Origin of the sequence: Paraburkholderia sp. DD10 (genome assembly GCF_049177125.1) — a bacterium.
Lineage (GTDB): Bacteria > Pseudomonadota > Gammaproteobacteria > Burkholderiales > Burkholderiaceae > Paraburkholderia > Paraburkholderia terricola.
Window position 1 is genome coordinate 1,589,353 of record NZ_CP185392.1, and the last position, 229,208, is coordinate 1,818,560.

Below are 229,208 nucleotides of genomic sequence, written 5' to 3' on the forward strand. Positions count from 1 at the left end.
CACGCATGAAGTCAATCAAACCTTCAGAGGGCCGGTCATCCGCATCGAGGTCAAGGCGCCCGATGGACTCGACAAATGCAAGGAGATCGCCGCCGGACTCTTCGACGGATTGTCGGATACCCGCACCGGCGCGACGCAAGGACTCTGGAATCGATGGGTGAAGGCGGCTGCGAAGCACCCTTCCGTCTCGGTTCGATACGACGAAGGTCACACCAGTGCGCCGACCGACGTCAAGCAGCACACGGCGCTCGCCGGCGCCACCATGCCCTTCCTTCACCTGCCGCAACTGACGTTGCCGTTGGCCTCGATCCAGTTCGGTCCGTGGCTCGCGGGCGCCGTGCAGCGACATCGCTCGGTCATGCACGGCGGCGAGGTTCACGTCAATTCGGCCGGCACGACACTGGTCGACGGCGCATACGAGCATGTCACCAAGGTGCCGGCCGGACTGGCTTATCCGCCGCCGTCGGTCGTCTTGCCGACGGTCGCGGGCGTGAATCTGGCGGGCGGGCACGGAGCGATGTTCACGGCCCTCAACAGCAAACGCACGACGAACGTGATCATGCTGAAGAACGGCAGCATCCATATTCCCGCGCCGGACGTCAGCGGCTCCACGCCGACACGGCAATGGACCACGGACATCGAGACCTGCCGCGAGTGGCTGGCGAACCGCGACGGCGCATCGACGCCGGCGCCGCCCGCCGGTCTGACGGAAACATCGCCCGACATGCTCGCGTCGGCGCGTGCGGCGCGTGGGCAGCAGGAAATGGTCGTGCGGCAGTACATGAAACCGCAGGCCACGAAGCGGCTCGAAGAACTTCAAACGCTCGCGGCCCATATCGCCGCGAGCACCGGTGACGAGCAGGAAGTGGGCGAAATCGGCGACAACATCGGCCAGCTCCTGATGGACGAAGGAAACTGGGAGGCGCCCGAAGTGCTGGCGCAGCAGAGGGAGCATTCGCAAAAGACCTCGGGGCCTCTGCCGTGGGGCTATCAGTGGCAAATCCTGGAGGAAAGCACGGTTCTGTCGGCGCAACCGCTCGGGCGGAGCGCGTCCGCCCCATCGAACTTTCCGGCAACGCGCTGACGGCGCGAGGCGCGCTCGAAGACGGCGAAGCGTCATCGGAGATGCGCCTCCGCGCGTCGTTTCGCGCCGCCGGCTTCAACTTCCGAAACGCCGAGGCCAAGCGCAACGCGGCTGTGAGAATGGGCGTGGCGGCGTGCGTTGCGCATATCGAACGTCAGACTGGCCGCTCTGCGTGCAAACGAATTCCCACGGACCTAACCGCGCGAGACAACCATGATCGAATCCGCCCAGTTACAGCGCGTAGACGAACTTCTGCATCAGCTTGGAACCGGCGGTCCCGGCGCGAGCAGCGAGAACGATCAGAGCATCCTTCTGCAGATCCAGCAGATCCTTTCGGGGCTGTTCGACAACAGTAACGGCCCGTCATTCCAGATGCCGTCGATGCCCTCCTTTTCCGCGGCGCCCGCGCGGGCGAGCTACGCGTCCACCTCGTCGGCCTCACCCGCCTCGTACTCGGGCGCGGTTCCGGCCGGCGACGGCTCGGGCCAGGGGACGCCCGCGAGCACGGCCGAGGGCAAAGAGACGGCGGAGCATTTCATGACGAACCTGCAACGGGACTTCGGCCTGACGAGAAATCAGGCGGCGGGAATCGTCGCCAACCTGTGGCACGAAAGCGGCGGCATGAACACCGGCATCAATCAGGGCGGCGCGGTCGGCGCACCCAATTCCAACCTGCAATCCGGCTATGGCGTCGCGCAATGGACCGGCTCGCGCAAGCAGGATTACCTCGACTACTGCTCGCAACATAAGCTGGACCCATCCAGCGAACAGGCGAACTACGGTTTCCTCAAGCATGAACTCGAAACCTCGCAATCGGGCGCGATCGACGCGGTCAAGCAGACGCAGACCGCGCAGGACGCGACCGTCGTGTTCTGCAATACGTTCGAACGTCCCGGCGATCCGCAGATGTCGAGCCGCCTCGCGGATCTTCAGTACGTGCTGTCCGCGTGATGGCGGACAGCGGACGCGCGTGTGTCCCGCCATGCCGGGTTGATACAACCAGCCGGGGATTGCCTCGATGAGTTCAGACAAGTTGCCGCCGGTCGGCGGCGGAGAAGCGCCGGCTCAGCCTGATTTCGAAGGCTCCGATGAAAGAACGCAGCCCTTGAGGAGGATCGATCCGCACGCGCGGCAGGTATCGGGCCCGCTTGCCGGCCTGCCCCAGGGACGGCAGGCGGCGCGTGAATCGCAAGCATCCCCGGAGGAGGCTTCAAGCGTGGACCCGTACCGCGAGGCTGCGGATATGTATCACGATCGGTTCACCGCGCAACTCCAGAAGCAGCGTCTGCACGAGGCGCAGCACGGCCGCGAACCTGCACCGGCGACGCCGAGGCAACTTGCCGACGCGTACTTCATGATGCGCCAGGGTCATTCACTGGAACAGGCCGCGCGGGCCTTCGGCATCGAAAGCCCCGCCGATATCGAGGACTTGCGCGAGTTCGCCGAAAAGAACCTGCCGCGCGCCTAGCACCGGCGCGCATCGCGCTCCGAACCGCCCATGCGCGCCACAGAAGCGGACACCGGCATCGCAACCGGATGCGGCGTCCGCCCGCGCCGGCACGCTATCGCTCCAGCGTCTCCGAAGGCACTTCGTGAAACTGCTTGCGATATCCGCTCACCAGCGTCGAGCGGTTCTGCACGCCCCACTTGTTCGCCGTCAGCAACACGGTGCGATCGCCGGAGAACGAGTCGTCCAGCAGATCGGCGCGAATCCGCTCCATGCGCAGCCGACGGATCAGCTCCGAGGGCGACAGTCCGAGTGAATGCTTGAACGCGCTTTGCAACGCACGTTCGGTCACGCCGACCTCGGCCGCCACCTCGCGCACCGACAGGTCGCGCCGGTCGAGATTTTCCTGCAAATAGCGATACGCGCGCCGATAACGTGCGGGCAAGCGCGCCGCGACGTCGTCGAGTTGCGGCGCCTGGCGCGCGGCCCGCCCGCTGTACGAGGTCAGCACCTGCGAGTCGTCGCGCAGACACTGGGTGGCGATCAGGGCGTAGCGTCCGAAGAAGACCATCCCTTCACGGCTGCGGCCGAGCGCCTGATGCGTCTTGGCGACGCAATACAGATACTCGAGCTGACGGTGTCCGGTCGATGCCGCATGGTCGGTGCGATGCAGCGGCTCGAGCAGCGACTCCGCGAGCTGCGGCGCGTCGCACGCTAGCGCGGCGAGCACGACTTCGAGCCGCGTCGTGCGCAAATAGTCGCCGAGGCCATGCTGCTGCGCCCAGTTCAGATGCGCGGTGATGCGATCCATCGCGCCGCGCTCGCCGCTCGCGAGCGCGCGCAACTGGCGCAGATAACCGATCCGCTCGCAGAGCAGCGGGGTGCGAACGCTCAATGCGCCCACTTCGTGCAGATCGGCTTCGTCGCTTGCCGTGCCGACCGTGCCGACCGCGCCGACACTGCGCAGCCCCTGCCCGCCGAGCCCCGATTGCCAGTATACGTGATCGTTCAGTTGCGCCGCGCCGCGCAGTTCGCGCTGCACGGCGACGTCGAAGCGCAAGGTGGCGACGATGTCGCGCCAGCTATCCGAGCCGTGTTCGGATGCCGCGGCGGCGAGTTCGTCGAGCGCATCGGTGGCGTCGCGCGAGCGGCCGAGTTCGTGCAACGTGCCGGTAATCGCGAGGCGGGCTTCGAGCTGCCGCGACACCTCGACATCGGGCTCGTCGATCAAGCGTGCAAAGCATGACAACGCCGTGGCAAGCCGATGGCGAAACAGCGCCTGCCAGCCGGCATTGCGGCACGACGCCGCGCGGATTGCCTGGCGCGGCGAGCGGATCGCCTTCTGCGCGCGCCGATACTGTTCTTCGGCTTCGTCACAAATACCGAGGGTCATCTGCATGTCGGCATGAAGCTGCAGCAGTCCGGGCGAGCCCGCGGCGGCGCCCGCGCCGTTGCGCGCGAGATCCGACCAGCGGGCCGCCTGCGCGCCCGCCGCCTGGACATTGCCTTCACGAACCTTGTTGATGAAACCGTCCGGTAAATCTTGCACGGACAACGACGCCGCGAGTGGAAAATAAAGCGTCAGGAACATTGCGCTACTCCTCGTTGACACGCGCACGGCTGTCACCGCCGCCGGCACGCACGCTCTTGGCGAACACGATGGTTGGGAATGTCGCCATCGTTCGCACCGCTCAATCTATCCGCGTATGCGAAAGAACATCTTCAATAAATCTGAGCTTTTCGGCGGATTTGAGAACTGTTGAGATTTCCGGGGCATGTCGAACCGAATGGCCCCTCCGCGACGCATGCGGCGACCCTGCGCGGAGCGGGCCTGTTCCGTGTAACCTTTCGCTTGGCACCCAGGCACACCCAGGCACACCCAGGCGCACCCAACCGCGGCACCCGACCGCGCGCAACCGCTGCATGCCGGCATGCCGGGAAAACCGGCTCGCCGGATTCGCTGGAGATTCAGGATGTCGTCACCACGACCGGGTGAAATGGTCATTGCGTTCAGTCGCTACACGCTCACGCAGAATCCGCCGCGTCTCGTCGCCGACGACTCGCCGGTCGAACTCGGCGCGCGCGCGCTCGAATTGCTGCTGGCGCTCGTGGAGGCCGGCGGCCGGCCGGTGGCGCGAGCCGAACTGTGCCGCCGGGGCTGGCCCGATCTGGCGGTCGACGCGAACACGGTTCAGGCGCAGATTTCCACGCTGCGACGCGCGCTCGGCGACGATCGCGACCTGATCGTCACCGTGCCGGGCTTCGGCTATCGCTTCGCCGCCGAAGTCCACACGGGCAGCGCGCCCCGGCCATCGGAGGCCACCGGCCCGGCGTTGCAGCCGCCGACCGAACCGCCCATTCACATTCCGCCGCGCACCGCGCAGACGTCGCCGCGCACGATGCGCTTGCGCACGCCGCTGCATCTCACGCCGTTTATCGGCCGCCATGCGGAGTTGTCGGAAGTGCTCGGCCTCGCTTCGATCGCGCGCGTCATCACTCTGGTCGGCGCGACTGGAACCGGCAAGTCGCGCATTGCGCACGAGGCCGCTCGCCGGCTTGCCGCGCAATTCCCCGACGGCGTGGTGCCGGTGTCGCTCGCGGCGCAAACGCCGCGTGAGGGTTTCGCGGACGCCTTCGCGCTCGCGCTGAACCTTGCGCCGCCGCTCGCGCGCGCTTCCTTCGCGCGTCTGCTGGACGGCGTGCGCACGCGGCGCGTGCTGTTCGTCGTCGATTGCGGGGAGACGGACGGCGAGCCCGCGGCCCGCATGATCGCCGCCTTGCTCGCGGAGGCGCCCGAGATGCGCGCGATCGTCACCGCCGCCGCGCCGCTCGGTCTCGACGGCGAAGAAGTGGTGACGCTCTACCCGTTGCGCACGCCTGACGACACGCAGGTCAGCACCGCGCTCGCCGCGGAGTACGACGCGCTGCGGCTGCTGTTCGCACGGCTCGGCACGCTGTTCGCGCGGCGGGCGCGGCTGCGCGAAAAACCGCGCGCGCTTGCGCGTTGGACCGGAAGCGCGGCCCTTCTCGCCGCACTCGATGCCGGCGAGATCAGCCAGGACGTGATCGATGCCGCCGTTCGCATCGCGCAGCAGTTGGACGGCGTGCCGCTCGCGCTCGAACTCGCCGCCGCGTCGATCGACGACAGCATGAACGCGGGCGAGACGCTCGATACCGCGATGACCGGCTACGCACGCCGCCTTGCCAGCTTGATCGACGCGCGCATCGACGCGCCGGGCGTGCCGCGGTCCCTCTCGGCGCCGGTGCCGGTGGCGCTCGATCTGCATATCGCGCGGCTCGACCCTTTCGCGCGCAAGCACTTCCTGCTGCTCAGCCTGTTCGCGGGCGAGTTTCCGCGTTGCGCGGCGATCGGCCTGCTGACGGCCTGCGAGCCGCCGATGTCCGCCAGCGAAGGCGGCGGCGTGCGCGGCGAGGCGCTGGCCGACCGCCGTCTCGACCAGCTTGTCGAAGCCGGCCTGATCGAGGAGATCGACAGCGACGGGCAATGGATGCTGCAGATGCGCCGGCCGATCCGCGAACTCGCGCGCGACATGCTCACCGACAGCGGCGAATTCGATCGCGCGGCGCTCGCTCATGCGGGCGGCTTGCCGATACGCATCGCGGCGCACCGCAAGCGCGGCGAGCACAAGACGATCGACGTGCTCGATCTCAGCGATCTCGACGATCTGCGCGCCGCGCTCGCGTGGGCGGTGAAGGCCGGGCGTTTCGAACTCGCGGTCACGCTGCTCGAATGCTCCGCGCCGCTGTGGCGCCTGCTCTCGCTCGTGCACGAACATCTGCGGCGCGCGCGCGCCGTGCTTGCCCAGTTGACGGCGAGCGCGACGCCGCGCCGGCGCGACGAGATGCGTCTGCATGCGGTCATCGCAGAGGCGCTGCCGCTCGTTGAGACGCCCGCCGACCAGGTGATCGCCGCATGGAACGAGGTCTATCAACTGGCCAACGCCTGTGCGGACAGCGCGTTTCGCGAGCGGGCGATCATCGCTCTGATCGCGTGCTGCAACGAGGCGGGCGATGCGGGCCGCGCCGCGGAACTGAAGGCCGTGCATGAAGGGATGATCCACGCGGGCAGTGCGCCGCCGACGTATCGCCCCGATGAAGCGGCCGACGCGCCGGGCGTCGCGGGCAAGGCAACGGAGCGGTGAACGCCCGGCGCGCGGGCGGCACTATGCCTGCGGCGTCGAGCCGATCCCATACAGCGTTCGGATACGCATGAATTCATCGCCGAACGTCCGATCGAAGTCGTCGCGGCCCGCCTGCACCACGTGCACGTTCAGCGCCTTGAGCCTGCTCGCGCCTGCTTCGATGCGGCGTTGGCGGTCGAGCGCCGGATCGCCGGCGCCGAAGTATTCCAGATAACCGTCGCAGAGCCGCTTGCCGTCCGGCATCAGCGAGTTGACCAGGATCATCGGTTTGTCGCGCATCGGCTGCACGCCGGCTGCCTTCAAGGCGAGCGCGAAGCCGATTTCCTCGGCCGTGCCGACGCCGCCCGCGAGAAAGACCGCCATGTCCGCCTCGAACAGCTGATGCATCCGCGTGATGATGTCCGGGCTGACGTGGCCGACGTCGAGCGCGGCGGGCAGTTCGCTGGTCGTCGTTTCCTTGCCGATGACCATCGTCGTGCTGATGCCGGCCACCTTGCCGCCGGTGCGGCTCGACGCGGCATGGCGCTGATAGTGTTGATAGAACTCGCCCATCAGACCTTTGGCGCCGCCGCCATAGATCGCATCGTCGCCGCGTCCGGCGATCCAGCGCGCCACCGATGTCGTCTCGGCCACGAGCGAAGGCTCGACCGCCTTGCCCGACGCCAGCACCACCACCGCGGGACGCCGCGCCGCGCGGCCCGCATCCAGTTCGAGGCGCACGTCGAACTGGTTGGGCGGGGCCGCCGCGCCGTCTTGCGGGACCTCGATCCGCTCATACTGCGCCCAGTGCCGTTCGAGTTCGGCGGTCGCCTGACTTTCCTCGTCGTAACGCCGCGACAGCGTCAGCGGGTTTTCGCTCAACCCGTAGTGATGCTGGGTCCTGACGAGTTCCTGCAGGATGGCGAGATGCGGATCGCCTTCATTGACGAGCACACGCACGTTCTTGTAGTCGGGATGCAGGCTCGTCAGCACGAGCGCCGAAAAGTATTCGTAAAGGACGGTAGCCTGCGCGCCGAGCGTGCCGGGCACGGCATCGAACACCACGGCATCGGCGTGCTGCACGCGCTCTCCGATCGCATACGGATCGAACGCTCGCGCAGCCGATGCCTGGCCGATGACAACAGGCGGCGCGTGCTCGCCTGCCGGATCGGGCCGCGTCGCGTTCGCCGGCGCGAGCGCGCGGATACGCTCCTGCCATGCGGCGCCACGCGTGCTGCCCGGCTGACCGATCAAGGACACGCGATAATCCGGCACGCGCGATCTGCGCGCCGCGTTCTCGAACGTGACGCCGTCCGCGCGCATGGCGTCGATCGCTTTCACCCACGGCAGCGACGCGGTGTAGGCGCCTTCGTGTGACCGGTCCATCAGTTCCTGCACGGAGCGCGACTCCGGGTTGATGGCCGCGGCGGGCACGAACCACGCCTCGCTGTCGGCGGCATTGACGGCGCCCGCCGGCGGACGACGGAACTCGAAGGTGGTGGCGCCGGAAAAATTGCGCACGTCCGCGGCGCCCGTCGAAAGATCCATGTCGACGAGGCTCGCGACGCACACGCTCACCACGCTTGGTTCGAGCCGCTCGCCGGTGGCGGCCGCGCGCCGCTCGTAGGCTTGCATGAAGTGTTCGAGAAGCTGCGTGGTGCCGCCCGCCGTATTGATCCACCAGGTCGTCTCGACGCCGGGCACGGCCTGAATCGCCGGGTCCTGTCCGCCGACCCGGCGCTGAACTTCCGCGAGCGCCTCCTCCTTGATGTGCGCCGGGAAATACGGCTCCAGCAGCGGCCAGTCGGGAAATTCGAGTCCGCGATCGTCGGCGATGAAGTGCAGCCTGTCGCCGCGCTCCGCATCGACGCCGAACGATGCCAGCCGCTGCAGCAACGCTTCGCGCGAGATCGTCGGATGCTCGCCGTCGAGCACGCGCCGGATCACCCGCACGAACGATTCCGCCTTGCCGGAATTTTCCACGCCGGCGTCGGGCCGCAAGCCGCGCACGTTCGCGACGTAGCTGCCGTGACGCTCCTCGGGTTCTCCAAGATCGTCGATCAGCTCGATCAGCGAACTGATCCTGAGCGTGGCGCTGCCGAAACCGGAGCGCCAATGCTCGATCTTCAGCTGCTTGGTGGTGCCGACGAAGAGTTGCGCCACATTGCGCGTGGCGGTGTCGGACGCAGGTAACGCCGGTGTCGCCGGTGTCGTGCCCAAGGCCGTCGGGCCACGGCGGGTCAGTGCGCCGGTGCGGGCGACGTCGTCGAGCGAGTCGACGATCTGCACGGTCGTCGCGGCGTGCGGCACGCCCGGCCGCTGCCCTTGCCGCAAGGTACTGTCGAGCGCCTTCCGGTAGTGTTCCTTCTCGTCCACACCGCGCGGCGCGGCGCCGAACATGCCCCGCAGCAACGGCCGGTAGAAACCGAAATTGGCGACCACCAGCGCCCGTTCGCGCGGCTGTCCGACCGCACTCGCCGCCGCGCGCGCGGAACGCAGAAAGTCGATTGCCTCGATGAACTGGTACGGCGCGTGGAAATCGCCGCGTGTCAGCACGATCGCATCGGCGGCGTCGAATTGATCGAGGCGCCGCGGATCATCCGGCTTGCGCCCGCGAAAGCCGCTCACCACGACCTGCCTGTCGGCGAAGCGGCGTTTGACGTCGAGCGCCGCCGCAGTCGTATCGCCCGACAGTTCGCTCCAGCCGGTATGGATGCGGTCGGTTCGCCCCGCGCCAGCGTACGCGCGATGCACGTATTCGTGTGCGTTCTGCGTGATGAAATTGCCGGTCTTCATCCGCGAAAGCAGATCGACGAGCCATTCGTCGCCGGGCCCGGTTACCGGCTTGTCGTTGCTGCTTTCGTCGACGAGAATCCGCAGCATGTCCTTCGCGCGCCGGATGCGCCCTTCGGTCTGCGCGTTGCGGATCGCGCGATCGTCGTGCGCGTGAGATACCCCGGCGTCGCGCAACACGATCTCGCTGCCCGGCTCCGCCATCGGTACCGACTCCGCCGCACTGGCGCGCGATGGCGGCAGACCGTCCAGCTGCGGCGACCCAGGCGGGCGCCGCGATGCGGGCGGCGGCCCCGCAGGCCGCGCTCCAGGGTCGTGCTCCGGCCACGGCCGCGGTTCGCCCGCGCCGCCGCTGCTGATTTTGTCGTCCAACGGGAAGTCCTTTCGAGAATGATGGATGCCGCGCGTCGCGCGGGAATGCTCACGCGTCTTAGCTGTACTCGTTGCCGAGCGCCTCCGCGATGCGCGCGGGCACCGCGTCGCCCTCGACGCCCATGAACTTCGCGGCGATCGCGAGCGCGGTGGGGTCGCCGCTGTGCAGGATGGCGCCCACGCAGCGGCGCCAGTCGCGATCGCCCAGCATGTAAAGACACCAGCCCTGCAGCGCGATGACGACGGGCGAACCCTGCCCCTGCTCGTCGAGTTGCCGCAACAGGCGCAACGCATCCATCCAGCGCTGCGAGTTGACGAGCAGACGCACTTCGCAGATATCGACGACGGACGGATTGGGATGCAGCAGCCGCAGCACGAGCAACAGCTCTTCGAGTTCGGCATGCGCGCCGAGCCGCAAGCCGACCGAAAACACCGACAGCAGCACACCCAGCACCGACAAACTGCATTGATCGTTTTTCATTGCATGTACCTGCGCAAACGAAAAGGCATCGGGAAACACGCAGCATTGTCGATGCGTACCCTTCGCCATGACCGCGAGCACACGAAGCGCGGCACAAGATCGCGAAGCGCATCCGCCGCCTCGAAGCGCCGCGCGCGGCGACGCGCCGCGAAGTCGCCAACGTTTCGTGCGCTCACACGCCGCTTCGCATTCGCCGACGCGGGCGCATCCGCTTCCCCTAGCCTGTGTCTGTTGAAGTCGGCGCGTTCTGCCGCCTCATCAGTTTTCGATTACCCGCATGATCAACCTTGTGAGAGGAACCATGACCTTCAACACAGTCCAGCCGTCGTTCCAGACGCAGACGCTCGAATACTCGCCCAACACCCAGTCGTACGGCGGCGCGGATCCGAGCCGGATCAACGCTGACATCCAGCAGCTTCTCAACGACCTCGGCGCATTCAGCCAGATGCCCGGCTCGTCGGGCCAGTTTCCGGGCTCGGGTCAATTCCCCGGCACGGGCCAGGTGCCGGGCTACCCCGGCCAGTCGACGAGCGGCAACCCGCCGCTGCGCTCCGTCAAGCTCACGTCGCGCTCCGGCGGCGAAGTCGATCTGCTCGCGGACCCGTCGGGCAACCTGTACGACAAGAAGGGCAAGTCGGTGGGTTCGATCGGCGCCGACGGCAGCGTCAGCTTCACGCCCGATGGCGAGAAGGAGGTCCAGACGCTGGCGACCAACAACCACCTCGATTTCGGTATGTTGATTCGCGGCGACTTCGTGAAGCCCGACGAGCAGTCCAACGGCAACGTCAAGTTCTCGGCCGAGGATGTCAACATCGGCGCCGGCGACCTGAACCTCAGCGGCAACACGACGACGACTCCGCAGGTGCAGCCGCTCATGCAACAGCCCGGCACGATCACGATCTGACGCGCGCCGATTCGTGTGGGGTTCGCGTGAGGTTCGCATGGGGTTCGCGCCGATTTCCGCGGCATTCGCGCGCGCGAGTTGCGCCTGATCGGCGCGCGGGTCGCGGATGATCGCGCGCCGGCTGCGCACGAACTGCGCATGATCGACACGCTGGCTGCACACCGGTTGCGCATGACTGGCGTGCCAGTCGCGCGCGAGTTGCGCACCATCGGCGCCGTCTCGCGGGCACGCCCGCGCCTTCCCCTCAGCCGAAGCCGGCCATGACCGTCACGTTTGCCGACCCGGACTTTTACAGCGCCCTGCCCTCGATCATCGGCACGGGCTCCGCCGATCCGTACCCGGTCTATGCCTGGCTGCGCGCGAACCGGCCGCTGTGCCGCGACGCGAGCGGCGTATGGCTCGCTTCGTCGCACGCGCTCGTCACGCGCATTCTCGAGGACGCGCGCTTCTCCGCGCGCATGCCGCCTTCGGCCACGCCATTCGACGACGCGCTCGGCTACACCGACATGATCGTGTTCCAGAACGGCGCGGAACACGACCGCTTGCGGCGGTTCCTCGCGCCGCTCTTTTCGCGCAAGGCGCTGGCGGCGCTGCAAGCGTTCATCGACGACGAAATCGCGCGGCTCGTCGAGCGCCTGCGCGACACGCCGCGCTTCGATCTCGTGGCCGACATCGCGAGCGTGCTGCCGGTGCGCACGATCTGCCGGCTGCTAGGCTTTCCGGACGCGCGCGGCGCGCGCTACCTCGAAGCGTCGACCGGTGCATGGCAACTGATCAGCGGCGCGCCGCTCGCGCCCGCCGAACGCATGAGCGCGATCACGCAGACCGAAGCCTTTCTCGCGCAAGTCGAATCGTTCATCGCCGGCATCGATCCCGACGCGATGCCGGATCATGCGGCGTCGCGCTTTCTGCATCTCGAACGGGAAGGCGGAATCGGGCGCCGCGAGATGCTCGTCAACATCCTGTTTCTCTTCATTGCCGGTTACGGCACGACGTTGCTGTCGATCGGCAACGGGCTCGCCGCGCTGCTGCGCGCGCCGCGGGCATGGCAGGCGCTGCGGGCTGATCCGGCGCTCGTGCCGCAAGCGGTGCGCGAACTGTATCGCCACGACGCAGCCGTGCAGGCGGTGTTCCGTTATGCGTGGGAAGACGTCGAGATCGACGGCCAGCGGATTCGGCGAGGCGAACTGGTGGTGCCGCTGCTCGGCGCGGCGAACCGTGATCCGGCCGCGTTCGATGCGCCCGACGAGATCCGCTTCGAACGCGAAGCCGGGCGTTCGCTGACATTCGGCGCGGGTCCGCATAGCTGCATGGGACTCGCGCTCGCGCGCATGCAGCTCGAATCGCTGCTGCGCTCGCTGCTAGCTCACATGCCCGATCTGCGGCTCGCGCCCGGTCCGCAGGTACGGCAGCAGCACGGTTCATTTCATGGTTATGACCGGCTGGTGCTGGAGCGCGCCGGCGGTTAACACAAAAAACACAAACACAAAAAACACAAACGCAAACATCGGCGTCGCTCAATCGGAGAGGAATTTCACGTTGCCGGTATTGCCGGTGTAGGTGTCGTAGGACACGACCTGCGGGCCGCTGCCGCCCTGCGTGTTGTTCGAGCCGATCAGCGTGATCTTGCCGTGGTCGTTGCTCGCGACGATCTCGACGTGTTCGTCCGCGCCGACGATGCAGACATCGCCGGGCTTTGCTTCGCTGCGGCTCACGTTGTGCCAGCCATCGCGCTTGAGTTCGCTGTCGAGGGTCGACACGAGGTTGGTGTGCTGCGATTGCGGTATATCGCCGGCTTTCACCAGACAGGCCGACACGAAGTTCGCGCAGCACACCGTCGTGTCGACGCCCTTCTCCATCGGCACGCCCTGGTTCTGCATGATGCTCGCCGCCGACTTGTGCAACTGGGTCTGCGCCACACCCGCCGCGTTGCCGTTGCCTGCGGGCGCGACGTTGGCATCGCCGCGCTGGACCGCGCCCTCCGAGCCGCTGGAACCGCCGCTGGAACCATTCGATCCGCGGTAGCTGGCTTGCGTGATACCGCCGCCGCTGGGCATTTGCGGCGGGCTGTACGAATCCGTTGGCGACGACGCACTCGTCAGCGCGAGCAGAAATTGCAGGAACAGTTGCTCCATTTGCGGATCGCCCATGCCCCCGCTATTGCCCGCCGCGTTCCAGTTTCCCGCCGGCAGATTCGAGAACGCGTCGCGCAGGTTCAAGGGCTTTCCGAACGAACCCGAAGAATAGGACGTACCCAACAGACCCTGCGTCGGAAAAGACTGCGCCGGAAATGCGGTATAGGACATCACGACTCCTTTGGCATGGCGAAGCCACTCGCGCGAATCGCACCGAAGACCGCTCGCCCGATGCGGCATGGTCTTCTGGATGCAAGCTCGAATGTAGAAGCAAGCCTTGCGGGGAGCCGTGAGCGATGCGCACAAATGCGCGATAAAGCGAAGCGGCCAATGTGACGCCAAGGCGAATCCAGGACCAACCCGGCACCGATCCGACGCGAGCACGACGAACCGCCGAAGCCAGGCGCGAATCGCGTGTCGAATCTCACGGCGAATTTCATGCCGCATGGCAGGCCGGATCTCAGGCCGTTGCGCGGAATCATCCGCGGGTTCGCATCGCGCGCCCCCGCACACGCAAGTTTCGTGTCTACTCGCGCCATTGCATTGCCTTGAGACCGCCGTGCTGAACCGTTCACTCGTCACCGTCCGTGTTGTCGCGCGCCCGCCTAGCGCCGCTCGCGCCGTCTCCGGCCGCGCGACTTTCGCCGTTCTCGCGCTCGCGGGACTCGTCGCCGCATGCGCCGCTCCGACACCGGGGCCGATGCAGCTCAAAGTGACGCAACAACAGCAACTCGTGCCGCCCGCGAACGACACGCTGCCCGTCTCGTTGCGCGTCGAGCGCGAGGAAGTGCTACAGGATGTGCTGAGCGCGGTCGGCGATGAAACCTACAGTTGCCGCAGAAGCGGCCCGACCCTCTCATGGACGCCCACCGGCGCGGAAGCGACGCTCGTCGATCAGGCCCGCAACAGCGTCGGCACGGTCATGCCGAACCGGATGTTCAACGCGTACGACGGCAGCTACGTGATCGGCCGCGTCGTCGGCGATGAGTCCGTCACGCCCGGCGCGCTGCCGTGGCAACGTCTCGCCACGCGCTTCAATACCGGCGAACGCACTGGCGAGGGACGCTTTGCGCGAACGACCTCGATCCAGCGCGTGTTGACCTCGGGCGGTCTGCCGCCGGACCCCGCATGCGGCCAGGAAGGTCTGTCGCTTTTCGTGCCGTATTCGGCGACCTATCTTTTCTATCGGGCAGCAGACCCGTCAGCGGTGGCCCCCTCGCCCGCTGACGCCGCCGCCGCGCCACCGCTGAACGCGGCATCCGCCGTGCAGTAGCACGCAACCGCGGCGCATCACACGTCGAAGCACACCGAGGCCCGTCGAAGCACTCGGCTCGAACGACGTGCCTATCGCGGCTTCTTTTTTCGTGGCCGGCAACGCCTCGGCGTCATTCGCACGCCGCGTGCGCCGCCTTTCGCTGCGGCGACCCGCGTTCTTCTTCCGCCTGCCGCTGTTCCTCTGCGATCAAGCGTTGCATGATGCGGCGCGCGTGCACCGCGCCGGCGTCGATCGGCAGCATCGCGGGACGCAGCGACCAGAAGTCGCGCTCGCCGATCGTCCGCTGCTGTGTCTCGAGCATCGGCAAGTCCTCGTCGCGAAACGGCGCGATCAGATTGCGCGCCGCCTGACGCACGAGCTCCGCGCCTTGCTCGCCCATGTCGCGAGGCAATCCGAACGCGAAAAAATAATGGGTGCTCGCGACGGACTCGGGCGTCAGCCAGTGTGCCGAGAGGCTCACGCGCGTCAGTTCCGGCACACCGCTCTCGCACACCGCGACGGCGATGCTCAGGAGACCCGGCGGCGTCCATCGCACATCGAGCTGACGGTCCGCGCGCGTGCCATGCGCCAGATTGAAAGCGCGCATCAGCATCGGTTGCAAGTGCTCGCCCGTGGCCTCGCGATGCACCGATACCGTCTCGCCGTCGACCGCCGCGCGCACCGTGCTGCGAGCCATTTCGTCGCTGCCGAGCGTACCGGCATGCAAGTACTGGAAGTGACTGAGATCGAGCAGGTTGTCGGCGCTCAACTGGTAGTTCGCCCGCGTAGGCAGATAGTTTTCGCTGGTGAAGTTGCGCAGCGGATCGAGAAAGTCGAAGGCCGGCAGCGGCGCTGTTTGCGCGCGCTCGGGATCGCCCGGCCAGAACCATACCGCGCCGTAACGCTCGCGGGTCGGATAGCACCGGGTGCGCGCATGCGCGGGTACGCGGCCGTCGCCGTGCGGATTGAACACGCAATGACCGTTCGATCCGAAACGCAGACCGTGATACGGGCAAGCCAGCGCGCCATCGACGACTTGCCCGCGCGAGAGCGGCGCGAAACGATGCGGACAGCGATCGTCGAGCGCGACGGCCTCGCCGCTGGCGTCGCGATATAACACGACCGGCTGGTCCAGCAGTGTGCGCGCGAACGGCGCTTGCGTCGTGACCTCGCTGGACAGCGCGGCGACATACCAGGCATTGAGCAGATACGGCATCGGGAATCTCCACGCGAATGCGCGCGCGGTTGTCCATTCGGTACGCAGCCGCATTCCGTGCCGATACTAAGGAAATCCGCCCGGCAATACGCTCAACAATACTCATATCGGCAAATAGCGCCGAATTGTCTATTGCTTCGCATTGGACGACGACGGATAAAACGCAAGGCGCGATACTGAATTGCGACAGGCTTTCGCCTATCGGCAACGGGCCATGAAAAATAGACGCGAACGGGTGCCCGGAAACGCGGCTTAAAACTTACGTTTAAATTACATAGCTGTAAGGTTGAGTGCCGATGCCTTGTAAACACGGCCTTTCCCGGCAATGACCAACCTTCTTGTTTGTAAGGTTCGCATCCGTGGCAGGCGATCGGCTTTACTGACACTCGAAAATATCCGCCCCTGGCGAGTGCCGAACTACGAAAAACAGGCGAACGCAAAATCGCCTTTTCGTGATTGATCTTTGCCGCCGGCAAATGGGGCCGCTCAAGAGAAACAATACGTTACATCCTTGATGCGCGGCTCCCTCTACTGTCGAATCACTCGCATTGCGTAACGCATAACGAGCGGTGCGCATCGCGTCGAAGACCGGTTCCATGAAGAACGTCCGCCCGCCGCTCACGAGTCGCCCGGGCGCATCGTATCGCACGGAGGAAAAATGAAACTTGCAGTGATGACCAGAAGCGCAACACTGTTCGGGTTGATCTGCCGCTGTTTTGAAGCCGATGGCGCCGTCTGTCACCGTTTCGCCGACGACGTCGCCTTCGCACGCGCCATCTATCGCGACGAATACAGCGCGATCCTGATCGACGCGGATACCGGTATCAGTCCGCTGCGGCCGGTGCTCGCGCGACGCGCGTGCTACTCGGACCGCCGTGCGCCCTTGATCGTGGTCGGCGGCGGCCACGACCGTGCCGGCATCGCGCGTTTGTTCGACGCCGGCGCCGACGACGTCGTCCTGTCGCCGGTCGATTCGCGCGAGTTGACGCTGCGCGTGCATCTCGCGCTGCTGCGCGTGCAGCTACAGGCCGCGGACAGCGGCGACCGGCTGGAATGCGGCCTCTACCGGCTCGACCGCCGCACGTGCACGGTGCACGTGAACGGCAAGGCGGTGCGGCTCACGTCGCGCGAATTCGCAATCGCATGGTTGCTGTTCTCGCATCCCGGCGAGTATGTGAGCCGCCGCCAGATCGCCGGCGCGGTCTGGAGCAGTTCGGAGGACATCATCGGACGCACGCTGGAGCAGCACATCTACAAGCTGCGCAAGAAGCTCGAACTCAATGGTCCGTGGGGCGTGCATTTGCGCACGCTGTACGCGCACGGTTACCGGATCGAGATCGCCGAGATGACGGATGCGCCGCTGGAGGAAGCCGACGCCGAAGCCGAAACCGAAACCGAAGTTGCTCACGCGGACACCGCATTCGAGCCGATGACGACAGCCGAACGCGCAGGCCCCGCATTCGAACGGATGGCGACAGCCGAACGCGCGGAGGCGGCGCTAGCCTGCCTCGAATCGATGCCCTGCACCACCCGCGCCGCCGATGCGCCGCCACCGCGCGCGGAGGTGCATGCGGCGGACAGCGTCGTCGCACGCACTGCGCCGTCGTGGAGCGATTCGGCGGGCGTCTTCTCGGCCTCGTCGAGCGTCGTCACGAAGGTGCCCTACACGCTGTGGGACGCGTTCCCCGGCATGCGCACGCGTGGCGGCACTTGAGCTTGCGATCGAGCATGAAAAGTCCGGCCCGCGCCCCGGCATACAGCCGCGCGACGCCGGCGACTTGAGCCAGCGATCGCGCAGTTTGCAATCCGCCCCGCGCCCCGACACGCAGCCGCGGCACACGCGCAACCAGGCGGCATGCAAGCGCGACACGAAAAACCGCGCCGCGCTTGCACGCCACCAAGCGGCTCAAAACTCGATGATGCGCGGCGACAGCAGGAACAGGCGTTCCATGTGGCTGCGCTCGTCGGCGCGATAACGGAACAACGCGCCGAGCAGCGGAATCTTCGACAGACCCGGCACGCCGGTTTCGCCGTTGGTCGCTGTATCGACCCGGTAGCCCGCGATCAGCAGGCTCTCGCCCTGGCCCACGAACGACTCGGTGTTGATCGTGCTCGTCGTGATCACCGGAATGTTGTCGACCTGCTGCGAGGTCACCGAGCCGTCCTCGATGTGCACGTTCAGCTTGATGCTCGTCTTGCCGTTGTCCTCGACGACGAGCGGCAGCACGCGCAGCGATACGCCGGTCGACACGCTATACAGATCCGCCGACGTGTAGCCCGACACGCGCACGAAGAAGCGCGTTTTCTGGTCCATCACCGCTTCGACGTTGTTGAGCGTCGCGACCTTCGGGCTCGCGTCGATCTTCGCGAGATTGCTCTGCTGCAACGCGTTCACGCGCGCGAGCAGATAGCGGCCCGCGCTGCCGAGCACGGCCGTCAGCGAGCCGCCGACCGGCGTGGTGCTGATCACGGTCGTGCCGTCGGCGAGCGTCTGCGTGCCGAAGATCGGATCGATGTTGCCGTTGTAGCCGTTCTGCTGGGTCGTGCCGTTGCCGGTCTGAAAATCGACGTGGCTGTTGTGCGCGCGCCAGTCGACGCCGATCTGCTTGAGCGCGTTGTCGTCGATTTCGATGATGTGCGCTTCGATCTCGATCAGGCGCGGCCTGACGTCGAGCTGGTCGATCAGGGTCTGGTACTGCGGCAGCCGCTGCGGCAGGTCGCGGATCAGCACGGAGTTCGTGCGCGGATCGGCTTCGATCACCGGCAGCGACTGGCTGCCGGAGACGGTCGTGTCGGCGGAGTCGTCATTGCCGCCCGAATTGCCGGCTGAGTTGCCGACGTTCTGCATGCCCGACGCGCCGCCCGCCGCCATGCCGTTCAACAGCCCGCCGATGCCCGGCGTGACGCCGCCGTTCGCCGTCATGCCCGCGGGCAACGGCGGATTCACGCCGCTGTTCTGGAAGCCGCCGCCGTCCATGCTGCCGGTGACGTCGCGCATCGGCTGCAGGCGGCGCATCGTCGGCTCCTTCGCGATGCGGCTGGTCGCCGCGTCGTAGCCGGACGCGTTGTCGCGCGACTGGCTGCGCGGGTGATACATGCTCGACAGCACGTTCGCCACGCCCGAGACCGTGACGGTCTTGCCGTCGATCTCCACGTTGTGATCGGCGGCCCACGCGTGACGCAACTGGAACACGCGAATCGACGAGCCCGAGCGTTGCGCCGCGTTCTCGTCGAGACGGCGCGCGATTTCCGCGACCAGTTGCACATACGGCTGCGGTCCGCTGACGAGCGCGGTGCCCTGGCTCTCGTCCCAGGTCACCGGAAAGCGCGGATTCTCGACGCGCAACTGGCTGAGCGCCGAACGCAGATCCGCCGCGCTCGCGTGATCGAGCTTGATCACGCGCCGCGTCACCGTGTTGACATCGCTGATCGACAGCACGCTGCCGTCGTAGAACCACACGAAGCCGAAGGTCGACGCAAGCGTGTCGAGAAAGCGTTGCGGCGGCATGTCGAAGCGTCCGCTCACGGTGCCGTGCACGTCGCCGGAAATGGTCGCCGGCACGCCCTGCCCCGCCGTGAAGTCGCGCAGCACGTCCTTCACGTCCTGCCCTTCGGCCGAGACATGAACGACGGAACTGCGCCAGTGAATCGCCGCCGCTTCGGCGCGCACGCCCAACAAAGCGGGCAATGCGATCGCGAGAGACGCCGCCAGCCGGACAGCGCGCATGAGCCGTTTCTTCTTCATGGGTTTCACGTTGGTCAAGGGTTAGCCGCGGCTCGGGAGGCCGCGAAACGATACGGAGCGGTGCGGGCCCGGCGCCGCGTTTCACAGACGGCGCGGCGCGCGCCGAACGCCATGCAACCGGTGCCGGCGATGCCAAATGTATCCAGGCGCATGCCGCACATTCTCAACAAATCTGACGGTTGGCCGTCATTTGAGAAGTGTTGAGGTTTCGGGCCCGGCTGTTTTCAACGGAAGCGGCTTTTTACCGGCCTGGCCGGCGCACCCGCGGCGGCGGCAGCGGCGGCAGGCTACTTCTTCGTGACGCCGGCGATCGTGCGCAACTGGTCGCCGAGGTTCGACAGCACGAGCTGATCGCGCACCTGATCGACGAAAATGCCGACGAACAGCGCGAGCATCAGCACCGTCAGCGCGCCCTTCACCGGCTGGCTCAGCGTCATCAGATCGAGCTTTTGCGCGGACTTCGCCGCGAAACCGAACGCGAAATCGACCAGCAGCAGCATCAGCATCATCGGCGCCGCGAGCTTCGCGGTGGTCTGCATCAACGAGTCGGTCTGCTGCAAGGCGAAGCTTTCCAGCACGTTGGCCGGCACCGGCGTGCTCGCCGTCAACGGCCACCAGTGATACGACTCGTACAGCGCGCCGAGCAGAAAGGTCATGCCGCCGAAGGTCCAGAACGCGACGCTCGCCACCTGGGCGAGCAGCGTGCCGGTCGGCGTCGACTGCTCCTCGCGCATCGGGTTCGTGATCTGCACGTTGTTGTAGCCGGTCAGGTCGTCGACGTAGGTCCCCGCGCTCTCCGCGACCCAGAACACGGTCGAGGCCGCGAAACCGAGCAGCAAGCCGATCCCCGCCTCGCGCAGACCGATCACCACCAGCGTCGTGCCGGAGAGCGACGTGAACAGCGACGCCGGCTGTCCATACGCGATGAACGAACTGAACAGCATGACGATGCCGTTGCGCACCACCCCTTGCAGGATGCCGTCAGCGGTCGGCGGGAACAGATACAGGATCACGAAGAGCCGCACCGAACACACGCCGAGCACGGTCAGCGACTGAATCAGCGTGGTGCCGAGTTGCGGCAGCGTGGTGAGGGATTCGTACATTCGGATGACTAGCGGCGATTGAACGGTGAGCGCACAGTGAGCTAACGATGAGCGGACGGTGAACAACGGACGCCGCGCGGTCACGCGGGCCGCGGCATCAACCGCAGGCGCGCGAGCGCGGTTTCCTCGGCGTCTTCATCGGCCTCGTCGGCGGCGTGCTGATCGAGCGAGCGCCGCAGCGTGGCGATGCGCTCGCGGCACAGATCCATCCGCCCGCGGTTGTTGGCGAGCGCGCGCGCCGCCGCGGCCAGTTCTTCGGCCGCGGCGCGCATCGCCGTCTCGAGCGCGGCCAGTTCGCTTTCCAATTGCTGCACGCGCGCGGCGACCACGTCCGCGTAACGCATCGTCGCGTTGAGGTCGGCAAGCTGGAATGCGCTGCCGCCGCTCATCATCCGCGCGACGCGCTCGCGATAGGCGCGCAGTTCGTCGCCTGCGAGTTCGACGCGCTCGCGTTGCGCGTCATGCCGGGCGACGGCCTGCGCATGTGCGTCGCGCCGCGCCGTCAACGCCGCCTGCAGCCGCGTGTCGAGCCGGCCGCGCCGGCTGACGGTATGGCCGAGCGCGGCGACGCGCCGCCGCGTGGTGTCCGGGTTCGGGGCCGCGCTCATCGCGTCAGCCTCGCGCCAGTTCGAACAGACGCGCCTCGGTGTCCTGCGGCGCCGCGAACTCGTGCGTCGCCTGCGAGAAGAACGCGCGGATCGCGTCGATCTTGCGGATCGCTTCGTCGGCGAGCGGATTGCCGCCCGGCTGATACTCGCCGATCTGCAACAGCATTTCGACCTCGCGATGCTTCGCCATCAGTTCGCGCAGCCGGGCGGCCGCCTGCACGTAGTCGGGCGTCATGACCTGCGGCATCACGCGCGACAGGCTCGCCAGCACGTCGATCGCCGGGTACTGATTCTTCGCGGCGATCTCGCGCGAGAGGATCATGTGGCCGTCGATGATGCCGCGCACTTCCTCGGCGATCGGATCGTTGGCGGATTCGTCCTCCGCCAGCACCGTGTAGAGCGCCGTGATGGAGCCATGCTCGCCCATGCCCGCGCGTTCGAGCAGGCGCGGCAGCTCGGCGAAGATCGACGGCGGAAAGCCGCGCCGCGCCGGCGGCTCGCCGGCGGCGAGACCGATCTCGCGCTGCGCGCGCGCGAAGCGCGTCAGCGAATCCATCATCAGCAGCACGCGCTGGCCTTGATCGCGGAAGTGTTCGGCGATCGCGGTGGCGACATACGCGGCCTTCGCGCGTTCGATCGACGAGCGGTCCGACGTCGCGCACACCACGATCGAGCGCTCCATGCCTTGCGGCCCGAGAATCAGCTCGACGAACTCGCGCACTTCGCGGCCCCGCTCGCCGATCAGCGCGATCACGGTCACGTCGCACTGCGCGCCGCGCGCGAACATGCCGAGCAGCGTGCTCTTGCCGACGCCGGCCGGCGCGAAGATGCCCATCCGCTGTCCCTCGGCGAGCGTCATCATGCCGTCCACGACGCGCACGCCCGTCGCCAGCGGCGTATCGATCATGCGCCGGCTCATCGGCGAAGGCGGACTCGCGAACACCGGCCGTTCCTCATCGGTGTCGATCGGCCCGAGCCCGTCGATCGGCTGACCGAGGCTGTCGATCACGCGCCCGAGCAACGCATCGCCGACCGGCACCGACAGCGAGCGTCCGAGGCCCACCACCCGCGTCGAGCGCGAAATGTCGGCGAGCCGCGAGAACGGCGAGAGCAGCGCGACATCGCGCGTGAAACCGATCACCTCGGCATGCTGCAGCAGTTCGCCGTTCGCGGCGCGCAGCTCGCACAGTTCGCCGAGCGTCACGTCGAGCCCGGCCACCTTGACGAGCGTGCCGATGACTTCCAGCACCTTGCCGGTGCGCGCGATGCTGGAGGTCGACAGGATCTCGTGTTCGATCGCGTCGGCGAACTGTTCGACGTCGAAGAGCGAATGCGGCTCGTCGTCGAAGCCGGAGTCCGCATCGGACACAGGGAGGTCGCGCGTCATGTTCATCGGGCGCTCATGTCGTTCGTGCGTCGCTCATGGGTGGTTCATGGGTGGCTCATGGATGATTCAGGCCGTGCCGGAATCGGCGAATGCGTCGGCGGGGTTTTCGTCGGGGTTGTCGTTGGCGTTGTCGTCGACCTCGCTGTGCGGCGCGAACGCATCGGCGGCGGCCTCCAGTTCATTCGCCGACTGCTTGAGCGCGCGCGACACCGCGAGCCGCATCGCGCGCATCTGCGTGGCGAGGCTCGCGTCGATCGCGCCGAAATCCGATTCGCACAGGCAACTGCCCGGCTCCAGCCGCTTATCGGCGACCACGGAGAGCGGGAAAGGCCGGCCCGATTCGCGCCAGCGTGCGGACAGCCGCTCGAACGCGATGCAGGCCTTGTCGTAGTCGACGGGACTGACGACGACCCGCAGCCACGTCGCGCCTTCGACGATCCGGTCCACCGCCGACAGCGCGCGCTCGAACAACTGGTCGGACTGCTGCACCTTCACGATCTGCTCGACGGCCACCGTCACGATGCCGGCAATACGCTCGCGCATCTTCAACTGCGCGCGGCGCTGATCCGCGCCCGCTTCACCGAGGCGCTCGACCCAGTCGGCGAGCGCGCGTTGCTCGCCGTCGCGGTAGCCGCGCTCGGCCGCGCGCTCGTATTCGTCGCGCGCATTCGCGAGTACGCCCGCCGCTTCGTCGTGCGCCGCCGCGACGATCGCCGCGGCTTCGTCGCGCGCGGCGGCGAGGATCGCCTCGCGATCCGCGGCGAGCTGCTCGTAGCCGTCGCCGATTTCCATCAACGCGCCGAACGCGGCGCGCGGCACCACGTCCTGATGCGCGCCGACGTGCGCGCTCGCCGCCTCGGGCAGCATCCGGTCCGACCTCAGCCAAATAACCATGCCCACTCCGGAAGCAGTTCGGGAAGCCGCGCGACCAGTTGCGCCGTGCCGGCCGCATCGAGTTCGCGCCCGCTCGCGCGCAGCCACGCCGCATCCGGCAACGCGTGCGGCAAGGCCAGCCGCAACAGCGGGCATGGCCTCGCGGCGGCCGGCGTGTCGCGGGCGAGCAGCGCGTAGCCTTCATACGCGAGCGTGTCCGCGTCGACCTCTTCGAGCGCGGGCAACTGTCCGCGCGAGACGAGGCGCGCCACATCGGGCGCATTCGCCGGGCCCGCCGCGCCTGACGCCGTCAACCGTTCGAGCGGCACGCCGACCCATTGCGCGAGGCGCTGACGGCTGCGTTTGTCGATCAGCTTGCGCACGTCCGCGCGCCGCAGCAGCAGCGCGCGCATGCGCAGCACGCGCACGCCGACCTCGACCGGCAAGGCGTCCAGCACGGCGGGGTTCGGCGCGCGCAACGTGTCGAAGCCGGGCGCGCTCACGTTGGTCGCGCGCAGCAGCGCGCGCGAGCAGGCGGCGACACATGCGCCGTGCGCGGTCGCGAGCGCGCCGCGCAGTCTGTCGAGCGACGCGCCCGACGCGCCGGCCGGCAGGTCGAGCGCCGCTTCGAACCACGACGGATGCGCCCAGCGCGCCGCTTCGCGCGCATTGCGCTCATAGGCGCCGAGCGCCGCCGCGGCGCGCGCGAACGGAAACGACGTCGACGGCGCCGTCATGTCGCCGATGACGATTTCGGCCGCCGCAGCCTGGCGAGCCACGCGCTAATTCGCGGACGAAGCCGGCTCGCCGCGCTGGTCACGGGCAGGCCGCGTTTGAGCCAGAGGAACAGGCTCGCCGCGCCGGCCACCAGCACGAGCGCGGCGGCCACGAGAATCGGCAGCGGCGCCGCCGCATGCATCTGCGACGGCTTCGACAGATCGACCGGATCGGCGGGCACGGTGGTCACGCTCACCGCGTCGTAGGTGAGCCCTTCGACGCTATGCATCACCAGCGTCTTGATCTGCGGCACCAGCGCGCTCGCATCCGAATCCGGCCGGTACTTGATGAACACCGACGCCGAGGACGGCTTGATCTGCTGCGCGAGCGGATCGTTGTTCGGCAAGACGATCTGCACGCGCGCGACGATCACGCCATCGATCTTCGACAGCGTCGACGACAGTTCCTGCGACAAGCCGTAGATGAAGCGCACGCGCTCCTCGGTCGGTGTCGACACGAGGCCGTCGCGCTTGAACAGGCTGCCGAGATCGTCGTAGCGGCTGTGCGGCAGGCCGCGCTCGCGCAGCACCTGCATCGCGCGCACCATCTGGTTGCCGTCGACTTCGAGCATCCACGTCTTGCCGGCGTCGGCGGTCGCCTTGGACGCGTCGATGCCCTGTTCGAGCAGCGCCACGACCATCTCGTTCGCGTCCTGTTCGGTCAGGTTGCGGTACAGCTCCTTGTTGCACCCGGCGAGCAGCACGCAGACGGCCAGCGCGGCGCAACATGCGCCGGTCCGCAGCGCGCGGCCCGTGACGAAGACACTCTGTGCGCGCATGGCCTACTGGTTCTTCATCAGGGTTTCGATCGACGATTTGGACGAGTTGACGACGCCCATCTTGGCCTGCATGTCGAGCTGGGTGGTCGCCAGTTCGAGCGTCGTCTTCATCGCGGCGGCGGTCATCTCGGGCAACGACATGTTGCCCGCCTGGCTCGACAACGCGACCACGTCGTTCACCGACTGCTGCAACTCCGCGTCCTGCGTGACCGCCATCCTGGCGATGACATTGGTGTTCATGTCGTCGCCGTGGACCGGCGCGGCCATGCGCGGGTTCTGCATCATCGAGGCGAAGCGCTCGCCGGCCTGCTGCAACGCCGGGTCCGCGCCGGGCTGCGTGGCCGGCATGGAGGTGGCGGCCTGCAATGCGGCCTCGAATTGTTTGCTCGTGACGGGAAGTGTCATGTTCAGCCTCTCATCGTTCGATGCCCGCCGGCTTCGGCGGGTCGTGCTCAGATGCGCAGGTAGCCCTGCTGCCCGACGACGTCGTTCTGCGCGGCGGCGGTGGCCGCGGGCGCCGCCACGGGTTGCGCGGATTCGTCGGGCAGTTCGTCGTTCAAGGTCGCGATGGAGAGCGGCACCTCGAAGGTGCCGCCGTTGCGGTAGGTGCGGATCGCCTCGCGCAGATCCTCGCGCGCCGACAGCGCGCGCACTAGCTGGCGCGTGTCGCGGTCGGGATTCTGCGCCAGCGCCGCGCTCGCCCATTGCTGCCAGCCGGTGTCGCCCTTGACGGACAGACAGAAGGCGAGCAGCGCCTTGGCATACGAGAAATGCGGCGCCTCCTCGATCACGCGCGAGAACACGCGGATCGCGTCGTCCCAATGGCCGCGCTGCATGTACAGCACCGCTTCCATCGTGTCCAGTTCCGCCACCTGCGGGCGCAGCAGGCGCAACGCGTCGAGCACCAGTTCGATGTCGTACGGATCGGCTTCGAGCGTCGGGAAATTGTTGAGCAGCGCGCAGGACAGGCTATCGATCAGACCGCCCACGATGGCCTGGCTGCAGTTGAGGTAGTTCGGCGTGACGGTACTCATGGCGCAAGACTCCTGCGGATGAACATGTCGATGGATACGTCGCGAACCGCTGCGGCACGAACGACGTCCAGCCCCGGCCCGCTCCATGCGAGAGCGATGCGCCCAGGATACCGGCTTCGCACCGCCGGCCAACCGCGCGACGCGAAGAGAACACAGTTCGCGCGAAGCAGGAAGCCAAGCAGGGAGAGAAGCAGGAAGAGAAGCGGAAAGCGCCGCGCGAGCCGCGCGGCGTCGCTTCGCTTGCCGCATGCGGGCTTCGCATCGGCTGCGCGCCGCGCCGCCGGCCCCGCTACCGTCAGGCTTCGAGTGCGCCAATCCGCGACACGGCACGGCCTCGCGCACCCGGCCAACAGACCGGACCTCCATGAGCGAACAGAAGACCGAACAGCCTACCGACAAACGGCTGCGCGACGCCCGCAAGGACGGCCAGATATCGAAAAGCACCGATCTGGTCGAGGCGGCGACGATGGCCGTGGTGATCGGTCTGCTCGCGCTCGCGTCGGCGAGCTTCGCCGGCGCGTTGCGCGCGATCGTGATCACCGCGCTCGATTTCGTGCCCGGCCGCCACGACGAGCCGCTGATGTTCGGCCGGCTCTTCGAGCTAGGCAAGGAGGCGCTCGTCATCGTCGTGCCGTGCGCCGGCGCGGCGGCGCTGGCGGCGATCGCCGCGCTGCTTCCGCAGGTCGGCTTCCAGGTCGCGACCAAACCCGTCGTGCCCGATCTGAACCACGCGAGCCCGATCGAGGGCGTCAAGCGGATCTTCTCGTGGCGCACGCTGATCGACCTCGCGAAGATGATGATCAAGGCGGCCGTGATCGGCGTCGTGATGTGGGTGACGATCCGCTGGATGCTGCCGCTCATCGTCGGCTCGCTGTATCAGCCGCTGCCGGAACTGTCGAAGCTGTTCTGGGCGTTGCTGGTGAAGCTCTTCATCGTCGCGGCCGCGGTGTTCGTCGTGATCGGCGTGGTAGACGTCAAGCTTCAGCGCGCGCTTTTCATGCGCAAGATGCGGATGTCCAAGGTCGAGGTGAAGCGCGAGCGCAAGCAGATGGACGGCGATCCGAAGATCAAGGCGGAACGCCGCAAGCTCGCGCGCGAATTCGCGACCACGGCGGCGCCGCAGCAGCGGGTCGGCTTCGCCAACGCGCTGATCGTCAATCCCACGCATTACGCGGTCGCGATCCGCTATGCGCCCGACGAACATCCGCTGCCGCTCGTGATCGCGCGCGGCATGGACGAAAGCGCCGCGCAACTGCGGCGCTTCGCGCGCGAGGCGAACGTGCCGATCATCGGCAATCCGCCGGTGGCGCGCGCGCTCTACAAGGTCGGCGTCGACGAGCCGATTCCCGACGAACTGTTCGAGACCGTCGCCGCGATCCTGCGCTGGGTCGATGCGATCGGCGCGCGGCGTGACGACGGCGACGACGGCCACGACAAGCAGCGCGCCGACATGGAGAATCGCGATGTTCAAGGCACTTAAGCTACCGGCAGGCGGTGAGATCGGCATCGCGATGCTGGTGGTCGCGATCATCTCGCTGATGATCCTGCCGCTGCCGCCGTTTCTCATCGATTTACTGCTCGCCATCAACATCACGATCAGCGTCACGCTGCTGATGGTGACCATGTACGTGCCGAACGTCGTATCGCTCTCGGTGTTTCCCTCGCTGCTGCTGTTCACCACGCTGTACCGCCTGTCGCTGAACATCGCGTCGACCAAGTCGATCCTGCTTCACGCCGACGCGGGCAACATCATCGAGAGTTTCGGCGAGCTCGTGGTGGGCGGCAATCTGGTGGTCGGCATGGTGGTGTTCGTCATCATCACGACCGTGCAGTTCATCGTGATCGCGAAGGGTTCGGAACGGGTCGCCGAAGTCGGCGCGCGCTTCACCCTCGACGCGTTGCCCGGCAAGCAGATGAGCATCGACGCCGACTTGCGCGCGAATCTGCTCTCGCCCGAAGAAGCGCGCCGCAAGCGCGCGACGCTCGCGGTCGAGAGCCAGTTGCACGGCGGCATGGACGGCGCGATGAAGTTCGTCAAGGGCGACGCGGTGGCCGGCCTCATCATCACGCTGATCAACATCATCGCCGGCATCGCGGTCGGCATCGCGTATCACGACATGAGCGCGGGCGAAGCCGCCAACCGCTTCTCGATCCTGTCGGTCGGCGACGCGATGGTCTCGCAGATTCCGTCGCTGCTGCTTTCCGTCGCCGCGGGCGTGATGATCACGCGCGTGTCCGACGAGCGCGACGCACGGCCGCTCTCGCTCGGCGACGAGATCGGCCGGCAGTTGTCGGCCAGCGCGCGCGCCCTCTACTTCGCGAGCCTGCTGCTGCTCGGCTTCGCCGCCGTACCCGGCTTTCCGTCGATGCTGTTCCTGCTGCTCGCCGCGATTCTCGCGTTCTCCGGCTATCGGCTGGGCAAACGTCAGCCGGCCGCGACCTCGCACGCGGGCGAGGCCGTCAGCGCGATGCAACGCGCCGGCTCGAAAGCCGACACGCCCGCGATCCTCACGCGCGCGCCGCAGTTCGCCTGCCCGCTCGGCGTGCGGATTTCGCCGGACCTCGTCGCGCGCCTGTCGAGCGCGGCGCTCGAGCGTTCGTTCGAAGCGGAGCGCGCCCGTCTGCAACAGGTGTTGGGCCTGCCGTTTCCCGGCATCACGATGTGGACGTGCGACACGCTGCCCGCCTCCAGTTGCGAACTGCTGATGCACGACGTGCCGTACTGCGCGATCGAACTGCCGCCGGGCAAGGTGATGCTGCCCGACCCGGCGCTGACGGGCACGCACGAACCGATGCCCGCCGAACTCGCGGCGCTCGCCGAGCGCGGCGAGAAACGGCGCGGGCTCGACGGCGGCGCGGGGCCGACCTGGTGGATCGACGAAAAAACGCTGCCGCCGAAGATGTCCGCGTGGCGCGCGGAGCAGGTGATCGCGCATGCGTCGGTGGCGATGCTGCGTCGGCACGCGTCGCTCTTTCTCGGCATCCAGGAGGTGCAATGGATTCTCGACCAGCAGAACGCCGAGTATCCGGGCCTCGTCGCCGAAGTGCAGAAAGTGCTGCCGCCGCAGCGCATCGCCGACGTGCTGCGCCGGCTGCTCGAAGAACAGATCTCGATTCGCAACGTGCGCAACATTCTCGAAAGTCTCGTGGTGTGGGGCGCGAAAGAGAAAGACATGCTGATGCTCACCGAGTACGTGCGCGGCGACCTCGCGCGCTTTCTCGCGCATCGCGCGGCGGCGGGAAGCCGGCAACTGCCCGCGGTGCTGCTGGATCTGCCGGTCGAGCAGCACATCCGCCAGGCGATCAAGCAGACGCCCACCGGCAATTTCCTCGCGCTGCCGCCCGACGAAGTCGGCTTCCTGATCGACCGGATCCAGTCGTTCGTCGGCGACACCCCGCGCGAAGGCGTCGCGCTCGTCACGTCGATGGACATTCGCCGCTACGTGCGGCGCATGATCGAGGCGCGGCTCGGCTGGCTGTCGGTCTACTCGTATCAGGAACTCGGCGACCATGTCGAACTGCAGCCGCTCGGCCGCGTGACCATCTAGCGCAACGGCCCGCACGCACATGGCGATCATCGAACCGCGTCCGCTGCGCATCATTCCGTCCGCCGCCGATACGCATCCGGCCGCGGATGCGGCGCGCGCGCGCCGCTTCGATTACGCGGCGCTGGTGCGGCGCGGGCGCGCGCCACGGCCGCCCGCCGAAGCCGGTGAAAGCGCCGGGTCCGCGCCCGCCGATGCCTCGGGCAGCGAGGCGGACAGCCGCCGCGCCCAGGCCGGCTGGCTCGCGGATGGACAGGACGACGAGGCCCAGGCCGAAGCGCAGGCGAGCGCTGACGACACCTGCGCGCCCGACGCCGGCGCACTCGCCCACGAAGCGTTGCTGCGCCGGCTGCCGGGCGCCACGCTTCCGGCCATCGACGCACTGTTTCGCACCCAGGGCCATTTTCTCGAACTCGCGCGTTCGCTGGCGCGCGAAGTCGCGGGCTTCTGCGGCGACCCCGCCGTCGCGGACGCCGGCAACTGGGAGGTACGCATGCCGCTCGATAGCCGCATCCTGCCGGACACGACGCTGTATCTGTCTCTTTCGCGTTTCCTGTTGTCGCTTCGGTTCGACACGGGCGGCATCGAGACCCGGCAGCTACTCTTCGACCACAGTGCCATGCTCGAACGCGAGCTGGACTCGCTTCTACGCGCGTGGGGCACGCCCCGCGATATCGAACTGACGGTGTGGTGAGCGCACCGTTTTCCAGGCCGACGCTGGCCGTCACTTCCGCCGACCGCTGCATGGATTATTCGATCGTCGAAATGCCGGGCGCCGACGTTGCCGGAGCGCAACCCGCGGATGCCGCTCACGGCGCTCTTGGCGCTCATGGCGCAAACACCGCCGCCGCGCCGATCACCGCGTTGCCGATCCGCGCGGTGCCGCCGCTCGCGGCGCGCGCCGCGCGGCTCGTGTGCAACGCGCGGACCGCGCAGCTTCTCGGGCATGCGGCGGGCGTCAACGAATGGCAGGCCACGGTCGATGTCTCGCCCTCTCAGCCTCACGCGCGCTTCGAGCAGCCCGGCACGCTCGAACTCGCGCATCCGTCCGGCGAGATCCGGGTCCTGTTCGACCTCGCCGCGCATCCGGCGCTCGAGATCGCCGCGTCTCCGGCCGGCCAGGGTCCGGCCGTGCCCGGCGACACCGCCCGCGCGCTGCGCGCCGCAGTGGCCGGCGTGCTGCTCGATCCGTTGCTGCAGCGGCTCGCGTCGCTCGGGCTGACGGGCGTGCATGTCGCGCAACTGGTGCGAGGCGCGCCGCGCGAGGCCGCCTCCGCCGAGGTCGCCGCGATCGATCTGACGTTCACTTTCGACGGCCGGCCTTACGCGGCCCGCGTTCTGCTTGGCCGCGCGTTGCTCGACACGCTCGAAGCCTTGCATGGGACGCGCAGCGCGGCGCTCGCCGCCGCGACACGCGCGTTGGCGAGCTCGCCGGAACGTTCCGCGGGTCTTGCCGGCAGCCTCATACCGGGAAGGCTGATACTCGGCCGGCGGCGGCTGCCGGTCGACACGCTGCGCGCGCTCGCCCCCGGCGACGTGCTGCTGCGCTCGCTCGCCGGCACGCTGCGCACGGTGCTCGCCCGCGCCGGCGAGGGCGCGAGGGAAGCCGCCACCGGCATCGTGGCCTGGGGCACCCCCGGCCTGATGCGGGTCCATGCACCGGTCAGCATCGACGGTCTCACGCTATCCATCACGAAGGAGCCCACCATGACCGATGAGCTGGATCCCGTTCGTCCGGACGATCTGCTTGCGCCCGATCAACACGCCAACGCGATCGAAATCGGCGAACTCGATCTACCCGTCCAGTTCGAAGTGGATACCGTGGCGCTGCCGCTCTCGCAGCTCTACGCGTTGCGCCCCGGCTATGTGCTCGAACTGCCGACGCCCGTGGCCGACGCGCAGCTCAAGCTCGTCACGCACGGCCAGACGATCGGCTACGGCGAACTCGTCACGGTCGGCGATCACCTCGGCATACGGATTCTGCGCATGGCGCACGGCGATGGTCCAGTTCAGTGACTTCACGGGCCTGCTGATCGTCATCATCGCGATCAGCCTCGTGCCCTTCGTCGCGATGGTGGTGACCTCCTACGCCAAGATCGTCGTGGTGCTCGGCCTGCTGCGCAATGCGCTCGGCGTGCAGCAGGTGCCGCCGAACATGGTGTTGAACGGCATCGCGATTCTGGTGTCGCTGTACGTGATGGCGCCCGTCGGCATGCAGGCGATGCAGTCGATGCAGGGCCAGCCGGTGGCCGGGCAGCCGACCCAGGCGCTGATCCAGGTGTTCAGCGCCGCGCGCGAGCCGTTCCGCGTGTTCCTGCAAAAGCATACGAACGAGCGCGAGAAGCGCTTTTTCATGCGCTCGGCGAACGTGGTGTGGCCGAAGGAGAACGCGGCCAGCCTGCGTGAAAACGACCTGATCGTGCTCGCGCCCGCCTTCACGCTCACCGAACTGACCGACGCCTTCAAGATCGGCTTTCTGCTTTACATCGCGTTCATCGTGATCGACCTGATCATCGCCAACGTGTTGCTCGCGATGGGCCTCAACCAGGTGACGCCGACCAACGTGGCGATCCCGTTCAAGCTGCTGTTGTTCGTCGTGATGGACGGCTGGTCGACGTTGATTCACGGCCTCGTGATGACCTACCGCTAGCGCGGCATCGCACTTATCGCACTGACTCGCGGAAACTGCTCGCATGGATATCGACACGCTTGTTCGCTTCACGACCCAGGGCATGCTGCTGTGCATGTACGTGTCGCTGCCGATCGTGATCGTCGCGGCGCTGGTGGGTCTGGCCGTGTCGTTTCTGCAGGCGATCACGTCGATGCAGGATCAGACGCTGTCGCATGGCGTGAAGCTGATCGCCGTGACGATCGCGATCGTGATCGCCGCGCCGTTCTCGGCGGCCGCCATCCTGCACTTCGCCAACGAAATCATGCACACGGCGGTGCCGCAATGACGCGGATCTCCACGCCGTCCCCCGCGCCGGCGGACCAGCCCGAACTCGCGCGCGAACAGGCCCGCAACGATGCGGGCACACGCGCCGGCGCGCAGTTCGCCGCGCTGTATCGCGGCACGACCCGCTTCGCCTATGCACGCACGCGCAGCGCGAGCGCGCGCCGCGCGTTGCTCGCGCGGAAGCTCCGCATGGCGGTGCCGCGGCCCCTCGTGGCCGCCGGCGAACCGGCGCGCGGCGCGGGCGCGGGAGGCAGCGGGCGGATCACGCGCGACGGCGGCGGAGGAAGCGGCGGCCAGTCACAGCATGGGCACGATGGCGGCGACAGCGGCGGTAACGGCAACGGACGCGGCGGCGCGGCATCGTCGCGCGGCGAGGTCGGCATACGCAGCAGCGGCAAGACCGAAGTGCCGCTGCCCCGGCGCGGCGCGTTGCAGACGTTCGCGGCCTCGCAGCCGCCGGATGCGGATCTGTCGCACACATTGCCGAAGCTGTGGTGCGACGCGCTGCTCGCGTTGCGAGACGAGCTTGCGGTCAATCCCGAAGCGCGGCTCGATGCGCGTGTGCATGAGCGCTTCATCGATCTGCTTACTGTGCAGCGGCAGTTGGGCGGGGCCGACGCGGCTAGCGGCATCGACGGCGACCTGGGCGCGTGGCGTCAGCGTCTGATCGACGCCAGCTCGGCGCGGGCGCAGCCGCCGAAGACGATGTCCGCTGCCAGAGTGGCGCCAGGAGAGCCCGGACGCGTCGGACGTCTGAACCTGCTGATGCTGCCGCTGCTGCTGATGTACAGCCGGCCGGCGACGCCCGCGATGCGCGAGCGCGCGCTCAACCTCCGCACGCTTCAGCGCGGCGCGGCCGTCGCGGCCGGTGCGGCGGACAAATCGCGCTGACGATACGCCGCGCAGTTTCGCATTCCTGGTACGCGCGTCACATTGCGCGCGAGGCCATCGTGCCGCACGCGTCGCTGCCGGTGCGCGCGACCCATCGCGCCGACGCCGACGCCGACGCCGACATAAGGCCAACCGTGACGCCGCGCAGTTTCGCATTCCTGGTACCCGCTTCGCATTGCGTGCTTGCCCGTCATGTCGGACCGCTAGAGTAGGTGTCGATCGGCGCACCCACGCGCGCCGCCCCTTCTCGATCTACAGGCGCTCCATGACGAAGCTGCTGCGAATCCTGACTGGCACGCATGCCGGCGCGGAATTGCGCCTCGGTATCGGCACGCACCGGATCGGCGCGGACGACGATGCCGACATCCGCATCTCCGACTGGCGCGGCGACGACGTGCTGCTGGGCCTCGACGAAGGCGGCATCGTGACCGCGCGCCGCCTGACGCCGGTCACGGTGGAGGCGGACGACGCGGCGAACGCGCGGCAAGGCGAACCGGCCGATCTCGACGAGGAACCGGGCACGGTCATCCTGATCGAGTTCGTGCCGATGCAGTTCGGCGACACGGTGTTGTGCGTGGGCTCGACCGACGCGGCCTGGCCGAGCGACCTCGATTTGCTGTCGACGCTGCTCGTCAAGCCCGACGAAACCCGGCGCGCCGCCGAGCGCTCGCGGCGCCGCAAGATGACCGGCATCGTCTCCGCCTGCGCGATGCTCGGCGGCGTGATCGTGATCGGCTGCGTGCTGCTGACCACCGTGGTGAGCCGCGCGGCCCTGCCGCACGATGCCGGCGATCTCGCGCAGCGTGTGAACGTGGCGCTGCGCGCGGCGCATATGAAGGAACTGACCGCGCAGGCGCGCGGCTCGACGGTGAGCGTCACCGGAATGGTCGCCACGCCCGAGGAAGACACGCAAGTGCGCAAGCTGTTGATGCGGATTTCGTCGACCGGCATCGTGCGGCGCTACGACATTGCGCAGAACGACGTGCGCAACATGGAGGATTCGCTCGCCATGCCGGGCGTGAAGGTCGCCTATGTGGGCCGCGGCGCGTTCGAGATCTCGGGCAAGGTCGCCAATCCGCGCGATGTCGAGAGCGCGCTGTCGCGCATGCGCCGCGATCTCGGCGAGAACGTCAAGGATCTGCGCGTGCGCGTCGTGCAATCCGAGGACGGCATGCCGTTGCCGACGGCCTTCTCGCTCGTGATGTCGTCCGACGACGTGCGCTACGCCGAAACGCCCGATGGCGTGAAGCATATCTACACGACGCCGGAAGCGGCCGCCGCGGCCTCCGGTCCTGAAGCGGCGGCGTCGGCCCCGGCCACCGAGATGTCCGCCGCTGATACACCCGCCGCTGCCGTCACCGACACGCCCGCCGCTGCCGCGGCGGCATCGGGCACGCCCGTCGTCATCACCACGGGCGCGGCGCGCGGCGTGATGCAACCCGTCGAAGACATCGCCGCCGAGCCGCCCGCGCCGACGCAGGCCAGGACCACGGCGTATCTGCCATTACCGAAGTGAGGTTCCGAGATGACCAACATGTATGCGCCGCTCGAAGCGTGCGCCACCGATTTCAACGATCTGCAGAAGACGCTCGCGGACCCCGACGGCGGTCCGCGGCTCGCCGCGATCCGCGAGGCGCTGGAGGCCACGGCGAAGAACGTCGGCGAAACGAACGGCGCGACCGAACTGGATCGCAACAATCTCGCGAAGCTGTACCGTGGCCTGCTCGCAGCGAGCAGGATCGTCGCGCAGCTCGCGGACAAACGCGGCGCGGCGTGACGCGCGCGGCACCTGGCTAGCCCTGTCAGGCGGCATCCGCGCCGCGAGGCAGAGCAGCATTTTCAACCTGAGAGTGAGGAGGTCTTATGGCTGTCGCAGGCACAATCGGAGCCATGCAGGGGATGGCGGCACAAGGGAGCGCCGGAGCCTTGGGCGCGGCCCAGGCGACGTTGCAACTGTCGCTGGCTGGCGCATTGGCGAACGTCGTGAAAGGGATGGGCCAGGCGGTCCAGAGCGGTACGGGACACTGACGGGCGTTCTTTCGGCTCGACAGCGTTCGACACCCTCGGCATCGTCGGGGTGTGCTCATCCCGCCTTACCGGCCGGCCCGCGGAGCACCGCGCGCGCCGGCCGTTTTCATCGCGCGCGCCGGCCATGCCGGCCGCCCCTCCCTTTGCCCGCACCCGCCCTTGGATACCAACGACACGTCCGAACGCTATGCGCAACTGATCCGCGACCTGTGCGCGACCGTGGGTCTCGCGGACGCCGAGCATGTGCTGCGCACGCGTTCGATCGAAGTGGAAGGCTTCGACGTGCGGCTCGAATACTTCGAGAACGATCTGGAGGCCATGTACGCCAACTTCCACTACGGCACCGTGACGGCGGGCCGCACGCTGGTCGTGTTCCGGCTGATGCTGGAGGCGAATCTGCTGATCTACGCGCAGGACCAGGCGCAACTCGGACTCGATACGGATACGGGCGGGATCGTGCTGGTGCTGCGCGTGCCGATGACCTATGACGTCGACGGCAATACGCTGGCCGATCTGCTCGCCCACTATGCCGAGCATGGGCGGTACTGGCGGCAAAGCATCATCGAGTCGACGGATGAGATGTTCGAAGGCATCGTCGCCGGCGAGTTTGTCTGGCTGCGGGCTTGAAGGGATGATGCGTGCGGTTGCGGGTGCGGGCGCGGGAATGACGGTGATGTGGATGAGATGTCACGGCAATGCGGATGGCCGCGCATTGTCGGATGCCGCGGGCATGCGTGGATGAGCTTGTGTTTGTCGGCGGTCGCTGGGCCGGGTGGGCGGCAATACGGATGTGCCGCGATCATCAGATGCCGCGGGCATCCGTGGGTGTGCTTGTGTTTCTCGGCGGGCGCCGGCCAGGCAGGCGGCCACGCGAATGGCCGCGATCATCAGATGCCGCGGCCATATATGGATGTGCTTGTATTCCTCGGCGGTCGACGGGCCGGGTGGGCCCGGACGCGTCGACGGCGTTAGGGATCGTTAGTGCGTCGCACCGTGAATCGTTTCGCCGGCACGTTGCATCACGCTAGCCAGCGCCATGAGGTGCTGGTGCTGGTCGAGTGCGTTGGCCGGGTTGAGACCGGGGTCGAGCATCGGCCCCGCGAGTTGCGGCTGCACATCCGAAGACGGCACCGGCAATGGCACGCGGCGCTGCGTGACCAGGACACCGCGCAGAGCGTCATCCGACAGGTTATCGCCGGCTTTCACGGCCGCCTGGTTGATCAGCGATTTCTTCGACATCGGCACCGGCAGTCTGTCGCCGTCCGTTGCCGTGCTGAACGCGCCGGGTTTGCGTGCGGCGCCGAGGCCGCGCAACGCGACGAGTTCGCAGCGCAGCGCGACGGCGGTCGGCGTGACCGGAACGACGGCACTGTCCGCGCCCGTGCGCGCATTGTCGTTCGTGCTGTCGACGCGGCCGACACTCCCTACGGGCAGCGCGGCGATGGCTTGGGTGCTCACGATTGGACTCTCCATCTCTCCATCATTTCGGCGCGGCAACGAACCCATGCCGCGGATGCCACCACGTTAGCGTTGTGCGTCGGCACGCGGCGAGCGCGGCGCGAAGTCGCGACAGGTGATGCGAAGCACGCCCGGACGGTTCGAGGGATACGCGAATCGGTGGGACGCGTGTCGCGCGCCCCGCTCGGCGCCACCGGCCGCACTCGATTCACTCGATTCACTCGACCTCATTCGCCACACTCGACCTCATTCGCCACACTCGGCTCACTCGACCTCATTCGCCACACTCGACCTCATTCGCCACACTCGACCTCATTCGCCACACTTGACCTCATTCGCCTCATTCGCCACACTCGCCTCACTCGACTCACTCGCCTCACTCGCCTCACTCGCCTCACTCGCCTCACTCGCCTCACTCGCCTCACTCGACTCACTCGACTCACTCGACCTCACTTGATTCACTCGCCGCGTTCGACCGCGCTCGTGCAACGCCAACCCGCACGTTCGCACTAGCACGTTCGCATTAGCACATGCCGCTTCGCGGCAATCCGCTCAGCACGCCCGCCGGCGCTGACAATGGCTCGATCCGATGCATGGAGGCGACCCATGTCGACATTCCGCTTTCCCGGCCTGATCGAGTCGGACGAGTTGCTGATGCGGCCGCCCGAGCCACGCGACGCGCAAGCCCTGTTCGACGACATGCTGAGCGACGTCGCCACGACACGCGACCTGAGTTTCGCGCGCCACACGCAACTCGACGAGACCCTCGCGTTCATCGACGAAGCGCAGGAAGGCTGGCGTACCGGCACGCTCATCCGCTGGGTGCTCGAAGACCGCGCCAGCGGCCGTCTCACCGGCCTCATCGAACTGCGGCCGCATCCGCCGCGCGTCGAACTCGGCGTCGTCATCAGCCGGCGCGGCGGCGCGCGGCGGCGGCGCGCCGGCCTGTATGCGCTGCGCAAGCTGCTCAAGTGGCTGATCGCGCAGCCGCCGTTCCTGCGCATCTTCGCGTACTGCGCCGTCGACGGCGATGCGCACAGCAGCATGGAGCGGCTCGGCTTCACGCTCGAAGCGAAGCTGAGGAACCACGAATGCCGCCCGAATCTGGGGCTCATCGCCGCCGACAGCTACCTCTATGCGATGACCCGTCCGCTGCATCCGCCGTCCGACACGCCAGCGATCCGCTGGCTCGAAGAGCACACGAGTCTCGAAACGATCTGAGGCGGCAACGCGCGGCTGGAGGTGACAATTGCCGGCCTGCTGACCCCTCACCCCGCTCACCACAACCGAGCGCTCGCCCCAGCGCTTCGCATTTCAGCGCATGCATTCGGGCTGCCTCGCCCCGGCGAAAATCGCCGGCCCGCTGCCCCCTCATCGCAGCGCGCCGCGACGGAATGCTCGCCACGGCGCTTCGTCTTTCAGCGCATGCATTCGGATCGCCTCGCCCAGGAGACAGTTATCGGCCGGCAGCCCCCTCATCGCAGTTCACCGCAACGGAGCGCTCGCCCCAGCGCTTCGCATTTCAGCGCATACATTCGGATCGCCCCGCACCCCGCAAAACGGCATGACACATTCGAAGACGATAGTGCAACGCGGCTCCCTCCTACCGCGTCGTCATGTCCCGTCATCGCCGTATCGATGTTTCGCCTGTCCCGCACCTGAGCGAGACCGCAGCCGACGCACCCGCCCCGGTCACGGCCGAAACAGTCAAGCCGACGCCGCGCGGATGGTCCGGCTGGCTGCGCGCCGCGTTGCCGCGTCCGGCGCGGATGACCGGCGCCCGCCGCGTCGAGTTCAGCACCGCGCTGTTTCAGCACAGCACCCACGGACGCTCATCCGGACCGGAACATCATGCGGACGGCGACAGCCGTTTCCCGCCCGCCGGCAAGAGCCGACATGCGCGACGCGAAACGAGCCCGTTCGCGGCCGCCGCGCACGTGACGGCGCCCGCAACGGTGTCGCCGTCCGCGTCGAGCGAAACATGCGGGCAACCAGCCGACCCGCCCGCGCGGGAAGCCGCCGCGTCATGGCGCGCGACGCCGCTCGACGCGATCGTCTCGCGTGACGATCTCACCGCCTACGTGCAACAGCAATTCACGGACGGCGCGCCGGACCCCGCCGGCGAAGCCCACGCACTCGCCGCCCGGCTGCACGACTTGTGCCGCTCGAAAACGTCGCCCGCCGAGCATGCCGCCGCGGCGGTCCTATCCGGACGGCATGCGCGCCCGCCCGAAGCGACCGACGGCGGCTACCCCGACGCGCTCGCGGCATCCCGCGGCGCGTTGCTTGCGCAGGCGCTCAAGCTGGCCGGCGTGACGGATCTCCGCGCCGCGCCTATCGCTTTGCAACGCATCGGCATGCTCGACTTCACGGCGCCGCGCCGTCGTCGTTCGGATGGCCCGGCAGAGTGCGAAGCCTGGCGCGCCGCGCGCCTGCTCGCGCGCTCCGGTGTCGGGCGCGAGGTGCTCGACGCCTTGCGCGCAGCGACTCCCCAGACTCCACCGACTCACCACGACGAGCTGCACCGCTTCGGCGTCGAAGCGCTGCTGACGAGCTGCGACGCGCTCGATCCGGCCCGCCACGCCGATCCCCACGCCAGGCCCGATGGCGCGCCAGGCGCCGTCGCCGCGCGCGCGGGGCTGGTCGCGAACCCGCCGCTCACCGCGGACGAGCCCGGCGTCACGGCGCTCGCCAAGCGCGCGTTCGACGCCGCCGCGACCCTGCTCGAACACGGCCGCGACGCGTTGACGCCCGACCAGAAAGGCGCCCTCTTCGCGTGGCGGCAAGCGTTCACCGAAGACGGCCGGCACACCGATCTCTCGCAGGCGCGGCAGCGTCTCGGGCGGTTCGCGGGCAAGACGATTGCGCGAGTCGGCGAAAAACGCTGGAAGACGCTGCTGCCGCGCATGTTTCGCGGCAAGCACGGTTCGCCGCTGTCCGCGCTGCGCTTCGGCACGCAAGGCGTGCCGCGCAAGACGATCGCGCAGGAGCGCGCGAAGCTGCGCGACACGCTGCAGGCGGCGTTGGCGCAACTCAAGCGCAATCCGGCGATGGACCCGCGCGCGGCGCTCGCTCACGCACGGCCCGAGGCATCGCTGGCGGAACTCGCGGCGCTGCATGTGTGGCTGGAGCGCGGCGGCTTTCCGCCCGGCCGTCTCAGCGACGCGACGCTGCGGGCGATCGCCGAGCGGGCTCACCAGATGGCGGATGAAGCGACGCGGTTGCCCGATCCCACGGCGTCGCCGCCCTCGCCTGCCGCCGGCGTCAAGGTGCCGCGTCGCGTCCGTGCCCGCGTGCGCGCGACCACGGCGCACTGGCTCGACATGACGCCGCAGGAACTCGCCAGGACCAAACCATTTCGGACGATCGCGCAACGGCCGTTCACCGTCGAGCGGCTCGCGGTGTGGGGCAAGGTCGCCCATGTGCCGCACGACGCGCCGTTCTGGAACACGGTCGACGAACTGCGCGCGCTCGTCCAGCACGACGGCGCGTCGAGACCGGCGGACAACGTCGACGACGTTCGCGAGACGCTGCTCGACGTGGTGAGCAATCTGCAGTCGGGACAGCGTCTGCGGCTCACGGATGGCGGTCGCCAGGGGCTCAGCACGCGCGGCCTGAACGTGACGGTGGAGACGCTGCTGAAGGGGCATGCGGTGCCGGTGTCGCCGCGCGTGGACCTGCGCGCGTCGCGTACCCGTGAGGCGGTCGTCGAGGTGAGCCGTTCGACGCACGGCGTGTCGCTGTTCGTCGGCACCTCGAAGTCGAGCATGCATCACGTCGGCGCCGGCCTGCTGGTCGGCTATGACATCGAGACGGCGCTGACCACCGTGCGCGCGGGCCTCGTCACGAACGTGATCCTGCATGCGCGCGAGTTGTCGGAGCCGCGCGGCGTGTCGCTCAGGGTGGCGCGACGGCTGCGGCCGGACGGGACCGGTTACGACGACGACGCGATGCGCGCGAAACTCGCGGCGCTGGTCGGGCATCTGTTCGACGAAGCGGCCGGCGCGCACGACGACGGACCGGCCGGCGTGTGGAACCGCCTCGCGGAGCAGTACTGGGACGATCCCGACGTGTCGCTTAGCTGGACCGACGGCCACGCGAGCAACCGGCGCCGCGGCGCCACGCTCGACGTGAACGCAACGGTCAAGGTGGCGAGCCTCGGCGGCGAAGCCGCGCGCGATCCGCACACGGGCAAAAGCGTGCGGCATCTATCGGCGCGCGCCGGTCCGTCGGCGGGCGGCGGCTGGGAACGCTCGCGCCAGAAGGCCGATATCGTGGAGCGCAGCGGCCGCGTGCGAATCGACGAACATCGGGTCGGGCTCGGCAGCCAATGGCAGGTGCGCGGGGCCATCGCGCCGGGCTTTTCGCATCCAGTGGGCGCGGACGGCCGGCGCTCGGTCGGGCTGTTCTCGATCGACGCGCCGGCCGCGACGATGACGCTGCGCGAACGCAACCGCTCGGCCAAACGGCTGCTGGTGCGCGAGGACGGCAGGCTCAGTCATCGCGGCTGCATCCTCGACGTCGAATATCTCGACGCCCGCACGTACACCCGCGCCGTCGACGAGGCGCGCGCCGAACTGGTCGCCCTGTTCGCGGCGCCGATCATCGCGCGACGCCGCAAGGAAGGACCGCCATCGCGCGGCCGTCACGCGCGGCCCGAGCCCGCGCCGGAAGTGCTGGCCGCGCAACGCATCGACACGCATCTGGCGGCCGTGCGCCGGAACCAGCGGGCGAACCTGACCTATGTGCGGCGCTACCGGCTGCGCCGGCACGCCGCGCTGCGGCTCGACGCCAACACCGCGACGCTCGAACAGTCGGGCGACGATCCGCAACTGAAGGAGCGCATCGACGCGGCCAATGCCAGGATTCTCGACGACCCGGCGTCATGGATGCCCATCGAACTGAAGGTGAAGGAGCGCAACGCCAATGCCCGCAGCTTCGGGCCGAACGTGGTGCTGCAACTCACCACGCGCATGGGCGCGGTCGGCGATCGCGAGATCGTCACCGAGGGGGTGCCGTTTAGTGTGCTTGAAGCGCTGGATCGGTAGGAGTTGGGCGTTGGCCGGGGCGCTTCGTGACCTAGGGTGTGGCGTTCAGCGTGCTTGAAGCGTTGGATCGGTGGGAGTCGCTCATTGGCCGGGGCGCTTTCGCGGGCCGCGCGGTTCGCTCGACCGGCGCGGGGTTCGCATCGTCGACACGACACCGTGCGCCGCTCGCCACAATCGCCAGATTGAGCCGCTCTGGCGGCGCGGGAGAAATCATGTCCACTCCAGTCGGCGACGGCTCGCAAGCAGGCGGGTCTCATTGGTCGCAAGGGCCTCAGGTGCCCCAAGGGCCGCAGGGACCTCAGGCTCCGCATGGTCCGCATGGACCCTATGGTCCGCACAATCCGGGCGCGCAGCCGGGCGGCGCTCAGCCACGGCCGTCGGCGGGTGCGCGGTTGGACAGCCTTTTGGGCGCGATACGCGCTCACGCCGCAGGCGCGGGGCGGCAGGCCCAGTGGGGGCCGCCGCATCCGCCCGGTGGCGCGGGCGTCCCGCCTCCGGGCGGTATGGGCGCGCAGCAGCCCGGCATGGGCGGTGCGCAGCATCCGGGGGGCGCAGCGGGGGCAGCGGGTGCTCCGCCTCCGGGCGGCGCCGGTGCGCCGCAATACGGTGTGGGTGGCGCGCCGCCTCCCGGTGGTCCCGGTGCGGGTCCGTGGAACGCCGGCGCGGCAGGTGGTCAGAACTCCGGCTACCCAGGCGCGCAGTACGGCGGTAACGCGTCGGGTCCGTGGCAGTCGGGCCCTTACGCGCAGCAATACTCGGCCATGGTTCAACCGCAATCCGGGCGACGGAGCTATCGGCCTCTCGCTGCGGTCGCCGGATTTGTTGGCGTTTCATTGCTGTCATTCGGACTAGCGAGCGGTGGCATGGGCTCGTTGGCGATGATCGGCATCATGGGCCTCGGCGCATGGGGTTACTGGAAGCAGCACAAGTCGATGGCGCAACGCAGCGATGCCAACGCCTATGGTCCGCGATACGGGGGGTACGGCCAGTGGCAACCGCCCCCTAATGGCGCGCAGCAACAACAGGGGTGGCAATCCGGTGGATGGCAACAGCCGCAGCGGGCGCAACCGCCGTATGGTGCGCCACAGCCGCAGCCGCCGGCGCAAGCGCCCTCGGGTGCGCCCGCTTCGTGGCCGCAGGCGCAGCCGCCGTATGGCGCACAGCAACCACCAGCCCAGCCGTCCTCGGGCACATCCGCTTCGTGGCGGCAGCCACAGCCGCCCGCGCAGCCGCCGTATGCCCCTCCGCAACCGCCAGCCCAACCGCCCTCGGGCACGCCCGCTTCGTGGCAGCAGCCACAGCCGCAGCCGCCGTATGCCCCTCCGCAACCACCAGCCCAACCGCCCTCGGGCACGCCCGCTTCGTGGCAGCAGCCACAGCCGCAGCCGCCGTATGCCCCTCCGCAGCCGCCAGCCCAACCGCCCTCGGGCACGCCCGCTTCGTGGCGGCAGCCACAGCCGCAGCCGCCGTATGCCCCTCCGCAGCCACCGGCCCAAGCGTCCTCGGGTGCCTCCGCTCCGTGGCCGCGGCCACAACCGCAGCCGCCCACGCAGTCACCGTATGGCATGCCGCAACCGCCTTCCCCGCAGCCCTGGGGGACTTCCCAATCGATGCCAATGCGAGGTTCCCCGCCGGTCCCGCCATCGCAGACACCGCCGCCACACGTGGTGCGTCTTGAACGTCTCGACCAGCCGCCACGGCCCGCTCCACCTGTGCAAAGGCTCGCGATCGAAGCCGCTCCCGCCAGCCCGCCGCGCGCCAATCACGATGACGATGACGATCACGGCGACGATCCGCCACCACGCGCATGAGCCTCACCCGGACGCCGCCATGAACCCGCGCATCGTCCGCATCTGATGCCGATGCTTGCCGGTTCGCGAAATCGCATGCGATTTCGCGGGCGGCGATCCCGCGCGTTTGCCGCCCGCTACGCTGGAATCCGGCCAACGCTATTCACATCGCCATGTCGCTTGCCCCCAGCGTGCAGCAGTTCCTCGCGCGGCGCATGAGCGCCGGCGCGCAAAATATCGACGCCATCGAGCTGCGCGATGCGCGCCAACGGTTCGACTACTACACGCCGCTCGGCGACGTGGCGCCGCGTCCGCTCGCGGCGATCGAGGACCTGACGATCGACACGCGTGACCACGCGTCGCTCGACGCGCGCGTCTACTATCCCGCGCCCGCGTGCTGGGCCGATCCGCAGCCCGCGCTGCTGTTCTTCCATTCGGGCGGCTATGTGGTCGGCAGCGTCGCGGCCTCGGATGCGTTGTGCCGCATGCTCGCCGCCGACACCGGTTGCGCGGTGGTGTCGGTCGGCTATCGGCTGGCGCCCGAGTACCGCTTTCCCTATGCGGTCAACGACGCGATCGACGCACTGCGCTGGCTGCATCGGCAGGCTGCATCGCTCGCGATCGACGCCACGCGGCTCGCCGTCGGCGGCGAGAGTTCCGGCGCCACGCTCGCCACCGTTTGCGCATTCAGCGCGCGCGATGCCGGCATCCCGCTCGCGCTGCAACTGCTGATCTACCCGGCGGTCTCGGGTGGCATGGACACTGCGGCGCATCGCCTTTACGGCGACGGCTATTTTCTGTCGCTCGATGTGATCCGCTGGATTCAGAGCCACTATCTCGCGAGCGCCGATGATCGCCGCGACTGGCGCTTCGCACCGCTCGACGGCGATCGCGAGGCGCCGGCGGACTGGCGCGGTCTCGCGCCGGCGTGGATCGTGTCGGCGCAGTACGACCCGCTGCAGGACGAGCACGCGCGCTACGCGGAAAAGCTCGAGCTGCATGGCAACCGGGCGGAGGTGGTGTATTACGCCGGCATGATTCACGGCTTCTTTTCGATGGGCGGGATGATCCCCGAAGCGGCGCTCGCGCATCGCGACGCGGCCCGTGTGTTGCGGACCGCGCTGCGGCTGCCTTGACGTCCTAATGCGTTGACAGGCTAACGCTCTAGCGCCAGGCGCGCACGGTTCGGGCGAAGCTGCCCGCATTTCGCGTCATTCGCCGCGTCCGCACGCCGAGCGCATCACGCCGCCGTCGGCGCGCCGGGTTTGCTTCCTGCCCACCTGAGCAGCGGGCATGTCACGCGACGTCGCGGACACCCGCTCGAAACCCGCAGACGCGGCCCGCTCGTCGCCGCGCATGCCCTGCTTCATACCTGCCTGAGCAGCGGGCGTGCCGCGCGAGGTCGAGGACACCCGCTCGAAACCCTCGGACACGGCCCGTTCGTCGCCGCGCACGCTCTGCTTCGCACCCGTCTGAGCAGCGCGCATGTCGCGCGGCGTCGCGGACACCCGTTCGATGCCCGCGGACGCAGCCCGTTCGTCGGGCAGCATGTTCCAGCGGCGCAGGATCGCGGCGATCTGCCTCGCGTAGCCGTCGCGCAGCGCGGGCGTGGCCGAGTGATAGGCGCCCACCGCGGCCCACGTATTGCCGTACTTGACGATCTGCCGCCGCAACTGCCACGCCGCGATGTAGATGTTCTTGCACGGCGACATCAACGCATCGCGCGCGATGCCGTAGCGCGACAGCGTGGCGAGGTGGATCGAATTGATCTGCATCACGCCGTAATCGGTCGAGCCGTTCGCGTTCAGATGGGTCGCGCCGGGCTGGTTGCGCGACTCCTGCCACGCGATCGCGCGCAGGATCAGCGGGTTGACGTGCTGATACGCGGCGGCATCGTCGAAACAGTTCGCGCGGGCCGGCAGCGCCGCGCCCGATCCGCAGACGAGCGCGGCGATCACGCACGCCCGCAGGCGCGCGACGCAGCACACGCGCGTGCGATACGAGCCGCCACGTTGTTCGTGCCGGGACAGGTGATGAAAAGGCGCCACGATGATAGGCCGGATCATGCGGGATAGCGGGCATGCGAGTCGTTCTGGTCTCGCATGATGCGCGAAGCCGCGCAACAAGAAACGGCGCACGCGAACACGTGTGCCTCCAATGCGAAGCAGGACTCGACGGCACGTTCACGGGCCGCGTCATCGTGCGTATGATTCCATCGCCACGCTCGCGCGAAACGCGTCGCCGGCTACCCGCGACGATCATCACGCCGGCGCGCGACACGCCGCGAGCAGCGCCCAACGCAGGCCATCGCTTCCGCTGCAAGAACGGGCGCCTGGCCGGCGCACATCGACGGCCATCCGACGAGGTCATCGCATGAATCAGAACATGGAGCGCGATGCAGCCGCGGGCGACGCGATCACGCCTACGCTTTTCGACATCGACGACATCGTGGTCGATCCGGAAACCGCGGCGTCCACCGCCTTCGCCGCGCCGGGCGCGACGCTCGCTTCGCTCCCGCACGAACTCGCCTCCGCGGCCGATAGCGCGACGCGGCGCACATTGATGGACGCGGCGCTCGCGCGCGCCGGGTTCGACTCGCTGTGCTATGTGCGAATGCTGCGCATCGGCGAGCAGGTCACGCAAGCCGCGTGGCTGGAGAGCTATTCGCCCACCGGCTGGGCAAGCCGCTACTGCCGCGAGAATTTTTTCGCGGTCGATCCACGCATGGCGACCGCTTGCCACGTCGAGTGGCCGTTCACATGGGACATGAAACGGCTCGCCGAAGCCGCGGCTACCACGCGCAACGCAGCGGCGACACGGCGCTTCGCGGATGCCGCACTCGACGCGGGCCTGCGCAGCGGCGTGTGCCTCGGCATCGTCACCGCCAACCGGTTCGAGCGATGCGTCGTCGCCTTGTCGGGCGCGCAGCCTGCCAATGCCTGGAAAGACAGGAACGCCGGGACCGCCATCGGCGCCGCCTATGCGTTGGCGGTCGGCGTCCATACCCTCGTCGACGCCTACGCGAGCCGGCTGCTGCCGCGCTATCACGCGAACGATCTCAGCGAAATCCAGCGCGCGGTGCTGCGCGATATCGGCCACGGCAAAAACGATCGCGAGATCGCCGCCGCTCTCAAGCTTGCTCCGCGCTGCGTAGCGCAACATGTTCGCGAGTTGCAGGCGCGCTATCACGCGCGAAACCGGACCCAGCTTGCCTACGTCGCGGGCGGCATCCTGAACGGCCAGGCGAGTGATGCGCCGACGCGCCAAACCTGAGCGGCGGCCCCCTTCGCCCCTCTAGCGCAAACCCATGCTGCCGGCGATGAACGCCAGTTCGGCGCGAGTCGTCGCGCGGTATTTCCGGCGCAGCGCACGCAGGTGATAGTCGACCCGGTGTTCGCTCGTGCGCAGCCGCAGCGCGATCTCCCGATTGCCGAGGCCGCTCACGACGCCCATCAGGATGCGCGCCTCCGTATCCGACAGCGCGGCCGGATCGCCGGGCCGCGCGCGGTGCAGCGAGAGACCGATCGTGAGCGCCTGGGCGAGGACCACGTCGCTGATCCAGTCGGAGCGGCTGCGTCCCGCGCCGAGGCTGACGATCGCCCGCACGTCCCGCGCGCCGGTGGTGAACGCGAACATCACGCCGCTGCCGACCTGCTCGCGCGCGAGTTCGTCGAAGAGGCCGTGCAATTCTTTGGGTGAACCGTTGCGCGACCACGCCTGCGCGAGCCAGCGGCTGTCCCAGACGAGCGGCGCGTTGTGGCGCAATGCCGCGCGCAGTCGTGGATCGTGGAGGTGATAGCCGGCGCGAAAATAAGCGCTGCCCGGATGCGCCGGCACGTCCACCCATTTGGAGGACCAGAGCGCCGCGGCGTCGCCCTCGAACTGAACGAAGCCGTTGGCAAACGACGTGAAGCCGATGATGTTCCACATCGCGCTCGCCATTCGCAGACGCTCCTGTGGATGACCCGCGCCGGCGAGATCGAGGGCGAGCCGGGTGTCGGCGATGCATGAGCCCGGACTGTCGAGGCATGCGTTGCCGTCTTCACGCGAAGCCGGCGGCAGGTCCGCGTCCGCGTCCGTTGCCCGAGCCGAGCGCGCACGCTTGAAGCGCGATGCCTGCGGCGGCGACTCGACCCACGCATGAGCTTTTCCCGATCTGACCATCTTCGCGCTCCTCCGACATCGCGCCCCTCTGTGCGCCCATGTGCGTTGTTGAACGAAAGTGCCGGCGCGCGCGGCGTTCGACGGCGCCGCGATCCGCGCGAGGCGTGAACGGGAATTATGGCAGCGGGGTCGACGGCCGGCTTGCTGGAGATTCGTAGTCGATGCGCATCGGAGGAATGTTCGCAACGGACGGCCGCAAGCGCGGGGCGGGGTCGCGTGCGGCCGCGTTGTGGGTTGGGTTGCGGGTCGCGTGGGTGCGCCGAGTCGTGTACCGCGTCGGTGGGCTGAGTTGCGGGACGAGCTACGTGCCGCGTTGGTGGGTTGAATTGCGAGACGAGTCGCGTGCCGCGTTGGTGGGTTGAGTTGCGCGACGAGCTACGTGCCGTGTCGGTGAGTTGAGTTGCGCGACGAGTCACGTGCCGCGTTGGTGGGCCGAGTTGCGCGACGAGTCACGTGCCGCGTCGGTGGGCCGTGTTGCGCGACGAGTCACGTGCCGCGTGGGTGGGCCGTGTTGCGCGACGAGTCACGTGCCGCGTTGGTGGGCCGTGTTGCGCGACGAGCTACGTGCCGCGCCGGTGGCTTGAGCGCGGATCGAGTTACGCGCCGCGTTGGTCGTTAGAACCGCCGAGTCAGCAATTACCAAACCGCCCCTCTACTGATCCGAAGGCCTCGCTCTTTTGCCAAGCCCCAGCTTGTCCATGGCCTCATGCGCATCGATCACGATCGTGGCGATCTCGCCGACCGTGACCCGAAGTTCCGTGGCGCGCGAGCGCATGTGTTCATACGCTTCGTTTTCGCTCAACCGGTGGGCTTCGATGAGGATGCGAATCGCCCGCTCGATATGACGCCGCGCCTTGATGGCTTCCTCGAGCTTGCCGATCTTGTGGTGCAGCCGCTGCTGATAGCCCGAGGAGGCGCGCGCGAGGACGAGCGTGCTCAGAATCCCGGTGGACCGGTAGGGCTTCGTGATCACGCCGTGCGCCTGCGTATCCAGCAGCATCTTCAACGCGGTCGGATTCTCGTAATCGGACAATGCGATCAAGGTGGCTTGCGTATCGGCGGCGCTCCAGTTTCCCGCGCTGCGCGTTTCCGGGCCGACGAGAAAGAAAATCACGTCGGCATCCGCGGGCAACTGCGAAGGTAACGGCCAAAGCGCGTGGATCAGGCAACCGATCCGGCGCAACTGCTCGACCAGAACGTTGCGGTCGTCGCCGGGAGGATGGATCACCACGACGCGTAGCGTGCGCAGATCGTCGAAGAGCCGGCGAGCGCCCGTGTTCATGCCGGTTCTCCGTCGAGCCAGAATTCCGAAAAACCATACGACGTGAGATAAGGATCGGGCTTGATCGGAGCACGGCCCTCCCACACGATGTCGAACGCGCCGTCCGTCCGGCAGACGGCGATGCGCGGCGTCAGGATCGCGTGATTGTTGGCCCGGTCGATTCTCAGCATGCCCTCCGGCGAATCGAATTCGACGTCATGCACGGCCTCCACCACCTTGGCCGTATCGAGGCTTCGGGTGCGGGCCAATGCCAGCGCAAAGAGATGCACCTGGTTGTACGCCATCTCCGACCACATGCTGGCGGGCTGGTCACCGAAGCGCGCGCGCCACGACTTCAGGAAGCGCTGGTTGCCCGCGAGGTTCAGCGTGTTCACATAGCTCGCGGAAATGATGTGGCTCGCGCACAGTTCAGGGCCGATCATTCGCGTTTCGCCCTCGGTCATCGTCAGGCTGGCGATCGGCACGCGCGCGGGGTCGATGCCATGTTCGCGATACAGGCGGTAAAAGGCGCGCGCGCCGCGGCCGATCAACGTGGAAAACACCACGTCGGGCTCGACGGCCCGGATCTGCCGCACTACCTCCTCCAGCGCCGCGGGGTCCGCGTCGCTCGGCAGATAGACTTCCTCCACGATTTCGCCGCCATGCTGCTCGACCATGTCGCGCATGATGCGGTTCGATTCGCGCGGGTAAATGTAGTCGGCGCCCACGAGGAAAAAACGGCGGCCGTGATTGCGCAGCAAATATGCGGCAAGCTGCATGCTGTTCTGGTTGGGCACGGCCCCGGTGTAGATCACGTTGGGCGAATACTCGAATCCTTCGTAAATCGAGCAATACCAGAGCAGCGCGTTGTTGCGCTCGATCACCGGCAGCACCGCCTTGCGGCTCGACGATGTGGAACAGCCGAAGATCACCGTCACGTCGTCTTCCTGCAGCATGCGCGAGGCGAGCCGGCGATATTCGTCGGGATCGCTTTTCGGATCGTAGACAACCGGGTCGAGCATGCGCCCGTCGACGCCGCCCGCCGCGTTGACTTCCTCGATCGCGAGGGCGGTGCCGAAAAAGTGTTCCGACTCCGTCGCCGCGGTTACGCCGCTACGGGAGTACAGCACGCCGATACGCCATCCGGCGTCCGCGGGCAGCGCTCTCGCCGGCTGTTGCTTCGCCTCCATTCGATGTTCTCCTTGCATCGTTAAGTCATTCACCGCGCCGCCGGATCAATCGCAGCCGTGGCGGCTATCGCATGCTCGACGAACGCGGCGGCCTGCAGGCATGCGCGATCGTCCCACGGCCGGCAGATCACCTGCACGCCGATCGGACCGCCTCGCTCGCCCCGCAGCCCCGGCACGTTCACGCAAGGGCATCCGAGCAGCGTCCAGTTGCGATTGAACGCGGGGTCGCCCGTCGATCCGAGCCCGTCGAGCGCTTCGTCGGGCGCGCTCGGCGTCAACAAGGCGGTGACGCCGTCGAACAGTTCGGCAAGCCGCGCCTTTCCCTGCTCCATCAGGACACACGCCTCGGCGTAAGAAGCCACATCGACCGCGGCCGCGCGGTCGAGAAAACCGGCGAGCATCGGCGACAGATCGGCGCGATGGTAATCGTACTCGAAGCCGAGCGCCTGCCACGCTTCGTAACGCTGGATCGTATCGTGCGCCGCGATCAGTTCGCTCATCCACGCGCCGAAGCGCACCTGGCGCACGCGCCCGCCCGCCGCTTCGATTGCCCGCACGGCGGTGTCCAGCACGGCGCCGGCATTCGCCGACGGCTCGGTCCAAGGGTAGTTCAGCGGGACGCCGAACACCGGGCCGGCGCGGCTATCGTCCACGGCGAGCCGCCGGCCGGACAACACCTGCGCCAGGTAAGCCACGTCGCGCACGCCGGCGGCGAACAGACCCACCGTATCGAACGACCACGAGAAGCACTTCATGCCCACGGTAGGCAACATGCCGAACGTAGGCTTGAAGCCGGCAATGCCGCAAAACGACGCGGGCCGGATCGTCGAGCCGCCGGTCTGCGAGCCGATCGCGAACGGCACGATGCCGGCCGCCACCGCCGCCGCCGAGCCGGATGACGATCCGCCCGCGGTGCGTTCGAGGTCGCACGGATTGCGCGTCACGGTGGGCGCCATATAGGCGAACTCGCTCGTGACGGTCTTGCCCACGATGACCGCGCCGTTGCGCCGCAACAGCGTGACGAGCGCGGCGTCGGACTTCGGCTGATGACCTTCGTAGATCGGCGAGCCGTACCGGGTGACGAAGTCGGCGGTGTCGAAGATGTCCTTGACCGCAACCGGCATGCCCGCGAGCGGCCCTTTCGCCGCGACCGCCGCGGCCACCGCGTGCTCGCGGCGACCGACGGCCGTCATCGCTCTGACGGCCGGCTCGGCTTTCTCGATGCGTGCGAACGCTTCGAGCATGACGAGGCCGCGCTCGCGCGGGTCGTTCGCCGTGCGCTCCAGCAGGTCCACGCCCGAGAGCGGCCGATAAAACGAATGTGCTGTCATCATGCCCCGAGTATCGTGAAGGTCACACGCGCAAGTGTTCGAAGATCGACGCCGCCGCGGTTTCGTCCTTGGCGTTGCCGTGGTCGATGATCTCGCCCTGCTTGAGCACGGCGTACCGGTCGGCCACCTTCAACGCGAACGGAACGTTCTGCTCGATCAGCAAAAGCGTGGTGCCGTGACGGTTGCGCTCCCATAACAGCGCGTCGGCCAGCCGGTCGATCACCGACGGTTGCAAGCCCTCGGTGATTTCATCGAGCAGGATGATCGAAGGACGCATCATGAGCGCCCTCGCCACCAGCAGCATCTTCTGCTCGCCGCCTGACAGCGTGCCGGCATACTGGCTCAGACGGCTCTTGAACACCGGGAAAACGGGCTCGATCTCAGCGAAGCGTTCGTCGAACACCGACACTTTGGCAAGCCCCAGGCGCAGGTTGTCGCGGATGCTGAGATCCTGGAACAACGCATGCTCCTGCGGCGCGTAGGCAATGCCCGCGCGCGCGATGCGATGCGGCGGCTGGCGCGTGATGTCTTGCCCATGCACATGCACCGCGCCGCTCTTCTTCGGCAGATAGCCCATGATCGTCTTGAGCAGCGTGGTCTTGCCCATGCCGTTCTTGCCGAGCAAGGCGACGGCCTCGCTGTTGGCGACGCTCAACGACAGCTTGCGCAGCACGACCGAGGCCTTGTATCCGCTCGTGACGTCCTGCAGATTCAATGCGATCTGGCTCACGAGGCCTCCTGATAGGTAGCAGCGCCGCCGGGCGCGTCGGCCTGCGCCGTTCCGGCATAGATCGTCCTGACCAGTTCCGAATTGACCACTTCGTCGAAGTTGCCTTGCATCACGATCTGCCCTTGATGCAGAACCACGATGCGGGTCGCGATCTCCGCGACGAAATCCAGATCGTGCTCGACCAGCAGGCAGCAGAGCCGATACTGGTGAGCCAGCGCGGCCAGCACGTTGCCGATCTGCGTGCGCTCGGTTTTGGTGAGCCCCGCTGTCGGTTCGTCGAGCAGCACGATCCGCGGTTCGAGCGCGAGCACCATCGCCAGTTCCAGTGCCTGCTGTTCGCCGTGCGACAGATCCTTCGCCACCGCGCTCAGCTTCCGGTCGAGGCTGGTGGTGCGGACCACCTCCAGCGCATACGGCGGCAAGGCGAGCGTGGCGGACTGTCTGAAGAGCGACGGCGGCTCGATGATCGTCCCCGCGATTCGCAAGCATTCGGCCACCGTGAGCGTTTCGAAGATGTTCGCGTTCTGGAACTTGCGGCCCAGGCCGAAATGCACGCAGCGGTCCGGCGGCAGTTGCCGGATATCGTGACCGCACAGCACGACCGTACCGGCGGAGCGTTCCGCGCCGTCGCTCATGCATCGCATCAGCGTGGTCTTGCCGGCGCCGTTCGGACCGATCAGGCCGACCAGCTCGCCGGCGTCGGCGTTCAGGTCGATGCCTTGCAGCACCTTGAGATTGCCGAAATGCCGGGCGACGCCCTCCATTTGCAGCGCGGGCGGAGATGCCGCCGCACGCCCATGCTCCGCCCGCATCACCCGTTCGACCAGTTCCGGTTCGGCGCCGTTGCCGCCCAGATGGCGGAACGGTTTCAGAAGCAGCGGCACGAGACCTTGCGGCAGCAGGACGATCACCGCGACGAAGGCGGCGCCGAGTATCAATTGCCACGCAAAGGGCATGAAGCCGCTGAGATAGGCCGTCCCCACGTTGATCAGCAGCGCGCCGATCACGGGCCCCCACAGCGTTCCCCGGCCGCCGAGCGCAACCCAGATGATGAGTTGCGTACCCAGCACGAAGCCGGTCAGCTCGGGCGCGACCACGCCGCTGAACGAGCCATAGCCGAAGCCCGCGAGGCCCGCGACGGCGGCGGTCGCCACCAGCAGAACGATCTTGACCCGCGAGGTATTGATGCCGAGGTACGAACAGCGCGATTCGTTGTCGCGAATGGCCGCGAGCACGCGGCCGCCGTCGCTGCGCACGAATAGCCAGGCCAGCAGGGCGACGACCGCGAGCGCCGCTCCGGCGATCCAGTACCAGGCCTCCAGAGAAAGATCGAAGGTCGGGTAGCCGGTCAGCCCCGAACTCGAACCCGTCCACTCCCCACCCGAGAGCAGCAGTTGGCTGAGGACGATCGGCAAGACCAGCGACATCACCGTCGCGAAGAACGGCGAGGCGCCCCGGTAGAACGAGAGCCAGCCAAGCAGTGCGGCGACGCCCGCGCTCACCGCGACGGCCGCGCCCAGCGCCAACGCCACATAACCGGCGGAGAAGCCGCCGTGCGTGAAGACGAGGCCCGCCGCATACGCGCCGAGACCGAAGAAGGCCGATTGCCCGAACGTCAGATAGCCGGTGTATCCCCACAGGATGTCCACCGTCACGGCGACGATCGAGAAAAAGAATGCCTGAATCAGCACGTTCAGCAGATAGGAGCCGAACAGCCACGGACCCGCGGCCATCAGCAGAACGCCGATACCGCCGAGCACGACGAGTCCCCTGCCCTGCGCGTTGCGCCGGTCGCGCACCGGCTTGCCGGTCCGTGCCGGATCACCGCCGACATGATTGAGCGATGCGTTCACTTTAGCCATGAGAGAACCCCTTCGGACGGGCACGCAGCGTGAGCGCCGCCAGCACGGCGATGGTCAGCCCACCGAGCACCGGACTGACGAACGTGCTGACCAGCACCTGGCAAGCGCCGAACACGAGGCACGTGAACAGCAGGCTCAGCATCGAGTGACCGGACACCATCACCAGCATGAAGGCGCTCACCAGCCACGGCAGCCCCATGTCGGGATCGACGCTCGACAGCGGCGTGATGAGCGTGCCCGCGAGCGAGCCCAGGGCCGCGCCGAGACTGAACGTGATGAAGCGGATACGGCCGGAGTGAATGCCGAGCCCGCGCGCCAGGTCTTCGTTCATGATCACCGCACGGGTCTTGACGCCGAAGCGGGTGCCCGTGAGCAGCGCCGTCATGAGCGCGCATAGACCGAGCGCAACGGGTATCAGCAACAGGCGATAGGCGGAATACTCGGTCCCCGCGATGGAAAAGACGCCTTTCAGCGGTGTTTCCACGAACTGGACCTCGCGGCCGAACGCCATCACGATGATCTGTCCGATGACGATGCCGAGCCCCCACGTGGCGAGGATCGCGTCGAGCGGCCGCTTGTAGAGAGGCCGCACGATCACCAGCTCGACCAGCATGCCGACCGCGGTGCCGATTACGATCGCCAGCGGCACGCCGATCCACGGATCAAGCTTCAGTTGCGTGATTACGAAGCTCGCGTACGCGCCCATCGTGAGCAACGCGCCGTGAGCGAAGTTGACGATTTTCATCACGCCGAAAATGACCATCAACCCGGCGGTCACGATGAACAGCACCGCCGCGGTTGTCAAAACATCCAATACCAGAACCATTGTCGTCTCCCATCACATCCGCCTTGGCGCCGGTCGGAACCCGCGAGCGGCGGATGTTGCATGTCTGATCGTGCTTACCTGATATTCGGGCACTGAGCGCCGGGGTCCACGTCCGGGAAAGTTTGCAGGATCTTGACCGAACCGTCTGCCTGAATCTGACCCAAACGCATCGCGAGGGGCGTATGCCGGCTTTTGCTCATCTCGACCTGACCACGCGGGCCGTCGAAAGACACTTGATCGAGCGCCTTGATGACCTTGCCCGAGTCGGTGGAGCCCGCTTTCTCGACCGCCGCCTTGTACAGGAAGAAGGCTTCGTATTGCGGCTCGGATAGCTCGTTCGGCGTCTTCACGTTCTTGCCGAACCGTTTGTCCATGGCCGCGAGAAACTTCTTGTTGCCCGACGTATCGATACTCGTCAAGTAGGAGCCGGACATGTAGATGCCGGTCGCGACGTCGCCCATGCTTCTCGCGGTGCCTTCGTCGATCGCCAGGTTGCCGTACGGCACGGCGAGCCCCGAACCCTTCAACTGTTTGGCGAGCGCCACGTTGGGCGCGCCGCCGGCCGTCGCGCTGATCAGCGCGTCGGGATGCGCCGCGCGGATCTTGGAGAGCACCGGCGTCCAGTCGGTGCCGTCGATGGGCAGATACTCTTCGCCGATCACCTTGCCGCCATGCTGCTCGATGTACTTCCTGGTGAACTGCAACATGCCGCGGCCAAACGCGTAATCGTTGCCGACCAGATAGAACGTTTTGGCGTTCTTGCTCTTGGCGAAGTAGTCGACCACCGGCGCGACCTGTTGCTCGGGCACCCAGCCGTTCACGTACATCCACGGGCTGCACGAGCGGCCTTCGTAAAACGACGTATAGATGAGCGGCTTCTTGCCGCGGGCCACGATCGGCAGGGCCGCATTGCGGGCGGCGCTGGTCTCCATCGAAATGATGGCGTCGACGTTCTTCTGGAACACCAACGTGTCGTAGGCTTTTTGCGCGCCGACCGCGCCGGACGCGTCGTCTGTGATTTCAAGCTGGATCGGGCGGCCCATGATGCCGCCGGATGCGTTGATCTCGTCGACCGCAAGCTGCGAGGACTGAACCACCGCGGGCGCGACCACGCTATTGGCGCCGGACAACCCGACTGCGACGCCGATCTTGATCGGCTCGGCGGCAAACGCGTTGATGCAGGCGCAGGCGCCGGCGAGCGCCGCGATCGTGGCAACGAGGAACTGTTTGTCGAACGGTCTCATGGCGTTTCCTTTAATGGATGGAGTGAATCGGGAAGTACATGCGGGCGCCGGTCTTTCACGCGAGACAGAAAGACCGGGCGGTGCCGAGCATCCGGCCGTACACGTCGGCGCGCCGATCGCGCAACACATGATTGAACGTGTTGAGCGTGCGCCCGGAGCGCGTGCGCTTCACGTCGATCACCGCGTACAGAATTTCCTCGCGATCGACGCTGGCCGGCCCGGCCACCGGCCAGCCGTCGCCGCCGACGATCAGGCTCTGGCCGATGAACGGCTGACCGCGCTCGGTGCCGATCCGGTTCGCGCAGGCGATCGCAATGCCGTTGCTGTGCGCGGCGGCCATGGTGAGCGTCGCCGCCATCGCCGAGCGGTCGTCGGGCTGCGACGGCATGGGCACCCAGTTCGTCGGCACGCAGACGATGTCCGCGCCTTGCATGGCCGCCAGCCGATAGGTCTCGGGAAACCATCCGTCGTAGCAGATCGCGATCGCGATGCGCCCCAGCGGCGTGCCGAACACCGGCACACCGCGGTCCCCCGCCTCGAAGAACAGGTTTTCGTTGTTCCAGAGATGCAGCTTGCGGTACACGCCGATGTAACCCGAAGGACCCGTGAAGAGGGCCGAGTTATACAGACGCTTGCCGGCCCGTTCCGCGATACCGGTGACGAGATGAATGCCGAGGCGCTGCGCCGTGTCGGCGAAGATGCGAGCGGTTTCTCCATCGGGCAGCGCTTCCGCCAGCGCGAAAGCCTCCTCGCGATTCGCAAAGGCGTAACCGGTATTCGCCAACTCGGGCAAGACCACGAGCGATGCGCCGTTTCTCGCGGCGGTTTCGATGTGCCGGATCGCTCGTGCCACGTTATCGCGCTTCGCGCCGACGTGCGGCTCCATCTGCACGCATGCGATCACGAGACTTTGAAGCTCAGGTTTTGCGGGGTCGTGCAACATCGCTTTTCTTCTCCCAAAACAAAAAGCCCCCTCACTAGCGTTGGACGCAAGTTCGGGGGCTGCATAGCCTTCCATGTGTGGCACGGCAACGTTGCCGTGGGGTCGCCGGAAAATCATGGCGACTGATTCGGGGTGAATTTATGAAACCAAATTCTCGATGTCAAGAGATTTGGGCAGCTTATAGGGAAAGTACTTCTCTCAAGCTCTCTCAAGCCGCGACGCGGGGACCGCGGGGCCCCGGCATCCGAATCAACTCACAGTTTGCGCATGACACGCGATTACAGCAGTTCCTGATGCAGCGGCGAATTCACCGGCAACGTACCGCCATGACGCACGACGAGCTTCTGCGTCGCGAGAATCGCCGATGCGATTGCGCCGCTCGCGAACCCGCCCTCGTAGGTGAGCTTCTCGCCCATCGGAATCACGCCGTCGTCGTGCCGTTCCGTGAGGAAGCCATAGAGCCGGCGGCTGTTTTCCAGGTCGCCCGGCGCGTCCATCTTGAAGGCGGCCCAGACATGCCGCTCTTCCGCCCAGTTCGTGTAGAAGAAGCGATCGCGATTCGCTTCCACGAGGTCGGCGAGCTTGCCGATTTTCTGGTACTCGGAATTGTCCGGCTCGCGTGACGCGACGCTGCGCAACAGCTTGATGAATCCGTCTCGCCGATCCTCGACGGTCATCCCCACCGCCTTGTCCGCATTCTTTCCTTGCGCGTACTCGGAATACACCGCACCCGTACCGTCGGGCTGCAGCATCATGTAGACCTGTTGATTGAACTCGTCCGTCTGGATGTTCGCCGGCAATTCGTCGGCCCGGATACTGCCGACCGCGATCCCGAATCCCGCCTTGGTGGCGGACACCAGGTTGGCGTTTTTCAGCGCTGCGACGAATTCATCGGGCAACATCGGCTCCGTGCCTGGTGCGGGCGCATGCAGACCGAGCCGGAGCGCCTCACGCGGACTGCCGGAGAAGAGCAGTTCGTCGTAGACCTTTTCGTCGGTCTTGCCGGTTGTCTTGTCGAGCACCGACACGCGGTACTTGCCATCGACTTTCCTGATCTCGGTGACTTCGGTATTGAGCTTGATGACCTGCTTGTCCTCGAGCGACCCCACGCCTTCGGGCAGCCCCTCGCGGTCCGCGACGAGCTTGTAAAGCGGTGCATCGGCGCCCTCCTTCAGCCCCACGTGATCCTTCAGACGGCCGTCGCTGACGAAGCGCGCTTCCTCGAGAAAGCCGATGTCCGAATAGCCTTTGTATCCGCCCACGCCGATGCCGACCGCACCGAACGTTTGCCATTCCTCCTCGCTCCATTCGATGCCCTGTTCGGCCAGCAACTGGTCCACGCCGGAGCGGAACGAGTGGCTGTCGAAATCCTTCTTCGCCTTGTCCCAGAGTCTGCGGACCTCGGCCGTGTCGCCCGCCTTGCGCGCCTCGTCGATCGGCTTGAAGAAGGGGTCGATCATCGCGCGCTGGATGTCGTGCGCGACCTTGCGCATGACGGGATCGTCGGCCTGCTGGCCGGGCAGGACCGTGGCCACCTTGCCGCCGAGCAGATAGGTGATCGGCACGCCCGGCGAACCCGGATTGGGAAACGGCTCGAATTCGAGGCCGTAGTGTTCGGCCAAACCCCAGTACGCATTGTTCCGATCCCGGTGGAAACGCATGCCGCCCGGATGAAAGGGCGTCGAAATTCCCTCCCAGTGTTTCGCCGCGATCCGCCCGCCGATCTGGTCCGCCTGTTCGAGCACCTCGATGTTCTTGATGCCGGCCCGGTTGGCCAGGTCCGCCGCCATGATCCCCGCTGGGCCCCCCGCCGACGATACCGATGCTGATGTCCTTCTCGCCTTCGGGCAGTTCGCCGACCACACGGTTGGTCCGTTCGAGGAAACCCCGATAGTCGACCTGGTGATCCACCGGCATCGACGCACTCACATCGGCGAAGCGATCATCGAGCAGCGCCTTCAGACGAGGCTCCGCGTCGACGACTTGCATCGGCGCCGTCAGCGCCTGCTCCGCTTCGGGCGTGCACGAGCCGAGCAGACGCGCGGCTTGCTCCGGCTTCATGTTGACGGCCATGTGGTCGAGCCAGTCGCGCACCGGCGTGCGCGGCAGATCCTGCGACGCCGCGCGCGTGGTGTCGCCGAGCAATGCCGCCTGCTCCGTGCCCAGCGAGTTGAGCACGTCGCCTTTTTCGGCCTCGCACAACGCGAGCCACATCGTCGTGATTTCCATATGCAGCTGGTTGCGCTCCCGACCTTCTCCCAGCGTGCCCAGCAAGTTCAGATTCTTCGTGACGGCGGGCGCGAGCTTCTCGCGGTCGGCCCGCGGCCATTGGCCGACCGGCTCGCTGAAATCGCAGCCGATGGCCTGCGGCGTGAGTGGCGGCAGCGCGCGGCCGCTGGTTTTCAGAGTCGGGTCGCGAAGCAGCGCGTCTGAGTTGCCCGCTTTCAGATAGCTCCCCATGAGCGCCTGGCCGTAGGGCCATTTGTCCGTGATCACCGGCCGCGTCGCTTGCGCGCCCTGGCTTGACGAGGCGGGCGGCGGCTGGAGTGGGCGGCCGGCGGCGGAGCCTTCTGCTGGACCCGCTTTGCGCCTTTCGGCGGGCCCCGGCATGCCCGGAGGCACTTGCCGCGGCGAGGCGGCCGGCGGTGGAGGTTCCGCTGCAACGTCGCCGAGCGGCGGTATGTCGGGGTTGTTACCGGGGGTGGACGAGCTTGGATTGACGTTCATGTTGGCGATGTCCCTCGTTGGTTGTCTCGTGAGTTATGTCGAACAAAAGCAATCGATCGTTATGAGAACAGGCGAGCGCCCGGCGATAACCGTCACCCCGGAAGAATCGACACGCTATGCGAAACGCCGCACGCTCGTGCTGGCCCGGCCGCGCTTCCAATTACGCGCTTCAAATTACTTTCGAAGCTGCCGTCTTATTTTCGGAAAGGCATTGCGCCGTGGGTCCAGCACTTTCCAGACGGTGCACGTCTTCGGTGCGTCGGATTCGTCGCCCACTACCGAAGATTGGAGAGAAGAGATGAAACGCCTGAATCGATGTGCCGCTTTGCTCACCGCTACCCTGGTAGCGCTGACGTTCGCCACGCATGGCGCGGCCACGTTCGCCGCCACCGCTGCGCGCGGCGCGGCGACGCCCTGCGAGGCGCAGACGGGCAGCGCGCAATCCTCGCCGGGCCCGCTGACGCTGCTGGTCGATCCGCCCGAGGGCGGCACGTTGCGGCTCACCTATGTGCCGCTCGATGGATGGAAGCTCGACACCGCGAACGGCGCATCCACGCAGGCCGAAGGCCGCGTGTCGCCCGTGGGCGCATCGCGTCTCAAGGAAAAGCGTGCCGCGAGCGAGCCGATGACCGTGTTCATCGACGGCCCGAGCGGCTTTGCCTACGTCTGGACACAGGACCGCGGATGGAAATTCACCGGCCGCGTCACCGACCGGATTCGATGAGCGGCGCGCGAACGAGCAACACGACAGGAGTCGCGTGAAGCGTCGCGCGTTTTATCATGCAGGCTCATGCCTGCTTTGGCCGCGCTTCGGCCACGCTTGGGCCACTATCGACTCCACGCCCATGCCTTCTTCGATCAGAAACTCGCTCGTCTGGATCTTCGACGCATTCGAGCGCGATGCAACCTACCTTCGCAAGCGAATGTTCGGCTCCGATGCCGCGTATATCGACGGCCAGTTGTGTCTGGTCGCCGCCGATCGCGCCAAGCCCTGGAACGGCTTGCTCGTATGCACATCGCAAGAACGCCACGCCGCGCTCATCGACGACATGCCCGCGTTGCGGCCGCATCCGGTGTTGCGCAAATGGCTCTATGTGCCGCAAGACGATCCGGCGTTCGAGTCGATCGCGGACCATCTGACGAAGCTCGTGCTCGCGCGCGATCCGCGCGTGGGCGTCGAGCCCAGGCCGCGCAAGTCGAGATTCAAGGCGTGAAGCGATGAGCTGTGCCGTTGCGGGCCGTTGTCCTTCAGCCGTGCTCGGCGCCCGGCAACGCCGCATTCAACACCAGGGCGAGCAGGCCGACCACGATGAGGCTGGAGGCCCAGAACGCATCCAGGTTGAACCAGCTTCGTGAGACGAACTTGAGCCCGAGATAGCGGTAGACCAGCCAGGCGATCAGCCCGCCGACTACGATCATCGCGGCGGCATGCACGCCGGAGACCGCGAGCGCCATCGTCAGATTGCTCTGCATCAACGCCTGCGCGGCGCGGTGCCCGCGATCGATGGCGTCAGCGCGGCACAGGCCGAGGTAGACCGGCACGAGCATGAGTCCCGCGCCGTGCGCGATGGCGACGGCGAAGGACCACAGCGCGAGCCGCGACGGCGGAATTCGCGCAAGCACGCGCGGATGACGCCGCCAGATCAGCAGGCCCACGCCGAAGCCGATGACGAGCACGCTCGCGCCGATCTGAATCTCGCGTTGCCACGCGAGCAGCATCGCGAGCATGGCGAACGGCAGCATCACGAGGAACATCGCCAGCACGTGCCCGGCCGCGAGATACAACAGCGTGGCGAGCAGCGCGCGGGCGCGCCGCTCCATCAAGCCGCTCGACACCGCGAGCGGCCACCCCATCGCCGGATTGACGCCGTGATAGAGACCGCTCGCCACCACGGCCAGCCACAGGCCGGCCTGCGGCCAGCTATTCGCCATCAAGTGCCCACCGACGGATAACAGAACGAATCGGTCGAGCAGTCGCCGCCTTCGAGCCGGATCTGATGAGCCCGGTAGCCGTCGGGAAAGTCCACCCAGTATTCTTCGGCCAGCGCGAGGCCGCCGCCGGGTTCGGCGCGCGCCATCACTTGCGCCGCGGGCACGCCGTTCGGATAGAACTGGTCGTCCCACGTGGAGTACAGCGAATTGGTCCAGTAGACGCGCTTGCCGTCGCGGCTGATCTCGACCATCTGCGGGCCGCCCGCGAAGGTCTTGCCGTTCGGGTGCGGCGCGCGCCGCACGATCCCGCCGATGCGAACCGAACCCGCGAGCTTCGGCTTGCGCGGTTCCGTCACGTCGTATTGGCGCATCTCGCCGGTTCCCCAGCAGGCGACGTACAGAAACTTGTCGTCGATCGACAGATCGATATCGGTGACGAGCGGCGGCACCGCGCCGAAGCCTTGCAGCAACGGTGGAAGCTCGTCCGCGGCCGCCGGCTCGGGCGGAATGGTCGCGGTCTTTTCGATGTGGAATTGCCCGTCCTCGCGCCACCAGGTCCAGATCGAGCCTTCGAGGTTGGTCGTGTCGACCACGACGCCGATGAAGCCATATTCGCGGCTCGGGTCGTGCGCGGGCCGCACTTCCAGCGCCATCTGATGATTCGCGCCGAGGTCGATGGTCTGCACGTTGCGTCGCGCGCGCAGGTCCCAGAAGTGAATGCGGTGCCCGTATTTGTTCGACAGCAGATCCTCGGGCACGATGCCGTTCTCGAATTGCGGCGGCAACGCCCACTCGCTCGACACCATGTAGTCGCGCGGCAGATTCCACCAGAAATCGTAGTGTTTCTCCTGCGGCCCTCGATCGATCTCCCAGCGGCCGAGCACGTCGAACGTCTCGCAGTCCATGATGAAGATGCCGGGCGGGCCGTCGGTGCCGTCCTTTCCGCCGCCGCCGAGCGTGCTGACATAAATGCCTTCGGGACCGCAATGAACCGTGTGCGGACGCGAGTAGCCCGTCTTGCGAAAGATCTCCTCCGGTTCGATGATCTTGTGGATTCGCGCCTGGGTCGGATGAGGCTTGGTGTCCACGATATAGATGCGCGAGGAGCGCATGCCCGGAATGATCAGGTAGCGCCGTTCGAGGAAAGCGTGGCCCGTTAGCGGCGACAGCGCCGACGAGCACGCATTCCATCCGAAGTGGTGGAATTCGTCGCCCTTGTTCGGCATGGGCACCGTGTGCACCACCTGGCTGTAAGTGGGCGAATCCGGCTTCACGTCGAGGACGGCGAGCATGTCCGGCTGCGAGAAGTCGGGACTCAGCAACACCGTGTAGGCGTAGTCTTCCGCCGGCGCATCCATCGCGAGTTTCGGCGATGCGTGGAACGTGGGATCTGGGCGCATGGAGCACCTTGGAGTGAATGAATGATCGAGGGTGGCCGCGCGCGGCGGCGACGCGGATGCTGCATTGCCGAATCTTCTGTTTCCGCATGCGATGTCGCGCAGGCGAGCGGGCGGTCGATTAGATTTGTAGACCACCGTGCTGACGAGGGCAACAGAAATGTTGCGCGCGGTTTGCGCGTTTGCGCGGGTCCACCTGGTTTCCACTTAGTTGTCATGCGCCACGGATAGCCAACGCCCGCCATGCGATGTGACGCAAACCGCACGCACGGTATTCCTATCGTGATCGTGATCGTGAGTACCGCATGCGCGCGTGCGTACTTTCCCTATACGGCCGTCGTCTCGCCGATCGCTCCCGGCGCATCGGCGGGCGCGCTATCGTTTGGCGTCACATGGCTCTTTCGCCATGCGGCCGGCGGCATGCCGAACTCGCGCTTGAATGCGCGATTGAACGCCGCCTCGGAGTCGTAGCCGACCTGCTCCGCCAGCGCGGCGAGCGATTTGGCGCCGTCCAGCAGTTCATGCGAGGCGAGCTGCAAACGCCAGCGCGCCAGGTATTGCATGGGCGGCTGACCCAACAGATCGGTGAACCGTTGCGCCAATGCGGAGCGCGACAGCCCCACTCTTCGCGCGAGTTCGTCGACGGTCCACGAATACGCCGGTTGCGCATGAAGCAGCGATAGCGCGGGGCCGACGAAGCGGTCGCGCACACCCGCGAGCCACCCCTTGCGGTCCGCCGGCAAGGCGTCGATACAGCGGCGCACCGCTTCGACGAACAGCAGTTCCGACAGCCTCGCAAGAACGATCGCGCTGCCCGCGCGCCACTGCGCCGCCTCGCCGACAGCGAATCGAAGCGACGATTCGAGCCACGCCGAATGAGGATCGTTGCGCATGTCGACTTTGAAGAGCCTCGGCAGCGAGGACAGCAGCGGATTGCCCAACGTATCGTCGCAAGCGAGAAAGCCGCATACGACCCGCGTCGGCGCTCCGCCGCCGCCATAGGAGAGCGTCATCACCTGGCCCGGTGTCGTCTCCATCTGAATCGCGAGAAGCGGTCCTGCCAGCTCGGGGGAGAGATCGAGGGCGCTGCCGAAAACATGCGCCTCGCCTTGCGGCACCACCAGCAGTTCACCGGCCTTGAGATGAATCGCGGAGGCGGGGTCGCTGGCGAGTCGCGCCGAACAACTGCCCTCGGTGATGAGATGGAATGAAATCACGCGTTGCGAGCCCGGCAGAAAGGCGTCGCAGAGGGCCGAATCCGCCTGACCAAACAGGCACCACGGGGTCGTGAAGTCTCCGTTGAGGTAGACCGCACCATTGAGCCGCACAACGCGAAGAACGTCGGAAAGCGCATCCATGAACAGCGTCCGTCAATCCCGGCGTTCCGCGCAAGAGATCTGGACGCCTGGTCATTCAACGATATGAACTACGAGCAGATACTAGCACCCACCTGAACGCGCAACAACGCGCGAATCAGGCACCCGGCGACAGTAGCGGCACATGCAATGCAAACCATCAAGGAGACATCTCATGAGCAACGAAAGTACTTACGAGGGCGGCTGTTTTTGCGGCGCGGTTCAATTCACGGTGAGCGGCGAGCCGGCTGGAATGGGCTATTGCCATTGCGATTCATGCCGAAGCTGGTCGGCCGGACCCGTCAATGCGTTCACGCTGTGGCAACCGGAAGCGGTGCGCATCACGCAGGGCGCGGACAACATCGGCACTTACAACAAAACGCAGAACAGTTATCGGAAGTGGTGCAAGACGTGCGGTGGTCACCTCTTCACCGAACACCCAGGCATGGGACTCACCGACGTGTATGCAGCGTCCATTCCACAGTTTCCCTACGAACCCGGCGTGCATGTTCACTACGAGCACACCAGGCTGCGCATGAAGGACGGCTTGCCGAAAATGAAGGACGTGCCGAAGGAAATGGGCGGTTCGGGTATCACGATCGCCGAATAGCGGCCGCACGGCGCGTGCATTGCCGCGCCATGCGACGCGATGCACCGCGGAACATTTCCACTCCTTGTTTAACAGGAAGTACAGCCATGTCCACAGTCACTTCTTCCTCGCCCGCCGTCGATCTCGCCGCGCTCAAGAGCCGTCAGCAAGCCGCCTGGTCCTCGGGCAACTATGCCGTGGTGGGCACCACCTTGCAGATCGTCGGTGAACAGTTGTGCGAGGCGCTCGATCTGCGCGCCGGCAGCCGCGTGCTCGACGTCGCCGCCGGCAACGGCAATGCAACGCTTGCCGCCGCACGCCGCTGGTGCGACGTGACCTCCACCGACTACGTCCCGTCGCTGCTCGAAGCCGGGCGCACGCGCGCGCAAGCGGAAGGCCACACGATCCGGTTCCAGCAAGCGGACGCCGAAAGCCTGCCGTTTGCGGACAAATCGTTCGATGTCGTGATGTCCACCTTCGGCGTGATGTTCACGCCGAATCAGGAGCAGGCCGCGAGCGAACTCGCGCGCGTCTGCAAACCCGGCGGGAGAATCGGCCTCGCGAACTGGACGCCCGATAGCTTTATCGGCCAGGTGTTCAGGATGATCGGCAAATACATACCGCCCGCGCCGGGCGTCAAATCGCCGGCACTGTGGGGCACGCAGGCCCGGCTCGCGGAACTGTTCGGCGAAACCGCGCGGGACGTTCGCACGACGAGCCGCGAGTTCGTCTTCCGCTATCTGTCGCCGGCCCACTGGCTCGAAGTGTTCCGCACCTACTACGGTCCGATGAACAGGACGTTCGGCGCGCTCGATGCGGCGCAACAGGCCGCGTTGACCCAGGATCTGCTGACGCTCATGGAAAGCCGCAATCGTTCCGGCGACGCCACGCTCGTGCTGCCGAGCGAATACCTCGAAGTGGTGATCGAGCGGAACTGATGCCGCGCGATGGCGCTGACGGATACGCGGAGCGTCAAGACGCGCTGTCTGTCGCGCCCGAACTATTTGCTCAATGAACGTCGTCGAATAAACGACACTTGTCCCTCTCGCATCGCCACTGAAGGCCGCAACGCCTTCCAGTCAAGGCTCGTGTAAAGCGCGCATGGTCGATGCTTAGGTACGGCAGTTGAGTTGAACGGCTGCCCGCGATTCGCGGCGGCGGATTCACTCCAGACCGCATCGATTATCGGAGTACACCATGCTCGCCTATCTTGCCAGGATGCTGCGCAACTTGCTCGAACGCGCGGAACATAGCCGCCGTAATGCGTTCCTCGCGTCGTCGGTCGATATAGGCGAGCTGGAGCGGCGCATGCGCTCGTTCGAGATCAACGGTTAGTCGAACGGCAACGCACGACCTCTTAAGCCGCCTACGCACGCGCGGCGGCAATCACCTGCGACGCGAGCGCATGATGCTGCCCGCGCCGCGAGCGGATTGCGTGAATCTCCTCGATCACGCCTTCCGCGCGGCCCAGCGGGCGCAGTCCCCGCAGCAGCGACACATCGTCCGCGCCCAACTCCGCGAGCGGGAACACGCCGAGGCCTCGCGCGGCGAACACCGCCATGAGCGCGCTGTCCTCGAATTCTCCGGCGATCCGCGGCCGGATGCCTTCGGTTTCGAACCAGCGTTCGAGCCGTGCGCGCAACGCGCCGTGCCCGGTCGGCAGCAGCACCGGCACCTCGGACAGACAGTGCGGAAAACCGGCGCGAGTCGACTTGCGGACGATTTCCGCGGGACCGTACCAGTCGACCGGCGAGCCCACCAGACGCTGGCTCACGACGCGCAGGTCCGCGTTGTGCGGCGCGGGCTGGCAGGCCAGCACGAGATCGAGCCGATGCAGCGCGAGTTCCGACAGCAATTGCGCGTGTTCGCCTTCATGACATAGCAGCCTGAGCGACGGCGTGCCGAGCACCGGCGCGAGCAACGCGTGCGCCGCGAGCTTCGAGATGCCGTCGGACAGACCCACCGCGAGCCGCGCGACACGCTCGCCGCCCGCCTCGCGCATCTCGTCGAGCAGCGCCTCACCGAGCTGAAAAATCTGCTCCGCGCGGCTAAACGCGGCCTGCCCTGCTTCGGTCATGGTGACGCCGCGCCCGGCCGGCTTCAGCAACTGGCGCCCAATGGATTTTTCGAGTTCGCGCACTTGCGCGCTGATCGTCTGCACCGCCATGCCGAGACGTTCGGCCGCGCGCGCGAAACCGCCCTCCTTCACGACGATCCAGAAATAGTAGAGATGGCGGTAATTGAGCATGGTGAACAGTCTTCGGGAAAAACGATGTATCGCTCAGGGTAACACTGGTTTATCCGAACCACGAAAACGCGGATCATCAACGAATTCCGGCGTCATTCTCCTTAACCTCAATCACCTATTCCCATGGACTATCTACTCGCACTCGTTACCGACCCCGCTGCATGGGCGGCGCTTCTCACGCTGGTCGTGATGGAAGTCGTGCTCGGCATCGACAACCTGATCTTCATTTCGATTCTCAGCAACAAGCTGCCCGAAGCGCAGCGCGCACGCACGCAGCGCATCGGCATCATGCTTGCGCTCGTGCTGCGGTTGGCCCTGCTCGGCACCGTCGCGTGGATCGCGCAGTTGACCCAGCCTGCCCTCACGCTCTTCGGCCACGGCTTTTCCTGGCGCGATCTGATCCTGCTCGGCGGCGGCCTGTTCCTGGTCTGGAAAGCCACGCGTGAAATGCACCATCACGTCGCCCCTGCCGACGAGGCACAGGGCGCGGCGGGCAAGGTGGTTCAAATGACCGCTTGGGCCGCGATCAGCCAGATTCTGGTGCTCGACATCGTGTTTTCGGTGGACAGCATCATCACCGCGGTCGGCATGACCGAGCACGTGCCGATCATGTTCGTCGCGGTGATTGCCGCGGTCATGGCCATGCTGTTCGCCGCGCATCCGCTTTCGCGCTTCATCGATCGCAATCCCACGATCGTCATGCTCGCGTTGAGCTTCCTGCTTGTGATCGGCATGGCGCTCATCGCGGAAGGCTTCGGTTCGCACATCCCGAAGGCTTACATCTACGCGGCGATGGCGTTCTCCGCGTTCGTCGAGGCGATGAACATGCTGGCGCGCCGGGCGCACGCGAAGCGAGCCGCCGTGGCGAAGCAGTGAGGCGCGCACTGAGCGCGGGCATCGTGCCCGCGCATGAAGGGCGGCTCGAGCGATCTGGCCGGACTATCGCCGGAGGCCGCCCCCGAATCGAACGGCCCGCCATGTTTGACGTTCGATGTTCTTGGTACTTTTGAGGAGCGACATGATGAAATGCCCCGTTTGCAAGACAACCGACCTGCTGATGACCGAGCGCCGCTCGATCGAAATCGACTACTGCCCGAACTGCCGGGGCGTATGGCTCGACCGCGGCGAACTCGACAAGCTGATCGCGCAGGATGCGGAAAGCCACGACGCGCCGGCTAGCGGGCGCGTGAGCCGGGACGATCACCGTGACCACCGTGACCACCGCGAGCGTGACCCGCGATACGAAGGCCACCGCTCGTATGACGATCACCGAAGCGGCTATCAGGGACATAAACGAAAGAAGCGTTCGATTTTCGACGTATTCGATTTCGACTGAACGCCGTGATCGCGCCATGCGCCGCGGTCCCGTTTGCAACGAAGCAGCGGGACCGCATCGCCACCGGAGCACCTTCAATCCAGGCTCGCCGCGCAGGCGAGCTCTTGTTATAATTCTTTCAGCAAGTCGAACAAAACATAACGCCAATTCCAACTGCGCCAACTGCGCCAACTGCGCGAACCGCACCGCGCGACAGGACCTCCATGCTGAAACCCGACCGCCTCCGCGTCCTCGGCGACGCGCTGGGCAAGCAAAACGTGATGCGTCTGCGCGACGCCGCCAGCCTGCTGGGCGTATCGGAGATGACTGTCCGGCGCGACATCGCGGGCAGCCCGGAACGCTTCACGTATCTCGGCGGCTATATCGTCAGCGCCACTGACGTACCGAACACCGCCGGCTATTCACTCGAAGAAGAAAAAGACCATTTCGCGCAGGCCAAGGCCGAAGCGTCCGCGATTGCGGCGGGACTGATCGGCAACAACGAAACCCTGTTCATCGACTGCGGCACGACGCTCACCACGCTTGCCCGGCTGATTCCGGTCGAACGCCATGTCACCGTCGTGTGCTATTCGCTGAACGTCGCCGAGATTCTGCGGCGCAAGCCGAATGTGCGAATGATCCTGCTGGGCGGCGTCTATGTGCCTTCGTCCGACTCATTCGCGGGCGAGGAGAGTTTGGAGATGCTGCGCCGCATGGGGATCAACAAGGCTTTTATTTCCGCGGGCGGCGTGGACGCCGCACGCGGCGTCACCTGCTGGAATTTTCACGAAGTCGCGCTGAAACAGGCGGCGATGGCGAGCGCCGTCGAACGGCATCTGGTGGTGGACGAAAGCAAGTTCGGCGTGGTGAAGGCGGTGCGCTTCTCGCAAGTGGACGACTTCGATTCGATCATCACCGAGAAAGGCCAGGCGCTGCGCAAGCGAAAATAAGCGCGCAGGCCGCGCGACGTCACAGTTCAGCGCTTGCGCTGCAACGCGAACAGCGTCCCGGCGATCAGAATGAATGCGCCGATGATCACCTTCTGCCAGGTGCTCGGCACGCCGACCAGTATCAACACGCTCTTGATCAACGTCACGAGCACCACGCCGAGCAAGGTGCCGACTACCGTACCCGTGCCGCCCGTAATGCGTGCGCCGCCGAGAATCACCGCGGCGATCACATCGAGTTCCGACCCAACCAGATCGAACGGATTCGCGAGGCGGTTGTTCGACACGTGCAGAATCCCGGCGATACCGGCGAGCATGCCCGTATAGCCGAACACGAACAGATGAATCGCGCGCAGGTTGTAGCCGAGCCGCTCCGCAATCGCGAGACTGCCGCCCATCGCATAGACGCCGCGCCCCATCATCGTCCGGTTCAGCAGCCACCATGTGACGAACGCCGCCGCCACCAGCGCCAGCACCGAAACGGGCAGCACCGCGCGCAGGCCGTCGGCCGTGTGATAGAAAAACAGCGGAATGCGGCCGAAATGATCCATGCTGTGCGGAATGTTCATGAAGAACGTCGTGCCGATGAACGTCAGCAACATGCCGCGATAGAGATACTGCGTGCCGATCGTGACGATCAGCGAAGGCGCCTTCAACCGGTGCACGAGCAGCCCGTTGACCACGCCGAGCATCGCGCCGCCGAGCGCGCCGGTGATCAGGATCAGCGCGAACGGCGCGTCGGGCCACCACGCGAACACGGCCTTGGTGATGCCGTACATGGTGAGCGCGGCGATCGCGGTGAACGACACGTCGATGCCGCCCGACGCCAGCACGACGAGCGTGCCGAGCGCGAACAGCGACATCGTGGTGGCCGAGTGCAACAGATCGAACAGCGTCGCCAACTGGAAGAAGCGCGGATTGATCGCGCCGACCAGCAGGCACGTCAGCACGATGAGCGCGACCGTGAACCATTCGGGATTGCGCGCGAGCCGGGTCCGCAGGCTCGGCGGCTTGACCTCGGGAGCGACTTCGACAACGGTCGGGGTGGTCATGGGCTGGTTCATGCGCGGATTCAGGCGCGAGTTCATGGGTGGGGCGTCCTCTATGCCGCTTCGGAAAGCAGCGCGTGATACAGATCGGCTTCGCTCAGTTCGTCGGCGCGGTATTCGCTCGCGACGCGTCCTTTCTTCATCATCAGGATGCGGTCGCAGTTTTGCAGCAGTTCCGGCAAGTCGTCGCTGATCAGAATGATGCCGATGCCGCGTTGCGACAGCCGCTGCATGATGCGGTAAATGATGTCCTTTGATCCGACATCGACGCCGACCGTCGGTCCGTGCAGGATCAGCACGCGCGGATCGATCGCGAGCCAGCGGCCGATCAGCACGCGTTGCTGGTTGCCGCCCGACAGCGATTGCACCGGCTTGTCGACGCCGGGCGTCGCGATCTGCAAATCCTTCACGGTCTGTTCGGCGAGCGCCTGCGCCCGCGCGCGGTCGATCTGGCCGAAGCGGTCGCGCAAGCTGGAAATCATCGCGGTAATCACGTTGTCGCGGATCGGCTTGTCGAGAAACAGCCCTTCGTTCAGGCGGTCTTCCGGCACATAGCCGATGCGATGGCGTTTCGCATCCGACGGCGTGCGCAATGCAATGCGCCTGCCGTCGAGCACCACCTGCCCTGACTGCGCCGGCGCGACGCCTGCGAGCGCCCGCGCGAGTTCGTTGCGCCCCGAGTCGAGCAGACCAGTGATGCCGAGAATTTCCCCGCCATGCAGGCGAAACGACACGTCGCCGAACTGGCCGGCGCGCGTGAAAGCGCGCACGTCGAGCACCACGTCCTGCCCTAGCCCGCCCTCGCGATAACGTTCGTTCGACAGATGGCGCCCCGTCATCAACTCGCTGATCTGCGCTTTCGTGAATTGCGCGATCGGGCCTTGCGCCATTTTCTGTCCGTCGCGCAGCACGATTACTTCGCCGCCGATCGCGTAGCATTCGTCGAGCTTATGGCTGACGAACAGCACCGTCACGCCCTGCGCGCGCAGATTGGCGAGCACGGCAATCAGGTTGTCCACTTCTTTTTGCGTGAGCGAAGTCGTGGGTTCGTCCATGATGACGAACTTCGCCTCGCTGGCGATCGCGCGTGCAATCGCGACGAGTTGGCGCGTTGCGAGCGGCAACTGTTCGATGAGCGTCGCCTGAAACTCCGCGTCGCCGGGCAAGCCGACCGCTTCTAGCGCGCGGGCCGCCGTGCGCGCCAATTCGCGCCGGTCGAAGGTGCGGGCGAGCCGGCCTTCATGCAAGGCCAGTTCGGAAGTCAGCGCGACATTTTCGGCCACGCTCATGTTGGGCAGCAGCGACAGATCCTGATAGACGGTTTCGATGCCCGCGGCGAGCGCTTCGAGCGCGGAGAGCCGCGCATGCCGCACGCCGTCGATCACGAACTCGCCTTCATCTGGCGGCTGCGCGCCGGAAATGATCTTGATCAGCGTGCTCTTGCCGCAGCCGTTCTCGCCGAGCAGGTGATAGATCTGCCCGCGCTCGAACGACAGGCTCACGCCGCGCAGCGCATGCACGCCGGTGAACCGCTTATGCACGCCGGCGACCAGCAGGAAAGGCCGCGACGCTTCGGGTTGTACGGATGACGATACGTCTTGATTCATGATGGCGAGCCGCAAGTTGAGGCGTGCCCACCGGGGCACGCCGTGACGCATGAAGCAACGGACACAAGCGGAATCAGAACGGATACTGCTTGTAGTTCGACTTGTCGACGTTCACCCAACCCTGGCCGCGCACGATGATCCCCTTGCCCGGTCCCTTCGCCACCGTGACCTTGGTGTAGCCCGGAATGCCGAGGTCGGCGCCGTTCTCGACGGTTTTGCCGTCCACCAGCATCTTGGCGACCTTGTTCATCGCCTCGCCCGCGAGCTTGGGGTCCCAGAACGCGATGCCGTTGATAGCGCCGCTTTCGAGGAACTTGCCCGCCTCGGTCGGCAAGCCGGTGCCGTACACGCAGATCTTGCCCTGCATGCCGGCTTCCTCGACCGCGCGGCCGATGCCGATCACGTCCAGCGACGACGAGCCCTGAAAGCCCTTCAGGTCGGGATGCTTGCGCAGCACTTCCTTCGCGACTTCATAGGCGCGCTCGCCGTCGTTATTCGTTTCGAGCTTCGGTTCGACCAGGTTCATCTTCGGGTACTTGCCCTTCGCATTGCCGATGCCGCCGTCCGCCCACTGCACCTGCGAACGGCTGCCGAGCGAACCGACCAGCACGGCCCACTTGCCGTCGCTGTGCATGCACGAGGCAAGGCGCTCGTTCAGGCCGGCGCCGTAGGCGGTATTGTCGAACGCCTCGATATCGACCATCGTGTTCTTCGCGTTGTCGGCCTCGTGCGTGACCACCTTGATGCCGCGATCCATCGCTTTCTTCAGCGCCGGTTCGAGCGTGGGCGGATCGTAGGGGACCACCGCGATCGCCGTGACTTTCTTCGCGATCAGATCTTCGATGATCTTCAACTGCTGGGCCGCGTCCGCGCGGCCTGGGCCCGTCTGATACGCGCTCACGCCGGGGTTCTCCTTCGCGAACTCCTTCACGCCCTCGTCCATCCGGTTGAACCAGTTGATGCCGGTGACCTTGACGACCGTCACGATCGTTTCGTTCGTTGCCGCCTGCGCGGCGGCGATCACGCCCACCGCGAGGGCGCCGGTAGCCAGCGCGGCACCCAGTCGAGTCAATTTCATGCGATGTCTCCTTTATCGTTCGATGTCGCCCCTCTTCACGGTCGCGGACAACCAGGGCTCGTTGTCCGCCGTGTACTGAATGAAACCGTTCGTCAGCGTCGGTTCGACAGCTAACGCTTCGGCGCGGCGCTCGCGCCAGCCGCACCGCCGCCACCGCCGCCACCGCCAAAGCCGAAAATCGCCCGCACCCGCTCACCGCCCGCGAACGCCAGCGACAACAGCAACAGAAAACCCCACGCGCAATCGCCGAAGAACTGCGATACGCCGAGCAGATTGAACAGGCTCGACAGAAATTGCAGCACCGTGGCGGCAAAAAACACGCAGATGATGCGGCCGTGACCGCCCGCCGGATTCACGCCGCCCATCACCGCGATCAGGATCGCGATCAGCAGATAGGAGTTGCCGTAGTCCCATTTCGCGCTGGACGTATGCGTCGCGCTGATGAGCCCGGCCAGCGACGCGAGCACGCCGCACATCGCATACGTCGTGATCAGCATCCGCGCGCGCGGAATGCCGGCATAGAACGCGGCTTTGGGATTGGTGCCCATCAGATAGAGGCGCAGGCCGAACGGGCTGCGTTTGAGCAGCCATCCCAGCACGATCACCGCCGCGATGAAAATGCAGAACGCGATCGGCACCTGAAACACCGTGCCGTTACCGATCGCCGACAACGGGTCCACATAGTCGACGTGCACCGACGCACCGTTGCTGAGCACCACCGCGAAGCCCGTAAACAACAACTGCGTGCCGAGCGTGCAGAGAATCGGCGTGAGCCTGAGCCACGCGATCACCACGCCGTTCAGCATTCCGCCGAGCAGTCCCATCACGACGACGATCGAGCAGAAAAGCGCCGTATAGAGCACCGGCGAGTCGTCGCCGTTGACGAAATGCGGCACGGCCAACGCGGCGACCATGCCCGACAGATTGGCAAGGCCGACACCGGACAGGTCGATCCCGCCATTGCCCGACACCATCGAGAGCATGATGCCGAGCGCGAGCAAGCCGAGCTCGGGCAACTGGCCGCCCATCGATTGCAGATTGTCGATATCGACGAACTGCCCGCGCGAGAGCCATGTCGCGACCAGCACGACGAGCACGTTGACGATCAGCAGGAAATTGAGTTGCCGGTCGGCGAACGGTTTGCCGCCGCCGAACCGGGACTCGAGCAAGGACCCAAACGAGGACTTCATGATGATGACGATCTCCTTGAACCTGCGCGAATGCTCAGAGCGCCTGTGAGGTCTGATCCGACTGGCTCAGTACCCGCTTCACTTCATCGAGCGTCGGCATCGAGGGCGCGGTGCCCGCGCGCGTTACCGAGATGCCCGCGAGCGCGCAGCCGAAGCGCATCGCGGCGATCGCATCGTCGCCGCGCGCGAGCGCCGCCGCGAAGCCGCCCGTGAAGCCGTCGCCGGCGCCGGCCGTTTCCACCACGCGACCGCAGTGATACGCGGGCACGAGCACCGATTGGGTCGCCGAATGCAGCAGCGCGCCGCCCTCGCCGAGCGTGACGACCACCGTGCCGACACCCTTGGCGAGCAGCACGTCGGCGGCGCGGCGCGCATCGTCGGCGTTCGCGATCGGCACGCCGGTGAGCGCGGCGGCTTCGGTTTCATTCGGGGTGATGTAGTCGCACAACGGGAAGATGCCGTCGTCGAGCGGCAACGCGGGCGCCGGATTGAACACGGTGACGACGCCGTGCTTGCGCGCGACCTCGAGTCCGCGGCGCGCGGCGGCGAGCGGCTGCTCCAGTTGCGTGACGAACACTTGCGCGGCGGCGATGTCGGCTTCGATCGCGTCGACGTCGGCGGCATTCAGGGTGCCCGCCGCGCCCGAGGCGACGATGATCGCGTTCATGCCGGTGGTGTCGTCGACGAAGATATGCGCCGCGCCGGTGGACACGCCGTCGATCACCGAGGCGCGCGCCGTGATGCCCTCGGCGGCCCACGTCGCGCGGGCGATCGCGCCGAACGCGTCGTTGCCGATGCGGGTGCAGAACACGACCTTGGCGCCGGCACGCGCCGCCGCCACCGCCTGATTCGAGCCCTTGCCGCCCGGCCCCATCGCGAACGCCGAGCCGGCAATGGTCTCGCCGATCAACGGCATGCGTTCGGCGCGAAACGTCAGATCGGTAACGTAGATGCCGAGAATGACGACGCGTCCCGCTCGTTCGTGAGGCGCGTTCATGCGTGTGTCCCTCGCGGAGCGTTTGCGAAAGGGGCGTGTTTCAGCAGAGCCAGATTCTTCAGCACGTTGTCTCCTCCATTTACTGGTTGGCGTGCGCGTTGTTCAAGTGCCTGGGACGCCCGGTCAGTCTCCGTAGGGGATCCAGATGTTCTTCACCTGCACGGCCTGGCGCAGAAACGGCAAGCCTTCGCTCGCAGGGTCGAACCAGTCGAACTGGCGCCCATGATCGACAAAGGTCCGCTTCAGGTTGCCGATCGACTCGCGTTCCGCCAAAGCCGAATCCGCCGCATTGCCGAAGCACCAGAGCGCGTCGACGTCGTCGTGTCGGGCGAGCGCCGGCAGCAGCGCGGCGCGCTCGCCCGTCACGATGTTCAGCACGCCGCCGGGCACGTCCGAGGTCTCGACCACCTGATAAAAGTCCGTGACCGCGAGCGGACACGCCTCGCTCGGCAACACCACGACGCGATTACCCATCGCGAGCGCGGGCGCGGCCAGCGACACGAAGCCGAGCAACGGCGCCTCGTCGGGACACGCGATGCCGATCACGCCGAGCGGCTCGTGCATCGCCAGCGCGACGCCGCGCAGCGGCGGCGTATGCACGGCGCCGTCGAACTTGTCGGCCCACGCCGCGTAGGTGAAAAGACGCGCGACCGCCGCCTCCACTTCCGCGCGCGCCGCGGCCTCGGTCGCGCCGTTTCGCACGACGAGTTGCCGCGCGAATTCGTCCGCGCGCACGGCCAGATTTTCCGCGAGGTAGTACAGCACCTGAGCGCGGTTATGCGTGCTCGCCTGCGACCACTTCTGCGCCGCGCGTGCCGCTTCGACCGCGTTGCGAATGTCCTTGCGATTGCCCTCGCCCACTTCGCCCACGGGCGTTCCATCCGGCGCGTACACCGGCAGCGAATACCCGCTATCCGGGCGCGCCTGCTTGCCGCCGATAAAAAGCTTGGCCGTGCGGTCGATCAGCGCAACGTTCGACGGCTCGCCGCGCTGCTCGACATGCGCCGCGCGCTCCACCGGCCGGCGCTTCGGAAGATTGAGCCACGCGCGCGGTTTCAGATATTCGTAAATGCCCTCACGTCCGCCTTCGCGCCCATAGCCCGATTCGCGATAACCGCCGAAGCCGACCGCCGCGTCGAACAGATTGGTCGCGTTGATCCACACGACACCGCATTGAAGGCGCGGCGCGATGTCGAGCGCGCGGCCGATGGTTTCGCTCCACACGCTGGCGGCGAGTCCATAGCGCGAATTGTTGGCGAGTGCAATCGCTTCGTCGGGCGTGCGAAAGCTCATCGTCACCAGCACCGGGCCGAAGATCTCTTCCTGCGCGAGCGTGGAAGCCGGCGCCACGCCGGTCACGAGCGTGGGCGGATAGAAGCAGCCGCCCGCGGGCAGCGCCGCATCGGACGACTGCCACACCGCACAGCCTTCGCGCCGCCCGCTCTCCACCAGCGACTGGATGCGTTCGAGCTGCACCGGATCGACGATCGCGCCGATATCGATGCTCTTGTCGAGCGAGGTGCCCACACGCAACGTCTGCATGCGGCGTTTGAGCTTTGCGATGAAGCGCGCCTCGATGCCTTCCTGCACGAGCAGGCGCGAGCCCGCGCAACAGACCTGCCCCTGGTTGAACCAGATCGCGTCGACCACGCCCTCGACCGCGCCGTCGAGATCGGCGTCGTCGAAGACGATGAACGGCGACTTGCCGCCGAGTTCGAGCGTCAGCGATTTGCCCGAGCCGGCCGTGACCTGGCGAATCAAACGCCCGACTTCCGTCGAACCCGTAAAGGCGATCTTGTCGACTTGCGGATGCGCGACGAGCGCCGCGCCGGTCCGTCCATCGCCGGTGACGACATTCAGCACGCCCGCCGGCAAGCCCGCGCGATGCGCGAGTTCGGCGAACAGCAACGCGGTAAGCGGCGTGTATTCGGCCGGTTTCAAGACGACGCAGTTGCCGGTGGCAAGCGCGGGCGCGATCTTCCACGCGAGCATCAGCAAGGGGAAATTCCACGGCACGATCTGCCCGATCACACCGAGCGGCGCGTAAGCCGCGAATTCGCTGTCCTGCAACTGCGCCCAGCCCGCGTGATGCAGGAAGTGCCGCGCGACGAGCGGCACGTCGATATCGCGCGTCTCGCGGATCGGCTTGCCGTTGTCGAGCGCCTCCAGCACGGCGAACAGCCGGCTATGGCGCTGGACCATGCGAGCGAGCGCATACAGATGCCGCGCGCGCCCCGCGCCGCCCAACGCGAGCCAGCCCGGCTGCGCGGCGCGCGCGGCGGCGACCGCCGCCTCGATATCGGCCGCATCGCCCTGGGCGATCTCGGCGAGCCGTTCACCCGTGGCGGGCGCGTGCGACACGAAGCGCTCGCCAGCGGCCGGCGCCTGCCACTCGCCGCCGATGAAGTGCCCGAAGCTCGCCGCGTGCCGCGCGAGCCATGCGCGCGCGGCTTGATCGTCCTCGGGTGCGGGACCGTACTCCATCGATGAAAAATACTCGGCTACGCTCATGGGATCGGTCTTGTGTTCAGGCTACGGGGTGACGGTTGAAAGCGGAATAACGGCCGCTCACGTGATGTTCGAGCTGGCGTTCGATATCGGCCAGCAGACTCGACGCGCCGATGCGAAAGAGCTCCGGTTCGAGCCACGCGCGGCCGAGTTCTTCCTTCATCAATATCTGATACGACAGCACCGACTTGGCAGTCGACACGCCGCCCGCCGGCTTGAAGCCGATCGGCACGCCGGTGCGCTCCTGGTACTCGCGGATCATGCGCACCATGACGAGCGACACATCGAGCGTGGCGTTCACGCCCTCCTTGCCGGTGGAGGTCTTGATGAAATCGGCGCCCGCCATCATGCAGACCATCGAGGCGCGCGCCACGTTGGAGAGCGTGCGGATGTCGCCGGTCGCGAGAATCGTCTTCAGATGCGCGGGGCCGCAAGCGGCGCGAAACTCGCGCACTTCGTCGTAGAGCGCCTGCCAGTTGCCGGTGAGCACATGTTCGCGCGTCACCACGATGTCGATTTCCATCGCGCCGTCCGCCACTGAAGCCTCGATCTCCTTCAGCTTCAGCGGATGCGGGATCAAGCCGGCCGGAAAACCGGTCGATACGGCGGCAACGGGAATGCCGCTGCCCTCGAGCGCATCGACAGCCGCCGCGACGAAGCGGTGATAGACGCACACCGCGCCCGTCGTGATGCCCTGCGGCGCGATGCCGAGCGCTTCGAGCAGATCGGCGCGCACCGGCTGACGCGCTTTGGCGCACAGGCGGCGCACGCGCCCTTCGGTGTCGTCGCCATTGAGCGTGGTGAGGTCGATGCAGGTCACGGCCTTCAACAGCCACGCCGCCTGCGCATCCTTCTTGACGGTCCGGCGCGTGCCGAGCGTGGCCGTGCGCCGTTCGACCGCGGACTGGTTGACGCGCAGCCCGTCGAGCCACGACGCGTCGAAAGGCGTGCCCGGATTGCGCACCGGATGAACGAGCGGCCCGCCGCGCAGCGCGACGACCGAGGAAGACAACGAAGGAGCTTCAGGCATGAGACGTCCGGAAATTTGTGACGCGACGCACAACAGCGGCCGACAGATTTGGTTGGCGTCTATGCTACAACGATTGGGAGAATCATAACAAGCGCTGCGAGCCGATTGTTACATCGCTACCGGGAAAGCCCGTAGTGCAACGACGAAATGTGATTGACGCACCAAATCATGAAGTAAAGATCACAACAGCGTCACGCGTGGCCGTCAGACCAAGCAAGGAAATTTTCGTCGTATCGGCGAAGCGGGCATGCCAGATGAGTGAGCCGCGAGGGTCACGGCCGCTTCATCACATCGGGCTTCGTCGATTCATGGACAGCGGGTTGACGGGTGCGCCGCGTCCGCGATTGACGGATCGCGTGCAATTGGCTTTGAATGGCGGGACTGCAACAACATGGAGGAAACATGCAGCCGGCCCGCAAGATCATCGCGCTCATCGCATACGCAGGATTCACCGCACTGGCAGCGACAGCGCATGCCGCGCGCGCCGCTGAAATTCCCGTGGAAACGATCACCCTCGAAGGCCTCGCTCGACCCTCGGACATCCTGATCGACCGTTGGGGCGTGCCGCATATCTTCGCGGCGAACGAAAGCGACGCGTTCTTCGTGCAAGGCTTCAACGCGGCGCGCGACCGGCTGTTCCAGATCGACCTGTGGCGCCGCCGCGGCCTCGGCCAGCTTGCCGAGGTGTTCGGTCCGGCCTACGTCGAACAGGACAAAGCCGCGCGTCTCTTTCTCTATCGCGGCGACATGAACGCGGAATGGAAACGCTACGGACCCGACGCAAAACCGGTGGCCTCGCGCTTTGCCGCCGGCGTGAACGCGTATATCGACTGGCTGGCCGCGCATCCCGACCAGATGCCCTATGAGTTTCGCAAGGTCGGCTACTGGCCCGCGAAGTGGTCCGCCGACGACGTCGTGCGCATTCGCAGCCACGGCCTCACGCGCAACCTGACAAGCGAGGTCGCGCGCGCGAAGGTGGCCTGCAAGAGTTCGCTCGCGGCCGATTCGGTGCGCTTCGGCCTTCAGCCGGCATGGCAGCCGCATAGCCCGGAAGGACTCGATCCGTGCCTGCCCGACGATGTGCTCAAGGTTTTCACCCTCGCCACGCAAGGCGTGCGCGTCACGCGCGAATCGCTGAAAAGCGCCGACGCATCGGCCACCGTGATCGCCGCCGCGGACAACCCCGAGGAAGTGACGGAAGGCAGCAACAACTGGGTGATCGCGCCGGCCAGATCGGCGACGGGCCGCGCGATCATGGCGAACGATCCGCACCGCGCGTATGCGGCGCCGAGCCTGCGCTATATCCAGCAGATCAGCACGCCGACGCTCGACATCATCGGCGGCGGAGAGCCGTCCGCGCCAGGCGTGTCGATCGGACATAACGGCGCGATCGCGTTCGGCCTGACGATCTTCAACATCGATCAGGAAGACCTGTACGTCTATGAATTGAATCCGGCGAATCCGCGTCAATACCGCTATCGGGACCGCTGGGAGCCGATGCGCGTCGTGCGCGAGACGATTGACGTGCGGGGCGGCGCGCCCGTCGTCGCCGATCTCGCGTTCACGCGGCACGGACCGGTGATCTATACCGAGGACGCGAAACATCGCGCATTCGCCGTGCGCACCGCGTGGCTCGCGCCGGGCATGTCGCCGTATTTCGATTCCGTGCGCTACATGCGCGCGAAAAATTTCACGCAGTTCAAGCAGGCGCTCTCGACCTGGGGCGCGCCGACCGTCAATCAGGTGTATGCGGATACGCACGGCGACATCGGCTGGGTGCCGAGCGGTCTCGCGCCGAAGCGCCCCAACTGGGACGGCCTGATGCCGGTGCCGGGCGACGGCCGCTACGAATGGGCCGGCTACTGGCCGCGCGATGAGATGCCCTCGGCCTACGATCCGCCCGACGGCTACTTCACCACGTCGAACGAGATGAATCTGCCGGCCGGCTATCCGTATGCCGAGCGCAAGCTCGGCTTCGAATGGACCAACGGCTCGCGGCATCAACGCATCGACGAAGTGTTGAAGGCGCTGCCGAAGGTGTCGATCGAGGATTCCGAGCGCTTGCAGAACGATATCGAATCGATCCCGGCACGCCGGCTGGTCGCGCTCGTCGCACCGCTTTCCAGCGACGACCCGGACACGCGCGCCGCGCTCGCGATGCTGAAGGGTTGGGACGCGCAGATGCGCGCCGACTCCCCGCAAGCCGCGCTGGAAGAAATCTGGCTCAGCCGTCACCTGGGCCGCGCCTTCAAGCAAGCCGTGTTGCCGAAGGCCGCGGCGGCGGCGTTCGCCGCGCCCGATACCGCCGTCATGCTCGATTCGCTGGAGCATCCCGAGACGCGCTTCGGTGAGAACGCGGCGACGAAGCGCGACGCCGTGCTGCTGGCGAGCCTGCGCGACGCCTACGCGGAAATGGTGAGCCTGCAAGGCGCGGATGCGGGCCAATGGCAATGGGGCAAGCTGCAAACGAACCTGAACGCGCATCCGTTCGCCGATCTGGTCGACGCGGACATGCGCGCGAAGCTCAACGTCGGCCCCACCGGCAAGGGCGGCAGCGCGTACACGCCGAACCAGTCGACGTATCGCGCGAGCGACTTCCGGCAAACCAACGGACCGTCGTTTCGCGTGATCGTCGACGTGGGCAACTGGGACAACTCGCGCGCGGTGAATCTGCCGGGCGAATCCGGCGATCCCGACAGCCCGCACTATCGCGACCTCGCGACGATGTGGCTCAACGGCGAGTACTTTCCCCTGCTCTATTCGCGCGCGGCAGTGGAAGCCGCCGCCGAAAAACGCATTCGCCTCGTGCCGGGCGCGCAAACCAGGTAGCGGAATAGCGCGCCCGACCCAGGCTCATGCCTGCTCGCCAATCAACGCATGGCTAGCCGTGTCCGCGACCCGGTCCGCATGATACGAGGACCGCACCAGCGGACCGGCCACCACCTCGCGAAAGCCCATCTGCAAACCCGCCTCGCGCCACGCGGCAAACTGCTCGGGCGTCGCATACCGGCGCACCGGCAGATGAAAACGCGACGGCGCGAGGTACTGGCCGAGAGTCAGAATATCGACACGATGCGCGCGTAAATCGCGCATCGTGTCGAGCAATTCGTCGTCGGCTTCTCCAAGGCCGACCATCAAACCCGACTTCGTCAATACCGACGCGTTCGCCTCTTTCACACGCGCCAGCAATTGCAGCGAGCCGCGGTAATCCGCGCCGGCGCGCGCCGCCCGATACAGCGACGGCACCGTTTCGAGGTTGTGATTGAAGACATCCGGCCACGCTTGCGAGAGCGCGGCCAAGGCCCGCTCGACACGGCCACGAAAATCCGGCGTCAGCACTTCGACCCGGATGCCCGGCATGCGCTCACGCAACAACGCGACGCAGCGCGCAAAATGCGCGGCGCCGCCGTCGCGCAGATCGTCGCGATCCACCGAGGTCACGACGACATAGCGCAAGCCGAGCGCCGCGACCGCATGGGCGAGGCGTTGCGGTTCCTCGTCATCGAGCGGCGCGGGGCGGCCGTGCGCGACGTCGCAAAACGCACAACGCCGCGTGCAGATGCCGCCCATGATCATGAAGGTGGCCGTGCGTTGCGCGAAACACTCGCCGATGTTCGGACACATCGCCTCCTCGCAAACCGAATGCAAGCGGTGTTCGCGCAAGACCGCCGCAATGCCGGCCACCGTCTCGCTCATCATCGGTTTCGCGTGCAGCCACGAGGGCTTCGGCAAGACTTCGCCGTCGGACACCGGCACGATCTTCACCGGAATCCGCGCGAGCTTCTCGCCGCTGCGCTTGCCGTGCTGACCGAGCGCGGTAACGCTATCGCCATGCAGTGCGGCGCTCATCGTCAACGTCCCAGAAAATCGTCGAGCAGGCGATTGACCTCGGAGGCCGCTTCCATCTGCACCATATGCCCCTTGCCTTCGAGCACATGGACGCGAATGTCGCCCTCCAGGCCTTGCGCATGCGCGGCCGGAATGATCTGATCGTCGGCGCCCCAGATCACCAGCGTGCGCGGCGCAAGCTGAGCGAGCCGATCGCGATAGCGCGTGCGCTGCACGTTGCCGTCGAAAGCCTCGGATGCGATCTTGCGCAGCGTGTCGTTCACACCTTCGAGCCGCTTGTACTTGACGATATCCTCCACCAGTTGACGCGTGACCAGCGCCGGGTCGGCAAAGAGTTTCGCCAGATGCGGCTTGAGCGCATTGCGGCTGCTGCCCTCGGCAAAGCCGGCGAGGTAGTCGCCGTTGATCTCCTCGCCCAGCCCCGCGCCCGCGATCAACGCAAGCGAAGCGACGCGTTGCGGTGCTTTCGCCGCGACTGTCATCGCGATCAGCGCGCCCATCGAATGCCCGATCAGATGCGCGTTGTCGATGCCGCGATCGTCGAGGAACGCGATCACGCTGTCAGCGAGTTCATCGGCGCTGCCTGTTTCGACCGCCTTGCCGGACTCGCCGTGGCCCGGCAAATCGAGCGCCCACACGGTGCGATGCGCGGCGAGGTCCGCGTGATTGAACAACCAGTTGTTCAGATCGCCGCCGAAGCCATGAATCAGCACCGCGGGCGTGCCGCCTTCGCCGAGTTTCAGATAGCGCACGGTGCGCCCGCCGATTTGCGCCTTCTCCGGTTGCGGGCCGCTCTCGCCCGCTTCCGCGCTGGCCGGCACGAAGTCGCGCTGGAACGCTTCGACCGCCGCGTCGATTTCCGCGTCCGGCGTTTGCGCATCGGCCACCACGGCGAGCAATGCGCCGATCGGCAGCGTGTCGCCCTCTTGCGCGACCTGCCGCCGCAAGAGGCCGTCGAACGCGCACTCGACGCCGGACGAAATCTTGTCGGTCTCCACGTCGAGTATTTCGTCGCCTTTCGCCACCTTGTCGCCGACGTTCTTGAGCCAGCCGTTGACCTGCCCCTGCTCCATCGACAAGCCCCATTTGGGCATCGTGATCATATGAATCGGCATCGCTTAACCTCTCACTTTCAGAACGGCTTCGGCGATCTGCTGCGCCGACGGGATATACATGTCTTCGAGCACGCCGGCAAACGGCGTGGGCGTGTGCGGCGCGGTGACCATTTCGATCGGCGCCTTCAGCGAGTGAAACGCGCGCTGCGCGATCAGCGCGGAGATGTCGGTGGCGATCGAGCAACGCGGATTCGCTTCGTCGACCACCACCACGCGCCCCGTGCGAGCGGCGCTCTCGAGGATCGTTTCCTCATCCAGCGGCGAGGTGGTGCGCAGGTCGATCACGTCGACCTCGATGCCGTCTTTCGCGAGCTTCTGCGCGGCCTCGGTGGCGTAATGCACCATGCGTCCATACGTGACGATGGTGGCGTCGTCGCCGTCGCGCACCACGTTGGCCTCGCCGAACGGAATCGCATACGACTCTTCCGGCACGTCGCCTTCGCGGCCGTAGAGCAGTTTGTGCTCGCAGAAAATCACCGGGTCGTTGTCGCGGATCGCCTGAATCAGCAGCCCCTTCGCGTCGTACGGCGTGGACGGGCACACCACTTTCAGGCCGGGAATGTGGGTGAACAACGAAGTCAGCATCTGCGAATGCTGGGCCGCCGCGCGCAAGCCCGCGCCCTGCATCGCGCGAATCACGACGGGCGTCACCGCCTTGCCGCCGAACATGTAGCGGAACTTGGCGGCCTGATTGAAGATCTGGTCGAAGCACACGCCCATGAAGTCGATGAACATCAGCTCCGCCACCGGCCGCATGCCGCATGCGGCCGCGCCCACCGCCGCGCCGATATAGCCGCCTTCGGAGAGCGGCGTGTCGAGCACGCGGCCCGGATATTTGTGAAAGAGGCCTTTCGTCACGCCGAGTACGCCGCCCCACGCGTCCTGTTCGCCGGGCGAGCCTGCGCCGCCCGCGTTGTCCTCGCCCATCACGATGACGGTTTCATCGCGGGCCATTTCCTGGCTCAGTGCTTCGTTGATTGCCTGAGAGAATGTGATCTTGCGTGCCATGTCTGTCTCCTGTCGGCCGGAGTTAGCGCTTTAGCGCTTACTTCGGCCCCACGCAAAGCGAGTCGACAGGAGTTAGCGCTTCAGCGCTTACTCCTGTCCCACGCGTCGCGAGTCTCATAAAAAAAAGGTTGGCAAATCGCTTATGTGCAACGCGTGCGTTAGGGATACGACACGTAGACGTCGCTCAACAAGTCCTCGGCGGTCGGCAGCGGCGCAGCCTTGGCCTGCGTCACCGCGCTGTCGATCAACGTCTTGACCTCGGCATCGACGCCCCGCAATTGATCCGCCGAAAGCATCTCCGCGCGCACCACGCGCTCCTCGAAGCGCTTCAGGCAATCTTTCTCGTCGCGCAGCTTTTGCACTTCGCCCGGCGCGCGATAGGTTTGCGCGTCGCCTTCGAAGTGGCCGAAATAGCGTGAGAACTTCACTTCGACGAGCGTCGGGCCGCCGCCGTGACGCGCGCGCTCGATCGCTTCGCCAAGCGCCTCGTGCACCGCGAAGAAATCGAAACCGTCGACGATCACGCCCGGCATGCCGAAGCCGCTCGCGCGATCCGCGATGTTGTCGGTCGCCACCGACCACGTCGACGAAGTCGCTTCCGCATAACCGTTGTTCTCCGCGACGAAAATCGCCGGCAGGCGCCATACCGAGGCCAGATTCATCGACTCGAAAATCACGCCCTGATTCGACGCGCCGTCGCCGAAAAAGCACACGCCCACGCCGCCCGACTTTTTGTACTTCGCCGCGAGCGCCGCGCCGCAAATCAGCGGCCCGCCCGCGCCGACGATGCCGTTCGCGCCGAGCATGCCCTTCGACAGATCGGCGATATGCATCGAGCCGCCCTTGCCGTGGCACACGCCGGTCTTACGGCCGTAGATTTCGGCCATCATGCCGTGGACGTCGACGCCCTTGGCGATGCAATGGCCGTGGCCGCGGTGCGTGGTCGCCACATAATCCGCATCGTTCAGATGCAGCATCGTGCCGACCGCCGACGCCTCCTCGCCCGCGTACAGATGCACGAAGCCGGGAATTTCGCCGGTGGCGAATTCCACGTGCAGACGCTCCTCGAACTCGCGGATCGTGCGCATCATGCGATACGCCTTCAGCAGTTCGTCCTTGCTCAAATCACTCGAAACCGACATGGTGTGTCTCCTTTCAGTTAACAGCCTTGGTTTGCTTGCCGACCAACCCCTACTTGTGATGCGCGGCCACGTTCGCCACCTCCCGCACGAGTTGCCGCGACGCCGAATAACGCAGCGTGCGTTCGACGTCGACGGTGAGCGGTCCGTCCCAGTCGAGCGCGATTTCATAACGGTCGCCGCGCTCCAGTTCGATTTCGCGCTCGCCGTCGAAGGCGAGCGTGCCGTGCTCGGTGTCGAGCGGCATCCAGACGCCGACTTCGAAGCGCTCGCAGGTGCGCATGAACACGCGCTCGACGCGGCCAGGCGCGATCGGCGCGACGATCGGCACGCCGATCGCGCCGATGGCACCGACTCCGCCAGGCCGCGCGAAGCGCAAATGCAAGCCGTGCGACGCCGTGCGTTCGACCGGCGCCCACGCGCCGCCGATCGACGACAAGCCGATGCCGTCAGGCGAGGCGAAGGTGAGAAAGAGCGCTTCGATATCGGCCGGATCGGACACGGCTCGCGCGCCCACGAAACGTTGGCGGCTCACGCATACGTCGACCAGCGCGATTTCCTCGCGACCGCGATTCGGCCCGTCGACACAACGCACCACGAGGCGCTTGTTGCGCATGAGCGCCACCTCGGCCGGCACCGCGCCCGAGGCGACCAGGGCGCCGGCGAGACCCGCGACGGTCGCCTCGCGCAGATCGGGAAACGCGTTGTTGGTGCCGGTCGACAAGGTGAGCAACGGCACCTTGCCGCAATGCGCGGCGACCGCGCGATGCGTGCCGTCGCCGCCGAGCACGGCGATCAGTTCGACGCCCGCTTGCAGCATCGCCGTGACGCCCGCGTGCGTGTCGCTCACGCTGTCGCTGATCGGCTGCTCGATGAAGTCGACTTGCGGCCAGCGCTGTTGCGCGGCGACCGCCGCATGGGTGTCGAGCGCGCGCAGCAGCAACGCGGCGACGCCGGTCCGATCGCGCAGCGTCAGCACGCGGTCCACGCCGAGCACGCCGAGTCCCGCGAGCAAGCGCACGACCATGTTGGCTTTTTCAGCGGTCGGAAACACCGACGCATACGTGGTGAGGCGGCGAATGTCGCGACCCGAGGCGGGGTTCGCGATCACGCCGACGGTGACGGGTGATGGCACTGTGCTTGTCTCCTGCCCGCGTCGTGCGCGGACTCGTATTGGAAGCGCCGCGTTCGAGCAATGGCGCTTGTATCGTGCGGAGAACACTGCAAGGCCTGTGCCAAATTTCGCGGCGAACAGTGAATGTGCCGGAAAGTGCCTTGTTTAAAGGGCTAAAAGCGAGCGTCGCGTATTCGACGCCGTCGAAAAACGCCGTGCGACGCAACCTGCGCGGCGTCTCAAGGCCAGGCATTGCGACGATGCGAACGCGAACTCGCGGCCTGCACACAACCCGCAAAACCTTTCCACGCCTGAACGCCACGCATGACACGCGTGATACCTGCTGTCTCAAGCGCGTGTGAGACGAACGTCTCACGCGTCTCGCGTGCTGCATTGCAGTGTGATTGATGAAGCCGGATGTGCTACAAGAACAGCCTGTACTCACTGGCGTCGCTCGACCGGAGCCGACCATGCCCTACGTTTCGCAGACCCAGCATATCGACCGCGTGCGCGGCGCCATCGAAGGAAGGCTGCCCGCGCCCGCCGATTCCGCGCGCCTCGTCTCGTCGTGGCAGCGATCGTTCGAACAGTACCGGCTCGATCCCGGTGCCGTGATCGGACCGCGGGTGCTGACGTCGGCGGAATTGCGCGAGGTGCAAGGCAGGCAGGAAGCGTTTTTGCGCGCTTCGGGCCAGTGCCTGACGCGCCTGCACGACATGATTCGCGTGGCCGACTATTGCGTGATGCTCACCGACGCGCACGGCGTCACGATCGATTACCGGATCGACCGCGAGCGCCGCGGCGACTTCAAGCATGCGGGGCTGTACATCGGTTCGTGCTGGTCGGAGCGCGAGGAAGGCACCTGCGGCGTGGCGAACGTGCTGACCGATCTCGCGCCGATCACCGTGCACAAGACCGATCATTTTCGCGCGGCCTTCACGACGCTCACCTGCAGCGCCGCGCCGATCTTCGCGCCGACCGGCGAGATGATCGGCGTGCTCGACGCGTCGGCGGTGCAGTCGCCCGATAACCGCGACAGTCAGCGGCTCGTGTTCCAACTCGTGCGGCAAAGCGCCGGTCTGATCGAGGACGGCTACTTCCTCAATCAAACCACGCAGCACTGGATCCTGTTCGGCCACGCGAGCCGCAACTTTGTCGAGGCGCAGCCCGAAATACTGATCGCGTTCGACGAATGCGGCAACCTGGTCGCCGCCAATCGCAAGGCGCGCGAATGCATTCCGGCGCTGAACGGCCCGCGTCATATGGACGAAATCTTCGATACCTCCGACGTGCATCTGCATGACGTGGCGCGCACCGATGCGATTGTCGGCCTGCGTCTGCGCGCAACCGGCTCGACGCTGTACGCGCGCATTCGCGCGCCGCTCAAACGCGTCTCGCGTGGAACCGCCGGCGTGGCGGACGGCGTCGCGGGATCGCCGCATTCGGCTTCGCGCAACGAGCCGCCGATCGGCGCGCTCGGCCGTTTTCTGCACAGCGCGGACCCGCGCATCGCGCGCAACGCGGCGGTGGCGTTGCGCATCATCGGCAAGCGGCTGCCGATTCTGATTCTCGGCGAGACCGGCGTCGGCAAGGAGGTATTCGCGCACGCGCTGCACGATGCGGGCGCGCGGCGCACACGGCCGTTCATCGCGGTGAATTGCGGCGCGATCCCCGAGTCGCTGATCGAGAGCGAACTGTTCGGCTATGCGCCCGGCGCGTTCACCGGCGCGCGCAGCCGCGGCGCGCGCGGCAAGATCGCGCAAGCGCATACCGGCACGCTGTTTCTCGATGAAATCGGCGATATGCCGCTCAATCTGCAAACGCGCCTGCTGCGCGTGCTGGCCGAAGGCGAAGTCGTGCCGCTCGGCGGCGATGCGCCCGTGCGCGTGGATCTGGATGTGATTTGCGCGACCCACCGCGATCTTGCCGGCATGGTCGCCGAAGGATCGTTCCGCGAGGATCTCTATTACCGGCTGAGCGGCGCGAGCCTCGCGATGCCGCCGTTGCGCGAGCGCGCGGATATTCGCGACGTGATCGAAGCGGTGTTCGACGAGGAAGCGCGGATGGCCGCTCACGTCCTCACGCTCGATGCGCGTCTAGCCGACCGGCTGGCCGCGTTTCACTGGCCGGGCAATATTCGCCAGCTACGCAATGTGCTGCGCTATGCCTGCGCGGTTTGCGATTCTTCCCGCGTGGAGTTGCGGCACGTCGCGCCGGATATCGCGGCGCTGCTGGAGCCTGACGGCGCGAGCAATCTCACGCTGATGCACGCGAAGGCGCTCGCCAACGCACTCGCCAACTCCCAGGACGACCCGCGCGACGAGCGCGCCCGGATCGTCGACGCGCTGACGCGCCATCAATGGCGGCCCAACGCCGCCGCCCAGGCGTTGGGTATCTCACGCGCGACCTTATACCGGCGCATTGCGAAGCTCGGCATCGTCGGACCGCATCGCGGTTGATCCTCGCGCTCGATCTTCGTGCTTGCCCCTCACCGACGAGCCATTGCTTGCGCACGCCATCGCCGAGTTTTTTTAGAGACTTGTTGATAACGATTCGCATCTACTTTAAGCTTCGGCATCTTTCACTTCCCTTGTACGTTGCTACATCTTCCTTGCTGCGTCCTCGCGCGGGTTGGCGTGCCGTCTCTCCTGACACATGCGTTTTCTGCGAACTACCGCGCTCCCTGGCCGCCACGGCCGTCATCGTCGTTTTCACATTGGCCTGCGGGCCGCCTTGCTGATGTGCACCGCCACGGCGCACGCGGCGATGGCCGCCACGCCCGATGCCGGCGGCGACCCGCCGTCCAACCCGCAGGAGCTGCCCGCGGTGTCGGTGCATGCGTCGCCGACGGTCGAGCCCACGGCCGGTTACCGGCCGCTCACCAGCGAGACGTCGAGCGGCATCGAGCGCAAGATCAGCGAGATTCCGCAGTCGGTCGCGGTCGTCAGTTCGAGCGTGATGCAGGATCAGCAGGCACGCAGTCTCGACGACGCGCTCGGCAACGTCAGCGGCATCACGCAGACCAACACGCTGGGCGGCACGCGCGACGCGTTCCTGAAGCGCGGCTTCGGTTCGAATAACGACGGCTCGATTCTCGTCGACGGCATCCGTTCGCCGATCCTGCACAACTATCTGGCGACGATCGATCGCGTCGAGGTATTGAAGGGCCCGGCTTCGCTGCTGTACGGCATTCAGGAGCCCGGCGGCGTGATCAACATGATCACGCGCAAGCCGGAGGACACGCTGCAAGGCTCGCTCTCGGCAACCTACACCAGCCACCGCGGCAGCGGCACCAGCTTCGACCTGACCGGCCCGATCGGCCAGCCGGGCCAGGTCGCGGGCGGCACGCTCGCGTTTCGCCTGACCGGCGAGTACAACACCGCGCGTTACTGGCGCAGCTTCGGCCGCCAGCGCGACGCGCTGATCGCGCCGTCGCTGTCGTGGCACGATGCGAATACGTCGATCGACGTGAGCTATCAATATGTCGACTACACGACGCCGTTCGACCGCGGCACGGTGCTGGTCAACGGTCATCCCGACGACGCGCTGCGCTACACCCGCTATGAAGAAGCGTGGGCGCAAAGCTCGGGCTTGCAGGAGACGCTGCGGGCCAGGCTGGAACATCGCTTCTCCGATCAATGGCGCATGCGCGTCACCTACGGATGGAGCCGCGACCGCTACGATCAGTACCTGACGCGCGCGAGCGCATTCAACAGCAGGACCGGCATCATGAGCCGCTCGTCGGATGCGAATCTCGGCCGCAACGATTCCGACGAGATCGCGACAATCGGCGCGATCGGCGATCTGAACCTCGCGGGCATGCGCCACGAAGTCTATGTGGGCGGCGAGTACGAACGCCAGCGCTCGTTCCGCGGCGACACGATCCGCGGCAAGGCGGTGTCCGGCTTCGATCTGTTCGACCCGGTCTACGGCAAGCTCGCCGCGGGCGGCACGCCGAGCGCCACGCAAAGCGACAGTCTGTCGAAGGTCCACACCTACTCGTTGATCACGCAGGACACGGTGCATCTGACCGATCGGTTGATCGCCGTGGCCGGCGTGCGCTGGGAAAACTGGCAGCAGCTTTCGGGTGTCGGGCGGCCGTTCGTCGTCGCGGACCATTCACATGGGCAAGTGTGGCTGCCGCAATTCGGCCTGGTTTATAAGCTGACCCCGGCGTTGTCCGCCTACGCGAACTTCAGCAAGTCGTTCGTGCCGAACGTCGCCACCGAGGTGAGCGAGCCGCTTTCGCCGGAGCGCGGCCGGATCTATGAAGCCGGCCTGAAATTCGACCTGAAACCCGGCATCACCGGCACGCTCGCGGTCTATCAGATCGACAAGAGCAACGTTGCCGTGACCAACGGCGATGTCACGTCGACCATCGGCAGCGCGCGTTCGCGCGGCGTCGAACTCGACGTGGCCGGCCAGTTGACGCGGCACGTCAGCCTGATTGCCAGCTACGCGTACACGAACGCCACCGACCGCGACGACGGCACGCGCCTCGCCAATGCCGCGCGCCATACGGGTAGCGTGTTCGCCGTGTACGACACGATGCTGCCGTATCTGCCGGGGCAATGGCGTTTCGGCGGCGGTGCGCGGCTGGTCGGCCGGCGCGCCGGCGACACCGCCAACAGCTTCACGCTGCCGGGCTACGTGGTCGCGGATCTGTTCGCCGCCTACGAAACGAAGCTCGGCAAGATTCCGACGCGCGTGCAACTCAACGTGAAGAACGTGTTCGACAAGACGTACTACCCGTCGAGCAACAGCAATCTGATCATCGCCGAGGGCGAGGCGCGGCTCGTCATGCTGAATACGACGTTCTCGTTCTGAGGCGGATGTCGTGACGGATGGCTGGCCGACGGCCTTGCCCGAGCGCGGGCAGTCAAGCGGATGGATGCCGGTTGCGTGTGGTATTTTGCAGGGCCGATCAGGCCGCGCGCATCCGGCGCTTCGCCGCTGACTACCCGCATCCGCTCCGTCAATTCGAATGAACCTTGCAGACACCGAGTCGACCGCCGCCGTGCCGGCGCGCACCTCGCCGTGGGCGCTTCTCTTCATCTTTCTGCGTCTCGGACTCACCTCGTTCGGCGGTCCGGCCGCGCACCTGGGCTATTTCCGCGACGAATTCGTCAAGCGGCGCCGCTGGCTCGACGAACACACGTTCGGCGACATCGTCGCGCTGTGCCAGTTCTTGCCGGGGCCAGGCAGCAGCCAGGTCGGCATCGCGATCGGCTGGCTGCGCGGCGGACTCGGCGGTGCGTTGGCCGCGTGGCTCGGCTTCACGCTGCCCTCCGTCGTGCTGCTCGTCGGCTTCGCGTATGGCTTCACGCATCTGACCGACGCAACCTCGCTGCATCTCGTGCACGGACTCAAGCTGGCGGCGGTGGCGGTGGTCGCGCAGGCGGTGTGGTCGATGGGACGCACGCTGTGTCCCGACCGCGCGCGCGCCACCTTCGCCATCGGCGCGGCGGCGGCGGTCGTGATGCTCGGCGCGACCTACGGACAGCTCGCGTCGATCGTCGTAGCCGGCGTGGCCGGCGCGGCGTTCCTGAAGACGTCCACCGAAGTGCCGGGTGCGCCGCTCGGCATGCCCGGCACGAAAGCCGGCGCGTTCGTCTGTCTGTGCGCCTTCGTGCTGCTGCTGTTCGGCCTGCCCGCGTTGGCGGCATCGCTGCGCGTCCATGCGCTCGACCTGTTCGCGGCTTTTTATCGGGTCGGCTCGCTGGTGTTCGGCGGCGGTCACGTGGTGCTGCCTCTGCTGCAAGCGGTGGTCGTGCCGCGCGGCTGGCTCTCGACCAATGAATTCATGGCCGGCTATGGCGCGGCGCAAGCGGTGCCGGGTCCGCTGTTTTCATTCGCGGCCTTTCTCGGCGCGGCCAGCAAGGGTCAGCCGTCGGGCGTTGGCGGCGCGCTGATCGCGACGGCGGCGATCTTTCTGCCCTCGTTCCTGCTGGTCGGCGCGGCGCTGCCGCTATGGGGGCAACTGCGGGCGTTCGCCTCGATGCGCCGGGCGATGGCCGGCATCAACGCGGCGGTGGTCGGCATTCTGCTCGCCGCGCTCTACGATCCCGTATGGACGAGCGCGGTGCATGGCGGCGTGGACTTCGTGCTCGTGCTGATCGCGTTGCTGCTGCTCGGATGGTGGCGCGCGCCGTCGTGGGCCGTGGTGCTGATCACCACCGCGCTCGCCTGGTGGGTCGCTTGAGGCGGCGGCGAACGCATGCCGATTGCTCGTTTGACGCAAACCGATAGCGCCGGGGCGGGCGCGGAATCTGCTACTCGATAGAACCGTCAATCGCGCTCGCGCGGCACCGCGGAAGCGGGATAAACACGCATCGACGGCTCACTCGGCGACCGGCGGCGCTTCCTGACCGGCAGCCCGCTTCGGCCGTCGAATCGAACAAGGGAGAAACCGATGACCCTGGTCATTTACCTGCTCGGCTGGATCATTCTGATCGGCGGCGTGTCGTGGGGATTGCTGGCGCTGCATGTCGCCCAGCATACGATTGCGATCGTGGCGGTCATTCTGCTCGGCGTCGCGGTGATCACCGGCGCCACCCGGGCACGCAGCCGCGACCGCTCCTAGCGGCCGGCGTTTTTGCTGGCGCTTTTGCCGACGTGCGCCATGTCGGCCGACATGGAACTCGCACCGGTCGGAGCATGGGCCCGCGGATTACCGTTCCGTTATCCGTGCCCCCTCGCAACCGGCCTTCACACGCCTGAATCACGAAACCCGCGTCGCACGCTTGCCGTCACGCGTAAAGACGCGCGCCGCTTCCGGCGAGGCGGCGCCGGCCTCGCGCAAGCCCTTCACGCGCGCGCCGAGATATCGCGCGAGACGCCACCCGCGAATCGCCAGCAGGCCCCACAGCGAATTGACGGTTCGCACGGTCCATGCGGTGGACGCCTCGCCGCGCGACCAGTAAGCCTTGAAGCGTTCGTTTCCCACGCCGAAATCGAGATCGAAGCCATTGTCGAACGCCCATTTGACGCATGCCTCGACCGCGACGAGGCCAGGGCAGCATCGACCGTAGTACGGGGCGTAACCGGCAAAGATCGCGCTCGCCCAGGGGTTGCCCACACTGACGATGATCGCGGCCACCGGCGCTTCGTTCAGCGTGACCACGATCAGGCGCGCCATCGAAGGCACGTCGGGCGAATGGATCAGCTTGGCCAGAAAACACTCGTACTCGGGCGAATCGAGCCACGCGCTACGCTTGCCGACGCGATCGCTCCAACTGCGTTTGCAGTTGAGCATCCATTCGACGATGGACGCGGTTTCGCTCTCCTCGGCCGGGTCGACGACGCGCACGGCCACCTTGCCTTCCCTGGACAAGCGTTTCGCAAAGCCGCCGGGCCGCTTGCCGAACAAGGTGCCGAGCGTGCGGCAATAGTCGTCCCAGCCGTTCCGCTCGCCCCGGCCGCGCAGTCTCGCGGCAAACGCGTTGTGGGCCTCGGCGAACAACACGCTGCGTTCCCGCGACACGAGCGTGTACAGCTCGAGCGTCTCCCGCACGTATTGCAGATGGATGAAATCGGCGCCGCAGCGTCGGCGCGCGGTGTCCCACGCGCCGGCAATCAAGGCCGGCGCCGCTTCGCCGTCCTGCACGAGCACGCTCGTGTAGTCGCCGCCTTCGGGCCCGAGCGGCACGAGGTACGTCCAGAGCGCGCGTCTGCACGTCTCCAGCGGCCAGATCATGACCAGTTGCCCGCCCTCGCGGCACACGATGCATTTGAGCCTGCGGCCATGCGGCTTCGACACGTGCCGCCATGCCAGCCAGCAATAGCTGAACGACTGGTAGTAGTGGCCGTGCGCCCTCGACCACAGCACGTCCCATTCGCGCTGCAACGCGCGAAATGCGGCTTCGTCGCTGATGACCTCGTAGCGCCGCGCTGTCCGCGCCGCGTGCGCTGGCTGCATGGTTCTCTCTCCCTATCGACTCACGACAAGCCGGGCCGCTTTCGTTGTCCACGCCCGGTCGATGCGAAGGCACGCCAGCGTGGATCGAAACCGATGAGACGAGCATGCACTGAGCGTGTGCCGAGGTGTGTGCGCCGCCGCACGCTGACCCACGCCGGACCGGCGCTCGCACCCGAAGCTGTTATTCTTCCCACTCTTCCGACCGTCACCTGGTCGCCTGCCGTCCATGAGCGGCATCCCCAAGCGGCGCGCTCACGCGCCCGGCATCCGAGAGACAGGAATTTGCATGTTCGGTTTTCTGCGCGGCTATTTTTCCAACGACCTCGCCATCGACCTCGGCACGTCGAACACGCTGATCTATATGCGCGGCAAGGGCATCGTGCTCGACGAGCCCTCGGTGGTCTCGATCCGTCAGGAAGGCGGACCGAACGGCAAGAAGATCATTCTCGCCGTCGGCAAGGAAGCCAAGCAGATGCTCGGCAAGGTGCCGGGCAACATCGAGGCGATCCGCCCGATGAAGGACGGCGTGATCGCCGACTTCAACATCACCCAGCAGATGATCAAGCGCTTCATTCAGATGGCGCATGAATCGCGAGTCTTCGCGCCGTCGCCGCGCATCGTCATCTGCGTGCCGTGCGGGTCGACCCAGGTGGAGCGGCGCGCGATCAAGGAAGCCGCGCACAGCGCCGGGGCCTCGCAGGTGTATCTGATCGAGGAGCCGATGGCCGCGGCCACCGGCGCGGGCTTGCCGGTCTCGGAAGCCACCGGCTCGATGGTGGTCGACATCGGCGGCGGCACCACCGAGGTCGGCGTGATCTCGCTCGGCGGCATCGTCTATAAAGGCTCCGTGCGCGTGGGCGGCGACAAGTTCGACGACGCGATCGTCAACTACATTCGCCGCAACTACGGCATGCTGATCGGCGAACAGACGGCCGAGTCGATCAAGAAGCAGATCGGCTCCGCGTTTCCCGGCTCCGAAGTCAAGGAGATGGAGGTCAAGGGGCGCAACATGTCGGAGGGGATTCCGCGCAGCTTCACGGTATCGAGCAACGAAGTGCTCGAAGCGCTGACCGATCCGCTCAACCAGATCGTCTCCGCCGTGAAGATCGCGCTCGAACAGACGCCGCCGGAACTCGGCGCCGACATCGCCGAGCGCGGCATCATGCTGGCGGGCGGCGGCGCGCTGCTGCGCGATCTGGACCGGCTGCTCGCCGAGGAAACCGGCCTGCCGGTGTTCGTCGCCGAAGCGCCGCTGACCTGCGTGGTGCGCGGCTCGGGCATGGCGCTCGAACGCATCGACAAGTTCGGCGGCGCGTTCTCTTACGAGTGAAGGCCGCGAGGCGGCCAGCCTCGATAACCTGATCTCTCTCGCGCGCGCCGATTTTTTCCACGGCGCGCGCGAACTTATACTCCGTACTCCGACGAGCGCACTCGCGCTTCATTTCCGCAGCGGAGCAGCGATGTCCGACACCCAACTCGCCCGCTCGAACGGCGGCATGGTCACCAGCCCGCACGGGTTGGCGAGCGAGGCCGGCCGCGAGGTCTTGCGCGCGGGCGGCAATGCGATCGAAGCCGCGATTGCGATCGGCGCGGCGCTCTGCGTGACCTATCCGCATTTCACCGGCCTGGGCGGCGACGCCTTCTGGGTGATCGGCGATGGCGACGGCATGCTGCGCACGCTGTCGGGCATCGGCCAGGCCGCCGCCGAGTTGCCGGCGCAGACAACCTCGCCCGGCGCGATTCCCTTGCGCGGCGCGGCAGCGGCGCTCACCACGGCGGCCACCGTCGATACATGGGCACAGGCTTACGAGATCAGCAAAAGCGCATGGGGTGGCGAGCAGTCGTGGTCGTCGCTATTCGACCGCGCGCTCGGCCATGCAAGCGAGGGTTTCCCTGTCACGCCCTCGCAGCATTTCTGGCAAAGCCTGCGTGCCGATGAATTGCGCGCGCTGCCCGGCTTCGCGGCGACCTTCGCCCCGAATGGCGTGATTCCCGCGATCGGCGAGCGCTTCGCGCAGCCGGCGCTCGCCCGAAGCCTCGAACGGATTGCCCGCTTCGGCGCGCGCGAATTCTATAACGGCGAACTCGCGGAGCGCATCGCCCGCGGCTTGCAGCAGGCCGGTTCGCCATTGAGCGCAAGCGACCTTGCGAGAACCCGCGCGCGCGACGAAGCGCCATTACGCGTGCCCTATCGCGGCGGCGAACTGGTGAGCCTGCGCCCGCCCACGCAAGGCGTGACCACCTTGCAGATCATGGGCACGCTAGCGCGCTTCGACCTTGGCGCGATTCCCGAAGGCAGCGCCGATTACTACCATCTATTGGTGGAAGCAGTGAAATGCGCGTTCGTGGATCGCGACCGTTTGGTGTCCGACCCGGAGTTCAACGACGTGCCGGTCGACGACATGTTGTCGCCGGCCACGCTCGACGCGCACGCGCGCTCGATCGACCTGCGCGCGGCGCGTGCATGGCCGCATGTTTTCCGTCCGGGCGACACCGTGTTCATCGGCGCGACCGACCGCCACGGCCGCAGCGTCAGCGTGTTGCAAACGGTGTATTTCGACTGGGGCAGCGGCGTGGTGGCGGGCGACACCGGCATTCTGTGGCACAACCGCGGCGCGTCGTTCAGCACGCACCCCGCGCATCACAACGTGATCGAGCCCGGCAAGCGGCCGTTCCATACGCTCAATCCGGGCATGTATCTGCAAGACGGCCGCCCGCGCTTGCTGTTCGGCACGCAAGGCGCCGATGGTCAGCCGCAAACGCTGGCCGCGGTGCTCACGCGCCTGATCGATTACGGCATGGACCCGCTCAGCGCCCTCGCCCGTCCGCGCTTTCTGCTCGGCAAGACCTTCTCCGATACGCGCGACGCGTTGAAGCTCGAAGAGGACGCCGGCGCCGACGTGTTCGCGGCGCTCGCCGCGCGCGGTCACGAGGTGAGTGCGATCGCGGCGCAGAGTCCGTTGGCGGGTCATCCAGGCGTGATTCGAATCGAGGCGGATGGATCGGCCTCGGGCGCGCATGATCCGCGCAGCGACGGGCGCGCGCTCGGCGTGTAGCTCGGCGTCCAGCAACCGCGGCGTTCAGGCTTCGGGCCGGCTGGCTCAACCCAGCGTGAAACGGTCGCGCGTCGTGACATAGTCGCTCGCGCCGAAGCGGCCCACCGGAAAGTAGTGCTGCAAACGCACGCGCCAGGTCCCGGTATCGATCAGTTCATCGCGTGCATGCAGCCGATGCACCCGGCCGATGAAAATCTGCCGGCTGGCCGTTTCCAGCGTTTCCCACGTGGTGCATTCGAAGGCCACCGGCGCTTCGGCGATGCGCGGCGGCGCGACGTGCGTGCTCGGCACCGGCGTCAAGCCGACCGCGGCAAGCTCGCTCACATTGGGCGGCAACCGCTCGCCGCAGCGATGCATTTTCTCCGCGATCGCTTCGTCCGCGAGATGCACGACGAATTCGCCCGTGCGCACGATATTCACGGCGGTGTCCTTCAGCGTGCCGTCGGCCACGCGATTGACGCTGATCATCACGATCGGCGGTTCCTCGCCGAGCATGTTGAACATCGAAAAAGGCGCCGCGTTGACGGTGCCATCCGCGCCGAGCGTGGTGACGAGCGCGATGGGACGCGGCACGATCAGGCTCGCCATCAGCTTGTAGCGCTGATATTCGGTGATCGCTGCGAAATCGATTTCCATGTTCGTGCCTAGGTTCGAGTCGCGTGTCCGGCGATGCCGAGCAACTGGCCGAGGCTCTTTTCGCCGCGCATCCGCGATGTTTCGATGCGCTCTTCGAGGTGGCGCAAATGCGCTTCCATATGCGCCATCGCGCCCGCCGCGTCGCGCGCTTCCAGGCAAGCGACGATCGCCGCATGTTCCGCGTGCTCGCAAGGCGCATTGCCGGGCGGTTCATATACGCCGAGGATCAGCGAGCAGCGCGAGACCAGTTCCCTCAGGTAGTTCTGCAAAATCGAATTGCCCGCCAGCGCCGCGATCTGCATATGAAAGCCGCTGGCGAGCGTCGCCCATGAAGGCTGATCGAAGCGATGCATCGCCTCGTGCTCGCTCGCGAGTTGCTGGCGCAACGCCTCGATGTCATTTGCGCTCGCGCGCTGCACCGCGAGCTCGACCAGCATCCGCTCGACGGAGCGCCGCGCTTCGAAAATCTCGCGCGTTTCCTCCGGCGTGGGCTCGGCGATGACCGCGCCCTTGTTCGGACGCAGCACGACGATGCCGTCATACGCGAGCTTTTCCAGCACGCGCCGCACCACCGCGCGGCCCACGCCGAACAGGTGGCACAACTCGGGCTCCGGCAGCTTGGTGCCCGGCGTCAGACGATGATTCAGCACGCCGTCGAAGATGGATTGATAGATGCGCGCGTCGACGTCCGCGTCGTCTTTCGGCGCTTTCCTCGCGGCGGCCGCGCCGGCTTTCGCGCTCATGCAAGCGCGGCGCGCAGCGCGCCGTCCCGCTCCAGTTGATCCATGTGCCGCGCGATCGCGCCTGGCGTGGTGAACCAGACGTCGCCTGTGCTGCGCGCCGCGGCGATATGCTGGAGTGCGCGGCGCAAATGCCGCAAGCGATACGGCTGCCCCACCAGATAAGGATGCAGCGCGACGCCCATCACGAGCGCCTGCGGCTGCGCGCCGCGATTGGCCTGTTCGAGCATCTCGTCGAACTGATCGACGATCATGTCGGCGAACGCGCGGCCATCCATGTGACGGCCCACCATCATCGGCAAATCGTTGAGTTCCTGCGGATACGGAATCGACCAGAGCGGCGCGCCGCGCGTTGTCATGCGCACGGGGCGGTCGTCGTGGCACCAGTTCAGCGTGTAGCGGTAGCCGGTTTCGGCGAGCAGGTCGGGCGTCGTATGCGACTCCGAGATCCACGGTGAGAGCCAGCCGTCTGGAGGCATGCCGGATTCTGCCGCGATACGTTCGCGGCAATGCAGAAGCAACTCGCGTTCGCCGCTTTCGTCGAGGTCGCTCTGGCGCTGCGCGTTCGTGTGGCCGTGGCCGATCAACTCATCGCCGCGCGCCGCGCAAGCCGCGATCAGTTCGGGACAGTGATCGTAGAGCGCGGTGTTGATGAGCGTGCCCACGGGCAGATCGAGTTGATCGAACAGTTCGATGCAGCGCCACGCGCCCACCCGATTGCCGTACTCGCGCCAGCTATGGTTGAGCACATCGGGTTGCGGCGAGACTGGGCCGAGCGCGGCGCCGAGCCCTCCGCCGAAAGCAAAATGCTCCAGGTTGAAGCCCAGATACACCGCGAGTCCGCTGCCGCCGGGCCAGCGGAACGCGTCGCTGTCGGTGATCGGCCGGTAGGCAAAGCGGCCGTGCGTGGCAAGCAAGCGATGCGCGCGGCTCGCGGCTGCGGGCACATTCCGTGTGTCGTTCATTTGAAGAAGCCGAGGGATGACGAAAAGCGACGCGGCGCGCCACGGATGAACCGGCTTGGCCGGTTCATGCCCCGCGACGGACCGAAGACGCACCGTGATCGCGCAAAACAATCCCGCCGATCGCTAACGATCGACGCCGCGGATCGTGTGCAATATGTGAGCCAACTCGTAGACGTTAGGCGCACCGCGCGTTTGCAATCGACGCGCGCGCCGGGGCAACGGATGGCACATGTCTTGCATTTGCATGGCTTCGCTTAGGGCCCCGCGTCGCGTCGACGCTTGCCTGCTCCGCGCCGTTTATGAGGACACCGCCTTCATGAGTCAACCTGCTTCGACCGTGCTCGAAACCAAGGCCGCCGACATCGAACTCGTGCACGTGTCGAAGCAATACGGCGACGCGCTCGCCGTCGACGCGATCGATCTGCGCATTGCGGGCGGCCAGTACTGCTGCCTGCTGGGCCCATCGGGCTGCGGCAAGACCTCGACGCTACGCATGATCGCCGGGCATGAATCCGTCAGCGAAGGCGACATTCTGATCGCGGGCCGCAATGTCACGCGCGCGGAACCCGCGGCCCGCGGCACCGCGATGGTGTTTCAGAACTATGCGCTGTTTCCGCATCTGAACGCGCTCGACAACGTGGCGTTCAGCCTGAAGATGCGCGGCGTCGCGAAGGACGTGCGCCGCAAGCGCGCGGGCGAATTGCTCGAACTGGTCGCGATGTCCGCGTATGCCGAACGCAAGCCGGCGCAACTCTCCGGCGGCCAGCAGCAACGCGTGGCGCTCGCGCGTGCGTTGCTGAATCAGCCCGGCTGCCTGCTGCTCGACGAACCGCTCTCCGCGCTCGACCCGTTCCTGCGTGTGCAGATGCGCGCCGAACTCAAGCGCTGGCAGAAAGAACTCGGCATCACGTTCGTGCACGTCACGCATTCGCAGGAAGAAGCGATGGCGCTGGCCGATCTCGTCGTCGTGATGAGCCACGGCCGCATCGAACAGAGCGGTACGCCGCATGAAGTATTCAACCGTCCGCGCACCGAATTCGTCGCGCGTTTTCTCGGCGGTCACAACGTCTTCAACACCAATGGCCGCTTGTTCACCGTGCGCGCCGATCATCTGCGGGTCGTGCCGCATGGCGTGACGCCGGTGCAGGCGGCGAGCAGCGACGGCGGCCTGGCTCGCATCGGCGGCGTGCCCTGCACGGTGCGCGAAGCGGAGTACCAGGGCACGCATTTGCGCATGACGCTCGATCCGCTCGACGGTTCGCCCGAACTGGTCTCGCTCGTGAGCGACGGCGACTATGACCCGGCGCGGCTCGGGCCGCAGGCGCGCGTGGTGGTGTGGTGGAACGAAAAGGACGCGCATCCGCTGGCGGCATGAGCATCGAGCCGCAGCGCCGCGACGCGGCGAACAACGTCCGATCGGGAACCACAAGCAAACGACAAGCGCACCACAAGCGCACGACAGGCAAACGACAAGCGAACGTCAACTGAGGAGAAAGCAATGAGTGAAGCGAACGAGAGCCCGGCAGCGGCCGCAGTGGATGTCAAGGAAACAGGCCTGTCGCGCCGCACGTTCATCAAGGGCGCGGTGGCGGCGGCCGGCATTGCCGGCTTCCCCTACGTGCATGCGCAGGAAAAGATCACGTTGCGCTATCTCGGCACGGCGGTCAATCAGAGCGCCGACATCGCGCGGAAATTCAAGGAGGACACCGGCATCGAGATTCAATACGTGCCCGTGACCACCGACGACGTCGCCAAGCGCATCATCACGCAGCCCAACTCGTTCGATATCGTCGACACCGAATATTTCGCGCTCAAGAAGCTGATTCCGGCCGGCACGCTCGCGGGCATGGACGCGAAGCGCATCAAGCTCGCCGACAAGATCACACCCGTGCTCACGCGTGGCGAAGTGAACGGCAAGAAGATCGGCGACCAGGGCACCGCGCCGAAAAAGGTCATGTTCCTGACCGGCCCGCGCTCCACCGAATTCTCCGCGACGCCCACCGAATGGATGACGCTGATCCCCACCACGTATAACGCGGACACGCTCGGCATTCGCCCCGACCTCATCAAGCGGCCGATCGACAGTTGGGCCGAACTGCTCAATCCGCAGTTCAAGGGCAAGGCCGCGCTTCTGAACATTCCCGCGATCGGCATCATGGATTCGGCCATGGCGATCGAGGCGATGGGTCATGTGAAATACGGCGACAAGGGCAACATGACCAAGGCCGAGATCGACCAGACCATCAAGATCCTGATCGAAGCCAAGCGCGCGGGCCAGTTCCGCGCGTTCTGGAAAGACTTCAACGAAAGCGTGAACCTGATGGCGTCCGGCGAGGTGGTGATTCAGTCGATGTGGTCGCCGGCCGTGACGAAGGTGCGCACGATGGGCGTGGCCTGCAAGTTCCAGCCGCTCAAGGAAGGCTATCGCTCATGGGCGTCGGGTTTTGGTTTTCCGCGCTCGCTGCAAGGCAAGAAGCTCGACGCCGCCTATGAGTTCGTCAACTGGTTCCAGAATGGCTGGGCGGGCGCCTACCTGATGCGCCAGGGCTATTACTCGGGCGTGCTCGAAACCGCGAAAGCGCACATGCAGCCGTATGAGTGGGACTACTGGATCGAAGGCAAGGCGGCGGCCAAAGACATCAAGGCGCCGGACGGCCAGTTGCTCGAAAAAGCCGGCGCCGTGCGCGACGGCGGCTCGTACACCCAGCGCATGGGCGCGATTGCGTGCTGGAACGCGGTGATGGACGAGAACATCTACATGGTTCAGAAGTGGAACGAGTTCATCGCGGCCTGATGAAGAGATAGACACCTCCTCATGGCAACGATCGACCTTCCCTCGCGCGCGCAGGACGAGCCCGTCAAGCACCGGCGCGCGCCGGCGTGGCTGCAGGCCACGCCGCTCTCGCTGACCTTCCTGCTGTTCTTCATTGTGCCGCTCGTCATCACGTTGATCGTCAGCTTCTGGGACTTCAACGAGTATCAGATCATCCCCGCGTTCACGCTGAAGAACTACGCGGCGATTTTCAACGGCTGTTCGTCGATGACCGACCTGTGCGTGACCTTCAAGACCTATTGGTCGACGCTCAGGTTCTGCGCGATCGTGTGGGCCACAACCTTGCTGCTCGGTTTTTCGATCGCTTATTTCCTCGCGTTTCATGTGCGCACGACGAGCATGCAGACGGTGCTGTTCCTCGTCTGCACGATTCCGTTCTGGACCTCGAACGTGATCCGCATGATTTCGTGGATGCCGCTGCTCGGCCGCAACGGCCTCGTCAATCAGGCGCTGCTCGGCGCGCATGTGATCGATCAGCCGCTCGAATGGCTGCTGTATTCGAACTTCTCGGTGGTGCTGGCGTTCGTGCATCTGTACACGTTCTTCATGATCGTGCCGATCTTCAACGCGATGATGCGCATCGACCGGTCGCTGCTCGAAGCCGCGCGCGATGCCGGCGCGAGCGGCTGGCAGGTGGTGCGCAACGTGGTGCTGCCGCTTTCGAAAACCGGCATCGTGATCGGCTCGATCTTCGTGATCACGATCGTGATGGGCGACTTCCTGACCGTCGGCGTGATGGGCGGCCAGCAGATCGCGTCGGTCGGCAAGATCATTCAGGTGCAGACCGGCTACCTGCAGTTTCCCGCCGCGGCGGCCAACGCGATCATTCTGCTGGCGGTGGTGCTGATGATCGTGTGGGCTTTGACGCGGGTGGTCGATATCCGCAAGGAGCTGTGAGGATGCAGATGGTTCGGCTCAAACATCGGGAACATCGTCCGGCCAGTTTCTATTGGCTCGCGCTGCTGTTCGGCCTGTTCGTGCTGTTTCTGTACGGGCCGGTGATCACGATTTTCATTCTGTCGTTTCAGGGGCCCGAGGGCGGGCTCACGTTTCCGATGCGCGGGGTTTCGCTGCACTGGTTCGCGGTGCTGCGCGACGGTGTGGGCGACATCGACATCTGGGCCGCGTTCGGGCGCTCGGTGCGGCTTGCGCTCGCCGTCACGATGCTGACCGTGGTGTTTTCCGTTGCCGCGGGATTGGCGTTTCGCCGGCGCTTTCGCGGCGATACGGCCGTGTTTTATGTATCCGTCGCCAGTTTGATCATGCCGTCCATTATCGTTTCGCTCGGCATCGGCTTGACGTTCCGGCTGCTCGATAACGGCGCGAAGTATCTCGCCACCGCGTGGGGCTATCAGTCGTTTGCCGACAGCTACACGACCTCGATGGGCCTGTTTTCTTCCGCGCTCGGCGCGCATTTGACGTGGACACTGCCGTTCGGTTTGCTGGTGATGTTCGCGGTGTTCAACCGTTTCAATCCCGCTTACGAAGAAGCGTCGCGCGATCTGGGCGCGACGCCGTGGCAGAGTTTCCGGCATGTGGTGCTGCCGATCATCGGACCTTCGGTGGTGGGCGTGGCGATGTTCGGCTTCACGCTCTCCTGGGACGAAATTGCCCGCACCTCGCAGGCGATCGGCGATCAGAATACGTTGCCGCTCGAACTTCAAGGCCTCACGACTTCGGTGACCACGCCGGTCATTTACGCGCTCGGCACGATGACCACGGTGCTCTCTCTGACGGTGATGGCGGTGTGTCTGATTTCGGTGCGGTTACTGGCACGCAGGCGCGCGGTCGCGGGAATGAAATAGCCCGCGTATCCGCGGATGCAAAAACCCAAAAACCATTTCACCGCCTGTTCTAAGAATCGGCCAAATACTTCGTTGCAAGGCAAGCGGCTCGTCCCGTACCGTTCTCTGATTGCGCCTCGCGCGCGCCTAGCATTGGAGAACGCATGTCAGCATCGGAGACGCACGACGGTCCGACTCACACTATCGCCGACGCCGCGCAACTGTTCGACGAAGATCATTTGACGCGGCGCTTTGCGCCCAGATTCGCGGCCGTATTCGAGCGCATTGCGCAGGGCGCCGTGGAACGTGAGCAGAAGCGCGAACTCGCCTACGCGCCCGTGGAATGGCTGCGTGAAGCCGGGTATACCAGGCTGCGTGTGCCCAAGGAGTATGGCGGCGAAGGCGTCTCGCTCACCGAATTCCTCGCGCTGGTCACGCGTCTCGGCGAGGCGGATTCGAATCTCCCGCAGATCCTGCGCGTGCATGGCGGCTTCATCGAATCGCTGCTGGAAAGCGGCGACGAACCGCTGCGCGACCGCTGGCTCTCGCGTATCGCGCAAGGCCAGATCGTCGGCGGCGCGGTGTCCGAGCGCACCGGCGTCACCAACAACAGCGTGCGCCTCACGCAAGCCGACGGTGCGTGGCATCTCGACGGCGAGAAGTACTACACCACCGGCACGCTGTACGCCGATTGGGTGGACGTCACCGCGCACGACGGACAAAGCGACGTGCGCGTACTCGTGAAGTCGGACGCGCCGGGTCTCGCCCGCATCGACGATTGGGACGGTTTCGGCCAGCGTCTCACCGGCAGCGGCACAGCGCGTTTCGACCATGTGCCGGTCGCGCCGGAGAATCTCTACCGGCGCTTCAACGCCGCGGAGCCGCGCCGCAACAGCCTGCTCACCGCGTATTACCAGGCGCTGCATGTCGCGAACCTCGCGGGTATCAGCCGGGCGGCGCTGCGCGATGCCGTGGCGTTCACGCAAGGCAAGACGCGGACCTTCGGCATTCCGGGCGAGTCGAGTCCGCGTGAGAATCCGCTGGTGCATCGCGTGGTGGGCCGCCTCGCGAGCCTCGCTTATTCGACGCAGAGCATCAGCACGTCGCTCGCGCGCGCGCTCGACGAAGTCTCGGCCGCGCGGCAGGAGGGCCGCACCGACGAAGCGACCTACATCCGCCTCGACATTCAGACCTTTCAGGCGCAGCAGATCGTGATCGAGCAGACGTTGCAAGCCGCCACGCTGCTGTTCGAAGTGGGCGGCGCATCGGCCACCAGCGAGACGCGCCGCTTCGACCGCTACTGGCGCAACGCGCGGGTGCTGGCGTCGCACAATCCGGCGATCATTCGCGAGGCCGCGATCGGTGATTTTTATCTGAACGGGCGCGCGCATGAGGAGCGCTTCGGCGTGGCGCGGCAGGCGGTGTCGGGGCGATAGCGCGGCACGGTTCATGTGGCGCGGCGTCGAGCGCATGCGCTAAGCTTGCGGAATCAACAGCCCTGACGAGCGACATGAAGACCCTGCCCGCCTACGAGCCTCCGGTCGATGAAGAACAGCTTTTGCTGAAGTGGATCCGGCGCGCGCGCGAATCGCAGATGAGCCATTACGACATGGCCGACCTGCTCTCCGCGCGTGAGCGCACGATGGGCTGGCTGGTGACCGCGTTGACCGCCTTCGTGGGCACGGCGGTATTTGCATCGTTGAATTCGACGGCCGTGTCGCCGGCGCTCAGAATCGTCGTGGGCCTCGTGAGCGTGACGGCCGCGGTCTCCGCCGCGCTGCAAACGTTCCTCAAATACGCCGAGCGCGCGGAGAAGCATCGCGCCGCCGGTGCGCGCTATGGCGCGGTGCGGCGCAAACTGGAAGCCGTCTTCGCAGGCGACGCCGACGCGCGCAACGGCCACTATCTGGCCGCGATACGCGAGGAACTCGACCGGCTCGCCGAAGATTCACCGAACGTGCCGCCGCGCGTGTTTTATCGCACGCAGCGAACGCTCGCCACCGACTCGCAGCGAAGCCGCGATGCGTGACAGCCTCGTTCTCAGGCGCTGCCGCCGAGATCGTCCACGTTGATGCCCAACTCGGCCGCCATGCGCCGCACTACCGTCTGAAGCCGGTTCACTTCGTCGGCGAGCCGCTTCTGCTCGGCTTTCACGGCTTCCAACGCGGAGAGCGGCACCATGTCGTCCTCATCGCCCGGCTGCGCCAGCTCGCTCGCGCTCACCTCGCCGCACAGCAGATGCGTCCAGCGGTTCTCGCGCTCGCCCGGCGTGCGGGCCAGCTTCACCACGCGCGGCGGATCGTTCGCGGCGAGTTCGTCGAGAAATGCTTCCACCGACGAGATGTCGGCGAAACCATGCAAGCGCGCGCTGTTCAGGCGCAACTCCGCCGCGGTTTGCGGACCGCGCAGCAGCAAGGTGGTCAGCAACGCAGCCGATTGACTCGGCAGCCCCAGCACGCGGTTCATGTTGTGCTCGAAGCGCGGCACGCGGCTGCTGCTGCCTTCCATCACGAGGCTTAGCCGCTTCAAGCCGTCGACGGCGGTCAGCACTTCGGCTTCCGTTGCGTTCATGACCGGCGCGCGGCCGGTCTTCTGGTTGCAGCCCAAGGTCAACGCATTCAGCGACAGCGGATAGCTGTCCGGCACGGTGTGCTGTTTTTCGACGAGTACGCCAAGCACGCGCCCCTCGAGCAAGGTCAACGCGCGGATGGGGGGACGGGAAGGAGCGTCGGGAGTGGTGTTCATAAATGGATGTTGCGGCATGAGTCGCCGGGTCTCGTGGATGATGTGCCTGACAGTCGCACAGCCGGGCGGCGATTTCTGGTTGGTGGGCATCATGATAAACGGCCCGGCGGTTCGCGGTGGACGAATCGCAGGTGAGCGGATCGTGCGGGCCGACGCGGACGGAATTGGCGGCAGAGACGATTTTGGCGCGTTGACTTCGTCTCATATTAGAGATACTTTCCCGGATATGGAAACAGACGCCACCGAAGACAACGCCATCGACCGCCGCATCGCCCAGCGTCTTCGCGGGCTGCGCGCCGAGCGCAACTGGTCGCTCGACGATCTCGCGAAGCTGAGCAACGTGAGCCGCGCGACGCTCTCGCGCCTCGAAAACGCCGCCGTGAGCCCCACCGCGAGCGTGCTCGGCAAACTCTGCGTAGCGTATGGCCTGCCGATGTCGCGCCTCATGCACATGGTGGAAGAAGACTTCGCGGCGCTCGTGCCGCGCGCCGCGCAGCCGCTGTGGACCGACGCCAGCGTGGGCTTCCGGCGCCGTTCAGTGTCGCCGCCTGCGCAAGCGCTGAGCGGCGAAGCGCTGGAATGCGAACTCGACGCGGGCGTGCGCATCGACTACGACGCGTCGCCGCGGCCCGGGCTTGAACATCATCTGATTTTGCTCGAAGGGCAATTGCAAATCACCGTCGACGGCCAGAGCCATGATCTCGAACCGGGCGACTGTCTGCGTTATCAACTGTTCGGCCCGAGCGCATTCGTGACGCCCGCGCATAGCGCCGCGCACTACCTCCTCTTCATCGTGTGAGCCTGCATGAGCGCTATTACCATCACGTCCCTTTCCGCCGACGACCTCGTTCGCCATCTTCCCGAACTCGGCGCGCTGCTGCGTGCCTGTGTGCATGACGGAGCCAGCATCGGTTTTGTGTTGCCGTATGGCGTCGAGGAAAGCGAGGCGTTCTGGAGCGGCAAGGTATTGCCGTCGCTGCGGGCGGGCGGACTGAAGTTGTTCGTCGCGCGGCTGGGCGATGCGATTGCCGGCACCGTGCAACTGGATTACGACACGATGCCGAATCAGCGTCATCGCGCGGAAGTGCGCAAGCTGCTGGTCCACCCCGCATTTCGCCGCCGAGGTGTCGCGAGAGCGCTGATGATGGAACTGGAAAGCCACGCGCGGCGACTCGAACGCAGCCTGCTCACGCTCGATACCCGCACCGGCGACAGTGCCGAGCCGCTTTATGCGGCGCTGGGTTATCAGACGGTGGGTGTGATCCCGGCTTATGCGCGCGCACCGCATGACGATGGATTCGATTCGACCACCATCATGTATAAGGCGCTATAGCCGCGGGTTGAGCGTGACAGGGTGTCGATGGCGAGGTCGAACGACATCACGCCATGGCTATCGCGCGCAACGCTCTCTTCGCTCAGCGCCGCGGATCGAGCGCGATGCGCACCGCGAGACCGGCCAGCACCGTGCCCATCAGCCAGCGCTGCACTTGCAGCCAAAACGGCCGCCCCGCGAGAAACCCGGCAATCGATCCGGCCATGCTCGCGATCAGCGCATTCACCGTCACCGCGATGACGATCTGCACGCAGCCGAGCGCGATCGATTGCGTCAGCACGCTGCCGTGTCCCGGCGAAATGAATTGCGGCAGCAGCGACAGATACATCACCGCGATCTTCGGATTCGCGAGGTTCGTGACGAGGCCCATCGTAAACAGCTTGCGGCTGCTGTCGTGCGGCAGATCGCGCACCTGGAACGGCGAACGGCCGCCGGGCTTGACCGCCTGCCACGCCAGATACAGCAGGTAGAGCGCGCCGCCGAAACGCAACGCGTCATAGGCGTACGGCACCGTCAACAGCAACGCGGTAATGCCGAACGCCGCGCAGAACATGTAGAACACGTAGCCGAGCGCCACGCCGCCGAGCGAGACCAGCCCCGCGCGCCGCCCCTGGCAGAGCGATCGGGAGATCAGGTAGATCATGTTCGGCCCAGGCGTCAGCACCATGCCGAACGAGACGAGAGCGAAAGCGAGCAGCGTTGCGGCGGTGGGCACGGCATTCTCCTGGGCGATTGTTGTGAGTCGGACAATGCCGCCAAATATAGCCGATGTGGCGGATTCAAGCTTGCAGGCGAATCAGCCCGAATCCGCTTGCAGCAGTGCCCGGCAATGCCGCGCGATCTGCTTTTCTTCCTCGGTATGAATCGCCCTCACCTTGCCTGCCGGATCGCCTTCGGCGAGTCCGAGGAACGACAGCCCGTCGCATACGCGTTTGCGAATCTCGTCACTGTGCTCGCCGATCCCCCCGGTAAACACCAGCAGATCGATGCCGCCGAGCAACGCCGCATAAGCGCCGATCGTCTTGCGCACGGCGGTGGCGAACGCGTCGAGCGCAAGCGCCGCATTCGCATCGCCGGCCGCGGCGCGTTTTTCGAGCGCCTGCATGTCGCTCTCGCCGTCCGCGTAACCGGCGAGTCCGCTGTGGCGATTCAGGAGCGTTTCCAGCGCGTCGGCATCGAGCTTCTCCACGCGCATCAGATACAGCAGCACGCCCGGGTCGAGGTCGCCGCTGCGCGTGCCCATCGGTACGCCGCCCGTCGGCGTCATACCCATCGACGTATCGACCGATTTGCCGTCGCGCAGCGCGCATACGCTCGACCCGTTGCCCAGATGCGCGAACACGGCGCGCGCCGGCAAGTCCGAACCGAGGCGCGTCACCAGCGATTCATACGACAGACCGTGAAAGCCGTAGCGAATCACGCCCGCCGCCGCATAACGGCGCGGCAATGCGAGCTGTGCGGCAAGCGGCGGCAGCGTCGCGTGAAACGCCGTATCGAAGCAGGCGAAATGCGGCGCGTCGCCGAAAATCTTCGCTGCTTCGTCGATCAAGCCGAGCGCGGGCGGGATATGCAGCGGCGCAAAGTGCACCGCATCCTGCAAGCGCTGGCGCACTTGCGCCGTCAGGCGCTGATGCGTGCGCAGATGCGGCCCGCCATGCACGACCCGGTGCCCCACCGCCGCGGGCCGCGCGTGGTTCTGCTGCGCGAGCACGGTGGCGAGCTTTTGCAGCGCATCGGTTTGCGACTCCAGCACGTGCGCCTGCTGCGCCAGCACGCGGCCGTCGGGCGACTTGATGCGCAAGCTGCCGTCGCGCCGGCCGATGCCTTCGGCGCTGCCTTCCAGCAGCAAGGCTTCGTCGTCGCCCGAGGGCGTGAAGAGCCCGAACTTCAGCGACGACGAACCGCTGTTCAGCACCAGAATCGGCGCGTGGCCCGGATGATCTCGCGTGTTCATGACAGACCTCGCTCAGCTTCGCCACGTCCAGTTGCTGATTTCTTCCTTGTCGATACCCTCGGCATGCGCATGAGCGAGATGCTCGATGATCTGCCCGCGCAGCCATTCCTTCGCATGATCGCCGACGCCGCGCAGCTTCGGCACGCGGTCGATCACGTCGATCGCGAGCGAGAAACGGTCCACCTGATTGATGATCGCCAGTTCGAGCGGCGTATTGATGTTGCCCTTCTCGTGATAGCCGTGCACGTGCAGATTGTCGTGATTGGTGCGGTTATACGTGAGCTTGTGCACGAGCGACGCATACGAATGAAAGTTGAAAATCACCGGCTTGCTGGTGGTGAACAGCGAATCGAAATCGCGATTGCTGAGGCCGTGCGGATGCGCATGCTCGGGCATCAGGCGAAACAGATCGACCACGTTGACGAAGCGGATCTTCAGATCGGCGAAGCGCTCCTTCAGAAGCTGCACGGCGGCGAGCGCTTCCATCGTGGCGATGTCGCCGGCGCAGGCGACCACCACGTCGGGCTCGGCGCCCTGATCGGTCGACGCCCAGTTCCAGATGCCGATGCCCTTGGTGCAATGCGTGACGGCGGCGTCCATGTCGAGATACTGCAAATGCGGCTGCTTGTCGGCCACGATCACGTTGACGTAGTCGCGCGAACGCAGGCAATGATCGGCGACGCTCAACAGGCAGTTGGCGTCCGGCGGCAGATAAATGCGCACGACGTCCGGGCTTTTATTGGTGACGACGTCGAGAAAGCCGGGGTCCTGATGCGTGAAGCCGTTGTGATCCTGGCGCCATACGAGCGACGTGATCAGCAGATTGATCGACGGCACCGGCTGGCGCCAGCGAAGCTCGCGCTTCGACTTTTCCAGCCACTTGGCGTGCTGGTTGAACATGGAATCGATCACGTGCACGAACGCCTCGTAGGTGGCGAACAAGCCGTGCCGGCCGGTCAGCACGTAACCCTCGAACCAGCCTTCGAGCGTGTGCTCGCTGAGCATTTCCATCACGCGGCCGTCCGGCGCGAGCGCGCCGCCGTCTGCGTCGTTCGGCTCGCTCTCCGCGAGCCAGGTTTTCGCCGACGCGTCGTAGATCGCCGTCAGCTTGTTGCTCGCGGTTTCGTCGGGCCCGAACACGCGGAAGTTCGTCATGTTGTGGCGCATCACGTCGCGCAGAAACTTGCCGAGCGCGTCGGTGGGCGAGGTGTAGGCGCCGCCCGGTTTTTTCACGGCCACCGCATAGTCGCGAAACGGCGGCAGATCGAGCGCCTTGCTCAGCAAGCCGCCGTTCGCATGCGGATTGGCGCTGATGCGGCGCGCGCCCTTGGGCGCGAGCTCACGCAACTCTTTCACCAGACGCCCGCTTTCGTCGAATAGCGACTCGGGCTCGTAACTACGCAGCCACTCCTCGACCAGTTTCAGGCTCTTGCCGTTCGTGACCGGATCGAGCACCGGCACCTGATGCGCGCGCCACGAGCCTTCCACCTTGTGGCCGTCCACTTCCTTCGGACCGGTCCAGCCTTTCGGCGAACGCAGCACGATCATCGGCCAGCGCGGGCGCGATGCGTCGTTGGTTTCACGCGCGTGCTGCTGAATCGCGCGAATCTCGCCGATGCATTGATCGAGCGTCGCCGCCATGTGCTGATGCATGGAGTCGGGATCGTCGCCCTCGACGAAATACGGTTTGTGGCCGTAGCCGGTGAGCAAGGCTTCGAGTTCCTCGCGGGGAATGCGCGCGAGAATGGTCGGATTGGCGATCTTGTAGCCGTTCAGATGCAGAACCGGCAGCACCGCGCCGTCGCGGATCGGGTTGAGGAATTTGTTCGAATGCCACGCGGTGGCGAGCGGGCCGGTTTCGGCCTCGCCGTCGCCGATCATCACCGCGACGATCAGATCGGGATTGTCGAACGCGGCGCCGTAACCGTGCGACAGGCTGTAGCCGAGTTCGCCGCCTTCATGAATCGAGCCTGGCGTTTCCGGCGTGCAGTGCGAGCCGATGCCGCCCGGGAACGAGAACTGCCGGAAGAAGCGCCGCATGCCGGCTTCGTCCTCGCTGCGGTCGGGGTAGATTTCGGCGTAATGGCCCTCCAGATAACTATGCGCCAGCGTGGCCGGTGCGCCGTGACCGGGACCGGCCACGTAGATCATGTCGAGATCCAGCTTGTTGATCAGCCGGTTCAGATGCACCAGCAGGAAACTCTGCCCAGGGTCCGAGCCCCAATGGCCCAGCAGGCGGTTCTTGATGTGTTCGGGTTTGAGCGGTTCGCGCAGCAGCGGATTGTCGCGCAGATAGATCATGCCGGCCGAAAGGTAGTTGCAGGCGCGCCAGTAGCGGTCCATGTTGCGCAACGTGTTCGGGTCCAAGGTTTGCGGCGGCGTGGGACGGGAGGTTGCTTCGGCCATGACGTGACTCCTCGAAAGGGACTCTCAGGCAGGTTAGCGGATGCGGCAGCGGTGTGACAGGCGGCGTGCGTCAGCGTTCGATGCAATCGCGCAAAGCTTGATCTGGCTCCGGGTGCGCGTGTTATGCATGCGCGCCGTGCATGCGTCGCCGCAGGCATTGTGCGAGTATTAAGACCATATTAAGCGAATGTGTTTAAGCTCCTCATGCTGAATGCGCGACGGCGGACCGCATCTGGCGTATTCCGCATTGTTCGCCTTTCATATCAACCTCACCATGTCGACTCCCAGCCGCTTCAAGACGCCCCTGATCGTTGTTCTCTCGCTCGTGCTGTTGTGCACGGGTCTCGCTGTTTTGGTCGGCATCTTTGGATTGCTGGTTAAGGTGTTTGGTGGTGGGTAGGGATGCGTTTTGAGGTGCGGCGGCGCAGCATGTTTGTGCTGGTTGAGGTCTCCGGCGCCGCCGGCTAGCGGCTGCGCTCCCTATCCATTCATGGGTAGAGAATTCTGCAAGCTTGTGAATGGAGCGCTGCTTAACCAGCGATACCACTCAATGCGCGGATCATGCGACCTCGCTTTGATCGAGCCCCCGCTCTCGCATCCGCGCGTCAGTAACAACCTCGAAACTTTCCGGACTCGCGGCTCCCTTGCGCTCGGGACTATCGGTGATGGCGTCGCCGTTATCGAGCACGCTACCCACATACGCGAATCGGGCGAGTTCTGGATCGGTTCGCATCGCGAGCCCGCTAACGACTCGCGCGGTGGTTCCGTCCGCATACTGCACGCGGTCGCCGATCACGCCGACCTTCACCCGCGCACCGTCCACATTCCATTCGCCGCCCGGCTCTCGCAGCACGCCGCCGCGCGCGGTAGTCGATCCACAAAGCGCAAGACGCAAACCTGGCCGATGAGACGGCGGAATATACGATGGATCGAACAGCCCCTCGGGTGTTTCATTCGCGCCGACGAACAGGCCCGACTCGCCATCGTCCCACGGAGTGGATACGATCCTGTCGCCGTTGCTCAGGCGGCTGCCCACAAGCGCGAAACAGCGATCGCCGTCTGACCCGAGCGAGCCCGAGCCATCGATAACGACAGCTTCGCTACCGTCGCGATAGCTGACGATATCGCCGACCAGCGCCACCTGAAGCCCGCCAATAACCCTCTCCGACGACGCGCAAGTGACATAGCCGCCGCGCCCGGTACGCGCGCCAATGGTGGCGAATGCGTACCTCGTGCCTTCAGGTTCCCGTCTGTCCGACATCTCCATCCCTCCACGAAAGGTGCAGCGCAACCGGGCTGAAATCACGACCGGCGCGATAGAGCGGTTTCTCTCCGCTGGCCCGAAATCCTCGGTGGAAGCAAGCCGTCCTCATATCGGACAAGTATGAAAAACGGCACGAATCATGCGTATTGCATCGCGCGCGCATTCAATTGACGTGCGACAAATCCGATATGGTGAATTGGGTGCGCGCGGGCATGCGCATGCATGCGGGGCACGGAATGTGTATGCTGGCTGAGATTCCCTGCGCGCATGACGCGCGCCGACTGAAAGGAGATGCCATTGACGGACCGCACTGAACCTTCCCCGTCCGCGAAACCGCAACTCGATCCCGAGTTGCTCGAACTGGCGCATGAAGTCTTCGACCTTGCGCGGCGCGGCGACGCCACCATGCTCGCCGCCGTGATCGAAAAAGGCGTGCCGCCGAACCTGCGCAACGATAAAGGCGACAGCCTCGTCATGCTCGCGAGCTACCACGGTCATGTGGATGCCGTGCGCACGCTGCTCGAACTCGGCGCCGATCCGAATCTGCGCAACGACAACGGGCAGACGCCGATCGCGGGCGCCGCATTCAAGGGCTTCGATGCGGTGATCGAAACCTTGCTCGCGCATGGCGCGGACGTGGAAGGCGCGTCGCCGGACGGCCGCACCGCGCTGATGGTCGCCGCGATGTTCAATCGCACGGCGATCATGGACTTGCTGATTGCGCACGGCGCGAACCCGCAGGCCCGCGACGCCAACGGCGTGACGGCCACGGATGCGGCGGGCAGGATGGGCGCACGAGACGCGCAAGCGCGCTTGAAGGAACTGGGTTCCTGAGGGTTGCGTTGCGCGCCGGGGTTGGTGTAAGGATCGGCGTCCGGAAACCAACCCCTGCCCGCTACCCTTTCGCGCCCATCAGCGACGCCACATCGATCTCCGCCAATTCGCCGATCTTTTCTATCGTCACATCGGCCGGCGGATTATTCGCAATCTCTTTCGGATCGAAAGCATAGTGGCCCTGGCGGGGAAACACCGTGGTCAATTCCGCGCCCCACGCCTTTTTCATGGCCGCGAGAATCCGCAATTTGTCGTCCACCATCACATAGCGGCGCGCCGGATAACACGCCATCACCTGATCGAGCATCTGCTCCTTATGGACGTAAATCAGCACGCGGCCCTCGACCTCTTCCCATAGGCCCGAACGGGCGATCTTGCGCGGCTGGAACACCACGTCGCCGTCGGAGAGAATCACCGTGGGCCCATGTTTCGCCAGATTCCGAAGCGCATCCAATGCGCCGGGATACAGCCGGTTCGCAAATGGATAGTCGATCAGGAACGACGACATCAACAGCAGGCGCGTATCCCGCGGATGCCCCATCCTGTAACGCTGCAACGCGCCCAGGTAGTCGGCATAGCCGAGCTCGGCGCGCAAGTCCTCGAAAATTTCCCAGTACTGCGCGCTGTTCTCCGCGCCGAATTCGCGCATCATGTGCGCGCGCAAATCCGTCAGCACATGATCGTTGTCGAGCAAGGTGTTGTCGCAGTCGAACAGGAACACGACGTCGTGCGGCGCGGCTTGAGTGGCTTGCATCGCGATTCTCCAGGTTGGCGCTGTCAGTCAGATCTCCGGCCCGCCGTCGGGCGTGGCCGCTTTCTCGAGGTGGCCGCCGAAGTCATGCCGCATCGCCGACAGCACGCGGTTCGCGAAGTCCGCCTCGCGCACAGGACAAAAGTTAGCAGCGTTGCAGCGCCCGTGCAGCGAACCTGACATCGCCCGGCTCATCGGCCACCCCAGCGGCGCGCTATTGCCGCCGCGCCTGCACCCTGCCGTACTGCTCGCGCGCGATGCGCCGCAGCGCGCGCCACATCAGCGGATAGCGATAACCCGGCACTGCGAACAGCACCAGCGCGCACAGCGCCAGCAAACCGCAGATCAGAAACGTGCCGCGATAGCTGAACGCCTGCACCAGCAAGCCCGACAACACACCCGAGAGAATCGAGCCGACCCGCGCCGCGTTGAAGAACAACGCGGTGGCGCGGCCGGGCGACTGCGGCATCAGATCCTGCACGTAAGTCATGCCGAGGCACGATGTCACCGCGACGACGAACGCGTTGAGAATCTGCATCGGGATCAGTACATGGACGCTCCCCGCCAGCGACATCGCGACGAAATACGCCGCGTGAACCGCCGCGCACGCCGCGAGCCAATTGGGCTTGTGCAGCGCGGACGACTTCGCGCCCAGCGCGAGCATCATCGGAATTTCCATCAACGCGCCGAGGCCGAGCATGATCGACACGTCCAGGTGCGTGCCCTCAAGGCCGTGCACGATGTAAAGCGGCAGCACGATCATGGTGGCGTTCGCGGCGAGGCCGAGCAGCGTGAGCGCGGCCACCGCGCGGCGAATATCGTTCGGCGACGCGACGCCGGGCAGGTGCTCATGCGCCTCTTCGCCGGGCGTGGTCAGCGGCGGCACGGTAATGGAAGCCGACGGCTCCGAGGCCGTGTCTTCCACCGTGTGATCGCCCAGATGGCCTTGCGGCTCCCGCATGCGCCAGACGATGACCGCGCAGGCCGCGAAACTGGCGGCGGCGAACAGGAACAGCCCATAAAAGCCGGTGCCGGCGAGCACCAGCGCGCCCACTGACGGGCCGAACACCCACGCCGCCGACAGGATGGTCCGCAAGGTCGCGCTGGCGAACGCGCGTTCCGCCGCATCCGGCACGGGCAAGGCTGCGCGGCTGAACGAAAACACCATCGAGATGGCCGAGCCGCCCGCGCCGATAAAGACGATGCCGACCACCAGCAGCAACCGGTAGTCACGCACCACGCACAGACACAGATAGCCGAGCGCGGCGGCCACGAGCGCCGCCAGCAAGAGCGGCCGATGCCGTCCGCTCGCATCGCTCCAGCGGCCGGCGAAGGTGCTGGCGAGCACCCCGCTTGCCGCGATCAGCGTCATGAATACGCCGAGCCTGAACGGCGTCATGTCGGCGCGCTCGACGCCGAACAGCGACAGATACGGAGCGGTGAAGGACATCGCCACCCCGAGCATCAGCGTGGCGGCGGCGAGCGGCTTGAAGCCGGGAATGCGCAGCAGGTCGAAAAAACGGGAGGTTTTCAACACAGGGGGCGGTGGGGTCAGGGAAAGAGAGCCTGCGGGCGCGACGTGCGCCGCCGACTTCGTGGCCGGAACGACCGGGGCATTATCGGCCGAGGCCGCGCTCGCGTAAACCCGCGTCGCCGCATCCCAACTTATATTTCATGCGCTGATCGGCGAACGGTGGAGGCGGCGTGAGCGACTTGCCGCGCGTTGAACGCATGGTTGCGCCGCGGCCTTGCAATCGCCGGCGAGGTGGAACCCGGCATGAGCGTCACGAATGCCTGGCGCCTGGCGATATCCGGTCCCCGCCCGCGTCTTGCAGAAGCGTGTAGCCGCGCCGCTCCAGCGTCCGGCGGTGCCACTCATTGCCATAGGCGCCGCACGCCACGCCGAACACGACCGACAGCACCAGCCCGATCAAGCCGGCCGTTTCACCCCACAGCCCCGCGAAGAACAGCACCGTGCTGATCCCGAACATGACGAACGAGGCGAACCACATTCTCTTCGACAAGGCCCACACGAAACCGAGCAACAACGCGCCCCAACTGAAGCCGGTCGCGACCGCGACGGTTTCGTCCTTGCCCGGATGGCGCAGATAAATCCTTTCTTGCATTTGCCTTCCTGAATCCTTCGTGACCGCTAACGGCGAGTGGACCGCGCGAGTGGATCATCCGAGTTGACCATCCGAGTTGACCATGTTCACACGCCGCGTCGGCAAGACCGCAAGTGTGCATCACATTCTCGCGCCCACGCGTCCCACCGCAAGCCGCCCGACACCGCGCCCCGACACTCAACGCGGCAAGCGCGGCCTCGCTGACGATCCCGAGCATAGCTGCTACTCTTGACAGATGCCTTATCCAACCACGCGCCAACCCACGCGCGGGCGCTTCCCTGGCAGCGGAAACAGCGCCCGCGCGGATCAACGAGCTTCGGAGCAAGCATGGCAACACGAACCGCCTATTCCACCCGCGCCCCCTCGCGAGCCGAACTCGACGCCCTGCCGGGCGCCACGGTGATCGAATTCGGCACGGACTGGTGCGGCTACTGCCAGGGCGCGCAAGCGTCGATTGCCAAGGCGTTCGAGCCGCATGCCGGCGTCAGGCATCTCAAGATCGAGGACGGCCCCGGCCGGCCGCTCGGGCGCTCGTTCAAGATCAAGCTCTGGCCCACGCTGATTTTCATGCGCGACGGCGTCGAAGTCGCGCGCGTCGTGCGTCCGACCAGCGCCACGGAGATCGCGCAAGCATTCGCGTCGCTATGAACCGGGCGCGTCGCGTCGATCGAACCCACTGAAGAACCCACCCGCAGCATCGCCTGCCCATCATGCGACAAGCCCTCCACCACCTGAGCGTCAAGGCCCGCAACCGCGGGCTCGTCGAATTCACCGACGAAGCGCGCCGCTTCGTCGCCGCGCAGTCGATCGGCACCGGACTCCTCACGCTGTTTTGCCGTCACACGTCCGCCTCGCTGCTGATCCAGGAAAACGCCGACCCCTCGGTGCAGCGCGATCTGGAACGCTACTTCGCGAGCCTCGCGCCCGAGGACGCCGGGCGTTACGAACACAACGCCGAGGGCCCCGACGACATGCCCGCCCACCTGCGCACGGCGCTCACGCAAGTGCAGTTGACGGTGCCGGTCGAGCACGGGCAGATGGTGCTCGGCACATGGCAGGGTTTATATCTGTTCGAGCATCGCCGGCACACGCAGGCGCGCGACATCGTGCTGCATCTGATCGGCGAATGAGGCTAATGAGGCGCTAATCAAGCGCTAAAAAAGCGCGAATAAAGCGGCGCGGGCAACGTTGTTCGAGCTGCGTTTGCTGCATGATTCATCCGCGAACCGGATCAAAGGGAGCACATCTCATGGACACCCGTAGCGAACTGCAAGCCACCGTCAGTGCAATGGTTCAACCCGGCAAGGGCCTGCTCGCCGCCGACGAAAGCGGCCCGACCATCGCCAAACGCTTCAAGACGATCGGCGTCGAATCCAGCGAGGAGAACCGCCGCGCCTATCGCAACCTGCTGCTTACCACGCCGGGCCTCGGCGAATTCATCAGCGGCGTGATTCTCTACGAGGAAACGCTCGGCCAGAAAGCGGACGACGGCACGCCGTTCCCGCAACTCGCCGCCGCCAACGGCATCGTGCCCGGCATCAAGGTCGACCTGGGCAAGATCCCGCTCGCGCTGGCTCCGGGCGACGAAATCACCCAGGGTCTCGACGGCCTCGCCCAGCGTTTCGTCGACTACAAACGGCAAGGCGCGCGCTTCGCCAAATGGCGCGCGGTGTACAACATCACGGCGAGCTTGCCGAGCCGCCTCGCGATCGAGGCGAACGCCGATTCGCTGGCGCGCTACGCGGCCATCTCGCAGGAAGCCGGCATCGTGCCGATCGTCGAGCCGGAAGTGCTGATGGACGGCGACCATTCGATCGAACGCTGCGCCGAAGTCACCGAGACCGTGCTGCACGAGGTGTTTCATGCGCTGCACCGGCATCGCGTGGCGCTCGAACACATTCTGCTGAAGCCGAGCATGGTGCTCGCCGGCTCCGAGCACGCGCAGCAGTCGCCGGTCAGCGACATCGCCGCCTACACCGTGCGGATACTCAAGCGCACGGTGCCGTCGGCGGTGCCGGGCATCGTGTTTCTGTCGGGCGGGCAAACCCCGGAAGAAGCCACCGCCAACCTCGATGCAATGAACCGGCTCGGGCCGCTGCCGTGGAATCTGAGCTTCTCGTATGGCCGCGCGTTGCAGGAACCGCCGCTGCAAGCGTGGCGAGGCGATCCGAGCAAGGTGCTGGAGGCCCAGCAGGCGTTGCTCAAGCGCGCGCGTCTGAATCGCGACGCGGCGCTCGGCAAGTACGAGGCGGTGCAGGAAAAGGGCTAGCCTTCCGGCGAGGCGCTGCGCCGGGTGCCGGGTGGCAGGCGGCACTGCGCCCAGGCTCAGGCCATGCCGGTGCGGTTGGTGGTGATGCGCGCGATCTTGTCGAGCAACGCGTGCAGTGAAACCGGCTTGCCGAGATGACCGTCATACCCCGCGCGGATCGCCCGCGCGGCGTCTTGCGGGCGGCCGAAGCCGGTCAACGCGAGCGCCGGCACCGAGGCCGTGCCCGGCAGCTTGCGCAGCGCGGCGATCAGTTCGTAGCCGTCCATGCCGGGCATGCCGATATCCGACAGGATCAGGTCGAACTGCTGATGCGCGGCGGTCGTCAGCGCCGCCGCGCCATTGGTTTGCGGCCACACTTGCGCGCCTTCGAGTTCGAGCAGGCTCTGGAACGCCTGCAAGCTTTCCGCCGCATCGTCGACCAGCAGAATCTTCATGCCCTTGAGCAAGCTGGCGTCGCAAGGCGTTTCGCGCGCTTCGCTCGGCATCGTCGTGCTGTCGGCCGGCAACCAGACGCGAAAACGCGCGCCCTTGCCGACGCCCGCGGATTCCGCCTGCACATGCCCGCCGTGCATTTCCGTCAGTTGCTTGACGAGCGCGAGTCCGATGCCCAATCCGCCGCTGTGCCGGCGGTGCGCGCCCTCGGCCTGGCTGAACATGTCGAACACGTTCGGCAGGAACGACGGTTCGATGCCGCGCCCGGTATCGCGCACCTCGACGCACGCATAGCCTGCTTCACGCGACAGCGTCAGCGCGATGCGCCCGCCCGGCGGCGTGAACTTCACCGCGTTGCTGGCGAGGTTCCACAGAATCTGCTCGAAGCGCACCGGGTCCGCCTCGATGAAAAACGGTTCGCTCACGCCCTTCACGCTCACGCTCACCTGGTGCGCCAGCGCCTCGGCCTCGATCGCGCTGGTTACCGACGCCGTGATCGCCGCGATGTCCACCCGCGAGCGATCGAGCGCCAGCTTGCCGGTCCGCACGCGCGACAGATCGAGCAGGTCGTCGATGATCTTCGCGAGGCTGATCACCGAACGGCGGATCGCGTCCGCCGCATCGTGCACGACCGGCAGGCCCTGCGTGGAGGGCGCGCGGTCCAGCATGTCGGCCTTCACGTGAATCAGGTTCAGCGGGTTCTTCAACTCGTGCGAGAGCACCGCGAGGAATTCGTCCTTCAGGCGGCTCGCCGCCTCGACCTTCTGCCGGACCGAGCGTTCCAGCGAAATCTTGCGTTGTTCGAGCGCCTCGGTGCCCTTGCGCTGCGTGAGGTCGCGCACGATCTTCGCGAAGCCGCGGAAACTGTCCGACGCCACCGGCGTGATCACGCCGCTGCAATAGAGCCGCGTGCCGTTCTTGTGGATGTACCAGCGCTCGTCCTCCACGCGGCCGTCGGACTGCGCGCGCTGCCGCTCAGTGGCGGGTTCGTTCGCCTCGCGCTCTTCCGGCAGATAGAGCCGGTCGAGCGTCTGCCCCGTCATCTCGCTCTCGCTATAACCGAAGATCCGCTCCGCGCCCTTGTTCCAGGTCACCACGCGGCCTTCCATGTCCTGCACGATGATCGCGAAGTCGTTGGTGCTTTGCGCGGCGAGATGCAGGCGTTCCTCGCTGACACGCACCAGTTGTTCGGCGCGCCGCAGCGCCGTGATGTCGACGATGGTCAGCACCGCGCCGTCGATGTGGTCGTCGGTGGTGCGGTACGGCGAGAGCCGCGTGAGGAAATAGCGCCCGTCGGTGCCGCGAATCTCGCGCTCGATCAGTTGCAGCGATTCGAAAACGGTCGCCGTGTCGTCGGCGAGTTGCGGGTAATCGAGCCGGTGCGTGATGTCGTGCAGCGGTCGCCCGAGGTCGGAGGGAATCACGTTGAACAGTTCCGTCGCGGCCGGCGTATAGCGCTTGATGCGCATGTCCCGGTCGACGAACAGCGTGGCGATGCCGGTGGAGGCGATCACGTTCTGCAAGTCGTCTTTCGCCTTGCCCGTCTCCTCGATCTTGGCCTGCAACTCCGCGTTGACGGTGAACAATTCCTCGTTCAGCGATTGCAGTTCTTCCTTGCTGGTCTCGAGTTCCTCGGTGGCGGCGCGCAGTTCCTCGTTGATCGCCTGCAATTCCTCGTTCGAGGCCTTCAGTTCCTCGGTCGACGCCTCCGATTGCTCGACCGTCGAGCGCAATTCCTGCTTCGTGCGATGCAGCTCGTCCTCCAGATGCACCAGCAACGAATCCTGCACCGTCGGACTCGCGCCCTCGCCTCGCTTCGCGGCAGGCACGACGGCGGCGATCTCCTCGAACAGCACGAGCGCGAATTCCGGCGCATCCTCGGTGCGCCGGTACGCGCGCACGATGATCCGCACGCTCGCCTGCGGCGAGAATTCGATCGCGGGCGTCGTCACCTCCTGATTGCTGCGCAGCGCCTGGAACAGGGCGGCGCGCAGTTGCAGACGCAGCGCCGGATTCACCAGCATGATCAGGTTGTACGACGGCTCGCCGCGCACGAAACGCAGAAAGCGGCCGGCGTGCTCGGACATGTGCAGAATGTTCGCGTCGGTGTCGACCACGACGCTCGGCGGCGCATACAGCTCGAGAATCCGATGATGCAGCGCGGAGAACGGCAAGGCCTGCGGCAGCGGCTGCGGCGCTCCCGCGCTGGCGGTGGTGGTCGCGCCGCCATGCTGAACGACCGGCATGCTGATCGGCGGACGCACGGCGCTCGTCACCATGTTCGCGCGATAGATGCGGTGTTTCTTGTCGACCGGCGTGAACAGGTCGCCCGCGGCTTCCGCGGATTCCGAACTGCCGAGCAGCAGATAGCCGCCCGGCTGCAACGCGAAGTGAAACATCTGCAGCACCTGGGTCTGCACGTTGCGGTCGAGATAGATCAGCAGATTGCGGCACGACACCAGGTCGACGCGCGAAAACGGCGGATCGCGCAGCACGTTGTGCACGGCGAACAGCACCCGCTCGCGGATCGCCTTGCTCACCCGAAAGCGCGAGCGTTCCGGCGTGAAGAACTGGCGCAGGCGCTGCGCGGACACGTCAGCGGTGATCGACTCGGGGTAGAGGCCCGCGCGCGCGAAGGCGATCGCGTGTTCGTCGATGTCGGTGGCGAATAGCTGGATCGGTATCTCTTCGTGCCGCTCGGGATGTTCGGCGAGCAGCATGGCGAGCGAATACGCTTCCTCGCCCGTCGCGCAGCCGGCGACCCACGCGCGCACCGGGTCGTCCTCGGATTTCTTGTGAAAGAGCCTCGGCACGATCTCGCGCTCGACGACCTCGAAGGTATCCCGATCGCGAAAGAAATTGGTCACGCCGATCAGCATGTCCTTGAGCAGCGCCGGCGTTTCGTCAGGGTGCGTGAGCACGTAGTCCTGGTAGGCCTGCAGATCGGGAATGCCGTTGACCTGCAGGCGGCGTTCGATGCGCCTCAGGATCGTGGCGCGCTTGTAGTGGCGGAAATCGTGGCCGGTGCGGGCGCGCAGCGTGGCAAGCACGCCGAGCAACGCGCGCTCGGCGGTGGAAGCGGGATCGGGCTGCGCGAGCGCGAGCGTCTCGGGTTCGTCGTCCACGGGCGGCAGGTGGATCGCGCGGGCGTTCTCGGCCAGCTCGCGCAGCTTGCGCGGCATCTCCGCGACCGGCAGCACGATGTCGATCATGCCGGTGGCCAACGCGTTCTGCGGCATTTCCGGGTGTTCGGCGTCCGCCGGATCCTGCGCGAACGTCACGCCGCCCTGCTCCTTGACGCGGCCGATGCCGGTCGCGCCGTCCGCGCCCGTGCCCGACAGCACGATGGCGATCGCGCGTTCGCGATGCGCGTCGGCGAGACTGCGGAAAAACAGGTCGATGGCGATGGGCCGGCCACGCGGGCGGTCGGCCTCGATGGGTGTGAGATGGCCGTCGTCGAGCGAAAGATCGTGCGAGGGCGAGATGACATAGACGTGGTTCTTCTGCACCTGAACCCGCTCCCGCACCTGGTTCACCGGCATGCCGGTGGCGTGCTGGAACACCTCGTCCGCGCTGCTCGCATGATCGGGCGACAGATGCAGCACCACGACGAAGGCCATGCCCATGTCAGCCGGTGCGTTCTCGAAGAAGCGCAGCAGCGCCTGCACGCCGCCCGCGGAAGCGCCGATGCCGACGACCGGAAAGTCGAGTGCGCCCGCGCCGCGCGTGACGGATCCCGCCGGCTTGCCGACGGCTTTGCCGGACTCCGCTTCGATGCCTGCCTGTGCGCCTGCCTGCGCGTCTGCACGCGTAGTCGCGTCCGCTTGCGCGTCTGCCCGCGTAGTCGTTGGAGACGCCCCTGCCTCACTGCCGCCCATACTCATCCTTGTGTGCTGCGCCTCTGCCGGCCTCGCCCCGTGGCGCGATGCGCGCCGCCGCCTCCAACCAGTATTGTCGCGTGTGTTGGGGCGCATTGCAAAGGCTGGCATGCCTCCAGCCAGGGACGCATGCCGTGTTCCGTGCGCGCCTTACTGCCCTTTCGTATCGCTGCTGGCGTTGGCGCCCGGTGTGTTGGTCGTATCGGTGGCCGGCTTGGCCGTCTTCGACTTCTTCATGTGATGCATCTTCGACTTCGAATGGCTCATCGCGCCGGAAGCCTGCATGTCGCCGCCTTCGCGCGTCGAAGTGTTGACGCCGGTGCTGGCCGGGTCGGTCCCGGCGGCGCCGCCGCCGGCCCCGCCCTGGGCCATCGCGAGCGACGAAGCGGCGGCCAACGTTGAAACGAGCAATGCATGCCTGATCTTCATGACGGTTCTCCTGTGCAAGAAAAAGCGGGTGCGCGACCCGGTCCACCGGATACGCAATCTCCCGACCTTTTTTCAGCAAGGGATGTGCCGCGCGTCATGCGATGCGCCGAATGCGCCGGCCGGCGCGGCCCGGCCGGCCACTAGGTTTCGCAAGCCACCAGTGCATGAAGTTCGTCGATATTGAACGGCTTCGCGAGGATCGCCACGCCCAGGCGGCGTGCGCGTTCCAGTTCGTCGGCGTAGCCCGTCATCAGCGCGATTTTCTGCGCCGGCCACGCGCTGCGGACTTTCTCCGCCAGATCGATGCCGTTCAGCTTGCCCGGCATCTGGATGTCGGACAGCACGAGTTCGAAGCGCGCGCCGCCCGACAGCACGTCGAGCGCCTGGTCGGCGGTGGGCTCGTGCCGCACCTCGCAGCCGAAGGTTTCCAGCACGGCGGTCACGCCGGCCGCCACCTCCTCGTTGTCTTCCACGAGCAGCACCATGCCGGCCGCGCCGGGCTCCGGTTGCCGCGCCGTTTCGACGTCGGCGGCCGGCGCCGGGCGCGGGCGCTCGCGATAGCGCGGCAAATACAGCCTGACCGTGGTGCCGCGGCCCGGCACGCTGTCGATTTTCGCGGTGCCGCCCGCCTGCTCGCACATCGACAGCACCTGCGCGAGACCGAGCCCCGTGCCCGAACCGCGCAGCTTGGTGGTGAACAGCGGTTCGAACGCGCGCCGGGCGACGGCCTCGGACATGCCCTCGCCGTCGTCGGAACAGGCGATCAGCACATATTCGCCGTCGGGCAACAAGGTGTCGCTGCCGACCAGCCGGTTGTTCTGACAGCGGATCACGAAGCGGCCGCCGTGCGGCATCGCATCGCGCGCGTTGACCGCCAGGTTCATGATCGCGAATTCGAGGTCGGTGGGATCGGCCAGCACCGGCCAGACGTTGTCGACCAGATTCAAGGCCAGTTCGACCTTGTCGCCGAGCGCCGCGTCGATCAGCGGCGTGGCGGCCGGCAGCCATCGGGAAAGATCGAGCGGTTCCTGCTTGAGCGGCTGCTTGCGCGCGACGCTCAAGAGACGCCGCGTGAGCGACTCGGCGGTGGCGGTGGCGCGCTGCATCGCGAGCACTTCCTTCTCGACGTGGTTGTAGCGCTTGAGCCGCGCGAGCTCGATATTGGCCGACACCACCATCAGCAGATTGTTGAAATCGTGCGCCACGTTGGCGACCAGATTGCCGAGCGCGCCCATGCGCTGCAACTGCCGGCTCGACGCTTCCGCCGACAGCCGCATCGCCACCTCGCCTTGCCAGCGCTCCCACGCGCGGCGCTCGGCTTCGAGCTGACGCAACGAGTACAGCACCAGCAGCCAGATCGCGATGCAGGGCGCCGCCGTGAGCGCGGCGATCATCAGGAAATGCCGGCGCCATGCGTCGGCGATGGCGCTCGTCGCGTAGGCGCTCATCACATAGAGCGGATAGTCGCCGACGCGGCGAAACGCGAGCAGACGCTCGACGCCGTCCACCGTCGAATTCAGCCGAACGTGGCCGAACACCTGGCGGTCGCGCAGCGCCGTGGCGAACGCGCTCTGCGCCTTCGGATTCGCGCCCGCGGGCCACGGCGGATAGCGCACCAGCAGATTGCCGTCCTGGCGATACAGGCCCAACGAAAGCGACGGGTCGCCATTGGTCAGGTCACGATAGAAGCGCGAAAAGTAGTCGTTGCGCAGCGCCACCGACACCACGCCGAGAAAGCGCCCGTCCGCGCCCGAGCGGCCGGTCGCGCTGCTGAACACATCGGTTTTCGACAACGGCCCGAACATCGGCAGCGAGAAATAGGTTTGCGGCCGCATGGCTTTCGCGCTCGTGAAGTCCTCGCGCTGCGGGATCGAGCGCGGCGGCGCGGGATATTCGCGGCTCGACACCAGCAGGTCGCCGTTCGCGCCGAGCAGGGAAATCGACGCCACCTGCGGAAAGTCGCCGCCGATTTCCTGCAGGCGCTCGTGCAATTCGGCTTCGCGCGCGCGGATTTGCGCATCGTCCTGATTGTCGACCAACTCGACGATGCGCGAGGCCATCTGCTGGCTCAGATCGAGCACCTTGACGGCCTGCTCTTCGGTCACGCGCGCGAGCCGGTCGATCACGTTGTCCGAATCGGCGATGCGGCGCTGGTAGTCGAAATAGCCGTAGCCCGCGAGGCAGGCAAGCGGAAACACGATCGAAACGCCGAGCACGATGAGAAGCATGCGCCGCGTCGCCGCGAAGTTGCGCGAGGGCATGGGGAAATCGACTGCGGCACGCTCCGCCCGTTGCACGGTCAGCCTCTCCATCAAAGGTCGATACAGATCAGCAAGGTTGCACACATCGTGCCGCGACGCGATGTTCGTGCGCTATTTCCTTTCTCATGATTTATACCTCACTTCCGCGCTTCTCCAAAGGACGCCTTGCAAGTCGTCCAACGGCGCGAGGCACTGGGTTGGTCGGGCACGTCGATTGCTATTCGTCACACCATCCTCTTGCGCGAGAACCCGCCATGCAAACCATTGCCCGCCGTGTCGCCCGCTTCTCGGACCTGCGGGAGGATCGCGCCGAGCGCGTGGTGGTGGACGGCGAGAACATCCTGCTCGTGCGCCACGGCGACACGGTGCGTGCCTATGCCGCCGACTGCCCGCATGCGGGCGGTCCGCTGGAACAGGGCGGGCTGTGTCATGGCCGCATCATCTGCCCGTGGCACGAGGGCACGTTCGACGCCGCCACCGGCAACGTGCTCGAACCGCCGCCGCTGGTCGCGCTCGACCGTTACCCCGTGGTGGTGAGCAGCGACGACGTGATCGTCGCGCCGCGAAAGCAGCCGCAAGCGGTGCGCCATGCCGCCGCCGCGCAACCGCATTATGTGGTGATCGGCGCGGGCGCGGCGGGCGCCGCGGCTTGCACGGCGTTGCGCGAATACGGTTTCGGCGGACGCCTCACGCTGATCGGCGATGACCCGCATGCGCCTTACGATTGCACCGCGCTCACGAAGTTCGTGCTGTCCGCCGACATGGCGCCCGCCGACGTGCCGCCGCTGCTCGCGCCGGACTGGCTCGCGCGGCACGACGTGGAGCGGATCGTCGCGAAGGTTGCGCGTCTCGACGTGCCCAGCCGCACGATTCATTTCGCCCACGGCGGCCAACCGACCTACGACACCGCCCTGCTCGCCACCGGCAGCGTGCCGAAACTGCCCGCGATTGCCGGCATCGAACTCGGCGGCGTCCACGTGCTGCGCAATCGCGACGACGCCGCCGCGCTCGCCGAGGCAATCGGTGAGGACGCGGAACACACGCGCGTCGCGATTCTCGGCGGCAGTTTCATCGGACTGGAGACGGCCGCCGCGTTGAGGAAGCGCGGCACGCCGGTCACCGTCATTTCACCGGAGAAAACGCCTTTCGCGAGGCAGTTCGGCGAACGCGCGGGTGCGATGTTCCGCACGCTGCACGAGCGCAACGGCGTGCTGTTTCACCTCGACACAAAGGTCGTTTCGCTCGAAGGCGAGGCGGGCCGCGTTCACGAAGTCACACTCGAAAACGGCGACCGCGTCGCCACCGATGTCGTGCTGCTCGACACGGGCGTTGCACCGGCCACCGGTTTCGTCGAGGGACTGCCGCTGCAAAAGGACGGCGGCGTGATCGTCAATGCGGGCATGCAAGCTGCGCCGGGTCTCTATGCCGCCGGCGACATCGCGGTGTTTCCGTTGCACGAGCATCAGGAGCCGTTGCGCATCGAGCATTGGCGGGTCGCGCAGCAGCACGCGCGCATCGCCGCGCAAAACATGTGCGGCGCGCGTCATCGCTACGCCGGGGTGCCGTATTTCTGGACGTATCACTTCGGCAAGAACTTCGAATATCTCGGCCATGCCAGCGAGTGGGACGACATCGTGATCGACGGCGAACTCGAACGCCAGCAATTCGTCGCGCTGTATGTGAAAGACGACAAGGCGTGTCCTGCGCGGACGCGCTGGCGCTCGTGCAAAGCGTCGTCGCGAGGAACAGCGCACGGCCCCTCCCCTGACCAACAACTACATGCCCATGTAAAAAGCACCCGCGTCAATCCGTGTAGCTCACCGCTCATTTGATTATTGAAGGAGAAGTCGCCATGACAGACACCAAGGAGAAACATCCGCACGCCGACAAGAGCGAAAAGCAGATCGACGAACAGGTGGAGGAGAGCTTTCCCGCAAGCGATCCGCCTTCCACCGGCGGCACGACCAAAATCGTCCCCGACGAGGACGCCTCGAAAGAAAAGCCGTCGACGGATAAACCGTCGACTGACAAGCCAGCCAGGCGCTAGCCCGCCTCACTGCATCGGGACCGCCGCGCGCACTGCCGCCCGGCGGTTTTTCTCCACGCTCGCATTTGCCATCGATCCGGAAACGACAGGAACGTATCGCCATGTCAGACGAGACCGGCTCCGCTCAGGAACAGCACGATCAACGCGAAACCAGGGACACGAAAGACGGCGGCAAGAACGCCAACGATAAAAGCCGCCGCACGCCCGGCAAGAAGCCGCTGATCATTCTCGCCGCCGTGGTGGCGCTGCTGGCGATCGTCGCCTTCGTCTGGTGGTTCGCGACCCGCAACCAGGTTTCCACCGACGACGCCTACACCGACGGCAACGCCATCATGATGGCGCCGAAAGTCTCCGGCTACGTGGTGCGGCTCGCGGTGAACGACAACGTCTACGTCCACAAGGGCGACCTGCTGGTCGTGATCGACAAGCGCGACTATCAGGCGCAGGTCGATCAGGCCGAGGCGCAACTCGGACTCGCGAAAGCGCAACTGAATGCCGCGCTGATTCAGCTCGACATCGCGCGCATTCAGTATCCGGCGCAATACCGGCAAGCCAGGGCGCAGACCTCGTCGGCGGAAGCGAATTTCCGCCAGGCCGAGGCCGCTTATCTGCGCCAGCACGCCGTCGATCAGCGCGCCACCTCGCAACAGAACATCGACACCGCCGACGCCCAGCGCCAATCGGCCAGCGCCGGCGTGCAGCAGGCGCGCGCGCAATTGGCGAGCGCGAGCCTCGTGCCGCAGCAGATCCGTCAGACCGAGGCGAGCGTCGAGGAACGCCGCCAGCAGGTGCAGCAAGCCGAGGCGCAACTCGAACAGGCGCGGCTGAATCTCTCCTACTGCGAAGTGCGCTCGCCCTCCGACGGCTGGATCACGCGGCGCAATGTGCAACTGGGCAGCTTCCTGCAAGCCGGCGTGTCGCTGTTTTCGATCGTCACGCCGCAAGTGTGGGTGACGGCGAACTTCAAGGAATCGCAACTGGAGCGCATGCGTCCCGGCGACAAGGCGAAGGTCGAGGTCGACGCCTATCCGAAGCTCGATTTGCGCGGCCATGTGGATAGCGTGCAACTCGGCAGCGGTTCGCGCTTCTCGGCCTTCCCGGCGGAAAACGCCACCGGCAACTTCGTGAAGATCGTCCAGCGCGTGCCGGTGAAGATCGTCATCGACGAGGGCTTGCCGCGCGATCAGCCGCTTGGGCTCGGCTTGTCCGTCACGCCGAAGGTGTATCTGAAATGAGCGCGTCGAACACCGCGAACGGCGCTCAATCGAACTGGAAGCCCGCGGCGAATCCGTGGCTCATCGCCATCGTGGTGACGCTCGCGGCTTTCATGGAAGTACTCGACACAACCATCGTGAACGTGGCGTTGCCGCACATCGCCGGCACCATGTCGGCCAGTTACGACGAAGCCACGTGGACGCTCACCTCGTATCTGGTCGCCAACGGCATCGTGCTGCCGATCTCCGGTTTTCTCGGGCGGCTGCTGGGCCGCAAGCGCTACTTTCTGGTGTGCATCATCGCGTTCACCGTTTGTTCGTTCCTGTGCGGGATCGCGACCGACCTGTGGCAACTGATCATCTTTCGCGTCTTGCAGGGCTTTTTTGGCGGCGGCCTGCAACCGAATCAGCAGTCGATCATTCTCGACACGTTCCCGCCCGAACAGCGCGGCCGCGCGTTTTCGATCTCGGCGGTGGCGATCGTCGTCGCGCCGGTGCTCGGACCCACGCTCGGCGGCTGGATCACCGACAACTTCTCGTGGCGCTGGGTGTTCCTGCTGAACGTGCCGGTCGGCATTCTGACCAGTCTCGCGGTGCTGCAACTGGTGGAAGACCCGCCGTGGAAAAAGACCGGCGACACGAAGGTGTCGATCGACTACATCGGCATCACGCTGATCGCCGTCGGGCTCGGCTGCCTGCAAGTGATGCTCGATCGCGGCGAGGACGACGACTGGTTCTCGTCGAACTTCATCCGCACGTTCGCGGTGCTGTCGGCGGCCGGCATTGTCGGCGCGACGTTCTGGCTGCTCTACACCAAAAAGCCGGTCGTCGATCTGCGCTGCCTGAAAGACCGCAATTTCGCGCTCGGCTGCGCGACGATCGCCGCCTTCGCGGCGGTGCTGTACGGCAGCGCGGTGCTGGTGCCGCAGCTCGCGCAACAGCAGCTCGGCTATACCGCGATGCTCGCCGGACTCGTGCTCTCGCCCGGCGCCGTGCTCATCACGATGGAGATTCCGCTCATCAGCAAGCTGATGCCTTATGTGCAGACGCGTTTTCTGGTGGCGACCGGCTTCGCGCTGCTCGCCTGCGCGCTCGCGTATTCGCATACGCTGGTGCCGAACGTCAACTACCCGACGCTCGTGAAAATGCGCAGCGCGCAATCGCTCGCGATCGGCTTCCTGTTCGTGCCGATCACCACGCTCGCCTATCTCACCGTGCCGCAGCGTTTGAACGACGATGCGTCCGCACTCTTCACGATGTTCCGCAACGTGGCCGGCTCGGTCGGCATTTCGCTATCGACGGCGCTGATTCGCGAGCGCAGCCAGGCGCGCATGGCGCATCTGTCCGAACACATGTCGACGCTTTCGCAGAACTACAACGACGCGGTGCAGCGCGGCGCGCAAACCATCGCCGAGATGACCGGCGTGCCGTTTTCGCAAGCGCTGCAAACGGCGACCGGCCGCCTGTACACCACGTTCATTTCGCAGTCGACGATTCTCGCCTACGTCGACGTGTTCGCGATTCTCGCCGTGTTCTGCGCGCTCTGTATTCCGATGACGTTGTTTTTCTCGCCGGTCAAGGCCGCCGGCGGCGCGGGAGGACACTGACATGAGGCGCGCCGTTTTCAGCCTGCGCATGCCGGTGCTTTCGCTCGCGGCGTGGCTCGCCGCATGCACGGTCGGGCCTGACTTCCACGCGCCGAACGCCGACGTGCCGCGGCAGTGGCACGACACGCGGCACACCGCCGCAACGGCTGCGCCCGCTGCGCCCGCTTCCGGCGCGGAGGTGGCATCGGTCCCCACGCTCGATACCGATCCCGATCCGCGCTGGTGGCGCAATTTCAACGACCCCACGCTCGACGCGCTTATCGAGCGCGCCGCGCGCGGCAATCTGGACTTGCAGCAGGCCGTGTTGCGTATCGTCGAAGCGCGGACCCAGGTGCAGAGCGCGGCGGCCCAGGGGTTGCCGAATGTGCGCGCGACAGGCAGCTACCAGCGCGAACAACTCGGCCTGAAAGGCTTTCTCGAATCCAACGGCGTCTACGACAAGGTGAACCGGCTCGGCGCGCCGGATTCGCCGGTCAATGCAATCGCGCCGGGCGCGGGCCCCGCGCTGCAAAACGGCGCCGACAACGTGCTCGATCAGTTGACCTCGCCGACCAATCTCTGGCAAGCCGGCTTCGACGCCTCGTGGGAACTCGATCTGTTCGGCCGGGTGCGCCGCTCGGTGGAAGCCGCGAACGCGCAGACCGAGGCCGCAGTGGAAAGCCGCAACGACGCGCTGCTCTCGCTCGAGGCCGAAGTCGCGCAAACCTACATGCAGTTGCGCGGCGCGCAGGCGTTGCGCGACATCACCACGAGCCTCGTCGAGCAGCAACGCGATGTCGTCCGGTTGACGCAAAGCCAGGCGAAGGTCGGCCTCGCCAGCGAAGCCGACGTGAAAAGCGCGAGCGCGCAGCTTGCGCAGACCCAGGCGCAGTTGCCGCGATTCGAGCAGCAGATCGCGCAGGCGTCGAACGCGCTCGCCTGGCTGGTGGGCGAAGCGCCCGGCGCGCTGGAAGCGGAACTGTCCGCGCCGGCCGCCGTGCCGCCGGTGCCGCCCACGGTGCCGGTGGGCTTGCCGTCGACGCTCGCGCGGCGGCGTCCCGACATTCGTCGCGCGGAAGCCAGCCTGCATGCGGCGACCGCGAATGTCGGCGTGGCGGTCGCGCAGTTCTATCCCGACGTTTCGCTGACGGGCCAGGTCGGAACGCGCGCGACGAACGCGAGCGATCTGTCGCGCTGGTCGCATCTGTTCTATTCGTTTGGCCCGAGTGTTTCGCTGCCGGTTTTTCAGGGCGGCGCACTCGTTTCCAACTTGCGGATGTCGGAAGCCCAGCAGGCCGAGGCGGCGCTCGACTACCGCAAAACGGTGCTGACGGCGCTGCGCGACGTGGACAACGCACTCGTGGTTTATCGCACCGACCAGGCGCGGCGCGATTCGCTGGCGGACAGCGTGGCGGCGAACCAGACTGCGTTTGAACTCGCGCGCGACAGCTACCGCAAGGGGCTCACCAGCTTCATCAATGTGCTCGATGCCGAGCGGCAGTTGGCGCAGGCGCGCCAGCAATATGCGCAGGGGACCATGCAGGTGAGCACCGATCTGGTCGCCTTGTACAAGGCGCTGGGCGGCGGCTGGCAGGATGGTGGTGGTGCGGCGGCGGCGGCGACAACTCAAGCCGCACAGGCTGGCGCGGTTGCGTCGAGCGGCGGCCACGACGTCGCGCTCAAGGGTCGAGGGGTCGAGGTGGTCGAGCCACCGCCCGAAGCGCCGCGCAACGCTAGGCGTTGACCACCGCCAGGCTCTCCCCGCTCGTGGGCGCCTCGATTCGCCCGCACGCGGCGAGCATCTCCTGCAACGACGCGGCATGGCACTCGGCGCCCAACGCGCCTTGCAGGTCGCCGCTCCATTTTTCGACATCCTGCGCGGTCCACAAGCCGACGACGATCGCAACGTTCGGCAAGCGCGCGCGAATGCGCTTGACCAGATTGCGCAGATGCGAGGGAATGCCTTCGATCTGCAGATAGAGGATGCAGATAGTCCCAACGTCGTCCGCATCGAGCGTCTCGATCGACGCCCGCGACACCGCTTCGTGCGGCACCGCGCGCGATACGAAGCCGTGTTTTCCCAGCAGTTGCAACAGGATCGTCGTGGCGAGCGGATCGAGCGGGCCGCGCCCCGGAATGCACAAGACCCGGTTGTTCGCGGCGTGACGCGTTGGTCCGGCGCGTTGGCCTGACGTGTCGCCGGTTGCAGCCGGCGCTGTAGCCTGCATGGTGCTTTCCGCCGCGCCCGCATTCGTATTGCTCGTATTGCTCGTATTGCTCGTATTGCTCGTATTGCTCGTATTGCGTGGCGTCATGCGTTGCGCCGCGTCGCGGTCCGCATCGCCCGCTTCGGCAACCGGCTTCGCCGCAGGCTCGGCGCCCGCTTCGCGCCAGGGCGCAATCGGCCCCACGAGGTTCATGCTTTCTTGCGTCGGCGTCGTCGACGGCGTCGGCTTCGCGGGCACGCGATCGTCGTAGCCGTCGAGACCATCGACCAGATCGTTCGTCGACGCCTCGATCCGCGCAAGCTGCGCCGCCGTCACGCTGCCGCGCAGCACGTCGTTCGCCGCGAGTTGCAAACCCTTGATCGCCACCTCGTCGTAATAGGACGACAACGAACGCTCACGCAACCACACCTCGGCCTGCTCGATCGCTTCGTCCGGGTCGCCGGCGAGCGCGCGCTGGTAAAAGTTCTCGACCGGCGTAAGCGCGGGCTGGTCGCCGAGCAACACGTCGAGAAACTCCAGCCGTCGCACATGCCGGCCGAGCACGAGCAGGCACAAGGTCAGCGGCGTCGACACGATGAGCCCAATGGGCCCCCAGATCCAGCTCCAGAAAATCGCGGCGACCACCACCGAGAACGGCGACAGCCCGGTGCTGCGTCCGTAGAGCAGCGGCTCGACCACCTGCCCCACCAGTAGCTCCACGATGACGAAGAGCGCAATGGACCAGATCGCCATCGACCATCCTGGACTCACGGCGGCGGCGAGCACCGTGGCCAGCGCGGCGGCGATCCAGATGCCCACGTAAGGCACGAGCCGCAGCAAGGCCGCGAGAATGCCCCACAGGATCGGGCTGGGCACGCCGATCAGAAACAGTCCGCCGCCGATCGCGACCCCCAGGCCCGCGTTCAACCCCAGTTGCGACACGAAGTAACGGCTCAGGCGCCGCGCGGCTTCGTCCATCACCGTGGTCGTGCGGTGCAGGTCGCGCGAACCGAACAGACGGATCGCGCGATTGCGCAGATCGTCGCGTTGCAGCAGGATCACCACCATCACGACGAACACGATAAACGCCGTTTCGAGCGGACTGATCGCCGGCGACAACACGCGCCGCGCGAGTTCGAACGGCGTGGGCGCCGGCTCGCGCACCTCGACCGGCAGGGCGGCGCTCGCGGCGCCGCTCGCCGCCGGTGCGCCATTGCGCGGCGCCTCGCGTTGCGCGGGTTCGACGGTGGCGCGTTGCAGCGCCTGGCCCGCCATGCCGGCCAAATGGCTCAGCCTGCCGATGGTCAGCTTGTGCACGGCTTCCAGCTTGTGCTCGACGGTCACCTGATAGCGCGGCATGCCGGCGGCGAGATCGGTCAGCTGGTTGGCGATCACCGCGCCGAGCAGGCCGATCACCGACACGGAAATCGTCACCGCGGCAAACACGGACGCGACATGGCCCAGCTTCAGGCGGGCGAGCGACTTGGCAAGCGGCGCGACGAGAAAGCTCAGCAGAATCGCGAGCGTCATCGGAATCAGCACGGCTCGCGCGAAGTACAGGCACGCGACCACCGTCACGCCGACGGCGAGCGCGATCAAACCCTCGATGCCGAAGGCGGCGGGCGGAGCCTGAATGCGGGTCGCGGGTCTCGGGCCAGGCTGGTCGGGAGAATCCTTCACTTCGTCGTTCTGCACGGGTTTGCGTCGTCTCGAGGGTGCGAGCGCCGCCAGGCAGCGGCTTCGCATCCGACGCGCGCGTTATTTTTTAGGTTCCTCCGCGATCGGCCCGCTTTCGATCGGCGGCGCTTCCTTTTCGATTTCGGCGCGCGCCCGTTCCCAATACTCGTCGGGCGTGCCCTTCGGCTCGTCGGCGTGCTCCCACAGGTAGTAGGCACGCCGGCGAATCTCTTCCTCTTGCGAGGTCTGTTCGGATTCAGGTTGCTGTTGCATGTGATTACCCTCGGTTGGGACGTGGCGACGAGCGGCATCGGCCGGCACCGCGCGGGTGCCGCGCAAGGCGGCCTCGCGCGCGGGCAACCGCAAGCAAGCAAGCGTTATACCCGGCGCGGGCGCGTCGGTTTATCGTCTGGTGTTGGCGGGCTGTCGCGTCCCGATCCGTCAAGCGTGGGCCGGAGGTTCGCTTTCGTCGGTGGTGAGCTGTTCTTCCAGCCGGTCGAACACGCGTTGCGTCGCGCGGCTCGGCGCTTCGAGCGCGAACAGCAGCAGTGAGCGCGCCGTCACCTGATACGCGTCGCCGGCGCTGAATTGCGGCAACTCGGAGCGCACCGGCATATTGGTGTCGAGCAGACAAGTCCACTGGTCGCCCTCGGGAATCTCGGGCAGCGTGAAATTGACGACGTCGTGATGCGCGTTGAGCACCAGCAGCAAGGTCGCGTCCGATGCGGGACGGCGAATGCCGCTCGCCTGGGCGCGGCCGTCGATCACGAGGCCGAAGCAGCGCATCGCCGGATCGTCCCATTGCTCCGGCGTGAGGTCCGCGCCGTCGGGCGAGAGCCAGCGCGCGTCGGTCACGTCCAGCGCCTCGTTGTATTCGCCGGTGAGAAAGCGACCGCGCCGCAATACCGGCAGACGGTGGCGCAGCGTGGTGAGATTCTTGACGAACTCGGTGAGCGCGCGGCCTTCGTCGTCGACGCTCTCCCAATCCACCCAACTGATTTCGTTGTCCTGGCAATACGCGTTGTTATTGCCCTTCTGCGTGCGGCCGAATTCATCGCCGGCGAGGATCATCGGCGTGCCTTGCGAGAGCAGCAGCGTGGCGAGCAGATTGCGTTTCTGGCGCTCGCGCTGCTGGCGGATCTCGGCGTCGTCGGTCGGACCTTCGACGCCCATGTTCCACGACTTGTTGTCCGAGTGGCCGTCGTTGTTGTCCTCGCCGTTGGCCTCGTTGTGCTTGTCGTTGTACGAGACGAGATCGTTGAGCGTGAAGCCGTCGTGCGCGGCGACGAAGTTTACGCTGGCCCAGGGGCGGCGGCCGCGATGATTGAACCTGTCGCCCGAACCGGTCAGGCGTTTGGCGAGATCGCCGACCTTGCCTTCGTCGCCCTTCCAGTATTCGCGCACGGTGTCGCGAAAGCGGTCGTTCCACTCGGCCCAGCCCGGCGGAAAACCGCCCACCTGATAGCCGCCCGGCCCGCAGTCCCACGGCTCGGCGACAAGGCGCACGCTGTTGAGCACGGGGTCCTGGCGGCAACTGTCGAGAAAGCCGCCGCCTTCGTCGAAGCCGTGCGGCTCGCGGCCCAGGATCGTGGCGAGGTCGAAACGGAAACCGTCCACCTTCATTTCCGTCACCCAGTAGCGCAGGCTGTCGGTCACCATTTGCAGCACGCGCGGATGCGACAGGTTCAGCGTATTGCCGGTGCCCGTGTCGTTGATGTAATAGCGCGGCTCCTCGGGCAGCAGCCGGTAGTAGGACGCGTTGTCGAGGCCCTTGAAGGAAAGCGTCGGGCCGCGCTCGTTGCCCTCGGCGGTGTGGTTGTAGACCACGTCGAGAATGACTTCGAGGCTGGCGTTATGAAAGCGGTCCACCATCTCCTTGAATTCGCCGACCGATTCGGTGGATGAAGCAAAGAAGCGCGGGTCGGCCGCGAAGAAACCGATGGTGTTGTAGCCCCAGTAGTTGGTGAGACCTTTTTCGAGCAGATGGCTGTCGTTGACGAAGGTCTGTATCGGCATCAATTCGACTGACGTGACGCCGAGGCTCTTGATGTAATCGACCACCACCTGCTGCCCGAGCCCCGCAAAGGTGCCGCGCAGATTGTCGGGTACGTCGGGATGACGCCGGGTAAATCCGCGCACGTGGGTTTCGTAGAAGATCACGCGCTCCCACGGCAGCGCACTGCGCTCGGGATGGCTCCACGAGAAGTTGGCGTCCACCACCTTGCACTTCGGCACGAAGGGCGCGCTGTCGCGTTCGTCGAACGAGAGGTCGCCTTCCTCGGCATCGAGCGTATAGCCGAAGATTTCCGGCGTCCATTTGAGTTCGCCGATGTGCGCCTTGGCATACGGGTCGAGCAGCAGCTTGTTGGGATTGAAGCGATGCCCCTGTTCCGGTTCATACGGCCCATGCACCCGATAGCCGTAAACCGCGCCCGGTTTCAGGTTGGGCACGAACACATGCCAGACCTCGTCGGTATATTCGGGCAGCTCGATGCGCTCGATTTCGTTCTCGCCGGTTTCATCGAACAGACACAGTTCGACTTTCGTTGCATGCGCCGAAAAGAGCGCGAAGTTGACACCACTTCCATTCCACGTCGCACCGAGCGGAAAAGGCGTGCCTTCCGCGATGCGCGTCGAGTAGCTGCTCTGGGATGACATAGGGGTTCCTGTGGAAGCGCGAGCGCGTGCACGCGTGTTCTAGTGTATGGCCAAACAGCAAGCGCGCCCGAAGGAGCAAATTGCGGGCCCGGCTTTCGCAGGTCTCGCTTCGCGGAGCACGCGGCCTCCGGCCAATGAAGCGGCACGAGTTTTGCACCAGCATGATGAAAAGCTTGTCGACCCCGCGCCGTTACAAGCGCAAGAACAACAGGGAGAAGAGTCATCATGCGAAGCCTACATACTGCGCCGCTCGTGGCGGCGGTACTACTCGCCGCGACGCTCGCCGCCAACGACGCCTACGCTCAGGGCGCGCCCCAGGCCATCACCGAAAGACGCACGGACGTGGTCCAGCTCGCGAGCGGCTACCGCGCGTCGAAACTGACCGGCGCCGATGTCTACAACAGGAACAAGGACACCATCGGCACCCTGGACGATCTGATCGTCTCGCCGAGCGGTGACAGAAGCACCTACGCGATCCTGTCGGTGGGCGGCTTCCTCGGCATCGGCAAGCATCTGGTGGCCGTGCCGTTCAACGATTTGCAGATCAACAATCGCCGCATCGTGCTGCCGGAAGCGACCAAAAAATCGCTCGAAGCGCTGCCTGAATTCAAGTACGCGGATTGATCCGCGGGCTATCCGCCGCCGGCGGTTCGGCTAGAACGTTGATTGCCCGCGCTGACCGGTTGCAAGGAGCGGAGCCTTGCGAACCGGTTAGACGCGCGGATCGCCATACGGCGATGAGCGTTCAGCCGCGCGGCCTTCACGCGAACAGTTTGTCGAGCGTAATCGGCAAATCCCGCACGCGCTTGCCCGTCGCGTGCCAGATCGCATTGCCCACCGCCGCGGCCACGCCCACCACGCCGATTTCGCCCACGCCCTTCACGCCGAGCGGATTGACGATGTCGTCGTGCTCGTTCACGAACAGCACGTCGATATCGTGGATGTCGGCATTCACCGGAATGTGATACTCGGCCAGGTTGTGGTTCATCTGCCGCCCGAGCGCGTGGTCGAACTGGCCGTGCTCGTGCAGCGCCATGCCGATGCCCCACACCACGCCGCCGGCAATCTGGTTGGCCGCCGTTTTCGGGTTCACGATGCGGCCCGCGGCGACGGCGCTGACCACGCGCGTCACGCGCACGGTGCCGAGCGCTTCGTCCACGCGCACCTCGGCGAACACCGCCGAATGCGTGCCCATCGAATACGCCTGCTGCTTTTCATGCGGCTTGACGCTCGCCTGCTCTTCCAGCGTCTCCAGACCCGCGCGGGCCAGCAGCGCGTCGATGCCGATCGCGTCGTCGGAGCCGCTGCCGCAGACGAGCCGGTTGCCGGCGCGTCTCACCTCGTCGCGCGCAACCATCGCGAAGCGCCCGCCGCCGTATTGCCGCGCCAGTTCGACGAGGCGGTTTCGCAGCCGCTCGCACGCGACATGAACCGCGCTGCCCACCGACGACACCGTCCACGAGCCGCCCTCGATCGGCGCTTTCGGCAAGCGCGTGTCGCCGAGCTCGAAGTCGACATCGTGAATCGACACGCCTAGCGCATCGGCGGCGATCTGCGTCATCGCCGTGTAGGTGCCGGTGCCGATGTCGGCGGTGGAGCTCGACACTTCCACGCGGCCGTCGGGCGTGAGCACGGCGCGCGCCGCCGCTTCATTTTGCATTGCGTCCCATGCGCCGGTCGCCATGCCCCAGCCGATCAGTTCGCGGCCCTCGCGGCGCGCGCGCGGCGCAAGCGGCCGCCCCTCCCAGCCGAAGCGCGCGGCGCCTTCGCGATAGCAGTCGCGCAGCGCCTTGCTGGAAAACGGCAGATTCTTGTTGGCGTCGCGCTCCGCATAGTTGATGAGCCGCAATTGCAGCGGGTCCATCTGCAACGCTTCGGCCAGTTCGTCCATCGCCGTTTCGAGCGGGAAAAGACCTTGCGCCGCACCCGGCGCGCGCATGTCGGCCGGCGTCGGCACGTCGAGCTTGACGACCTTGTAGCCCAGCGTGACGTTCTCGCATGCGTACAACTGGCCGGCCCAGTTCACGAGCACGTCGCAGTAGTCCTCGTAGCGCGAGGTTTCCGCGACCGCCTCGTGAATCACCGCCTGCAGTTTGCCGTCCGCCGACGCGCCCAGCGCCACGCGCTGAATCGATTGCGGCCGATGCGCGAACGTGAACATCTGCTGGCGCGTCAGCGTGACCCGCACGGGCCGCTTCAGATCGCGCGCGGCCATCACGGCGAGCGGCAGATGATATTGCGGCCGCAAGCCCGAACCGAACGCGCCGCCGACGAAGGGCGACTCCACCTGCACCTCGTCGTCCTTCAGGCCGAACACGGCGGTCAGATAACGCTTGGTGTTGACCACCCCCTGGGTCTTTTCATAAACGATCAGATGCCCATGCTCGTCCGGCACCACGGTGCAGCCGTGCATTTCCATCGGATTGTGATACTCGGCGGGCGTGCTGTAGAAGCCGTCGACCCGCACCGCCACGCTCGCCAGCGCGCGGTCCGCGTCGCCGCGCGGCGACGGCGGCGGATCGAACCCGCCCTTTTCCGTGGACGGCGGCACAGCGCTCATCAACGCTTCGCTCATTTCCGTCTGATGCGGCGTGTGTTCGTAGCGGACCTTGACGAGCGAGGCCGCATGGCGCGCCAGTTCCAACGTTTCCGCCACCACCAGCGCGACCGGTTGTCCGCTGTACCACACGCGGTCGTCCCAGAGCGGCCTGAACGGCGTGCCGCCGGGGGCGACCATGTCTTTGTAGGGCTGGTCCGCCAGCGGCAGTGGCGGGCGATTCAGATGCGTCAGCACGAGCAGCACGCCGGGTAGTTCGAGCGCCGCCGACGCATCGATCGCCACGATACGGCCGCTCGCGATCGTGCTCGACACCACGAAACCATACGTCAATCCATTGGCGGCGTAGTCCGCCGCATACTGCGCGGCGCCGGTGACTTTCAGCTTGCCGTCGACGCGCTTGTGCGGCACGCCCACGGCGCGCGTCGCCGGAAAAGTGTCGGCCCCGTTCATGATGCGCCCTCCTCGAACGAACGCTGCGTCGCCAGTTCGAACGCGCGCACGATCACGCGCGTCGCCAGTTCGATCTTGAACGCATTGCCGCGACGCCCTTGCGCCTCGCGCAACAGCGAGTCCGCGAAACCGCGCACGGTGGCGGCGTTCAGCGGTCTGCCGCGCAGCACGGCTTCGGCATCCAGATCGCGCCACGGTTTGTGCGCGACGCCGCCGAGCGCGCAATGCGCGCGAACGATGATGTCGCCGTCCAGTTCGACGCCGAGCGCGGCGGACACCAGCGCGAACGCATACGAGGCCCGGTCGCGCACTTTCACGTAAGCGTGATGTTCGGCGAAGCCTCGCCTGGGCAATTCGACGGCGATCACCAGTTCGTCGTCGCGCAGGTTCGTATCGATGTGCGGCGTCTCGCCGGGCAGGCGATGGAACTCGGCGAACGGCAGCGCGCGCGTGCCGTCGTGGCCGGCGAGATGCACCGTCGCGTCGAGCGCCGCCAGCGCCACGCACATGTCCGACGGATGCACGGCGATGCACTGATCGCTCGCGCCGAGAATCGCGTGCATGCGGTTGACCCCTTCCATCGCGGAGCAGCCGGTGCCCGGCTCGCGTTTATTGCACGGCGTGCCGGCGTCGTAGAAGTAAAGGCAGCGGGTGCGTTGCAGCAGATTCCCTCCGACGGTCGCGACATTGCGAATCTGCGCGGACGCCCCCGCCAGGATCGCCTTGGCAAGCAGCGGGTAACGCGCGGCCACGGTCTCGTCGTAGGCCACCGCGGTATTCGTCACCAGCGCGCCGATTCTCAGGCCGCCGTCGCCGGTGGCTTCGATCTGCCTGAGCGGCAAACGGTTGATATCGACCAGCGTGGCCGGATGCGCCACGTCCTCGCGCAACAGGTCCACCAGATTCGTGCCGCCCGCGATGAACGCGGCGGCGGCATGCGCGCGATGCTGGTCGATCGCCTCGGACACCGCGCTTGCGCGGGTATAGGAAAAGCGGTTCATGGCCGCGCTCCCGGCGCCGTGAGCGGCTGATCGGACCGCTGCGCCGCATCCAGAATCGCCGCGACGATATTCGTGTACGCGCCGCAGCGGCACAGGTTGCCGCTCATCAGTTCGCGAATGTCGTCGGCGTTTTTCGCGTGGCCTTCGGCGAGCATCGCAACGGCCGAGCAGATTTGCCCCGGCGTGCAGTAGCCGCACTGGAAGGCGTCGTGATCGATGAACGCCTGTTGAACCGGATGCAGCGTGTCGCCGTCGGCAAGACCTTCGATCGTCGTGATCGACGCGCCGTCGCGCACGGCCGCGAGCGCGAGACAGGTATTGATCCGCTGGCCGTCGACGATCGCGGTGCAGGCGCCGCATTGGCCGTGGTCGCAGCCTTTCTTGATGCCGCTCAGGTGGCAGCGTTCGCGCAGCAGATCGAGCAGCGTGGTCCACGGCTCGATCTCGAACCGGTGTGTCTTGCCGTTGATCTCGAACGTCACCGGCACGCGCTGGACGTCGCTCGGCGCGAGGTCCAGCGCCGCTTGTGCTGTGGGGGTTTCCATTGGATGTCCTCCGGACGGTAGGTCGCGCAATACGAACGGCGCGCGCAAGCCACGTGCCACCATGCCGCCGTGCCAAGGCGCCGGCCGCGCTTCGCAGGCACGCGTGATGCGCGTTTTTCATGGGGCGGCTCGCGAGCCTCGCACGCGAGTCCTCCCCACGCGTGGCACGCGAAGCAAGCCGCACTCGCGGCAACGCCGCTGCCGGCCGGCGCGGCGGGCATTGCAAGATGTGCAGCGAACCCGCATTTCTTTCAATCGGCTCCGCGCAGCCGGCATCACGCGCCGCGGCAGTGCGAGAACACTGCTTGCCATGCGCTTCACACTCCACTCGTTCAGGAGGTATCCATGCATCACGTCCACGAAATCATGTCGCGCGACGTCGTCAATGTGACACCCAACGACACCATTCAGCATGCCGCGGAATTGATGCGGCGCTACGACGTCGGATCGTTGCCGGTGTGCCAGAACCATCGGCTGATCGGCATGATCACCGATCGCGATCTCGCGGTGCGCGCGTTGTCCACCGGCTGCCCGGCGAACACGCCGGTACGCGATTTCGCCAGCACCGATGTGCAATGGTGTTTCGACGACGACGACGTCGACGCCGTCCAGCAACGCATGGCCACCGCGCAGGTGCGCCGCATGCCGGTGGTCGATCACGACAAGAACCTGGTCGGCGCGCTGTCGCTCGGCGACATCGCCACGCGGGCCGACAGCGCGTCGCGCGACGAGGTCGCCAACACGCTCGAAGGCGTTTCGCAACCCCGCATGCACTGAGAAGGAGAGACACATGGCACAGCATCCCAGTCACTCGCAGGACCATCGGCATCCCGGCCAGCCGAATCCGATCGAGGTGCAAAAGGCGCTGCACGGTGTCGACTATCCGACGACGCGCGAAAAACTGGTGGAAGCCGCACGCAGCAACGGCGCAAACCAGGACATCGTGGATCTCGTCGGTGAGTTGCCGGATAAGAACTACGACAGCCCGGCCGCGGTTTCCAAGCAACTGTCGCGCACGCAGTAGCTTGGACCCGGCACCAGGCTGATAAAAACAGAACCGGCGCATCGTCATGCGGCGATGCGCCGGTTTTTTTCTTCATGCCGCCATGCTGCGGCAATGCGCAAGCCAGTTAAATAATGGGCGACCCGCCGGTGACCGCGATCGTCGCGCCGGAAATGTAGCTGGCGTCATCGGAGGCGAGCATCACATAGGCCGCCGCGAGTTCGGCGGGCTGACCGGGGCGCTTCATCGGCACCTGCTGGCCGAATTTCTCGACTTTCTCGGCGGGCATCGTCGACGGAATCAGCGGTGTCCAGATCGGCCCGGGCGCCACGCAATTCGCGCGTATGCCCTTCTCGGCCAGCAATTGCGCGAGCCCGCCGGTGAAGTTCTGGATCGCGCCCTTGGTGGTCGCATAGGCGATCAAGCCGGGGTTCGGATGATCGGCGTTGATCGACGTGGTGTTGATGATCGAGGCGCCGGGCTTCATCTGCTTGACCGCCGCCCGCGTGATCCTGAACATCGCGCCGATGTTGGTATCGAAGGTCTTGTCCCACTCCTCGTCGCTGATCGCGTCGAGCGACGGGTAACTCATCTGGTACGCGGCATTGTTGACCAGCACATCGAGCCGGCCGAACGCCTCGACCGCGCGCCTGACGATCTCCTCGCAATGCTCGGGGCTCGTGATGTCGCCGCGCAGCAGCACCGCCTTGCGGCCCGCCTCTTCCACCCAGCGCGCGGCTTCGCGCGCGTCGTCGTCTTCGTTGAGATAAGAGATCAGCACGTCCGCGCCTTCGCGGGCGAACGCGATCGCCACGGCGCGGCCAATGCCACTGTCGCCGCCCGTGATGATCGCCGCCTTGCCGGCGAGACGGCCCGAGCCTTTATAGGATTTTTCGCCGTGGTCGGGCTGCGGTTTCATTTCCGCCGTGGTGCCGGGCGTGTGATCCTGTTGCTGCCTGGGAAACGGTGGCGTGGGACGTTGCGTGTCGGTCATGGCTATCTCCAGAGTGCGAATGAAGAGGCGCGGCGCGTCGTGAACCGGCGCGGCCGTTGTGTTGCACGCAGCAACCCACGGACCCGCGAGGGATCGCGCACGATGCGTTTCGAGCCAGGGGTTTTTGCCTAAGGGTATGCCGTCGCGAAGTGTGCCGCGAAATGTGCCGCGAAGTGTGAAGAAGCGCGCCGGGATGTGCCGCGTTGGTGGCGAAGTGTCCAACCGGGCCGGCATATCGACGTTGTGGTCGTGCATGAATCGGCTACTGCTCGCATGCGTGCCCATGCGTTTTTTCAAACGTTGCGCAACTTTACGGCGGCCCGGCCGCATGCAGCGCGGCCGCCGATTCGAGTACCCGCAGCAGGCGTTCCGGCGTCAACGGCTTCGCGCAGTGGGCGTCGAAACCCGCGGCTCGCGCGCGCGCCCGGTCGTCGCGCGAGGCGAAAGCGGTGCAGGCGATCAGCAGCATATGCGCGGTCAATGGATCGGCCCTTAGGCGGCGCGCCAGTTCGAGCCCGTCCAGGTCCGGCATCTTGATGTCCAGGACCACCGCGAAGGGCTGCCATTCGCAAGCCATCTCGCAGACCGCGAGCGGATCTTCGAGTGCGCGGCACTCGAAGCCGTCGGCGTTCAGCAGCATTTGCAACGCGTCGGCCGCTTCGCGGTAGTCGTCCACCACCAGCACGCGCCGGTGCGAGGCCATCGCGTACTGGATAGGCCGCCAGACCACCACGTCGTCGCTGTTGTCCATTCCTCGGTCGAGCGTCACTGTCTTCTCCCTGTGCTTGTTCTTCGGTCGCGCTCGAGCGGCGCTCGAGCAACCTGCGCGAGCGGTGCAAGATTCGCTCCCGCAGCGCGGCGAACCAGGCCGCTTGCCGCGCAACGTCCGCTGTTTTCCGACACGGTCTCGCAGCGCGCAGCCGGTACACGGTCCCACGAGGCACACGACACCACCATAGCGCAACGCGGGGAACGGCGTTTGCTGTTTTGCGCATGTCGATCCATCGCCCGCCGGCACCGGATCTCACCTCGGAGTTCTTATGAAACGCACATTCATCGTGCACGCGGCCCTTGCCGCGTGCATCGCGCAATCCCTTGTTTTCGCCGTTCCGGTCCACGCACAAACCGAAGCCGCCTCGACGACGACAGCCAATCCCCTGCCGGAAGCGGACAAGAAATTCGTCCAGGCCGCGTCGATGTCGAGTTCAACCGAAATCGACGCCGCGAAACTCGCCATGAGCCGCTCGAGCGATGGCGACGTGAAGAAATTCGCCGGCCACATGGCGGCCGATCATACGAAGCTGACCGTGCAACTCAAGATGGCCGCGCCGCGCGGCGTGAGCGTGCCGAAGGACAACTCCGACACGGCCCTTCTCGACAGCCTGCGTCCGTTGAAGGGCGCGGAGTTCGATACGGCCTACATTCAGAAGGTCGGCTTGCAGGGGCATAAGGAAGCGGTGTCCGCGTTTCAGGACGAAATCGCCAACGGCCAGGATGCGAAGCTGAAGAGCGCGGCGCAAAAGGCCTTGCCGACAATCGAGAAGCACTATCAGATGGCGCAGGACCTGGCGAAGAAGAAGAACGTCACGGCGCCGTAACACGCGATACGCGACGCCGGCGCGGTCGATCGCGCTGGCGTCTTTCGAACGCTTCGAAGCTCATCATGCCCACCTCGAAATCCGGACGATCGCGCTCCACCGCCGCGGGTGCCGATGCAGACGCCTCGGGCACAGCGGACGCCGCCGCGGACGTGCAACCGGATCAGCAACCCAGGTCGCTCGACGCGTGCCGTCGCTGCGCGCTATGGAAAAACGCGACGCAAGCCGTGCCCGGCGCGGGGCCGAAGCATGCGCCGATCATCCTCGTCGGCGAACAGCCCGGCGACAAGGAAGATCTGGCGGGCAAGCCGTTCGTCGGCCCGGCGGGCGCGCTGCTCGATCACGCGCTCGAGCAGGCCGGCGTCGCGCGGCATGACGTTTATGTGACCAACGCGGTCAAGCATTTCAAATGGACGCCGCGCGGCAAGCGGCGCATGCATAAGACGCCGGCCCAGCGCGAGATCGACGCCTGCGCTTACTGGCTCGAAAAGGAATTGCAGTCCACCGGCGCGCGCGTGATCGTGGCGCTGGGCGTCACCGCGTTGAAGGCCGTGCTGGAGGACAAGAACGTCCGCATGCAGGACGTGCTGGGCCGGCCGATCAAGCATGGCGAGTACAGCGTGGTGGCGACGTATCACCCTTCGTTTGCGTTGCGCGCGCCCGATCCGGAAACCCGCGAGCGTGCCTTCGCGGCGATTGTCGACGCGCTGCGGCAAGCGGGCAAGCTGGTGTGAACGTGGTACGAAAGCGATGCTTGCCGCTTGCTGCGCTTATTGCACTTATTGCGCGCGATCGTCGATGAAGCCCTTCAGCATCGCCAGCGTGTCGGCGTCGTCGATATGCTTGTCGGTGCGCCAGCGCAGCATGCGCGGAAAGCGCACCGCCACGCCCGACTTGTGACGCGGGCTCGCCTGAATCCCCTCGAAGCCGATTTCGAACACGAGCGTGGGCGTCACGCTGCGCACCGGGCCGAATTTCTCGACCGTGGTCTTGCGCACGATCGCATCCACCTGGCGCATTTCCTCGTCGGTGAGACCGGAATAGGCCTTCGCGAACGGCACGAGGGTACGCACGCCGTCCGCTTCATCCCACACCGCGAAGGTGAAGTCGGTATAGAGACTCGCGCGCCGGCCATGACCGCGCTGCGCGTAGACCAGCACCGCGTCCACCGCATACGGATCGATCTTCCATTTCCACCATGTGCCGGAGGCTTTCGTGCGGCCCACGCCGTACATCGAATCGCGCGCCTTGAGCATCAAGCCTTCGACGCCGCGCGTCCGGCTCTCTGCGCGCAGCGCGGCGAGCGTTTGCCAATCGGACGCGCGCACCAGCGGCGACACGCGCAACAGATCGCGCGCCAGGCTGCCGTCGACGGAAGCGGCCAGCGCATCGAGGCGCGCGCGCCGCTCGACGAGCGGCGTCATGCGCAGATCATCGCCCTGCGCTTCGAGCAGATCGTAGGCGAGCAAGGTGGTGGGCGAATCGGCCAACACTTTTTTCGTCAGCGTTTTACGCGCGATGCGCGGTTGCAGGCGCGCGAACGGCAACGGCGCCGTCGCGCCGGGCTCCCACGCGAGAATCTCGCCGTCGATCACGAAGCCGTCGGGCAACGCGTCGCCGAGCGCCGTGACCTCGGGAAAGCGCTCCGTGATCAGATCCTCGCCGCGCGACCACAACCACACGCGGCCCGCGCGTTTGACGAGTTGCGCGCGAATGCCGTCCCACTTCCATTCGATCAGCCATTGCATCGGCTCGCCGAGCGTCGCCGGGTCGGTCTGCAACGGATGCGCGAGAAAGAACGGATAAGGCAAGCCCGCATCGTCGTCATGCGCGGCATGATGCGCTTCTAGGCCTTGCCGCGCCTCTTCGCTGCCGCTCTCCGGAGCGATCAGGCGCAGATAACGCGCGGCGTCGGGTTTCTGCCGCGAGTCGGTCCAGCCCACCATGCGTTGCGCGATCCGTTTATGGTCGACGCCCGCCACTTCCGCGAGCGCGCGCACCACGAGTTGCCGCGCCACGCCGACCCGAAAGCCGCCGCCGATCAGCTTGGTCAGCAGAAACCGTCCGCCCCAATCGAGTTCGTCCCAGTAACCGAGCAAGCGCGTGCGCAATTCCTCCGGCGCGAGGCCGCGAAGCGTCAGCACGCGTTGCTCGATCCATTGCGTGAGGCCGAGTTCGGAACTGCGTTGCGCGGGCGGCAGGATATGGGCGATGGTTTCGGCGAGATCGCCCACCGCGTGATACGACTCCTCGAATAGCCACGGCGGCAAGCCGGCCCGCTCGCGGGCGATTTCGGTCAGCAGACGCGTGGGCACCGATTGACGCGGCTTGCCGCCGGCGAGAAAGTACGACGCCCATGCGGCGTCCTCCGGTTCGGCCGCCGAGAAATAGCTGTTGAGCGCTTCGAGTTTGTCGCGCGTCGAGGTGGTCGCGTCGAGCGCGGTATAGAGGGCGGCGAAGCGTTTCATGGGCCGCTCGTCGTGTTGTCGGCCGCGGGTCGGGCTTCGAGATCGGCCGCGTTCGGCGTGTCATCTCGTGTGGCTTGTGTGGCTTGCGTGGTTTGTGTGGCTTCCACCGGCGAGGCGCCGCTCGTCGCGGCCGTTTCGTCGCCGCCCGCGGCGTCGGCCTCCACCGTGTCGTCTCCGTATTGCGTGTCGAACGCGCCTGCTTCGAGACCCTGTTCGCGCAGCCAGCGCACCATCGGCTCGACCGAGCCATGCGTGACGATGACGCGCCCCGCGCCCGTCGCATGAATCGCGCTTTGCAGGCCGGGCCAATCGGCGTGATCCGACAGCACGAAGCCGCGATCGACGCCGCGCCGGCGCCGCGCGCCGCGCAAGCGCATCCAGCCCGACGCGAACGCGTCGCTATAGTCGCCGAAACGCCTGAGCCATGCGCTGCCTTGCGCGGACGGCGGCGCCACGATCAACGCCTGCCTGAAAGCGGCCTTGTCCCTCGCCGCTATTTCGCCGACGACGCGCACCGGCGGCAAGCGCACGCCCGCCTCGCGATACGCGCGATTGAGCGGCGCGATGGCGCCGTGACAGAAGATCGGTCCGATGGCGGCGTCGACGCTCGCCAGCACGCGCTGCGCCTTGCCGAACGAATAGCAGAACAGCACCGACGCGCGTCCTTGCGACGCGTTGTGACGCCACCATGAATCGATGCCGTCGAACACGGCTTGCGGCGCGTCCCAACGATAGATCGGCAAACCGAACGTCGACTCGGTGATGAACGTCTCGCAGCGCACCGGCTCGAACGCAGCGCAGGTCGGATCGGGGTCGAGCTTGTAGTCGCCCGATGCGACCCACACGCGGCCCTTGTGCTCGATCCTGAGTTGCGCCGAACCCAGCACATGTCCCGCCGGGTGAAGCGAGACGGTCGTGCCGTCGAAGTCGAGCCGCTCGCCATAGGCGAGCGTTTGCAGCGCGATGCCGGGCAAGCGCCACAGCAGCACGTTCGCGCCCGCTTGCGAGGCAAGGTAATGACGGTGCCCGAAGCGCGCGTGATCGGAATGGGCGTGCGTGATCACCGCCCGCTCGACCGGCCGCCAGGGATCGATATAAAAGTCGCCGCACGGGCAGTACAAACCTTCTGGCCGGGCGACCACGAGGTCGGGATCGTGCGGGTTTTCCGGCTTGTCAGACGCGTTGTTCAATGTATGGGATTCCGACAGACTCCAGGCAAGGTCGATGAAAGGCGCAGCAAATCGCATTCCCGCGACTGATGTCACGCGAGTCGAGTTCAGCCACGCGGGATGGCTGCGTTCTTGCTTACGGTACGACAACAAGCGCGCCCGCACCCGCTGCATGTCGGCGGGCTCCGCGACGCGCGTCGTGAGCGACCATGCGAACCATCATCGACGAACACGCGTTGTATGTGGCGAAACATCCCGGCACCTTCGTCCTGCAAACGCTGAAGGCATTTCGCGCGAATCAGGGCTTGCTGCTCGCCGGCGCGGTGGCGTATTACGCGCTGTTGTCGATCGTGCCGCTGATGATCCTGATCGTGATCGCGTTGTCGCGCGTGGTGCCGGAGCACACGTTGCTCACCGCGCTGGGTCATCTTTTGCAATGGCTGGTGCCGGGTCAATCGGGCGCGCTGGTGCGCGAACTCGCCCATTTCCTGGCGCACCGCGAGGTGGTCGGCTGGGTGTTGTTCCTGACGATGCTCTTCTTCAGCTCGCTCGCCTTTACGGTGCTGGAAAACGCGATGTCGCTGATTTTCGTGCATCGCGTGGTGATCCGCCGGCGGCACTTCCTGCTTTCCGCGCTGCTGCCCTATTGCTACATTCTCTTTCTCGGCGTGGGCTCGCTGATCGTCACGCTCGTGTCGAGCGGGCTCGACGTGATGGGGGCCGAAGCGGTCGATCTGTTCGGCACGCATGTTTCGTTGCAGGGATTCTCGCGCGTCGTCCTGTATCTGCTCGGCCTCGCCGGCGAGATTTTCGTGCTGACCTCGATCTACATGGTGATGCCGGTCGGGCGGCCCTCGCTCAAGCATGCGCTGCTCGGCGGGATCGTCGCGGCGCTCCTGTGGGAAATCACGCGGCATGTGCTGGTGTGGTACTTCGCGACGCTCTCGCAGGTGAGCGTGGTGTATGGGTCGCTGACGATGGCGATCGTCATCCTGTTCAGCCTCGAATGGCTGGCGACCTTGCTGCTGTTCGGCGCCCAGGTGATTTCGCAATACGAGCGCTTCGGGCTGGAACCGCCGGACGCGCCGCAGCCGCGCATCAAGACCGGTTGACTGGCGATCAGCGCGCCTCACCGCCGACGCGCCTCGCGGATCGGCAAGACTGCGGTAACATTCCGCGAATGCCGGGCCTCGCGTGGTCTCGCGCGGGTCTCCTACATTCACGTTTTATTCCGTGCACGTTCCAGGATCGAGCATGCTTTATTCCCTGCACGTCTCAGGACCCACCATGAGCATCCCCCAGTGCAGCGACATACCGGTTTCGGGCAGCGACGAGCGCGTCACGGTGCTTGAGCATGGCTTCGGCAGAACCATGCTGTCCGGGTAACGCGATGCACAGCATGGACCCGCCCTTGCCGTCCGCCGATGCGTTGTTCGAGCATGCCGCCTGCGGCCTGCTCGTCGCCGATCCCGACGGCCTCATCCTGCGCGTGAACGCCACGTTCTGCGACTGGCTGGGCTATGGCGCCGGGCAGCTCGCGGGAACCCGCCGCATCGGCGACCTGCTGAGCAGCGGCGGCAAGGTGCTCTACGAGACGCATTGGGCGCCGCTTCTGCGCACGCAGGGCTCGGTCGCCGAGATCAAGCTGAACATGATGCATCGCGACGGCCATACGGTGCCGATGCTGCTCAACGCGGTGCGCCGCCGTCATGGCGACGCGAGCTACCTCGAAGTCGCGGTGCTGGTCGTCGCGGATCGCCACAAGTACGAACAGGAATTGCTGCTGGCGCGCCGCAACGCGGAGGCGTCGGTGGCCGCGCATCAACTGGCGCGCAAGGAGTTGCAGGAAAGCCGCGACGTGCTGAGTCTCGCGATGCGCGGCGCGCGCATGGGCGCGTGGTCGCACGAGCCGAAGTCGGGCAAGTTCTGGTGGAGCCGCGAACTCGAAGCGCTCGCGGGATACGCCGAGGGGCGCTTCGCCAACATGCGCGGCGGCTTTTTCGAACTGATTCATCCGGGCGACCTCGCCGCGCTGAACGAGGCCGTCGACCGGGCGGTGGCAAGCGGCGACGATTACGTCGCGGAATTCCGCTTCCTGCATGCGAGCGGCGACTGGTGCTGGATGGAAGGCCGCGGCCGCGCCACTTACGACGAACGCGGCGAGCCGCTGACCATCTACGGCCTCGGCATCGACATTACCGAGCGCAAGGAAGCGCAGACCGTGCTGCTGCGCCAGGCGGCGATTTTCGAGCACCTGAGCGACGCGATCGTGATCACGGATCTGCGCGGCAACATCACCGATTTCAACGTGGGCGGCGAGCGCATGCTCGGCTATCGCATGGGCGAGATTCTCGGCAAGCCGGTCTCGATGTTCCACCCGCCGGAAGACGCGCTGCGCATTCGCCGCGAAGCGCTCGCCGCGCTCGCCGCCGAGGGCACGTGGCGCAGCGAACTGCCGTTCGTGCGGCGCGACGGCTCGCGCGGGGTCTGCGAAACCGTCGTCAAGCCGCTGGCGAACGCGCGTGGCGACGTTTACGGCGCGGTCAGCGTGAACCGCGACATTACCGAACGCAGACGCGCGGAGCAGCAACTCAAGCGGCTGAATCTCGAACTCTCGAAAGCCGATCGCCGCAAGGACGAATTTCTCGCCACGCTCGCGCACGAATTGCGCAATCCCCTCGCGCCGATGCGCAACGTGCTCGAAATCTTGCGCCTGAAGGAATTCGCCGATCCGCAACTGAACTGGTCGCGCGACGTGTTCGACCGGCAATTGCAGCACATGACGCATCTGGTGGACGATCTGCTGGAAGTCTCGCGCATCACGCAGGGCAAGCTCGAATTGCGCAAGCAGCGGCTCGAACTGGCGCGCTCGATGCAATCGGCAATGGAAGCGGCGCGGCCCACCGTGCAGGCCTCGTCGCATCATTTGAGCGTGACGTTGCCGCGCGAGCCGCTGTATCTCGACGCCGATCCCACGCGCCTGTCGCAGATGATTTTGAATCTGCTGAACAACGCGGCCAAATACACGCCGCCCGGCGGCAGCATCTCGCTCGCCGCCGAACGCGAGGGCGACCAGGCGGTGATCGTCGTACGCGATTCCGGCATCGGCATTCCGCCCGAGCATCTGGGCAGCGTGTTCGAAATGTTCTCGCAACTCGCGCCGGCGCTCGATCGCTCGCAAGGCGGCCTCGGCATCGGGCTTGCGCTGGTGCGCGGCCTCGCCGAACTGCACGGCGGCACGGTCGCGGCGTTCAGCAGCGGACCCGGCACCGGCAGCGAGTTCGTGATCCGCCTGCCGCTTTCGCACGCGCCGGCCGAGGCGAGCGACGGCGCGCCGCTCGAGACGGCGCCTCAGGCCGCGCTGCGCGTGGTGATCGTCGACGACAACGCGGACGCCGCCGACAGCCTCGCGATGGTGCTCGGACTGGAAGGCCACGAGGTTCGGACCGCCGGCGACGGCATGGCCGGCTTGGCCTTGATCCGCGAGTTCGGTCCGCAAGCGGTGATTCTGGATATCGGCTTGCCGCTGCTGAACGGTTACGAAGTGGCGCGGCGCATTCGCGACGAACACGAGGAAGCCGATATTCTGCTGATCGCGGTGACCGGGTGGGGCCAGCAGCAGGACAAGCAAACCGCGGTGGCGGCCGGCTTCGACCATCATTTCACCAAGCCGGTCGATCCGCGCGAGTTGCAACGGGTGATGACGCGGCAATCGGCTTGATCGGCTGCGGGCTTTCGGCGCATGCCTTACCGTCTCATCGCCTCACCGCCCCATTCAAGCGCCCGACACGTCGATGACGAGCTTGCCGCGCACGTGGCCCTTTTCGAGCCGCGCAAGCGCTTCGGCCGCCGCGTCGAACGGGAACGTGCCGGCCGTTTTCACCTGCACACGCCCCTTGTCGATCAACGCGCCGATTTCGGCGAGCTGTCTGCCGTTCGGCTGCGCGGTGTAGCGCTCGGCGCGCGCGCCGCGATCGGCGGCCTCGGTTTGCGAGGGTTCCGTGAGCGTCGAGATCAGCGCGCCGCCGTTCTTGAGCACCGTCCACGAGCGGCGCTGCGTCTCGCCGCCGATCAGATCGAACACCAGGTCGACGTCGCGCGCGGCGTCCTCGAAACGCTGCGCGCGATAGTCGATCACGTGATCCGCGCCGAGTGCGCGCACGAATTCGACGCCGTCGCCGGAAGCCGTGGCGAACACTTCCGCGCCCTTGACCTTGGCGAACTGCACGGCGAAGTGGCCGACGCCGCCCGAGCCCGCATGAATCAGCACGCGCTCGCCGGCTTCGAGACAGCCGTGATCGAACAGACCTTGCCACGCGGTGAGCGCGGCGAGCGGCACGGCGCCCGCGGTGACGAAATCGATCGTTGACGGACGGCGCGCGAGCGCGCCTCGATCCACCTTGACGAACTGCGCATACGCGCCCTGCCCTTGGCCGACGAAACCATAGACTTCGTCGCCCTCGCGCCAGTCCTTCACATTCGCGCCCGCGCGCGCGACCACGCCGGCGAAATCGCGGCCGAGCGTATAGGGCAGTTTGTCTTCGCGAATCGCCGGGTACTGGCCCTCGCGCGTCTTGATGTCGACCGGATTGACGCTGGCCGCGCGCACGCGCACCAGCACTTCATTCGCGCCCGGCTCGGGCACGTCGATCGCTTCGGCGATGAACACTTCGGGACCGCCGAAGCGGTGAATACGATAGGCACGCATCTGGCTCATGAGTGGCTCCTTGCAAGGCGGGTCGTCGCATGACGCGGTGGTGCGTGTGCGTGTGCGTGTGCGTGTGCGTGTCGCGGCGCTTGCGCGGCCCGTGGTTCATCTCACGGACCGCGCAAACCCCGTTCCTTGCAGCGGGCTTACGGTCTTGCGGTCTCGCGCGAGCGCACGCATCGCACCACGCTATCGCCCCTACTCCTGGCTGCGCTTCGACTGCACGCGCGCGATCTGCTGCTTCGCGGCCTCGTAGATGCGCTCCGGCGTGAAGCCGAATTTCTTCTTCAGATCGGCAAGCGGCGCGGAAGCGCCGAACGTATGCATCACCACCTGCGCGCCGAGCCGCCCGACGTAGCGGTCCCAGCCGAGCGTCGCGGCCTGCTCGACGGCCACGCGCGCGTCGAGGTCGGGCGGCAATACCGAGTCCTGATACGCCGCGTCCTGACGCTCGAAAATATCCCACGACGGCATCGACACCACGCGCGCCGCGATGCCTTCACTCCTGAGCTTCTCGTACACGTCGACGCATAGCGAAAGTTCGCTGCCCGTGGCCAGCAACATCACCTGCGGCTTCTCACCGCGAGGCGCGTCGGCGAGCACATACGCGCCCTTCCTAACCCCCTCGGCGGATGCATAGCGGCCGCGGTCGAGCGTCGGCAACGGCTGGCGCGACACGACGATGCATGACGGCCGCCGCGGATTCGACAGCGCCACGCGCCAGGCTTCGGCTACTTCGTTGGCGTCGCCGGGACGCAGCACGGTCAGCCCCGGCACGCCGCGCAGCGACGCGAGCTGCTCGATCGGCTGATGCGTCGGACCGTCCTCGCCGACGCCGATCGAATCGTGCGTGAACACGTAGATCGACGGCACTTCCATGATCGCCGAGAGGCGGATCGGCGGCTTCATGTAGTCGCTGAAAATCAGGAAGGTCGAACCGAACGGCCGCAGATTCGACAACGCGAGACCGTTCACCACCGCGCCCATCGCATGTTCGCGAATGCCGAAGTGCAGATTGCGCCCGCCATAGTTGTCATGCTCGAAACTGCCTGCGCCCTCGAACTTCAGATTGGTCTTGGTCGACGGCGCGAGGTCGGCCGCGCCGCCGATCATCCACGGCACGCGCGCGGCAATCGCGTTCAGCACCTTGCCCGACGATTCGCGCGACGCGACGCCCTTAGCGTCGGCGTCGAAGGTGGGAATGCCGCTGTCCCAGCCTTCGGGCAACTCGTGCGCCTGCATCTGCGCGAATTCGCGCGACAGCTCGGGATACTGTTTGCCATACGCGTCGTATCGCGCCTGCCATTGCTCGCGCGCCGCCTTGCCGCGCGCGCCGATGCCTTGCGCGAAACGTTCGTGCACGCCATCCGGCACGTAGAAGAATTTGTCCTCGGGCCAGCCGTAGAACTTCTTGGCGAGCGCCACTTCGTCCACGCCGAGCGCCTCGCCGTGCGCGGCCGCGGTGTCCTGCTTGTTGGGCGCGCCCCAGCCGATGATGCTGTTGACCACGATCAGCGTCGGCCTGTCCGTGACGCTTTTCGCCTCCACCAGCGCGGCTTCGAACGCGGCGGCGTCGTTCGCGTCGTTCACATGCAGCGTGTGCCACTGGTAGCCGCGAAACCGGCTCTCCACGTCGTCGCTGTAGGCGAGATCGGTGTGGCCTTCGATGGTCACGCGATTGCTGTCGTAGATCCAGATCAGGTTCGACAGCTTCAGATGACCGGCCAGCGACGCGGCTTCGTGCGAGATGCCTTCCATCATGTCGCCGTCGCCGCACAGTGCATAGACGCGGTAATCGAACAGCGGCGCATCGGGCTTGTTGAAACGGTTCTCGTACCAGCGCCCCGCCATCGCCATGCCGACGCTGTTGCCGAGCCCCTGGCCGAGCGGTCCCGTCGTGGTTTCGACGCCGGTGGTCATCCGGTATTCGGGGTGGCCGGGCGTCCTGCTGTCGATCTGGCGAAAGCGCTCGATGTCGTCGAGCGAGACGGCGGGCGAGCCGGTCGGCTTGCCGTGCTCGTCCACGGCCTTGACGTTGGCCAGATGCAGCAGCGAATACAGCAGCATCGACGCATGCCCCACCGACAGCACGAAGCGGTCGCGGTTCGGCCACAGCGGCTCGTCCGGGTCATAACGCAAATGGTGCTGCCACAGATGATAGGCAACCGGGGCGAGCGCCATCGGCGTGCCGGGGTGGCCGGAATTGGCCTTTTGCACGGCGTCCATCGATAGCGTGCGGATCGTGTTGATGCACAACTGATCGAGGGCGGGATCGTTTTGCATGAGGACACTCCTTGTTCGGCGATTGAGAACCTGGCCGGCATGCGCGGCGTCGGTGCGTTCGGCGCGGCGTGTTCGTGGAAGCACGCGCGAGGCGCCGCGGCCGGCTTACGGGTGTGATGCGCGGTGTAGATGCGGGTGTGATGCGCCGATGATGCGCCGATACGCCGAAATGCGCAGCGTGCGTGACATGCGGCACCGCGTTCGTTCGATGATCGGCGCCGGGTCTTTCAGACGGCTCGCGGCCTGGGGCGGTCGCTGCGATCCGCGTTCGGCATTGTCTCGGCCTGCGCGATGTCCCGCGCCTTCACTTCTCCCTTCACCTGTCCTTCACTTACGCGCCAGGCGATTTCCGCCCGCATCAAGCCGCGTGCAGCCAGTGTTCGAGCAGCGGGCCATGCTTGCCGTCGACCGGGTCCATCGCGGGGAACGGCAAGGCGTCCATGACCGCCTGTTCGTCGGGTGTGAGCGCTTCGCGGCGAATGTCCCACTGCTGGCCGCGCGGATAGCCGCCCACCACCTTGAACTGGCGCTCGAACGATTGCATGCAATGGCCGGTGCCGGCGGGCAGCAACAGCGCGTCGCCCGCGGCGATCGTCACCAGCCTGCCGCCTGGTCCGCCCACGATGACTTCCGCCGAGCCGTCGGCGACGCCGAGCACCTCGTGCGCCGTCGCGTGGAAATGGTGGTAGTCAAAAATGCGGTCGCGCCATTGCGGCGGCCATTCGTTGCGCTCGAAGAGGATCTCGAAGGCCGCGGCGAGATCGCCGGTGTGCGGCGACAGCGCGTGGCGATAAATCACGACCGGCAGCTTGCGGTTGTTCGGCACCCAGTCGTGCGGTTCCAGCATGAAGGCTTCGTACTCGGTTTTGACCGCGTCGAAGCCGTGCTTCGAATCGTTGAACATGGTTAGCTCCTGTGCGTGCTGATGCGGTGGCGCGCTGGCTCTCGGGGGTCGGCTGGGAGTCCGGGTCGAGTTCGGTCTACGCGTCGAGTTCGGCTACGCGCGATGGCGCTTGCGCGGATCGCAAGCTTACGGACCTCGTGGCGCATTGCGCCATGAGCTTCCGCGCGTTGCGACTTGCGGCCGTGCGTCCTCGTGCGCTTGCGCGATTCGCATCACGCGGGGTGTGCGCGCGCAACCGTTGCCGCGCCGCATAAAGCAGGCCTGACCGCGCGCGAACGCGCGACGCGCGAACACCTGCGAGTTCACGCGCCGCTGGACTGCACGATTGCATTGCCGCGCCAGTGAAATTTGCAAACCGATTTGCAAACCGGGCTGCAAACCGGTCACATCAACCGGCGCGGTCCGCGCGTCACTGCGCCCTCAGCCGCCGCCGATGCCTTGCAGCACTTTCCCCGTGCCGCCGCATACGGTGCATTGCTCCCCTTCCACCTTGCCGGTGCCGTGACAGGCGCGGCAGATGTCCTCGCCCACGCCGGGCGCGTCAGGCGGTGCTTCGTCGCCGGGATTGAGCGGCTCGTTGTCCTGTTGCATCAGTTTCTCCATGTGGTGTTTGCCTGCATGCGACGGCGCGCCGCGCCGGCGTGTCAGCTCTTGCGGTGCGACGCGTGTCCGCCGCCGCCCGGCGGTTCCGCATGCTCGCCGGTGCCAAGCGGCACCTCCGCGGTTTGCTTCGGACGCTCGCTCGAACGCCGCGGATTGGTCTGCTTCGCCACGTCCGTTTGCTCGACCGGCTCGATGCCTAGCGGACTCGGCTCGACGTACTGCGTGCCGCTCGGCTTCGCGCGCGGCTTCGCATCGGATGCCGCGCCGGGTGCATTGCGGCTCTGGCCGGATTTGCTGTCGTGCGTATCGTGCATATCGTGCGTATCGCGCATCTCGCCCTCCTCGAATCGGCTCCATTGGCAGTGCAGCAACATCCGGTCCCTCTCCGCGATGCGTGCCGTGCAGCGTTAACGCGGCGACCTGGCACGGCTGTTGCGGCATAAAACGAGGGAGGTCCGTAGTCGTTTTTTGTAAAAAGGAGATCCTCATGAGCATCATGACGATTCGCGTGTCCGATAACGAGGTGCAAGTCGAACGAACGGTGTACACGTTCACGCAGAAGAGCGACGCCGACGCGTTCCAGCGCTGCCTCGCCGATACTTCGATCGACAACTGCTATAAGAGCCATCCGCCTGTGTCGGTGCGGCCCACGCCGCCGGGCGAGCGTCCTGACGATCCCGGCCGCGACAGCACCATCTCGCCGTCGCTCGGCGGGATGCCTTGAATGCCGGTTTGAACGGCGGCCAGCGGGGCCGCGCTTCGACGCGGCGCGCAACGTATCACTTCTCAGGAGCCGCGCGATCCGCGGCCACGATCTCGCGACCGTAGTCGATCGCGGCGCGGCGCGCCTCGTCGGCGGTCGCATACGGGCCGATCTCCGGCGCGCCGTCGAACGGAAACAGCACCTTCCGGTCCGCTTTCCTGACGACCTTTAGTCCGCCCACGTAGCGGCCGTCGCCGGTTCCGTGATAGCTCGCGTAGATCTCGAAATCGTCGTCGGCAACGTCGGCCTTATGTCGCGCCATGTGTGATTTCCCTTATCCCTGCACCTTCGGCGCGTCACGTTATCGTGGGCGGCGCGGTTCGTGCGAACGGTTCGGACGAATAGGCGAGCCGCACCGCGTATGGGGTTTCCAGCAACACGTGTTCCACGCGATGCGAGCCGATGCCTTAGCGAGCCGATGCCTTATCTAGCGTGGCGATCGCGCTATAGCCGCTATGGCACGAGGGTTGCGAGACAGAGTGCGGACATCGAATCCGCCTGGCTCGTGTTGCCGGTTCGAGTCCGGTCCCCGGCACCGGACGTCAACGCGAGCCCGACCGCACGTCACGGAGGTAGACCATGAAGTTGCCCAGCACGCGCTCGATGCGGAGGCTGCGATTGCATGTACCGACGCCGCCGGAAATCGATCCCGAAACGCCGCCGCCGCCGAACATCGATCCCGATCCGCCGCCCACGCCCGAGGATGATCCCTCGCACGATCCGCCCGAAGGCGATCCACCCGTCAAGCCGCCGCCCATGCGCGCGAGCCCGGCCGGAGCCGGCCGATTGCGGCGCGCTCGCAACTTGCGAAGCCGCACTTCATGCGGGCTCGCCGATCGGCAATAGAAAAGGCGCGCCGGATCGAACCGGCGCGCCTTTCAAATGCCGCACACATCGTGAATCGATATCGACCGATTCACGCTCGCTTCAACTTCAACTTCAATCTCAACGCAGCTTCGCGACGTCCTTCTCGCTCACTCGCGTCGTCGACGGATTACCGAACTGCGTCGTCACGTAGTTGGTGAGCGCGGCGATCTGCGCATCGTTCAACTGCGTCGCGAAGGCCGGCATGCCGACATCGCTGTCCGCGGTCTTGCGCTGCACGCCGTGCAAAATCACCTGCACGAGATTGACCGGGTTGGATGCGCCCACCGTCGAGTTATGCAATAGCGGCGGATAGTAGCCGTCCGGTGTGCCCTTGCCGTGCGCCTGGTGGCAGGTCGCGCAATTGCCGAGGTACAGGCGCGCCGGGTCGAGCGTACCGTCGCTCGACGCGACACCGCGCAAACGCGCGACGTCCGTCGACGGTTTGCCCCACGCGCTGCGCGAGCGCGTGCCGCCGTCGCTCACCGCCGGCACCGTGCGCACGTAGGTTGCGATCGCGTCGATGTCGGCGCCGGTCATCTTCGAGAAGCTGTGCTCCACAGCTTCGCCCATCGGCCCGGCGGCCTGCGCGAGACCCGGCACGCTGCCGGTTTGCAGATACTGCACGAGCTGCGCATGAGTCCACGCGCCGATGCCGCTGTCAGCCGAGGAAGTGATGTTGTAGCCGTCCCATCCCGCCAGCACCGAACCGCCGAGGAAGCCGCCGCCGGTCTCGTCGAGCGCCTTCTCCTGCATGCCGAAGCCGCGCGGCGTGTGACAGGTGCTGCAATGCGCGAGACCTTGCACGAGATACGCGCCGCGATTCCATTCGGCGCTCCGGTTCGGCCTGGCTTCGTAGGGGCCGCTCTTCAGGAACAGCCAGTTCCATACCGTCAGCGGCCAGCGCATGTTGAGCGGCCACGGAATGTCGCTCGCGCGCGTGGCCGCGTTCAACGGCGCGACGCCGTAGCGGAAGTACGCGTAGAGCGCCTTCACGTCGTCGTCGCTGACCTTTGCGTAGGACACGTAGGGCATGGCCGGATACAGATTGTGGCCGTCCTTCGAGACGCCACGGCGCAGCGCGCGGTCGAAATCAGCGAGCGTCCATGTGCCGATGCCCGTTTGCGGATCGGGCGTGATGTTGCTCGAATAGACCGTGCCGAGCATCGGCACCTTGAGCGGCAGGCCGCCGGCGAACGGCTTGCCCTTCGCCGTGCTGTGGCAGGCCATGCAATCGCCGGCCGTCGCGAGGTACTCGCCGCGCTTGATCAGCGCCGTGTCGTTGCTGTTTACCGCGTTGGCCGACGTATCGGCATGCGCGAATGCGGGCAGAGCCAGAGCGCCGGCCAGCAGCCAGAAAAAGGTTTTTTTCAGCACGTTCAAACTTCCTTCTTCAACTGGTCGGCCATGCGAAGCGCCAGGGCGGCAATGGTCAGCGTCACGTTGACGGTGCCCACCGTCGGCATCGTCGCGCTGCTGGAGATGAACAGGTTCGGGTGGTCGAAGGTGCGGCAATGCTTGTCGACCACCGAATCGCGCGGATCACTGCCCATGATCGTCGCGCCCGTGATGTGGTTGTTCGGCGCGAAATCGTCCTGGTACTCGATGTCCGTGCCGCCCAACACCTTCGCCGCGTTGGCGTAGACCTCCTTCGTATGCGCCGCGCCGCGCTTCACGTAATCGTCGATGCGATAGGTGATCTCCGGGCGCGGGATGCCGATCGCATCCGTCTCGGTCCTGCTCGGCACGATGCGGTTTTCCGGCGCGGGCAGGATTTCGTGGAAGCAGTCGAATTCGACGAAACGCGCCGAGCGGTCGCGAATCCGGGCGTCGAGTTCGGCCGGCTTGATCAGCTTGCCTTGCTTGAAAATGTTGCGCGTTTCCTGATCGACGCGCGACAGGTTCGACAGGTGGATTTTCTTGGCGGCTTCGGTGGCGCGAAACGCGCCGTCGCGAAAGCCGATCAGTGAGGTCATTTCCTGCGGGCCGCGGCCCGGCCACAGCTTTTCGTCCGCGTAGAACGTGACGCCGGTGCCGGGGTGGTCCATCAGATTACGGCCCACCATGTCGGAACTGTTGCCCACGCCGTTCGGAAAATCGTGGCTGGTGGACATCAGCATGATCTTCGGCGTCTCGATGCCGTTCGCGGCGAGCACGAAATACTTGCCCTCCACGCGATGCTCGTTGCCTTGCGGGTCCTTGTACAACGCCGCGGCGATGCGCTTGTCCGCGCCGACTTCGAGCTTGTACACCACCGCGTTGTCGATCAGCCTCGCGCCGGCCTGCTCGGCCTTTTCCACATGCACGATGCCGTTGTACATCGCGCCGATCGGGCAGATCGGCATGCAGTTGTTGTTGCCGCAGCAGGTCGGGCGGCCGTCGTACGGACGGCTGTTGCGCGCGACCGGCTCGGTCACGACGTGATACCGCGAGTCGAATGCGTTGAGCTTGCTCTTGATGGTCTGCTCGTTGTACGAGAGCGGCAGCGGCGCCATCGGATACGGCTGGCTGCGCGGCGAGCCGAGTTCCTCGTCTGTCGGGCCCCATACGCCGAGTTCCTCTTCGGCGCGCTGGTAGTACGGCTCCAGTTCCTCGTATTGCATCGGCCAGTCGCGGCCCACGCCGTACACGGTCTTCATCCTGAAGTCGTTCGGCATGAAGCGCCATGCGGACGCGGCCCAGTGCCACGTCGTGCCGCCCACCGCGCGAATGTACTGCGAGTTGAATTTGTGCTCGCCCTTGAGGATCAGGTAGTCGTTGGGCGGACCGTACTCGGGATGCGGCGCCCATTGGCTCGACGGATACGGCGCCATGAAATCCATCTTGTCGGTCTGATTGCGAAAGCGCTCGACGATTTCCCAGCGCGGCATGCGCGGCCCGGCTTCGAGCAGGATCACGGACTTGCCCGCGAGCGCCATTTGATGCGCGACGATCGCGCCCGCCACGCCGGAGCCCACGACGACGACATCGGCCTGGCTGGTTTGTTGTGCTTTATCGGCCATGCTCAAGCTTGCCTTTCGATCGGTTTAGCCGCCCAGAAACCGGGCTTGTTGGGGCAGTAGGAACGGATGATCAGCGTGTCGGAGACCACCTCGAACATCAGCGCCTGCTCGTAGGTGATCACGACGTTGTCGACCGTGCCGAGATACCACGCTTCCATGATCTTCAGCGCGAGCGCTTGCTGGGCCGCGTCGGCGGAGTTCGAGGCCAGCGCGCCCGCCAGCTTCGGCAATTGCCGCGCGAGATCCGGCGTGGACTTTTGCAACGCGGCGAGAAGGCGCGTGCCGACCTCGCGATCGAGACCGGACTTCGCGCTCAGCGCTTGCGACAGGGTCATGAAGGCGTCGAGGGGGGCGGCGGACGAATCGTCGGCGAGCGCCTTGAGTGTGAGGGAGCCGGTGAGGCCCGCCGCCGTGATGGCCAGCGCGCCCTGGAGCCAGCGACGGCGCGTCATCGCCGACGGCTCACCGCGCGCGGCGTCGGCCCCGAGGGAAGCGTCCGGGTGGGACGCTCCGTGAGAGTCGTGTGGAGTCAATTGTTGGTTATCCCTTGTGAGGCGTTTTTGTGAGGCGTTTTCAATGTGTTTTTCGAAGCGTGTTTTTCAATGCGTTTTTTCAATGCTGATAGCGGGCAATGCGGTGTTGCCCGGCTTACCGCGGAGGTCGCGGCTGACGCCGCGAGAAGCGCTTCAGAACTGATGCAGCATCCCGACATACGCGCCGGTTTGCGATTCGCCAACGAGCGGGCTGGTATTGTTCGCCGCGTCGCGCGGCGACGCCTCGAGCGAAAAATTCGCGTTGCCGCTGTTGCGCACATAGCCCACCGTGCCGTACAGGAAGGTGCGCTTCGACAGGTTGTAGGTGGTGCCGAGCACGTACATCATCGCGTGGCCGGAGGGGTCGTGCGCGGCATCGCCGCCGCCGTCGCCGACCTTCACGTAGTAGCCGCCCGCCGTCACCGCCCAGCGCGGCTGGACGTTGTAGGTCGCGCCGAGCCAGTAGTGATCGGCGCTGTCGGCCACGCCCGCCGGCGAGTCGGGCGCCGAGTAATGCGTATAGGCGCCCTGAATCTTCACCGCGTCGACATGCACGTTCGCGCCCACGAAATATTCGCGCGAGCTCTGAAAGATGTTGCTGAAGCGGCCATTGCTGTCGCGCAGTTCGTCGTAGATGCCGCGCACGTCGAAGAGCGGCGAGTGATACGTCAGCATGATGCCGTCCGAGCGGCCGAACTCGCCGCTGGCGCCGCTGTTGAACGCGCCCGGCTGATTGCCGAACGCGTATTGCGCCTGCACGTCGAAGCCCCGGAACACCGGGCTGTGATACTCGACGTTATTGCTGGTTTGCTGCCAGTTGCGCCCGCGCACGAGCGAGGCCGATGAAAACGCCTGCTGCACGAACGGGTCGAATTCCCATACGCCGTCGCTGTCGATGAAGAGGTTGCGCCCGGCCTGCAACGTGCCCCACTGCTTGCTGCTCAGGCCCGCGAAGGCGCGCCGCGACCATAGCCGCCCGCCGCTGGTGGTGCCGTTCATGACCTGCAAGCCCGTTTCCAGATTGAAGATCGCGTTCAATCCGCCGCCGAGATCTTCCGTGCCTTTGAGACCCAGCATACTGGTGCCCCAATCGCCGCCTTCCGCGCTCCATCGGCTCGCACTGCCGCCCGAACCATTATTGATGTGATTCAGATATTCGACGCCGCCGTCGAGACGGCCATATAAGCTCACGCTCGTTTGACCGTGAGCGAGCGATGCGGCCAGCGGACTCGCCAACGCGACGGCAGTGATTAATTTCGTTGGTAGTCTCATCATCCTGAGTGAGTTTTCTGTCGCAATGTAGGGGCGATGCGGGCGGCGGCGTGAATAAAAACTACTCGACGCGCCATGCTGCGATTTCAATGCTGCGAGGGCTGCAGAACATCTGCCGGATTGGCGTTTCGGCGCTTCGCGCGGGCGGTTCAACGGCATGCGCATTGACTTGCCGCGCACACCGGACGAAGCCGGTTCCACGCGTGATTCGCACCGGCTCGCGATGACGATGTTGTAAAACTACACAGTTGGTCGCGGAACTATAGGTGATACACGCCGGACGGACTAGCCCTTTTACGCAATAAACTTTTGCGGACGGCGTACTCGACTTTCACGGCGGCAATGAAATTGGCGCCGCGACCTCGATGCGAAACGAAAGCTGCGCCGGCTAAGATAGCCGCTCATTCGGCCCGAGCCGAATCCGGATTCTCCATTGCTTATCAAACCTTTAACTTCGCCATGAACGCGCCCGAACTGACCGAAGACGAAAACCTTGGCCTTTATCAACGCGCGACCGAAAACGGCCCGGAATGGTGGCGCGTGAGCGTGGCCGACCGGCCGGAAAACTATCGGCTGGAGCATGGCGTGGGCGACGGTCACGGCGCCGGAGCGGTCGACATGGATCTGGTGGTCGACGCCGAAAACCTGCGCGCGAAGCTGAAGAAGTGGCGCCGCGAAGGCTTCGCGATCGACACCGCCGACGCCGCGAGCGAAGACAGCGCGGCGGAACGGGCCGCCTTCATGCCGGCCTTGCGGCGCGCGGCGGCGCTGGCCCTGGCGGAGAAACGTCGCGAGACGCAAGGCACGGACAGCACGCGCGACACCGTGCGTATCGGCCATATCGACGTGCCGTGCGGCATCGCCAACCCGCTCGTGCCGCGCCTCAATCCGGCCTATCTGTTCTCCGAGCGCTTTAACGACATCGTCGAGGACATCGTCGAAAACCGGCGCGTGATGCTGATCGGTCACACGGGCGCCGGCAAGACCAGCCTGATCGAACAGGTCGCGGCGCGCTCGCGTCACGGCGTGTTGCGCTCGAACATGAACGGACAGACCACGGTCGGCGATTTCGTCGGCTTCTGGACGGTCAAGGGCGGCGAGACGCTGTGGGTCGACGGCGTGCTGCCCACGGCGATGCGCGAAGGGCTGTGGCTGATCGTCGACGAAATCGATTTTGCCGAACCGTCGATTCTCGCCGCGCTCACCGCCGTGCTCGAACCGCACGGCCGGCTCGTGCTGAAGGAGAAAGGCAACGAGATCGTCGCGCCGCATCCGGCGTTTCGTCTCTTTGCCACCGCGAACGCGGTGGGCGCGATGAGCCAGTTCCGTCATCTGTATCAAGGCGCGAATCTGATGAACGAGGCGTTTCTCGATCGCTGGCGCGTGTACCAGCTCGACTATCTGACGCCCGCCGAGGAAGCCGACGTGCTGATGCGCACGCTCGCCCCGCACATGACCCGCCCGCTCGCCACCACCCTCGCCGCGATTGCCGCCGACTGCCGCGCGGCATTTGCCCGCGAGGATCTGTCGAGCGCGTTCTCCACGCGCCGCCTGCTCGACTGGGCCGAACTGATGCTGCGCACCGGCGACCCAGAGCGCGCGGCCGGCCCGGCGATCTACGCGAAGATCAGCCCCGAGGACGCCGCGTTGATTCGCGGCATCGTCCGTCATCACATCGCGCCGGCCGCGTGACGGTGAGCCGAATGAACGCGGCGCGCACGAGCGCGAAGCACGCGGCGCGCGACACGCGAGGCTTCGCGTTCGAATCGACGCTCGGCAAGGTGGCGCGCGTGCTCACCGGGCAATACGGCGTGACGGTCGCGTTCAGTCCCGATGGCCCGCGCGTCGAACCGGGCCGCATCGTGATTCCCGATTACGAGTTGAACGGCGGCGTCGAGCGCGACGTGCTGATCGGTTATCTGGACTTGCTGGTGGCGCGCGCCAAGCATGCTTCGCTCGCGCAACTCGACGCCTTGCCGGCCGGCGTCGCGGCCACGCTTGCGCAAGTGATCGACGACCGCCGCGTGTGCGCGCAATTGCTCGACGAATATCCGGGCGCGCGCTGGTTCATCGGCAAGTTGCGCGTGCATGCCGCCGAACGGGCGCGGCAACGCTGGCCGAAGCTGCACTGGCGCGACCGGCTCGTGTGGCTGGTGGAGCGTGCGCTGTGGGACGAACAGCCGAGCCCGACCGAAGCGAGCCATTCGTTGATCGCGGCGCTGCATGCGTCGCAAGATTTGCTGGACGAAGCGCGCGCGAGCGGTTCGACCGCGCGGAGCATCGCGACAGCGCAGGCGTTGGTGGCGCGCGTACGGGCTTTGTCGGCGGGCGACGTGAACAGCATGGCGTTCACCGCCGATCCGCTCGAAGACATCGAGACGGAAACCGTTGCCGCCTCGTCCGCGCCGTTCAACGACGACGACACCCTGCTCCCCGATCAGGGCAACACGGCCTCGCCGCCGTCCGATCAAAGCGGCGGCGCGCAGGCGGACAACGCGGTGGGCATGGGCCAATCGCCGGCCGATACGCAACAGCCCTCGGCCCGCACGGAAGGCGAAGCTGCCGCCGTCCCGCACGCCGCGCGCGCACGCCTGTCGATTCCGCTCGCCACCGAATTCGACGACATCGCCGACCTCACCGGCCAGGGCGACAGCACGGCGTGGCGCGAGCTGCGCGCGCAGGCTCGCGCGGACACCGCGCCGCTGAAGAAAAAACTCGAACGCGCGCTGAGCGCCGACGAGCGAACCCGTTGGCGGCGCGAACAGGAGCGCGGCGAGATCGACCGCACGTCGCTCGCCAGGCTCGCGACCTCGCCGGGTTATCGCACGCCGTTTCGCACGCAGCGCGCGGCCAAGGGACGCGACGTCGCCGTGAGCTTGCTGATCGACCGCAGCGGCTCGATGGCCGGACGCAAGATCGAACTCGCGCGGCTGTGCGCGGCGGCGCTGTGCGATGCGCTCACGCAGTTGTCGTTCGATTGCGAGGTGCTCGGCTACTGCTCGCTCGAATCCGCGCCGATGAAGCAGCTATACGAGCGGCAGCGTGCGGCCGGCGCGGATTTGCGGCGCTATAACCGCTTCGTCGAACGGCTCGATCTGAAGGTCTACAAGCGCTTTGGCGCGGCCGATCTGAGCGGCATCGCGCGGATCGATTGCGGCCACGAGAATCCCGACGGCGAGGCGCTCGCCTGGGCGGCGACGCGCCTCGCCGATCATCCGGCCGAACGGCGCATCCTGATGGTATTTTCCGACGGCTATCCCTCGACCGGCGACGGCGACACGCAGGTGTTGCGCAGCGATCTGCGCGAACGCGTCGCGGCCATCGGCAAGCGCGGCATCGAACTGGTCGGCATCGGCGTGCTGACCGATGCGGTCGAGGACTTCTATCCGCACAACGTGGTGGTAAGCCGCCTCGCGGAATTGCCGTCGACGGTGTTCTCCGTGTTGAGTGCGATGCTGCTGAAGCGCTAGCGCTGCGCGTCAACCGTCAGAACGCGTTCAACGGAATCTTCAGATAGCGCACGCCGTTGGCTTCGGGCTCCGGCAGCGCGCCCGCGCGAATGTTGATCTGGATGGCCGGCAGAATCAGCGTCGGCATGCCGAGCGTGCGATCACGGGCGGTGCGCATCGCAACGAATTCCTCGACCGTCACGCCGTCGTGCAAATGAATATTGTCGCGGCGCTGCTCGGCGACGGTGGTCTGCCATTGCGGCCCGCGCGAGTCCGGCGGGTAGTCGTGGCACATGCACAGCCGCGTCTGTGGCGGCAGCGCCAGCAAAGTCCGCACCGATTCATACAGGATGCGCGCATCGCCGCCCGGAAAATCGCAGCGCGCCGAGCCGCCGTCCGGCATGAACAGCGTGTCGCCCACGAACACCGTATCGCCGATCCGATACGCCATGTCCGCCGGCGTATGACCGGGCACATGCAGCGCCTGCGCGCTCAGTTGGCCGATGCCGAAGGTCTCGCCGGGCGCGAACAGATGATCGAACTGGCGGCCGTCGGCGTGCATCTCGTCGCCGAAATTGAAAATGCGCTTGAATGCCGCCTGCACGATGCGGATGCTTTCGCCGATCGCGATCTTGCCGCCCAGCGTCTCCTTCAGATAAGGCGCGGCTGAAACATGATCGGCATGCGCATGGGTTTCCAGCAGCCATTCGACACGCAAGCCATGCTCGCGGACGAAAGCGACGATGCGTTCGGCGCCCGCCGTCGACGTGCGGCCGGATTTCGGATCGTAGTCGAGCACCGGGTCGATCACCGCGCACGCCGAGCCTTCGCCCGCGTAGACGACGTAACTGAAAGTGCCCGTGGTGGCGTCGTAGAAGGCTTCTATCCGGGGTGTCATCGTCCGCTCCTTTTTTGTTTGCCGCCGCGCGCGGGCTATTTGACCGGCTGCATGGTCGCGATCGGGATCAGGAATTCGGAGAAGCCCGTCAGCATGATCTGAACGCCGATGCACAGCAGCAGAAACGAAGATACACGCATGGCGACCTTGGTTCCCTCCGCTCCGAGATAGCGGGCGAAAACCACCGCCTTGCTGTAGACCAGATAGACCGTGGCGGCCACCACCAGCGAGATCACCACGGAAGCGATGCCCGAGAGCACGAACTCCGAGAGCTTGTGCGTGCGGTTGGCCGTCAGCGCGATGGCGGTGGCGATCGAGCCCGGTCCTGTGGTGAGCGGAATGGTGAACGGGAAGAACGCCTTCGACATCGCATTGTCCGCGTCCACGCGCTTCACGCCCGGCTTGTCCGCGGGTTGCGTGTCGGGCGCATTGAGCATCTGCCAGCCGCCCACCGCGACCGCGAGGCCGCCGCCGATGCGCAGCGCCTCCATTGAAATGCCGAAGAAATGCAGGATCGGCGTGCCGATGAAAAACGCCACCAGCAGCACGCACAGCACGTTGATGGCGATTTTCCTCGCGAGCGCGGTGCGCTCCTCGGTGGTCAGCGAGGCGGTGCGGTCAAGGAAAACGAAAGCAATGCCGATCGGGTTGATGATGCTGATCAACCCGGTAAAGCCAAACAGAATGTCCGCGATCAGACTTTCGACCATATGCGACCCGTGGCGGGCGGCGGCTCGGGCGGCTCGACTGTCCGCGCATGAAAAGGCGCCGCGCTAGGTTGAACGAACCGGAGCCGCGCGGGCGGTCCGGATGATGCTTGCGTTGCGTGGCGAGCATCATAGCGCGGCCGAAAGGTGTGCCGGCAACTTTCAGAAAGCCTACACGCATTTTTGATCGACTTTACGCAACCAAAGCATCAGGCATACAGTCGCTGCGAAGCCGCACTTTCAACGAGACGTACTGACCGGTTCGAGGAGTTGCCCCCTATGTTGCTTCGTGTACTCGCCGCCTTGCCGTTCATCGGCATTCTGCTCGGCGTTCCGTTTGTCAACCGTGTCGAGCCGCTGATGCTCGGCATGCCCTTCGTGCTCGCATGGATCGTCATGTGGGTGGTGCTGAGCTCGCTCATCATGGCGATCGTCTATCGCCTCGACGCGTCCAATCGCCACATCGCCGCCGACGGCGAGGAGGTTCGCTCATGAGCGCCCTCGTCATCATCGCGGCCATCACGGTGTTCGCGCTTTACCTCGGCATGCGCGCGCGGCGCGGCCACGACATGAGCCTCGAACAATGGACCGTCGGCGGCCGCAGCTTCGGCACCGCGTTCGTGTTCCTGCTGATGGCGGGTGAGATCTACACGACCTTCACCTTCCTCGGCGGCAGCGGCTTTGCTTATGGCAAGGGCGCGCCCGTCTACTACATTCTGGCCTACGGCACGCTGGCCTACATCCTCTCTTACTGGATGCTGCCGCCGATCTGGCGTTATGCGAAGAACCACCGGCTCGTCTCGCAGCCGCATTTCTTCTCGCGCAAATATGAAAGCCCGGCGCTCGGCACGCTCGTCGCGCTGGTGGGCGTCGCCGCGCTGATCCCCTACCTCGTGCTGCAACTCAAGGGGCTCGGCATCATCGTCGCGACGGCTTCCTACGGCGTGATTTCATCGACCGCGGCCGTGTGGATCGGCGCCGCGGTGGTGACGTCCTACGTGATCGTCTCGGGCGTGCGCGGCTCCGCGTGGAATTCGGTGGTGAAGGATCTGCTGATTCTGGCGATCGTGCTGTTCCTCGGCATCTATCTGCCGCTGCACTATTACGGCGGCCTCGGCGAGATGTTCCATGCGATCGACGCCGCGCGTCCGGGCTTTCTCACGTTCCCCGCCAAGGGTTCGAGCGTGACCTGGTTCCAGTCCACCGTGCTGCTCACGGCGCTGGGCTTTTTCATGTGGCCGCACACGTTCGGTTCGATCTTCACCGCGAGGGACGAGCGCATTTTCCGCCGCAACGCGATCGTGCTGCCGCTGTACCAGTTGATTCTGCTGTTCGTGTTCTTCGTCGGCTTCGCGGCGACGCTGAAGGTGCCGGGGCTCAAGGGCGGCGACATCGACCTCTCGCTGTTCCGCCTGTCGTTGCAGACCTTCGACCCGTGGTTCGTCGGCGTGATCGGCGCGGCGGGCGTGCTGACCGCGCTGGTGCCGGGCTCGATGATCCTGACGGCGGCCTCCACGCTGCTGGCGAACGACGTGTATCGCGGCATGGTGAACCGCAATGCGTCGGATGCGGCGGTCGCCAAGCTGGCGCGCTTTCTGGTGCCGGTGGTGGCGCTCGTCGCGGTGGGCTTCACGCTGCATGGCGGCGAGACGATCGTCGCATTGCTGCTAATGGGCTATAGCTTCGTGACGCAGTTGTTTCCGGCGGTGATTTGCAGCCTGCGGCCGAATCATCGCGCCACGAAGGAAGGCGCGTTCTGCGGGATTCTCGCCGGCGTCGCGGTGGTGGCGGTGACGACCAGCATGCATTTGAGCGTGGGCCAACTGATGCCGTTTTTGCCCGATGCGCTGAAGGACGTCAATATTGGTTTTCTGGCGCTGGCGGTCAACGTGATCGTTTTTGCCGCGGTGAGCGCGGCGACGCAAACGCGGCAGGCTGAACGGACGCAGGCGTCGGCGAATTGAGGATGAAGGGCGGTGGCGGGTGAAGGGGCCCAGCGCGCGTTGTCGCGTCGGCGCCGATCACAACGTCGCCGCCCTACGCCCCTGATCCACGAACGCATACCCGTTCTTGCCGCTGCGCTTGACCTGGTACATCGCCTCGTCGGCCGCGCCGATCAGGCGACGGTAGTCGTCGACGAGATCGGGGAAGCTGGCAATGCCGATGCTCGCGCGAACCAGGCCGATTCCCATCTGCTCGTCCGTGCGAACCACGCACGCGATGAGCCGCCCGGCAATCTCGACGAGTTCCGCATCCGTCGAGAATCCCCGCACCAGCACGGCGAATTCGTCGCCGCCGATCCGGGCGACGACGTCGGCCTTGCGCACCGAGCCGCGAAAACACTTCGACACCGCGACCAGAAATTCATCGCCGACGCGATGACCGAGTGAATCGTTGACCTGCTTGAATCCGTCCAGATCGACATACAGCACGGCGATCTTGTGAGTCGCCGACTCGGCCTGCCGCCGCATCGCGGCTGCTTCGAGGGCGGCGAACAGCTTGCGCCGGTTCGGCAGACCGGTCATCGGATCGTGTAGCGCGGCGTGCTCGAATTCCTGCGACTGTCCCGCCAACTGGCGCGTCCGTTTCGCATACATGCCGAGCGCCGTGATCAACATGCAGAACAGCAGCGCGGCCAGAGCGATCACCGTGTACGCCACATGCGTGATCCGCACCCGCACGTCGGCGCTGTCGATGTCGCGTTGCGCGTGCCAATAGGCCGAGGCGTTGCGCAGCAGCGCATCCGTGTCGCGAAGATTCGCGTCCGGCGACAGCGCGGCGGGCGCGGCGGGCGCGGCGGGCGCAATACGCGGCGCCGCGGACGGGCTCGCGTTCACCAGCGCGGCGAGCGACGTGAGACGGCGAGCCAGTTCGGCGCGCGCGTTTCGCCGCCCCTCCGCCCTCGCCTCGCTATCGACCGGCACATGCTCCCATACGTCCGCGAGATGGCGCGCGCTGTCCGCGCGTTCGATCTCTTCGAGAACCAGGCTCGCATATTCCTGTTTGATCTGATCCGAAAAGACCATCCTGATCTGCAAGGCAAGGTACAGCAGGCCGATCAGCAGGCACAGCACCGACGCGACAGCCATCGTCGCGGGACCCGGCCCCAGGCGCAGCGTCGGGACGCGCACCGCGGCGCGCCGGGGACGATGCCGCTCAGGGATGGGAATAGATGTCTTGCTGGCTTGCGCGGCCATGTTGCCGGTAGCTCGTGCGTTTAAAGAAAAGGCTCATCCGTGTGAACACATTGCCTTTCGGTTTTGCGTTGACGGGCGTTGCCCGCCGCTCCTGCTGAGCGGCTCGCGCGTCCTTGACCGGCCGCGCCGCCGCGAACGGCTGCACGATGGGATCGGAGCCGCTGCTCGCGCGCCGGCTCGATCGGACCGACGTTGCAGCCGGCGCGGAGGTAGCGTTGGATGCGCCGGCTTGAGCGATCGTGGTTGCGGGGCGCCGCATGACACGGCCTGACCAGACTGCCTGTTTGCGGCCTTCTTCGCCCTCCGAGGTGAGTGTCGCGACGGAGGATGCAGGCGTTGCGGGCGGTTTTGGTGCGGGCGGGTTCATGGCCGGCTTGCTGTCCGGGGTTGCCGCGCCGGGTGTTGCGGGCCCCGTTACCGCCGTATCCATGACCGCCGCGCCCATCGGGGCCGTGAGCGGCACATTCACGGGCGCCGCCGCGACGGGCGCGGACGGCATGCCCGGCCCCGCCATCGTCATCGACATCGGCGGTCCCAGCGATGACGCCGACTTCGCGAGCACCGCTGCGCTCGCCGCCGACGCCGGCACGCCGAGCGCGCGCCGCGCACCCGCCATGGCTTCGGCATAGGCCTGCTGATCGTGATTGAACCAGACGCCGTACGCGACCGTCCCCACCACGCCGAAGGCGAGCGCGCTTGCGGCGGCTACGCATAGCGCGAGACGTCCGAAGCGTGGCGGCGGCGCCGGATCCTGTTCGGGCTCGTCAGTGTCGAAGCCGGCATCCCGGCCGGCCCTCCTGGACCTCGGCAACTCGGTATCGTCGAACATCGCAATACTCTCCGGAACCCTTCCGTCCGACGGTTCGTCGGACCTGGTTCAACATTCTTCCGACGGTTTTGCCAATTCGCTCATCGGGGTAACGACAACACGACAACGCCGCGCTTCACATGCCGGCTCTGCGAGTCGGCTTCGCGCTGCAAGGTTGTAAAAGATTCAACGTCACGTGTAGATGCGGACGGTACGGCGCGACCTCGATGGCCGCTCGTGCAGGTGATATCGCGGGCAGACGAATAGGCGCATGCTCGCGGCCTTCTGGCATGCAACAAACACGCCTATGAGAAGCGCGGTCGGCGGCGTTGCATCGGGGAATGAAGGGTATAAACGATGAATTGGCCGCGCGCTCAGACCGCTCAGGCCCACGAGAAACGGCCACGCTGGGGCGGTTTGCGATGACTTCCGCCTCGCTGGATCGTGGCGGCCCGCACCTGGATTTCGGCTGCTATTGGCTACTTTTGCGAAGGTGCGAAAGGTAGCCGCGAAACGGCAAAACGCGTGGCTCCTGAAACGTAAAGGCGGTGGCCCGCATCGCATGACGATGCGGACCACGGCCCTGCTTTTCAGCGCGGCTCGATAACGCCGGCCGCTTATTTCGCCTGCTGCGCTTGCTGCTTCGACCTGAGCTTGCCCTGGAAGCGGATCTGCGGACGCAGCGATTGCGTCGTCGGCGGGGTCATGAGCATCTGACGCGCGAGCGGCGTAGCAGTCGGGTTCAACGAACCGATGCTGGTTTCACGCGACGGATCGGCGAGACCGTTCTTCACCAGCAGCTCCGCTTCGAGTTGCAGATTGGTCAGCAGAACCGGATCCTTCAACGCGTTGCCCTGCGCGAGCAACTGACTCCACGCGGTGTTGCCGTAATTCGTCACGTAGTAGTCGAGACCGCTCGGATCGGCGAGCACCGCGGAACAACCGTTCAGGCGCACCTGCGTTTGCATGTCTTTCATCGCAACCGTCTTGCGCGACGTGAGCCCGTCGCCGTAGGCGAGCGTCAACGGAATGGTCCACTGCGTGCCGGGGTACGGGTTCTGGTTCGGAAACGGCGACTGCTTGAGCGTGACCACGGTCTGATTCGAGACCAGATCGCACTGCGTGTCGAGCGAGATCAACGGCACGCCCGTTTGCCGCACGAAGCTGTCGCCGATCGCCACCATCGGCTCGCCGCTTGCCCTGGTCAGTTCATCCCACAGGCGCCTTGGCGTGACATTGCCGAGCGCATAGTCGGCCAGATACGATTGCAGCCCCTTGCGCATCACTTCCTCGCCGAGATAGTTCTCCAGCATCTTCAGCACGTGGCCGCCCTTGTCGTAGGTGAAGGCGCTCGCGCTCAGCACGAAGTCGTTCGAGGCCCAGCCGTTGAAGTTCGGCTGCACCGGGAACGCGGTGGATTTCAGATCGGCATTGATCACCGCGTACTTGTTCTTCACGTCGTCGACCCAACTGAAGCGGTCCGGGAAGAAACGCACCTTGGTCTTGTTCTCGAAGAAGGTGGCGAACGACTCGTTCAGCCACACATCGTCCCACCAGTCGAGCGTGACCAGATCGCCGAACCACTGGTGCGCCGCTTCGTGCGTGAGCACCGTCACGCCGTAATCGGACATCTCGGTGCCCGGCGCCGGCAGAATGTCGTCGGCGAATTCCAGAATCGCGCCCCAGTTCTCCATCCCGCCGAAGTTCAGGTCTTTCTGCTCCTTGAACGCGTCGTTCGCCGCGATCGTGTCGAACTTGGTGAGCGGCAACGCAATGCCCGTGTAGCGATAGTAGTAATCGAGCGCCTGCTTGGTCTGCTGCATCGCCGGCTTGGCCCAGTCACGCATGCCGGGCGGCGTGAAGATACGCAGATGCAGACCCTTGCCGTCCGGCAGCGGGCTCGTGAAATCGTCCTCGAGAATATCGAACTGGCCGCCGCCGAAGAAGAGCAGATACGAAGGCATCGGCGGCGTCTTTTCGAACGACACCAGCTTGTAGCCGCTGTCCACGTTCACCGCCGGTTTCTCCGCCGCGTTCGAGACGACGTTCCAGTTTTGCGGGACTTCCGCGCTCACCTCATAGGTGGGCCGGAAAGCCGGCTCGTCCCAGCCGGGGAACCATTGGCGCGCGAGATTCGATTCGCCTTGCGTGAGAATCGCGCCGCTCGTGGTGCCGTCCGTCGCCTTCAGATCGACGCGGAACACGCCTTCGGCCGCCGAGCATCCCGGATACGGATCGTCGCCGCAACTGCCGCCGGTCTTGGCGACCGGATCGTCATAGCTCTTGAAGTTGATGATGCCGCTCCACTCCATGTGCAGCGAGTAATTGCCGGCCGCGATCTGGCCGCTGACGGGCCGAAGCTGATAGAAGTCGCCGTCGTCCTGCGGCGTGGCGATCAACGGGATGTTGCCCGGCTGAAGCGTGATCGTGCCGTTGGTGAACTTGACGCGGTGCCCGGCGATGGTGATCGCGTTGACGGCCTTCAGCACCTTGATCTGCACGTCGGCGCGGCCGTCGAATGACGACAGCGCCGGGTTCGGCCGGAACCACAGCTTGTAGTTGACGGGCATGACCGTGTCGGGCAGTTCGACCGGCGGCACCGTCTTGTCGATCGACGGATTCGCGGCGATCGGCGCGGTGGGCGGCGCCAGCGCCGCGTCGGAAGCGGCCGTCGGCGTCTGCGCGGATTTGCTCGTCAGCGTGGAGGCGCCGTCTCCCGCGCCGCATCCCGCCAGAACCATTATTCCGGCTAGCGCCAGGCACTGTATCTGCAATCGGAAATTTATACTCATGATTAATCCTCGACTGACAATATCGGCATAAAGAAAGTGCGATGAATGCTTCAACTGGTTTTCTCTGTTTTTCAGAGAAAAAGGTCTCCCGCACCAACACCGAATTGCTGGCGAGAATATATGGACGTGTTACACCCTCAGCACTCGCGGCTGATTTTTAAATAACGGCGTTTAATCATTACAATGCTTTCAACGAAACGGATTGGAACTGTTTCAGCTTCCATGCGATCGTCTGACTGATGGGCAAAGCGGCGGCTTGCCTGCGTCTCCGGGCAGGGGTAAATTTTTTTAATCAGTTTTGACGACAGTGCGTAGCCTAGTTTGGCAAACGTTCCCGTGTCAACTTCCTTTCACAATCTTTCCTGAAGTTTCACACGGTGTATGCCGTTCGAATGGAATCCCAGTAAATGATCCGAGTTAATACTCTAGAAATCCCACGATTCCCGATTGCCTACGGAAAACCTAGCTTTCCATTTCCCGGAATGTGCTATGGATTGACGCGCGAATAAATGCAAAGCGAATGGGAGGGGTTTTGCGTTGAAAACGCCTTGAGCATCTGCGCGCCTCACGAAAACACGGCGGCTGGTTCAGAAGCGAATCGCCCACGCCGTGTTCAACCGCCCACCGCCGCCACGATCCGCGCGCACATCGCCTTATCGGGCAGCGGACCCGAGCCGGCCCGAACGTTGTCGGCCATGTATTGCGGACGCCCGGTGCCGGGAATCACCACCGTCACCGCCGCTTGCGCGAGTACGAACTTGAGGAGCAGTTGCGCCCAGCTCGTGCAGTCGATCTCCGCGGCCCACGCCGGCAGCGGCGTTTTGCCGACGCGCGCGAGCAGGCCGCCGCCGCCGAAAGGCTGGTTGATCACCACCGCGATACCCAGCTCCGCCGCGAGCGGCAAGATGCGCGCCTCGGCGGCGCGGTCATCCGCTGCATAGTTGATCTGCACGAAGTCGGGCTTTTCGCTGCGCATCACGGCCGCGACTTCGCCGAATGCACTCGACGTGTAGTGCGTGACGCCGATATAGCGAATCCGGCCGCGCGCTTTCCAGTCGCGCAGCGTGGCGAGTTGCGTGCGCCAGTCGAGCAGATTGTGGACCTGCATCAGATCGATGCGCGGTTGTTGAAAACGGCGCAGCGATTCCTCCATCTGCGCGATGCCGGCCTCGCGTCCCTGAGTCCAGACCTTGGTCGCGACGAAGGCTTTGCGGTGCGCGTCGAGTTGCGTCAGCAGCGCGCCGGCAACAGCTTCCGACGAGCCGTACATCGGCGACGAGTCGATCGCCGAGCCGCCTGCCTCGAAGAGAATTCGCAGCACGTCGGCAAGTTGCGCGCGAGCGCCGGGATCATCGCCGACATCGAACGTGCGCCACGTGCCGCAGCCGATGACCGGCAAACGTTCGCCAGTCGACGGAATCACACGCTGTGCGATACGCGAGGGCGTGGCGGTTTGCGGTTGTGGTTGCGGTTGTGGTTGGGCCTGCGTTTGCGCCGAGGTCAAACGCGGCAGAGCGATCGAGACCGGCAAGCCGATGGCGGCGCTTGTTACCGTGCGCAGAAAGGAGCGTCTGCCGGCGCGCCGCACGGCGTCGTTCGATGAAAGTGCCATGACGTGCCCTCGATAAGCAACGAACAAGCTTCGAGTCTGCACGATACGGCAATCGGGCGCGGCGTGTGGCGTGAGGAGACCACCGCGCCTGGACACGACGCCCCGCTATCTGATGAAATGCCCACAAATCGCCACGGCACTAAAGCGCATATACAAAGACGACTGCGAAGACTGCGCCGCGCCCGCCGCGAATCGATCCGCCGCCAACGCGGACCCGCCCGCCGCGCCGAGCGCGGCAACCACAATCGCCATACCGCGCAGCCGCCCGGCGCGGCCGACGAGCGTGCCCGACACGCTTCGCCAACTCGCCAGCAAGGTCATGCCGAGCGCCACGATCGCGCAACACATGGCCGTTCCTTCAACCGTTCGCGACGGACAGCGCCGGCCGCGCCGGAAACGGATCGCGCCAGGCGTCGAGCGCGTTCAACCGATCGTGCCAGCGCCGCACATGCTCGAACTCTTCGAGCGGCATCGCCGCGCTTTTCGCGTAAGGCAAGGTCGCGCCGACCGAAAAGTCCGCGACGCTCAGTTCATCGCCAAGCAGCCATGTGCGATCCTTGAGATGCCGATCGAGCACGCCCGCGTGCTTGCGAAACCAGCCCTGCGCTTCAGCGACTTTCGACGCATCCGGCTCGCCGAGTCCGATCCGCGGCTTGATCAGATGCTCGAAATAAAGCGTGCCGCCATGCCGGTAAAAATGCTGGCTGTTCCAGCTGAACCAGCGCACCGCATCGGCCTGCCGCGCGCCGCGCGGCCAGAGATCCGATTCCGCGCGCTGCGCGAAATGGCAGATGATCGCGTCGGCTTCCCAAAGGCTTTTATCGCCGTCGACGAGACACGGCACCTTGCCGTTCGGATTGATCGCCAGATAAGCGGGCTCATTCTGCTCGCCCTTTGCCAGATCGACGAAAACGTATTCGATGGGCAAGCCCAGGTACTTCGCCACGGCGCACGCTTTTCTGGGGGCCAGGGTTTCAGAATAGTAGAGCTTCATGTTCGACCTCGATATGGGTTGAATTCGGTCCGATGCGCTTTATTCGCCTGTGTCGTTCAGTTCGGCGATCAGTGCCTCGAGCTTGTCGAAGGAGCCGTTCCAGCCGACCTGATGCGCGTCGCGCGCGGCCGCGTCGAAGAATTGCGAGTGCGTGAAATTGAGTTCGGTGCCTTCTTCGATCGGACGCAATCGGATCGTCACGAGAGACTGGCGCTCCGGCATCGTCACCCACTGCCAGGTAAAGACGAGCTTGCTGTCCGGTTCGACTTCCTGGTATTCGCCGCGGCAGTCGTGCGTTTCGCCGTCGAGCGTCTGGAACACCACGCGAAAGCGCCCGCCCACGCGCGGATCGGCTTCGGCGCTCAGCACCGGCCCGGCGTCGGGCCCCCACCAGCGCGCCATCAGTTCGGGGCGGGTCCACGCTGCGTAGACTCTCGCCGGCGGCGCCTTGATGCGCCGGATGATGGTCAGGCTGGGCTTTTCCTTGATCATTCCTCTTCCCCCTCCACAAAGTCGGTAAGTCGATCGAGACTGGCGGACCAGAAGCGCTCATAGCGTCGTAGCCACGCCATCGCCTCCTCCATCGGGCCGGCGACGAGGTCCACCGAAACGGTCCGGCCTTTCTTGGTACGCGCCACGAGACCCGCTTCGCTCAGCACGTCGAGGTGCTTCATGACAGCGGGAAGCTTGAGCGGCAGCGGACGCGCGATCTCCGTGATCGACAGGCCGGGCTCCCGCTCCAGACGCGCGAGGATAGCCCGCCGCGTGGGGTCCACGAGAGCGGAAAACGTACGATCCAACTGACTGACCGGATACTTCGCCATGTGGTGAACTATAGAGATTGATCGTGAAGTGTCAAGCTTTTTTGCAGGGCCGCCTCGTCATGCGGAGGACGCGAGCGCATCCAACCGGTTGACGTGTCCTTGCGCCCCGAGACCGGCACGCGCCGCCGTGTCGCCGTTCTAGAATGTCGCCTCGTTGCCGCGCTCGCGCCAACCGGTCACATCACAAGGACAACACGTATGGACATGCTTCAGGCGATGACGGTGTTCAAGCGCGTCGTGGACGCGTCGAGCTTTTCCAGGGCGGCCGATTCGCTGGAAATGCCGCGCGCGTCGGTGTCGACTGTCGTGCAGAACCTCGAAGGCCATCTCGGCGTGCGGCTCCTGAATCGCACGACGCGCAGCGTTCAGGTCACCGGCGACGGCGCGCTCTACTACGAATATTGCGCGCGCATTCTGGCCGAGGTCTCCGACGCCGAGTCGGCGTTATCGAACAAACGCCAGAGCCCGCGCGGCACGATTCGCGTCGACACCTCCGCGACATTCGCCACCAACGTGCTGATTCCCGTGCTGCGCGATTTCAACGCGCGCTATCCCGACATCGCGGTGAAGCTGGGTATCGCCGATCGCAACGTGGATCTCGTGCAGGAAGGCGTGGATTGCGTGATCCGCATCGGCGTGCTCGACGATTCGAGCCTCGTCGCGCGCACGATCGGCAGCGTGCGCATGACCACCTGCGCGGCGCCCGCCTATCTCGAACAGATGGGCGAGCCGGCCACGCCCGACGATCTCGAGCGGCATCGCGCGGTGAATTATTTTTCGGCGCGCACGGGGCGTGTCTACCCCTTCGAATTCGAAGTCGACGGCGCGCTCGTGCGAAAACCAATGGAAGGGATTCTGGCGGTCAACGACGGCCAGGTTTACATCACGTCCGCGCTCGAAGCCTTGGGAATGATCCAGGTGCCGCGCTTCATGGTGGCGAAAGCGATCGATGCGGGCGCGTTGCGTGAAATTCTGCGCGGCTTCCCGAGCCCGCCGATTCCGCTTTCGATCCTTTACCCGCACCGCCGCCTGAGCATGTGCGTCAGAGTATTCAGCGAGTGGGTGCATGAACTCGCGCAGCAGAATCCCGACCTGAACGGCTAGCGGTTTGCGCGGCAGGCAACCGCAAACACAAACACAAACACAATCGCAAACGCAAACGCAATCGCCTGCGCACCCGCGCAAACCGCCAACGACTACGCGCCGTTGCCGCCCACCGTCTTGATGCTCTTCCATTGCCCTTGCTGAACCTGGAACAGCGTATAAGGCGGCTTGATCAGATCGCCATACGGATCGAAGGTGATATTGCCGGTCACACCCGTGACCGTGACCTTCGACAGGCTCTCGACAATCTTCGCGCGATCGAGCGAGTCGGCGCCGTGGATCGCCTTGATCATCGCGAGCGCGGCGTCGTAGGCGAACGGCGCGTAGAGCTCGACATCCTGATTGAAGCGCGCCTTGTAGCGCTTGCCGAACGCCTGCGCGGCGGGCAGCTTGTCGAGCGCCGGACCCGGCTCGAGATCCTGGGTGCCGTCGCCGGCCGCGCCGGATATCTGCAGGAACGCATTGCTCTTCAGCGCGCCCGCGCCGAACAGTTGCGCGTTGATGCCGAGCGAGCGCATCTGCTTGACCAGCATCGCGCCCTGCTCGTCCAGGCCGCCGAAGAAGATCATGTCGACGTTCTTGCTCTTCAACGTGGTCAGAATGGCGCGGAAATCGACCGCCTTGTCGTTGGTGAACTCGCGATCGACCACGTTGCCGTTCGCTTCCTTGACGCCTTTTTCAAACGCATCCGCGAGACCTTGCCCGAATGCGGTGCGGTCGTCGATGATGCCGATGCGTTTCGCCTTCATCTGCTCCACCACGAAATGCCCCGCGACGACTCCGCCGATGCCGTCATGGCCCATCGTGCGGAAGACGTTTTTGAAGCCCTGCTTGGTGAGTTGCGGATTGGTCGAGCCCGGCGTGATCATCGCCACGTTCGCCTGGTGATAGACCGTCGAAGCCGGAATGCTGCAACCCGAGTTGTAGTGGCCGATCACCCCCACCACGCCTTCGTCGACCAGCTTCTGCGCGACCTGAATCGCCACGCGCGGGTCGGCCTGATCGTCCTGCACGTCGAGCACGAACTTGACCGGCTTGCCGCCGACGGTCGGATGCTTCGCGTTCTCTTCATCGAGCGCCAGTTGCGCGCCATATTGCAAGTCCTTGCCGACTCGGGCCACCGGACCGGTCAACGGCCCGACGAAACCGATCTTGACGACTTCGGGGTCGGCGGCCCACGACAACGGCATGTACGTGGCGAGTGCACAGACAGTGGCACTCAACAGCCAATAGCGGCGATTCATGATGCGCTCCTTGCGAGATGTGACGTCGCGCGTGTAGTAGGTTGACCGATTCGATGCGCGACGCGTCGAAACCGTCCTGCGATGCCTGTGGTGAAACGTGAAAACTTCGTGCGGCTGTCCCCTGCAAAATCAAAAACGCGTGGCCGCGTAGGGCGCGAGATCGAGCGGCGGCGCCCGCCGCGCGATCAGATCCGCGACGATGCGCCCGCTCACGCCCGCCAGCGTCAGGCCGAGATGCTGATGGCCGAAGGCGTAGATCACGCGTTCGCTCGCGCGCGATCGCGCGAGCACCGGCACGCCGTCGGGCAGCGTCGGGCGAAAGCCGAGCCAGTTGCTGTCAGGCGTAGCCAGCGCGGGTAGCGCGCGCTTCGCTGAAAACGTCAGCAAGTCGAGCAGCGAGCGGTTGCGCGTGTCGCCGAAACCGGCGAGTTCGACGGTGCCCGCGACGCGCAAGCCGTCGCTCATCGGCGTCATGTAGAAGCCGCGTTCGGCCCAGCCGACCGGCCGCGACACCAGTTGCTGCGCGCCGGGAAAACGGACGTGATAGCCGCGCTCGGTGTCGAGCGGAACCGGGTAGCCGCATTGGCCGGCGAACTGCGCGGAGCGCGCGCCGGTTGCCACCACCACGTAATCGAAACGACGCGCGATGCCGCCGACGCTGAGGCTCGCGCCTTCGCCCGAAGGCTGCACGCGCTCGACCGCCGCGCGCTCCAGCGTCAAGCCTTGCGCGGCGAGTCGATCATGAAGCGTCTGCAAGAAGCCTTGCGGGTCGGAGAAATGCCAGCTATTCGTGAACAGCACGCCGCGCTCGAAGATCGGTGCGAGCGACGGTTCCAGCGCACGGATATCGTCGCCCTCGAGCAGATCGAAGGTGACGCCCAGCTTCTGGCGCAGATCGAGCGCGGCACGCGCGGCATCGAATGAAGCCGCGCTCGAATACAGATACAGGCACTCGCGCGGACGAACGAAGCTCGCCAGTTCCGGGTTCGCGAGCAGCGGCGCATAGCCGTCATACGCGTGATCGAGCAGCGCGGCGAGTGCGGCGGCGCTGGCCTCGTAGCGGCGCGGCAGCGAACTCATCATGAAGCGCACCAGCCACGGCGCGAGATGCGGTAGATAACCCCAACGCAATCTGAACGGACTCTGGTTCGATAGCAGAAAACGCGGCAAGTCACGGAACACCGACGGATTGTTGACCGGAATGCACGCATACGGCGCGAACGTCCCGGCGTTGCCGAACGACGCGCCCTGCCCCACGCCGGCCGGATCGAACAGCGTGACGCGGTGGCCGTCGCGCATCAACGCGGCCGCGCTCGCCAGGCCGATGAACCCCGCACCGATGATGGCGACGTTCGGCATCACGCGCGTCTTTCGGGTACGGCGGCGCAACGGCCGAGGGCGGGCGGCGCACCGCGTTTCGACACGCATCCGCGTGGTGTGGACTGAGGAAAGCGCATCCAGCAAGCTCCGGCTAATAAGTTTCGAATGCTGTCCGGTAGCGGCTCATTTCCCACGCCACCGAACAAAGCCATGAGCACAGAATCACACAATATTTTTTTGTGTGCAATTAAAACGCGCATTGTGTGGCATCGGCGTTTTCCCTGGATGGTCTGCGCCGCAAACGGACAGCCCGTGCCCGAGCCGTGCGAAGCCGCCTTGCCTACGCGCTTTTAGCGTTTGCAGTCCCGCTGTCTGGTATAGAATCGGCAAAACTCCGCACAATCGCGGACAAAGCAGTTTTTGTATGGAGACATCGGTTCTTATGGCTTCTGGCAAAGGCACGGCGCGTCGGACTAACGGGTCGAGCGCGCAGGCGAAGCGCTCCACCTACGTCGAGGTGTCCAGTTCGATCGAGAACGAGATCCGCAGCGGCGTCTATCCGCCGGGCAGCCGGCTGCCGCCGCAGCGGCAACTGGCGACGGAACTCGGCATCAACGTGTCGACGGTTTCGCGCGCGTACAAGGAATTGCAGTTGCGCGGACTGGTGATCGGCAGCAAGCGGCGCGGCTCGCTCGTGACCGGCGGCGCGATGCCGAGCGTCGAGCCCGCGCAGCCGGCGAGCAACACGGCGATCGATCTGACCGTCAACCGCCCCGCCACGAGCGAATTTCTGAACTGCCTCGCGCGTACGCTCGCGGACCTGCCGCGCGATCCGCGCTATCCGCAATTGCAGGAGTATCAGCCGCCGCAAGGGCCGTCATGGGCGCGCGCCGCGGGCGCGCAGTGGATGGCCGCGCCGGGCTTCGCGCCGGCGCCCGAACATGTGGTCGTGACGAGCGGCGCGCAACACGGTTTGTATGCGGTGCTCAACAGCCTGATCGGCACGGACGGCGTGATCCTCGCCGACCAGCTCACCTACTACGGCCTGAAAGCGCTCGCGCCGGTGTTTCAGTTCGAGATCGTCGGCATTCCCAGCGACCGCGAAGGCTTGCTCACCGACGAAGTGGAGCGCGCCTGCCGGCGCATGCCGGTGAAGGCGATCTTCACCGTGCCGAATCTGCAGAACCCCACCGTGACGACGATGAGCCTCGAACGCCGCATGGCCCTCGCCGACATCGCGCGCCGCCACGGCGTGGCGATCATCGAGGACGACGTCTATGGACCGCTGGTGTCGCAACGTCTGCCGACCATCGCGAGCCTGTGTCCCGAACTGACGTTCCACCTTGCGGCCACTTCGAAGATCCTCGCGCCCGGCCTGCGGCTCGGCTATCTGCTGAGTCCCCCGGACAGCGCCGCGCTGTGCGCGGAAGCCGTGCGCACCACCGCATGGATGCCCGCGCCGATGTCCATGTTGATCGCGTCGATCTGGATCGAGGACGGCACCGCGCGCCGCATCATGGACGCGCAACTCGCCGAGATTCGCGCGCGCCAGGACCTCGCGCGCGAACTGTTGCCGCAGGAGATGCTGCAGACCGATCCCGCCTGCATGTTCGTGTGGCTCAAGTTGCCGCCGCCGTGGCGCGCCGACGATTTCGCGGCGAACGCGAAGGCGCGCGGCGTGGTGGTGATGCCGTCGTCGGCGTTCGCCGTGGACCGCTCGGAGATCGAGCACGGCGTGCGTATCAATCTCGCCTGCGCGACGAGCCGCGATCAACTGGTGAGCGCGTTGCGGCTCTTGACGGGCACGCTCAAGGATCGTCCGCGCGCATTGTTCGGAACGATCTGAAGCAAAAGATTTCCGCGCCGCTGGGGGAATAAAGCGGCAAGGCCACACGTTTGAATAGCCTCGACGATCCATCGGTCGTGACGGAGGTGTGGTCATGAAATCTGTGCTTAAGGTACTGGGCGCCGTCATGGGCGCCGCGGCGTTGACGAGTCTCGTTGCATGCGGGGGAAGTTCCGGCTCGCTCAACGCGCAATCGTTCACGTCCACCGTGCTGGTGTCGGACGGCGCGGTCGCGGCGCCGCATACCGATGCCAATCTGAAGAACGCGTGGGGCATCGCGTTCAATCCAAAAGGTTTCGTGTGGGTGGCGGATAACGCAACCTCGCTCGCGACGCTCTATGACGGCAACGGCGTGCCGCAATCGCTGGTCGTCAGCATTCCGGCCGGCGCGAGCGGTTCGGCGAATCCGACCGGCATCGTGTTCAATGGCACGACGGATTTCATGGTCACGCAGGGCGGCAAATCGGGCGTCGCCGCATTCATCTTTTCCGGCGAAGGCGGCACCATCACCGCATGGGCGCCGGCGGTCGCGCCCACTGCGGCAATCACCGTGTTCGACGACGGCAACGGCGGCGCGGTCTACAAGGGGTTGGCGCTCGCCAGCAACGGCACCGCCAATCTGCTCTACGCCACCGACTTTCACAACAACAAGATCGACGTGTTCGACAAGAACTTCGCGAAAGTCGCGATGCCCGGCAAGTTTCAGGACGCTTTGCTGCCGACGGGTTTCGCGCCGTTCGGCATTCAGGCCATCGGCGCGAAGCTCTTCGTGACCTACGCCAAACAGGACGCGGATGCGCATGACGATGTTCACGGCGCGGGTCTGGGATTCGTCGACATCTTCGATACGTCCGGCAATCTGTTGCAGCGCTTCGCCTCGGCGGGTGCGCTGAACGCGCCGTGGGGCGTCGCGCAAGCGCCGGCGAATTTCGGCCGCTTGAGCGGCGACGTGCTGATCGGCAACTTCGGCGACGGCACGATCAATGCGTTCGATCCCATCACCGGCCAGTCGCTTGGCGCCGTCAAGCTGTCGAATGGAAACGCGTTCGTGCAGGACGGCCTGTGGGGTATCGCGTTCGGCAACGGGCTCAATAATCAGCCGGTCAACACGCTGTTTTTTGCCGCCGGGCCCAATGACGAAGCCAACGGAGTCTATGGACGCATCGATGTGAAGATGTGACGGGCGTCAGCGCATCTAGCTCTTCACGCCGCGCACCGCATAAGCCGACAGCGTGGCGAGGCGCTCGGCGCTGAGCATCCTGACGACCCGCTTCGCCGCGTGACGCATGCGGCCGCGCAGATGCGCGTGACGCATGCGCCGCCAGAAACGGGTCGGCGCGAACTCGACAAAGCGCGCCTCCTTTTCCAGCAGATATTTGCCGCCCGGCAAATGGATGAACGAACAGCAGCAGAACCAGCGAAAGTCCCGATAGTTGTTGCCGGGCCAATGACGCCCGACCGCCTGATAGGCGCCGACCTCGACCACCGTTTGCCCTTCGTCGACGAGCGTATTGAGCGCGGCGGAAATGAATGCCTCATCGCCGTGATGTCTCAGGCGTTCGCTTTCGTCCAGGTAACGCGCGTAACTGGCGCGCGCACGCGGCACCAGCCGACGCAACGATGCGGGCGTCGCGAGCATGAATTCGCCGCCGTACCAGCGCGGATTCGCGAGCCGCCCGTCCGCGACGATTTCCAGATCCGCCACCACGCGTTCGCTGCCGTATGCGGGAAAAACCTGGTCCGAAATATCGTAGACGCCGAGGCCCGCTTCGGCGCATCGCTCGATCAGCGTGTGATCGAGCGGCAGCCACGCGACCATGTCGGCGTCGAGCAACAGCATCATGGTGTCCGCGGGCAGCGCATCGGAGAGTTGATCCATTAGATCGAGCTTGAAATGCGCCGCGTAGAACGGCGTGTTCTTCGGCAACTCGATCGTCGCGGTGAGCTTCGTCACCGCCGGGCGCTTTTCCGGCGGCAGGCTTTCCAGCCGCTTTTCGACCAGTGCCGGCGCGTTCGTCATGATCGTCAGCGTCGGCATGCCCACGCGCCGCAAGCTGTTGTTCAGGCAGATCGCCTGGCTCACATACGAGAGCGGATCGCGATTCGTCGAGTTGGGACCCGGCTTCGCGTCGACATCCACATAAACAAGCGTGCACGGAAAGAGATTCACATTGCTCCTCACCACGCGTGAGAGACGGTACGCATTGTTAGCGCTGCCGTTACTGCTCGCAGGTCGGTTCACATGCGCTTTCGCCAGGCGAGCCCCAAGCCGCGTGACGCGCGCCTTCATGGCGTCATGCACGAACCCGATCGCGATAGCAGGTCTGCGCTATCGTTTCACGTCCTTGCGGCGCGTTTCCGCCAAAACTCAGCGGGACGCAACGCGGCGGCCGACAATGCGTGCTTGCCGATTGTCGTGCGCAATAATTGCGGAGTCGCGATTGCGTGTGAGAGAACAAGTTACCTTGTCGGTTGCCTCGATCGACGCGTGAGCATTTCCGTTGGCGTTCATGAGGTTTTCGAGCGGCTTTCAAGCGGTCTTTCGCCGGAACGGCCTGAAGAACCGGCGAATCTCCGCCGCGAGCAGATCGGGCTTTTCCATTGCGGCGAAGTGTCCGCCGCTCGGCATGTCCGTCCATTGCACGACGTCGAAGGTCCGTTCAAGCCAACTGCGAGGCGGACGGCTGAGTTCCTTCGGAAAACGCGCATAACCGACCGGCGGCACGACGCGCGGCCCGTCGGCGAAACGCATCGGCTGAAGGCGGTTTTCCCAATACAGTTGCATCGACGAACCGATGCTCTGCGTGTACCAGTAGAGCGAGATGTTGGTGAGCAGTTCGTCCTTCGAAAACACCCGCTCGACGTCGCCGCCGCAATCGCTCCAGGCGCGAAACTTTTCCCCGATCCACGCCGCGAGTCCCATCGGCGAATCGATGAGCGACGCGGCCAGCGTCTGCGGCTTCGTGGCGTGCATGTGCGAATAGCCGCCTTCGAGCGCGGCCCATTCGTTTCTCTCGCGCAAGAAATTTTCTTCCGCCGACGTGAGCGGCGTTTGAGCCGCGCCGATCGCGGGCTCGTAGGAACTCGGCAAGAAGTTCAGGTGAATGCCGTCGACCGCCGTCTCATGCCGCGCGGCAAGCGCGACCGACACGCCCGCGCCGAGATCGCCGCCCTGCGCGCCGAAGCGCTCGTACCCGAGGCCGCGCATCAACGACACCCACAGGTCCGCGATCTGGAACGCGGACATGCCAGGCTGCGCCGGCGCCGGCGAGAACGCGAAGCCCGGCAGCGACGGAACCACCACATCGAAGGCATCGCCGGCGTCGCCGCCGAACGCGGCGGGATCGCACAACTGGTCGACGAGTGCGTGGAACTCGAAGAACGAACCCGGCCAGCCATGCGTCACCACTAACGGATAGGGCGCTGCGCCCGCGCCGCGCCGATGGACGAAGTGAACGCGTTGACCGTCGACGTCGGCGAGAAACTGCGGTTGCCGGTTCAAGCCGCGCTCGGCCTCGCGCCAATCGAAACGCTCGGCCCAGTAGCCGGCGAGCTCGCGCAGCCATGCCGGATCGGCGCCCTGCTGCCACGCGGGCGCGGGCGTGACCGGCGACCAGCGCGTCGCGCGGATGCGCTGGCGGAGATCGTCGATGTCAGGCTCGGGTATGGCGATCTGAAACGGTGCGATATGCATGGCGATTTCCTCGGCACAAGGGAATGGGGTGACACGCACGCGGCATGCGCTAACGATGAAAACCGGCAAGTGGACAAAGCCCGGCCTCGAACACGCGAAGCAACTTCGCATCGTACACAATCAGCGCTTTCGCGTTTGGCGTGCCGCGGACCATCCTGTTTGCGGCGCTCGACAGGACCCGTGGCGCATAGTTTGAAGCCCCCTTCAATCTGTGCGATGCTAGCGACGGCCCAGCAATCGTATGAAATAAGAGTGGGTGTGAGGCAGACCAATCCTGTTGTCCATTCCCAGGAGGAGACATGATTGTGTCATCGCAATGGCGCGCCATCCGCGCCGCTCGCACGGCTTTCCAGCCTTCGCCCCTTCCCTCTGCGCCGCGTTCCGGAATGCAAAGCCTGCGGCGAGCAAGCGCCGCTTCCAGCTTCGTCTTTCTGCTCGGTCTCGCCGGCGTCTGCCATGCCGACACCCAGGTCGGCAGCACGCTTCCGCCCGCGCCCAGCACGCTCTACGGCGACCTGTTCGTGGCCGTGCAAACCGCGCAGATCTATCCGGACCAGAAGACCTTCGTCGACGCGACGCCGAACGCCGACCCCGCCACGATCGTGCAACTGTACGAACAGCAAAAGAGCAATCCCGCCTTTTCGCTGGCGAATTTCGTCAACCAGTACTTCACGCCGCCGAGCGAGCCGGTCATCACGCCGCCCGCGAATCAAACGCTGCGCGAACACATCAACTGGTTGTGGCCCGCGCTCACGCGCACCACCACGAGCGCGCCGCCGAACAGCTCGCTGATTCCCTTGCCGAAGCCCTATGTGGTGCCCGGCGGCCGGTTCCGCGAAGGCTACTACTGGGACACCTATTTCACGATGCTCGGGTTACAGGAATCCGGCCACGAGGATCTCGTCGACAACATGCTCGACAACTTCGCCTACGAGATCGATACCTTCGGCCACATTCCGAACGGCAATCGCACCTACTATCTGGACCGCTCGCAGCCGCCGTTTTTCTCGCACATGGTGGCGCTCGCGGCGAAGGTGGAAGGCAACACCGTCTATCAGAAGTACTTGCCCGCGCTGCGCAAGGAATACGCGTACTGGATGCAGGGGGAGACCACGACGCAACCCGGTCAGGCCACCCGCAACGTCGTCGTGATGCCTGATCGCACGGTGCTCAACCGCTACTGGGACGAACTGGATACGCCGCGTGACGAGTCGTATCTCGAAGACATCAAGACCGCGCAACAGGCCAGCGGCCGCAGCCCGAACGAGGTGTACCGCGAGTTGCGCGCGACCGCCGAAAGCGGCTGGGATTTCAGCTCGCGCTGGTTCGGCGACAACATGACGCTCGCGACGGTGCGCACCACGTCGATCATTCCCGTCGATCTGAACAGCCTGATGTTCCACCTCGAGATCACCATCGCCAAAGGCTGCGGTGCGACGCGCGATTTCCGCTGCGTCGGCGAGTTCGCGCAACGCGCGGCAAAACGCGCGCTCGGCATCAACAAGTACCTGTGGAATGCCAACGGCTACTACGGCGACTACGACTGGCAGCTCGCCAGGCCGCGCGACAACAAGACCGCGGCGATGGTGTTTCCGTTGTTCGTCGGCGCGGCCTGGCCGGAGCGCGCGCAAAAGACCGCGCGGCAGGTGCAGTCCACGTTGCTGCAAGCGGGCGGCCTCGTCACGACGACCTATAACACCACGCAGCAGTGGGATGCGCCGAACGGCTGGGCGCCGCTGCATTGGGTCGCTATCGAAGGCTTGAAACGCTATGGCCAGGATGAGCTTGCCCAGCAGATCGGCACGCGTTTTCTCGCTGACGTGAAGGGCGTTTATGCGTCGGAGAAGAAGCTGGTCGAGAAGTACGTGGTCGAAGGCGCGGGAACCGGCGGCGGAGGCGGCGGCGAATATCCGCTACAGGACGGCTTCGGCTGGACCAACGGCGTGACGCTCAAGCTGCTCGATCTGTACAGTCCGGGCGAATGAAGGCGGGCAACGCCGCCTGCCTGGGTTCGCCAAAACTACTGTATAAAATCACAGTACAATGACGTGCACGAGGCGCCCGTCGCCGTCCGAACGGGCGCTCGTTACCGCAACGTTGAAATCATGGCGTCCCAGCAAGACCTCTTCGCACCCGAGCCCGTCTCTCTCGTTCGTGACGGCGAAGGCGGGATTCGTTACCTGCCCGAGTCGATCGCGGCCGCCGTCGCACAACGGTGGTTCGAGGAGGCGTTCCGCAATATCGGCTGGCTGAGCCAGCAGCGCATGATGTACGAGCGCGAAGTCGCGGTGCCGCGTCTGATTGCCACCTTCTCGCGCGACTGCGCGGATTTGCCCGCGCCGTTGAGCGAAGCGTTCGAAGCCGTTCGCGCACTGGTCGGCGCACCGTTCAACCGCGTCGGCCTCAACCTCTATCGCGACGGCAACGACAGCGTCGCGCCGCACGGCGACAAAACGGAAAAGCTCCTGCCCGCGCAGCCGATTGCGATTTTCTCGCTCGGCGCGAGCCGTCGCATGTCGATCCGGCCGAAGGCACGCGGCGGCCGCACAGTGCACGTGGAACTGGAGCCCGGCAGTTGCATCGTGATGAGCTATGCATCGCAATTCACGCATGCGCACAGCATTCCCAAGACGCCAGCCGTGACTGAACCGCGTATCAGTCTTGCGTTTCGCTGCTTCAACGGTTGAGCGCACTGCGCGGTGCGGTTCGGTTGCTGGTGGGTCTTACTCCCTGGCACAGCGCCGTCACGACACATGCGGCCAATCGGCGACGCCAAACAAAAAAAACCCCGGCTGGGGAATCAGTTCCAGCCGGGGCCAACTCTCTCGCTCGCACACCGAAACCGTGCGTGCATCGGCACTGTATCCGCGCCATTGGCACGGATATATAGGCCGCATTGGAAGAGTCTGTTCCAAGGCAACGTTGCAGCCGCCGCCACCGTGCGCGGCTTTCCCGCGCGGAGCGCCACCCGATCGGGACTTACTGGCTCGCCGGGCGTGCCGGCGCGGTGCCGACCGGCGGGGTCACACGCTTTGCCGCGTCGCTGTTACCGGTGCCGCTCGGCGCGGCCGAGTTGCTCATCACGCCGCTGCTGCCCGAACTCATCGTGTCCCTGCTGGTGTTGTCCACGCGTTTGCAACCGCTCGCACCCACCGTCAGCGCGGCGATCGACGCCGCAATCAACGTGCTTCTCAGGATCGAATTCATGACGACTGCCCTCCCCTCCAACTTGTTTTACGCGGCTTCGCGCCACGTCCGGACTTCTGCACGAAGCGCAGCATTGGCCATGCCTGCTTCGCTTGCGAAACAGGCGCGCAGTTGGGTCGAAGATGACAAGACGATGATCGTCAGTCGATGAGCGGCGTCATTCGTTGGTGGGGCTGCCCGGGTCGGTCTTGCCTTTGCGAATGTTCTCTTTCTGGTCGCCCAGGTCTTTCCGGTTTGCGCCGTTCATGATCTGCACGTCGCCCTCGACCTTGCGGTCCTCGTTGCCGGTCACGGCGCCCAACCCCTTGTTGACGAGACCCTTCAATTGTTCGGCGATACCTTTCGATTGATCGCTGCTCATGCGCTAGCTCCTTGTCCGCGATGTCGTTGAAAAAACAGCCCATGCGACGCAGCAACGCCCGTACCCGCCTGTGACCCGACCGTGACCGGGGCGCTCATCTGCTCATCTTCAGGAGGAATGCGCGTTGCTCATTCAACGAGACATGCGCGGGTCCGGGTTGAACGACGCGGCAGTCCGCGCGACGTGCACCGACGGCGAGCCGCGAGGAGGAAGCAATGATTCAAACCGAACTGGAGCAACGCATCGAGGAAATCGAACTGGCGCTGGCGGGCATTTTCGAATCGCCGAAAGCGCCGCGCGTCAGCAGCTACGACGAAGGCGCGCGTCTTTTCATTCAGCTTTCATGGGTGATGGAATCGCATCGCGATACCTCGCTCGATGCGCGTTGCATCGTGACGATCGCGTTCACCAAGCCGCAGATCAGCCGCTATGCCGCGTTGGATACGGCACAGCGCCGAGTGTTTCAGGAGCGTCTGAGCGCATGGGTGCGCGCGGCGTTCAGCGAGCGCCAGAGTCCGCCGGAACTGCAAGGCGATTGCGCGGTGGAACTGGCGGCCCACGATGGATTGTTCGACGTGCCGCCAGCGCCGTCCTCTTATTAACGTGGCTTGGCCGAGCGACACCTGTCGCCGCCAGGTGTCAGTTGAAGTCCCCCGTCTCGAGTTCCACCGACTGTCCGCCGTTCTTCTGGAGCACCTTGCGCGTGGCGTTTTCTATTCGCGCGCGATTCGCCTCGAAGGTGCCGACGAGATCGTGAGCCGAGGTGCCGCCGTTGCCGAAGTGGTCGTTCAGCGCATCCAGTGACACGCTGCACCAGACGTCGGCTCCATCCACATTGGCTTCGAAGGCGACGCGCGCCGCTGCCACCACTTCGCGGCGTCCGGTGAATTCGATCCTCATCATGAACCTCCATTTATCGAAAGAAAGCCTTGCGAATGCAAGCGCTGTGCCAAACCGGCGTTGCTTCCGATGTCGCTTCTGGCGTGGTTTCTGTCGTTGCAAGCCGGCGGTCCCAGGCTCAGCGCGAATTCCTCGCAAGGCGCATACTTCACGTCGGCCGCCCTCGAACGGCCTGCTGTCGTGTCGCGGCGCGCATGCCGATTGTCATGCCGCCCGACGCCCAACATCCTAATACTAACCCTCGCCCCATGTCCCGCAGCCCGCAATCATCGCGCCGCCTCGTCATCGCCGCCGTCATGGCTTCGATGGCGATGGTCGCCATCGAAGCCACCATCGTTTCCACCGCCATGCCGCAGATCGTCGCGCAACTCGGTGACCTGCATCTGTATAGCTGGGTGTTCTCGTCGTTCCTGCTCACGCAGACCGCGATGACCGTGGTGTTCGGCAAACTCGCCGATCTGTACGGACGCAAGCCCATCGTGCTGGCGGGCATCGCGATCTTTCTGCTCGGCTCGGTGCTGGCCGGCTTCGCGTGGTCGATGCCCGCGATGATCGCGTTCCGGCTGATTCAGGGCGTTGGCGCGGGCGCGATCCAGCCGGTCACGCTGACCATCGTCGGCGACCTGTATCCGGCGCGCGAACGCGGCAAGGTGCAAGGCTATCTCGCCAGCGTGTGGGCGATTTCGGCGGTGGTCGGTCCGATGGTGGGCGGCTTCATCATTCACAACATCTCGTGGGCCTGGATCTTCTGGATGAACGTGCCGATCGGGCTTGCGTCCGCGGCGGGTTTCATCGCGTTCCTGCGCGAATCGGAGCGGCATGCGCGGCCGTCGATCGACTTCGGCGGCGCGGCCCTCTTCATGGCGGCGATCGCCGCGCTCATGATGGCGCTGACCTTCGCCGGCGACGACGAGCTTGCCCGGGCCTCGCTGGCGGGCGGCGTCTTCGTATTGTGCGTGTTGCTGTTCGTCTGGCAGGAGCGGCGCGCGGCGGAGCCGATGATTTCCTTCGCGCTCTGGAGCCGCCGCCCGATTGCCGCATGCAACGGCGCGACGCTGCTCTCCGGCATGATCCTGATGGGCGCGACCACCTTCCTGCCGATGTACGTGCAGGGCGTGCTGCATCGCTCGCCGGTGATCGCGGGCCTCTCGCTCACCATGATGATGGTGGGCTGGCCCGTCGGCGCGACGCTCGCGGCCAAGTCGTTTCACCGCATCGGCCTGCGCCGCATTCTGGTCGGCGGCAGCGCGTTCGTGCCGCTCGGCGCGGTCTTGCTGCTGTTTCTGTCGCCTGGCGGCTCGCCGCTCGTCGCGGCATTCGGCTCGCTGGTGATGGGCTTCGGCATGGGCACCTCGAGCGTCGGTTCGCTGGTGCTGATCCAGGAGATCGTTCGCATGGACGAACGCGGCAGCGCGACGGCGTCGAATCTGTTCTCGCGCAATCTCGGCAGCACGCTGGGCGCGACGCTGTTCGGCGCGGTGCTCAACTTCGGCCTCAGTCACGCGAAGGATGCGGTCGCGGTCACCTCGGATCAACTGAAGGCGCTGCTGCAAAATCAGGCGGCGAGCCTCGTCAATAGCGACATGACCCGCATGGTGCTGCACGAGTCGCTGCACCTCACCTTCGTCTCGATCTTCGCGATCTCGATCTTCATGGTCCTGCTGCTGACGCTGGTGCCGGCGATTCACCTCGGCGCGGACCGCAAGATGCCGAACGAAGCGCTGGCGCCGATCGAGGACTGACGCCGCGGCGCATCCGGTGGCCGGTCAGTTTTTCGCGTACAGCGTCGACTCCGCGAAGCCTTCGGCGGCGAGCACCTGGCCCACCAGAATCAGCGCGGTCCGCTCGATATTCGCCGACTGCACCTTGCCGAGAATATCGTCGAGCGTGCCGGTGATTTTTTCCTCGTCGGGCCAGCTTGCGCGGTAGATCACCGCGATCGGACAAGCGCCGCCGTAGTGCGGACGCAATTCATCGACGATGCGCGCGAGATGCCGCACGCCCAGGTGAATCGCCATCGTCGCGCGGTGTTTCGCGAGGTCGGCGAGTTGCTCGCCTTCCGGCATGGTGGTTTTGCTCGCATAGCGCGTGAGGATCAGCGTCTGCGAAATATCGGGCAGCGTGAGTTCGCAACCGAGCGCCGCCGCGCACGCGGCCGTGGCGGTCACGCCCGGCACGATCTCGTAGGGAATGTTCGACTCGCGCAATCTGCGGATCTGCTCGCCGATCGCGCCGTACAGGGACGGGTCGCCGGAATGCACGCGCGCCACGTCGTGGCCCTGGCCGTGTGCGTCCTTGAGCAAGGCGACGATCTGATCGAGGTCGAGCTCGGCGGTGTTGACCACTTGCCGCGCGGCATGGCCCTCAAGCACCGCGGCCGGCACGAGCGAGCCCGCATACAGAATCACCGGGCACGTGCGCACGAGGCGCTGTCCTTTCACCGTGATCAGTTCGGGATCGCCGGGGCCCGCGCCGATAAAAAACACCGTCATTCAACACTCCATGATTCATTGCGGCATGCGATGCATGCGCGGTTCAAACTGCGATTCGCAACGCTTCGAGCAGATCGGCCACGCGTTCGAATTCACGATCCACGGCGGGCAACGGCGGGCGGCGCAGCATGACAACGGGCACACCGCGTTCGCGCGCCGCTTCGAGCTTCGCTTCGGTCGCGCCGCCGCCGCTGTTCTTGCTGACCACCACGTCGAACGCTTCGGCGGCGAACAACGCGCGCTCGCCTTCGAGCGTGAAGGGTCCGCGCGTCGCCAGAATTCGCGCCCGCGCATTGCCTTCGTGCGGATCGAGACAGCGCACGGTCCAGAACTGATGCGCCGGAATGTCGTCGAGATGCGCGAGCGGTTCGCGTCCCAATGTAAATAGCGGACGCTCGAACGCAGCAAGCGCCGCCGTAAGCTCGGCCCAATCGCCGACCCTGCGCCAATCGTCGCCGGCTTGCGGCTGCCAGCCCTCGCGGCGCAGCGCCCAGCACGGCACGCGCGCCGCGCGGCTCGCCGTGACGGCGTTCGCGCTGATTTGCGCGGCGTAGGGATGCGTCGCGTCGATCACGAGCGCGATGCGTTGCGCCTCGATATAGCGCGCCATCCCTTCGCTGCCGCCGAAGCCGCCCACGCGCACCGTACACGCGAGATCGTCGGGCACCTTGCCGAGACCCGCGAGACTGTACACGTGCTCACGGCCGAGTTGCCGCGCAATCCGCAACGCGTCGCCGGTGCCGCCGAGCAGCAGGACACGCGTCATTGCGCGGCTCCGATCAGATTGCCCTGGCGGTCGATCGCGAACATTTCGACGTTGACCTGCGGCGGCACGATAGCGCGCGCCACTTCAAGCGCATGCCGGCAGACGATGTCGCCGAGCGGCACGTTTTGCGCCCGCGCCAATGCGACCGCCTGCTGGCTCGTATTGGCCGCGCGAATCGCCGCCTGCAACGCGTCGTCGGCGCCGTCTTCGGCGGCCCAAACGGCGAGCCGTTCCAGATCGATGCTCGAATTGCGGCTATGCAGATCGAGATGCCCCGCCGCGAGTTTGCTGAGCTTGCCGAAGCCGCCGCATACGCTCAACCGCTCGACCGGCGCGCGCTTCATATGCTTGAGCACCGCGCCGACGAAGTCGCCCATCTCGATCAGCGCGATATCCGGCAGGCCGTAATGCGCGCGCATCGCGTCCTCGCTCGCGTTGCCGGTGCAGGCGGCGAGATGCGTGTAGCCGTTCGCGCGCGCGACGTCGATGCCCTGATGGATCGACGCGATATAGGCCGAGCACGAGAACGGCCGCACGATGCCGGTGGTGCCGAGAATCGACAGGCCGCCGAGTATGCCCAGGCGCGGGTTCATCGTCTTGAGCGCAAGCGCCTCGCCGCCTTCGACGCCGATCGTCACCTCGAAGCCGCCTGCGTAGTCGTGCTCCGCAGCGAGGTCGGTGAGATGGTCGGTCATCATCTTGCGCGGCACCGGGTTGATCGCGGGCTCGCCGACCGGCAGCGTCAGTCCCGCGCGCGTCACCGTGCCGACGCCGGGCCCCGCGCGAAAAATCACACCCGGTTCGGTCAGCAGCCGCACGCGGGCGAACACGATCGCGCCGTGCGTCACGTCGGGATCGTCGCCGGCATCTTTCACGGTGCCGGCTTCCGCGCCGCCCGCGCCGTCAGCGATGAAGCGGCAGTACACCAGCGGCATCGGCACATGCTGGCCTTTCGGCAAGACGATTTCCGCAACCTCGCTGACGACGCCCGCGAGCAGCAGACGCGCCGCCGCGAGCGACGTCGCGGTGGCGCAACTGCCGGTCGTATAGCCGCTACGCAGCGGCGCGGGTTGTTCGGGCGTTTCTTCGCGCATTACGGTTGTCGCCGTGATTCGGATGACGTCGCGATGGCGGCCGTATCGGTTTCACGCGCGGCCTTCGTCACGTCCAGCAACGTGATCGGCAACGCCTGGCGCCACGTATCGAAGCCGCCGAGCGGTTGCGCGTCGGCCAGCGCGATGCGTGTGAGCGTGCCGCCATGTTGCTCGCGCCAGGCCGCGAGCGCCGCCTCGCCTTGCAAGGTGACCGCGTTGGCGACCAGCCGGCCGCCGTCGCGCAGACGCGCCCAGCACGTGTCCAGCACGCCCGCCGCCGTCGCGCCGCCGCCGATGAACACGGCGTCCGGCGCCGGCAGCCCTTGCAGCGCTTCGGGTGCGCGCCCGGCCACGAGTTGCAGACCCGGCACGCCCAGCGCGTCGCGATTGTGCTCGATGAAACGCTGCCGCTCCGCGTGCCCTTCAATCGCGATCGCGCGGCAGGTCGGATGCGCGCGCATCCATTCGATGCCGATCGAGCCGCTGCCCGCGCCCACGTCCCACAGCAATTCGCCGGGCGTCGGCGCGAGGCGCGCCAGTGTGATCGCGCGCACGTCGCGCTTGGTCAACTGGCCGTCGTGGCGGAAAGCGTCGTCGGGTAGGCCGCAGGTCAGCGGCAGACGCGGCGCGCCTTCGGTCGCTCGGCATTCGAGCGCGATCAGGTTCAACGCGGCGACATCGGGAGCGGACCACTGATCGGCGCGGCCGTCGATGCGACGTTCCAGCTCGCCGCCCAGATGTTCCAGCACGATCATGCGGGTCGCGCCGAAGCCGCGCGCGTTGAGCAGTTCGGCCAACGCCGCGGGCGTGCGCCCATCGGCGCTCAACACGAAGACGCGCGCGCCGTCGTGCAAATGCGCGTTCAGCGTGGGCAGCGGCCGGCCCACCAGCGAAACGGTCGCGACCTCCTGCAACGGCCAGCCGAGCCGCGCCGCCGCCAGCGACAGCGACGACGGCGCGGGCAGCACCCGCAACTCGCCGGCCGGCAACTGCCGCGCGAGCGTCGCGCCGACGCCGAACAGCATCGGATCGCCGCTCGCCAGCACGCATACGGAAGCGCCGCGCTCGGCCAGCAACGGCGCGAGATCGAACGGCCGCGGCCATGCCGCGCGGCGCGCGGCGAGGCGCGCGGGCAGCATCGCCAGATGACGCTCGCCGCCGTAAATCACCGACGCCTCCAGCAACGCACGCCGCGCGGGCCGTCCCAAACCGGCGAAGCCGTCATCGCCCATGCCCACCACCGTCAGCCACGCAGGCATGCATCCATCCTCATTCTGTGTCTTCAAATCATGCGCTGTGCCACGCCGGTCAAAGCGTCCAGCCTCGTTGTGCTGTCCGAAAAAAGGCATAATACAGCCGCCGGTGCCCTTCGGGGCCGAAGAGGGAACACAGTGCCACTGTGGCTGCCCCCGCAACTGTATGCAGCGAGTCCGTTTGCGCTCCGCGCCACTGGTTTCACCGGGAAGGCAGCGGCGGACCATGACCTGCCAGCCAGGAGACCTGCCGGCGAGACTGTTCGTGCCAGCCTGCATCGGGCGGGGTGTACCGATGCCGCAGCAATGCCCGCCTCACGGCTTGCTCGGGCTTTCGCGCGACGCTAAACCCGGTGTCCGTCTTGAATCAAGCTTCGCCCTCCACCGTTTTGCCCGACGCGGCCCCAGCGCCACGGCCCTCGGCGTGTCCGGGGCTGCTGCGCATCGTCGCCGCGTGCGACGGCGGCATCTGCCGGATCAAGCTGCCTGGCGGCGAGCTGAGCGCCGCGCAGGCCGCGGCGATTGCCGAGGCGAGCGCGCGGCATGCGGCCGGCGTGATCGAGTTGACCAATCGCGCGAACTTGCAGGTGCGCGGCGTGCGTGGCCGCGAGGCAGCGGCGTTGAGCGCGGCGTTGGTGGCGGCGGGGCTTGGGCCCGATGGAGCGGCGCCAGACGCGGCGGCTGGTTCGGATGCGATGGCGAAGCGCGCCGCGCCGGCTTCCAACTCGCTCCGCGCGGCGGCCGCCGACGACGTGCGCAACGTGATGATCAGCCCCGCCGCCGGGCGCGATCCGTTCGCGCTGTTCGACACCAGGCCGCTGTGCGCCGAACTGCTGGCGCTGCTGCAAGGCGAAGCGCGCTTCGCGGCGTTGTCGCCGAAATTCGCGCTGCTGGTGGATGGCGGCGAGCGCCTGGCAAGGCTCGATCATCCGCATGACGTGTGGCTCGCGGCGTCGCAAGTTCGTGACGGTGTGCGGTTCGTGTTCGGTCTTGCCGGTTGCCCGCCAGCGGTGGCGTTACCGCAAAACCCGGCTGCCGGTTGCGATGACTCGACACAAGCTCGTCGCGTGGACGACGCAGGCGCATTAGCCGCCGTGTCGTCATCGCAAGTCCCTGCGCTTGTCCGCGCGCTGCTGCACTCGTTTCTCGACCTCGCCGCCGCCGACGCCACGCGCATGCGTCACCTGCTCGCCGCGCGTTCCGTCGACGCCGTATTGCAGCGCGCGCAAACGTATGTCGATTTCCCGCTGTCACGCGACGCGTCGCTCGCGTCCTGGCATCGCGCGACACCGGCCGATGCCGCGCGTCGGCTCGGCGCGCACGCCCAACGCACGACGGAGACCTGGCACGTAGGCGGCCAGCCGCCGCTAGGCCGCCTCGACGCCGCCACCCTGCATGCCCTCGCCGCGCTCGCACGACAGCAAGGCAACGGCACGCTGCACGTCACGCCGTGGCAAAGCGTGCTGCTGACCGACATCGCGGCGCACGCCGTGCCAGCCGTGCTGACCGCACTGAACACGCTGGGCCTCGCCTGCGATGCCACGCAAGCCATCACGCGTCTGATCGCCTGCGCGGGCTCGCCAGGCTGCGCGAAAAGCCTCGCCGACACCAAGGCCGACGCACTGCGGCTCGCCGCGCGCTTGCCCGAGAACGTCGAGGTCCATCTGAGCGGCTGCCCGCGCTCGTGCGCCGCCGCGCATCGTGCGCCGTACACACTGCTGGCTGTGTCGCCCGGCACTTACGACCTTTATCGACGCGACGACGGCCACTCGGATTTCGGCCAGTGCGTCGCGCGCCAACTGACGATCGACCAGGCCGCCGACCTGCTCGACCACCTGGCCCGGAGCCCATAGATGCTTGATTACATTCGCGACGGTCAGGAGATCTATCGCCAATCCTTCGCGACGATCCGCGCGGAAGCCGATTTATCGCGCATCCCCGCGGACCTGGAAAAACTCGCGGTGCGCGTGATTCACGCGTGCGGCATGGTGGATATCGTCGACGCCCTGCAATTTTCCGCAGGCGCGGGCACCGCGGGCCGCACGGCGCTCGCGCAAGGCGCGCCGATTCTCTGCGATGCCGGCATGGTCGCGCAAGGCATCACGCGCGCGCGGCTGCCCGCGAACAACGAAGTGATCTGCACGCTCACCCACGACGACGTACCGGCGCTCGCTCGCGAACTCGGCAACACGCGCTCGGCCGCCGCGCTCGAATTGTGGCGTCCGCGACTCGCGGGCAGCGTCGTCGTGATCGGCAATGCGCCGACCGCGCTCTTTCATTTGCTCGACATGCTCGATGCCGGCGCGCCGAAGCCCGCGCTGATTCTCGGTTTTCCGGTGGGCTTCGTCGGCGCGGCCGAATCGAAGGCGCTGCTCGCGGACGACAGCCGCGGCGTGCCCTACGTGGTGGTGCACGGCAGACGCGGCGGCAGCGCGATGGCCGCCGCCGCCGTGAACGCGCTCGCGACGGAGGTCGAATAAATGACCGTGCAAGGACGTTTGTTCGGACTCGGCGTCGGCCCCGGCGACCCTGAACTCATCACGCTGAAGGCGCTGCGTCTGCTGAAAGCGGCGCCCGTGGTCGCGTATTTCGTCGCGAAGGGTAAGAAAGGCAACGCGTTCAGCATCATCGAAGCGCATTTGCACGACGCGCAGCAGCATCTGCCGCTCGTGTATCCGGTCACCACCGAAGCGCTCGAACCGCCGCTCTCGTATGAAGCGATCATCGCCGACTTCTACGACACGGCGGCGGAGATCGTCGCCGGTCATCTCGATGCGGGCCGCGACGTGGCCGTGATTTGCGAGGGCGATCCGTTTTTCTACGGCTCCTATATGTATTTGCACGACCGGCTCGCGGCGCGCTACGAGAGCGAAGTCGTGCCCGGCGTGTGCTCGATGCTCGGCGGCGCCGCCGTGCTCGGCGCGCCGCTCGTCTATCGCAACCAGAGCCTCTCCGTGCTCTCGGGCGTGCTGCCCGAGGACGAATTGCGCCGCCGTCTCGCCGATGCCGACGCCGCCGTCGTGATGAAACTCGGCCGCAATTTCGACAAGGTGCGGCGCGTGCTGGGCGAACTCGGTCTCGCGCGGCGCGCGCTTTACGTCGAGCGTGCGACGATGGGCAATCAGCGCATCGTGCCGCTCGCGGAAGTCGATCCGATGGCGTCGCCGTATTTCTCGCTGCTCGTCGTGCCGGGGGAAAAATGGCAAGGATGACGCCACCCGCGATCGTGATTCTCGGCGCGGGCGCGTTGACGACCGCGCGGCGCATTCAAGCTTTGTACGCGGATAGCCAGGTGCATGGGTTGCAGGGACGCGTCGCGGCCGATGTCTCGTACAGCGAACTCGGCGCGCATCTGCGCGAGTTGTATGCGCGCGGCACGCCGGTCGTCGCGTTGTGCGCGGCGGGCATCGTGATTCGTTGCGTCGCGCCGTTGCTCGCGAACAAGGGCGCGGAGCCGCCGGTGCTGGCCGTCGCGGAGGACGGCAGCGCGGTCGTGCCCTTGCTCGGCGGTCTCGCCGGCGTCAACGTGATGGCGCGCGTGATTGCCGCCGCGTTGGCCGTGTCGCCGGCGATCACGACGAGCGGCGAATTGCGCTTCGGCACCTGCGTGCTCAATCCGCCCGAAGGCTATGCGCTCGCCGATCTCGGCCAAGGCAAACGCTTTGTGTCCGATCTGCTGGCCGGCGAGAGCACGCGGATCGAAGGCGAAGCGCCGTGGCTCGACGGTGCGCAGTTGCCGCGCTCGGCATCGGCGCGTCTCGCGATTCGCGTGACGCCGCGAGCGTGGAGCGGACGTGATGACGAACTGGTGATTCATCCGCGCAGTGTGGTGGTGGCGGTGTCGGGTGCGGGTGCGAAGATCGAAGCGCGCGTGCATGAGGCGCTGGATGCGCAGGGTCTTGCGGTGCTTTCTCTCGCGGCGTTGCTGGCTTCGTCTGAACACATGGCGGACCAGGCGCTCGCTCAGGCCGCCGCCAGTCTGAACGTGCCGCTGCGTTTCACTCAAACGCATCCCGAAGACGGCGAGCGGCCCAGCAACCTGCTGCATGCCGCGCTGCGCATTCCCTACGAAACGCTGCATGACGACGCGACTAGCGGCGTCGCGCTCGCAGTGGCGCCGTTGGCGATCGATCCCGACACGATCGGCCGCGCACGCGGCCGTCTGACGGTGATCGGCCTCGGCCCCGGCAGCGCCGATCTGATGGCGCCCGCCGCGCGCGCGGCGCTGAACGAAGCGACCGATATTCTCGGCTACGACACCTACGTGAAAATGGCCGGCCCGTTGCGCGCGGATCAGCGCGTGCATGGCACCGACAACCGCGAGGAAATGCAACGCGCGCGTCACGCGTTCGAACTGGCGAGCATGGGACGCTCGGTGGTGATGGTGTCGTCGGGCGATCCGGGCGTGTTCGCGATGGCCGCCGCGGTGCTCGAAGCGCTCGACGCCGAGCGGAACACGCAGTGGCACGCGGTCGAACTGTCGATCGTGCCGGGCGTGTCGGCGGCGATGGCCACCGCCGCGCAAGCCGGCGCGCCGCTGGGTCACGACTTCTGCATGCTGTCGCTGTCCGACAATCTGAAGCCGTGGACGATCATCGAAAAGCGTCTAAGGCACGCGGCCGAAGCCGATCTGGTGATGGCGTTCTATAACCCGATCTCGCGCGCGCGTCCGTGGCAACTGGATAAGGCGCTGGACATCGTGAGGGAATATCGCGCCGTGACCACCAAGGTGGTGCTTGGCCGCGATATCGGCAGGCCGGGCGGCATGCTGCGCACGATCGCGCTCGGCGAACTGCGCTCGTCCGACGTGGATATGCGGACGATGGTGATCGTGGGCTCATCGACCACGCGGGGCTTCGCCAAAAACGCCGAAGGCGGCGAATGGATTTATACCCCGCGCTGGTACGAGTGAATCGATCCAGATAACGGGTGGGGCGGCCTATGCCGCCGCCTTCAGATCGTCGATCGCCCGCTGCCTCACGCCCAGGTCGTCCCACAACTCGGGATGGCAGGTGAACACGAGGATCTGATGGCGCGTCGCCGCGTCGATCAGCGCGCGCTTGATGGCGTCGCGCCGCGCGGCATCGGTATGCACGGCGGCGTCGTCCAGCATGAGCAAGGTCGGCCGGCCCGATGCCTTGAGCAGATCCGCATACGCGAGCCGCGTCAGAATGCCGAGCTGTTCGCGCGTGCCGAAGCTCAGCGCGTCGAGCGTATCCGCGCGGCCATAACGGTCCAGTGTCGCGGGACTCAGATCGTCGCCGAGCGCGATGGTCGATTGCGGAAAAATTCGCCGCAGATAATGCCCGAGCCGCTCGGTCAACGGCGCACGCAGTTGCGCCACCGCCGCGTCGCGTTCGTCGACCAGCACTTCGTCGAGCAGGCTCAACGCGCTGGCCCGCAAGCTGAGTTCGTCCTTGCGGCGCGTGGCCTGTTCGACGCGCGCCCGCACCGCCGCGAGACGCTCGCCGAGGCCGGAGGCGCCGACCGTCTCCAGTTGACTGCGCAATTGCGCGATCCGCACTTGCCGCTCATGCTGCTCGCCGCGCGCGAGTTCCGCCGACGCGCGATAGCGCTTCGCCTCGGCAGCCGGATCGTCGAGGCGCGCGGCTTCGAGTTCGCGCTCGCGTCCCTCGCGCTGTTTCGTCAACGCGTCGACCTGCACGCGCTGCTCGATCATTTTCGTCTGCCATTGCGCACGGTTTCGGCGGAACGCTTCGTCGTTCAACTGCGCTTCCTTGCGCTGCAATTGAGCGGCGAGCGATTCGGTCGTGGCTGTCGCGGTCGATCGTTTTTCCGCCGACTGCGCCAGCAGTTTTCTGGCCGCTTCCCATGCATCGCGCGCGATCTCGGCGTTGCGGCGCGCTTCGTCGAGCGGCGGCGCGGCGGACACATCGGGCAACAACGCCAGCCGTTCATTCGACGCCTGCCAGCGCGCGCTAGTGGAAGCCAACGCCGCACGCAGCGCGTCGATGCCCTGCGGCGCGTGCACTTCGAGAATCTTCGCCTGGCTTTTCTGTTGCGCGACGAGCGCCTTCCACTGTTCATGGCGGGCTTCGGCCTCACCGAGCGATGCCACGCCCAGCGCCTGCAACAACTGCGCATGACCGGCTTCGAGCGAGGCAAGCTCGGATAACCGCGCCGGCAAATCGGAGACGCCCGGAATCACGCGCAATTCACCGAGCGCGCCGAGGCCGATCAGCTTTTCCTCGTCCAGACGCAACACGCCCGCGCCGCTCACCTGGGCTTCGCCAACCGTGATCGCGCCGTTCAGCCGGTATTCGATGCGCGTCATCGCCGCTTCGGTGCGCGCACGCAGCACCGTCAATTCGGCATCGAGCGATTGAAGCCGCTTCAGTTTCGCCGCGTCGATTTCGAGCGAAGCCGCGGCGCGCGCGGCTTCGAGAACGGCGTCGTTCGCCTTGCCCGCGTCGGCGATCGCGGCTTCGAGCCGCTCGCTTTCGGCGCGATGCAGGCCGATCTGGCTGCGCAAGTCCGCCGCGCTCACGGCCGCGTTCGCCAGTTCGAGCGCGCGGTTGGCATCGGCGAAGGCTTGCTCGAATCGCGCGACGCTCGCCGCGGCTCGATCATGCTCGGTTTGAACGGCGGACACGTTGGCTCGCGCCGCATCGAGTTGCTGCCGCTCGCGAGCGACGGCCGCTTCCAGTTCGGCCGCGCCGTGCTCCTGTTGCAACGAAAGCGCCAGTTCCGCTTCGCTCACTTGCAGCGACTGTGCGAGTTGCTGAACGCTTCGTTCGAGTTCCGCCGCGGCGTCGGCGCGCTGTTGCGCCTGCGCGGCTTTCTGTTCGTGAAGCTCCCAGGGCCGCTTGCGTTGCGTGTCGTCGAACGCTTCCTGCAGCGCGGCGAGGCGCGCGATGTTCTCCTCGAACTGCTCGCGCTGCTGTTCCAGCTCGTCGCGCTGGACAAGCAGCGCGGCCAGGGCCTGTTCGGCTTCGGCAAGCGGCCCGGTGGACTTCTGCGTGCGGGCCGTGAGCAGTTGCCGAAGTTCGCGCTGCACGGCGGCGATCAACGCGTCCTCGCCCGCCGACTCCCGGCTGCCCGACAGTTGCGAGAGCGCGTCGCGCAGATACTGCGCCGCGTGCCCGGTGGAATCGCGCATGTCCTGTGTGCCGCCCTGCTGCACCCACAGCAAACCGGGAACGCCGGCGTTCTCGGCTTTCAGCGGCCCGCGCGCGGCACGCGAAAAACCGAGCAATGCCGCGAGCTTGTCCTCGGCTTCGTCCTCGCTGAACACGGACTGGCCGATCCGCAACTCGCAGCGCTGCCGCGAGACGAACTGCTTCGACAGCTTGCAGCTCGTGCCGTCCAGATCGAAAGTCACTTCGACCGACGGCTGCCCGCTCGCCTTGCCCCACGGCAACAGATCCTTCAGATGCGAGGCCTTGTAGCGTTCGAGAAACACGGCGCGCACCGCTTCGGCGATCGTGCTCTTGCCGGCCTCGTTCGGTCCGGTGAACAGATTGAGCCCCGGCTGCAAATCGTCGACCACAAGCCGGCCGGTGAACTGCTTGAACTCCTGGATCGCAATGCTTTCGAGCTTCATGCGGACCTCGCTTCGCGCGGCAGTTCACGTTGAATGCGCGCCAACAGCAACAACGCCTCGGCCGCGCGCGCGACCTCTCGCGGGTCCGACTGCGGGTCCTCCTGCAAGCCACGCAGACGCGCCACCACCTTCGCGAGATAGCCGCTCTGCGCGCCGAGTTCGGCGAGGTCGTCGGCGGTGGGCAGCACTTGCAGGCCGCTCAGATCGACGCGCAGCGCGCGCACTCGCGCGCGGGCTTCCTCCACCGCGACGTGCAGCGCCTCGGCATCGGCCAGCGCGGCCGTGCCGCTTACCGCGAGACGCAGCACGTCGTTGCCGTTCAACGCCGCGAGGCGCGCCTTGAGCGAATCCACGTCGGTCGGCACGGCCATCGTTTCGTCCCAGCGATGCCATTGATATTTGCCGACCCGCACCGGCTCGACCCGCGGCGACGCGCCAGGCTCGCGCAACGTGACGTCGAGCATGAAGCCGGGATCGTTGCCGCGAAAACGGTCCTGTTCGTGCGTGCCGGCGTACCAGATGCGCTCGTCCACCCGCAGGTGGCCGTGCCAGTCGCCGAGCGCGAGATAGTCGAGCCGCGCGCTCGCCGCACGCGTGGGCGCGATCGGATTCGACGAATCGATGCCCTCCTGCAGGATGCCGCTCACGCTGCCGTGCGCGAGCCCGACGCGGTGATAGCCCGGCGGCGTCTCGGCGGCGTCGAAGAAAGCGGTGGTGTCGTCGTAGGTGATGCGTTGCGTGAGCGGCGCGCAGAGCAATGCAGAGCGGCACTCGTCGAGCAGCACCACGCCGGGTTCGAGCACGAGCCGCACGTTCGGCGCGACGCAGTTCAGCCGCTGCGCGCGGGTCCACACGCTTTCGACCAGCGCGGCGTCATGATTGCCCGGCAGCATGATCCACGGTCCCGAGAACGCTTGCAATGCGCCGAACAGGCGGCGGATCACCGTGTCCGACACCGTTTGCAGGTCGAAGACGTCGCCCGCCACCAGCACGGCGTCGACCTTGCGTGCGGCCGCTTCGTCGGCGATGCGGCGCACGGTTTCGAAGCGCGCCTCCGCCAGATGCGCGGCCTCGTCCGGCTCGAACTGGCCGAATTGCGTGCCGATCTGCCAGTCCGCGGTGTGCAGAAACCTGATCACTGTGCCTCCATTCCGTTCAATTGCAGCGTCGCCTGGTCTTGCGTGGCCTTGCGTGGCCTTGCCTGGCGTTGTGGCGTCGGCGCGGGTTCGACCGGTGGGCGCTCATCGCGTGCATCGTGTCTTTCGCGCCTGGCCGAACCGCCCGCTCCAGCACTCCAGCCGCAGATGTTACCGCGCCGACGCGGCAAAGATAGCCCCACGTGGATGGCGCATTGCCCGAACAGCGGCGCTACACTCGCGGTTCCGAACGCGCGCGTCGATTGCTGCGCCGTATTTCAATCGAATGGAACCCGCCGCACCGCTGCCGATGAACAAGGAAATCGAACTCAAGAAGGCCAAGCGCACACCCTTGCTGCTGTTGCTGGCGGCCGCCTGCGTCTTCGTGGTCACCGCCTTCATGCCGCGCGGCGTGTGGGTCGACGGCATCAAGGCGGTGGCGGAAGCCGCGATGGTCGGCGCGCTCGCGGACTGGTTCGCGGTGGTCGCGCTGTTTCGCCGCGTGCCGATTCCGATCGTCTCCGCGCACACGGCGATCATTCCGAGGAACAAGCACAAGATCGCCGACAACCTCGCGGTCTTCGTGCAGGACAAGTTCCTGGACGTGCCCTCGCTGGTCGGTCTGATCCAGAAGCACGACCCGGCGCGAAGCATTACCGGCTGGCTGACGCAGCCGGCCAACACCGCGCGGCTCGGCGACTACGTCGTCAAGCTCACCGGCGGCATTCTGGATTTGACCGACGACGTGCGCATCCAGGTCTTCATCAAGGACGCCTTGCGCGGCGTGCTGGCCAAGGTCGATCTGTCGCAATCGATGGGCGCGATTCTCGACACGCTCACGAAGGACGGCCGTCATCAGGAATTGCTCGACGCCGGCATCGAACAGGTGCTCGCGTTGCTGCGCGAAGAGCAGGCGCGCGCGTTTATCGCCGACCGCATCGTCGACTGGGTGAAGAGCGAATACCCGAAGATGGAAAAGATCCTGCCCTCCGCATGGCTCGGCGAGAAAGGCGCCGAAGCGATCGCCAACGCGGTGAACCGGATGCTCGAACAGATCAGCGAAAACCCCACGCATGAGCTGCGTCAAAAGTTCGATGACGCCGCGCATAAGCTGATCGCCAAACTCAAAACCGATCCGGCGTTCCTGCAAAAAGGCGAGGAACTGAAGCGCTATCTGCTGGAAGGCGACGCGCTCGGCACCTATGTGAAGGACATGTGGGGCGAATTGCGCGCCTGGCTCAAGCGCGATCTGCAAAGCCCCGACTCGGCCTTGCACGCGAAAGTGATGGCGATGGGCCAATGGGTGGGCCGCGAGCTCGCGCATGATCCCACGCTGCGTCAATCGCTGAACGATCACCTGGAGGACGCGGCGCGCGGCATGGCGCCGGATTTCGCGCAGTTCCTGACGCGCCACATCAGCGATACCGTGAAGAACTGGGACGCGCGCGAGATGTCGCGGCAAGTCGAGCTGAACATCGGCAAGGACTTGCAATACATCCGCATCAACGGGACGATCGTCGGCGGCTTTATCGGGCTCGTGCTGTATGCGAGTTCGCAACTGTTCGAGTTGCTGCGCGTGCATGCGGGATGAGTGCGTGAAGCGTCGCGCGCTGCTTCTATAAGCCTTGAGACGATCAAAGCGCCTACAATTCGGGCATGCGTATTGCTGCCAGGCGCTTTAGTCGACGCCGACGTTCCAGCCGCGCGCGCCTTCCCTATAAAGCGACGCCATTCAATCGGAAAGTGTGCTCATGAAATTATCGCTCCCGCCGCATGGGCGGCCGAACCGCGTCTATCCGCCGGGCACGCCTGGCCTGCACGGTCTCGCCTCGGTGATCACCGGCGTCGTGGTGGTGTGCGCGCTGTACTTCGGCCGCGCGGTGCTGATTCCGATCACGCTCTCGGTGCTGCTCAGCTTCCTGCTCGCGCCGCTCGTGCAGACGCTGCGGCGCTTGCATATGGGACAGTTGCCGTCGATCTTCATCGCGGTGCTGTTCGCTCTCGCCACCCTGCTTGCGGTCGGCGGACTGATCGGGGCGCAACTGGTGCAACTCGCCGGCGACCTGCCGCAGTATCAGGTGGCGATCGAGCAGAAGATCGAGACGGTGCAGGAAAAGACCGTGGGCCGCGCCGATTCGCTGATGAAGCGCGCCGCCGCCACGCTGCAACGCGTCGCGCCGTCGAAACCGAATCCGCCGCGCCCTACCGGGCGCGCCGCGCGCAATGCGCCCGCCGTGCCGACGCCCGTCGAAGTGCACGAGCCCTCGCCCACGCCGTTGCAACTCGCCCAGCGCGCGTTGTCGCCGGCCATCGCGCCGCTCGAAACGACCTTCATCGTGCTGGTGGTGACGATCTTCATCCTGTTGCAGCGCGAGGACTTGCGCGACCGTTTGATCAGCCTGTTCGGCTCGCGCGATCTGCACCGCACCACCACCGCGATCAACGACGCCGCCGGGCGCCTGAGCCGCTACTTCGTCGCGCAACTGGGCGTGAACGTGAGCGCGGGCGGCGTGATCGCGATCGGTCTCGCGATCATCGGCGTGCCGGGCGCGCTGCTGTTCGGCGTGATCGCCGCGTTGCTGCGTTTCGTGCCGTATATCGGCATCTGGATCGCGGCGATCCTCGCCGTCTTTCTCGCCGCCGCCATTCAGCCGCAATGGACGATGGCGGTGTATACGCTGATTCTTTTCATCGTCGTCGACGTGGTGGCCGGGCAGGTCGCCGAGCCGCTGCTGTACGGTCACCGCTCGGGGCTGTCGCCGCTCGCCGTGGTGGTGGCGGCGATTTTCTGGAGCTGGCTGTGGGGACCGGTCGGCCTCGTGCTGTCCACGCCGCTCACGTTGTGCGTCGTCACGTTGGGCCGCTATGCGGACCGCCTGAACTTCCTCACCGTGCTGCTGGGCGATCAGCCCGCGCTCACGCCCGCGCAGACCTTTTATCAGCGCCTGCTCGCCGACGATCCGCATGAGGCGATCGTGCAGGCGGAGCGTCTGCTGCGCGAGATGTCGCTGATCGACTACTACGACAAGGTCGCGCTCGAAGGTCTCAAGCTCGCCCGCAATGACGCGATGCGCGGCGTGCTGATGCCCGAGCAACTGGCGCGGGTCAACGAGTCGCTGGTGGATATCGTCGAAAACCTGGAAATCGCGGACGGCGTGCCGGAGCGGTTGTCTCGCGCCGATCCGGCGGAATCCGCCGGGGCGGCGCTGGCTTCGGCGTCGGCGGATCTGTCCGAGCGGCCAGAGAGCCATATGTCGGCGCATCCGCACTCGCGCGCCGAGACTGAAAAAACCTCGGTGCTGTGCGTGCCCGGACGCGGCGCATTCGACGAAGTCACCACCGCGATCGCCGTGCAACTGCTCGGCCGCCAGGGCCTTGCGCCGCTAATGGCGACGCACTCGGGCTATCGCAGCGCGCGCGCCGACGAACCGGCCTTCAAGGATGCGCCGATCATCTGCATCGTCTCGCTCGACGCGCCGGAATCGCCGCCGTATCTGCGCAATATGTTGCGCCGCACGCGGCAATGGCGGCCGCGCGCGACGCTCGTGGTCGGCGTCGGCGGAGCGCCGCAAGCGGGGCCGGAAATGGGCGCGACCGGCGCTTCGCATGCGGCGCCGACCTTCCGCGCGATGATCGAGGAATGCCTCGCGGCGGCGGGCACGCAGCACGCGCGGCAGGCTTCGCATGTGGGCGGGAGTGGTTGAAGGAGTGACGGCGGGTTGACTGCGGGTTGACTGCGGCGTTGACGGGCGGGAATGGCTGCGGCGTTGACTGCAGGAACAGCGCGAAGCCGGCTGCGGCACCGACCCTGCCCGCCGCGAAATGGAGGAAAGCCGAGTCCCTCTGCGGCGCTCGGCGCGAAGCCCGCGTCATATCGCCGAAGGTCGGCCGCCCGCCTCACTGCTGCGGATACAAGCCCAACGTGCTCGCATGCAGCCGCGCGAGACCGAGCAACGCATCCGTGTACGGCGTCGCCACATGAGTCAGTTGGCCGAGTTCGCGCACCGCGGCCACCAGCGCATCCAGTTCGACCGCCTTGCCCGCCTGCACGTCCTGCAGCATCGAGGTTTTCATCGCGCCGAGCTTGAGCGTGACCTCGTGGCGATCGTCCGGCGCCTGCTCGATCGGAATGCCGAAGCGCGCGCCGATCTCCTTCGCTTCCAGCATGATGCGCGTGACGAAGCCGCGCACCAGCTCGTCGCTCAGAATCCGGTCGGTGGTCGCGCCGGTGATGGCGCTGATCGGATTCATCGTCATGTTGCCCCACAGCTTGTACCAGACGTCGCGCTGAATCTGCTCCGACATCGACGCATTGAAGCCTGCCGCGGCGAGCGTCGCGGTGAGCGCCGCGACGCGCTCGCTCGGCTGCCCCGACGCCTCGCCGACGATCAGCCCATTGCCCTGATGATGCCGGATCACCCCCGGCGCCTCGACGAGGCAACTGGCGTGCACCACGCAACCCACGGTCTGTTCGGTCGGAATCGCGGCGGCGATCGCGCCGTCAGGATCGATCGACTTGAGCCGCTTGCCCGCGAAGTCGCGGCCAAGGCCGTCGCAGAACCACCACGGCACGCCGTTCATCGCCGTCAGCACGATCGTCCGCGGACTCAGCAGCGGCGCGACGTGCGCGGCCACCGACGCCATCGCCGGTCCCTTCACCGCCACCACGACGAGGTCGTGCACGCCGAGTTCGGCCGGCTGTTCGCTCGCCTTCACCTTCACGGCATGCGTGGCGCCGCCTTCGATCAGACGCAAGCCGTGCTCGCGCAATGCGCCGAGCGTCGCGCCACGCGCCACCACGCCGACATCGTGGCCGGCCTGCGCGAGCTTCACGCCCATCCAGCCGCCGATCGCGCCCGCACCGTAGATCGCTACTTTCATCGCTTCAATCCTTGCGTTTAGTCGTTTATGTTTAATCTTCGCGTTTAATCCTCGCGTTTAATCCTCGCGTTTAATCCTTATAGCTCGCGTCGATGCGGTCCGCCCGCCGCACCAGCGCGTCGAACACGTCCTGTCCCGCACCGTGACGCGGGTCGAACTGCAACGCGTCGCGCGAACAGCGAATCGCGACCTCTTCCGGCACGGGCCGCGCGCGCCCCATCGAAAACGTCGCCATCTGGATCTCGCACGCGCGGTTCAGCGTCCATAGCATCGCGAAAGTCTGCGGCAACGTGCGGCCCCACGCAAGCAGGCCATGATTGCGCAGGATCACGGCCTGCCGGTCGCCGATATGTTCGAGCAGGCGCGGACCTTCATCCGCGTGAACGGTGATGCCTTCGAAGTCGTGGTACGCAACGCGCTCGTGCAACTGCGCGCTATAGAAGTTGGTTTGCTGCAAGCCGTCCTCGAGACACGCCACCGCGACGCCCGCCGTGGTGTGCGTATGCATCACGCAGTGCGCGTCGGGCAAGCCTTCGTGAATCGCCGCATGCACGACGAACCCCGCGGGATTCACCGGATACGGCGAGTGGTCGAGCACGCGCCCTTGCACGTCGATCTTCACGAGATTGCTCGCCGTCACCTCGCTATAGTGCAGGCCGAACGGATTGATCAGAAAATGCCGCTCGCCGCCGCTCGCGCTCGACGGCACACGCAACGTGATGTGGTTGTAGATCATCTCGGTCCAGCCGAGCAGGTCGAAGATGCGATAGCACGCGGCCAGTTGCACGCGCGCCTGCCATTCGTCGGGATGCATCGCGGCGTGCTTCGGTGCGTCGGCCGCTTGCATCTCAAGGGTCGGGGTCATTCGAGTCTCCATCGTTGTGGTTCGCTGTGGTTGTCGCGGTTCGATTGCCGCGAATCGGAAGGAATCGGAAACGCTATGCCCCCGCCACGACCGCCGCGATCGACGACGCCACATAACCGGCGTTGCGCGCGTTCAATCCGGCCACGCACATGCGCCCCGAACGCAGCACGTACACCGCGTACTCGCCGCGCAAGCGCTCGACCTGGCTCTCGCTCAGGCCCGTATAGGTGAACATGCCGCGCTGCGCGAGATAACGCGCGCGCATCACTTCATCGACGCGGCCGGCGAGTCCTTCGTGGATCGTGGTACGCATCGCGAGAATCCGCTCGCGCATGGTGGCGAGTTCCGCTTCCCATGACGCATGCAACGACGCATCGGCGAGCACGTTGGCGACCAGCCGCGCGCCGTGCGTCGGCGGATTGCTGTAGTTCGCGCGCACCGTGGACATCAACTGGCCGAGCACGCGGCCGGCCTCTTCACTGCTTTTGCAAACCACGCTCAACGCGCCGCAGCGCTCGCCGTACAGCGAGAAATTCTTCGAGAACGAATTCGCGACGATCAGCGCCACGCCCGCATCGGCGAGCAGACGCACGCACGCGGCGTCTTCGTCGATGCCCGCGCCGAAGCCCTGATACGCCATGTCGACAAACGCGATCAGATTGCGGCGCTGCAATACCGGCACCAGTTCCGCCCATTGCGCCGGGGTGAGGTCGACGCCCGTCGGGTTATGGCAGCACGCATGCAGCAGCACGATGCTCCGCTCCGGCAAGCGGCCGATCGCGTCGAGCATGTCCGCGAAACGCAGGCCGCCGGTGTGTTCGTCGTAGTACGGATAGGTGTTGACGGTCAGGCCCGCGCCCTCGAAGATCACGCGATGGTTTTCCCAGCTCGGATCGCTGATCCACACCTGCGAGCCGGGGAAATAGCGCTTCAGAAAATCCGCGCCCACCTTCAGCGCGCCCGAGCCGCCAATGGTCTGCAAGGTCGCGATGCGGCCCGTCGCGCGCGCTTCGTGGTCCGCGCCGAATACCAGCGCTTGGGCGGCGTCGCGATAGAGCGGCAGGCCCGCCATCGGCAGATAGGAGCGTGGGCCGATCGCATCGAGCAAGGCGGTTTCGGCGCGCCGCACGGCGTCCATCACCGGCAGCTTGCCGGCGTCGTCGAAATAGATGCCGATGCTCAGATTGACCTTGTTGGGGCGAGGATCGAGTTGAAAGTCCTCGTTCAGACTCAGAATCGGGTCGCCTGGGTAGGCGGGAATGTGGTCGAACATGGCAAGTCCTTGGTGGTGGGCGTGGGTCCGGCGTCGCTATGGTTTCGGTGCGGCGAGCAAAGCGCCGACACCCGCCGGACGAGACCCAAAGTCTAAGCGTCATTGGGTGCGTGCGTCGATTGGGGCAAGTGTCAGGCAATCGCTCGCGGCGCACAATCAATCGATTTTTCACGATTAGTAAGTTTTTCTTTACAATCGTTTTTCATGTCACTCACGCGCGTCACCATTCGTCAGTTCGAAGCGTTTCTCGCCATCGTCGATTTGCACAGTATCGGCGCGGCGGCGGAGCGGCTCGGGCTGACCTCGTCGGCGGTCAGCCAGTTGCTGGCCGAACTCGAAACGGAACTGGGCTTTCGCCTCTTCGACCGAACCACGCGGCGCGTCAATCTGTCGAGCGCGGGGCAGGATTTTCTTGCCTCGGCCGAATCGGTGTTGCGCCATGTGCGCGCCGCCGCGCAATCGGCCAACGACATCCGCAACCGCGCGGCCGGCATCGTGCGGGTCGGCGCGCCGCTGGTGCTCGCGGCCACCGCGTTGCCCGCGGCCATCGCCGAATACGCGCGCGGCAAACCGAAAGTGGTCGTGCGGATTGTCGACACCGTGGTCGAGCAACTGGTGGAGCGCGTGGAAAGCGGCGACGTGGATCTCGCGATCGGCCCCGACCGGCAAAGCGGCGCGCGCGTGGGGCGCGAGCGGGCGTTCGCGAGTCCGTGGGTGATGTGGTGCGCGCCGGCGCATCCGTTGAGCGCGCGGCGCCGTGTGCAGTGGCGGCATCTGCGCGACGTGCCGATCGTCGCCACCGGCCGCGACCACGAACGCGCGGTCGGGCAGATGCTCGCCAATCTGCCGGCCGAGGCCCGCATCATTCCGGTCGACGTGGTGGACAACGTCACCACGGCATTCGGTCTCGCATCGCAAGGGCTGGCGGTGACGCTCGCGCCCGCCTATGTCGCGCCGCTCGCGCGCACGTTCGGGCTGGTGATGAAGCGGATCGTCGATCCGGAAACCATCCGCGAGGTGTGCTTGTACCGCTCCACCGAGCGCGCGCTGTCGCCGCCCGCCGACGGCTTCGCGGAATTCATCGTGCCCTGGCTGAAGCGCTGGGACCGCGAAACGCAGGCCGGGGCGAAAACGAAGCGCGGCTGACCGGCCGCCTCGCGGCGCGAGCACGCGCCGTCCAGCGCCCGGGTGAGGCGGCTCGGGTATTGCTGTGTTCGACGGCACGCAACTTTGCACCGCCCGCGCCGGTCAATCATGCGAGCCATGCAGCGCCTCCCATTCATTCGAGCCCTACTCGCGCGCCGTAGCCGATCTCGTTCGCGCGCCGCTGCGCCGCGCCCTTCTCGCAACGTTCGTGTGGCATGCCGCTGCCCATCGATAGCGCTTCCGACTTTCATCGCCCGATAGCGGCCATCGGTTAAGCACCGCCTTCGCCGTGCATCGGCAAACGCATCAGAAGCGGTAGTTGATGGAAATGTCGGCCACGCCGTTCGCCTTGCGGTGCGTGATCGGACTGTTGCCCGCGCTGCCGACCAGTTGCTGGAATGCGCCATCCGCGGTGGCGAACCAATGCTTGTCGAACAGCCACACCACGCTGATGCCGAAGCCCACCGACTTGACGCCCGCGCTCGCGTGATATTCCGGATACCGCGAGTGCGCCGCCTGCTCGCGATTCACGCCGAACCAACTGTTCATGTAGGTGGAGTCCGCGAAGCTTACGTTGGGCCCGGCGAACCAGAAGAAGTTGTTGGTGCTGCCCGGCATCGGCATATACGCGCCGAGATCGCCGGTCCAGCCGTTCGAGCCGCCGAAGTAGCGTCTGACGTCCGCGCGCAGCACCAGCGGGAATTCCTTCGACACCACGTATTCGCCCGAGAGCTTGAGGCCCGGCGCCGGATTGATGTTGCCGAGGCCGTTCAGTTCCTGCGGATCGTCGTGGCCGCGGCGTCCGAGATCGTAGATGGCCGCGAGGCTTGCACGCCAGTTTTGTCCCTGCGCAAAGTTGACGCCGAGTCCCTCGCCGCTCGAAAAGAAAAACAGATCCTTGTAGCGCACGTCGACGCTCGGGCCGGCCATCAGGTGATACCGGTCGGAGCCCTCGTAGCGCGGCTGGAACGACGTCGCCGCGCCGACGCGCAACTGCCAGTCGGGAACGCTCGGCTGCCACACCTTTTGCAGTGGAATCCCCGCCGAGTATTGCCATTCGCCCAGCGGCGAAGGCGTTTGCGCCAAGGCGGCGCCCGGAACGACGGCAACGCCGAGGGTCACGGCGACCAGAGAAACTGCCGCGATGCCTATTGGTTTATTGCGGAACGTGCCGATCCGCTTTTCACGGCTGTCATTGCGCACCAGAAGCCTCCGATCTCGCGCAGGGCGAAGGGGTTTTAGGTTCCGCCTGGGTCCGCAAGGAATCGAACAGCACCCCGGCGCACGCCGCGCTCTCAGGCGCGGCGTGTAGTTTTTTCAGCAAACGATACGCGTTGCCCGGCAAGAACGCACCTGCTCGGGGAGTCGCGTACCGGACAGCGGGCCTTTCGTATGAACCATTGCCGCGAAAGCCTTGCCGACGGACCCACTGTGCAAAATGCGGGCCTGGTCGGCGGAAGCGGTGCGAAACCGGTTAAACGCAAACGGGAAACAACGAGAGGCCGAGCGAGCGTGCCAGCACGCCGTGGCAAGGAATCGCGAGCGCAATGCGCCTTCAGGAAACCACGGCGCCGCGCGATGCGGCGCCGTTGATGCATCGAACGCGGGCGATCCTACCTGGCCGCTTCGACGAGGACCGGCTTGTCGCGATAGAGATTCGGGAACAGCCGCTTGAGGTTGGCCACCTTCGGCATATCGTTAAGCGCGATATACGCGGAGTTGGGATGCAGCGTGAGGTAGTTCTGGTGATAGAACTCGGCGGGGTAAAAAGCCTTGAACGTCTCCGTCTTCGTGACGATGGGCGCCCGAAACGCATGCGCCTTCTCGAGCTGCGCGATGTAGCCTTGCGCGACGCGCCGCTGCATATCGGTCATCGGGAACACGGCCGAGCGGTATTGCGTGCCGCTGTCCGGCCCCTGGCGGTTCAGTTCGGTCGGATCGTGAATGACCGAGAAGTACACCTGCAACAACTGGCCGTAGGTGACCCTGGCCGGGTCGAAGGTGACCTGCACGGCTTCCGCATGGCCGGTCTCGCCGCCGCTCACCGTCTCGTAGTGCGCGGTGTCGCGCTCACCGCCCGCATAGCCCGACACCGCCTTGCTGACGCCGCGCACATGCTGGAACACGCCCTGCACGCCCCAGAAGCAGCCGCCTGCGAATACCGCCGTTTCTTCGTGCGCCGTGGCGGCGGAGACCGGTTCGTCGAGCGCGGGCGGCGCGATCACAACCGCGGCCTCGGACGCGAACGCGATGCGCCATGCCGACGCGCCGCCGGCAAGCGACGCCGCGCCGATCAACCTGAAGAAAATCCGTCTGCTGCAAGCCATGATGATCGTCCCGGAAAGTTCGCACGTTTCACCCGTTCGGGCGTTGGTCGTGCCGCCCGCGAGTGGTCTCGATGTTTAGTCGGCCAGCAAGGGCTTTTATGACAGCATGCGCGTCTTTCCGCATCGAGGCATCGAGGCATCGCAGCCGGGGCTACAGCGGCGCTCACAGCGGAAATTTCGTGGTCGAGAGAATTTCCTTGAGCACCATGAACGAGCGAATCTGCCGGACGCCCGGCAGATAAAGCAACTGCTCCGCATGCAAACGGTTGAAGCTGTCGCTGTCGCGCGTGCGGATCGTCATGAAGTAGTCGAATTCGCCGGTCACGACGTGGCATTCCATGCAACCCGGCACCCTCTGCGCGGCTTTCTCGAAGTCCGCGAACGACTCGGGCGTGGAGCGATCCAGCACCACGCCGATGATCACCAGCATCCCCGCGCCCGCCGCTTTCGGATCGATCAACGCGACCACGCCGCGAATCAGTCCCGACTCCTTGAGCCGCTCGACGCGCCGCAAGCACGCCGGCGCGCTCAGCTTCACTTTTGCCGCGAGCGCGACGTTCGAGATCGACGCGTCCGTTTGCAACTGGCGCAGGATCGCGCGGTCGATGCGATCGAGCGATTGCAGCGGGTCGGCTTGTGATTGGGCGGTAGCCGATGCGGCCGGCGCGCTTCGCACTTTCGTTGCGCTCATAGGTTGGTTCACAAGTTTTTATTAAGTCATTGCGGCATTTCTCTTTTCGAAATTACGCCCATCGCAATTTTTTCGCAAGCTCATTTCTGGCGCTTTTCCCTACCATTGTCTCAACGCGACGACCTGCTGTTCGCGTCGAACCTACTCATCACAGGAACTGCCATGAACCTGCAACGATTCCCGCGTCATCCGCTGACTTTCGGGCCGACGCCGATCCAACCGCTAAAACGCCTGAGCGATCACCTCGGCGGCAAAGTGCATCTGTATGCGAAGCGCGAGGACTGCAACAGCGGTTTTGCATTTGGCGGCAACAAGACGCGCAAGCTCGAATATCTGATTCCCGAAGCGCTGGCGCAGGGTTGCGACACGCTCGTTTCGATCGGCGGGATCCAGTCGAACCAGACTCGCCAGGTGGCCGCCGTCGCCGCGCATCTGGGCATGAAGTGCGTGCTCGTGCAGGAGAACTGGGTCAACTACTCGGATGCGGTGTACGACCGCGTCGGCAATATCCAGATGTCGCGCATTCTCGGCGCCGATGTGCGGCTCGTGGCCGACGGCTTCGACATCGGCTTTCGCAAGAGCTGGGAAGACGCGCTGGAGAGCGTGCGCGCGGCCGGCGGCAAGCCTTACGCGATTCCCGCCGGCTGCTCGGATCATCCGTTGGGCGGGCTGGGTTTCGTCGGCTTCGCTGAAGAAGTTCGGCAGCAGGAAGCGGAACTGGGTTTCAAGTTCGACTACATCGTGGTGTGCTCGGTGACGGGCAGCACGCAGGCCGGCATGGTGGTCGGCTTCGCCGCGGACGGCCGCGCCGAGCGCGTGATCGGCATCGACGCGTCCGCGAAGCCCGCGCAAACGCGCGAGCAGATCATCCGAATCGCGAAGCGGACCGCGGAAAAAGTCGAACTGGGGCGCGACATCACCAGCAAGGACGTGGTGCTGGACGAGCGCTTCGGCGGTCCCGAATATGGCTTGCCGAACGACGGCACGCTGGAGGCGATCCGCTTGTGCGCGCGCCTCGAGGGCATGCTGACCGATCCGGTTTACGAAGGCAAGTCGATGCACGGCATGATCGACATGGTGCGCAACGGCGAATTCCCGGAAGGGTCGCGCGTGCTGTACGCGCACCTGGGCGGCGTGCCGGCGCTGAACGGCTATAGCTTCATTTTCCGCAACGGCTGAGCGGCGAGTAGCGCGATGAGCGACGCGACGGCGGCCGGCATGCATCGAGCCGGCTGCCGCCGCGAGGTGGCGATGTGTTGTCATGGCGACCTGGCGAATCACGCCGCCAACTGCTTCTTCAAATGCTTGCGCAAGAATTCGACAAAGGCTCGAATCGTCAGAGAGCTTTGCCGATGCTGCGGATAAACCGCGTAGACGCTCGCCGCGGCGGGCAGGAATTCCTCGAGCACGGTCACGAGCTTGCCGCTTTTTAACGCGTCGGCAACGATGAAGTCGGGCAGCCGCGCGATGCCCAATCCGGCCACGGCGGCATCGCGAATCAGTTCGCCGTTATTGGCCCGCAACGGCCCATGCACTTCCACGCTCTTGTGCGCGCCCTCGACGATGAACTCCCAGTTCACCGCCCCGCCGTGCCCATACAACAGGCACGCGTGACGTTGCAGATCGGCAGGCGCCGCAGGCGCCCCGCGCCGCCGCCGATAGCCGGGACTGCAACACGCCACCATCCTCACGTCGACGAGCTTCTGCGCGATCAGCGTGGAATCCGCCAGCGTGCCGATGCGGATCGCCATGTCGAAGCCCTCGCCCACCACGTCGGCGGTGCGGTCGCTCAACTCCATGTCGAAGCGCACGTCGCCATGCTCGCGCAGGAACGCCGCCACCAGCGGCGACAGATGCGTCATGCCGAACGACATCGGCGCGCTCACGCGTAGCAGCCCTCGCGGACCGGCGCGCCGCAGCGACATGGCCTGTTCGGCGTCTTCCACTTCACCGAGGATGCGTTTGGCGCGCTCGTAAAACTCCTGACCGAGTTCGGTCACGGCCAGCTTGCGCGTATTGCGGATCAGCAACTGCACGCCGAGTGCTTCTTCGAGCGCCATCACGCGCCGGCTGACGAACTGCTTCGAGAGCGCCAGCCGCCTGGCCGCCGCGGTGAAATTACGAGCGTCGACCGTGGCGACGAAGATCCGCATGTCATCGAGTTGCATCGTATTGTCCACCGTATCGTGACAGTGTTTCCTGGATGACGGCGATTATAGCCATCCTGATTGACCTACACTGTCATTCATGGATCGCGGACTCACCATTGCCCGATCGCAAACAACCCAGGAGAAACACGATGCTCGATATCAGACACGCCAATCAACGCGGCCGCGCGGAGCACGGCTGGCTCAGTTCGCGTCATACGTTTTCTTTCGCGAACTATCACGACCCGAAGCAGAACGGCTTTTCCGACCTGCTGGTGATCAACGACGACCGTGTCGCACCGGCGCAAGGCTTCGGCAAGCATCCGCACCGCGACATGGAGATTTTCTCGTACGTGCTGGAAGGCGCGTTGGAGCACAAGGACACAATGGGCACCGGCTCGGTGATCGTGCCCGGCGACGTTCAGTTGATGAGCGCGGGCACGGGTGTCGCGCATAGCGAATACAACCATTCGAAGAGCGAGCCGGTGCACTTTCTGCAGATCTGGATCGCGCCGGGGCAAAAGGGCACGCAGCCGCGTTATCAGCAGCGTCACTTCGGCGCGGATCAGAAGCGCGGCGTGCTGCGCCTCGTGCTCTCGCCGGATGGCGCGAACGATTCGCTGGTGCTGCAACAGGATACGCGGGTTTATGCCGGTCTTTTCGATGGCGATGAAAGCGCCCGGCTCGAACTCGCCAGCAATCGCTATGCGTATGTTCACGTGGCGCGCGGCAGCGTGACGGTGAACGGCGTCGAATTCGGCGAAGGCGACGGCGCGCGCGTGCGCGGCGAGCAAGCGCTGAGCTTCACGCAAGGCCATGACGCCGAAGTGCTCGTGTTCGATCTGCGCGACATCGAGATGTCGGAGTTGTGGGCTTGATGTGGTTTGAGGGGGGTTCGAACGCACGGAATCAAACGTTGCGTTCGCCCTCTGTCTTTTCACCTTAAAAACACCGCACGCCTCAAATAAAAACGGCGGCCCGCAGGCCGCCGTCCACTACCAACCAACCACTCACTCACACTGCCACTTCAGCTTCAGCCTCTTTCACCACTTCCACTTCTTCGCTATTGCGGATCAGGTGATCGAATGCGCTCAACGATGCCTTCGCGCCCTCGCCCACCGCGATCACGATCTGCTTGAACGGCACCGTGGTCACGTCGCCGGCGGCGAACACGCCCGGCACCGACGTCGCGCCGCGAGCATCGACGACGATTTCGCCGTGCTTCGACAACTCCACCGTGCCCTTGAGCCATTCGGTGTTCGGCACGAGACCGATCTGCACGAACACGCCTTCGAGTTCGACGTTCTTCGTTTCGCCCGAACGCAGATCCTTGTAGGCCAGACCGTTGACCTTCTTGCCGTCGCCGGTGATTTCCGTGGTCTGCGCCTGAGTGACGATCGTCACGTTGGCGAGGCTGCGCAGCTTGCGTTGCAGCACTTCGTCCGCGCGCAACTGGGCGCCGAATTCGAACAGCGTGACTTCGCGCACGATGCCCGCGAGGTCGATCGCCGCTTCCACGCCGGAGTTGCCGCCGCCGATCACCGCGACGCGTTTGCCCTTGAACAGCGGGCCATCGCAATGCGGGCAGTACGCCACGCCGTGATTGCGATATTCGCGCTCGCCGGGCACGTTGATTTCGCGCCAGCGCGCACCGGTCGCCAGGATGATGGTTTTCGCCTTGAGCACCGCGCCGTTGGCAAGACGCACTGCGTTGATGCGGCCGGGGATCAGCGCTTCGGCGCGCTGCACGTCCATGATGTCGACTTCATAGCTCTTCACGTGCTGTTCGAGCGCCGTCGCGAACTTCGGCCCCTCGGTTTCCGTCACGGAGACGAAGTTTTCGATCGCCAGCGTATCGAGCACCTGGCCGCCGAAGCGTTCCGCCACCACGCCCGTCGCAATGCCCTTGCGCGCCGAGTAGATCGCCGCCGCCGCGCCCGCGGGACCGCCGCCGACGATCAGCGTATCGAACACCGGCTTCTTTTCCAGTTCCTTCGCGGCGCGCGCACCGGCGTTGGTGTCGAGCTTCGCGAGAATTTCCTTCACGCCGCTGCGGCCCTGGCCGAACACTTCGCCGTTCATGAACATGGTCGGTACCGCCATGATCTGGCGCGCTTCGACTTCGTTCTGGAACAGCGCGCCGTCGATCGCCACGTGGCGGATGCGCGGGTTGATGAGCGCCATCACGTTCAGCGCCTGCACGACTTCCGGGCAGTTCTGGCATGACAGCGAAAAATACGTTTCGAATTGGTAGTCGCCGTCGAGGTTGCGGATCTGTTCGATCACCGCGTCGTCGAGTTTGACCGGATGGCCGCCGACCTGCAAAAGCGCGAGGACGAGCGACGTGAATTCATGCCCCATCGGAATGCCGGCGAAACGGATGCCTGTGGCCTTGCCCGGCTCGCCGATCGAGAACGACGGCTTGCGCTCGTCGTCGCCACGGCGTTCGATCACGGTGACGCGTTCCGACAACGTCGCGATATCGTTCAGCAACGCCAGCAGCTCCTGCGATTTCGCGCTGTCGTCGAGCGACGCGACGATCTCGATCGGCTTGCTCACCTTTTCCAGGTATGTTTTCAACTGAGTCTTGAGATTGGCGTCCAGCATGGCTTTCGATTCCGTGACGAGGGGTGTTGGGTTCCCGGCGCCGCGCACATCGGATAGGACGTGCGCGGCCCGGGGACGCGCGGGCCGCTGTGAAAAGCGGCCCGCGCGGCGATGCGCCGCGAGGCGCTGACTGCAAAGGGTCTTGAGACCTTAGATCTTGCCGATCAGGTCGAGCGACGGGGTCAGCGTTTCAGCGCCCGGCGTCCACTTGGCGGGGCAAACTTCACCCGGATGCGCGGCGATGTATTGCGCGGCCTGCACCTTGCGCAGCAGTTCGCCGGCGTCGCGGCCAATGCCGTTGTCGTGGACTTCGCACAGCTTGATCTCGCCTTCCGGGTTGATCACGAACGTGCCGCGCAGCGCCAGGCCTTCTTCTTCGATCAACACGTCGAAGTTGCGCGAGATAGCCAGGGTCGGGTCGGCGATCATCGGGTACTTGATCTTCTGGATCGTGTCCGACGTGTCGTGCCATGCCTTGTGCGTGAAGTGCGTATCGGTCGACACGCTGTAGATTTCAACGCCGAGCTTCTGGAAATCGGCGTAGCGATCGGCCAGGTCACCCAGTTCGGTCGGGCAAACGAACGTGAAGTCGGCCGGGTAGAAAACGAAAACCGACCACTTGCCCTTCAGGCTTTCTTCGGTGACGGTCACGAATTCGCCGTTGTGATAAGCCTGTGCCTTGAACGGTTTGACTTGACTATTGATGATCGGCATTTGCTGAGTCCTCTTTCGGAGTGGTTGGAAAGTGGAGCCAGTATGTCAGACCGCGCTTAATAGGTAAAGCGGATTGTTTTAATGATAGCAATAGTCATACGCTATTTATCGCGCCGCTGGCAGCTATCGCGGCGGATCGGTTTTCATGAGCCGCCAGAGGGTCGTGCGGCCGATTCCGAGTGCGCGGCTGGCCGCCGCGCGATTGCCGCCCGACTGCTCGAGAGCGCGCATGACGTCCTCGCGAGTCGGGGAAGTGCGGGCCGGCGCGTGTTCGTCTTCGCCGGCTCGGGACATCGGCGCGGCGGGCGTTGCGACAGCCGGCGCCTGTTTCATTCGCCCGAACTCCGGGAACATCGACTGCAAATCCCGCCTATCCTGGCCTTGGCCGGCCGCGTCGCTTAGATAGATCGCGGCGCGCGTCAGCAGGTTTTCCAGTTCCCGGACATTGCCGGGCCACGCGTAATGCTCGAACAAGGGCGCGAGAAACGTCAGCACCCGGTCGAGCGTCGCCTCCGACAACCCATATTGGCGCGCCCCGCGGCTTAACAAGTGCCGCGCCAGTTGCGCGACATCGCCGCGCCGTTCGCGCAGCGGCGGCAATTCTATCCGAAGCAGATTCAGACGAAAATACAGATCCGCGCGAAACAATCCCTGTTCGACGAGCGCATGCAGATCGCGATGCGTCGCGGCGATCACCCGCACGTCGACCGGCGTGGCGCGCCCGGAACCGAGCTTCATCACCTCGCGCTCCTGCAGCACGCGCAGCAGACGGCTTTGCAACGCGGCCGGCATTTCGCCGATTTCATCGAGGAAGATCGTGCCCGTGTGCGCGATTTCGAAAAGGCCCGGCTTGCCGCCACGGCGCGCGCCGGTGAACGCGCCCTCCTCGTGACCGAACAGTTCGCTTTCGATCAGCCCCTCGGGCAAGGCCGCGCAATTGAACGCGACGAACGGATTGCCGCGCCGCCGGCCGGCGTTGTGGATGCCTTGCGCGACCAGTTCCTTGCCGGTGCCGCTTTCGCCGGTGAGCAGCACGGTGGCGTCGTGAGCGGCGCCCGCGCGCGCGAGCCGCCGCACCCGTTCGAGCGCCGCCGATCCGCCGATCAACTCGTCCAGCCGATGCCGCGCGACCAGATGCTTCGGCCGCTGGCTGGTGCGTAGCGAATGGTCGATCCGCTGCGCGACGAGAGCGTCCTGCACCGTCACCACCGAGCCGGAGCGCGCGCCATGCTCCATGATCGGCACGCAGTTGACGATCAGCGCGCGGCCGCCGATCCGCTCGATCCGTTCCTCGATCGGCAGGTCGTTCGCAAGCGTTTCGCGCAGCCACGGACCGACGACGCGCGCGACTTGCGCCGCCGCGTCCTGTTGGCGGTCCGCCGAAAGAGCTTCTTTCGGGGCGCCGAGGCCCAGCAGTTCGAGCATCGCCGGGTTGACCGCTTCGAGCACGCCGGCGTCGTCGAAAGCGGCGACGCCGTCGCGCAGATGGGCCACGATCGTATTCAGCCGCACGCGCTTCGACTCCTTCTGACGGCTCACCCGCGCCAGTTCGACCGAGCGCTCGAACGCTTCCTCGACCGCGCCGAGCGAGTACAGGAAAACGCTTTCGAGCCCGGCTTGCTGCGCGAAATCGCAAGCCATGCCGGGGCCGATGATGACGCCGCAGCCTTCGGCGGCCAGCTTCTCGACGGCGAGCCGCACTTCGTCGATCGAACGGTAGGCGCGCTGCGTCAGCCCGACCTTGAGCCACGCGCCGAGATCCGCCAGTTCGTGCGAGATCGTTTCGTGCAGCACCAGGCCGATCCGCGCGCCGGGCCACGTGGTGGCGGCGCGGGCAATCGCACCGAGCACGTCGAAGCCGTTCACCTTGACCATGACGACCGGCACGTTCAGGTTGTCGCGCAGGTAGGCGCCGTTCGAGCCGGCAGCCAGCACCACGTCGACCGAGCCCGCATCCACGTAGGCCTGCAAGGCGGTGACGGCCGCCCCGTAGCCTTCGCGAACCGAAAAGAATCGGGCGCGCCCGGCGTAACGCGGCGCGACGGCCTCGCAAAGCGACTTCAAGCGGCTGATACTGACGAGTGCAACGCCAGGCAGCGCCTTATTGGCATTCGCGACGAGCGACGGGAACGTGGACATTGCGGTAACTCCGCGAACAGTTGAAACGTTCCATGAAACGTTTCACGGAACACACGCGTATTCTGCCATGAACCCGCGCAGCGCCGCTTCGCGCCGCAAGCTCCTGATTCGATTGCCTAAGTCCCGGAGCCTCGCGCGATGGCATGCTTCCTGCAAAATCACGGCCGCCTCTCAAACCCGCTTACCTTTTTCGGAGACACACCGTCATGACCACTTCCGCCACACGCCGCGCCGCCTTCCGCGCCAAGGTCGAGCAACGCCAGGGCCTGCTGGTGCCCGGCGCCTTCAACGCGATGAGCGCGCGTGTCATCGAGGACGCCGGTTTCGAAGCGCTCTACATCACCGGCGCGGGCGTCACCAACATGTCGCTCGGCCTGCCCGACCTCGGCTTCATCGGTCTCGCCGAAGTCGCCGAACATACCGCGCGGATTCGCGACGCGGTCGCGCTGCCGCTGATCGTCGATGCCGACACCGGCTTCGGCAACGCGCTGAATGTGCGTCAGACGGTGCGCGTGCTCGAGCGCAGCGGCGCCGACGTGATCCAGTTCGAGGACCAGGTCATGCCGAAGAAATGCGGCCACTTCGCCGGCAAGGAAGTGGTCGGCACGAGCGAGATGGTCGGCAAGATTCGCGCGGCCGTGGATGCCCGCGAGGACCGCAATCTGCAGATCATGGCGCGCACCGACTCGGCGGCGGTCCACGGCATCGAGGACGCGATCGAACGCGGTCACCGTTTCATCGAGGCCGGGGCCGACATTCTGTTTATCGAGGCGACCGAATCGCTCGCCGACATCGAACGTCTGCCGTCGCTGTTCGACCGGCCGCAGTTGATCAACAT

Annotated in this window: 197 protein-coding genes, 1 pseudogene and 1 riboswitch (2 of these 199 only partly in view); of the genes and pseudogenes, 88 read left to right on the plus strand and 110 right to left on the minus strand. The window is 65.9% G+C overall.

Annotated elements, in window-relative coordinates:
- From ACOCG7_RS07270 to ACOCG7_RS07280, 3 genes are all read left to right on the plus strand, one after another.
- A protein-coding gene (locus ACOCG7_RS07270; protein WP_421377443.1) for a hypothetical protein crosses the window boundary here: on the plus strand, positions 1–1,084 show its 3' portion. It extends 1,880 nt beyond the left edge of the window; only the last 1,084 of its 2,964 coding nucleotides appear in the window; the start codon falls outside the window, past its left edge; it ends in the stop codon at positions 1,082–1,084.
- 213 nt (positions 1,085–1,297) lie between these two features.
- A complete protein-coding gene (locus tag ACOCG7_RS07275; RefSeq protein ID WP_421377445.1) occupies positions 1,298–2,035 on the plus strand; it encodes a phage tail tip lysozyme in 738 nt (245 codons plus the stop codon).
- A gap of 67 nt (positions 2,036–2,102) precedes the next feature.
- Positions 2,103–2,552: a hypothetical protein gene (locus ACOCG7_RS07280; RefSeq protein WP_421377447.1), complete on the plus strand. Its 450-nt coding sequence runs from the start codon at positions 2,103–2,105 to the stop codon at positions 2,550–2,552.
- Between the two features lie 94 nt (positions 2,553–2,646).
- Here the strand turns inward: ACOCG7_RS07280 and ACOCG7_RS07285 are convergent, their stop codons facing one another.
- The gene (locus ACOCG7_RS07285; RefSeq protein ID WP_421377449.1) at positions 2,647–4,122 is read right to left on the minus strand and encodes a helix-turn-helix transcriptional regulator; all 1,476 of its coding nucleotides are present in this window, start codon (positions 4,120–4,122) and stop codon (positions 2,647–2,649) included.
- A gap of 382 nt (positions 4,123–4,504) precedes the next feature.
- On the opposite strand from ACOCG7_RS07285, the gene ACOCG7_RS07290 reads away from it, so the two are divergent.
- Positions 4,505–6,694 carry an ATP-binding protein gene (locus ACOCG7_RS07290; protein WP_421377451.1) on the plus strand — a complete coding sequence of 730 codons (2,190 nt, stop codon included), beginning with the start codon at positions 4,505–4,507 and terminating at the stop codon, positions 6,692–6,694.
- Between the two features lie 21 nt (positions 6,695–6,715).
- Here the strand turns inward: ACOCG7_RS07290 and ACOCG7_RS07295 are convergent, their stop codons facing one another.
- Positions 6,716–9,838 carry an LOG family protein gene (locus ACOCG7_RS07295; protein WP_421377453.1) on the minus strand — a complete coding sequence of 1,041 codons (3,123 nt, stop codon included), beginning with the start codon at positions 9,836–9,838 and terminating at the stop codon, positions 6,716–6,718.
- 58 nt (positions 9,839–9,896) lie between these two features.
- On the minus strand, positions 9,897–10,319 hold the full coding sequence (locus ACOCG7_RS07300) for an HrpB1 family type III secretion system apparatus protein (protein ID WP_208645269.1): 423 nt from the start codon (positions 10,317–10,319) through the stop codon (positions 9,897–9,899).
- Between the two features lie 301 nt (positions 10,320–10,620).
- Between ACOCG7_RS07300 and ACOCG7_RS07305 the strand changes: the two genes are divergently transcribed.
- Both ACOCG7_RS07305 and ACOCG7_RS07310 read left to right on the plus strand, forming a co-directional pair.
- Positions 10,621–11,223, plus strand: a complete 603-nt coding sequence (locus tag ACOCG7_RS07305; RefSeq protein ID WP_421377455.1) for a hypothetical protein — start codon at positions 10,621–10,623, stop codon at positions 11,221–11,223.
- Positions 11,224–11,483: 260 nt separating this feature from the next.
- Entirely contained in the window at positions 11,484–12,692 is a 1,209-nt protein-coding gene (locus ACOCG7_RS07310) for a cytochrome P450 (protein ID WP_421377457.1), read from the plus strand.
- Between the two features lie 48 nt (positions 12,693–12,740).
- On the opposite strand, the gene ACOCG7_RS07315 is transcribed toward ACOCG7_RS07310, so the two are convergent.
- A complete protein-coding gene (locus tag ACOCG7_RS07315; protein WP_421377459.1) occupies positions 12,741–13,529 on the minus strand; it encodes a CHAP domain-containing protein in 789 nt (262 codons plus the stop codon).
- A gap of 388 nt (positions 13,530–13,917) precedes the next feature.
- On the opposite strand from ACOCG7_RS07315, the gene ACOCG7_RS07320 reads away from it, so the two are divergent.
- Complete coding sequence (locus ACOCG7_RS07320) at positions 13,918–14,631, plus strand: DUF3455 domain-containing protein (RefSeq protein ID WP_421377461.1); 714 nt, start codon at positions 13,918–13,920, stop codon at positions 14,629–14,631.
- A 112-nt stretch (positions 14,632–14,743) separates the two neighbouring features.
- Here ACOCG7_RS07320 and ACOCG7_RS07325 read toward each other — a convergent pair whose 3' ends face one another.
- The gene (locus ACOCG7_RS07325) at positions 14,744–15,829 is read right to left on the minus strand and encodes a Rieske 2Fe-2S domain-containing protein (protein ID WP_421377463.1); all 1,086 of its coding nucleotides are present in this window, start codon (positions 15,827–15,829) and stop codon (positions 14,744–14,746) included.
- Positions 15,830–16,487: 658 nt separating this feature from the next.
- Here ACOCG7_RS07325 and ACOCG7_RS07330 point away from each other — a divergent pair.
- A complete protein-coding gene (locus ACOCG7_RS07330) occupies positions 16,488–17,543 on the plus strand; it encodes a response regulator transcription factor (RefSeq protein WP_421377465.1) in 1,056 nt (351 codons plus the stop codon).
- A 192-nt stretch (positions 17,544–17,735) separates the two neighbouring features.
- On the opposite strand, the gene sctC is transcribed toward ACOCG7_RS07330, so the two are convergent.
- The 9 genes from sctC to ACOCG7_RS07375 form a co-directional block, all read right to left on the minus strand.
- Positions 17,736–19,574, minus strand: a complete 1,839-nt coding sequence (gene sctC / locus ACOCG7_RS07335) for a type III secretion system outer membrane ring subunit SctC (RefSeq protein WP_154873305.1) — start codon at positions 19,572–19,574, stop codon at positions 17,736–17,738.
- Between the two features lie 287 nt (positions 19,575–19,861).
- Positions 19,862–20,677: a type III secretion system export apparatus subunit SctT gene (sctT, locus tag ACOCG7_RS07340; RefSeq protein ID WP_073428333.1), complete on the minus strand. Its 816-nt coding sequence runs from the start codon at positions 20,675–20,677 to the stop codon at positions 19,862–19,864.
- A gap of 80 nt (positions 20,678–20,757) precedes the next feature.
- A complete protein-coding gene (locus ACOCG7_RS07345) occupies positions 20,758–21,285 on the minus strand; it encodes a type III secretion protein (RefSeq protein WP_073428334.1) in 528 nt (175 codons plus the stop codon).
- 4 nt (positions 21,286–21,289) lie between these two features.
- A complete protein-coding gene (gene sctN, locus ACOCG7_RS07350; RefSeq protein WP_421377586.1) occupies positions 21,290–22,672 on the minus strand; it encodes a type III secretion system ATPase SctN in 1,383 nt (460 codons plus the stop codon).
- A gap of 66 nt (positions 22,673–22,738) precedes the next feature.
- Positions 22,739–23,566 (minus strand): type III secretion system stator protein SctL, encoded by an 828-nt coding sequence (gene sctL, locus ACOCG7_RS07355; RefSeq protein WP_421377468.1) that lies wholly within the window; start codon positions 23,564–23,566, stop codon positions 22,739–22,741.
- Entirely contained in the window at positions 23,551–24,324 is a 774-nt protein-coding gene (locus ACOCG7_RS07360; protein WP_421377470.1) for a type III secretion protein HrpB4, read from the minus strand. The genes sctL and ACOCG7_RS07360 overlap by 16 nt, the downstream gene beginning before the upstream one ends.
- Positions 24,279–25,100, minus strand: a complete 822-nt coding sequence (gene sctJ / locus ACOCG7_RS07365; protein WP_154873302.1) for a type III secretion system inner membrane ring lipoprotein SctJ — start codon at positions 25,098–25,100, stop codon at positions 24,279–24,281. The genes ACOCG7_RS07360 and sctJ overlap by 46 nt, the downstream gene beginning before the upstream one ends.
- Before the next feature lie 3 nt (positions 25,101–25,103).
- The gene (locus ACOCG7_RS07370; RefSeq protein ID WP_073428336.1) at positions 25,104–25,505 is read right to left on the minus strand and encodes a type III secretion protein HrpB2; all 402 of its coding nucleotides are present in this window, start codon (positions 25,503–25,505) and stop codon (positions 25,104–25,106) included.
- Positions 25,506–25,552: 47 nt separating this feature from the next.
- On the minus strand, positions 25,553–26,134 hold the full coding sequence (locus tag ACOCG7_RS07375) for an HrpB1 family type III secretion system apparatus protein (protein WP_073428337.1): 582 nt from the start codon (positions 26,132–26,134) through the stop codon (positions 25,553–25,555).
- A gap of 364 nt (positions 26,135–26,498) precedes the next feature.
- Here ACOCG7_RS07375 and sctU point away from each other — a divergent pair, with 364 nt between their 5' ends.
- The 10 genes from sctU to ACOCG7_RS07425 all read left to right on the plus strand — a co-directional run bounded on the left by sctU (position 26,499) and on the right by ACOCG7_RS07425 (position 36,181).
- The gene (gene sctU / locus ACOCG7_RS07380; protein ID WP_421377473.1) at positions 26,499–27,614 is read left to right on the plus strand and encodes a type III secretion system export apparatus subunit SctU; all 1,116 of its coding nucleotides are present in this window, start codon (positions 26,499–26,501) and stop codon (positions 27,612–27,614) included.
- Positions 27,598–29,682, plus strand: coding sequence for a type III secretion system export apparatus subunit SctV (gene sctV, locus ACOCG7_RS07385; RefSeq protein ID WP_073428339.1), 2,085 nt, complete (start codon positions 27,598–27,600; stop codon positions 29,680–29,682). Before sctU ends, sctV begins: the two co-directional genes overlap by 17 nt.
- Positions 29,683–29,701: 19 nt before the next feature.
- Positions 29,702–30,373, plus strand: coding sequence for a type III secretion system protein SctP (gene sctP, locus ACOCG7_RS07390; RefSeq protein ID WP_310133127.1), 672 nt, complete (start codon positions 29,702–29,704; stop codon positions 30,371–30,373).
- The gene (sctQ, locus tag ACOCG7_RS07395) at positions 30,370–31,695 is read left to right on the plus strand and encodes a type III secretion system cytoplasmic ring protein SctQ (protein WP_421377476.1); all 1,326 of its coding nucleotides are present in this window, start codon (positions 30,370–30,372) and stop codon (positions 31,693–31,695) included. Before sctP ends, sctQ begins: the two co-directional genes overlap by 4 nt.
- Positions 31,679–32,329 carry a type III secretion system export apparatus subunit SctR gene (sctR, locus tag ACOCG7_RS07400; protein WP_421377478.1) on the plus strand — a complete coding sequence of 217 codons (651 nt, stop codon included), beginning with the start codon at positions 31,679–31,681 and terminating at the stop codon, positions 32,327–32,329. Before sctQ ends, sctR begins: the two co-directional genes overlap by 17 nt.
- A 43-nt stretch (positions 32,330–32,372) precedes the next feature.
- Positions 32,373–32,636, plus strand: a complete 264-nt coding sequence (gene sctS / locus ACOCG7_RS07405) for a type III secretion system export apparatus subunit SctS (protein ID WP_073428342.1) — start codon at positions 32,373–32,375, stop codon at positions 32,634–32,636.
- Positions 32,633–33,526 (plus strand): hypothetical protein, encoded by an 894-nt coding sequence (locus tag ACOCG7_RS07410; RefSeq protein ID WP_421377480.1) that lies wholly within the window; start codon positions 32,633–32,635, stop codon positions 33,524–33,526. The genes sctS and ACOCG7_RS07410 overlap by 4 nt, the downstream gene beginning before the upstream one ends.
- A 265-nt stretch (positions 33,527–33,791) precedes the next feature.
- Complete coding sequence (locus tag ACOCG7_RS07415; RefSeq protein ID WP_421377482.1) at positions 33,792–35,042, plus strand: secretion protein; 1,251 nt, start codon at positions 33,792–33,794, stop codon at positions 35,040–35,042.
- Positions 35,043–35,060: 18 nt separating this feature from the next.
- Positions 35,061–35,303: a type III secretion protein gene (locus tag ACOCG7_RS07420; RefSeq protein WP_073428482.1), complete on the plus strand. Its 243-nt coding sequence runs from the start codon at positions 35,061–35,063 to the stop codon at positions 35,301–35,303.
- A gap of 410 nt (positions 35,304–35,713) precedes the next feature.
- Positions 35,714–36,181 carry a CesT family type III secretion system chaperone gene (locus tag ACOCG7_RS07425; RefSeq protein ID WP_073428346.1) on the plus strand — a complete coding sequence of 156 codons (468 nt, stop codon included), beginning with the start codon at positions 35,714–35,716 and terminating at the stop codon, positions 36,179–36,181.
- A gap of 351 nt (positions 36,182–36,532) precedes the next feature.
- Here the strand turns inward: ACOCG7_RS07425 and ACOCG7_RS07430 are convergent, their stop codons facing one another.
- A complete protein-coding gene (locus ACOCG7_RS07430; RefSeq protein WP_310120555.1) occupies positions 36,533–37,012 on the minus strand; it encodes a hypothetical protein in 480 nt (159 codons plus the stop codon).
- A 606-nt stretch (positions 37,013–37,618) separates the two neighbouring features.
- Here ACOCG7_RS07430 and ACOCG7_RS07435 point away from each other — a divergent pair.
- The 4 genes from ACOCG7_RS07435 to ACOCG7_RS07450 all read left to right on the plus strand — a co-directional run bounded on the left by ACOCG7_RS07435 (position 37,619) and on the right by ACOCG7_RS07450 (position 44,986).
- Positions 37,619–38,233, plus strand: coding sequence for a GNAT family N-acetyltransferase (locus ACOCG7_RS07435; protein WP_073428349.1), 615 nt, complete (start codon positions 37,619–37,621; stop codon positions 38,231–38,233).
- 395 nt (positions 38,234–38,628) lie between these two features.
- Positions 38,629–42,060, plus strand: coding sequence for an autotransporter (locus tag ACOCG7_RS07440; protein WP_421377485.1), 3,432 nt, complete (start codon positions 38,629–38,631; stop codon positions 42,058–42,060).
- Positions 42,061–43,734: 1,674 nt separating this feature from the next.
- Positions 43,735–43,917: a hypothetical protein gene (locus tag ACOCG7_RS07445; protein ID WP_154873292.1), complete on the plus strand. Its 183-nt coding sequence runs from the start codon at positions 43,735–43,737 to the stop codon at positions 43,915–43,917.
- Between the two features lie 106 nt (positions 43,918–44,023).
- Positions 44,024–44,986 (plus strand): alpha/beta hydrolase, encoded by a 963-nt coding sequence (locus ACOCG7_RS07450; protein ID WP_421377487.1) that lies wholly within the window; start codon positions 44,024–44,026, stop codon positions 44,984–44,986.
- 363 nt (positions 44,987–45,349) lie between these two features.
- Here ACOCG7_RS07450 and ACOCG7_RS07455 read toward each other — a convergent pair.
- A pseudogene (locus ACOCG7_RS07455) lies at positions 45,350–45,820 on the minus strand (lytic transglycosylase domain-containing protein); the annotation flags it as partial.
- Positions 45,821–46,223: 403 nt separating this feature from the next.
- On the opposite strand from ACOCG7_RS07455, the gene ACOCG7_RS07460 reads away from it, so the two are divergent.
- Positions 46,224–47,123, plus strand: a complete 900-nt coding sequence (locus ACOCG7_RS07460; protein ID WP_421377489.1) for an autoinducer binding domain-containing protein — start codon at positions 46,224–46,226, stop codon at positions 47,121–47,123.
- A 21-nt stretch (positions 47,124–47,144) separates the two neighbouring features.
- Here the strand turns inward: ACOCG7_RS07460 and ACOCG7_RS07465 are convergent, their stop codons facing one another.
- The 10 genes from ACOCG7_RS07465 to ACOCG7_RS07510 form a co-directional block, all read right to left on the minus strand.
- Positions 47,145–48,014 carry an autoinducer binding domain-containing protein gene (locus ACOCG7_RS07465; RefSeq protein ID WP_421377491.1) on the minus strand — a complete coding sequence of 290 codons (870 nt, stop codon included), beginning with the start codon at positions 48,012–48,014 and terminating at the stop codon, positions 47,145–47,147.
- Between the two features lie 652 nt (positions 48,015–48,666).
- A complete protein-coding gene (locus ACOCG7_RS07470) occupies positions 48,667–49,296 on the minus strand; it encodes an ANTAR domain-containing response regulator (RefSeq protein ID WP_073428355.1) in 630 nt (209 codons plus the stop codon).
- A complete protein-coding gene (locus ACOCG7_RS07475; RefSeq protein WP_421377494.1) occupies positions 49,293–50,465 on the minus strand; it encodes a transporter substrate-binding domain-containing protein in 1,173 nt (390 codons plus the stop codon). The genes ACOCG7_RS07470 and ACOCG7_RS07475 overlap by 4 nt, the downstream gene beginning before the upstream one ends.
- Before the next feature lie 29 nt (positions 50,466–50,494).
- Complete coding sequence (locus ACOCG7_RS07480; RefSeq protein ID WP_083082340.1) at positions 50,495–51,799, minus strand: amidase; 1,305 nt, start codon at positions 51,797–51,799, stop codon at positions 50,495–50,497.
- A gap of 19 nt (positions 51,800–51,818) precedes the next feature.
- A complete protein-coding gene (locus tag ACOCG7_RS07485; protein WP_421377496.1) occupies positions 51,819–52,526 on the minus strand; it encodes an ABC transporter ATP-binding protein in 708 nt (235 codons plus the stop codon).
- Positions 52,523–54,388, minus strand: coding sequence for an ABC transporter permease subunit (locus ACOCG7_RS07490; RefSeq protein ID WP_421377498.1), 1,866 nt, complete (start codon positions 54,386–54,388; stop codon positions 52,523–52,525). The genes ACOCG7_RS07485 and ACOCG7_RS07490 overlap by 4 nt, the downstream gene beginning before the upstream one ends.
- Entirely contained in the window at positions 54,381–55,214 is an 834-nt protein-coding gene (locus tag ACOCG7_RS07495; RefSeq protein WP_073428360.1) for a branched-chain amino acid ABC transporter permease, read from the minus strand. Before ACOCG7_RS07495 ends, ACOCG7_RS07490 begins: the two co-directional genes overlap by 8 nt.
- Before the next feature lie 74 nt (positions 55,215–55,288).
- Complete coding sequence (locus tag ACOCG7_RS07500; protein ID WP_154873286.1) at positions 55,289–56,458, minus strand: substrate-binding protein; 1,170 nt, start codon at positions 56,456–56,458, stop codon at positions 55,289–55,291.
- Between the two features lie 55 nt (positions 56,459–56,513).
- Positions 56,514–57,401, minus strand: coding sequence for a nitrilase family protein (locus tag ACOCG7_RS07505; protein WP_073428362.1), 888 nt, complete (start codon positions 57,399–57,401; stop codon positions 56,514–56,516).
- A 278-nt stretch (positions 57,402–57,679) separates the two neighbouring features.
- On the minus strand, positions 57,680–59,191 hold the full coding sequence (locus ACOCG7_RS07510) for an FAD-dependent oxidoreductase (protein ID WP_421377501.1): 1,512 nt from the start codon (positions 59,189–59,191) through the stop codon (positions 57,680–57,682).
- Between ACOCG7_RS07510 and ACOCG7_RS07515 the strand changes: the two genes are divergently transcribed.
- The 3 genes from ACOCG7_RS07515 to ACOCG7_RS07525 all read left to right on the plus strand — a co-directional run bounded on the left by ACOCG7_RS07515 (position 59,190) and on the right by ACOCG7_RS07525 (position 61,342).
- Positions 59,190–59,834: a hypothetical protein gene (locus ACOCG7_RS07515; RefSeq protein ID WP_421377503.1), complete on the plus strand. Its 645-nt coding sequence runs from the start codon at positions 59,190–59,192 to the stop codon at positions 59,832–59,834. The genes ACOCG7_RS07510 and ACOCG7_RS07515 overlap by 2 nt on opposite strands.
- 592 nt (positions 59,835–60,426) lie before the next feature.
- Positions 60,427–60,852 (plus strand): hypothetical protein, encoded by a 426-nt coding sequence (locus tag ACOCG7_RS07520; RefSeq protein ID WP_073428363.1) that lies wholly within the window; start codon positions 60,427–60,429, stop codon positions 60,850–60,852.
- Positions 60,853–60,973: 121 nt separating this feature from the next.
- Entirely contained in the window at positions 60,974–61,342 is a 369-nt protein-coding gene (locus tag ACOCG7_RS07525) for a hypothetical protein (RefSeq protein WP_421377505.1), read from the plus strand.
- A gap of 34 nt (positions 61,343–61,376) precedes the next feature.
- Here ACOCG7_RS07525 and ACOCG7_RS07530 read toward each other — a convergent pair whose 3' ends face one another.
- The 3 genes from ACOCG7_RS07530 to ACOCG7_RS07540 all read right to left on the minus strand — a co-directional run bounded on the left by ACOCG7_RS07530 (position 61,377) and on the right by ACOCG7_RS07540 (position 64,815).
- Positions 61,377–62,060, minus strand: coding sequence for a hypothetical protein (locus ACOCG7_RS07530; RefSeq protein ID WP_421377507.1), 684 nt, complete (start codon positions 62,058–62,060; stop codon positions 61,377–61,379).
- Positions 62,060–63,460, minus strand: a complete 1,401-nt coding sequence (locus ACOCG7_RS07535; RefSeq protein ID WP_310133086.1) for a selenium-binding protein SBP56-related protein — start codon at positions 63,458–63,460, stop codon at positions 62,060–62,062. The genes ACOCG7_RS07530 and ACOCG7_RS07535 overlap by 1 nt, the downstream gene beginning before the upstream one ends.
- A 323-nt stretch (positions 63,461–63,783) precedes the next feature.
- Positions 63,784–64,815 (minus strand): AraC family transcriptional regulator, encoded by a 1,032-nt coding sequence (locus ACOCG7_RS07540; RefSeq protein ID WP_421377510.1) that lies wholly within the window; start codon positions 64,813–64,815, stop codon positions 63,784–63,786.
- 172 nt (positions 64,816–64,987) lie between these two features.
- Here ACOCG7_RS07540 and ACOCG7_RS07545 point away from each other — a divergent pair, with 172 nt between their 5' ends.
- The 3 genes from ACOCG7_RS07545 (at position 64,988) to ACOCG7_RS07555 (ending at position 66,736) form a co-directional block, all read left to right on the plus strand.
- Positions 64,988–65,422 carry a GFA family protein gene (locus ACOCG7_RS07545; RefSeq protein WP_310120586.1) on the plus strand — a complete coding sequence of 145 codons (435 nt, stop codon included), beginning with the start codon at positions 64,988–64,990 and terminating at the stop codon, positions 65,420–65,422.
- Between the two features lie 86 nt (positions 65,423–65,508).
- Positions 65,509–66,339 carry a class I SAM-dependent methyltransferase gene (locus tag ACOCG7_RS07550; protein ID WP_421377512.1) on the plus strand — a complete coding sequence of 277 codons (831 nt, stop codon included), beginning with the start codon at positions 65,509–65,511 and terminating at the stop codon, positions 66,337–66,339.
- A 259-nt stretch (positions 66,340–66,598) separates the two neighbouring features.
- Entirely contained in the window at positions 66,599–66,736 is a 138-nt protein-coding gene (locus tag ACOCG7_RS07555) for a DUF3563 family protein (protein ID WP_073428369.1), read from the plus strand.
- Positions 66,737–66,767: 31 nt separating this feature from the next.
- Here the strand turns inward: ACOCG7_RS07555 and ACOCG7_RS07560 are convergent, their stop codons facing one another.
- Positions 66,768–67,649, minus strand: a complete 882-nt coding sequence (locus ACOCG7_RS07560) for a LysR family transcriptional regulator (RefSeq protein WP_073428370.1) — start codon at positions 67,647–67,649, stop codon at positions 66,768–66,770.
- Between the two features lie 123 nt (positions 67,650–67,772).
- Here ACOCG7_RS07560 and ACOCG7_RS07565 point away from each other — a divergent pair, with 123 nt between their 5' ends.
- The 3 genes from ACOCG7_RS07565 to ACOCG7_RS07575 all read left to right on the plus strand — a co-directional run bounded on the left by ACOCG7_RS07565 (position 67,773) and on the right by ACOCG7_RS07575 (position 69,914).
- Positions 67,773–68,525, plus strand: coding sequence for a TerC family protein (locus ACOCG7_RS07565; RefSeq protein WP_310133078.1), 753 nt, complete (start codon positions 67,773–67,775; stop codon positions 68,523–68,525).
- Between the two features lie 145 nt (positions 68,526–68,670).
- On the plus strand, positions 68,671–68,985 hold the full coding sequence (locus tag ACOCG7_RS07570; protein WP_310317592.1) for a zf-TFIIB domain-containing protein: 315 nt from the start codon (positions 68,671–68,673) through the stop codon (positions 68,983–68,985).
- Positions 68,986–69,188: 203 nt separating this feature from the next.
- Complete coding sequence (locus ACOCG7_RS07575; protein WP_154873277.1) at positions 69,189–69,914, plus strand: DeoR/GlpR family DNA-binding transcription regulator; 726 nt, start codon at positions 69,189–69,191, stop codon at positions 69,912–69,914.
- A gap of 26 nt (positions 69,915–69,940) precedes the next feature.
- On the opposite strand, the gene ACOCG7_RS07580 is transcribed toward ACOCG7_RS07575, so the two are convergent.
- The 7 genes from ACOCG7_RS07580 to deoC all read right to left on the minus strand — a co-directional run bounded on the left by ACOCG7_RS07580 (position 69,941) and on the right by deoC (position 79,370).
- Positions 69,941–70,999, minus strand: coding sequence for an ABC transporter permease (locus ACOCG7_RS07580; RefSeq protein ID WP_421377515.1), 1,059 nt, complete (start codon positions 70,997–70,999; stop codon positions 69,941–69,943).
- Positions 71,000–71,013: 14 nt separating this feature from the next.
- Entirely contained in the window at positions 71,014–72,567 is a 1,554-nt protein-coding gene (locus ACOCG7_RS07585; RefSeq protein ID WP_421377517.1) for a sugar ABC transporter ATP-binding protein, read from the minus strand.
- Between the two features lie 73 nt (positions 72,568–72,640).
- Positions 72,641–73,645, minus strand: a complete 1,005-nt coding sequence (locus tag ACOCG7_RS07590; RefSeq protein ID WP_073428374.1) for an autoinducer 2 ABC transporter substrate-binding protein — start codon at positions 73,643–73,645, stop codon at positions 72,641–72,643.
- A 110-nt stretch (positions 73,646–73,755) separates the two neighbouring features.
- The gene (locus tag ACOCG7_RS07595) at positions 73,756–74,835 is read right to left on the minus strand and encodes an ABC transporter permease (RefSeq protein WP_421377519.1); all 1,080 of its coding nucleotides are present in this window, start codon (positions 74,833–74,835) and stop codon (positions 73,756–73,758) included.
- Between the two features lie 34 nt (positions 74,836–74,869).
- Positions 74,870–75,832, minus strand: a complete 963-nt coding sequence (rbsK, locus tag ACOCG7_RS07600) for a ribokinase (RefSeq protein WP_073428376.1) — start codon at positions 75,830–75,832, stop codon at positions 74,870–74,872.
- Between the two features lie 123 nt (positions 75,833–75,955).
- Complete coding sequence (locus ACOCG7_RS07605) at positions 75,956–78,343, minus strand: aldehyde dehydrogenase family protein (protein WP_421377521.1); 2,388 nt, start codon at positions 78,341–78,343, stop codon at positions 75,956–75,958.
- Positions 78,344–78,359: 16 nt separating this feature from the next.
- Entirely contained in the window at positions 78,360–79,370 is a 1,011-nt protein-coding gene (gene deoC / locus ACOCG7_RS07610) for a deoxyribose-phosphate aldolase (protein WP_421377523.1), read from the minus strand.
- Between the two features lie 402 nt (positions 79,371–79,772).
- On the opposite strand from deoC, the gene ACOCG7_RS07615 reads away from it, so the two are divergent.
- A complete protein-coding gene (locus tag ACOCG7_RS07615; protein WP_421377525.1) occupies positions 79,773–82,199 on the plus strand; it encodes a penicillin acylase family protein in 2,427 nt (808 codons plus the stop codon).
- A 24-nt stretch (positions 82,200–82,223) separates the two neighbouring features.
- On the opposite strand, the gene lipA is transcribed toward ACOCG7_RS07615, so the two are convergent.
- From lipA to ACOCG7_RS07640, 5 genes are all read right to left on the minus strand, one after another.
- On the minus strand, positions 82,224–83,219 hold the full coding sequence (gene lipA, locus ACOCG7_RS07620) for a lipoyl synthase (RefSeq protein WP_421377527.1): 996 nt from the start codon (positions 83,217–83,219) through the stop codon (positions 82,224–82,226).
- Positions 83,220–83,221: 2 nt separating this feature from the next.
- Positions 83,222–84,334 (minus strand): acetoin dehydrogenase dihydrolipoyllysine-residue acetyltransferase subunit, encoded by a 1,113-nt coding sequence (locus ACOCG7_RS07625; RefSeq protein ID WP_421377529.1) that lies wholly within the window; start codon positions 84,332–84,334, stop codon positions 83,222–83,224.
- 3 nt (positions 84,335–84,337) lie between these two features.
- A complete protein-coding gene (locus ACOCG7_RS07630) occupies positions 84,338–85,342 on the minus strand; it encodes an alpha-ketoacid dehydrogenase subunit beta (protein WP_073428382.1) in 1,005 nt (334 codons plus the stop codon).
- Positions 85,343–85,500: 158 nt separating this feature from the next.
- Positions 85,501–86,484, minus strand: coding sequence for a thiamine pyrophosphate-dependent dehydrogenase E1 component subunit alpha (locus tag ACOCG7_RS07635; protein ID WP_114164545.1), 984 nt, complete (start codon positions 86,482–86,484; stop codon positions 85,501–85,503).
- A gap of 49 nt (positions 86,485–86,533) precedes the next feature.
- A complete protein-coding gene (locus ACOCG7_RS07640) occupies positions 86,534–87,616 on the minus strand; it encodes an ATP-NAD kinase family protein (protein WP_421377532.1) in 1,083 nt (360 codons plus the stop codon).
- 449 nt (positions 87,617–88,065) lie between these two features.
- On the opposite strand from ACOCG7_RS07640, the gene ACOCG7_RS07645 reads away from it, so the two are divergent.
- From ACOCG7_RS07645 to ACOCG7_RS07660, 4 genes are all read left to right on the plus strand, one after another.
- Positions 88,066–90,054 (plus strand): sigma-54-dependent Fis family transcriptional regulator, encoded by a 1,989-nt coding sequence (locus ACOCG7_RS07645; RefSeq protein WP_421377534.1) that lies wholly within the window; start codon positions 88,066–88,068, stop codon positions 90,052–90,054.
- Between the two features lie 307 nt (positions 90,055–90,361).
- A complete protein-coding gene (locus ACOCG7_RS07650) occupies positions 90,362–92,422 on the plus strand; it encodes a TonB-dependent siderophore receptor (RefSeq protein WP_421377588.1) in 2,061 nt (686 codons plus the stop codon).
- A 157-nt stretch (positions 92,423–92,579) separates the two neighbouring features.
- Positions 92,580–93,797 (plus strand): chromate efflux transporter, encoded by a 1,218-nt coding sequence (chrA, locus tag ACOCG7_RS07655; RefSeq protein ID WP_421377536.1) that lies wholly within the window; start codon positions 92,580–92,582, stop codon positions 93,795–93,797.
- Positions 93,798–94,007: 210 nt separating this feature from the next.
- Positions 94,008–94,178, plus strand: a complete 171-nt coding sequence (locus ACOCG7_RS07660; protein WP_167363278.1) for a hypothetical protein — start codon at positions 94,008–94,010, stop codon at positions 94,176–94,178.
- A gap of 138 nt (positions 94,179–94,316) precedes the next feature.
- Here the strand turns inward: ACOCG7_RS07660 and ACOCG7_RS07665 are convergent, their stop codons facing one another.
- On the minus strand, positions 94,317–95,513 hold the full coding sequence (locus ACOCG7_RS07665; protein ID WP_421377539.1) for a GNAT family N-acetyltransferase: 1,197 nt from the start codon (positions 95,511–95,513) through the stop codon (positions 94,317–94,319).
- 286 nt (positions 95,514–95,799) lie between these two features.
- Between ACOCG7_RS07665 and ACOCG7_RS07670 the strand changes: the two genes are divergently transcribed.
- Positions 95,800–96,843 (plus strand): rod shape-determining protein, encoded by a 1,044-nt coding sequence (locus ACOCG7_RS07670; RefSeq protein ID WP_073428388.1) that lies wholly within the window; start codon positions 95,800–95,802, stop codon positions 96,841–96,843.
- A gap of 130 nt (positions 96,844–96,973) precedes the next feature.
- Positions 96,974–98,569 carry a gamma-glutamyltransferase family protein gene (locus ACOCG7_RS07675; protein WP_421377541.1) on the plus strand — a complete coding sequence of 532 codons (1,596 nt, stop codon included), beginning with the start codon at positions 96,974–96,976 and terminating at the stop codon, positions 98,567–98,569.
- Positions 98,570–98,614: 45 nt separating this feature from the next.
- On the opposite strand, the gene ACOCG7_RS07680 is transcribed toward ACOCG7_RS07675, so the two are convergent.
- The 3 genes from ACOCG7_RS07680 to ACOCG7_RS07690 are packed head-to-tail and all read right to left on the minus strand — an operon-like array spanning position 98,615 to position 100,910.
- Positions 98,615–99,205 carry a flavin reductase family protein gene (locus ACOCG7_RS07680; protein WP_421377543.1) on the minus strand — a complete coding sequence of 197 codons (591 nt, stop codon included), beginning with the start codon at positions 99,203–99,205 and terminating at the stop codon, positions 98,615–98,617.
- Between the two features lie 8 nt (positions 99,206–99,213).
- Entirely contained in the window at positions 99,214–99,948 is a 735-nt protein-coding gene (locus ACOCG7_RS07685; protein WP_421377545.1) for a GntR family transcriptional regulator, read from the minus strand.
- On the minus strand, positions 99,945–100,910 hold the full coding sequence (locus tag ACOCG7_RS07690; protein WP_421377547.1) for a polysaccharide deacetylase family protein: 966 nt from the start codon (positions 100,908–100,910) through the stop codon (positions 99,945–99,947). Before ACOCG7_RS07690 ends, ACOCG7_RS07685 begins: the two co-directional genes overlap by 4 nt.
- 316 nt (positions 100,911–101,226) lie before the next feature.
- On the opposite strand from ACOCG7_RS07690, the gene ACOCG7_RS07695 reads away from it, so the two are divergent.
- The 6 genes from ACOCG7_RS07695 (at position 101,227) to ACOCG7_RS07720 (ending at position 107,556) form a co-directional block, all read left to right on the plus strand.
- A complete protein-coding gene (locus tag ACOCG7_RS07695; protein ID WP_073428490.1) occupies positions 101,227–102,285 on the plus strand; it encodes an ABC transporter ATP-binding protein in 1,059 nt (352 codons plus the stop codon).
- Positions 102,286–102,408: 123 nt separating this feature from the next.
- Entirely contained in the window at positions 102,409–103,704 is a 1,296-nt protein-coding gene (locus tag ACOCG7_RS07700; protein ID WP_154873261.1) for an ABC transporter substrate-binding protein, read from the plus strand.
- Positions 103,705–103,725: 21 nt separating this feature from the next.
- A complete protein-coding gene (locus ACOCG7_RS07705) occupies positions 103,726–104,640 on the plus strand; it encodes an ABC transporter permease (protein ID WP_310120638.1) in 915 nt (304 codons plus the stop codon).
- A 2-nt stretch (positions 104,641–104,642) separates the two neighbouring features.
- The gene (locus tag ACOCG7_RS07710; protein ID WP_421377551.1) at positions 104,643–105,548 is read left to right on the plus strand and encodes an ABC transporter permease; all 906 of its coding nucleotides are present in this window, start codon (positions 104,643–104,645) and stop codon (positions 105,546–105,548) included.
- A gap of 143 nt (positions 105,549–105,691) precedes the next feature.
- Positions 105,692–106,963: an acyl-CoA dehydrogenase family protein gene (locus ACOCG7_RS07715; RefSeq protein ID WP_421377553.1), complete on the plus strand. Its 1,272-nt coding sequence runs from the start codon at positions 105,692–105,694 to the stop codon at positions 106,961–106,963.
- A 74-nt stretch (positions 106,964–107,037) separates the two neighbouring features.
- Entirely contained in the window at positions 107,038–107,556 is a 519-nt protein-coding gene (locus tag ACOCG7_RS07720) for an SLATT domain-containing protein (protein WP_073428395.1), read from the plus strand.
- Positions 107,557–107,567: 11 nt separating this feature from the next.
- Here ACOCG7_RS07720 and ACOCG7_RS07725 read toward each other — a convergent pair whose 3' ends face one another.
- Positions 107,568–108,272: a YceH family protein gene (locus ACOCG7_RS07725; RefSeq protein WP_421377555.1), complete on the minus strand. Its 705-nt coding sequence runs from the start codon at positions 108,270–108,272 to the stop codon at positions 107,568–107,570.
- 226 nt (positions 108,273–108,498) lie between these two features.
- Here ACOCG7_RS07725 and ACOCG7_RS07730 point away from each other — a divergent pair, with 226 nt between their 5' ends.
- Together ACOCG7_RS07730 and ACOCG7_RS07735 are read left to right on the plus strand one after the other, a co-directional pair.
- The gene (locus ACOCG7_RS07730; protein ID WP_421374999.1) at positions 108,499–109,071 is read left to right on the plus strand and encodes a helix-turn-helix domain-containing protein; all 573 of its coding nucleotides are present in this window, start codon (positions 108,499–108,501) and stop codon (positions 109,069–109,071) included.
- 6 nt (positions 109,072–109,077) lie between these two features.
- Positions 109,078–109,605 (plus strand): GNAT family N-acetyltransferase, encoded by a 528-nt coding sequence (locus ACOCG7_RS07735; RefSeq protein WP_073428398.1) that lies wholly within the window; start codon positions 109,078–109,080, stop codon positions 109,603–109,605.
- A gap of 82 nt (positions 109,606–109,687) precedes the next feature.
- Here ACOCG7_RS07735 and ACOCG7_RS07740 read toward each other — a convergent pair whose 3' ends face one another.
- The 4 genes from ACOCG7_RS07740 to ACOCG7_RS07755 form a co-directional block, all read right to left on the minus strand.
- Entirely contained in the window at positions 109,688–110,320 is a 633-nt protein-coding gene (locus ACOCG7_RS07740) for a LysE family translocator (protein WP_073428399.1), read from the minus strand.
- An 81-nt stretch (positions 110,321–110,401) separates the two neighbouring features.
- Positions 110,402–111,559, minus strand: coding sequence for an acetate/propionate family kinase (locus tag ACOCG7_RS07745; protein ID WP_421375000.1), 1,158 nt, complete (start codon positions 111,557–111,559; stop codon positions 110,402–110,404).
- Between the two features lie 12 nt (positions 111,560–111,571).
- Complete coding sequence (locus tag ACOCG7_RS07750) at positions 111,572–113,965, minus strand: phosphoketolase (protein ID WP_421375001.1); 2,394 nt, start codon at positions 113,963–113,965, stop codon at positions 111,572–111,574.
- A gap of 559 nt (positions 113,966–114,524) precedes the next feature.
- The gene (locus ACOCG7_RS07755) at positions 114,525–115,226 is read right to left on the minus strand and encodes a PAAR domain-containing protein (protein WP_421375003.1); all 702 of its coding nucleotides are present in this window, start codon (positions 115,224–115,226) and stop codon (positions 114,525–114,527) included.
- Positions 115,227–115,520: 294 nt separating this feature from the next.
- Between ACOCG7_RS07755 and ACOCG7_RS07760 the strand changes: the two genes are divergently transcribed.
- On the plus strand, positions 115,521–116,063 hold the full coding sequence (locus ACOCG7_RS07760) for an ankyrin repeat domain-containing protein (protein WP_090518726.1): 543 nt from the start codon (positions 115,521–115,523) through the stop codon (positions 116,061–116,063).
- Between the two features lie 61 nt (positions 116,064–116,124).
- Here the strand turns inward: ACOCG7_RS07760 and ACOCG7_RS07765 are convergent, their stop codons facing one another.
- The 4 genes from ACOCG7_RS07765 to ACOCG7_RS07780 form a co-directional block, all read right to left on the minus strand.
- Positions 116,125–116,817, minus strand: a complete 693-nt coding sequence (locus ACOCG7_RS07765) for an HAD family hydrolase (protein ID WP_421375005.1) — start codon at positions 116,815–116,817, stop codon at positions 116,125–116,127.
- Positions 116,818–116,844: 27 nt separating this feature from the next.
- Complete coding sequence (locus ACOCG7_RS07770; RefSeq protein ID WP_159442550.1) at positions 116,845–116,997, minus strand: hypothetical protein; 153 nt, start codon at positions 116,995–116,997, stop codon at positions 116,845–116,847.
- 31 nt (positions 116,998–117,028) lie between these two features.
- A complete protein-coding gene (locus ACOCG7_RS07775; RefSeq protein ID WP_310120659.1) occupies positions 117,029–118,351 on the minus strand; it encodes a sugar efflux transporter in 1,323 nt (440 codons plus the stop codon).
- Between the two features lie 247 nt (positions 118,352–118,598).
- Complete coding sequence (locus ACOCG7_RS07780) at positions 118,599–118,940, minus strand: DUF2628 domain-containing protein (RefSeq protein WP_073428407.1); 342 nt, start codon at positions 118,938–118,940, stop codon at positions 118,599–118,601.
- An 82-nt stretch (positions 118,941–119,022) separates the two neighbouring features.
- Between ACOCG7_RS07780 and ACOCG7_RS07785 the strand changes: the two genes are divergently transcribed.
- The 4 genes from ACOCG7_RS07785 to ACOCG7_RS07800 all read left to right on the plus strand — a co-directional run bounded on the left by ACOCG7_RS07785 (position 119,023) and on the right by ACOCG7_RS07800 (position 121,209).
- On the plus strand, positions 119,023–119,172 hold the full coding sequence (locus ACOCG7_RS07785) for a hypothetical protein (protein ID WP_421375008.1): 150 nt from the start codon (positions 119,023–119,025) through the stop codon (positions 119,170–119,172).
- 95 nt (positions 119,173–119,267) lie between these two features.
- The gene (locus ACOCG7_RS07790; RefSeq protein ID WP_073428408.1) at positions 119,268–119,588 is read left to right on the plus strand and encodes a thioredoxin family protein; all 321 of its coding nucleotides are present in this window, start codon (positions 119,268–119,270) and stop codon (positions 119,586–119,588) included.
- 62 nt (positions 119,589–119,650) lie between these two features.
- Positions 119,651–120,070, plus strand: a complete 420-nt coding sequence (locus tag ACOCG7_RS07795) for a secondary thiamine-phosphate synthase enzyme YjbQ (RefSeq protein WP_421375010.1) — start codon at positions 119,651–119,653, stop codon at positions 120,068–120,070.
- Positions 120,071–120,189: 119 nt separating this feature from the next.
- Positions 120,190–121,209 carry a class I fructose-bisphosphate aldolase gene (locus ACOCG7_RS07800; protein WP_083082402.1) on the plus strand — a complete coding sequence of 340 codons (1,020 nt, stop codon included), beginning with the start codon at positions 120,190–120,192 and terminating at the stop codon, positions 121,207–121,209.
- Positions 121,210–121,265: 56 nt separating this feature from the next.
- Here the strand turns inward: ACOCG7_RS07800 and ACOCG7_RS07805 are convergent, their stop codons facing one another.
- The 3 genes from ACOCG7_RS07805 to ACOCG7_RS07815 all read right to left on the minus strand — a co-directional run bounded on the left by ACOCG7_RS07805 (position 121,266) and on the right by ACOCG7_RS07815 (position 128,260).
- Complete coding sequence (locus ACOCG7_RS07805) at positions 121,266–125,519, minus strand: CheR family methyltransferase (RefSeq protein WP_421375012.1); 4,254 nt, start codon at positions 125,517–125,519, stop codon at positions 121,266–121,268.
- A 150-nt stretch (positions 125,520–125,669) separates the two neighbouring features.
- Positions 125,670–125,948 carry a hypothetical protein gene (locus ACOCG7_RS07810; RefSeq protein WP_073428411.1) on the minus strand — a complete coding sequence of 93 codons (279 nt, stop codon included), beginning with the start codon at positions 125,946–125,948 and terminating at the stop codon, positions 125,670–125,672.
- 140 nt (positions 125,949–126,088) lie between these two features.
- Positions 126,089–128,260 carry an ATP-binding protein gene (locus ACOCG7_RS07815; protein WP_421375015.1) on the minus strand — a complete coding sequence of 724 codons (2,172 nt, stop codon included), beginning with the start codon at positions 128,258–128,260 and terminating at the stop codon, positions 126,089–126,091.
- 203 nt (positions 128,261–128,463) lie between these two features.
- Here ACOCG7_RS07815 and ACOCG7_RS07820 point away from each other — a divergent pair, with 203 nt between their 5' ends.
- The 5 genes from ACOCG7_RS07820 to ACOCG7_RS07840 all read left to right on the plus strand — a co-directional run bounded on the left by ACOCG7_RS07820 (position 128,464) and on the right by ACOCG7_RS07840 (position 134,800).
- Positions 128,464–130,041, plus strand: coding sequence for an FAD-dependent oxidoreductase (locus ACOCG7_RS07820; RefSeq protein ID WP_421375017.1), 1,578 nt, complete (start codon positions 128,464–128,466; stop codon positions 130,039–130,041).
- 20 nt (positions 130,042–130,061) lie between these two features.
- Positions 130,062–130,256: a hypothetical protein gene (locus tag ACOCG7_RS07825; RefSeq protein WP_073428414.1), complete on the plus strand. Its 195-nt coding sequence runs from the start codon at positions 130,062–130,064 to the stop codon at positions 130,254–130,256.
- Between the two features lie 101 nt (positions 130,257–130,357).
- Positions 130,358–131,491: an HlyD family secretion protein gene (locus tag ACOCG7_RS07830; RefSeq protein ID WP_421375019.1), complete on the plus strand. Its 1,134-nt coding sequence runs from the start codon at positions 130,358–130,360 to the stop codon at positions 131,489–131,491.
- Positions 131,488–133,077 carry a DHA2 family efflux MFS transporter permease subunit gene (locus ACOCG7_RS07835; protein ID WP_310132972.1) on the plus strand — a complete coding sequence of 530 codons (1,590 nt, stop codon included), beginning with the start codon at positions 131,488–131,490 and terminating at the stop codon, positions 133,075–133,077. The genes ACOCG7_RS07830 and ACOCG7_RS07835 overlap by 4 nt, the downstream gene beginning before the upstream one ends.
- A 1-nt stretch (position 133,078) precedes the next feature.
- Entirely contained in the window at positions 133,079–134,800 is a 1,722-nt protein-coding gene (locus tag ACOCG7_RS07840; RefSeq protein WP_084561386.1) for an efflux transporter outer membrane subunit, read from the plus strand.
- Here ACOCG7_RS07840 and ACOCG7_RS07845 read toward each other — a convergent pair.
- The 3 genes from ACOCG7_RS07845 to glgX all read right to left on the minus strand — a co-directional run bounded on the left by ACOCG7_RS07845 (position 134,790) and on the right by glgX (position 139,598).
- A complete protein-coding gene (locus tag ACOCG7_RS07845) occupies positions 134,790–136,943 on the minus strand; it encodes an AI-2E family transporter (protein WP_421377590.1) in 2,154 nt (717 codons plus the stop codon). The genes ACOCG7_RS07840 and ACOCG7_RS07845 overlap by 11 nt on opposite strands.
- A 78-nt stretch (positions 136,944–137,021) precedes the next feature.
- Complete coding sequence (locus ACOCG7_RS07850; protein WP_073428417.1) at positions 137,022–137,213, minus strand: DUF2934 domain-containing protein; 192 nt, start codon at positions 137,211–137,213, stop codon at positions 137,022–137,024.
- A gap of 168 nt (positions 137,214–137,381) precedes the next feature.
- Positions 137,382–139,598: a glycogen debranching protein GlgX gene (gene glgX / locus ACOCG7_RS07855; RefSeq protein WP_073428418.1), complete on the minus strand. Its 2,217-nt coding sequence runs from the start codon at positions 139,596–139,598 to the stop codon at positions 137,382–137,384.
- Between the two features lie 225 nt (positions 139,599–139,823).
- Between glgX and ACOCG7_RS07860 the strand changes: the two genes are divergently transcribed.
- Positions 139,824–140,222, plus strand: coding sequence for a PRC-barrel domain-containing protein (locus ACOCG7_RS07860; protein ID WP_421375023.1), 399 nt, complete (start codon positions 139,824–139,826; stop codon positions 140,220–140,222).
- 136 nt (positions 140,223–140,358) lie between these two features.
- Here the strand turns inward: ACOCG7_RS07860 and ACOCG7_RS07865 are convergent, their stop codons facing one another.
- From ACOCG7_RS07865 to ACOCG7_RS07875, 3 genes are read right to left on the minus strand one after another with little or no spacing between them, the layout of a single operon-like run.
- Positions 140,359–142,608, minus strand: a complete 2,250-nt coding sequence (locus ACOCG7_RS07865; protein WP_421375025.1) for a xanthine dehydrogenase family protein molybdopterin-binding subunit — start codon at positions 142,606–142,608, stop codon at positions 140,359–140,361.
- Entirely contained in the window at positions 142,605–143,609 is a 1,005-nt protein-coding gene (locus ACOCG7_RS07870; protein ID WP_114164534.1) for an FAD binding domain-containing protein, read from the minus strand. The genes ACOCG7_RS07865 and ACOCG7_RS07870 overlap by 4 nt, the downstream gene beginning before the upstream one ends.
- Positions 143,606–144,154 (minus strand): (2Fe-2S)-binding protein, encoded by a 549-nt coding sequence (locus tag ACOCG7_RS07875; protein WP_073428422.1) that lies wholly within the window; start codon positions 144,152–144,154, stop codon positions 143,606–143,608. The genes ACOCG7_RS07870 and ACOCG7_RS07875 overlap by 4 nt, the downstream gene beginning before the upstream one ends.
- Before the next feature lie 345 nt (positions 144,155–144,499).
- Here ACOCG7_RS07875 and ACOCG7_RS07880 point away from each other — a divergent pair, with 345 nt between their 5' ends.
- Both ACOCG7_RS07880 and ACOCG7_RS07885 read left to right on the plus strand, forming a co-directional pair.
- On the plus strand, positions 144,500–144,931 hold the full coding sequence (locus ACOCG7_RS07880; RefSeq protein ID WP_073428423.1) for a CBS domain-containing protein: 432 nt from the start codon (positions 144,500–144,502) through the stop codon (positions 144,929–144,931).
- Positions 144,932–144,944: 13 nt separating this feature from the next.
- Positions 144,945–145,178: a DUF2795 domain-containing protein gene (locus tag ACOCG7_RS07885; protein WP_073428424.1), complete on the plus strand. Its 234-nt coding sequence runs from the start codon at positions 144,945–144,947 to the stop codon at positions 145,176–145,178.
- Between the two features lie 106 nt (positions 145,179–145,284).
- On the opposite strand, the gene ACOCG7_RS07890 is transcribed toward ACOCG7_RS07885, so the two are convergent.
- Entirely contained in the window at positions 145,285–146,151 is an 867-nt protein-coding gene (locus ACOCG7_RS07890; RefSeq protein WP_073428425.1) for an SDR family oxidoreductase, read from the minus strand.
- A gap of 310 nt (positions 146,152–146,461) precedes the next feature.
- Entirely contained in the window at positions 146,462–146,920 is a 459-nt protein-coding gene (locus tag ACOCG7_RS07895) for a response regulator (RefSeq protein ID WP_083082420.1), read from the minus strand.
- Positions 146,921–147,191: 271 nt separating this feature from the next.
- Between ACOCG7_RS07895 and ACOCG7_RS07900 the strand changes: the two genes are divergently transcribed.
- Both ACOCG7_RS07900 and ACOCG7_RS07905 read left to right on the plus strand, forming a co-directional pair.
- Complete coding sequence (locus ACOCG7_RS07900) at positions 147,192–147,749, plus strand: DUF4142 domain-containing protein (RefSeq protein WP_073428427.1); 558 nt, start codon at positions 147,192–147,194, stop codon at positions 147,747–147,749.
- 65 nt (positions 147,750–147,814) lie between these two features.
- The gene (locus tag ACOCG7_RS07905) at positions 147,815–148,483 is read left to right on the plus strand and encodes a UdgX family uracil-DNA binding protein (protein WP_073428428.1); all 669 of its coding nucleotides are present in this window, start codon (positions 147,815–147,817) and stop codon (positions 148,481–148,483) included.
- A 45-nt stretch (positions 148,484–148,528) separates the two neighbouring features.
- On the opposite strand, the gene ACOCG7_RS07910 is transcribed toward ACOCG7_RS07905, so the two are convergent.
- Entirely contained in the window at positions 148,529–150,217 is a 1,689-nt protein-coding gene (locus ACOCG7_RS07910; RefSeq protein WP_073428429.1) for an ATP-dependent DNA ligase, read from the minus strand.
- The gene (locus tag ACOCG7_RS07915; protein WP_073428430.1) at positions 150,214–151,407 is read right to left on the minus strand and encodes a ligase-associated DNA damage response exonuclease; all 1,194 of its coding nucleotides are present in this window, start codon (positions 151,405–151,407) and stop codon (positions 150,214–150,216) included. The genes ACOCG7_RS07910 and ACOCG7_RS07915 overlap by 4 nt, the downstream gene beginning before the upstream one ends.
- 188 nt (positions 151,408–151,595) lie before the next feature.
- On the opposite strand from ACOCG7_RS07915, the gene ACOCG7_RS07920 reads away from it, so the two are divergent.
- Entirely contained in the window at positions 151,596–152,498 is a 903-nt protein-coding gene (locus ACOCG7_RS07920; protein ID WP_073428431.1) for a YihY/virulence factor BrkB family protein, read from the plus strand.
- A 287-nt stretch (positions 152,499–152,785) separates the two neighbouring features.
- The gene (locus ACOCG7_RS07925; RefSeq protein ID WP_227470543.1) at positions 152,786–155,107 is read left to right on the plus strand and encodes a PAS domain-containing sensor histidine kinase; all 2,322 of its coding nucleotides are present in this window, start codon (positions 152,786–152,788) and stop codon (positions 155,105–155,107) included.
- Between the two features lie 54 nt (positions 155,108–155,161).
- Here ACOCG7_RS07925 and ACOCG7_RS07930 read toward each other — a convergent pair whose 3' ends face one another.
- The 5 genes from ACOCG7_RS07930 to ACOCG7_RS07950 form a co-directional block, all read right to left on the minus strand.
- Entirely contained in the window at positions 155,162–156,103 is a 942-nt protein-coding gene (locus tag ACOCG7_RS07930) for an NADP-dependent oxidoreductase (RefSeq protein ID WP_073428433.1), read from the minus strand.
- A gap of 189 nt (positions 156,104–156,292) precedes the next feature.
- Positions 156,293–158,377: a transketolase gene (gene tkt / locus ACOCG7_RS07935; protein WP_421375031.1), complete on the minus strand. Its 2,085-nt coding sequence runs from the start codon at positions 158,375–158,377 to the stop codon at positions 156,293–156,295.
- 358 nt (positions 158,378–158,735) lie between these two features.
- Positions 158,736–159,281 (minus strand): cupin, encoded by a 546-nt coding sequence (locus tag ACOCG7_RS07940; protein ID WP_073428435.1) that lies wholly within the window; start codon positions 159,279–159,281, stop codon positions 158,736–158,738.
- Positions 159,282–159,701: 420 nt separating this feature from the next.
- The gene (locus tag ACOCG7_RS07945) at positions 159,702–159,872 is read right to left on the minus strand and encodes a hypothetical protein (RefSeq protein ID WP_167363277.1); all 171 of its coding nucleotides are present in this window, start codon (positions 159,870–159,872) and stop codon (positions 159,702–159,704) included.
- 53 nt (positions 159,873–159,925) lie between these two features.
- Complete coding sequence (locus ACOCG7_RS07950) at positions 159,926–160,198, minus strand: hypothetical protein (protein ID WP_073428493.1); 273 nt, start codon at positions 160,196–160,198, stop codon at positions 159,926–159,928.
- 173 nt (positions 160,199–160,371) lie between these two features.
- On the opposite strand from ACOCG7_RS07950, the gene ACOCG7_RS07955 reads away from it, so the two are divergent.
- A complete protein-coding gene (locus ACOCG7_RS07955; RefSeq protein ID WP_073428438.1) occupies positions 160,372–160,608 on the plus strand; it encodes a hypothetical protein in 237 nt (78 codons plus the stop codon).
- A 55-nt stretch (positions 160,609–160,663) separates the two neighbouring features.
- Here ACOCG7_RS07955 and ACOCG7_RS07960 read toward each other — a convergent pair whose 3' ends face one another.
- Positions 160,664–160,909, minus strand: a complete 246-nt coding sequence (locus ACOCG7_RS07960; RefSeq protein ID WP_073428439.1) for a DUF6723 family protein — start codon at positions 160,907–160,909, stop codon at positions 160,664–160,666.
- 317 nt (positions 160,910–161,226) lie between these two features.
- Between ACOCG7_RS07960 and ACOCG7_RS07965 the strand changes: the two genes are divergently transcribed.
- Positions 161,227–161,493, plus strand: coding sequence for a hypothetical protein (locus ACOCG7_RS07965; RefSeq protein ID WP_073428440.1), 267 nt, complete (start codon positions 161,227–161,229; stop codon positions 161,491–161,493).
- A gap of 99 nt (positions 161,494–161,592) precedes the next feature.
- Here the strand turns inward: ACOCG7_RS07965 and ACOCG7_RS07970 are convergent, their stop codons facing one another.
- From ACOCG7_RS07970 to ACOCG7_RS07985, 4 genes are all read right to left on the minus strand, one after another.
- Positions 161,593–162,888: a c-type cytochrome gene (locus tag ACOCG7_RS07970; RefSeq protein ID WP_421375034.1), complete on the minus strand. Its 1,296-nt coding sequence runs from the start codon at positions 162,886–162,888 to the stop codon at positions 161,593–161,595.
- A 2-nt stretch (positions 162,889–162,890) separates the two neighbouring features.
- Positions 162,891–164,513, minus strand: a complete 1,623-nt coding sequence (locus ACOCG7_RS07975; RefSeq protein ID WP_073428441.1) for a GMC family oxidoreductase — start codon at positions 164,511–164,513, stop codon at positions 162,891–162,893.
- A 2-nt stretch (positions 164,514–164,515) separates the two neighbouring features.
- Positions 164,516–164,965 (minus strand): sugar dehydrogenase complex small subunit, encoded by a 450-nt coding sequence (locus ACOCG7_RS07980; protein ID WP_083082424.1) that lies wholly within the window; start codon positions 164,963–164,965, stop codon positions 164,516–164,518.
- Between the two features lie 234 nt (positions 164,966–165,199).
- On the minus strand, positions 165,200–166,318 hold the full coding sequence (locus ACOCG7_RS07985; protein ID WP_073428495.1) for a porin: 1,119 nt from the start codon (positions 166,316–166,318) through the stop codon (positions 165,200–165,202).
- A 459-nt stretch (positions 166,319–166,777) separates the two neighbouring features.
- On the opposite strand from ACOCG7_RS07985, the gene ACOCG7_RS07990 reads away from it, so the two are divergent.
- A complete protein-coding gene (locus tag ACOCG7_RS07990; protein ID WP_073428443.1) occupies positions 166,778–168,010 on the plus strand; it encodes an AAA family ATPase in 1,233 nt (410 codons plus the stop codon).
- A gap of 11 nt (positions 168,011–168,021) precedes the next feature.
- Positions 168,022–169,788: a cobaltochelatase CobT-related protein gene (locus tag ACOCG7_RS07995; RefSeq protein ID WP_073428444.1), complete on the plus strand. Its 1,767-nt coding sequence runs from the start codon at positions 168,022–168,024 to the stop codon at positions 169,786–169,788.
- A gap of 16 nt (positions 169,789–169,804) precedes the next feature.
- Here ACOCG7_RS07995 and ACOCG7_RS08000 read toward each other — a convergent pair whose 3' ends face one another.
- Positions 169,805–170,665 carry an MBL fold metallo-hydrolase gene (locus ACOCG7_RS08000; protein ID WP_073428445.1) on the minus strand — a complete coding sequence of 287 codons (861 nt, stop codon included), beginning with the start codon at positions 170,663–170,665 and terminating at the stop codon, positions 169,805–169,807.
- 35 nt (positions 170,666–170,700) lie between these two features.
- Entirely contained in the window at positions 170,701–171,375 is a 675-nt protein-coding gene (locus tag ACOCG7_RS08005) for a MarC family protein (RefSeq protein ID WP_073428446.1), read from the minus strand.
- A 276-nt stretch (positions 171,376–171,651) separates the two neighbouring features.
- Here ACOCG7_RS08005 and ACOCG7_RS08010 point away from each other — a divergent pair, with 276 nt between their 5' ends.
- Both ACOCG7_RS08010 and ACOCG7_RS08015 read left to right on the plus strand, forming a co-directional pair.
- Complete coding sequence (locus ACOCG7_RS08010; RefSeq protein ID WP_073428447.1) at positions 171,652–171,867, plus strand: DUF3311 domain-containing protein; 216 nt, start codon at positions 171,652–171,654, stop codon at positions 171,865–171,867.
- Positions 171,864–173,336 (plus strand): sodium:solute symporter family protein, encoded by a 1,473-nt coding sequence (locus tag ACOCG7_RS08015; protein WP_073428448.1) that lies wholly within the window; start codon positions 171,864–171,866, stop codon positions 173,334–173,336. Before ACOCG7_RS08010 ends, ACOCG7_RS08015 begins: the two co-directional genes overlap by 4 nt.
- 57 nt (positions 173,337–173,393) lie before the next feature.
- Here ACOCG7_RS08015 and ACOCG7_RS08020 read toward each other — a convergent pair whose 3' ends face one another.
- The 8 genes from ACOCG7_RS08020 to ACOCG7_RS08055 form a co-directional block, all read right to left on the minus strand.
- On the minus strand, positions 173,394–174,569 hold the full coding sequence (locus tag ACOCG7_RS08020; protein WP_073428449.1) for a GGDEF domain-containing protein: 1,176 nt from the start codon (positions 174,567–174,569) through the stop codon (positions 173,394–173,396).
- On the minus strand, positions 174,529–175,398 hold the full coding sequence (locus ACOCG7_RS08025; protein ID WP_310134283.1) for a hypothetical protein: 870 nt from the start codon (positions 175,396–175,398) through the stop codon (positions 174,529–174,531). The genes ACOCG7_RS08020 and ACOCG7_RS08025 overlap by 41 nt, the downstream gene beginning before the upstream one ends.
- A gap of 596 nt (positions 175,399–175,994) precedes the next feature.
- Complete coding sequence (locus ACOCG7_RS08030) at positions 175,995–178,169, minus strand: M1 family metallopeptidase (RefSeq protein WP_421375040.1); 2,175 nt, start codon at positions 178,167–178,169, stop codon at positions 175,995–175,997.
- A 613-nt stretch (positions 178,170–178,782) separates the two neighbouring features.
- Positions 178,783–179,781, minus strand: a complete 999-nt coding sequence (locus tag ACOCG7_RS08035) for an aldo/keto reductase (RefSeq protein ID WP_114164519.1) — start codon at positions 179,779–179,781, stop codon at positions 178,783–178,785.
- 105 nt (positions 179,782–179,886) lie between these two features.
- The gene (locus ACOCG7_RS08040) at positions 179,887–180,129 is read right to left on the minus strand and encodes a hypothetical protein (protein WP_073428453.1); all 243 of its coding nucleotides are present in this window, start codon (positions 180,127–180,129) and stop codon (positions 179,887–179,889) included.
- Positions 180,130–180,139: 10 nt separating this feature from the next.
- On the minus strand, positions 180,140–180,775 hold the full coding sequence (locus ACOCG7_RS08045; RefSeq protein ID WP_114164518.1) for a glutathione S-transferase family protein: 636 nt from the start codon (positions 180,773–180,775) through the stop codon (positions 180,140–180,142).
- Positions 180,776–180,814: 39 nt separating this feature from the next.
- The gene (locus tag ACOCG7_RS08050) at positions 180,815–181,267 is read right to left on the minus strand and encodes an SRPBCC family protein (protein ID WP_073428455.1); all 453 of its coding nucleotides are present in this window, start codon (positions 181,265–181,267) and stop codon (positions 180,815–180,817) included.
- The gene (locus ACOCG7_RS08055) at positions 181,264–181,599 is read right to left on the minus strand and encodes an ArsR/SmtB family transcription factor (RefSeq protein WP_073428456.1); all 336 of its coding nucleotides are present in this window, start codon (positions 181,597–181,599) and stop codon (positions 181,264–181,266) included. The genes ACOCG7_RS08050 and ACOCG7_RS08055 overlap by 4 nt, the downstream gene beginning before the upstream one ends.
- Before the next feature lie 198 nt (positions 181,600–181,797).
- Between ACOCG7_RS08055 and ACOCG7_RS08060 the strand changes: the two genes are divergently transcribed.
- Positions 181,798–182,703: a LysR family transcriptional regulator gene (locus ACOCG7_RS08060; protein WP_073428457.1), complete on the plus strand. Its 906-nt coding sequence runs from the start codon at positions 181,798–181,800 to the stop codon at positions 182,701–182,703.
- 92 nt (positions 182,704–182,795) lie between these two features.
- Here the strand turns inward: ACOCG7_RS08060 and ACOCG7_RS08065 are convergent, their stop codons facing one another.
- Positions 182,796–183,947, minus strand: coding sequence for a branched-chain amino acid ABC transporter substrate-binding protein (locus tag ACOCG7_RS08065; protein WP_073428458.1), 1,152 nt, complete (start codon positions 183,945–183,947; stop codon positions 182,796–182,798).
- Between the two features lie 129 nt (positions 183,948–184,076).
- Positions 184,077–185,306 (minus strand): NAD(P)/FAD-dependent oxidoreductase, encoded by a 1,230-nt coding sequence (locus ACOCG7_RS08070; protein WP_421375044.1) that lies wholly within the window; start codon positions 185,304–185,306, stop codon positions 184,077–184,079.
- Positions 185,307–185,709: 403 nt separating this feature from the next.
- Here ACOCG7_RS08070 and ACOCG7_RS08075 point away from each other — a divergent pair, with 403 nt between their 5' ends.
- Positions 185,710–187,113 (plus strand): PLP-dependent aminotransferase family protein, encoded by a 1,404-nt coding sequence (locus ACOCG7_RS08075; RefSeq protein WP_083082443.1) that lies wholly within the window; start codon positions 185,710–185,712, stop codon positions 187,111–187,113.
- A gap of 94 nt (positions 187,114–187,207) precedes the next feature.
- Positions 187,208–188,293, plus strand: coding sequence for a TIGR03118 family protein (locus tag ACOCG7_RS08080; RefSeq protein ID WP_421375047.1), 1,086 nt, complete (start codon positions 187,208–187,210; stop codon positions 188,291–188,293).
- A 15-nt stretch (positions 188,294–188,308) separates the two neighbouring features.
- On the opposite strand, the gene ACOCG7_RS08085 is transcribed toward ACOCG7_RS08080, so the two are convergent.
- Both ACOCG7_RS08085 and ACOCG7_RS08090 read right to left on the minus strand, forming a co-directional pair.
- Entirely contained in the window at positions 188,309–189,283 is a 975-nt protein-coding gene (locus tag ACOCG7_RS08085) for a hypothetical protein (RefSeq protein ID WP_421375049.1), read from the minus strand.
- A gap of 360 nt (positions 189,284–189,643) precedes the next feature.
- On the minus strand, positions 189,644–190,807 hold the full coding sequence (locus ACOCG7_RS08090) for an epoxide hydrolase family protein (RefSeq protein ID WP_421375051.1): 1,164 nt from the start codon (positions 190,805–190,807) through the stop codon (positions 189,644–189,646).
- Between the two features lie 386 nt (positions 190,808–191,193).
- Here ACOCG7_RS08090 and treA point away from each other — a divergent pair, with 386 nt between their 5' ends.
- The 3 genes from treA to ACOCG7_RS08105 all read left to right on the plus strand — a co-directional run bounded on the left by treA (position 191,194) and on the right by ACOCG7_RS08105 (position 194,165).
- Positions 191,194–192,792 carry an alpha,alpha-trehalase TreA gene (gene treA, locus ACOCG7_RS08095; RefSeq protein WP_421375053.1) on the plus strand — a complete coding sequence of 533 codons (1,599 nt, stop codon included), beginning with the start codon at positions 191,194–191,196 and terminating at the stop codon, positions 192,790–192,792.
- A 120-nt stretch (positions 192,793–192,912) separates the two neighbouring features.
- Positions 192,913–193,494, plus strand: coding sequence for an alpha-ketoglutarate-dependent dioxygenase AlkB family protein (locus ACOCG7_RS08100; protein ID WP_421375055.1), 582 nt, complete (start codon positions 192,913–192,915; stop codon positions 193,492–193,494).
- A 320-nt stretch (positions 193,495–193,814) separates the two neighbouring features.
- Complete coding sequence (locus ACOCG7_RS08105) at positions 193,815–194,165, plus strand: hypothetical protein (protein ID WP_347143106.1); 351 nt, start codon at positions 193,815–193,817, stop codon at positions 194,163–194,165.
- 6 nt (positions 194,166–194,171) lie between these two features.
- Here ACOCG7_RS08105 and ACOCG7_RS08110 read toward each other — a convergent pair whose 3' ends face one another.
- Positions 194,172–194,375 (minus strand): CsbD family protein, encoded by a 204-nt coding sequence (locus ACOCG7_RS08110; RefSeq protein WP_421375058.1) that lies wholly within the window; start codon positions 194,373–194,375, stop codon positions 194,172–194,174.
- 215 nt (positions 194,376–194,590) lie between these two features.
- On the opposite strand from ACOCG7_RS08110, the gene ACOCG7_RS08115 reads away from it, so the two are divergent.
- Complete coding sequence (locus ACOCG7_RS08115; protein ID WP_073429920.1) at positions 194,591–194,977, plus strand: DUF3022 domain-containing protein; 387 nt, start codon at positions 194,591–194,593, stop codon at positions 194,975–194,977.
- A 37-nt stretch (positions 194,978–195,014) separates the two neighbouring features.
- Here ACOCG7_RS08115 and ACOCG7_RS08120 read toward each other — a convergent pair whose 3' ends face one another.
- Positions 195,015–195,275: a DUF1488 domain-containing protein gene (locus ACOCG7_RS08120; protein WP_073429921.1), complete on the minus strand. Its 261-nt coding sequence runs from the start codon at positions 195,273–195,275 to the stop codon at positions 195,015–195,017.
- Positions 195,276–195,523: 248 nt separating this feature from the next.
- On the opposite strand from ACOCG7_RS08120, the gene ACOCG7_RS08125 reads away from it, so the two are divergent.
- Positions 195,524–197,017: an MDR family MFS transporter gene (locus ACOCG7_RS08125; RefSeq protein WP_310120759.1), complete on the plus strand. Its 1,494-nt coding sequence runs from the start codon at positions 195,524–195,526 to the stop codon at positions 197,015–197,017.
- A 24-nt stretch (positions 197,018–197,041) separates the two neighbouring features.
- Here ACOCG7_RS08125 and cobM read toward each other — a convergent pair whose 3' ends face one another.
- From cobM to cbiE, 4 genes are read right to left on the minus strand one after another with little or no spacing between them, the layout of a single operon-like run.
- Entirely contained in the window at positions 197,042–197,767 is a 726-nt protein-coding gene (cobM, locus tag ACOCG7_RS08130) for a precorrin-4 C(11)-methyltransferase (protein WP_421375061.1), read from the minus strand.
- Positions 197,768–197,810: 43 nt separating this feature from the next.
- Positions 197,811–198,533, minus strand: coding sequence for a cobalt-precorrin-6A reductase (locus tag ACOCG7_RS08135; RefSeq protein ID WP_073429924.1), 723 nt, complete (start codon positions 198,531–198,533; stop codon positions 197,811–197,813).
- On the minus strand, positions 198,530–199,627 hold the full coding sequence (locus ACOCG7_RS08140; RefSeq protein WP_421375063.1) for a cobalt-precorrin-5B (C(1))-methyltransferase: 1,098 nt from the start codon (positions 199,625–199,627) through the stop codon (positions 198,530–198,532). The genes ACOCG7_RS08135 and ACOCG7_RS08140 overlap by 4 nt, the downstream gene beginning before the upstream one ends.
- Positions 199,627–200,886, minus strand: a complete 1,260-nt coding sequence (gene cbiE, locus ACOCG7_RS08145; RefSeq protein WP_421375065.1) for a precorrin-6y C5,15-methyltransferase (decarboxylating) subunit CbiE — start codon at positions 200,884–200,886, stop codon at positions 199,627–199,629. The genes ACOCG7_RS08140 and cbiE overlap by 1 nt, the downstream gene beginning before the upstream one ends.
- Before the next feature lie 84 nt (positions 200,887–200,970).
- Positions 200,971–201,150: riboswitch (cobalamin riboswitch) on the plus strand.
- Between the two features lie 83 nt (positions 201,151–201,233).
- Here cbiE and cobG point away from each other — a divergent pair.
- Genes cobG through cobJ form a run of 4 tightly spaced genes read left to right on the plus strand, consistent with a single transcriptional unit; the run spans position 201,234 to position 205,792 of the window.
- The gene (gene cobG, locus ACOCG7_RS08150) at positions 201,234–202,733 is read left to right on the plus strand and encodes a precorrin-3B synthase (protein ID WP_421375067.1); all 1,500 of its coding nucleotides are present in this window, start codon (positions 201,234–201,236) and stop codon (positions 202,731–202,733) included.
- Positions 202,734–203,360: a precorrin-8X methylmutase gene (locus tag ACOCG7_RS08155; RefSeq protein ID WP_073429927.1), complete on the plus strand. Its 627-nt coding sequence runs from the start codon at positions 202,734–202,736 to the stop codon at positions 203,358–203,360.
- The gene (locus tag ACOCG7_RS08160; RefSeq protein ID WP_073429928.1) at positions 203,361–204,092 is read left to right on the plus strand and encodes a precorrin-2 C(20)-methyltransferase; all 732 of its coding nucleotides are present in this window, start codon (positions 203,361–203,363) and stop codon (positions 204,090–204,092) included.
- A complete protein-coding gene (cobJ, locus tag ACOCG7_RS08165) occupies positions 204,089–205,792 on the plus strand; it encodes a precorrin-3B C(17)-methyltransferase (RefSeq protein WP_421375070.1) in 1,704 nt (567 codons plus the stop codon). Before ACOCG7_RS08160 ends, cobJ begins: the two co-directional genes overlap by 4 nt.
- 27 nt (positions 205,793–205,819) lie before the next feature.
- Here cobJ and ACOCG7_RS08170 read toward each other — a convergent pair whose 3' ends face one another.
- Complete coding sequence (locus tag ACOCG7_RS08170) at positions 205,820–208,444, minus strand: AAA family ATPase (protein WP_421375072.1); 2,625 nt, start codon at positions 208,442–208,444, stop codon at positions 205,820–205,822.
- Positions 208,441–209,583: a metallophosphoesterase family protein gene (locus ACOCG7_RS08175; protein ID WP_421375074.1), complete on the minus strand. Its 1,143-nt coding sequence runs from the start codon at positions 209,581–209,583 to the stop codon at positions 208,441–208,443. The genes ACOCG7_RS08170 and ACOCG7_RS08175 overlap by 4 nt, the downstream gene beginning before the upstream one ends.
- 307 nt (positions 209,584–209,890) lie before the next feature.
- Here ACOCG7_RS08175 and ACOCG7_RS08180 point away from each other — a divergent pair, with 307 nt between their 5' ends.
- Positions 209,891–211,171: a DUF445 domain-containing protein gene (locus tag ACOCG7_RS08180; RefSeq protein WP_073430012.1), complete on the plus strand. Its 1,281-nt coding sequence runs from the start codon at positions 209,891–209,893 to the stop codon at positions 211,169–211,171.
- Between the two features lie 160 nt (positions 211,172–211,331).
- Positions 211,332–213,284, plus strand: a complete 1,953-nt coding sequence (locus ACOCG7_RS08185) for an AI-2E family transporter (protein ID WP_073429932.1) — start codon at positions 211,332–211,334, stop codon at positions 213,282–213,284.
- A 193-nt stretch (positions 213,285–213,477) separates the two neighbouring features.
- Here the strand turns inward: ACOCG7_RS08185 and ACOCG7_RS08190 are convergent, their stop codons facing one another.
- From ACOCG7_RS08190 to ACOCG7_RS08200, 3 genes are all read right to left on the minus strand, one after another.
- On the minus strand, positions 213,478–214,461 hold the full coding sequence (locus tag ACOCG7_RS08190) for a 2-dehydropantoate 2-reductase (RefSeq protein WP_073429933.1): 984 nt from the start codon (positions 214,459–214,461) through the stop codon (positions 213,478–213,480).
- Positions 214,462–214,531: 70 nt separating this feature from the next.
- On the minus strand, positions 214,532–215,326 hold the full coding sequence (locus tag ACOCG7_RS08195) for a class II aldolase/adducin family protein (protein ID WP_421375077.1): 795 nt from the start codon (positions 215,324–215,326) through the stop codon (positions 214,532–214,534).
- Positions 215,327–215,399: 73 nt separating this feature from the next.
- Entirely contained in the window at positions 215,400–216,599 is a 1,200-nt protein-coding gene (locus ACOCG7_RS08200; protein WP_073429935.1) for an amino acid aminotransferase, read from the minus strand.
- 204 nt (positions 216,600–216,803) lie between these two features.
- On the opposite strand from ACOCG7_RS08200, the gene ACOCG7_RS08205 reads away from it, so the two are divergent.
- On the plus strand, positions 216,804–217,745 hold the full coding sequence (locus tag ACOCG7_RS08205) for a LysR family transcriptional regulator (RefSeq protein ID WP_073429936.1): 942 nt from the start codon (positions 216,804–216,806) through the stop codon (positions 217,743–217,745).
- Between the two features lie 306 nt (positions 217,746–218,051).
- Here the strand turns inward: ACOCG7_RS08205 and ACOCG7_RS08210 are convergent, their stop codons facing one another.
- The 3 genes from ACOCG7_RS08210 to ACOCG7_RS08220 all read right to left on the minus strand — a co-directional run bounded on the left by ACOCG7_RS08210 (position 218,052) and on the right by ACOCG7_RS08220 (position 220,763).
- Positions 218,052–218,891 carry a MipA/OmpV family protein gene (locus ACOCG7_RS08210; RefSeq protein ID WP_421377592.1) on the minus strand — a complete coding sequence of 280 codons (840 nt, stop codon included), beginning with the start codon at positions 218,889–218,891 and terminating at the stop codon, positions 218,052–218,054.
- Positions 218,892–219,358: 467 nt separating this feature from the next.
- Positions 219,359–220,072, minus strand: coding sequence for a peptide-methionine (S)-S-oxide reductase MsrA (gene msrA / locus ACOCG7_RS08215; RefSeq protein ID WP_073429937.1), 714 nt, complete (start codon positions 220,070–220,072; stop codon positions 219,359–219,361).
- A 163-nt stretch (positions 220,073–220,235) separates the two neighbouring features.
- Positions 220,236–220,763: an Lrp/AsnC family transcriptional regulator gene (locus ACOCG7_RS08220; protein ID WP_421375080.1), complete on the minus strand. Its 528-nt coding sequence runs from the start codon at positions 220,761–220,763 to the stop codon at positions 220,236–220,238.
- Positions 220,764–220,925: 162 nt separating this feature from the next.
- Between ACOCG7_RS08220 and ACOCG7_RS08225 the strand changes: the two genes are divergently transcribed.
- Entirely contained in the window at positions 220,926–221,942 is a 1,017-nt protein-coding gene (locus ACOCG7_RS08225) for a 1-aminocyclopropane-1-carboxylate deaminase (protein WP_421375082.1), read from the plus strand.
- 98 nt (positions 221,943–222,040) lie between these two features.
- On the opposite strand, the gene ACOCG7_RS08230 is transcribed toward ACOCG7_RS08225, so the two are convergent.
- Positions 222,041–222,931 carry a LysR family transcriptional regulator gene (locus ACOCG7_RS08230; RefSeq protein ID WP_114164502.1) on the minus strand — a complete coding sequence of 297 codons (891 nt, stop codon included), beginning with the start codon at positions 222,929–222,931 and terminating at the stop codon, positions 222,041–222,043.
- A gap of 131 nt (positions 222,932–223,062) precedes the next feature.
- Between ACOCG7_RS08230 and ACOCG7_RS08235 the strand changes: the two genes are divergently transcribed.
- Positions 223,063–223,788, plus strand: a complete 726-nt coding sequence (locus ACOCG7_RS08235) for a pirin family protein (protein WP_114164501.1) — start codon at positions 223,063–223,065, stop codon at positions 223,786–223,788.
- A 136-nt stretch (positions 223,789–223,924) separates the two neighbouring features.
- Here ACOCG7_RS08235 and ahpF read toward each other — a convergent pair whose 3' ends face one another.
- The 3 genes from ahpF to prpR form a co-directional block, all read right to left on the minus strand.
- Positions 223,925–225,517 (minus strand): alkyl hydroperoxide reductase subunit F, encoded by a 1,593-nt coding sequence (ahpF, locus tag ACOCG7_RS08240; RefSeq protein ID WP_347143103.1) that lies wholly within the window; start codon positions 225,515–225,517, stop codon positions 223,925–223,927.
- Positions 225,518–225,667: 150 nt separating this feature from the next.
- On the minus strand, positions 225,668–226,231 hold the full coding sequence (ahpC, locus tag ACOCG7_RS08245; RefSeq protein WP_006046984.1) for an alkyl hydroperoxide reductase subunit C: 564 nt from the start codon (positions 226,229–226,231) through the stop codon (positions 225,668–225,670).
- A 123-nt stretch (positions 226,232–226,354) separates the two neighbouring features.
- The gene (gene prpR / locus ACOCG7_RS08250; RefSeq protein ID WP_421375085.1) at positions 226,355–228,370 is read right to left on the minus strand and encodes a propionate catabolism operon regulatory protein PrpR; all 2,016 of its coding nucleotides are present in this window, start codon (positions 228,368–228,370) and stop codon (positions 226,355–226,357) included.
- Between the two features lie 206 nt (positions 228,371–228,576).
- On the opposite strand from prpR, the gene ACOCG7_RS08255 reads away from it, so the two are divergent.
- A protein-coding gene (locus ACOCG7_RS08255) for an isocitrate lyase/PEP mutase family protein (protein WP_073429944.1) crosses the window boundary here: on the plus strand, positions 228,577–229,208 show its 5' portion. It continues 250 nt past the right edge of the window; the window shows 632 of its 882 coding nt (coding positions 1–632); it begins with the start codon at positions 228,577–228,579; its stop codon lies beyond the right edge, outside the window.

Excerpts from the sequence above, each read along its gene's own strand:
- ACOCG7_RS07950 (WP_073428493.1), bottom strand. The coding sequence starts at position 160,198 with ATGCACGATACGCACGACAGCAAATCCGGCCAGAGCCGCAATGCACCC.
- ACOCG7_RS08090 (WP_421375051.1), bottom strand. The coding sequence starts at position 190,807 with ATGCATATCGCACCGTTTCAGATCGCCATACCCGAGCCTGACATCGAC.
- ACOCG7_RS07695 (WP_073428490.1), top strand. The coding sequence starts at position 101,227 with ATGAGTCAACCTGCTTCGACCGTGCTCGAAACCAAGGCCGCCGACATC.
- ACOCG7_RS08230 (WP_114164502.1), bottom strand. The coding sequence starts at position 222,931 with ATGCAACTCGATGACATGCGGATCTTCGTCGCCACGGTCGACGCTCGT.
- ACOCG7_RS07705 (WP_310120638.1), top strand. The coding sequence starts at position 103,726 with ATGGCAACGATCGACCTTCCCTCGCGCGCGCAGGACGAGCCCGTCAAG.
- ACOCG7_RS07450 (WP_421377487.1), top strand. The coding sequence starts at position 44,024 with ATGTCGCTTGCCCCCAGCGTGCAGCAGTTCCTCGCGCGGCGCATGAGC.
- ACOCG7_RS07625 (WP_421377529.1), bottom strand. The coding sequence starts at position 84,334 with ATGCCGATTCATATGATCACGATGCCCAAATGGGGCTTGTCGATGGAG.
- ACOCG7_RS08015 (WP_073428448.1), top strand. The coding sequence starts at position 171,864 with ATGAGCGCCCTCGTCATCATCGCGGCCATCACGGTGTTCGCGCTTTAC.
- sctT (WP_073428333.1), bottom strand. The coding sequence starts at position 20,677 with ATGTACGAATCCCTCACCACGCTGCCGCAACTCGGCACCACGCTGATT.
- sctN (WP_421377586.1), bottom strand. The coding sequence starts at position 22,672 with ATGACGCGCGACCTCCCTGTGTCCGATGCGGACTCCGGCTTCGACGAC.
- ACOCG7_RS08140 (WP_421375063.1), bottom strand. The coding sequence starts at position 199,627 with ATGCGCGAAGAAACGCCCGAACAACCCGCGCCGCTGCGTAGCGGCTAT.
- ACOCG7_RS08020 (WP_073428449.1), bottom strand. The coding sequence starts at position 174,569 with ATGGCCGCGCAAGCCAGCAAGACATCTATTCCCATCCCTGAGCGGCAT.
- ACOCG7_RS07690 (WP_421377547.1), bottom strand. The coding sequence starts at position 100,910 with ATGAACGACACACGGAATGTGCCCGCAGCCGCGAGCCGCGCGCATCGC.
- ACOCG7_RS07880 (WP_073428423.1), top strand. The coding sequence starts at position 144,500 with ATGCATCACGTCCACGAAATCATGTCGCGCGACGTCGTCAATGTGACA.
- ACOCG7_RS07520 (WP_073428363.1), top strand. The coding sequence starts at position 60,427 with ATGAAACGCCTGAATCGATGTGCCGCTTTGCTCACCGCTACCCTGGTA.
- ACOCG7_RS07885 (WP_073428424.1), top strand. The coding sequence starts at position 144,945 with ATGGCACAGCATCCCAGTCACTCGCAGGACCATCGGCATCCCGGCCAG.
- ACOCG7_RS08025 (WP_310134283.1), bottom strand. The coding sequence starts at position 175,398 with ATGTTCGACGATACCGAGTTGCCGAGGTCCAGGAGGGCCGGCCGGGAT.
- ACOCG7_RS07535 (WP_310133086.1), bottom strand. The coding sequence starts at position 63,460 with ATGCGCCCAGATCCCACGTTCCACGCATCGCCGAAACTCGCGATGGAT.
- ACOCG7_RS07765 (WP_421375005.1), bottom strand. The coding sequence starts at position 116,817 with ATGCAAGCCACTCAAGCCGCGCCGCACGACGTCGTGTTCCTGTTCGAC.
- sctU (WP_421377473.1), top strand. The coding sequence starts at position 26,499 with ATGAGCGAACAGAAGACCGAACAGCCTACCGACAAACGGCTGCGCGAC.
- ACOCG7_RS07285 (WP_421377449.1), bottom strand. The coding sequence starts at position 4,122 with ATGTTCCTGACGCTTTATTTTCCACTCGCGGCGTCGTTGTCCGTGCAA.
- ACOCG7_RS07630 (WP_073428382.1), bottom strand. The coding sequence starts at position 85,342 with ATGGCACGCAAGATCACATTCTCTCAGGCAATCAACGAAGCACTGAGC.
- sctC (WP_154873305.1), bottom strand. The coding sequence starts at position 19,574 with ATGAAGAAGAAACGGCTCATGCGCGCTGTCCGGCTGGCGGCGTCTCTC.
- ACOCG7_RS07850 (WP_073428417.1), bottom strand. The coding sequence starts at position 137,213 with ATGCAACAGCAACCTGAATCCGAACAGACCTCGCAAGAGGAAGAGATT.
- ahpC (WP_006046984.1), bottom strand. The coding sequence starts at position 226,231 with ATGCCGATCATCAATAGTCAAGTCAAACCGTTCAAGGCACAGGCTTAT.
- ACOCG7_RS08170 (WP_421375072.1), bottom strand. The coding sequence starts at position 208,444 with ATGAAGCTCGAAAGCATTGCGATCCAGGAGTTCAAGCAGTTCACCGGC.
- cobM (WP_421375061.1), bottom strand. The coding sequence starts at position 197,767 with ATGACGGTGTTTTTTATCGGCGCGGGCCCCGGCGATCCCGAACTGATC.
- ACOCG7_RS07460 (WP_421377489.1), top strand. The coding sequence starts at position 46,224 with ATGAATCAGAACATGGAGCGCGATGCAGCCGCGGGCGACGCGATCACG.
- ACOCG7_RS07305 (WP_421377455.1), top strand. The coding sequence starts at position 10,621 with ATGACCTTCAACACAGTCCAGCCGTCGTTCCAGACGCAGACGCTCGAA.
- ACOCG7_RS07420 (WP_073428482.1), top strand. The coding sequence starts at position 35,061 with ATGTATGCGCCGCTCGAAGCGTGCGCCACCGATTTCAACGATCTGCAG.
- ACOCG7_RS08055 (WP_073428456.1), bottom strand. The coding sequence starts at position 181,599 with ATGGCGAAGTATCCGGTCAGTCAGTTGGATCGTACGTTTTCCGCTCTC.
- ACOCG7_RS07580 (WP_421377515.1), bottom strand. The coding sequence starts at position 70,999 with ATGAACTCGCGCCTGAATCCGCGCATGAACCAGCCCATGACCACCCCG.
- ACOCG7_RS07960 (WP_073428439.1), bottom strand. The coding sequence starts at position 160,909 with ATGGCGCGACATAAGGCCGACGTTGCCGACGACGATTTCGAGATCTAC.
- ACOCG7_RS07680 (WP_421377543.1), bottom strand. The coding sequence starts at position 99,205 with ATGGAAATCGATTTCGCAGCGATCACCGAATATCAGCGCTACAAGCTG.
- ACOCG7_RS07755 (WP_421375003.1), bottom strand. The coding sequence starts at position 115,226 with ATGTCGGACAGACGGGAACCTGAAGGCACGAGGTACGCATTCGCCACC.
- cobJ (WP_421375070.1), top strand. The coding sequence starts at position 204,089 with ATGACGCCACCCGCGATCGTGATTCTCGGCGCGGGCGCGTTGACGACC.
- cbiE (WP_421375065.1), bottom strand. The coding sequence starts at position 200,886 with ATGCCTGCGTGGCTGACGGTGGTGGGCATGGGCGATGACGGCTTCGCC.
- ACOCG7_RS08000 (WP_073428445.1), bottom strand. The coding sequence starts at position 170,665 with ATGACACCCCGGATAGAAGCCTTCTACGACGCCACCACGGGCACTTTC.
- ACOCG7_RS07515 (WP_421377503.1), top strand. The coding sequence starts at position 59,190 with ATGATCCCCGCTGGGCCCCCCGCCGACGATACCGATGCTGATGTCCTT.
- ACOCG7_RS07830 (WP_421375019.1), top strand. The coding sequence starts at position 130,358 with ATGTCAGACGAGACCGGCTCCGCTCAGGAACAGCACGATCAACGCGAA.
- sctR (WP_421377478.1), top strand. The coding sequence starts at position 31,679 with ATGGTCCAGTTCAGTGACTTCACGGGCCTGCTGATCGTCATCATCGCG.
- ACOCG7_RS07550 (WP_421377512.1), top strand. The coding sequence starts at position 65,509 with ATGTCCACAGTCACTTCTTCCTCGCCCGCCGTCGATCTCGCCGCGCTC.
- ahpF (WP_347143103.1), bottom strand. The coding sequence starts at position 225,517 with ATGCTGGACGCCAATCTCAAGACTCAGTTGAAAACATACCTGGAAAAG.
- sctL (WP_421377468.1), bottom strand. The coding sequence starts at position 23,566 with ATGGTTATTTGGCTGAGGTCGGACCGGATGCTGCCCGAGGCGGCGAGC.
- ACOCG7_RS08125 (WP_310120759.1), top strand. The coding sequence starts at position 195,524 with ATGTCCCGCAGCCCGCAATCATCGCGCCGCCTCGTCATCGCCGCCGTC.
- treA (WP_421375053.1), top strand. The coding sequence starts at position 191,194 with ATGCAAAGCCTGCGGCGAGCAAGCGCCGCTTCCAGCTTCGTCTTTCTG.
- ACOCG7_RS07745 (WP_421375000.1), bottom strand. The coding sequence starts at position 111,559 with ATGAACACGCGAGATCATCCGGGCCACGCGCCGATTCTGGTGCTGAAC.
- ACOCG7_RS07545 (WP_310120586.1), top strand. The coding sequence starts at position 64,988 with ATGAGCAACGAAAGTACTTACGAGGGCGGCTGTTTTTGCGGCGCGGTT.
- ACOCG7_RS08200 (WP_073429935.1), bottom strand. The coding sequence starts at position 216,599 with ATGTTCGACCACATTCCCGCCTACCCAGGCGACCCGATTCTGAGTCTG.
- ACOCG7_RS07590 (WP_073428374.1), bottom strand. The coding sequence starts at position 73,645 with ATGAAATTGACTCGACTGGGTGCCGCGCTGGCTACCGGCGCCCTCGCG.
- ACOCG7_RS08110 (WP_421375058.1), bottom strand. The coding sequence starts at position 194,375 with ATGAGCAGCGATCAATCGAAAGGTATCGCCGAACAATTGAAGGGTCTC.
- ACOCG7_RS07440 (WP_421377485.1), top strand. The coding sequence starts at position 38,629 with ATGTCCCGTCATCGCCGTATCGATGTTTCGCCTGTCCCGCACCTGAGC.
- ACOCG7_RS07650 (WP_421377588.1), top strand. The coding sequence starts at position 90,362 with ATGGCCGCCACGCCCGATGCCGGCGGCGACCCGCCGTCCAACCCGCAG.
- ACOCG7_RS08080 (WP_421375047.1), top strand. The coding sequence starts at position 187,208 with ATGAAATCTGTGCTTAAGGTACTGGGCGCCGTCATGGGCGCCGCGGCG.
- ACOCG7_RS07280 (WP_421377447.1), top strand. The coding sequence starts at position 2,103 with ATGAGTTCAGACAAGTTGCCGCCGGTCGGCGGCGGAGAAGCGCCGGCT.
- ACOCG7_RS07835 (WP_310132972.1), top strand. The coding sequence starts at position 131,488 with ATGAGCGCGTCGAACACCGCGAACGGCGCTCAATCGAACTGGAAGCCC.
- ACOCG7_RS07605 (WP_421377521.1), bottom strand. The coding sequence starts at position 78,343 with ATGAGCGTAGCCGAGTATTTTTCATCGATGGAGTACGGTCCCGCACCC.
- sctJ (WP_154873302.1), bottom strand. The coding sequence starts at position 25,100 with ATGCGCGCACAGAGTGTCTTCGTCACGGGCCGCGCGCTGCGGACCGGC.
- ACOCG7_RS07990 (WP_073428443.1), top strand. The coding sequence starts at position 166,778 with ATGAACGCGCCCGAACTGACCGAAGACGAAAACCTTGGCCTTTATCAA.
- ACOCG7_RS07710 (WP_421377551.1), top strand. The coding sequence starts at position 104,643 with ATGCAGATGGTTCGGCTCAAACATCGGGAACATCGTCCGGCCAGTTTC.
- ACOCG7_RS08100 (WP_421375055.1), top strand. The coding sequence starts at position 192,913 with ATGGCGTCCCAGCAAGACCTCTTCGCACCCGAGCCCGTCTCTCTCGTT.
- ACOCG7_RS07475 (WP_421377494.1), bottom strand. The coding sequence starts at position 50,465 with ATGGAGGCGAAGCAACAGCCGGCGAGAGCGCTGCCCGCGGACGCCGGA.
- ACOCG7_RS07525 (WP_421377505.1), top strand. The coding sequence starts at position 60,974 with ATGCCTTCTTCGATCAGAAACTCGCTCGTCTGGATCTTCGACGCATTC.
- ACOCG7_RS07325 (WP_421377463.1), bottom strand. The coding sequence starts at position 15,829 with ATGCCGTATCTGCTCAATGCCTGGTATGTCGCCGCGCTGTCCAGCGAG.
- ACOCG7_RS07865 (WP_421375025.1), bottom strand. The coding sequence starts at position 142,608 with ATGAACGGGGCCGACACTTTTCCGGCGACGCGCGCCGTGGGCGTGCCG.
- ACOCG7_RS07800 (WP_083082402.1), top strand. The coding sequence starts at position 120,190 with ATGGACACCCGTAGCGAACTGCAAGCCACCGTCAGTGCAATGGTTCAA.
- ACOCG7_RS07500 (WP_154873286.1), bottom strand. The coding sequence starts at position 56,458 with ATGAGACCGTTCGACAAACAGTTCCTCGTTGCCACGATCGCGGCGCTC.
- ACOCG7_RS08005 (WP_073428446.1), bottom strand. The coding sequence starts at position 171,375 with ATGGTCGAAAGTCTGATCGCGGACATTCTGTTTGGCTTTACCGGGTTG.
- ACOCG7_RS07820 (WP_421375017.1), top strand. The coding sequence starts at position 128,464 with ATGCAAACCATTGCCCGCCGTGTCGCCCGCTTCTCGGACCTGCGGGAG.
- msrA (WP_073429937.1), bottom strand. The coding sequence starts at position 220,072 with ATGGCTTGCAGCAGACGGATTTTCTTCAGGTTGATCGGCGCGGCGTCG.
- ACOCG7_RS07530 (WP_421377507.1), bottom strand. The coding sequence starts at position 62,060 with ATGGCGAATAGCTGGCCGCAGGCCGGCCTGTGGCTGGCCGTGGTGGCG.
- ACOCG7_RS07925 (WP_227470543.1), top strand. The coding sequence starts at position 152,786 with ATGGACCCGCCCTTGCCGTCCGCCGATGCGTTGTTCGAGCATGCCGCC.
- ACOCG7_RS07790 (WP_073428408.1), top strand. The coding sequence starts at position 119,268 with ATGGCAACACGAACCGCCTATTCCACCCGCGCCCCCTCGCGAGCCGAA.
- ACOCG7_RS08220 (WP_421375080.1), bottom strand. The coding sequence starts at position 220,763 with ATGAGCGCAACGAAAGTGCGAAGCGCGCCGGCCGCATCGGCTACCGCC.
- ACOCG7_RS07595 (WP_421377519.1), bottom strand. The coding sequence starts at position 74,835 with ATGAAGTCCTCGTTTGGGTCCTTGCTCGAGTCCCGGTTCGGCGGCGGC.
- ACOCG7_RS07700 (WP_154873261.1), top strand. The coding sequence starts at position 102,409 with ATGAGTGAAGCGAACGAGAGCCCGGCAGCGGCCGCAGTGGATGTCAAG.
- ACOCG7_RS07770 (WP_159442550.1), bottom strand. The coding sequence starts at position 116,997 with ATGTCAGGTTCGCTGCACGGGCGCTGCAACGCTGCTAACTTTTGTCCT.
- ACOCG7_RS08190 (WP_073429933.1), bottom strand. The coding sequence starts at position 214,461 with ATGAAAGTAGCGATCTACGGTGCGGGCGCGATCGGCGGCTGGATGGGC.
- ACOCG7_RS08040 (WP_073428453.1), bottom strand. The coding sequence starts at position 180,129 with ATGTGTTGCGCGATCGTGGCGCTCGGCATGACCTTGCTGGCGAGTTGG.
- ACOCG7_RS07675 (WP_421377541.1), top strand. The coding sequence starts at position 96,974 with ATGTCCGACACCCAACTCGCCCGCTCGAACGGCGGCATGGTCACCAGC.
- glgX (WP_073428418.1), bottom strand. The coding sequence starts at position 139,598 with ATGTCATCCCAGAGCAGCTACTCGACGCGCATCGCGGAAGGCACGCCT.
- ACOCG7_RS07290 (WP_421377451.1), top strand. The coding sequence starts at position 4,505 with ATGTCGTCACCACGACCGGGTGAAATGGTCATTGCGTTCAGTCGCTAC.
- deoC (WP_421377523.1), bottom strand. The coding sequence starts at position 79,370 with ATGCCTGAAGCTCCTTCGTTGTCTTCCTCGGTCGTCGCGCTGCGCGGC.
- ACOCG7_RS07275 (WP_421377445.1), top strand. The coding sequence starts at position 1,298 with ATGATCGAATCCGCCCAGTTACAGCGCGTAGACGAACTTCTGCATCAG.
- ACOCG7_RS07905 (WP_073428428.1), top strand. The coding sequence starts at position 147,815 with ATGCCCACCTCGAAATCCGGACGATCGCGCTCCACCGCCGCGGGTGCC.
- ACOCG7_RS08120 (WP_073429921.1), bottom strand. The coding sequence starts at position 195,275 with ATGAGGATCGAATTCACCGGACGCCGCGAAGTGGTGGCAGCGGCGCGC.
- ACOCG7_RS07945 (WP_167363277.1), bottom strand. The coding sequence starts at position 159,872 with ATGCAACAGGACAACGAGCCGCTCAATCCCGGCGACGAAGCACCGCCT.
- ACOCG7_RS07685 (WP_421377545.1), bottom strand. The coding sequence starts at position 99,948 with ATGAGCGCGAAAGCCGGCGCGGCCGCCGCGAGGAAAGCGCCGAAAGAC.
- ACOCG7_RS07300 (WP_208645269.1), bottom strand. The coding sequence starts at position 10,319 with ATGAAAAACGATCAATGCAGTTTGTCGGTGCTGGGTGTGCTGCTGTCG.
- chrA (WP_421377536.1), top strand. The coding sequence starts at position 92,580 with ATGAACCTTGCAGACACCGAGTCGACCGCCGCCGTGCCGGCGCGCACC.
- ACOCG7_RS08185 (WP_073429932.1), top strand. The coding sequence starts at position 211,332 with ATGAAATTATCGCTCCCGCCGCATGGGCGGCCGAACCGCGTCTATCCG.
- sctV (WP_073428339.1), top strand. The coding sequence starts at position 27,598 with ATGTTCAAGGCACTTAAGCTACCGGCAGGCGGTGAGATCGGCATCGCG.
- ACOCG7_RS07750 (WP_421375001.1), bottom strand. The coding sequence starts at position 113,965 with ATGGCCGAAGCAACCTCCCGTCCCACGCCGCCGCAAACCTTGGACCCG.
- ACOCG7_RS07985 (WP_073428495.1), bottom strand. The coding sequence starts at position 166,318 with ATGAGACTACCAACGAAATTAATCACTGCCGTCGCGTTGGCGAGTCCG.
- ACOCG7_RS07585 (WP_421377517.1), bottom strand. The coding sequence starts at position 72,567 with ATGAATCAAGACGTATCGTCATCCGTACAACCCGAAGCGTCGCGGCCT.
- ACOCG7_RS07730 (WP_421374999.1), top strand. The coding sequence starts at position 108,499 with ATGGAAACAGACGCCACCGAAGACAACGCCATCGACCGCCGCATCGCC.
- ACOCG7_RS07900 (WP_073428427.1), top strand. The coding sequence starts at position 147,192 with ATGAAACGCACATTCATCGTGCACGCGGCCCTTGCCGCGTGCATCGCG.
- ACOCG7_RS07615 (WP_421377525.1), top strand. The coding sequence starts at position 79,773 with ATGCAGCCGGCCCGCAAGATCATCGCGCTCATCGCATACGCAGGATTC.
- ACOCG7_RS07995 (WP_073428444.1), top strand. The coding sequence starts at position 168,022 with ATGAACGCGGCGCGCACGAGCGCGAAGCACGCGGCGCGCGACACGCGA.
- sctP (WP_310133127.1), top strand. The coding sequence starts at position 29,702 with ATGGCGATCATCGAACCGCGTCCGCTGCGCATCATTCCGTCCGCCGCC.
- ACOCG7_RS07370 (WP_073428336.1), bottom strand. The coding sequence starts at position 25,505 with ATGACACTTCCCGTCACGAGCAAACAATTCGAGGCCGCATTGCAGGCC.
- ACOCG7_RS08205 (WP_073429936.1), top strand. The coding sequence starts at position 216,804 with ATGTCACTCACGCGCGTCACCATTCGTCAGTTCGAAGCGTTTCTCGCC.
- ACOCG7_RS07810 (WP_073428411.1), bottom strand. The coding sequence starts at position 125,948 with ATGAAGATCAGGCATGCATTGCTCGTTTCAACGTTGGCCGCCGCTTCG.
- ACOCG7_RS07410 (WP_421377480.1), top strand. The coding sequence starts at position 32,633 with ATGACGCGGATCTCCACGCCGTCCCCCGCGCCGGCGGACCAGCCCGAA.
- ACOCG7_RS07310 (WP_421377457.1), top strand. The coding sequence starts at position 11,484 with ATGACCGTCACGTTTGCCGACCCGGACTTTTACAGCGCCCTGCCCTCG.
- ACOCG7_RS07795 (WP_421375010.1), top strand. The coding sequence starts at position 119,651 with ATGCGACAAGCCCTCCACCACCTGAGCGTCAAGGCCCGCAACCGCGGG.
- ACOCG7_RS08065 (WP_073428458.1), bottom strand. The coding sequence starts at position 183,947 with ATGAATCGCCGCTATTGGCTGTTGAGTGCCACTGTCTGTGCACTCGCC.
- ACOCG7_RS07465 (WP_421377491.1), bottom strand. The coding sequence starts at position 48,014 with ATGGTCAGATCGGGAAAAGCTCATGCGTGGGTCGAGTCGCCGCCGCAG.
- ACOCG7_RS07315 (WP_421377459.1), bottom strand. The coding sequence starts at position 13,529 with ATGTCCTATACCGCATTTCCGGCGCAGTCTTTTCCGACGCAGGGTCTG.
- ACOCG7_RS07725 (WP_421377555.1), bottom strand. The coding sequence starts at position 108,272 with ATGAACACCACTCCCGACGCTCCTTCCCGTCCCCCCATCCGCGCGTTG.
- ACOCG7_RS08115 (WP_073429920.1), top strand. The coding sequence starts at position 194,591 with ATGATTCAAACCGAACTGGAGCAACGCATCGAGGAAATCGAACTGGCG.
- ACOCG7_RS07570 (WP_310317592.1), top strand. The coding sequence starts at position 68,671 with ATGAAATGCCCCGTTTGCAAGACAACCGACCTGCTGATGACCGAGCGC.
- ACOCG7_RS07560 (WP_073428370.1), bottom strand. The coding sequence starts at position 67,649 with ATGCTCAATTACCGCCATCTCTACTATTTCTGGATCGTCGTGAAGGAG.
- rbsK (WP_073428376.1), bottom strand. The coding sequence starts at position 75,832 with ATGAACGCGCCTCACGAACGAGCGGGACGCGTCGTCATTCTCGGCATC.
- sctS (WP_073428342.1), top strand. The coding sequence starts at position 32,373 with ATGGATATCGACACGCTTGTTCGCTTCACGACCCAGGGCATGCTGCTG.
- ACOCG7_RS08070 (WP_421375044.1), bottom strand. The coding sequence starts at position 185,306 with ATGCCGAACGTCGCCATCATCGGTGCGGGGTTCATCGGCCTGGCGAGC.
- ACOCG7_RS07870 (WP_114164534.1), bottom strand. The coding sequence starts at position 143,609 with ATGAACCGCTTTTCCTATACCCGCGCAAGCGCGGTGTCCGAGGCGATC.
- ACOCG7_RS07955 (WP_073428438.1), top strand. The coding sequence starts at position 160,372 with ATGAGCATCATGACGATTCGCGTGTCCGATAACGAGGTGCAAGTCGAA.
- ACOCG7_RS08235 (WP_114164501.1), top strand. The coding sequence starts at position 223,063 with ATGCTCGATATCAGACACGCCAATCAACGCGGCCGCGCGGAGCACGGC.
- ACOCG7_RS07875 (WP_073428422.1), bottom strand. The coding sequence starts at position 144,154 with ATGGAAACCCCCACAGCACAAGCGGCGCTGGACCTCGCGCCGAGCGAC.
- ACOCG7_RS08060 (WP_073428457.1), top strand. The coding sequence starts at position 181,798 with ATGGACATGCTTCAGGCGATGACGGTGTTCAAGCGCGTCGTGGACGCG.
- ACOCG7_RS07940 (WP_073428435.1), bottom strand. The coding sequence starts at position 159,281 with ATGTTCAACGATTCGAAGCACGGCTTCGACGCGGTCAAAACCGAGTAC.
- ACOCG7_RS07330 (WP_421377465.1), top strand. The coding sequence starts at position 16,488 with ATGAAACTTGCAGTGATGACCAGAAGCGCAACACTGTTCGGGTTGATC.
- ACOCG7_RS08030 (WP_421375040.1), bottom strand. The coding sequence starts at position 178,169 with ATGAGTATAAATTTCCGATTGCAGATACAGTGCCTGGCGCTAGCCGGA.
- tkt (WP_421375031.1), bottom strand. The coding sequence starts at position 158,377 with ATGCAAAACGATCCCGCCCTCGATCAGTTGTGCATCAACACGATCCGC.
- prpR (WP_421375085.1), bottom strand. The coding sequence starts at position 228,370 with ATGTCCACGTTCCCGTCGCTCGTCGCGAATGCCAATAAGGCGCTGCCT.
- ACOCG7_RS08010 (WP_073428447.1), top strand. The coding sequence starts at position 171,652 with ATGTTGCTTCGTGTACTCGCCGCCTTGCCGTTCATCGGCATTCTGCTC.
- ACOCG7_RS07825 (WP_073428414.1), top strand. The coding sequence starts at position 130,062 with ATGACAGACACCAAGGAGAAACATCCGCACGCCGACAAGAGCGAAAAG.
- ACOCG7_RS07540 (WP_421377510.1), bottom strand. The coding sequence starts at position 64,815 with ATGGATGCGCTTTCCGACGTTCTTCGCGTTGTGCGGCTCAATGGTGCG.
- ACOCG7_RS07910 (WP_073428429.1), bottom strand. The coding sequence starts at position 150,217 with ATGAAACGCTTCGCCGCCCTCTATACCGCGCTCGACGCGACCACCTCG.
- ACOCG7_RS07495 (WP_073428360.1), bottom strand. The coding sequence starts at position 55,214 with ATGGTTCTGGTATTGGATGTTTTGACAACCGCGGCGGTGCTGTTCATC.
- ACOCG7_RS07670 (WP_073428388.1), top strand. The coding sequence starts at position 95,800 with ATGTTCGGTTTTCTGCGCGGCTATTTTTCCAACGACCTCGCCATCGAC.
- ACOCG7_RS07435 (WP_073428349.1), top strand. The coding sequence starts at position 37,619 with ATGTCGACATTCCGCTTTCCCGGCCTGATCGAGTCGGACGAGTTGCTG.
- ACOCG7_RS07975 (WP_073428441.1), bottom strand. The coding sequence starts at position 164,513 with ATGGCCGATAAAGCACAACAAACCAGCCAGGCCGATGTCGTCGTCGTG.
- ACOCG7_RS07645 (WP_421377534.1), top strand. The coding sequence starts at position 88,066 with ATGCCCTACGTTTCGCAGACCCAGCATATCGACCGCGTGCGCGGCGCC.
- ACOCG7_RS08045 (WP_114164518.1), bottom strand. The coding sequence starts at position 180,775 with ATGAAGCTCTACTATTCTGAAACCCTGGCCCCCAGAAAAGCGTGCGCC.
- ACOCG7_RS07840 (WP_084561386.1), top strand. The coding sequence starts at position 133,079 with ATGAGGCGCGCCGTTTTCAGCCTGCGCATGCCGGTGCTTTCGCTCGCG.
- ACOCG7_RS07345 (WP_073428334.1), bottom strand. The coding sequence starts at position 21,285 with ATGAGCGCGGCCCCGAACCCGGACACCACGCGGCGGCGCGTCGCCGCG.
- ACOCG7_RS08180 (WP_073430012.1), top strand. The coding sequence starts at position 209,891 with ATGAACAAGGAAATCGAACTCAAGAAGGCCAAGCGCACACCCTTGCTG.
- ACOCG7_RS07470 (WP_073428355.1), bottom strand. The coding sequence starts at position 49,296 with ATGAACACGGGCGCTCGCCGGCTCTTCGACGATCTGCGCACGCTACGC.
- ACOCG7_RS07760 (WP_090518726.1), top strand. The coding sequence starts at position 115,521 with ATGCCATTGACGGACCGCACTGAACCTTCCCCGTCCGCGAAACCGCAA.
- ACOCG7_RS07505 (WP_073428362.1), bottom strand. The coding sequence starts at position 57,401 with ATGTTGCACGACCCCGCAAAACCTGAGCTTCAAAGTCTCGTGATCGCA.
- ACOCG7_RS07490 (WP_421377498.1), bottom strand. The coding sequence starts at position 54,388 with ATGGCTAAAGTGAACGCATCGCTCAATCATGTCGGCGGTGATCCGGCA.
- ACOCG7_RS08225 (WP_421375082.1), top strand. The coding sequence starts at position 220,926 with ATGAACCTGCAACGATTCCCGCGTCATCCGCTGACTTTCGGGCCGACG.
- ACOCG7_RS07665 (WP_421377539.1), bottom strand. The coding sequence starts at position 95,513 with ATGCAGCCAGCGCACGCGGCGCGGACAGCGCGGCGCTACGAGGTCATC.
- ACOCG7_RS07735 (WP_073428398.1), top strand. The coding sequence starts at position 109,078 with ATGAGCGCTATTACCATCACGTCCCTTTCCGCCGACGACCTCGTTCGC.
- ACOCG7_RS07660 (WP_167363278.1), top strand. The coding sequence starts at position 94,008 with ATGACCCTGGTCATTTACCTGCTCGGCTGGATCATTCTGATCGGCGGC.
- ACOCG7_RS08075 (WP_083082443.1), top strand. The coding sequence starts at position 185,710 with ATGGCTTCTGGCAAAGGCACGGCGCGTCGGACTAACGGGTCGAGCGCG.
- ACOCG7_RS08035 (WP_114164519.1), bottom strand. The coding sequence starts at position 179,781 with ATGGCACTTTCATCGAACGACGCCGTGCGGCGCGCCGGCAGACGCTCC.
- ACOCG7_RS07715 (WP_421377553.1), top strand. The coding sequence starts at position 105,692 with ATGTCAGCATCGGAGACGCACGACGGTCCGACTCACACTATCGCCGAC.
- ACOCG7_RS07510 (WP_421377501.1), bottom strand. The coding sequence starts at position 59,191 with ATGGCGGCGGACCTGGCCAACCGGGCCGGCATCAAGAACATCGAGGTG.
- ACOCG7_RS07635 (WP_114164545.1), bottom strand. The coding sequence starts at position 86,484 with ATGTCGGTTTCGAGTGATTTGAGCAAGGACGAACTGCTGAAGGCGTAT.
- ACOCG7_RS07555 (WP_073428369.1), top strand. The coding sequence starts at position 66,599 with ATGCTCGCCTATCTTGCCAGGATGCTGCGCAACTTGCTCGAACGCGCG.
- ACOCG7_RS07575 (WP_154873277.1), top strand. The coding sequence starts at position 69,189 with ATGCTGAAACCCGACCGCCTCCGCGTCCTCGGCGACGCGCTGGGCAAG.
- ACOCG7_RS08135 (WP_073429924.1), bottom strand. The coding sequence starts at position 198,533 with ATGACGCGTGTCCTGCTGCTCGGCGGCACCGGCGACGCGTTGCGGATT.
- lipA (WP_421377527.1), bottom strand. The coding sequence starts at position 83,219 with ATGAGCGCCGCACTGCATGGCGATAGCGTTACCGCGCTCGGTCAGCAC.
- ACOCG7_RS07920 (WP_073428431.1), top strand. The coding sequence starts at position 151,596 with ATGCGAACCATCATCGACGAACACGCGTTGTATGTGGCGAAACATCCC.
- ACOCG7_RS07930 (WP_073428433.1), bottom strand. The coding sequence starts at position 156,103 with ATGAGCCAGATGCGTGCCTATCGTATTCACCGCTTCGGCGGTCCCGAA.
- ACOCG7_RS08160 (WP_073429928.1), top strand. The coding sequence starts at position 203,361 with ATGACCGTGCAAGGACGTTTGTTCGGACTCGGCGTCGGCCCCGGCGAC.
- ACOCG7_RS07980 (WP_083082424.1), bottom strand. The coding sequence starts at position 164,965 with ATGACGCGCCGTCGCTGGCTCCAGGGCGCGCTGGCCATCACGGCGGCG.
- ACOCG7_RS07785 (WP_421375008.1), top strand. The coding sequence starts at position 119,023 with ATGTTCACACGCCGCGTCGGCAAGACCGCAAGTGTGCATCACATTCTC.
- ACOCG7_RS07480 (WP_083082340.1), bottom strand. The coding sequence starts at position 51,799 with ATGATGACAGCACATTCGTTTTATCGGCCGCTCTCGGGCGTGGACCTG.
- ACOCG7_RS07720 (WP_073428395.1), top strand. The coding sequence starts at position 107,038 with ATGAAGACCCTGCCCGCCTACGAGCCTCCGGTCGATGAAGAACAGCTT.
- ACOCG7_RS07805 (WP_421375012.1), bottom strand. The coding sequence starts at position 125,519 with ATGGGCGGCAGTGAGGCAGGGGCGTCTCCAACGACTACGCGGGCAGAC.
- ACOCG7_RS07860 (WP_421375023.1), top strand. The coding sequence starts at position 139,824 with ATGCGAAGCCTACATACTGCGCCGCTCGTGGCGGCGGTACTACTCGCC.
- ACOCG7_RS08155 (WP_073429927.1), top strand. The coding sequence starts at position 202,734 with ATGCTTGATTACATTCGCGACGGTCAGGAGATCTATCGCCAATCCTTC.
- ACOCG7_RS07815 (WP_421375015.1), bottom strand. The coding sequence starts at position 128,260 with ATGGAGAGGCTGACCGTGCAACGGGCGGAGCGTGCCGCAGTCGATTTC.
- ACOCG7_RS07415 (WP_421377482.1), top strand. The coding sequence starts at position 33,792 with ATGACGAAGCTGCTGCGAATCCTGACTGGCACGCATGCCGGCGCGGAA.
- ACOCG7_RS07890 (WP_073428425.1), bottom strand. The coding sequence starts at position 146,151 with ATGACCGACACGCAACGTCCCACGCCACCGTTTCCCAGGCAGCAACAG.
- ACOCG7_RS07375 (WP_073428337.1), bottom strand. The coding sequence starts at position 26,134 with ATGAGTACCGTCACGCCGAACTACCTCAACTGCAGCCAGGCCATCGTG.
- ACOCG7_RS07565 (WP_310133078.1), top strand. The coding sequence starts at position 67,773 with ATGGACTATCTACTCGCACTCGTTACCGACCCCGCTGCATGGGCGGCG.
- ACOCG7_RS08050 (WP_073428455.1), bottom strand. The coding sequence starts at position 181,267 with ATGATCAAGGAAAAGCCCAGCCTGACCATCATCCGGCGCATCAAGGCG.
- ACOCG7_RS07780 (WP_073428407.1), bottom strand. The coding sequence starts at position 118,940 with ATGCAAGAAAGGATTTATCTGCGCCATCCGGGCAAGGACGAAACCGTC.
- ACOCG7_RS07965 (WP_073428440.1), top strand. The coding sequence starts at position 161,227 with ATGAAGTTGCCCAGCACGCGCTCGATGCGGAGGCTGCGATTGCATGTA.
- ACOCG7_RS08195 (WP_421375077.1), bottom strand. The coding sequence starts at position 215,326 with ATGACCCCGACCCTTGAGATGCAAGCGGCCGACGCACCGAAGCACGCC.